Here is a 230,686-nt window from a genome sequence, read left to right as displayed (position 1 = left end):
GCCGGCGGCACGGGGAACTCGAGGGTCGCGCCGTAACCGCCGTAGGAGGTGTCGAGCTTGTCGAACTCCTCTGCCACCCGCGTCAGCCGCGCCTTGATGGCCGCCGTCAGCGCCGCCCGGTGCACGGCCGTGGACTGGGCCGCCTCCTCCGCACCCCTGGCCGCCGCCGACAGGTCCCGCTGGCGGGAGACGATCTGCGCCTCGATCTGCCGCCGCTGGTGCCGCTCGTACTCCTCCTGCCCCCGCAGGTACGACGCCAGCGACCCGCACACCGCCGAGAACGTGGCCTGCTCCCGTGCCGTGCTGCCCTCCCGCTCGCTCAGCAGGAACCGCAGCTCCTCCGGCACCTCCGACTCGTCCTCCGACGGGAACGTGTCGCGCAACGCCTGGTCGAGATGGCGTTCGGCGACCCGCCACCACTCCTCGGCCGCCCTGGGCCGCTCCTCCTCGGGCAGCGCCTCCAGCCATTCGCGGGCGGTCTCCACCGTGCCGCCCCAGTCGGCGGCCAAGGCGTCGAGCCTGAGCGCCTCCCGCTCCGTCCCGACCTTCGCCTCCTGCTCGCGGGCCTGCGCCCGCTCGGACTCGTGCCGGTGCCGGCGGCCCTCCAGCCGTTCGATCTCCATGTCCCTGGTACGCGCGCGGAAGTCCAGCGCCCCCGCTTGCCGCTCGGCCTCGGCGACCTTCGGCGTCAGCTCCTCGATGGCGGCGTTCAGCTCGCTCAGCCTGGCCCGCCGCTCGCCGAGCTTCGCCTCCACCTCGGCCAGCCGCACCCCGGCCCTGGCCCCCTCCAGCCGCCGCTGCGCCTGCGCGACCGCCTCTTCTCCGTCGTGTACGGCTTGCGCCGCGCTCTCCTGAACGTCCTTGGCCCGGTTGAGGCGCTGCTCGGCGGCCTTGATCCGGGCCTCCCGGCCGGTCGCCACCCCGTCGAACGCTCCCACGACGCTCACCCCGGCCGCGCTGACCAGCACGGACCCGGGCAGCTCCGCCAGGGCGGCGGCGGCCTCGTCCAGGTGGGCGGCATCCACGATCACGGCATGCTCGTTCGGCCACCCGCGCAGCTCACCCAACGCCAGCCCGCCACCCTGCTGCCACACACCGCCGGACCCCGCGCCGGACCCCGCGCCGGACCCCGCGCCGGACCCCGTGCCGGACCCCGCCTCGGACGCCGCCTCGGACGCCACGCCGGACGCGACCTCGGGCACGGTGCCGGACCCCTTGCCGTAGCGCGCCTTGAGCGCCGCGCCCAGCGCCTCCCCATCAGCAGCGCCCGCGCCTGCGCCCGCACCGGCAGCCGCGCCAGTGGCCGCACCGGCGTCAGCGCCTGCACCGGCAGCCGCGCCAGTGCCCGCATCGGCGTCAGCGCCCGCACCGGCAACAGCGCCCGCGCCCCCAGCGCCCGCCCCGGCGCCAACGCTCGTCCTGGACAGCCCGCCCAGCCGGCCCCCCGGGAACGTGTGGGCGGCGTCGCGGGCCTGCTCGGCCACGTCCAAAGCATCCAGCAGCCCGGTCGCCCCGATCCCCGCCGCCGCCAGCGCGTTGAGCTGGGCCGCCGCCGGCCCGCCCTCGGCGTCGTCCAAGGCGGCCTGCGCAGAGGCCACCTCCTGGTCGGCCACGCCCAGCGCCTTGAGCGCCGAGTTGAGCCGCAGCCGCACCTCACCCAGCTCCCGCTCGGCCGTGGGCACGTCCCGCCCGTCGGCGAATCGCCGGGACTCCTCCAGCGCGGGGATCAGCCCGCGCAGCTCGTCGGCGGAGTTCTCGGCGACGGCGCGGTCGGCGTCGAGCTTGGCGGCGCGCGCCTGCATGGCCGAGAGGTCCTTGCGGGCCTGGGAGACCTGCCGGTCGAGAGTGTCCTCGCGCAGGGTGGCGATCTCGGCCTTGACCATGGCGATCGCCTCGGCCGCCGCCTCGCCCGACGCGCGGTGGCGTTCGAGGTCGGCGGCCAGCGCGTCGTCCTTGCTCGCGGCGTCCGCCAGCTTGCGCGCCTGCCGCCCGCGCCAGCAGCGCAGCGCGTCGGCCAGCCGGACGCGCGCCTGGTCCCGCCTATCGAACGTGGTCAGCAGAGCCTTCGACTCCGCCTCGAACTCGGCCAGCCGGTCCGCCGCCTGCGCCGCCCGCACCCGTTTGGCGTGTTCGTCGCGGCGGGCCTCGCGTTCCTGCTCCAGCTCGGCGTCCAGGCCGGTGAGCGCGGCGATGGCCTCGAAGACGCGCTCGGGGGAGATCTCGTTGAGCGGCTGGGAGAGCAGGTTGGTGGCGACCTTGCTGCGTACGGAGGTGGACAGGAACGACACGCACCTGACCTTGTCGCCGTAGAGGACCTTGGTCAGGTCGCGGGCCACGACGTCGCGGCGCCCGGCCGACCTGGGCAGGGACGCCCAGATCTCGTCGGCTCGCGCCACCCGCTCGGCCTCGGACGGGGACGCCGCCAGGTGCACGCCCTCCCGCCAGCGGATCTCCAGGTGCGGCGCCTCCTGGTTGACCTTCAGCCAGACGGTGAGCGCGCCACCCGAGGTGTCGGGCACGTCGAACAACTCCTCGCCGTCCGTCACCGGGGCTTCATCCGAGGTGACGGGGGCCGGTTCGAAGCCGTTCATGCCGGGCGGCCCGAACACCCCCACGATGTACCCGTGATCGGCGCTGGCCCACTGCCGGGCCCCCGCCCCGCTCGCCAGCTCGGCGTTGAACAGCAGCTCAGAGACCGCCTTGGCCCCCGAGGCGAAGCGCCACTGCTCGTCACCGAGCAGCGCGGTGATGGAGGCGATGAACGACGACTTGCCCGCCCCGTTGGAGTCCTTGGGACCCGCGCCTGCCACGACGATGAGCGTGCCGGGGACGGTGGGCACCGGATGGGTCGAGAGCCGTGAGATGTTGACCGCCTGCATGGCGATCAGCACCCGGTCTCCGACGACGTTCTCCACCTGCGACACCTGAACCCCCCGTAACCCTTCCGTCCAGCACGAACCTGAGCCTCATCGGGCCGATCTCCTGGCGAGCACCGCCGCCGCGAGCGGGGTGTTCGGCCCCGCCGCCAGGATCAGCTCCTCCTGCAACCGCCGCCGCGCCGCCGCCGTGAGCCGGTGGAACTGCGGCCCCGGCACGTAGCCGCCGGCCTCCTCGCCCGCCTTCACCTGGCCGAGCAGCCCCGCGTGCCGCAACGTCCGCAACGCCGACTCCAGCTCGCCGATCGGGAGCTGGGTGTGCCGGCGCAGCTCCTCGGCCGGGGTGGGGTGCGGCGACAGCCACGAGTCCTCCGGCAGCAGCCCCTCGGCGCGCGGGATGGCCACGGAGTGCACGAGGACGAGCGTCAGCACCGCCCGCTCGGCGACGCCGAGCGACCCGCGCGCGAGGCCGGGCGTGCCGGCGGCGTCCAGAGCGGCGACGGCACCGGCTGTGCCGAGGGCGCCGATCGTGCCGGCGACGGCGTCGTCGTAGCCGGAGGTCCAGCGGTCGCGGTGCTGGATGAGCGTACGGCCGCGCCTGGCCAGCATCTCGCCCAGCGTGCGCCGCAGCGCGGGGTCGCGCAGCGCGGCGAAGCGCACCTCCTGCACCGGCTCGGCCGCGTGCTCGACCACCATGAACGCCGCCACGAGCTCCGCCCGCCGCCGCTCGTCGTAGCCGCCCAGCAGGTCGTCGGACTCGGCCGCCCCGCCTTCGACCCGCCCTCCGGCCACCGGATCGGCCGGCACCTCCGCCGGCCGGGAGGCCGCGACGATCTCGGCGTCGCCCACCACGGTCAGCGCCGCCCGTTCGGGCTCAGGCAGCCGCCGCACCAGCTCCTGGAGCTGCGCGTGCGCCTCCACCGGCCACAGCGCGCACCGTGGCCCGAGCAGCACCACCCCGTCGTCCATCACGATCCAGGCGGAGTCGTGCAGCCGCCGCAGCGCGCCCCTGGCCCAGTTGCGCATGAGGTCGTCGGTGCGCCCGATCAGCTCCCGGTAGGTGTCGAGCACCAGCTCGACCGGCGCCGGGTCGCCGGGCCACGGATCGACCGACAGGTCGGTCCAGCAGCACTTGAGCACCGCCGCCAGCACCCGTCGCGTCTCGCCGGACCGCTCCACGGCCACGGGCGCCACCTGGTGCTCCTCCAGCAGGGACGGCGTGACCCCGTCGGGCCACACGGGCAGGGCGTCGCCGGTGGAGTCGGGCCTGGTCAGCCGGATCATGCCGGGGGCGGCGAGCACTCCGGCGCCGAGCCGGGCGGGCCCGTGGGCGCGCACCAGCGCGTGCGAGACGGCCGCTTGTCGCTGGTCCATCAGCTGCGCTCCAGATAGCCGTGCGAGAGCCAGGCGGGCTCGCGGCCGGGATCGACGCTCAGCCCGTCGCACCAGGTGAGCCGGTAGGGCAGCTCGGGCCGCAGGTCGACGGTGGTCAGGTCGGCCAGGACGCGCCGGGCCGCGACCCAGTCGGCGGAGCCGAGCACGTCGCCCAGCGCCACCCGCGAGGCGTCGCCCAGCAGCGACTCGGCCATCTGCGTGAGCCGCTCGATCGCGGCGCCCGGCGTGGAGTCGAGCGAGGACTCGGGGCCAGGGTCGGGCAGCGTGGAGCGCGGGGGAGTGGGCTGGGCGGGCGCGGGCCGCGGCGCCTCGTCCACGGCGCGCGCGATGGCGGCGGGATCGTGCCAGGGCGCGGGCGCGTCGAAGACGAACCCGTCGAGCACGGCCGCGAGGCGCTCCTTGGACGCGGTCTGCGCGAACGTCCGCCACGTCTCGGTGGGCAGCAGTGTCAGGTTGCGCGTGGTGCCCGCCGAGTCGGCCAGGCGGCCGGCGGCGCGGCGCGAGGCGTCGCTGTAGGCGTAGATGGCGGCCCGCAGGTCGGTGCAGACCCGGTCGAGCTCGGGCCAGCGGGTCAGGATCGTGCCGTGCAGGCCCTGCGCGCGCCGCGCGATCTCCTCGGTGCCCCACAGCTTGGGCGCCTGCTCGCGCAGCTCCTCGATGGTGCCCGTGGTGAGCGTGATCAGCTCCAGCGCCCACAGCCGGAACGCACGCGCCATGTTCAGCGCGCTCTGCCTGGCCTCCTCCATCGTGGTGCGCGGGTCGGCGACGTTGAGGTCTTCGAGGGCGAGCAGCCGGTGCATCTCGGACTGGCCGCCGTCGTCCATCATCCGCCTGATGAACATCAGCCCCACCACACTGGTGAACGAGGCGCGGTAGCGGAGCTGGTTGGGCTTGGGGAACACCTCGCGGATCGCGCCGAGCCCCTTGAGCACGCGCAGCCGGTTGTCGAACTGGTCGGTGGGGTAGGCGCGGCAGGCGAAGCGCATCTGCTCGTGCGTCAGCCACTCCTCACCCGCCTCCGCGAACGCCGCGAACAGCGTCTCGGCGATGTCGACCAGGGCCGGATCGTCGACCACCGCCCCGCTGTCGCGGGCCAGCGCGGCGAACATGCGGCGGTAGGTGGACAGGACCGCCTCGTCGGTGAGGACGGAGTCGAGGGTCAGGGGCTGTTCGGACACGGGCTCTAAGGTACGGCTTCACACCGACACTCTTGGAACTCGCGCACCGGCGCTCCCATGGCTACCAGCCAGTACATACACGTAAGGGACGTCCGGGCGCTAGGGTGATCCCCGGTATTCCGGGGCGCAACGCTCCCTAGTCGTACAAACCGGGGTGGGTAGGCAGGTGAGCGTGCTCCGAGGCGACCGTGCCACGGCGGTGATCGCCGGGGTGGCGGCCGTGATCCTGGTCGCCGCGGCGGCGTGGTTCGGCGTGGGCGTCTCCAGCGCCAACCCCAAGCTGGCCGACGTCGGCGCGTGGCTGTGGACCAAGGCCCGCGGCAAGATCGTGCACGTCAACGGCCTGTCCGGCGAGGTCGACGGCTACCTCGACGACAAGGCGGGCAGGCAGCTCCGCGTCGTCCAGGACGGCGGCAACGTCCTGCTCGTGGACGACCGCACCGGCTACGTCAGCCGCGTCGAGCCCAGCCAGCTCACCGTGACCGAGACCCGCGACTTCGGCGCGGCCGGGATGCAGCTCGCCATGGCGGGCGACACCGCGTACGCCGTGGACCCGGCCGCGGGCAAGGTCCAGCAGATCGACCCCGCCACCCTCGACACCCGCGGCGCCGCACTCACCCTGCCCGCGCCGCTCGGCGCGGCCCGCATCGACGGCGGGGGCCGCCTGTGGGTGCCCGTGACGGCGCAGGGCCAGGTCGTCCCGGTCACGAACGGCACGGCGGCGAGCCCGGTCAAGGTCGGCGAGCCCGGCGAGGAGCTGTCGATCACCATCGCCGGCGGCCTGCCCGTCGTCGTCAACACCAGGGCCGCCACCGCCACGATCATCGGCTCCGACGGCGGCGTCGGCGAGATCACCCTGCCCAAGGGCGTCGCCCAGGCCGCCAGGGGAGGCGCGCTCACCCCGGCCACCACCGAGGGCCCCCTGGTGCCGATCCTCGCGCCCGGCGACTCCGGCCTCCTCGTCGTGATCGACACGGGCTCCAACTCCGTGCTCAGCACCAGGTTCACCGCCGCCGACCCGGCCAAGCTGGGCGTGCCGCAGGTGCTCGGCACCAAGGTGTACGTGCCCGACCAGGGCAGCGGCTCGCTGATCGTCTGGGACAGCGCGGCGGGCGGCCGCCCCACGACGCTCCAGGTGGCGCAGCGGCCCGGCCCGGTGGACGTGTTCGTCAAGGACGGGCTGCTCTGGGCGAACGACGAGAACGGCGACAAGGCCGTCGTCATCGACCCCGAGGGCCGCAAGCACGACGTCGACAAGGACGACTCCGACGTACCGGGACCGTCCAGCACCCCCAAGCCCCGGCCCACCCCGCGCACCGAGCCCACCCGCGCCGACACCCCGCCCGATCCAGACCCCGAGCCCGAGCAGGAGCCGGTCAAGACCCCCGAACGGCCCAGCGCCACCCCCACCAGGGAGGCGCCCGCCAAGAGCCCCAGCCCCACGCCGTCCGCCACCGCGCCGTCCGCGCCCGGCGCCGTGACCGCCAGGTCGGGCCCCGGCAGGGTGACCGTGACCTTCAGCCCGTCGAACGGTGGTGAGGTCGAGCGGTACACGCTGCGGACCTCAGGCGACGGCAGGTCCACCCCGCAGTCGGCGGACGCGGACGGGCCGTTCCAGTTCGAGTTCACGGGCGGCGACTGCGCGAACGAGTACACCTTCACCGTCGTCGCGCACTGGCCAGGCGGCGAGGTCGAGTCCGAGCCCAGCGCGGGGGTGCGGCCGTGCGTCGCGCCCGGCTCGCCCACCGGGTTCGCGGCCAAGGCCAGGAACCGGGGCGCCGAACTGACCTGGACCGCCCCCGAGGGCGCCGACGACGCCACCACGTACGAGCTGACCGGCGCCGTCACCAGCAGCGCCATCAAGGGCACGTCGTTCACCGTGGACGGGCTCAAGAACAACCAGAAGCACACCTTCAAGCTCAAGGCCAGGAACGCCGCCGGCGAGAGCCCCGACGTGGCCACGGCCGAGGCGGACCTGGCCTACCCGCGCCAGCAGTACCAGAACGCCAGCAACAACGACACCAACACGCTGATCCGGCCGGGGCCGTCGGCCAGCGGTGAGGCGGGCAGGATCCCGCAGGGGCAGTACATCACCCTGACGGTGATCTGCCAGGTCAAGGGCACGTCCTACACCGACTCCTCGACGGGCAAGAGCAGCGACGTCTGGAACAGGATCGAGAGCCAGTACGGCAACGGCTACCTGAACGACACCCTGGTGGCGACTCCGGACGGCGGTTTCCCCGAGGGGCCGCTCTTCGAGTGCACCGACTGAGAAGGGGACTCAGTTGACCCAGTACAACTATCAGGACCGCTTCGAGCAGCCGCCACCCGTCTACGAGCAGCAACAACCCCAGCAGCAGCTCGCCGGCCAGTTCGCGCAGCGCTTCCAGCTCCTGGCCGGCAACATCGAACGCATCATCCGCGGCAAGCACGAAGCCATCGAGCTGGCCCTGATCTGCCTGTTCGCCGAGGGACACCTGCTGGTCGAGGACGTCCCCGGCACCGGCAAGACCACGCTCGCCCGGTCGCTGGCCGCCAGCGTGGACGCGGTGTGGCGGCGCATCCAGTTCACCCCCGACCTGCTGCCCAGCGACATCACCGGCGTGTCGATCTTCAACCAGGCGCACCAGAAGTTCGAGTTCCACCAGGGGCCGGTCTTCGCCAACATCGTGCTCGCCGACGAGATCAACCGCGCCTCCCCGAAGACGCAGGCCGCGCTGCTGGAGGTGATGGAGGAACGCCGCGTCACGGTGGACGCCGAGCCGCACCCGGTGCCCCGGCCGTTCCTGGTCGTCGCCACGCAGAACCCGGTCGACATGGACGGCACGTACCCGCTGCCCGAGGCCCAGCTCGACCGGTTCCTGATGAAGATCTCCGTGGGGTACCCGGACCACGCGTCCGAGGTCGAGGTGCTCAAGGGCATGCCGACGGGGCCGCAGGTCGAACGGCTGCCCGTGGTGGCGCGCTCGTCCGACGTGGCCGGCATGATCGACTTCGCCTCGCGCATCCACGTGGCCGATCCCGTCTACGACTACATCGTGGCGTTGTGCGGCGCCACCCGCATCAGCCCGCACCTGCGGCTCGGCGCCAGCCCCCGGGGCAGCCTCGCGCTGCTGCGCGCCGCCCGCGTCAAGGCCGCCGCGGCGGGGCGGCACTACGTGGTGCCCGAGGACGTCAAGGCGCTGGCCGTGCCGGTGCTCGCGCACCGCCTGATCCTCACCCCGGAGGCCGAGCTGCGCGAGGTCAGCGCGGCCGCCGCGCTCGGCGAGATCCTCGCCGGGATGCCGGTGCCGCAGGCGGCGTGAGTGCACCCCCCGCCTTCGCCGTCCCCGCGCCCCGGCGCGCGCACCCGGCTCACCGCCGTGCTGACCCCGCTGGGGTGGGGGACGCTGGCCGGAGCCGTCGCCCTGTACGCCGCCGGCTTCGCGCTCGGCTACCCGGAGCCCGTCGTGCTCGCCACGGGCGCGCTGCTCGCGCTGGCCGCCGCCGTGGCGTGGACCGCTCCGAAGCCCCGCCTGGAGGTGCGCAGGGAGGTCACCCCGCTCAAGGTGCCGCGCGGCGACGCCGCCGTGGCCGTCCTGACCGTCACCAACCTGGGCGGACGCGGCCTGTCCGGCCTGCGCGCCCAGGACCGCATCGGCTCCTCCGGGCACACCGTGGACCTGCCCAGGCTGCCCAAGGGCGCGGCGCGCACGGTCTCGTACCCGCTGCCCACCGACACCCGCGGAGAGATCCCCGTCGGACCGCTCGTGCTCGTGCGCGCCGACCCGTTCGGGCTGACGCGCCGGGTCCGCGAGTACGGCCGTCCCGTCACCCTCCTGGTACGCCCGCGCACCGTCGCCCTCCCCGTCCCGCCGTCCGGCAAGGCCCACCACCTGGAGGGCCCGACCAGCGACAACGCCCCGGCGGGCACGGTCACCTTCCACACCCTGCGCGAGTACGTCGTCGGCGACGACCTGCGCCACGTGCACTGGCGGTCCAGCGCCCGCACCGGCACCCTGATGGTCCGCCAGCTCATCGACGCCAGCCTGCCGACCACCACGGTCCTGCTCGACACGCGGGCGCTGACGGAGCCGGCCGTGGACGCCGCCGCCTCGGCCGCCGTCGCCGCCGCCCGCGCGGGCTTTCCCGTACGCGTCCTGACCGGCGACGGGCCGCCGGCCGACACGAAGACGGACGCCGAGACCGTGCTGGACCGGCTCGCCCTGGTGCGCCCCGGCACGGCCGGGGTCACGGAGGCGTTGCGGATGGCTCGGGGCGGGGGGTCGCTGGTGCTGGTGACGGGGGATCCGTCGGAGGTGGGGCGGGTGGCGGGGGTGCGGCGCCGCTTCGATCGCGTCATCTGCGTGTACGCCGGGGCGGGTCCGGCTCCGGCGGGTCCGGCCGGGGTGACGGTCGTGCCGATGGCGTCGCTGGAGGAGTTGCCGGTGGCCTGGAGGTCCCGATGACCCACGGCGCCTCGCACGGGCCTGACACGCCCTCGCGGTCCTCGCGCCACGGCCGGACCGCCTCACGCAGGAGCACGCCCACCCACGGCGGGCCGCTCACGCAACCAGGCACAGTCCCGCCCAGCGCCGCACCGGTCGCCCACCACAACGCCACCCCAGGCACCCAGCCCAGCAGCGCCCAGCCCACGGTCCCGCTGTGGCGGCGCCTGGCGGCGCTGACCGTCCTGGCCGCCCTGGCAGCCACCGCGGGCTGGGCCTTCCACCGCGTCTTCCCCGGCCCGGATCTCCTCCTGGCGGTCATCCCCGCAGCCATCGCCCCCGCCGCAGTAGCCGCCCTGACCCGCACCCGCCCCCTCTGGCTGCCCCTGACCCTGGACCTGATCCTCTGGCCGGTCACCACCATCCCCCTGTACGGCGCCCTTTCCCCCACCCTCCCCGCCGACGTGGCGAACGCCTGGCACGCCCTGCTGACCACCCTCCTCCCCGCCCAGCCCGACCCGGAGCTGCTGGTCCTCGTCCACACCCTGGTCTGGGCGGCGGCCACGATCGGCGCGGAGACCCTGTCCCGCACCACGACGAGGATCACGGCCGCCCTCCCCGCCCTGGCCGTCTTCGGGGTGGCGCTGCTGCTGGGCGTGGACGGCGAGGGCTCGAACCTGCCGGTCACGGCGGCGCTGTTCGTGCTGATCGCCGCCCTGGCCCTGATCCGCGACGACCGCTCCCCGGGCCGGCTGCCGGCCGGGATCCCGGTGGCCGCCGCCCTGGCCGGGCTCGCGCTGGTGGCGGGCCCGCTGCTGCCCATCGCCGCCGAGCCGTACAACCCGCGCGAGAACGTCGACCTCCCCCCGCCGGCCCGCGTGGACAGCGTCAGCCCCCTCGACCGCGTCTCGGCGTGGCTGCAAATCCCCGACCGCGAGCTGTTCACCGTCAAGGCGGACAAGCCGCAGAACTGGCGCCTGGCCGTGCTGGACCGCTACGACGGCGTCCGCTGGACGTCGGGCGCCCGCTTCCAGCCCACGGGCGGCCGGGTCCCCGAGGGGGAGTGGACGGGCGAGGCGGACGTGGTGCGCCAGCGCGTCACGTTCGACGGCCTGCCCGGCACGTGGCTGCCCGCCGCCGAACGCCCCGAGGAGGTCACGGGCGTCAGCGGCCTGGCCGTGGACCCCGCCAGCGGGTCGCTGCTGGCCAGGACCAAGCCCGCCAAGGGCTTCAGCTACGAGGTGACCTCCCGCGTGCCGAAGCCCACCAGGGAAGACCTGCTGGTCGCCGCCCCCGTACACGACCAGGCCCTGACCGCCTTCCCCGACGGCCCCCAGGAGCAGCTCTTCCGCAGGCTCGCCCAGCAGGCCGTCAAGGGCGCCGACGAGCCGATCAAGCAGGCGTACCGGCTGCAGAGCCACCTGCGCACGAGCGCCGCCTACGACGTCACCGCGCCGCCGGGCCACTCGCTCAAGGGCCTGGAGTTCTTCCTGCAGACCACGCACCGGGGGACGTCGGAGCAGTTCGCGGCCACGTTCGCGCTGATGGCCAGGACGCTGGGGCTGCCGTCGCGGGTGGTCGTGGGGTTCAGGCCAGGGCAGGAGTCCGGGGGTATTTATCACGTCAAGTCGGGGCATGTCATGGCGTGGGCGGAGATCAAGTTCGAGGGGCTGGGGTGGCGGCCGTTCTACCCGACGCCGGGCCGCAGCGGGGCCAAGGACGACCACGAGGTGGCCTCGTCGGCGATCGAGGAGAGCGAGCAGCTGGAGGGTGAGTTCGCCAAGGGCGGCAGCGACCGGCCGAAGACCACGCAGCCGCAGGCCGCCGACCAGGGCGAGCAGGCGGGCGGCTTGGACCCGTGGCTGCTCGCGGCGGTGGCGGCGGGCGGCCTGCTGGTGGCGTACGCGAGCGTGGTGGTGATCGTGCCGTGGCGGCGCAGGCACGGCCGCCGCAGCGCCCGCGAGCCGGGGGAGCGGGTGCTGGGGGCGTGGCGGCAGGCGTGCGACGACCTCGGGCTCGGCGGCGAGCACGCCCTGACGGCGGGTGACGTGGTGTCCCGCCAGCCGGGCGACATCTCCGTACATCTCCATCCGTTAGCCGAAATTTCCAATTTCGTGCGGTACGCCCCCGAGGGCGTCACCGGCGCCACCGCGTCCGAGGCCTGGCAGCGCAGCGACGCCATCCGCAGCGCCGTACGCGCCCGCACCCCCCTCCTCACCCGCCTGCGCGCCCGCCTCCTCCTGAAATGATCGGAGACATGCGTAGCGTCACGGCCCAGCTCCTGCACCGCCCGCCCGGCCTGACCGCAGGTGAGATCGTCAGGCGGCTGGCGGCCATGCAGGCCCAGGACGTCCCCTCGGCCCTGCTCGCCTTCCGCGCCCGCTCCGCCACCCTCACCCCGGCGGACGTCGAGGCGGCCTGGCAGTCCCGCGAGCTGGTCAGGACGTGGGGCCCGCGCGGCACCCTGCACTTCACGCACACCGACGACCTGCCCTGGATCCACGCCCTCACCGGCAACGCCACCGGCACCCTGCGCCGCCTGACCGAGGAGGGCGTCACCGGCGACGACCTGCTGCCGCTCATCACCAGGGCCCTCGAAGGCCAGGGCCCTCTCACCAAGGCCGACCTGGAGGAACGCCTCCAAGGCCGGGCCCGCGGCCAGGGCGTCGTGCACCTGGTGGCGCTGGCCGCCCGCCACGGCCTGGCCGTCCTGGGCCCGCAACGCGGCGGCAAGCCCACGTACGTGCACGCCGCCGACTGGCTCGGCGCCCCCGTCGTCCCCGAGCCCGACCGCGAACGCGCGCTCAAGGAGCTGGCCACCCGCTACCGCCGCGCCCACCACCCCGCCACCCCCGAGGACCTGGCCGCCTGGTCGGGCCTGCCCATCGGACAGGCCCGCACCGCCTGGAGCCTGAGCGCCGCACCCGCGCCGCCGCCCGGGGACGCCCCGCTGGTGCGCCTCGTGCCCGCCTTCGACGAGTACGTGCTGGGCTGGCGGAGCAGGGCCCCCGTCCTGGCCCCCGAGCACGCGCGGAAGGTGTTCCCCGGAGGTGGCATCCTGCGCCCGGCCGTCCTGGTGAACGGCCTGATCAAAGGTGTGTGGGGGAGGAAGGGCGCCGAGGTGAGCGTGCAGGCGTTCGACGAGCTGCCCGCTCTGGACGGCGAGATCGCGGACGTGCGGCGCTTCCTCTCGCCGCCGCCGTGAAAGCGATCCGGTGTATCGGGTGATACCAGATGAACACTGGTACATCGGAAGGTTGCCCATGACGGGGGAGACGATCGCGGCCACGGCGCCGCCCGCCTGGACGGCCCGCGCGCCGGGCGCGCCGCCCGACACGCTGGACGGCACCCTGGACGGCACCCTGGACGGCGCTGACGCGTTCGCCGCCGCGTTCGACGCGTACTTCGGCGAGATCCACGGCTACGTCGCCCAGCGGCTCGGCCCCGACATCGCCGAGGACATCGTGGCCGAGACGTTCCTGACCGCGTTCCGCAAGCGCGACCGCTACGACCCGTCCCGCGCGGGGGTGCGGGCCTGGCTGTACGGCATCGCCACTAACCTCATCGGCAAGCACCGCCGCCTGGAGGCACGCACGCTGCGCGCCCTCGGCCGCTGCCGCCCCGACACGGACGCGCCCGGCCACGAGGAGTCGGTGGCCGTGCGCGTCAGCGCCCAGAGCCTGCGCCCCGAACTGGCCGCCGCCCTGGCCGAGCTGGACCGGCGCGACCGCGACGTGCTGCTGCTGGTCGCGCTGGCGGGGCTGAGCCACGACGAGATCGCCACCGCGCTCGGCATCCCGTACGGCACGGTCGGCTCCCGCCTGAGCCGCGCCAGGAAGAAGCTGCGCGGCCGGCTGGGGGAGGAGGCGCGGGGCGATGGATGAGCTGATCCGCGAGCTGTACGGCAGGCCGGAGCCGGCCCCGCACGCCCAGACCCGGGTGTGGCGGCGCATCACGCTGCGCCGCCGGCGCCGCCGCCTGTCCTGGCCGGCGATCGTCCCCGCGACCGCCGCGGCCCTCGCGCTGTTCCTCCTGATGCCCCGCGAGCAGCCCGTGGACACGGGCAGGGAGATCCTCCTGACGGCCGCCGGCTCGGCCGCGTCCGCCACGTCGCGGGGCACGTACTGGCACGTCAAGAAGGTGTACGACGGCGTCAGGGAGACCGACCTGTGGGTCACGCGGCAGGGCGGGGCGTGGACCGCCGAACAGGGCCGCGTCACCCGCGTCACCGGCCGCTCGCCGTTCAGCATGGCCGGGCGGGACCTGAGCTTCGACCAGATCCAGGCGCTGCCCTCGGACCCCGGAGAGCTGCGCGAGCGGGTCGCCGCGATGCTGCCCGCAGGCTCGCGTGGGCTGCTCGCCGACGCGCTCGGCGGCCTGCTGTGGACCAAGCCGTCCCCGCCCGGCGTGCGCGCCGCCGCCTACCGCGCGCTCGCCGATCTGCCCGAGGTCCGCTACCTGGGTACGGCCACCGACGATCGGGGACGCGACGGTGAGGCGTTCTCCTTCGCCCTGCCCACCGGCGTCCGGCGCACGCTGATCATCGACCCGGCCACCTCGCAGGTGCTGTCCAGCGAGGACGGCACCCGCTCCGAGCTCGTCCTCACCGCGGGCTGGACCGACGAAGGCCCCCTCTAGCCCCATCCCGCAGGTGCCGCGCGTGGCTTCCGCGCGCCCTCGAACAGGAGTGACGACGTGTTCTGGCGTGCCCGCTCGACCTCAGGCAAGGCCATCTGCCTGAGCGACCAGTTCCCCGCGATCAAGGTGGAGGAGGTGATGGACGGCCTGGTGACGTTCGTGAAACTGCCGCCCGTGCGGCTCACCACCCCCGTCGACTGGGCCGCGAACCCGCACGGCAACCGCTCCTGGGCGCTGCACCTGCACACGCTGCGCTGGATGGGCCGCCTGGTGTCCGCCTACGAACGCACCGGCGACCAGGCGTGCCTGGACCGCGCCCGCGCCGTCACCGACGACTGGATCCACGCCAACCCCCGCGACGGCGCCGGCGTCAGCCCGTGGGCGTGGGCCGAGCACGCCGTCGCGCTGCGCGCCCCGGCGCTGGTGTGCCTGAGCGAGCACGTCCATACCCCCCGCCTGTGGGACAGCCTGGCCGAGCACGGCGAGATCCTCGCCGACCCGTCCCTCTACCGCGAAGGCCACAACCACGGCCTCGACCAGGACATCGCGCTGCTGGTCGTCGGCTGCCGCCTGGGCCGGGCGCGCTGGCGGGACCTGGCCGTACGCCGGATGACCGCCTCGGCCGAACTGGCCGTGGACGCGCAGGGCGTCCTGCACGAGCAGGCCCCCCGCTACGGCCTGTACGTGCACCGCCGCCTCGGCGTCGCCCTGCGCGCCATCCGCGAGAGCGGCGCCGAGGTGCCCGAGCGGCTGGTGGCCAGGCGGCGGGCGCTGGAGTCGTACGTGGCGCACGCCACCCAGCCGGACGGCACGCTCGTCCCCATCGGCGACAGCCCGGCGGACGCCCGTGCCGACGGGTTCGCGCACGAGGGCCCGGTGGTGCGGGTCTTCGACGGGGGATACGTGTTCGGCAGGAGCGCCTGGGACGACCCCTCCGCCGCGTACTACTCGATCAGGTTCGGCCCAGGACGGCGGCTGCACGGCCACGAGGACCACCTCGGCCTCACCTACTCCGCCCAGGGCCGCCGCATCCTCGTGGAGAGCGGCTTCCACTCCTACGAACGCACCGGCTACACCGACTGGACCCGCTCCCCGCAAGCCCACAACGTCCCCGTCCCGACCTCCGGAACGTTCCGGCCAGGCACGCCCACCCAGCTCCTCCACTCCTCCGTCGGCCCGTCCAGCCAGTCGTACGAACTGGCCGACGACGCCTACGGAACGCTCCGCACCCGCCACGTCACGGTCAACCACGACCCCGACACGGTGGCCGTCCACGACACCGTCGTCTCCGGAACCCTGCGCAGCCTGTGGCACTTCGACCCCGCCTTCGAGGTGGCCTCCCGTCGCGACGGGGCCGTGGTGCTGCGCGACCCCGGCGGCTTCCACGTCACGCTGCTGCAGTTCCCCGGCGAGGGCCTCGCCGTGCGGCCCACCCTCGTCTCCACCGGCTACCTCCGCACCGCCGAGGCCGTCACCGTCCTGTCCCCGGAGGCGCCGAGCGTTCTGACGGTCATCGTGCCGGGGCGGTACTAGCATCCTGCTGTGAAGAACAGGCCCCCGTACGCCCTGGGCTCGGTGGACAACGCGCTGCTCGTCCTGCACATGCTCCGCGACCGCGGCCGCGTCCAGGTCACCGACGTGGCCGGCGAGCTGGGCATCGCCCGCTCCACCGCGCACCGGCTGCTGTCGATGCTGGTCTACCGCGACTTCGCCGTACGGGACGAGGACCACACCTACCTCCCCGGCCCCTTCCTCGCCTCCGCCCCCGCCATCCCCGGCGGCTCCGCCCTGCGCGACCTGCGCGCCCGCGCCCGCCCCGCCATGGAATCCCTCTGCGCCCGCGTCCAGGAGACCGTCAACCTCATGGTCAGAGTGGGCACCGAAGTGCGCTTCCTGGACAGCGTCGAATGCCCGCGCCTGCGCCACGTCACGGACCGCCGCGGCACCATCCTCCCCGCCCACCTCGCCTCCGGCGGCAAAGCCCTCCTCGCCGCCCTGCCCCCGGGCGAACTCCTCGCCCTCTACCCCGACCTCACCGCCCGGGATCGCGCGGCCCTGACCCGCGAGCTCGACGAGATCAGGCTCAGCGGGCTCGCCCTCAACATCGAGGGGACCGAGCGTGGTGTGTCGGCCGTGGGGGCGGCGGTGCGTAACGGGGGTGGGGCGGCGGTGGCGGCCTTGTCGATCTCCATGCCGTCGGATCGGTTCGTGGCGGATGAGCTGGGGACTTTTGTGGAGGAGCTGCGGCATGCCGTCAGCGAGGCTGAGCGGGCGTTGGCCGGGTTTCCTGGGTGAGCTTGGGCAGCAGGTGGGGTTTTAGCTGGCGGAAGAATTCGGTGGCGTCCGCCAGGGAGTCTCGGCCTAGGGCGTTCTCTATGATGCTGATGGTGAGCAGGCGCCGGTAGTCGGGTGTCCATCCGTAGACGAAGGCGATGGTCCGGTCTTGCGCGTTCTTCCTCCGCGCGGAGAAACCCGGCCCCAGTTCGCCGGGCAGGTCGCTCCCCCGGGTGCTCAGCTTGGTGTTCTCCAGATCTTCCGCATCGTTGGGGGATGGGTCGAAGACTTCGACCACGAGCCCCAGATCGCCTCCCGGCGTCAGATCCTGGGCTACGGAGCAGGACGCGAAACGGCCCTGGTCCATCTTCGTGCCGACGGCCGTGTAGCCCTTGAATCCTGTGGCGATCCTGATGGCGTCCGCAGAAATGAGGCCGCATTCCCGGGGGGCCGCGGTGACATCACCCAGCGGCCGGTTGTCCGGCGGCGGAGCGGGGGAGGGCGAGCACGCCGTCGCCAGGACCAAGATCGCGCAGACGGAGACCGTCAGCAGCCGGAATCTCATGTGGCCTGCCCGGAGTAGCTGGTCTCGGCTTCCTTGAAGCCGAGCGCGATGGCGTCACCCGGCCCCTTGAAGACACGGCCGGTCTCGTTCAGTTTCAGCCACTCGTCGTAAGCCTCACGCTCGTCGGCCTTCATGTCGGCCCACGACTTGATCTCTCCGTCCGTCATGAAGTGGCCTCTGGAGCCAGGGGAGAAGTCCGCGTAGCGGTACGGGTGCGTCTTGGCAGGCACGGATTCGTCCCCGAACAGTCCCCGGCGCATCATCGTGGCCGCCGTCAGGTCCTCGAACATGTGCTTGGCTGCTCCCATGGCCGTATCCGCGTGCTTGCGGGCCTGCTGTTCATGACTGGATTTGATGTGCCCGAAGACCGTGCTCTTGGCATGCTCGACCAGGAGGCCGACGAACATTCCCTGCGGGCCGGGAACCAGGCCCACGACCTTTTCCGTCATCTCCTTGAAGGTGGCGGTACGTGCGTCGTTCTCTTTCGCCTCGCCGATCCTGGAGACGTTGGCGGCGTCCGTGATGACCCAGGTCGTCATGCTGAGGCTGCGTGTCGCCCGGGCGAATTCCGCGCCTCCGCTGCGATTCATGCGCTCTTCGAGAATGTCCTGCCGGATGGTGTCCAGTTCGGCCTTCGTAGCCGCCGGATGCGACTCATGCCAGGCCGCGAAGTCGGCGTCGACCTCCCTCCTTATCTTGGCGGCCAGTTCGTCCAGCGTCTTGGCGGCGTACATCCCGTGTGCGGCGGCCACCGTCCGGAACGCCTCGTCGTCCGTGAACGCCCACCTCATCGCCGTCCTGATCTCCGGTGCGGTGAACTTGGCGCCGTACGGTTCCTCGCCGAGCAGGTTCTTGTCCGGGTTCTGGCCTGTCACCACGCCCGGGAGTTTGTCGGTGAAGGACTGAGTGTCCCGATGCACGTCCCCGGTGTACTGGGCCAGAACGTTGCCGAAGTTGGCGCGGGTGTTCGGGAGGTTCGCCTGAACCTTGGCGCCACTCCAGAACCGGACCGCCCAGGAAGCGATCAACGCCGACTTGTACCCCCGCGACCCCCCAGGCGGCAACCCATGATCCCGAAACTCCGTAGCAGCCACCTCAAGGGCCCACCCAAGCTCCCCATCACCCCCTCCCTCCCAAGCATGCCGCCGCATCAGATAATCCAACGGCCTACGCTCCGGATCGGTGAAGAAGTCCTGCGCCACGGCAGGATGATGGGCCAGCGCGACCAGAGCCGTCCCCATGGGGCTGAGGTCGCCGGGAAAGGCGTCCCGGGCGCCGGGCATGGTATAGGCGTCTCGCGGCAGGCTGAGGTCGGGCGGATGGGCAAGGTCGGCGTCGTACAACTTCCGGACTACCGCCAGCAGGAACGAAGGCTCGAACTCCCCATCCGCCAGCAGCCTCTTCACGGCGAACGCCTGCTGCCGATCGCCCACCCCCTCCACCAGCCGAGCCGCGTAGTCGTCCGCCGGCCGCAGCCGCCCGACCCCGCGTGAGGCCGTCCCCAGCAGGGTGCTGAGCATGGTGAGGAGCCGGTCGGGGGTGGCGGCGTCCCGCTGGAGCGGACGCTCGGACGGCGGGAGGTCCGAGCCGTACGCCCGGTTGATCAGGAGCTTCAGCTCCTCGGGCGGGATGTCCGCCACGAAGGCCAGGGCGAAGTAGGGGTCGTTCTTGTGGAGTTCGATCTGGGCCACGGTCTCGGCGTCGAGCGTGTGGTCCGAGATCTTGGCGCGGAGGAGGCGGGCGAGGCGGCCGGCGGTGGCGGCGCCCTCGGCGGGCGACTTCGACAGCCAGTCTGATTCGTCCGCCCAGAGGAGGCCGTCGGCGCCGGACCGGCGATCGGGTTCGGCGAGGATGAGGTCGAGCCGGCCCTGGAGCGCGGGGACGCGCGCGCTCATCTCCCGTGCGATGGCGGGCAGCGCGGACGGGCCCCACACCCGGACGCCCAGGGACGTCAGCGCCCGCTCCACCTGGAGATCGAGCTCCGGGATCAGGCCGCTGACCCGCCGCAGGCCGTTGATCAGCCGCGTCATCAGCGCGGGGTCGATGCCGACCATGGGGCTCATCGGAAGGACGCCCCCTTGCCGGGTTCGAGTGCGTCCAGGAGTGACAGGGCGCGGGTGAAGCGGTCCTTGAGGCCCTGGTCCCAGGCGCGCAGGTCGGCTGCGAGCCGGTCGCCGGCCGCGCCTCGCAGCGCCCCGGCGTCCACCAGTCGCGCCAGCGCGACCACCTCGTTCGCGTGGTGGTCACGCAGCCGTTCGATGAGCCGCCTGGCCTCGTCGATGTGTTCCTGTGTCGCCATCGCCGCCCTGATCTCGCCCGATCGCTGAAGCCGATCTCGTTGAGGGGAGAGACGCCGGACCGAACGGCATCGTAGGCCCGGGCAGGGGCGGCCCGGCGGGGATTGCGGGAAACGCTATGGATCAGAGCCGGATCAGAGCCGGATCACAGCCAGTCGCGTCGTTTGAAGATCGTGTAGAGCGCCACGCACACCGCGCCCATGAGCAGGATGGCGAACGGGTAGCCGAACGCCCAGTGCGTCTCGGGCATGAAGTCGAAGTTCATCCCGTAGACGGTGCCGACCAGGGTGGGGGCGAAGAGGATGGCGGCCCAGGCGGAGATCTTCTTGACCTCCTCGCCCTGCTGGATGCTGGCCTCGGTCATCCGGGCCATCTCGGCGTTCTGGGCCTGGGTGACGAGGGTGGAGTTGACGACGAGGATGTTCTGCAGCATCTGGCGGAAGGACGAGATCCGCTCCGTGACGGTGATGGCGTGGTCGGCGGCGTCGCGCAGGTAGCTCTGCAGCTCCTCGGTCACGTCGTACTTGCGCGCCCCCGCGATGAAGCCGTGGATCATGCCGACGAGCGGCGCCGTGGCCCGCTGGAACTCGATCACCTCGCCGGACAGCTCGTACACGCGCCGCGACACCGACGGGTCGCCGCCGAAGACCTGGACCTCGATCTCCTCGATGTCCTTCTGCAGCCCGGCCACCACCGGCGCGTACCCGTCGACGACGGCGTCGAGGATCGCGTACAGGACGGCCTGCGGGCCCTGCCGCAGCAGCTCAGGGTCGGACTCCATGCGCTTGCGGACGGCCTGGAGGTCGGGGGCCTCGGCGTGCCGTACGGTGATCACGAAGTTGGGCCCGACGAAGACGTGCACCTCGCCGAACGCGACCTCCTCCACCTCGTCCAGGTAGCGGGCGGCGCGCAGCACCACGAACAGCGTGTCGCCGTAGCGGTCGGCCTTGGGGCGCTGGGAGCCGACGATGGCGTCCTCCAGCGCCAGCTCGTGCAGCTCGAACTCCTCGCCGAGCTTGACCAGCTCCCACTCCTTCGGCCGGTACAGCCCGATCCAGGCCATGGCGTCCGGCATCTGCTTGAGGCGTTCGAAGGCGTCGGCGAGCGAGCCGGGGTTGTCGACCCGCTCGCCGTCCTGGTAGATGGCGTTGTCGATGACGGTGGGCCGGTAGGGGCGCTCCTCGGCCGCGCGCGGGTCCATCGAGTGTTCTGGCGCCTCCTCGCGTACGTCACCGCTGCGCCTGAACCCCTTGACCCTGGCCATTCGCCCCTCCTTCATCGCCCTATGACGGGCTCATCTCGTCGAGCTGCTGTGTCGCGCGGTCTCTGATGGTCTTGCGCCACATCGGTGTCCATCCGAACAAAAGACCATGTGGCCTGCCAAGTGCCATTTTCGACCATCGACGGAAATCGAATTCGTCGTGGTGGCGAACAATGAGGTCGTCCTCGAACCTGAACAGCGAGTCGATCTCGTTGACGACCTCGCGGCCCGTGCTGTGGAAGGTGTAGCGGGAGGTCCAGTGGGCGGTCGCGGTGAAGTCGTCGGCCGTCACGTCGCGGTAGTCCGACTTCAACCCGTCACGCACGCCGAGCTGCAGCCGCCACATTCTCATCACCCTGTCGCGGCCCTCTACCTCCTGGTAGATGGGGTCGCCGAAGCTCACCTCGGGGTGGTAACAGCGCTCCATGGCCGCGAAATCCGCCCGGCCCAGAGCGTCGTAGAAGGCGCTGATGAGCGCCACGTGCCGATCGTTCACGTCCCCTATCGAATCATGGCCGCGCCGTTGTGCCAGCACACGGCCCGCAACCAGGCGTCCCCCAGATCGAGGCGGGCCAGGGCGTCGAGCTGGTGCGCGTACGCGTACGGGATGGTGGGGAAGTCCGACCCGAGCACCACCTTCCCCGCCAGGCCCAGGTCGAGCAGCGCGGGCCGCAGCCGGGCCGGGAACGGCATGCCCTTTTCGGAGAAGTCGGTGAAGGCCATCGTGGTGTCCAGGGCCACCCGCTCGTAGCGGGCGGCCAGCTCGAAGAACGGGTCGTACTCCGGCATGCCCAGATGCGCGATCACCAGCCGCAGCGCCGGATGCCGGCGCAGCACCGCCCCGACCGGGTCCGCCCCGACGAAGCCGCCGGGCACGGGCACCGAGCTGGCGTGCACCACGACCGGCACCCCGGCCTCCGCCAGCAGGCCCCACACCTCCGTCAGCTCCGCCGCGCGCGGGTCGAAGCCGCCCACCTGCAAGTGCACCTTGAAGATCCGGGCCCCGTCGTCGAGCGCCCGCCGCACGTACGCGGCGACGCCCGGCTCGGGGTAGAAGGTCGCGGACGGCAGGCAGCCCGGGGTGCGGCGGGCGAAGTCCAGGGTCCAGGCGTTGAGGTCGGCGGCCATGTCCGGCCGGTGCGCGTAGGCCAGTGCGGGGAACGTGCGCACGCCCAGCTCGCGCAGCCGGGCGACCCGCTGCTCCACCGGCCACTCGTAGGTGATCGGCCACCCGCCGCCCATCAGCGGCCCGCCGTGGCGGAAGTGGTGCCAGACCCGCCGCTCCATCCGTTCGGGCAGGAAGTGCACGTGCAGGTCGATCAGCCCGGGCAGCCCGAGCCGCGCCCACCAGGCGGGTACGTCGGCGTCACCTGACACGCCGGACGTCACCACGCGGTGATCTCCGGGACGACGTGCTCGGCGACCAGCCGCAGCGCCTCCTTCAGCCGTTCGAAGCGGTCGGCGGTCGGCGGGCCGGGCCCGCGCGTCTCCCTCCGGTACATCACGCCGCTGACCAGCGTGTGCAGTGCAAGGTCCAAGGTGACACTCGATTCAGGAGAGGTTACCCCCAAGATTATCCCCGGGACGCACGCCGGCCGGGTAAGGCGTCTCACCGGCGCAACCCGTCCCAGACAGGATGCCGACCGGTTAGGGTTTCTCCTCGATGGACACGTTCTGGGCCCACCTGATCAAGGTTCAGCCTGACCCCGACCCCTGGGTCGTGGTGGTCTCGGCTCTCGTCGCGCTGGTGATCGTCGGCTTCCGGATGCCCTGGCAGGTGTCCAGAGGGCTGATCACGATCGCCCACGAAGGCGGCCACGCGCTGATGGCGCTGCTCACGCGCCGCAAGCTCGAAGGCATCCGCCTGCACTCCGACACCTCCGGCGTGACCCTGACCAGGGGCAGGCCCACCGGGCCCGGCATGGTCCTGACCGCGCTCGCCGGCTACCTGGCACCCCCGCTGCTCGGGCTCGGCGCCGCCTGGCTGACCGAGCAGGGCCGCATCACGTTACTGATCTGGGGTGTGCTGCTGCTCCTGGTCTGCATGCTGCTGCTGATCCGCAACCTGTACGGCGCGCTGATCCTCCTGGTCACGGGCGGCGCCGTGTTCGCCCTCATCATGTACGCGCCGGCCGACATCCAGCAGATCGTGGCCCTGGTCGCGGTGTGGTTCCTGCTGTTCGGCGGGATCCGGCCGATCTTCGAGCTGCAGTACAAGCGGCGTCGCAGGCAGGCCAGGGACTCCGACGCCGACCAGCTCGCCCGGCTGACGTTCCTGCCCGGCGGGTTCTACGTGTTCTTCTTCCTGCTCGTGTCGCTGACGTCCGTGGTGTTCGGCGCGTACCTCATGAACCCGCTCTAGTCCCGATATTTCGCACTAAACTCCTCAGCAACAGGGGGAGAGTGGAGTGCTGCCAGTCGAGGACGCGCCCGGCTACCGGGTACTCGATCAGGCGGGCCAGGGTGGGTTCGCCGTCGTGTACCGCGCCTACCAGGAACGCCTCGACCGGGTCGTGGCGCTCAAGGTCCTGTCAGTGGACCGGGTGGACCAGCGCACGATGCGCAGGTTCCAGCGCGAACTCCAGCTCACCGGCCGCCTCACCGGCCACCCCAACGTCGTGACCGTCTTCGACACCGGCGTGACCCGCTCCGGCAAGCCGTACATCGCGATGGACTTCTTCGAGAACGGCTCCCTGCGTGACAAGATCCGCAAGGAGGGGCCGCTCCCGCTGCCCGACCTGCTGCGGGCGGGCGTCAAGCTCGCGGGCGCGCTCGCCGCCGTCCACGACGCCGGCGTCCTGCACGGCGACATCAAACCGCAGAACATCCTCATCTCCCGGTACGGCGAGCCCGCGATCGCCGACTTCGGCGTGGCCCGGGTCGTCGACTCCGCCGAGATCTCGGCCACCTCCCAGGCGTTCACCCCGCTGCACGCCGCCCCCGAGGTGCTCACCGGGCAGCCCCACTCGGCCTCGACCGACATCTACTCGCTCGGCTCGACCCTCTACCACCTGCTGGCCGGGCAGCCCGCCTTCCACAACCCGTCCGACCCGTCGATCGCGCCGCTGATGTACCGGGTGCTCAGCCTGGAGCCGCCGCCGATCAACCGGCCCGACGTGCCGGGGGTGGTGTTCGAGACGATCGTGCGGGCGATGTCCAAGCAGCCGCAGACGCGGTACGGGTCGGCGCGCGAGCTCGCCCGGCACCTCCAGGGCTTGCAGGCGCGGCTCGGCCTGCCGGTCACGGACCTGGTCGGCCAGGACGCCGCCCCACCGCCGGTCCCGTCCGCGCACACCCCGTTCCCGAGCACCGGCCACCACCTACCGCCGGCAGGCGGCCAGCACCTCCCCACACCAGGCCAGCACCTCCCCACACCAGGCCAGCACCTCCCCACACCAGGCCAGCACCTCCCCACACCAGGCCAGCACCTCTCCGCGCCAGCCCAGCAGCCGCCTGCGCCAGGCCGGCACCTTCCCGGCGCCCAGCCCGGCGCCCAGCCCGGCACCCACGTGCCCGCCCCGCCCGCCCCCACCATCCCCCCGGCCCCCGGCCCTTCCCGCACCGGCAAGCTCATCCTGATCGGCGGCGCCACCGCCGCCGTGGTGATCGCGGGCACGGCCGCGGCCGTCCACCTCTCGATGCGTCCCCCCACCTCGCCCCGGACGACGCCCACCACCACGCCCACCGCTCAGCAGCCCATCGGCAAGGAGCAGGTGGCCGCCCTGGCCCCCCGCCAGGTCAAGGTGACCGCCGACCAGGGCGCCCTGGTGGAACTCCGCTGGTCACTCCCGGCGGGCGCCCGCGACTACCCCGTGGTCGTCCAGCACTCCCCGGTCAAGAAGGGCGAACAGGCCATCACCCCCCTGTCCCAGGGCGCCACCTCGACCCGCGTCACCGGCCTGGACCCGGACACCGGCTACTGCTTCCTGGTAGGCGTCCCGCTGCGCATCTCGGAGAGCTCCACGGTCGCCTGGTCGAAGCCGGCCTGCATCAGGGGCGCCGTGGCCAGGTCAACCCAGTAGCTTGCGCGCCGCCTGCTCGATCTCCTCCTCCGACAGCAGCACGTGGTCGGCCGCCCTGCCGAGAGGGATGAAGCTGTCGGACGAGGTGACCCGCCCGATCTTCCCGGTGAACCCGGCGTCGAGCAGCTCGGCCACAACCCCCTCGGAGACGGCGCCGCTGTGCCGGGTCTCGTCGGCGATGAGCACGTTCCCGGTCAGCTCGGCCGAGCGCAGCAGGTCGTCGATCGGCAGGGGCGCCAGCCAGCGCAGGTCGAGGACGCGGCACCCGTACCCCTCCTGGGTGAGCCGCACCGCGGCCCGCAGGCTCATCCGCACCCCGTTGCCGAACGTCACGATCGTCAGGTCGCGCCCGTCGCCGTAGGAGCGCGCCCGTCCGATCGGCACGTGCGTCTCCGCCCAGCGGGCGGGCGGCGCGTACGGCGCCAGCCACCCTCCGTCGCCCGCGTCGAACAGGTCGCGCGTGTGGTAGAGCGCGATCGGCTCCAGGAACACGCAGACGGACCCCGAGGTTCGCGCCGCCGCCAGGCAGGTGCGCAGCATCGAGGAGGCGTCGTCGGGACGCGCGGGCGAGGCGATGACCAGCCCGGGGATGTCACGCAGCGCGGCCACCGCGTTGTCGTTGTGGAAGTGCCCGCCGAACCCCTTCTGGTAGGCGTAGCCGGCCACCCGCACCACCATTGGGTTGGTGTAGGCGCCGCGCGAGAAGAACGACAGCGTGGCCGCCTCCCCGCGGATCTGGTCGAGCGCGTTGTGCAGGTACGCCAGGTACTGGATCTCGGGCACCGGCAGCAGCTTCGACACGCCCGCCCCGAGCGCCAGCCCGAGGACGGCCTGCTCGTCGAGCAGCGTGTCGAACACCCGCCCCGCCCCGAACCGCTTCTGCAGCCCGCGTGTCACGCCGTACACGCCGCCCTTCTTGGCGACGTCCTCGCCGAACACCGTCATCTCCGGATAGACGGCCAGCGCGTCGGCGAGCGTGCGGTTGATGGCCTGCGACAGCGTCATCGGCTTGTCGTCCTCGGGCAGCGCCCCGGCGAACGCCTTCTCCCTGACCGCCGCCGTGGCCGCCATCGGGCTGATCTTGGCGATCAGGTCCGGCTTGCGGGGCGCGATCGGCTCCATGATCTCCTTGGCGGAGCTCAGCCGCGGGCTGCGCGCCGCCTCCTCGGCGATCTTCAGGACGTGCTCGCGCGCCGACTCGTACCTCTTGAGCAGCTCGCCGGGCGTGATCAGCCCGGCCTCCACCAGCAGGGCGGCGGTCCGCACCAGCGGGTCGCGCTCCAGGTCGGCCCTGATCTCGCGCTGCGTGCGGTACGCCGACTCGACGTCGGACCCGGCGTGCCCCATCAGCCGCACCGTCGACAGGTGCAGGAAGACCGGCGAACGCCGCTCCCGTACGTGCCGGACCGCCTCGGCCGCGGCGTCGTACGCGGCGGCCAGGTCGCAGCCGTCGGCGGCGATGTACTCGATGCCGGGCCGCCGCGCGGCCGCCTCCACCCAGCCCCTGGGGGTGCGCACGCTGATGCCGATGCCGTTGTCCTCGCACACGAACAGCAGCGGCAGCGGCTGCCCCTGGAAGGTGGCGTAGGCGGCGGTGTTGAGCCCGGACAGGGCGCTGGCGTGGTTGATCGAGGCGTCGCCGAAGCTGCACACCGCCACCGCGTCGGCCGGCCACGCGCCGGACACGCCCAGCGCACGGGCCCGCTCGATGGCGAACGCCACGCCGACGGCCCTCGGCAGGTGGCTGGCGATCGTGGAGGTCTGCGGGATGACGGCCAGGTCGGGGTGGCCGAACACCTTGTGCCTGCCGCCCGCGATGGGCTCGTCGGCGGCGGCGCTCAGGCCCTTCAGCACATCGCGGATGCCCTGCTCCGGCACCCGGCCCGCCTGCTCGGACCTGGTCAGGTAGAACGCACCCGAACGGTAGTGCAGCAGCGCCGGGTCGGTGGGCCGCAGGGCGGCGGCGACGGCCGCGTTTCCCTCGTGACCGGCGGAGCCGATCGTGTAGTAGCCCTCGTCGCGCTCGCGCAGCCAGCGGGCCGCGATGTCCAGCAGCCTGCTGTCGAGCTGGCGCCAGAAGAGCGAACGGCACTGCTCCCCGGTCAGGGACGTGCCCTCGCGGACCGGGGACCCCGGATCTCGCGCGGGGCCCGCCTCGATCGTCGAAACCGTCTCGGTGAAATGAGTCTCAACTGTGTCGCGCGCCACAGCATCGATTATGTCTTTGATCGGCCCCGACGTCTGCCGGACGCCGGCGACATGTTGTGGACCGGTCCTCTTGACCCTGATCGATAACTGTTTGTCAGAAATCACAACTTCACCGGCGGCATGCACGTCTACTTGTAGTGCACACGTGGCACCCTCAATGCCGCGTTGAACCACTGGGGTCTCCAGAAAGGAACCCGCATGTTACAACGCATCCGTGTCGCCGCCCTCGCCTTCGTGCTCGGCATCTCCGGGGCGATCGCCCTGGGCACGCCCGCAGCGTCGGCGGCCCCCACCCCCACCATCACCAAGGTCGAGCTCAGCCCGGCCGCGCCCGTCGTCGTCTTCGACAGCGATGTCAGCGTCACGTTCACCTTCACCACCACGAACGCGACCAAGGCCGGCCTCAAGCTCAACGGTGACACCGTCAACGTCACGTCCACGCAGGTCACCGGCGGCCTGAAGTGGACGGGCAGCAAGTCCTTCGGCCCGGGCGCCGTCGGCAAGTGGAACTACGCCGCCACCGCCTCGGGCGACGGCGGGGAGGTCACCCAGTCCGGCTCGTTCGAGGTCGTCAGGGCACTCACCACCAAGTTCGGTGACTTCGACGCCAGCCCGGACCTCGTCGACAAGGGCGACACCATCCGGGTCAACGGCCGCCTCCTCGCCGACGGCAAGGGCTACGACGGCCAGAGCGTCTCCATCACCTTCCGCGAGCGCGGCTCGGACGACTACGGCCAGGTCGCCAAGGTGACCACCGGTCGCGGCGGCTGGTTCGGCGCCCGCGTCCAGGCCAACGCCACCGGCTGGTGGCGCGCCGAGTTCGCGGCCACCGCCACCGCCAGGGCCTCCGTCAGCGACGCCGACAGGGTGGACGTCAAGCGCGCCAACCTCGCCAGCCGCATCGCCGGCTTCGACGCCGCCCCTGAGCCGGTCGACAAGGGCGACACGCTCTCCTTCTCCGGCGCCCTGCGCGTCGAGGACCGCGGCGGCCTCGCCGGCCAGCGCGTGTCGATCTTCTTCAAGGCGGACGGCTCGGACCGCTGGGAGTACGTCACCAGCGACATCACCGGCCGCCACGGCCGCTTCAGCGCCTCCGCCGCGGCCGTCACCTCCGGCTGGTGGCGCGCCGAGTACCGCGGCACGCGCGGCGTCAACGGCACCGTCAGCCGGGCCGACTGGGTGAAGGTCGACCAGCCCGCCCCGCCTCCGGCGGAGAAGGCGGACACGCGGCTGATCAAGTTCAACGCCTACCCTGAGCCGGTCAAGCGCGGCAGGTACCTGAAGTTCAAGGGGCTGCTGCAGATCGACGACGAAGGCTCGTGGGAGGGGTACTCGGGCAAGGTGGCGCTGTTCTTCAAGCCGCTGGGGTCCAAGAAGTGGCAGTTCGTGAAGACGACCTCGTCCGGGGACAGCGGGCGGCTCTACACCAAGGCCAGGGCCTGGAAGTCGGGGCACTGGAAGTTCGTGTTCCGCGGGGATGCGGACACCTATGGTGATCACAGTCGTACGGACTACGTGCGGGTGAAGCGCTGATCGTCCGAGTGACGGAACCGAGGCCCGGGGGGCACCCTCCCCGGGCCTCGGTTCTGTGTGGATCAGTGCTGCCGGGCGTCGCTCAGCTTGGCGTCGATGCCGACGAGGAGGGTCTCGAGCCGGTCGAAGCGCTGGTCGTGTGCGTTGAGGCGTTCGTCGATGCCCATGAGGCGTTCGTCGATGCCCATGAGGCGTTCGTCGACGGTGCTGAGGCGTTCGTCGACGGTGCTGAGGCGTTCGTCGACGGTGTTGAAGCGTTCGTCGACGGTGTTGAAGCGTTCGTCGACGGTGTTGAAGCGTTCGTCGACGGTGCTGAAGCGTTCGTCGACCATGCTGAAGCGTTCGGTGACGGCGGCGAAGCCTTCCCTCATCTCGGCCCTGATGGCACTGCACTCGTGCTCGATCTTGGCGTTGATGTTCTTCCCGACCTCGCTGATGCGCGTGTACTGCGCATCGAAGCGGGCGGCGATGCTCAGCTTGGGCACGCCACTCACAGTAGCTCCTTCCAACGCCTCAACCCTGGCTTCCAGGTCAAGGTACTTCTCTTTGAGATCCAACATCGGATGCTCCTATGCTCGGAGGGAGAAGGGGACGAGCCGCGCGGCACATCCGGAAAGCTACCCTCCGTACAAGATCGACCGCAGGCGGATACGTAAACAGAACCTAGACCTACTCGGCCTTCCTGAACTGCAGCACGGCCACCCCCAGCAAAACCGCCCCCAGCCCCGCCACGATCCCCAGCTCAAGCGCCACCGGCACCTGGAAGTCCCCGAACCACCGCACCCCCGGATTGAGCACCGCCTCGGCCACCGCCGGCACATCGAGGTAGGCGAAGACGGCCTGCCGCATCGGATCCACCGCGTACGTCATCGGATTGACCACCGTGAGCACGTGCAGCCACGAAGGCAGGTTGGCGAGCGGGAACATCGCCCCCGACAGGAACATCATCGGCATGATCGCCATCTGCATGAGCCCGAAGAACGTCTGCATGTTCTTCATCCGGGCGGCCAGCGTCACCCCGAAGGCGGTGATGGTGAACGCCGCCAGGAACATCTCCAGCAGCAGCGTGACGATCAGCCCGGGCGCGTACGGCACCCCCACCAGCCCCGCCATGGCCACGATGACGACGCCCTGCCCGACGGCCACGACGGCGCCGCCGAGGCACTTGCCGACCACGATGGCGCTGCGGGAGACGGGGGCGACGAGCATCTCGCGCAGGAAGCCGAACTCGCGGTCCCACACGATGGACCCGGCCGAGAACATGGCCGTCATGATCACGGTCATGGAGATCATGCCCGGGTACATGAAGGTCCGGTAGTCGACGCCGGGGATCGAGCCCCGTACCAGCGACCCCAGCCCCGTCCCCATGACGAACAGCCACAGCACGGGCTGGACGAGCATGGACAGCATGCGGGTGCGGTCGTTGACGAACCGCAGCATCTCGCGGTGCAGCACGATCTTGACGGCCCGGAGGTCGTGCCCGGCGCTGCGGGCCGGGACCCGGACGCTGATGGCCTCTGTCGCCACGGCTATCGCCTCGCCATCGCTCTCATCCACGTCGTCATGTTGTCGGCGCCCGCCTCGGCGTCGCGGATCGTGGAGCCGGTGTAGGACATGAACACGTCGTCGAGGGACGGCCGCGAGACGCTGACGGAGGTGATCGGCATGCCGAGCTCGGCGAACAGGCGGGGCACGAACTCCTCGCCGGAGGCCACGGCGAACGTGACCGCGCCCTCGTGCACGGCCGCCTCCAGCCCGAACCGCTCCCGCAGGGCCTTGATGGCGGCGGTGTCGTCGGCGGTCTGGATCTGTACGCGGTCCTTGCCGACGCTGGCCTTGAGCGCCTCCGGCGAGTCGATGACGACGAGCTCGCCGTGGTCGACGATGGCGATCCGGTCGCAGTACTCGGCCTCGTCCATGTAGTGCGTGGTCATGAAGATGGTGATGTCCTCGACCAGGCGGAGCTGGTTGATGTAGCCCCAGATGGCCGAGCGGGTCTGCGGGTCGAGGCCGACGGTGGGCTCGTCCAGGAAGAGCACGCGCGGCGAGTGCAGCAGGCCGCGCGCGATCTCCAGCCGCCGTTTCATGCCGCCGGAGAACGTGTTCACCTTGGCGTCCTTGCGGTCCCAGAGCGCGACCATCTCCATGACCTTGCGGATCCGGTCGCCGACGGCGGCCTTGGGCACGCCGTACAGCTCGGCGTGGAAGCGCAGGTTCTGCTCGGCGCTGAGGTAGCCGTCGAGGGTGGGGTCCTGGAAGACGAGGCCGATGTTCCTGCGCACCTCGTCGCGCGCCTTGACCACGTCGTGCCCGGCCACCGTGGCGCTGCCGCCCGTGGGGTTGACCAGGGTGCAGAGCATGCTGATGGTGGTGGTCTTGCCGGCGCCGTTCGGGCCGAGGAACCCGAAGACCTCGCCGGGACGCACCTCGAAGTCGACGCCCTTGACGGCCTCGACCTTCCCGTACGCCTTCCGCAACCCGCGTACGGACACCGCCGCGTCCGCGGGCATCTAGTCCTCCGCGAGGATCTGGAAGACGGACTTGCGGGTCTGCTTGATCAGTTTCTTGGCCTCGGCGAGCTGCCGTTCGCCGCCGGTGCGGACCAGGTGGCCGAAGGCCTCGTTGAGCTGGGCCCACAGCAGGCGCAGCTCGTGGTGGTCGTCGGGGACGGTGCGGGCCACCTCGTCCCAGGGCGCCTCCCGCGCGTGCCTGGCGGCCTGGGCGCGGCCCTGCTCGGTCAGCCGGTACGTACGGCTCCCGCCCGCCTCGTCCCCGGTGACGAGTCCTTCGTCCTCCAGTTGCTGCAGCGCCGGATAGACCGAGCCGGGGCTGGGCCGCCACACGCCGCGGCTGCGTTCCTCGATGTCCTGGATCATCTGGTAGCCGTTCTGCGGCCCTTCGTGGAGGAGGGCCAGCAGGGCCGCTCTGACGTCGCCGCGGCGGATGCGGGGCGCGGCCTGCTCCCAGTGGACGACGTGGTGGGGCGGGGGTGGCGGGCCGGGAGGGAAGGGGCCGGGGAAGGGAGGTGGTGGCGGGGACAGGGGGGCGTCCCAGTAGTCGGGATGGTCGTGCATGATCGCCTCCAACTATCGAGATATTGTGACGATATATCTAGATAGTTGAGCCAACAAGGCGGTCACACGAAGTTAATGAGCCTTAACGAGCGCAGGCGGCGATGGCCGCGCGGGCCATCGTGTGCAGCAGCGGGCGCATGTCCTGCGCGGGCAGCTCGCCCGCGCTGTGCGGGGTCGAGTTCAGCAGGCCGAACACCGCGTGCGTGGCCGCGCGCAGCCGCGCCGCGGGGCAGGCGGGGTGCAGCTCCGCCAGCACCGTCACCCACTCCTCGACGTAGAGCCGCTGCAGCCGCCTGATCTGCCGGCGGGCGGGCTCCGGCACGTTGCCCAGCTCCCTGTCGTGCACGGTGATCAGCGCCGGATGGTCCGTCGCGAACGTGATCTGCACGTCGAGCAGGGCGTCGAGGGTCTCCTCCGGGCCTGCCGAGCGGGTCACGACGGCGACGGCCGACTCGCGCAGCCGGGAGCTGATGTCGAGCAGCATCTCCGACAGCAGCGCGTCCTTGCCGTCGAAGTGGCGGTACAGGGCCGGCCCTGAGACGCCGACCGCGGCGCCGATGTCCTCGATCGAGACGCCGTGGAAACCGCGCGCCGCGAACAGCCGGGCGGCCGCCTCCAGAATCTCCGCGCGCCTGTTGCGCCGGCTGCGGGTAGGGGTGTCAGAGGCGGTGGTCACGTCTCACATGCTAGACGATGACGTTAATGGTGACTAACATCTGGTGTCATGAGGAGCGACTGGCCGGTGCTGAAGACGGCTGTGGAGCCCGGGAGCGAGGCGTACAAGAGCAACGCCGAGCTCAACGAGCGGCTGTCCGCCGAGCTGCTGGAACGCCTCGCGACCGCCGCGCTCGGCGGCCCCGAGCGGTCGCGGCAGCGGCACGTCGAGCGGGGCAAGCTGCTGCCGCGTGACCGCGTCGACGGCCTGCTCGACCCCGGCTCCCGCTTCCTGGAGCTGTCGCCGCTGGCCGCGAACGGGCTCTACGACGACCAGGCCCCCGCCGCCGGCATCATCACCGGCGTCGGCCGCGTCTCGGGGCGCGAATGCGTGATCGTGGCCAACGACGCCACCGTCAAGGGCGGCACCTACTATCCGATCACCGTCAAGAAGCACCTGCGCGCGCAGGAGGTGGCGCTGCACAATCGCCTGCCCTGCGTCTACCTCGTCGACTCGGGTGGAGCGTTCCTGCCCCGCCAGGACGAGGTGTTCCCCGACCGCGAGCACTTCGGCCGCATCTTCTACAACCAGGCCACGATGTCCGCGCGCGGCATCCCGCAGATCGCCGCCGTGCTCGGCTCGTGCACGGCGGGCGGCGCGTACGTGCCCGCGATGAGCGACGAGGCGGTCATCGTGCGCGGCCAGGGCACGATCTTCCTGGGCGGCCCGCCCCTGGTGAAGGCGGCCACCGGCGAGGAGGTCAGCGCCGAGGAGCTGGGCGGCGGCGACCTGCACGCCCGCGTCAGCGGCGTCACCGACCACCTGGCCGAGGACGACGCGCACGCCCTGGCCATCGTCCGCGACATCGTCTCCACGCTGGCCCCGCGCGCCGGACGCCCCTGGGAGACGATCGCGCCCGAGCCGCCCCGCCACGACCCGCGCGACCTGTACGGCCTCGTGCCCGCCGACACCAGGCAGCCGTACGACGTGCGCGAGGTGATCGCCAGGATCGCCGACGGCTCCCGCTTCCTGGAGTTCAAGGCCGAGTACGGCTCGACGCTCGTCACCGGCTTCGCCCACGTCCACGGCCACCCGGTGGGCGTCCTGGCCAACAACGGCATCCTGTTCAGCGAGTCGGCGATGAAGGGCGCGCACTTCATCGAGCTGTGCGACCAGCGCCGCATCCCGCTGCTGTTCCTGCAGAACATCAGCGGCTTCATGGTCGGCAAGGCGTACGAGGCGGGCGGCATCGCCAAGCACGGCGCCAAGATGGTGACGGCGGTGTCGTGCGCCCGCGTGCCGAAGTTCACGGTGGTGATCGGCGGCTCGTTCGGCGCGGGCAACTACGCGATGGCCGGGCGGGCGTACTCGCCCCGGTTCCTGTGGATGTGGCCGAACGCGCGCATCTCCGTCATGGGCGGCGAGCAGGCCGCGAACGTCCTCACCACGGTCGGCGACGCCGACCCCGACGCGATCCGCGCCCAGTACGAGCACCAGGGCAACCCCTACTACTCCACGGCCAGGCTCTGGGACGACGGTGTGATCGACCCGCTCGACACCCGCACGGTCCTCGGCCTGGCGCTGTCCGCGGCGGCCAACGCGCCGCTCGAACCCGCCGGTTACGGCGTCTTCCGGATGTGACGCATGCTGTTCGACCGTGTTCTGATCGCCAACAGGGGCGAGATCGCCGTACGGATCGCGCGCACCCTGCGCAGGCTCGGCATCACGTCCGTGGCCGTGCACACGCCGTCCGACGCGGACGCCAGGCACGTCCGCGAGGCCGACCTCGCCCTTGAGGTGCCGCGTTACCTGGACGCCGAGGCCATGGTCGGCGCGGCGCTGGCCGCGGGGGCGCGGGCCGTGCACCCCGGCTACGGCTTCCTCGCCGAGAACGCCGCGTTCGCCCGGCTCTGCGCCGAGGCGGGCGTGGTGTTCGTCGGGCCGCCCGCCGGCGCCATCGACGCGATGGGCGACAAGATCCGCGCCAAGGCCACCGTGTCCGCCGCCGGGGTGCCCGTCGTGCCAGGCGCGGCCGAGCCGGGCCTGGAGGGCTGGCGCGACTTCCCCGCCCTGATCAAGCCGTCCGCGGGCGGCGGGGGCAAGGGCATGGTGCTGGTACGGTCGGCGGCCGGGCTGCCCGAAGCCCTGGAGTCGGCGCGGCGCACGGCGCGGGCCGCGTTCGGCGACGGCACCCTGCTGATCGAGCGGTACGTCGAGAACCCCCGCCACATCGAGATCCAGGTCCTGGCCGACACCCACGGCAACGTCGTGCACCTGGGCGAGCGCGAGTGCAGCCTCCAGCGCAGGCACCAGAAGATCATCGAGGAGGCGCCGTCGCCGTTCGTCTCGGTGGACACGCGGGCCCGCATGGGCGCGGCGGCGGTGGAGGCCGCCCGCTCGGTCGGGTACGTGGGGGCGGGCACGGTCGAGTTCATCGTGGACGGCGCCAGCGGGGCCTACCACTTCATGGAGATGAACACCCGGCTGCAGGTCGAGCATCCGGTCACCGAGCTGGTGACGGGGCTGGACCTGGTGGAGCTGCAACTGCGGGTGGCGGCGGGCGAGGCGCTGCCGTTCGGGCAGGAGGACGTGCGGCTCGACGGGCACGCCGTGGAGGCCAGGGTGTACGCGGAGGACCCGGCGCGCGGCTTCCTGCCGACGGGCGGCCGGGTGCTGGCGCTGCGGGAACCCGCCCGTGACGCCGTGCGGGTGGACTCCGGGCTGGTGGCGGGCGGCGTCGTCGGCAGCGAGTTCGACCCCATGCTGTCGAAGGTCATCGCCTGGGCGCCCGACCGGCGGACGGCGTTCGCGACGCTGGACAGGGCGCTGGCGGAGACGGCCGTCCTCGGCGTCGTGACCAACATCCCGTTCCTGCGCGCCCTGGCCGCCCACCCGTCCGTCGTGGCGGGCGAGCTGGACACCGGCCTGGTCGAGCGCGCCTCGCCCGACCTGGTGATGGACGCGGCGCCCCCCGCGGAGGTCCTGGCCGCGGCGGCGCTGGTCTTCCACGCCATGCCGCAGGGCGACGACCCGTGGCAGGTCACCGACGGGTGGCGGATCGGGGAGCGGGCCTGGACGACGTGGCGGCTGGAGTCCAGGGACGGCGTGCACCCGATCCAGGTCCGCGGCCTGCCGGAGGAGTCCGCTGACGTCCTGATCGACGGCGCGGCGGTGCCCGCGCGCATCAGGCCGGGCGCCGACCTGACCGTCACGCTCGGCGGGCGCACCGCCCGCTACCTCTGCGCACGCGACGGCGACACCCTCTGGCTCGGACGGGACGGCGCGTCCTGGACGTTCACCCGCCACCTCATCGGCGACCCAGGAGACCGCGCCGGAGCGGCGGCGGCGGCCGACGGCGTGGTCAGGAGCCCCATGCCCGGCACCGTCCTGGTGGTCAAGACGCAGCAGGGCGAACGGGTGAGCCAGGGCCAGCCGCTGCTCATCGTGGAGGCCATGAAGATGGAGCACACGGTCACGGCCCCGCACGACGGCGTCGTCTCCGAGCTGTCCGCGCGGGCCGGCCAGCCGGTCGACATGGACGCCGTCCTGGCCGTCGTAACGAGCGAGGAGGCGTGATGCCGTACCCCATGGAAGGTCTTCCGCACCAGGTCACGATCTACGAGGTCGGCCCGCGCGACGGCCTGCAGAACGAGTCCGCGGTCATCCCCGTCGAGGTGAAGGCCGCGTTCATCGAACGGCTCGCCGACGCGGGGCACAAGGTGATCGAGGCGACCAGCTTCGTGCACCCGAAGTGGGTGCCGCAGCTCGCGGACGCCGACCAGCTCCTCGCCAGGCTGCACAGGAAGCCCGGCGTGCGCTACCCCGTGCTCGTGCCGAACCTGCGCGGCCTCGATCGCGCCCTCGACCTGGGCGTGGACGAGATCGCCATCTTCGCCAGCGCCACCGAGACGTTCGCCGCCAAGAACCTGAACCGCAGCCTGGAGAGCCAGTTCGAGATGTTCGAGCCGGTCGTGGCCAGGGCGCTGGACAACGGGATCAAGGTGCGCGCGTACGTGTCGATGTGCTTCGGCGACCCTTGGGAGGGGCCAACGCCGATCGGGCAGGTCGTCCAGGTCGGCGAGCGGCTGCTCGGGCTGGGCTGCTACGAGCTGTCGCTCGGCGACACGATCGGCGTCGGCACGCCCGGCCACGTCACCGCGCTGATCGAGGCCTTCCGTACGCCGGAGCGGCTGGCCGTGCACTTCCACGACACCTACGGACAGGCGCTGTCCAACACCCTGGCAGCGCTGAGATCGGGCGTCACCACCATCGACGCCTCCACGGGCGGCATCGGCGGCTGCCCGTACGCCGACTCCGCCACCGGCAACCTGGCCACCGAGGACCTGGTCTGGATGCTGCGCGGGCTCGGCATCGAGACCGGCCTCGACCTGGGCAAGCTCGTGTCCACCAGCGCCTGGCTGGCGGAGCTGCTCGGCAGGCCCAGCCCGTCCCGCGTCGTACAGGCGCTTTCGAAAGGCTGAGACATGCTCAACGACGAGTACGAAGAGCTGCGCAAGACGGTCGAGGCGTTCGCCCGCGACGTGGTCGCGCCGGTGATCGGCGACTTCTACGAGCGGGAGGAGTTCCCGTACGACGTCGTGCGGCAGATGGGCGGCATGGGGCTGTTCGGCCTGCCGTTCCCCGAGGAGTACGGCGGGATGGGCGGCGACTACTTCGCCCTCTGCCTGGCCCTGGAGGAGCTGGCCAGGGTCGACTCCAGCGTGGCGGTCACCCTGGAGGCGGCGGTGTCGCTGGGCGCGATGCCGATCTTCCGGTTCGGCACCGAGGAGCAGCGCAGGCACTGGCTGCCCGGCCTGGCGGCGGGGGAGCGGCTGGGCGCGTTCGGGCTCACGGAGCCGGGCGGCGGCTCCGACGTGCCGGGCGGGATGCGCACCACGGCCGTGCTCGACGGCCACGAATGGGTGCTCAACGGGACCAAGGCGTTCATCACGAACTCCGGCACGGACATCACCGGCGTCGTCGGCGTGGCCGCCCTCACGGGCGAGCGGGAGATCTCCACGATCCTGGTGCCGAGCGGCACGCCCGGGTTCGCCGTGTCGAAGAAGTACTCCAAGGTCGGCTGGAACGCCTCCGACACCCGGGAGCTGTCGTTCACCGACTGCCGCGTCCCGGCCGGGAACCTGCTGGGCGAGCGCGGCCGCGGCTACGCCCAGTTCCTGCAGACCCTCGACGAGGGGCGGATCGCGATCGGCGCGATCGGCGTGGGGCTCGCGCAGGGCTGCGTGGACGAGTGCCTGCGCTACGTCAGGGACCGCAAGGCGTTCGGCCACCCCATCGGCCACTACCAGGCCATCCAGTTCAAGATCGCCGACATGGAGGCCCGCGCCCACACCGCCCGCCTGGCCTACTACCACGCGGCCGAGAAGATGCTGGCCGGGGTGCCGTTCAAGAAGGAAGCGGCGATCGCCAAGCTGGTCTCGTCGAACGCGGCCATGGACAACTCCAGGGACGCGACGCAGATCTTCGGCGGCTACGGGTTCATGAACGAGTTCCCCGTCGGCCGTTTCTACCGCGACGCCAAGATCCTGGAGATCGGCGAGGGCACCAGCGAGGTGCAGCGGATGCTCATCGCCCGGCAACTCGGGCTGGGTGACCTGTGAACAGGTGTTTGCGTGATGCGCACACGACGATCTAGGGTCGTTGGTCATGACGGCTGACGATCTTCTCATCAGGAGGGCGGAGAAGTCGGACGCGGACGAGGTGTTCGCGCTGGCCCGCGAGTTCGGCCTGACCTTCAGGCCCGAGCGCGACGCCTTCGACGCCGCGCTGCCCGCGCTGCTGGCCAACGACGACGCCCTGCTGCTCACCGCCGTCGTGAACGGGCGGGTCCACGGGTACCTGCTCGGGTTCGTGCATCTGACGCTCTTCGCGAACGGGCCCGTCGCCTGGGTCGAGGAGGCCATGGTCGGGTCCGGGTCGCGGCGGCAGGGGATCGGGCGGGCGCTGCTGGAGGAGTTCGAGCGGTGGGCCCGGTCGCGTGAGGCGGGGTACGTGGCGATGGCGACGCGGCGGGCGCCGGAGTTCTATCACGCGCTGGGGTACGAGGCTTCCGCCACGTTCTTCCGTAAGGTGCTGCGCTGAGCACGTGGCGGCTTTGTTCGTGATTCTGCGCTGAGCGCGAAGGGGGCCTGCTCGCGGTTCTGCGCTGAGCGCGAAGGGGCGGCCTCGGGAGCGTTTCTGTCGTGCGCGGATGGCATCCTTAGGGCGTGAGTATCCACGCCGTGAGCCCCCTGTTCGTCGGGCGTGCCCGCGAGCTGGCCGCCCTCGGTGACGCCCTGGTCAGATCGCGCGCCGGAGCGTCGTCCACCGTGCTGGTGGGCGGCGAGGCAGGGGTCGGCAAGACCCGGCTGATCAGGGAGTTCGTCGAGCACCGGGCCGGCGACGCGCTGGTCCTCGTCGGCGGCTGCCTGGAGCTGGGCACCGAGGGTCTGCCGTTCGCGCCGTTCACCGCCGTGCTGCGCGGGCTGGTGCGCGAGCTGGGCCGCGACGCGGTGGCCGCGCTCGTGCCCGGTGGCAACGCGCGCGCGCTGGCGCGGCTGCTGCCCGAGTTCGGCGAGCCGGGCAAGGACGGGCCTGAGGCCAGGGCGCGGCTGTTCGAGCAGGTGCTCGGGCTGCTGGAGCGGCTGGCCGAGGAGCGGCCCGTGGTGCTGATCGTGGAGGACGCGCACTGGGCCGACCGCTCCACCCGCGACCTGCTGACGTTCCTCGTGCGCTATCAGCGTACGGCGGCCCGTGTGCTCCTCGTGGTCACCTACCGCACCGACGAGCTGCACCGCAACCATCCGCTGCGGCCGCTGCTCGCCGAGCTGGGCCGGGTCGAGTGGGTGACCAGGTCCGAGCTGCGCCGGCTCACCCGCAAGGAGGCCGTCGCCCTGGCGGCGGGGATCCTGGAGCGCGAGCCGTCCACCGTCGACATGGACCTGATCTACGCGCGCAGCGAGGGCAACCCGCTGTTCGTGGAGGCGCTGCTCAACGAGTGCGGCGGCGGCGAGGCGCTGCCCGAGTCGCTGCGCGACCTGCTGCTGGCCAGCGTCGAGCGGCTGCCGGAGGAGACGCAGGAGCTGCTGCGGGTGGCCAGCGCCGGCGGCCAGCGCATCGAGCACGCCCTGCTCAGCGCCGTCGCCGGGCTCGACGAGAACGCGCTGTCGCGCGCGCTGCGGCCCGCCGTCGCGGGCAACGTGCTCGTGGTCGACGGCGAGGGCTACAGCTTCCGCCACGCGCTCATCCGCGAGGCGCTCCACGACGACCTGCTGCCCGGCGAGCACGTCCGCCTGCACACCCGCTACGCCGAGGCGCTGGAGCGCGACCTGTCGATCCTGCCCGCCCCGCGCGGCGCGATCGAGCTGGCCCATCACTGGCACTCCGCCCACGACTCCACCTGGGCGCTCATCAGCGCCTGGCGCGCGGCCGCCGCCGCCCGCAAGTCCACCGCCTACGACGAGCAGCTCCGCATGCTCTCCCGGGTGCTGGAGCTGTGGGACCAGGTGCCCGACGCGGCCGAACGCATCGGCGGCGACCGCATCGACGTGCTCAGGCAGACCGCCACCGTCGCCCACCTGTCCGGCGAGTACGAGCGGCGCATCGCCATGGCGACCGCCGCGCTCGAAGAGCTCGACCACTGCGTCGAGCCGATCAGGGCGGCCATGCTGCTGCGCCAGCGCGGCCTCACCCGCTACGACCTGGGCCGCCCCGGCCACGTCGAAGACCTGCGCCAGGCCGCCGCCCTCGTCCCCGCCGACCAGCTCAAGCTGCGCGGCCAGGTGCTGGAGAGCCTGTCGCGCATGCTGCACCTGCTGAAGGACCGGCCGGAGCGGCAGGCCACCGCCCGGCTCGCGATGGAGATCGGCCACGAGGTGGGCGACACCAACGTCGAGGCGCACGCCATGATCAGCCTCACCTGGGGCCATGCCTGCTACGCCGACATGGACACCCAGCTCACCGCGTTCGAGGAGGCCCGCCGCATCGCCCGGCGCGGCGAGGCGTACAACGCGCTGATGCGGTGCGCCATCTCCGAGTCCGACGCGCTGGAAGGCGCCGGGATGCACGAGCGGGCCGCGCAGGTCGCCCGCGAGGGCGTCGAGGAGGCCCGCCAGTATGGCCTGGCCCGCACGTCGGGCACGTTCCTGTCGATCAACCTGGCCGAGCCGCTGGTCTCGCTCGGGCGCTGGGACGAGGCGCTGGAAGTCGTCGAGCACGCGCTGGAGCTCGTCCCGCCCGCCCCCTACCGGGCCAGCCTCCAGGGCTTCGCCGCCGACATCGCGCTGGCCCGCGGGCAGTACGACCGGGCCGAGAAGCTGCTGGACGCCTCACGCAGCGTGTTGTCGCGGGGCAGCTACCGGGATCAGACGACCCTGCCGCACCTGTGCAGGGAGATCCGGCTGCTGCAGGCCCGGGGGCAGCTCGACCAGGCGGTGGAGGCGGCGGTGCGGGCGCTGGAGGAGCGCGATCTGGTGAGCAGCCCGCGATACTCGTGGCCGGTGCTGGTGGCTGTCGCGCAGCTCGTGTGGGCGGTGGTGCCGTCGGCGCGGCTCACGGACGCCGCCGTGGGCTCCGGCGGGATGGGCTCCGGCGGGATGGGCTCCGGAGGGGCGGGCTCCGGAGAGGCGGGGGCTGCTTCGCGCTCCGGCGGGGAAGGCATGCCGGCGGAGGTCGCGTCGCTCGGGCCTGTCGCGCGGCTCGCGCTGTCGCTGGTGCCGCGGTTGCGGGCGCTCGGCGGGAAGCTGGTGGTCGAGGGCGATCTGCAGCAGGCGCACCGGCTCACGTTCGACGCCCTGACCGGGCCGGAGACGCCGCTGGCGAACGCCGCCGAGGTGACCGCCTGGCGGCTCAAGGCATGGGACCTCGCGGTGGGCGCGTGGGAGGCGCTGCGGGAGCCGTACGCCGAGGCGCTGTGCCTCGTGGCCGCGGCGCAGGCGGCGCTCGCGGCCGGTGACCGGCAGGGGGCGGCGGCCCGGCTGACCCGCTCCCGTGACCTGGCGCGCGAGCTGGGGGCGACGCCGCTGCTGGAGCAGCTCGACGTGTTCGGGCGGCGGGCCAGGATCGGCGGCGTCGGCGGCGGCCCCGGCGGCGGGGAGGAGGCCGGCGGCGGGCAGCCGCTCGGGCTCACGGCCCGCGAGCTGGAGGTGCTGCGGGAGGTGACGAACGGGCGCAGCAACCGGGAGATCGCCGAGGAGCTGGTCATCTCGATCAAGACGGTGAGTGTGCACGTGTCCAACATCCTGGCCAAGCTGGGGGTGGCCACGCGCGGCGAGGCCGCGGCCACGGCCCACCGCCTGCGCCTGTTCGACTGAGGCGGGTCGCCCCTCCAGTTCTGCGCGCCACGCTCCGCGCGATTGCGGAGAGTACAAATAAAGTCACGGAAAGTTATTGTGTTGGTGCGTCCAGGCGGGTCAAGCTGGACTTATGTCTCGATCCACGATGGCGGCCGAGGTTCCGGGGCGATCCGCACGCTGGCCCGGCTGGGATGAGAGGTTCCCCGCCAGGGTGCGCCGGGTGCTGGCCGAGAGTGGCGCCGGCCCGCCCACGGACGGAGTCCCCGCCGCGTCCCCGCTGTGCGTCAGACCAGGCCGGCGAGAGCCCTTGGAGCGGCTGGTGGCCGCTTACCACCGGCTCATCGAGACGGTCGTGGCCGCCTACCCCCAGGACGAGCGGCTGCGCGAGGTGCTGGCCTGGCCGGCGGCGCTGCGGCCGGAGGAGTTCGCCGGGGAGGTGATCGCGGCCGGGCGCGTGCACGTGATGCGGCTGGACACCATGCCACAGCCGGACGGCGGGCTGAAGGTGCTGGAGACCAACGCCAACTGCCCGGGCGGCATGGGGGTGGGCGGCCTGGCCGCGCGGTGGCGCCCGCTGCTCACCGCGGGCGGTCTGCGGCTGCCGCCGCCGTTGCCCGGAGAGGCCCCGCACTGGGTCGGCCGCTGGCTCGTGGAGGCGGCCGAGCAGGAGACCGGGCGGCGTCCGGACGTCGTGGCGTTGCTGCGTCCCGAAGGCGGGCACCGCACCGAGTTCAGCCGCTACCTCGCCGCGCTGGCCGAGCTGGGGGTGCGCGTGATCGAGGCGGACCCTCGCGAGGTGCGGCTGGCCGGCGACCGGGTGCTCGTCCGGGGCGAAGCGGTGCGGTGCGCGTACGCCAAGATCGGGATGCGCGACTTCGCGCGCCTGCGGCCGGAGCTGGAGCCCTACGTGCGGGCGGTCCGATCCGGCGCGCTGTTCGTGCAGAACGGCCTGCACGGGCGCCTCATCGGCGACAACAAGCTGTGCCTGGCCGTGCTGTCCGACCCGCGCTACGCCGACCTGTTCGACCCGGCCGATCTCGCGCTGGTGCGCGGCAGCATCCCCTGGTCGCGCAACCTCGCCGCCTGCGACGCCGCCACGGTGCGCCTGATCCGTGCCCGGCCCGGTGACTACGTGCTCAAACGCCCGCTGGACACGCGCGGCCGCGGCGTGGTCGTGGGCCTGGAGTCACGCGACTGGACGGCCGCGGTGGACGCGGGGCTGGCCGGACGCTGGCTGGTGCAGAGCTACTGCCCCGCGCCCGTCATGCGGTCCCCGGACGGCGCCCTGCTGCGTCACGACCTCGTGCTCGCGGCCGTCAACGGCCGCCTGGCGGTGGCGGCGTCGCGCGCGGCCGGCGGCGAACGGCTCAACATCGCCCGTGGCGGCCTGGCCCATCCGGTGTACCTGTGAACGGGCTGGGCGAGGTGTTCGCCGCGGTGCGCCCGCGCCCGGAGGTCGCCGCGCGGTACCGGGCGCAGGGCTGGTGGCGCGACCGTACCCCGCTGGACGATCTGCGGGACGCGGCGGCCACCGTTCCCGGCCGGGTCGCGCTGATCAACTGGCGGCACGCCGAGCGGCGGGTCTGCCGCCTCACCTTCGCCGAGCTGGCCGGACACGTCGAGCGGCACGCCGCCGGGCTGAGCCGCCTGGGCATCGCCCGGGGGGACGTGGTCGCCGTCCAGCTCCCCAGCTGGTGGGAGCTGGCGGTGCTCGCCCTGGCCTGCGCCCACCGGGGCGCCGTCTTCATGCCCATGCACGTGGACACGGGCGCGCGGGAGGCAGAACGCATGCTGGCCGCCACGGCGGCGGGCGTCCTGGTCACCGTGGACCGGTGGGGGAACAGCGAGCCGGCGCGGGAGCTGGCCGATCGGGCCGGGCGGCTGCCCGCGCTGCGCCACCTCGTGGTGATCGGCGACGACCTGCCCGCCGGAGCGCTCGGCTACGGCGCCTGCCTGCGCGACGCGCCGGGAACCTGCGAGCCCACGCCCCTGGGGCCCGACGACGTGGCGCTGCTGCACGCCAGCTCCGGCACCACCGGCCACCCCACGTGGGCGCTGCACAGCTTCAACACCACGCACGCCGCCCTGGCTCGCGGGCAGCGCGCCGGTGAGGCGCACACCGCGCGTGCGCCGGCCGCCCGCGCGGTGCTCGCCTCACCGGCCTACGCCCGCGGCTACCGGCAGGTGGTCGCCGCGACGGTGCTGTCGCGCGGGCCCGCCGTGTTCGCCGACTGCCACGACCCGCGCGCTGTGCTCGACCTCATCGCCACCTACGAGGTCGCCCGGCTGCCCAGCACCCCCATCGGCCTGGAACGGCTGGCCCAGGCTCAGATCGCCGAGCCGCGTCCGCTGACCGGCCTGCGGCTCGCGATCAGCTTCGGCTCGTCCCTGTACGCGCACCAGGCCCGGCTGATCCGCCAGGCGTTCGGCGTCCCGCTGCTCAACGCGTGGGGCAGCACCGAGGCCAGCGCCTGCACGAGCACCACGCAGGGCGACCCGCCCGACTGGGCCGAGCACAGCATCGGCCGCGCCCGCCCCGGCGTGGAGCTCCGCCTGGAGCCTCCGGACCAGGGCTGGATGGGCGAGGACGGTGGGAGAGAGGACGGTGGGGGCGATGACAGCGGGGGCGATGACAGCGGGGGCGATGACAGCGGGGGAGAGGACGGCGCGGGCGAGGACGGGGTCGGTGAGATCGCGGTGCGCAGCGCCTCGGTGTGCCTGGGCACCGTCGATCGCGACGGCTCCGGCCTGACCTGGCGGCCGGACGACACCGGCGGCTGGTACCACAGCGGCGACCTGGCCCGCGACGACGGCCGCGGCGGGTTGCGCTACGTGGGCCGGGCGGCCGAGCGCATCTCGTGCCAGAACCGCCTCGTGCCGGTGTTCAGCGTGGAGGAGGCCCTGCACGCCCATCCGGGCATCAGGGAGGTGGCCGTCGTCGGATACCACGACCCGCGGGCCGGCCAGCGGGCGGCGGCCGTCATCGTGCCGGCGCCAGGGGCCGGGCCGCCCGAAGTGGCGGAGCTGCGGCGCTTCCTGACCGACTGCGGGATGACGTCCTGGTACCACCCCACCCGGGTGCGCGCCGTGCCGGCCCTCCCGCGCACCGCCATGGGCAAGGTCCGCAAGGACCTGCTCAGGCGGCAGCTCGAAGACGCCGGTGACATGGGAACGGAGACGACATGATCGAGGTCATCGGAGCCGGGTTCGGGCGGACGGGCAGCTATTCGCTGCGGGTCGCGCTGCGGCGCCTCGGCTACGACCCCTGCCACCACATGGCGTCCCTGGCCGAGGACCCGGAGATGCTGACCGGCTGGGAGACGGCCGTCCACGGTGGGCAGGTGCACTGGGAGCGGTTCCTGGCCTCCTACCGCGCGGCGGTCGACTGGCCCGCCTGCGCCTTCTGGCGCGAGCTGATCGCCGCCTTCCCGCGTGCCAAGGTCGTGCTCACGGTACGCGACCCCGCCCGCTGGTACGCCAGCGCCCACCAGACCATCTACCGCTACATGGCCCCCCGGCGCGGCCCGGCCGGGCTGGTGATGCGGCTGGAGAATGCGCTCCATCCGACACTGGGGCGGCGCAGGGCGGTCTGCCGCCGGTTGATCTGGGAGGACACCTTCGGCGGCAGGTTCCTCGACCGTGCCCATGCCATGGAGGTGTTCGAGCGGCACAACGCCGAGGTCGTGGCGGGCGTGCCGGCCGAGCGGCTGCTCGTCTTCGACGTGCGTCAGGGGTGGGAGCCGTTGTGCGGCTTCCTCGGTGTGGCGGTGCCGTCCGAGCCCTTCCCGCACCTGAACGACGCCGCGGCGTTCCGGCGGATGGCGGCCGAGCGGCGGTGGCGGACGCTGCTGCGGCGCAGAACGAGAGTCACCCAGGACACGGCGATCAGGTGAGCGACCCGCGGCAGGGGTTGCCGGGTCACGTCACTGCGGCTTGTAGTGGGAGAAGACCTCCCGCACCTCCTCAGGGGAGCAGGCCACCGCCGCCTCGTCCGGATCGGCCCCGGTGACCCGAGGCAGGTGTACGACGACGTCGAAGGCGTCCATCGGGCTGATGGGCGCGTAGTTCTCACCGAGACCCGCCCGATACACGGTGGCGGCGCGCACGGCGCCGGCGTCGGCGGGTGACAGTCGCCGCAGGTCGGCGGCGAAGGGCCCGTCGTGGCTCGCGTGCATGAGGGCGTCCAGGCTGCCGGGCCGAGGGGCTTGCATGGGCGCGAAGAGGGTGCCGGTCTGGAAGGCGGCGGCGTCGGAGTTGAGGATCTGGCCGGTTCCCACGGTGGTGCCGATGACCAGGTAGTCGTTCCCCAGCCGATCGGCCAGGTGCATGCCGAGCGGCGTCATCGGGTCCATGCCGGGCAGCTCGCCCGGCCACCGCTGCAGGTGCCCGTTGTGCGCGGCCAGGACGACGCGGTCCTGCCGGCGGAGGATCCATTCGACGGTGTCGGCCATCTCGGCGTCGCGGTTGTACATGGCGCTCTGGACGTCACCGCTGGTCATGGCGCGGATGGCCGACTCCAGGGTGATGAGCTGGCAGGCGATGCGCAGGGCGTCCTCGTACTGCTGGGCCGTGGTGTGGCGGACGTGGTCCAGGCGGCGGCCCTTCAGTCGGGCGGCGAGGCCGGTCAGGCCCGCCGTGAGGGCGTTCTTCTGCTCGGGCGGGAGCTGGGCGTAGGCGGCCAGGGCGGCGGGGGCGGTGAAGGCGGAGGTGGCGGCGAAGGACGCGGCGGTCTCCCTGACGGCCGGGTCGGGCTGGAAGCCGGGGTCGGCCTGCGCGAGGTAGGCGAGGACGGCGTCCAGGGCGGGGAGCAGGGAGGCGTTCTGGCCGCCCAGGTCCACGCCGTGGAAGCGGACGGGGCGCGCCGCGGTGGCGTTGTGCCCGCGCATCCACTCCAGGTGGGCGCCGAGCTGCCGCCACAGCCCCATCAGCGAGGTGAGGCCGTGCGCCATGACCTCGCCGAGCTGGTCCTCGCCGCCCAGGACCCAGGCGTCGGCCCGCCGGCCTTCGGTGAAGCCGGTCTCCATCACGTACGCGCTGAAGCCGTGCCGTTCTGCCAGGTAGCGCAGGAGGCGGTGACGCAGCTCGTAGAACTCGCGGTTGTAGTGGGCGCTCTCGCCGATCGCCACCACCCGCGCGTCGCCGATGGTCGCGTCCAGCCAGGTGAGATCGTCCAGCGGGGCGGCGGGATCCAGCGTGTCCAGGCGGATCATCGCGGCTTCGCTGAGCTGCCTGTCAATTATTCCCATGTTTGGGAACAGTACCAGATGTGGGAATATTGAGGCATGGACAGCCTTGAGTTGATCTTGCATCCCGTCCGGTTGCGCATCATGTGGGCCCTGTCGGGTGAGCGCGTCCGCACGACGTCGGAGCTGTGCGAGCTGCTGCCCGACGTGCCCAAGACCACCCTGTACCGGCACGTCGGCCTGCTGGCCGACGGCGGGCTGCTGGAGGTGGCGGGCGAGCAGCGGGTGCGGGGGATGGTGGAGCGGCACTACCGGCTGCGCCGCGACGCCATGAACGTCGACCTCGACACGGCCAAGTCGATGTCGCTGGAGGACCACCGGCACGGGTTCGCGGCGGCCATGGCGGCGCTGCTCGCCGAGTTCAACGCCTATCTGGAGCGGCCGGGAGCCGACCCGGCCGCCGACCGCGTGGGCTACCGGCAGGGGACGGTGTGGCTCAGGCCGGAGGAGATGGAGGAGGTCGCGCTGGAGCTGCGGGACGTGCTCAGGGCACGGGCGCGGAACGGCCCGGGGGAGGAGCGCAGGCCGTACGTGATGAGTGCGATCTTCTTCCCGACGGAGGACCAGGGCGGCGCCGGCGTCACGCCGTGAGCTGGGCCTCCAGGCGGTAGCCGTCCACCGTGACGTACACCTGGTCGCCGGGGCGGGCGTTCAGGCGCATGAGGACGGGCTGCAGCGAGTCGAAGACCGGCTGGTGACCCTGCCAGACCAGGACGATCGCGTTGTCGCCAGGCCCCGTCACCGACAGCAGGGTGCCGGGACGCATGCCGAGCTGCGCCGCGTACCCCTCGGGCACCGCCACAGGCCCGCCCCGCAGGTGCTCGGGCGTGACCTCGATGCGCTGCCAGCGGCGCGGGTCCGACGACGGGCTCGGGAGCGGCGGGGGCGGCGTGGACGGGGCGCCCGCCAGGCCGCCCGTGGGCAGCATCGGCGAGCGGCCGCCCGACAGCGCCGACAGCGTCGCCAGCGCGGCGGACGGGTCGATGGACCCCGCCGTCGCGGACGGCACGGGCTGGCCGCCGCGATGATGGTGGCCGTTGGCGCCGGGCGTGCGCCGGGGGAGAGGCTGCGCGGGGGACGAGGCCGCCGCCGCAGGGGCGGAGGCCGACTCGGCGGGCAGGGCGTCGAGCCAGGCCTTCGCCGAGTGGGCGCGGATGCCCAGCTCGCCCATCAGCTCCACGACGTCGGCGTCCTGGGGGCTGGTGGCCAGGAGCTGCCTCGTACGGGCCTGGAGGCCGTACATGTCGCCCACGACGAGCCAGCCGTCCTGGAGGCGGCGGTCGGGCATGAGCGTCACCAGCACCCGCCACAGCGGCGTGCGCAGCGACGGCACCATCACCGGGTGCGCCGGGTCGGCGCCGATGAGCTGCTCCTCGGTGGCCGCCGCGCCCAGCCACTCCGTCAGGCGGAACATGTGGCCGGTGACCGGCGCGGACTCGGAGGAGCGCAGCCACTGCAGCACGCGTTCCTCGGCGGTTCGCTGGGCCTGGGAGAGCGACTCCCGCTCGACCAGCATCTTGTGGGCGAGGGTGCGCAGGCTGACCGGGTCCTCGGCGAACAGGCGGTGCACGGCGACGGCCAGCTCCAGCTTGTCCAGGCTGCGGAAGAGGCTGTCCACGACGCGGACCATCGCGTGGTCGGTGTCCGAGGGGGCGGGGGTGGCGTAGGAAGGGGTGCTCTTGGCGGGGTCGGCGGCGCCGGGCGGGATCGGGCCGCCCGGGATGGGCGGGATCGAGCCGGTGTGCGGGCCGCCGGAGGCCGGGGAGCCGGGGATAGGGGAGCCGGTGGGGCGGGAGCCGGGTGCGCCGGTGTTCGAACCGGGGGTGGCCGGCGTGCCGGGGCGGGTGGGCAGGGGGCCGGACTGCGGGCCTGTGGGGCGTTGCGGGAGGCGTTCTTGCTGGCCGGGGGCCGCCGGGCGTTGGGGCAGGCCGCCGCCCTGGGGTTGTGCGGGGAACGAGCCCGTCTGACGTTCAGGGGGCACGGCCGGGAAGGAGCCGGTCTGCCGGTCGCCGGGTACGGCGGGGAAAGAGCCCGTCTGCCGGTCACTTGGCACCGCGGGGAAAGAGCCGGTCTGGCGGTCACCGGGGAAGGGCCCCGTTTGGCGGTCGCCGGGTACGGCGGGGAACGAGCCCGTCTGGCGGTCGCCCGGCTGCGGCGCGGCGCCGGGGAACGGCCCGGTCTGGCGCGCTCCGGGCGTCGCGTCGGCCGCGGGCGTGACAGGGAAGGGGCCGCTCTGGCGCTCGGCGGGCGTGACAGGGAAGGGGCCGCTCTGGCGCTCGGCGGGCGTGACAGGGAAGGGGCCGCTCTGACGTTCGGCGGGCGCGACGGGCCGATCCGCGGCTGCGATGGGCCGATCGGCGGGCGAGACGGGCCGATCGGCGGGCGCGACGGGCCGGTCGGCGGGCGAGGCGGGGCGATCGGCGGGGGAAGCGGGACGTTCGGGCGAGGCGGCGGGGAAGGACCCGGTCTGGCGGGCCACAGGAGCGGGAAACGCCCCCGTACCGGCGGGCGACTGGCCGACCTGGAGCGGCCGGGTCACCTCGGGATGCCCGCCCTGGACAGCGGCGGGCGCCTCACGCTGCGCCGGGATGCGGCCGAGTATCTCGCGGAAGACCGACCCCATCACGACCTCGGGCGTGGCCGACGGCGTCGTCAGGTCGCTGGGCGACAGGCGGCGCAGCCGCTGCCAGCCGCCGAGCCCGGCGATGGCCGTGCGCGTGGCCTCGGGCCAGCCGGGCAGCGAGGGGTCGATGTGGTGAACCGTCAGCGCGGGCAGCAGATCGGCGAGCGGCAGATGGTCCCAGCGGGAGGAGGCGAGCCGGGCCAGGCGTTCGCAGATCCAGTCGAGCCCCGCCGTCCCGAGCGCCCTGGACAGCGCGACGGAGGACCACCACCCCGCGGGCAGGCGCGGATCACCCAGCGCCTCGGCCACCTGCTGCGGGCGGCTCCAACGCAGCGCAGGGACTAGGTCGCTCAGGCAGATCGATGACTCGACTTCCATCGGCGGACCTTATCCTCCCCAGTGAGCCGCGTGGTGCTGGCCGTGACGCATGTGGCTAATGGTGCAAAGCCTACGCGGCAAGCTATCAATCAGTGTGAATAGGGTAAAGACGGTTCAGATCCAAACCGTACCGTGGACGGCCGCCCACCTGGGCCACACATTCGGCACCAGCACGGCAACCCGCCTGCAAAGCGGCCTGTTCGCCGGCGCCGAGGAGTTTCGCGGCGAGGAACCCGGCGGCGAACGCGTCGCCCGCCCCCGTGGAGTCGACGACCTCGGCGGAGACCCCCTCAGCGGTGGCCACCACCTCGCCCTCCACGGCGGCCAGCGCGCCCCGCGCGCCCAGCTTCACCACCGCTGTGCCATATCTCTCACTCAAGTGTACGGCCGCCTGCTCCGCCGTCCCCGCACCGCTGAGGAGGAGGGCCTCGTCGAGATTGGGGATGATCAGGCCGGCCTGCGCCGTCTCGCGGGTGAAACGTTCAACGCCGAAGTCGCGCAGCGGGCCCGTGGAGGCCGGGTCGATGCTGATCGCGATGCCCGCCGCGGCCGCGTCCGCCATGGCGCGTCTGGCCAGCCCCAGCCCGGCCTCGGCGAACAGGATGTAGCCCGACAGGTGCAGCCTGGCCACGCCGTCGAGCAGGGCGGGGTCCCAGTCGGCCTCGGAGATCAGGCCGCCCGCGCCGCGGTTGGTGAGCATGGAACGCTCGCCGCTCCTGTCCACCATCGCGATGACGACCGCCGTGGGGCGGTCGGGATCCACGATCACGTGCGGGCGCACGCCCGTCTTGACCAGCTCGGTGGTGTGCCATTCGCTGCTGTCGTAGCCGAGCCTGGCCAGCAGGTGGACCTCGGCGCCCAGCTTGGCCGCCCAGGCCGCGGTGTTGGCGCCCGAGCCGCCGGGACGCAGCACGATGTCGGCGGCCGTGTCGGTGCCGGACCGCACCGGGGAGCCGTGCAACGCCACCACGTCGGTGACGACGTCCCCGACGATCAGCAGGGCGCCGTCGGTCACGATCGTGCCCAGGAGACGGCGATGCGGGCCGCCAGGGCGGTGTTGCCGCGCACGGCGGCCAGGTTCGCCTCCAGGGAGGCGCCGGCGGTGCCGTTCACCAGGTAGCCGAGCAGGAACGGCGTGATCGCCTGCCCCTTGACGCCCTCCCGCTCGGCGGCGGCCAGCGCCTCACCCAGCACGCGGTCGTGCAGCTCGGGGTCGAGCTGCTGGTCCACGGGGACGGGGTTGGCGACGATCAGCGCGGTCTCGGGGCCGCCCAGGGCGTCCTGGCCGCGCATGATGGCCGCGGCCTCGTCGGGCGACTCGATCCGCCAGTCGATCGGCTGGCCGGAGGAGTGCAGGTAGAAGCCGGGGAACGTGTCCGTCCCGAACCCCGCCACGCTCACGCCCCGCGTCTCCAGCCGCTGCAGCGTCGCCGGCACGTCCAGGATCGACTTGACGCCCGCGCAGACCACGGTGATCCGGGTGCGGGCGAGCGTGTCGAGGTCGGCGGACTCGTCCTGGTCCTCGGCCCAGCCGCGGTGCACGCCGCCCAGCCCGCCGGTGGCGAAGACCCGGATCCCGGCCCGCGCGGCCAGGAACGACGTGGCCGACACCGTGGTCGCGCCGCTCGCCTTCAGCGCAGCCGCCACGGGCAGGTCCCGCTGGCCCAGCTTGCGCAGCCCCGGCTCGGTCGCGATGCGCTCCAGCTCCGCCTCGTCGAGACCGATGCGGGGCACGCCGTCCAGGACGGCGATCGTGGCCGGCACGGCGCCCGCCGCCCGTACGACTCCCTCGAGCTCCCGCGCCACCTCCAGGTTGCGCGGCTGCGGCAGCCCGTGGGAGATGATCGTGGACTCCAGCGCCACGACCGGCGCGCCGGCGGCCAGGGCCGCGGCGACCTCGTCGGACGGCTGCAGGACGGAGTCGGTGGTGCTGTGCATGGCGGTTTTCTTGCTCCTCAAGTGGTCCTGGACCTGCTTATCGGGAACGGCCGCTTTCGCGGTATTTGTTCCAAACGGAGCAGGGTACGGGCCCCCTGGCCCGGCCGTCCACTCCGAGGATCACACGAGGAGCGCGACCCCGGCCAGGGACGTGGCCGCGATGATCGCCGTCGCGATGCCGCCCAGCAGCGCCGCCCGGCCGCCCCGCACGAGTCTGCGCACGTCGATGCCGGTGCCGAGGCCGAACAGGGCGGCGGCCATCAGCACGTTCGTCGTGCCGGGCAGCGCGGCCGTCACCGCCTCGGGCACCAGGCCGGTGCTGCGCACGGCCACCATCGCCAGGAACGCCGCCACGAACAGCGGCACCACCGGCAGCCGCTTCCCGCCCTGGGGTTGCGCGGCGGCTGGTACCGGACGCTCCCCATGCTCGGCCCGCGCGGTCACCCGGCGCCTCCGGTACGTCGTCAGCGCCACGAGCGGGGCCAGCAGGATCACCCGGCCGAGCTTGACCGTCACGGCCGCCGCCAGCACACCCGAGGCGGCGCCGATCGCGGCCACCTGCGCCACCTCGTGCACGGCCGCACCCGTCCACACGGCGAGCTGTCCAGGTGACAGGCCGATGGCGGAGGCCAGCAGGGGGATGAACGCGATGGCCGCGGTCCCGTACAGCACCACGACGCCGAGCGCGCTCGCGGCGGCCTCGTCGTCGTCCGGCAGGTCCGTGCTCTCGCGCATCGCCGCGATGGCCGCCGCGCCGCAGACGGCCACGCCTGTGGCGATGAGCAGGGACGTGCCGGGGCTCACGCCCAGCCTGCGGCCGATCGGCGGCGTCACCGCGAACGTCAGGCCCGTCGCGACCGCCACGACGGCCAGGCTCTGCCAGCCGAGCGCCAGCACCTGGGGCACCGCGATCTGCAGGCCCAGCAGGGCGATCGCCACGCGCAGGACCCGCCTGGACACGAACGCCAGGCCCGGTCTGAGCCGGTCGCCGACACCCGCCACGCTCGCCACGGCCGCGCCGGCGGCCACGGCCAGGACGGCGGGGGTCACGGCTGGGACGAGCCGGTTGACGAGCGTCGCGCACACCACCGCCGCGGCCGTCACGGCCAGGCCAGGCCCGAGCAGAGCGGCCTGCGCCCTGACCCGCGCCACCCACCGGCCGCCCGCCTCGCCAGAGACCGCCGACCGGGCGCTGAGGCTGGGAAGGCGTGCCCATCGGGTCGCGCCGGGCGCGGGAGGGTGGGTCGTGCGGGAGCCGGGGCTGGGCGAGCTCGTGAGCATGATCTCAGTCTTCAGATCCCCGGAACCCCCCGGTAGCCACGCCTTGCCTGTGAGCCCATAGCCTGAGGCTATGACCGCGCTGCCCGACCTCGACTCCCTCAAGCTCCTGGTGGACGTGGGCGAATTGGGCAGCCTGGGCCGGGCAGCCAGGGCGGCGGGGATCGCGCAGCCGTCCGCCAGCAAGCGCATCGCCCTGCTGGAGCGCCGCCTCGGCCTCCCCTTGCTGGAGCGCACTCCCCGCGGCTCGACCCTCACCGCCGAGGGCAAGATGGTGGCCGGCTGGGCCACGCAGGTGCTGGCGGCGGCGCAGGAGCTGATGCGCGCCGCCCAGGCGGTGCGCCTGAGTGAGGCCGCGCACCTGCGGGTGGCGTCGAGCATGACGGTGGCCGAGTATCTGGTGCCGCGCTGGCTGGGGGAGTTGCAGCATCGCGAGCCCGAGGTGCAGGTGGGGCTGGACGTGGTCAACTCGGCGGACGTCGCGGCCAGGGTGCTGGCCGGGGAGGTGGAGCTGGGGTTCGTCGAGGGGCCGACCGTGCCGGACGGGCTGGATGTGCGGGTCGTCGGGACGGACCGGCTGGTGGTCGTGGTGGCGCCGGCGCATCCGTGGGCGCGCCGCCGTACCGCGTTGAGGGGACCTGAGCTGGCCGCTACGCCGCTCGTCGTGCGGGAGCCCGGCTCTGGCACGCGCGAGACGCTCGACGTGGCGTTCGCGGCGATGCAGCGGGCCGTGCCGCGGCTGGAGCTGGGGTCGAACTCGGCGGTGAAGGGGGCGGCGCAGGCCGGGGTGGCGCCCGCGGTGCTGAGCGGGTACGCGGTCGAGTCGGACGTGGCCACGGGGCGGCTGGCGGAGGTGCCGCTGACCGGGGTGAACCTGGTGCGCAGCCTGCGCGCGGTGTGGCGCCGAGGCCGGCCGCTGACCGGCCCGGCGGCCACGCTGCTGGCCATCGCGAGCCGTCCCTAGATCCCTGGTTGAGGAGGGGCCGAGCGGGTCGTAGGGTGCCAGGGTGGCTTCGTATGACGTGGTCGTGGCGGGCGGCGGGCACAACGGGCTGGTCGCGGCGGCCTACCTGGCCGGCGCCGGCCGCCGGGTGCTGGTGCTGGAGCGGTACGCGCACGCCGGCGGCCTGGCGATCTCCGCGCGGCCGTTCCCCGGCGTGGACGTGCGCCTGTCGCGCTACTCCTACCTGGTGAGCCTGCTCCCCACCAGGATCGTCCGCGACCTGGGCCTGGACCTGGAGCTGCGCCGCCGCCGCTACGCCTCCTACACCCCCAGGGCAGCCACGGGCCTGCTGGTCGACCACGAGGACGACCTGCGCACGGCGGCCTCGTTCAGGAACGTCACGGGCGGCGAGGCCGACCACGAGGCGTGGCGCCGCTTCTACGGCATGACGGCCGGGGTGGCCGAGGCGCTGGCCCCGACGCTGCTCGAACCGCTGCGCCCTCAGGCCGAGATCGAGCGGCTGGTCGGGGCGGAGGCGTGGCGTGACCTGTTCGCGCGCCCGATCGGCGAGGTGGTGGACGAGCGGTTCGCGGACGACACGGTGCGCGGCGTCGTGCTGACCGACGCGCTGATCGGCACGTTCGCGGATCCCGCCACGGACCTGCTGGCCAACCGGTGTTTCCTGTACCACGTGATCGGCGACGGCACCGGCGACTGGAACGTCCCGGTGGGCGGCATGGGCGCGGTGTCGGGTGCGCTGGAGGCGGCGGCCAGGAGGGCGGGCGCCGAGATCAGGACGGGGGCCGAGATCGTCGGCGTCTCGCCGTCTGGCGAGGTGACGTTCGTGGCGGAGGACGGCGAGCACACGGTGACCGGCGGCCACGTGCTGGTGAACCTGCCGCCGGCGGTGCTCGACCGGCTGATGGGGCGGCCGGCGACGGTGCCGGAGGGAGCGCAGCTCAAGGTCAACATGGTGCTGACGCGGCTGCCCCGGCTGAAGGACTCGGAAGTGGACCCGGTGGCGGCCTTCAGCGGGACGTTCCACATCAACGAGGGGCGCGACCAGCTCGCGGCGGCGTACGAGCAGGCGGCCGGCGGCATGATCCCCGAGCTGCCGCCCGCCGAGGTCTACTGCCACTCGCTGACCGACGCGTCCATCCTGGGCCCTGAGCTGAGGGGCAGGGCCGAGACGATGACGCTGTTCGGCTTGCACATGCCCGCCCGCCTCTTCCGCGACGACCCGGAGCAGGCGCGCAAGCAGGCGCTGGAGGCCACGTTCGCGTCGATGGACGCGGTGCTCGCGGAGCCGATCGAGGGCTGCCTGCTGGCCGCGCCCGACGGCACTCCCTGCGTCGAGGTGAAGACCCCGGTGGACCTGGAACGGGACGCGGGCCTGCCCGGCGGCCACATCTTCCACACCGACCTGAGCTGGCCGTACGCGGAGGCGGGCGGCTGGGGTGTGGAGACGGAGCACGAGCGGATCCTGATGTGCGGCGCGGGCGCCCGCCGGGGCGGCGGCGTCAGCGGCATCGGCGGCCACAACGCCGCCATGGCCCTGCTGCGGCCGGAGCCGGCTACTCGTCGGTGACGAGCTTGGCCGCGACCTCCAGGGCGACGTTCGCCCGCTCGGTCTCGTCCAGCTCCAGGTCGAACAGGAACGGCACGCTGCCGAGGATCACCGCGAACACCGCCAGCCTGGCCTCGAACTGCTTGACGGCGCCCGCTCCCGGCACGGACAGCACCGACAGCATGCCGATCATGCCCTGCTGCATGCGCTGCCCGGCGGCGTTGCCCTGCATGACGCCCTGGTTCACCTGGGCGAACTTGAACAGCGGCCGCCACTGGTCCTCCAGCAGCCCCGAGATGCGCCGCAGGATCTCCTGACGCGAACCGGCGGTCGGCGGCTGCTCCTTGGCCCAGGCCACCAGCTCGTCGATCGAGTCGCACAGCCGCTCGACCACGCTGGCGAGGATGTCCTCCTTCGTGCGGAAGTGGTAGTAGAGCGCCGGTCGGGTGATCTCCAGCCGCTCGGCCACCTCCTGCAGCGAGGTCTTGTCGTATCCGCGTTCGGCGAACAGCTCCAGCGCCACCTGCTGGATTCGCTCTCGTGTGTCCGTCCGCCGGCCCGCCATCGCGCTCCCATCACTTGACGGCCCATCGCATCATTGCTTACTTTCGCGTAAGTAAGCAATGCGATCGGCTTCCTGGAGGCAACACTATGGCGCATTCCTTCCCCGTTCCGCGTACCTGCCCGTTCGCCCCGCCCCCCGAGTACGAGGCCCTGCGCGAGGAGGCCTCGCTCGTCCGCGCCACCCTGCCCAGAGGCGAGGTGTGGCTGGTCACCAGGCACGCCGAGGCCCGGCAGGTGCTCAGCGGCGGCGGCATCAGCACCAGCCCGGCCACGCCGGGACACCCCGGCGAGGCCCTCCACGACGCGCCGTCGCCCGAGGAGGCGGCGGCCCTGGAACGGTTCATGACCGGCCACTTCATCGACCTGGACCCGCCCGAACACACCAGGTTCCGGCGGCTGCTCATCCCCGAGTTCACCGTCAGGCGGATGAAGGAGCTGCGGCCGGGGATCCAGGCGCTGGTGGACGGGCTCATCGACGACATGGTCGCGGCGGGCTCCGAGGCGGAGCTGGTGCAGGCGTTCGGGCTCGCCCTGCCCTCGCTGGTGATCTGCCAGCTCCTCGGCGTCCCGTACGACGAACGCGAGTTCTTCCAGTCGCGCACCAGGCGGATGCTCACCCCCGGCGAGGACTTCCACGCGGCCGCGTACGAGATCAGGGACTACCTCGACGGGCTCGTCACCAGCGCCGGGAAGGCCCCGCGGGACGACCTCCTGGGCCGGCTGATCACCGACGGGCGGCTCACGCACGACGAGCTGGTCGGCGTGATGTTCCTGCTGCTCGTCGCCGGCCACGAGACCACCGCGAACATGATCCCCCTGGCCGCCCTCACCCTCATGAAGCACCCCGGCCAGCTCGCCGCCCTGCGCGAGGACCCCGGCCGCTGGCCCATGGCGGTCGAGGAGCTGCTGCGCTACCACTCGATCGTGGACTGGGCGGCCTTCGACCGGGTCTCCGTGGCGGACCAGGAGATCGGCGGTCAGCTCGTCAGGAAGGGCGAGGGCATCTTCGTGCTCGGCGCCTCCGCCAACAGGGACGAGCGGGTGTTCGAGCGGCCCGACGAGTTCGACGTCGAGCGAGGCGCCCGCCACCACGTGGCCTTCGGCTACGGCGTCCACCAGTGCCTGGGGCAGAACCTGGCCCGCGCCGAGCTGGAGATCGCGCTCCGCACGCTGTTCGAACGCCTGCCCGGCCTGCGGCTCGCCGTGGCGGAGGAAGAGCTGCCCGCCAAGTACGATGGACCCATCTTCGGGCTCACCTCGATGCCCGTGGCGTGGTGAACCCTATGAATCTTCTGTGAGGTCGTTCATCACGTTCTCATGATGAACATCTAGCGTCTGTAAGTATGAGTGAGCCCGCACGGTTGCTGGTAGTGGACGACGAGCCCGCGTTGCGCGAGGCTCTGCAGTCGAGCCTCGAGTTCGAGGGCTACAAGGTCGTCACGGCGAACGACGGGCAACAGGCGCTCGACGCCCTCGCAGCGGAGACGTACGACGCGGTGCTGCTCGACGTCATGATGCCCAGGCTCGACGGGCTGACCGCGTGCCGCAGGCTGCGCGGGTCGGGCAACCACGTGCCGGTGCTCATGCTCACGGCCCGCGACGCGGTCGGCGACCGGGTGTCCGGGCTCGACGCGGGGGCCGACGACTACCTCGTCAAGCCGTTCGAGCTGGACGAGCTGCTGGCCAGGGTCAGGGCGCTGCTGCGGCGGGGCGCGCTGAGCACGGGCAACCCGGAGGGCGACACGCTCTCGTACGGCGACCTGCACATGGACCCGGCGACCAGGGAGGTCACGCGCGGCGACCGCAGGCTCGACCTGACCAGGACCGAGTACCTGCTGATGGAGCTGTTCCTGGCGCATCCGCGTCAGGTGCTGACCAGGGACCAGATCCTCAGCGAGGTGTGGGGGTTCGACTTCGAGCCGACGTCCAACTCGCTCGACGTGTATGTCATGTACCTGCGGCGCAAGACGGAGGCCGGGGGCGAGCCGCGCGTGATCCACACCGTGCGCGGGGTGGGCTATGTCCTGCGGGCAACACAGTGAAAGGCGCCGGACTCGGCGCGAGCCTGCGCGGCCTGGCCACGCGGGGCACCCTGCGCACGCGGCTCACGCTCCTGGTCACGGTGGCGGTGGCGCTGGCCATCGCGACGTGCGCGGGAGCGTCCTACGTCATCCTGGAGAACCGGCTCATCGGCAACTTCGACCAGAGCATCCTGGAGTCGCTGCGCGGCGGCGACAAGGGCTTCATGGAGCGCAACTGCACGCCGAACGGCGCGCGGGGGCCGTTCCTCGACGGCTTGGCGACTTTACTGTACGCCGACGGCACCACCTGCTCGATCGGCCCGTCACCGATCGTGCCCGACTACGACAAGGACGCGCAGGCCTTCGAGCCGTGTGAGCCCGTCTACCGCTACGGCCACACGGCCGACGGCAAGGACGTGCGTGTGGTGACGATCAACTTCAAGCCCGGTGTGGCGGTCATGGAGGCCAGACCGGTCGGCTACATCCAGCGCACGCTGCGCAACGCGGGGCTCATGCTCGGGGGCGTCTCCGTGCTCGGCGTGCTCGGCGCTGCCCTGGCGGGGCTCGCGATCTCCCGCTCCGCCCTGCGCCCGGTCGGCGACCTGACCAGGGCGGTCGAACACATCGCGCAGACCGAGGACCTCGACACGCGCATCCCCGTCCAGGGCAACGACGAGATCGCCCGCCTGTCCTCCTCCTTCAACGCCATGACAGCCGCCCTCGCCGGATCGAGGGAACGCCAGAAACAGCTCGTCGCCGACGCCGGCCACGAGCTGCGAACACCCTTGACCACCCTGCGCACCAACATCGACCTGCTGCTGCGCAGCGAGCAGACGGGCCGCAGCCTCGACCCGGGCGCCAAGGAGCGCCTGCTGGTCAACGTGAAGGCGCAGTTCGCCGAGCTGTCCACGCTGGTGGCCGACCTGCTGCAACTGGCCAGGGGCGACACCGACCACGAGCCGCACGTCGAGCTGGGCTTCCACGAGGTGGTCACGGCCGCCGTCGAGCGTGCCCGGCTGCGCGGCGCAGAGGTGGTCACGGACCTCAGCCCCTGGTACGTCGTGGGCAGCGCCACGTCCCTGGAACGTGCCGTGCTGAACCTCATCGACAACGCCGCCAAGTTCAGCCCGCCTGGCGCCCAGGTCGAGGTGAAGCTGCGCGACGGCCGCCTGACCGTCCGCGACCACGGCCCAGGCCTGCCCGAGGAGGAGCTGCCGCACGTCTTCGAGCGGTTCTGGCGCTCGCCGTCGGCGCGCGGCCTGCCCGGCTCGGGGCTGGGGCTGGCGATCGTGGCCCAGGCGGTCACGGAGGCCGGGGGCAGCGTGCGGCTGGCGAACGCCCCGGACGGCGGCGCCATCGCCACGCTGGAGGTGCCGGGAACTCTCATCCGTAACTCAGAATCGGATAAGTCGCCTTAAAGACCCGAAAAGTGTCCTTAGCTGCATGGAGACAACAGCAGTGCGGACACGCCTGGTCGAGGTGGTCGTCCCGGTCTACAACGAGCAGCGGGCGTTGCGCGCCAGCATCACCCGGCTGCAGACCTACCTCACCAGGAACTTCCCCTACGGCTTCCGCATCACGATCGCCGACAACGCCAGCACGGACAACACCTGGCAGCTCGCCTCCGAGCTGGCCAGGGAACTGCCGCACGTGCGGGCCGTGCACCTGGAAGAGAAGGGCCGCGGCCGGGCGCTGCGCAGGGTGTGGTCGCAGAGCGAGGCCGACGTCGTCAGCTACATGGACGTGGACCTGTCCACCGACCTCGACGCGTTCCTGCCGCTGGTGGCTCCGCTGCTGTCCGGCCACAGCGACCTGGCCATCGGCACCCGCCTGGCCCGCGCGGCGCGGGTCGAGCGGGGGCCCAAGCGGGAGTTCATCTCCCGCTCCTACAACCTGCTGCTCCGTTTCGGCATGGGGGCCGGGTTCTCGGACGCGCAGTGCGGCTTCAAGGCCGTGCGTACGGAGATCGCCCAGGCTCTGTTGCCCGGTGTCGAGGACGAACAGTGGTTCTTCGACACCGAGCTGCTGCTCCTGGCCGAGCGCCACGGGCTGCGCATCCACGAGGTCCCCGTGGACTGGGTGGACGACCCGGACAGCCGGGTGGACATCGTCCAGACCGCCCTCGACGACCTGCGCGGAATGCTGCGCGTCGGCCGCAGGACGGTGTCCGGAGCCGCCCGCATCCCCGTGCCCGCCAGGGTCGAACGGGCCGAGCTGCCGAAGGGCATGGCCAGGCAACTGCCGAGGTTCGCGGTCGTCGGCGTGATCAGCACGCTGGCCTACCTGGTGCTGTACTCGCTGCTGCGCCAGGTCGTGCCGCCCCTCGCGGCCAACGCGGTCGCGCTGCTCGTCACCGCCGTGGCCAACACCGCCGCCAACCGCCGCTTCACCTTCGGCGTGAAGGGCTCGGGCGGGGCCATGCGGCACCAGTTCGAAGGGCTGATCGCCTTCCTCGTCGGGCTGGCGCTCACCTCGGGCAGCCTCGCGCTGCTGCCCGCCGGGGTCTCCCACGGGGTGGAGCTGGCCGCCGTCATCGTCGCCAACGCCGCCGCCACGCTCGTCCGCTTCCTGCTGCTGCGCGCGTGGGTCTTCAACCCGAAGCGGGGGGCCACCCGATGACCGTCACCGCGATCAGGCCCGGTCACCGGGCCGCCGGCGGGCGCGGCGCGCTCGCCCGCGCCTTCCTCGGCGCCCACGGCGACCCGCGCTGGTCGCGCCCCGCCATGTGGGCGGTGCTCGTCGTGGCGTTCGTCCTGTACGCGTGGGCGCTCAGCGGCAACGCCAACGAGTACTACGCCGCCGCCATCCTGTCGGGCACCAAGAGCTGGAAGGCGTTCTTCTTCGGCGCCATCGACGCAGGCTCCTTCATCACCGTGGACAAGCCGCCGCTGGCGCTGTGGGTGATGGGCCTGTCGGCGCGGATCTTCGGCTACGGCACCTGGAGCATGCTGCTGCCGCAGGCGCTCGCCGGGGTGGCCGCCATCGGGCTGGTGCACTCGGCCGTGCGGCGCGCGTTCGCGTCCTGCTCCGGGGCGGCCGGGCACGTCGCCGCGCTGGTCGCCGCCGTCGTCATGACGCTCACCCCCATCACCGTGGCCATCAACCGGGACAACAACCCCGACACCGTGCTCGTGCTGCTGCTCGTGCTGTCGGCGTGGTTCTGCCTGGAGGCGCTGCGCACCGGGCGGATGCGGTCGCTGCTGCTGGCGGCGTTCTTCGTGGGGCTCGGGTTCAACGCCAAGATGTTGCAGGCGTACCTGGTGGTGCCGGCGCTCGCGCTGGCGTACCTGGTGTGCGCGGGCGTGCCGTGGCTCAGGCGGGTGGGGCACCTGCTGGCGGCCGGGGTCGTGCTGGTGGTGTCCAGCGCGTGGTGGATGGTGATCACCGACCTGTGGCCGGAGGACTCCCGCCCCTACGTCGGCGGCTCCACCGACAACACCGTCTGGGACCTGGTGATCGGCTACAACGGCCTGGGCCGCGTCTTCGGCCAGGGCCGGGGCAACGGCGGCGGGGGCGGCGGGGGCGGCGGCTTCGGCGGGGAGCCGGGGGCCGGGCGGCTGTTCAACGACATCCTGGCCGGGCAGATCTCGTGGCTGCTGCCGTTCTGCGTGGTGGCGCTGGCCTTCGCGATCCTGCTGCGGGTGCGGCGGCTGAACGCCGACGGGCCCTCGGGGGCGGCCTGGCTGGTGTGGGGTGGATGGCTGGCCGTGCACTACGTGGTGTTCAGCTTCTCCAGCGGCACCTTCCACCCGTACTACACGACCGCCATGGCTCCGGCGGTGGCCGCGCTGGCCGGGATGGGGTTCGTGGTGATGTGGGAGGCGTACCGGCGGTCGCGGGCGTGGGCCTGGGTGCTGCCGGTGGCGGTGGCGCTGACCGGCGGCTGGTCGTTCGTGGTGCTGCGGCGCACGCCTGACTGGCTGCCGTGGCTGGCCTGGGTCGTGCTCGGGGCGACCCTGGTGGCCGTGGTGGTGCTCGTGCTGGCGCGGCTGCGGGCGCGGGTGGCGGTGCGGATCGCGGCGGTCGCGCTGGTGGCCGCCGTCGTCGCGGGGCTGGCCGGGCCCGCCGCGTACGCGGTGACGCCGCTGCAGTCGCAGGTCAACGGGTCGAACCCGACCGCCGGGCCGTCGTCCGGGCGGATGGGCTTCGGCGGTGGGCCTGGAGGGACGCGGGGGCGGATGCCCGCCGGCTTCCCCGGTGGTGACGACCAGCAGAACGCGCAGCCTGGCTCCGGAGGTGGCGGACGGTCCGGATTCGGAGGGCGTGGTGGCCCCGGCGGCGGCGTGAGCGACGCGATGGGCACGTACCTGGAGGCCAACCAGGGCAGCGCCACGTGGCTGGTCGCGGTGAGCAGCGCCCAGCAGGCCTCCGGCCTGATCCTGTCCACCGGCAAGCCCGTGATCGCCATGGGCGGCTTCACCGGCAGCGACCCCGCCATGACCGTGGACCGCCTCCAGTCGCTCATCTCCTCGGGACAGCTCCGGTACGTCCTGTCCGGCAGCGGCGGCGGCCCCGGCGGTCGCGGCGACTCGGAGGTGACGAGCTGGGTGCAGCAGAACTGCGCGGCCGTGGACGGTCAGGAGGGGCTCTACGACTGCGCCGGATAGGGCTACGGCCGGGTCGAGGCGCTGCGCGGCGAGGACTTCAGCCTGGGGATGGGCGAGGTGGTCGCGCTGATCGGCGACAACGGAGCGGGCAAGTCCACGCCGGCGAAGATCCTCTTGGGGGTCGAGCGGCCAGCGGGACGTCCAGAAGGTGCTTCGCAAGGCGGGTTGCTGACGAGCGGATCGGCGGTAACGTAACGCGGCATGGGGGTGCGGAACGAGCTGGGCGCGGGCCCGGGGGCGGCGGCGCACGTCCCGCACTGGCGTGCGCCCACGGAGGTCGAGCACGGCCTGTACGAGGCCAAGGCCCGCGGCGACTGGCCCGCGTACTTCGACGTCCTCGCCAGGGCGAGGCTCTATCACGCGATGACGCGGGCCCAGGCCGACGCCCGGCAGGACTGGGTCACCTTCAACCCCGTCCGCTGGGACCAGCGGCACGGCGTGCTGAGCCTGGTCTTCCTCACCGACGGGATGTTGCCCGCACCCGTGCCCGACCCGGTCTACTTCCTGACCGACCTGGCCGCCCTCGTCCACGACTGGCCCAGCGACGACGAGTGGTTCGCCGTCGACCCGGGCAGCCCGTGCGAGGCGTACTTCCCCGCGACGGCCGCGCACCGGCAGGTGTGGCGGTGGCACGCCGAGCGCGCGACCGCCCCGAGCCGCCCGCGGCTGCGCACCCTGTGGGCGGGCGGCCCGCTGCACGGCGCGGTCGCGCACGGGCTCGCGTGCGGGGCGCTGCTGTGCGTCAGCAACGGCTCCCTGTGGAACGCGATGGGCTGGCACGGCACCGGCTACGTCCGCGAGCGCAGGCGCCTGCGGGAGTGGTGGGACATCACCACCAGGGAGGGCTGGGCGAGCGCGCTGGAGTCGCTGCTCGCCGGCGAGATGAGCAGCCCGGTCTGGGGCTTCGTGCTGGGCGTGCGGCGCAGCCTGGCCCTCGACTTCGGCGGCGCCGTCGAGATGGACCACTGGCGGCACACGACCTCGCGCGTGCTGCGCGGCCGCGCGGCGCAGAGCGCCGACCCGCCGGACAACGCCGAGATCGAGGCGCAGGTCGCCGGGGCGCAGCGGCTCATCGGGCGCATCGCCAGGTACGAGGCGCGCTTCCGCGCCGACGGCCTGCTCGCCGAGGGCAGGTTCGTCCAGTCCGTGGAGGCGTGGGACTACGGGCGGGCCTCGAAGATGGCCCGCTGGGGTCTCGGCGCCCGCTTCTGCACCGTGGAGGAGGCCGAGCGGGCGGTGCTGCGCGCGGGGCGGGTCAGCCGGATCGGCTACCGCTCGTGGGAGGACTTCTCGGCCGGCTACGTCCTGGGCCGGTGCCTGCACTTCGACGAGGAGGAGTTCGGCGACTGGTACGGCGAGATGCTCACCGCGCACCGCATCCTGACGACGGACCCGGACAGCCCCTGGCGCAACATCCCGTTCAAGAACCCTTAGGCGGGCAGCGCCGCCAGGAGGAAGGCGAGGCGGGCGGCGGCGGACTCGACGTCCTCCGAGGTGCCCAGGCGGTAGCCCCACGAGGTGATGAAGGCGCCCTCGTCGGAGCAGGTCACGGTCTCCGCGAGGGTGGTGGAGAAGCGGTTGCGGACCGATACGTACGCCGGATCGCTGGACAGCGCGAGGCTCTGCACGGCCAGGTCGGCGTGACGACCGGCATGCCAGGCGAACCGCTCGAGGCAGAGCGCGGTATCAAGCATCATGCGTCACCTCCGCAACGTCTCGCGGTCAGAATTGCACGATCTTGCGGTAGGTGGCAAGCAATTGCTGCGATTAATGTGGAGTTTGTTTCCGGAAATCGCGAAGAATGCGGATGATGACCTCCCGGCCGTCCTCCTCGAAATCGGCTACTTTGGCATAATTGTCAAAAGCCTGGACATAGAACGCGATGTCATCCGGTTCCCGCAGGACCAGGTCCTTCGTCATCGTGGCCACGCCCACCATGGCCTCGTTGTAGATCCAGAAACCGTTGATCGGCGCGGAGGGCAGCTCCCTGCCGAAGGGGATCACGCCGAACTCCACGTTCGGCAGCGTGCTGACCGCCAGCAGCCGGTCGAGCTGGCCGCGCATCACCTCCGGCGGGGCCAGCGCGGTGTGCAGCGCGGCCTCCGGCACCACGAACCTGAACGTGCGGTTGCGGTCGTAGAGGATCTCCTGGCGCTGCATCCGCACCCGCACCGCCGCGTCGATCTGGTCGGCGGCGCTGTAGAGGCGCTTGACCTTGCGGAAGACGTGCCGGGCGTACTCGGAGGTCTGCAGCAGGCCCATGATGATGCCCGGCTCGAAGGCGCGGAACAGCTTCGTGCGCGCCTCCAGGTCGCGCATGTCCTCCTGAATGGCGGCCAGGCCGCTGCGGTAGCGCTGCTTCCAGCTGTCGTGCCGCTCCTGGAGGGCGAGGGTCTGCCGGATCAGCTCGTCGGTCGTGCCGGGCGGGGCGTTGACGGCCTGCGCCCAGCCCACCACGTCGTCCTCGGTCGCCGTCTGCCGGGCGTTCTCCAGCCTGGAGACCTTGGACGGCTGCCAGCGCAGCCGTTCGGCCAGCTCCTTGCCCGACAGGTGGGCGGCCTCGCGCAGCCCGCGCAACTGGCTGCCGAGATCGATGCGCGCCTGCTGAAACGACGTCACGCCGCAAGAGGCTAGCCTCGCGGGCGCCGATCAAGCCAGGGCCTGTCGCAATTGTGATCAACCGGTTGCCGTCGGTGTTCCCCCGCTGCTCGGGAAAGCGGTTGCTGGGGCGGTGCCGGCGTCCATCAGCACCCGGCGGGCGATCTCGGTGATGAGCTCGCGGGGGACCTCGACGGCGGCCTCCCCGTCGAGGACGTCGCGCAGGTCCGCGAGCGCCTCCGCGTCGGTGACCTTGAGACCCTGCACGACGATGGTGCCGCGGTCGGTCTCGTAGAGGGTGGGACAGGCGCCTGCCTCCGAGGTGGAGCCGAGGAACCGCATGCGCATGACGATCCTTCCCCGAAACATTGCGTGCAATTGCGCGCAATTGTACGTCGCGAGGCGTCGCCTGTGATCGCCCTTCCGTAAAACGTGATATGAGCCTTCCCTTTTAGTCGAGTGCCCCCTTCATGAACTCCTGCGCCCGCTCGAACAGCCCCAGCGTCGCCGCGTGCAGCAGGTCGCCGATGTCCTTGGGCGCCTTGCCGGCGAACGCCCTGGCGTGGGTGCCCTCCAGCACGATGCCGAGCTTGAAGCAGGCCATGACCGCGTACCAGTCGATGGCCGACAGGTCCCGCTCCGACAGCGCCGCGTAGTACGCGACCAGCTCGCGCGGCGGCGGCAGGCCCGGCACGTGGTCGTTGCCGGACGGCCACATGGCCAGCAGCCAGCCCAGATCCACCAGCGGATCGCCGATCGTGCACATCTCCCAGTCGACGATCGCGGCCACCCGGGGGCCGTCGGGGGCGAACATGAGGTTCGCGAAGTGGTAGTCGCCGTGCATGACGCCCGGCGTGAACGTGCGCGGCAGGTGGCGGGTCAGCCAGTCGGCCGTCTCCCGCAGTCCGGGGATGTCGGGCCCGGGATAGCCGTCCAGCTCGCCGTAGGAGTCGAGCTCCTTGAGCCAGCGCGGCACCTGCCGCTCCAGGAAGCCCTCCGGCCGCCCGAACCCGGGCAGCACGGCCGGATCGATCCGTCCCAGCTCGGCCAGCGCCGCGGCGGCCTCCAGCCCCATCCGGTGCCTGATCGCCGGGTCGGACGCGTGCGGCTCCGGCAGCCCCGTCGAGGGGTTGAACCCGTCGACCGGCTCCATCAGGTAGAACACCGGCTCCCGCTCGGTCTGCGCGGCCACCAGCCTGGGCGCGGGCACGGGCGTGTCGCGCAGCGCCGCCAGCACCCGCGCCTCACGCCGCAGCACCTCGTTGCTCTTGCGGCGGGTGTGCAGGGGAGGGCGGCGCAAGATGTACGGCCGGCCGCCGCGCTCGAAGCGGACCATGACGTTCTGCGTGCCGCCCAGGACCGGCGCAGTGTCCGTGATCGGACCGCCCGGCAGCCCCTCGGCGTCCATCCACGCGGCGAGCTCCTCGAAGTCGACGGCCCCGACGTCGATGTGGGTGGAGGTCATGTACCGCCCCTCTACAGAACGATGTTCTAGAGCCCGACCCTACGAGAGCGCCGCACGCACGGTCAACCCAGCGCCTGCATGAACGGCAGATACTGGCACGACCGCTCGCCCGGCAGCTCCCCGCCGCGCACCATCATCGACACCTGCCACGGGCTGCCGACGCCGTGCTCGCCCGCCCACGCCACCATCGACTCCCTGGACAGGTCGAAGTCCATCCGCACCTCGCCGCCCGCGTGCAGCGCCAGATCGCCGATCAGCGCCCTGGCCGTCGCCTCGTCCCGCGCCACGACCGGGCCGATCACCGTGTTGTCGTCGTTGCGCCAGCAGTGACCGAAACCGCCCTCCGCGACGCGCACCTGCTCGCCGAACCCGAACATCCGCCGCAACGCCGCCGACCGGTCCGTGCCGAACAACTCCGCGTCCAGCTGCAGGATGCCGTCGAGATCCGCCTCCGTGGCCGGACGGGTGCGGCCCGACGGCTCGCCGCGGAAGACGCCCGTGTGCTTGGCGGCCCGGCCGACCACCCGGAAGCCGAGCCGCTCGTACAGGGGGCGGCCCAGCTCCGTGGCGTACAACGAGACCGTGCGCCCGCCCGCCTGCTCCAGCACGTGCTCCATCAGGCGGCGGCCCAGCCCCTGCCGCTCGTACCTCGCCGCCGTCAGCACCATGCTGATCACGGCGTGGTCGTCGCCGTAACGGGTCAGGACGTTCGTCGCGGCCAGGCCGTCGCCGTCGGGGGCGTCGATGCCGTACGGCTCGCCGATCTCGAACAGCAGGCCCCACTTGTGCCGCTCGGGCAGCCAGCCGCGGTCCTTGGCCAGGCGGGTGCAGGCGTCGAGATCATCCCAGGTGAGGAGTCGCACGTTCATGACAGGCATTCTTGTGCATGAACGACAGTGCTCATGAACGACAGTGCTGACGAAGGAGGCACATGAGGTACGTCGCGGCGATCGACGTCGGTGGCACCACGATGAAGGGCGGGTTCGTCACCCGGGACGGGACGATCCACGCGTTCGAGCGCCGCCCCACCCCGCGCGCCGACGGCCCGTCCGCCGTCGTCGCCGCCGTCTCCGCCTTCGTCGCCGACCTCGCCCGCCCCCGCGACGGCATGCGCCCCCTCGCGGTGGGGCTCGCCGTGCCCGGCCTGGTCACTCCCACCCACGCCGTCTTCTCCGCCGCGTTCGGCTGGCGGGACGTGCCCGCCTCCGCGTTCGCGGCCGGCGTGTCCGTGCCGGTCGCGCTCGGGCATGACGTACGGTCCGCCGGGGAGGCGGAGCTCGCCTGCGGGGACGGCGGGCGGGACGCGCTGTACCTGCCCATCGGGACGGGCATCGCGGGCGCCGTGGTGCTGTCAGGGGAGCTGTACGGGGGCGCGGGCGGATGGGCCGGGCAGATCGGGCACATCCCGGTGAGCCCCGGCGGGGTGGCCTGCGGGTGCGGGCAGCGGGGCTGCCTGGCCGCGTACGCGTCCGGAGGAGCGCTCGCGGCGCGGTGCGGGGTGGACGACGCCGAACAGGTGCTGCGGCGCTTCCTGGACGGGGACGCGCGGGCTGCCGAGGTGTGGGGTGAGGCCGTGGAGGCGCTCGCCCTGGCGCTGGCCACCTACACGCTGCTGCTCGACCCGGCGGCCGTGGTGATCGGGGGCGGGGTGTCGCAGGCCGGTGAGGCGCTGCTCGCGCCGCTGCGGGCCGCGTTGGCGGGGCGGCTGGCCTTCCGGCGGGCGCCGGAGGTGCGGGCGTCGTCGCTCGGTGCTCTGGCGGGGCTCATGGGGGCGGGGCTGCTGGGGTGGCGGGCGGTGCCAGGTGCGTCGGGACGTCCGTGAGGCAGGCGCGCAGCTCTTCGCCCAGCGCCTTCGCCTGGGGGTCCATGCGGGGACTGGCGGCCACGCCTCTGCCGAGCAGGCCGTGGATGACGAAGTTCAGTGCCTTGAGGTTGGGGAGGTCGTGGCGGTCTATGCGGTAGGGGGTCAGGGCTGGGAGGAGGTGTTTCAGGGTTTCGGGGGTGAGGTGGGTGGACAGCCAGTCGTAGCGGGCTGTCGTGTCGGTCCAGACGCCAAGGTTGGCGTTGCCGCCCTTGTCTCCTGAGCGGGCGCCTGCGATGCGGCCCAGGGGGATCGTGGTGGTGGCGGGCTGGTCGAGTGGCTGGGCGTCGTTCGCAGGCGCCGGACTCCGCCGTACGTCGTCCCACCGACGCGGCGCTGGAAGGGGCGCCGCGCCCGCGCCGGCCGGCACCGCGCCCGCTGCGCTTGCTGCGCCCGCTTCGCCTGCCGTGTTCTCGGCGGTCGCCGCGTTCGGCCGTGGGGCCGGGAGCTCGTTGCCGTCGACGAACACCCGGGGACGCACCTCCGACGCCGGGACCAGCACCGGCCAGTACACCCCGTACGGCGAGCCGTTGCCGGGCGGGGAGAGGCCGTAGAAGCCCGGGTAGCTGGCCAGCCCCGTCTCCACCACGGCGGCCGAGAAGGCCCGCCCCACCCGGCGCTCGTCCGCCGACATCACCGTGATCCGCAACAGCCCGGAGTCCGTGAGCGTGACGTCCACGTCGTCGAACGACTCGCGCGGGATCCGCGCCCACAGCGCCTCCTGCGCCACCCGCGCCTTGGCGGCCACGTCCAGCCCCGTCAGGACGAGCGTCATCGTGTTGCGGTAACCACCGAGGTAGTTCACGGCCACCTTCATCGTGCCGGGCGGCGGCTCACCGCGCACCCCCGAGATCAGCACCCGATCGGGCCCGTCCTCCGTCAGGGTGATGGTGTCGAAGCGGGCCACCACGTCCGGGCCCAGGTAGCGCGGCCCGCCCAGCTCGTACACGAGCTGCGCCGTGACCGTCCCGACCGAGACCAGCCCGCCGGTGCCCGGGTGCTTGGTGATGACGGACGAGCCGTCCGCGCGCAGCTCGGCGAGGGGGAAGCCGCAGTGGGCCAGGTCCGGCACGTCCTGGAAGAACGCGTAGTTGCCGCCCGTCGCCTGGCAGCCGCACTCGATGACGTGCCCCGCCACCACCGAGCCCGCCAGCGGGTCGAGGTCGTCGGCGCTCCACCCGTACCGCCAGATGCCGGGCCCCGTCACCAGGGCGGCGTCCGTGACGCGGCCGGTCACCACGACGTCCGCGCCCGCCGCCAGCGCGGCGGCGATGGGCCGGCCGCCGAGGTAGGCGTTGGCGGTCAGCGGGGTGGCGGTGAGATGCTCGCCGGTGTCGGCGTTGACGAGCGGGAACGGGTGGCCGGTGAGGTCGTCGCCGGTGACGTGCGCGATGGAGGGGGACAGGCCGAGGCGGCCGGCCAGCTCGTGCACGGCCGCCGCGCAGCCGGCCGGGTCGAGGCCGCCCGCGTTCGTCACGATCTTGATGCCTCTGTCGAGGCAGGGGCCCAGGACGTCCTCGAGTTGACGCAGGAACGTCGGCGCGTAGCCGGGGCGGCCCTTGAGCCGGTTGCCGGCCAGGATGAGCATCGTCAGCTCGGCCAGCCAGTCGCCGGTGAGCACGTCGATCGGGCCGCCCTCGACCATCTCCCTGGCGGCGGAGAGCCGGTCGCCGTAGAAGCCGCTGCAGTTCGCGACGCGCAGCACCATGCTCAGCCCTCCTCGGGGACCCAGGCGGGCGGGCGCTTGGCCATGAACGCCGCGATGCCCTCCTGCCCCTCCGCCGAGGTGAAGCGCTCGGCCGACAGCTCGCTCATCTGCCGCAGCCCGTCCTGGAACGACGTCGCCGGCACCTCCCTGACGAGCCGCTTGGTGATCGCCAGCGCCTCCGGGCCGCCCATCGTGAGCATCCCGGTGTAACGGGCCACGGCCGTGTCGAGCTCTTCGGGCGGGACGGCCGCCGACAGCAGGCCGATCTCCACCGCGCGGGCCGCGTCGAAGACCTCGCCGGTCAGGAAGTACTCGGCCGCCGCACGGGGGCTCAGCCTGCGCAGCACCGGCACGGCGATCATGGCGGGCGCCACGCCGAGGCGTACCTCCGTGAACGCGAACGACGCCGTCAGCGGCGCGATCGCGAAGTCGCACGCGGCCACCAGCCCCAGGCCGCCCGCCCGCGCGGTGCCGTTGAGCCGGCAGACCACCGGCTTCGGGCTCTCCCAGATCGACTCCAGGATCTCCGGGAACGACGCCGTGACCGGCGCTCCCGAGGCGCGCTGCTCCTTGAGGTCGGCTCCCGAGCAGAACACGTGCCCCGTCGCGGTCAGCACGATCACCCTGGCCGCCGGCTCGGCCAGCGCCCAGGCCAGCCGGTCGGCCAGCTCGGCGAGCAGGCGGGTGGACAGCGCGTTGCGGTTGTGCGGCGAGTCCAGCGTGATCGTCGCGACGCCGCCCGCCAGCTCCTGGTGCACCAGGTCCGTCATGAGTCCCCCTCCTGGATGATCACCAGCACGGCTCCGGCGTCCACCTGGCTGCCCTTCTCCACGTGCACGGCGGACACCACGCCGCCCGCCGGGGCGGTGACCCGGTGCTCCATCTTCATCGCCTCCAGCACCAGGACCGCCTGGCCCTTCACCACCCGATCACCCGGCTCCACCTCGACCCGCAGCACGTTACCCGGCATGGGGGCCAGGAGGGAGCCGGGCGCGACGTGCTCGGCGGGTTCGGGCAGGCGGGGGACGGGGGTCAGCTCGGCGTGGCCGTCCGCGTGGTCGACGCACACGCTGCCGGGGTAGTGGCTGATCTCGTACGTGCGGCGCAGGCCGTCGCATTCCAGGACCACCCGGTACGGGTCCGCGTCCGCGACGGTGACGCCCTCGGGGAGCGGGTCGTAGGTCACCTCGCCGAGCTCCTCGAAGCGGAGGGCGCGGGGCTGGGAGCGCACGTTGCGCCAGCCGCCGGGGAGGCCGGGCAAGACGCGGGCGCGGCTGCGGTTGAGCGCCGCGAGCGCGAGGGCGGCGGCGAGCCCCGCACCCTCGTCGATGGCTGGAGGAGTGGTCTGGAGGGGGCCCTCAGGAGACAGGAAATCGGTGTGCGTGTCACCCGCCACAAAATCCCGATTCGTCAGGATATTTACCAGCAATTCGCGATTTGTGGTCAGACCGTGCAACCGCGCCCCGCGCAACGCCGACACCAGCCTGCGCACCGCCTCCCCCCGAGTCGCCCCATGCGCCACCACCTTGGCCAGCAACGCGTCGTAGTGCGGCGACACCACCGATCCCGACTCCACCCCGGCGTCCACCCGAACCCCACCCGGGATCTCGAACCGCCGCAACACCCCGGCCTGCGGCACGTACCCGGCGTCCTCCGCGTACAGCCGCGCCTCGACCGCCCACCCGGACGGCGACGGCGGCGCGGCGGGCAGCGCGGCGCCCTCCGCCACCTCGATCTGCAGCCGGACCAGGTCCACGCCGTACACCAGCTCGGTCACCGGATGCTCGACCTGGAGCCGGGTGTTCATCTCCAGGAACGCCACCCGGTCCGCCGCGACCAGGAACTCCACCGTCCCGGCTCCGACGTACCCGATGGTGCGGGCCGCGCGGACCGCGGCCTCGTACAGCAGCGTACGCGTCGCCTCCGAGACGCCGGGCGAGGGGCACTCCTCGACCACCTTCTGGTGCCGCCGCTGCACGCTGCACTCGCGCTCGCCCAGCGCCCACACCGTCCCGTGCCGGTCGGCCAGCACCTGGACCTCCACGTGCCTGGCCCGCTCCAGCAGCGGCTCGGCGAACACCGTGCCGTCGCCGAAGGCGGCGGCGGCCTCGCGCCGCGCCGACTCCACCGCCCCGGCCAGCTCCCCCGGCTCGCGCACCACCCGCATGCCGCGCCCGCCGCCGCCCGCCGACGCCTTCACCAGCAGCGGGAACTCCTCCGGGACGGCGAGGTCGAGCGAGGGCAGCACCGGCACCCCGGCGTCCGCCATCAGCCGCTTCGCCCCGATCTTGACGCCCATGGCCGCGATCGCCTCGGGCGGCGGCCCCACCCACACCAGCCCGGCCGCCAGCACCTCCCGGGCGAAGTCCGCGCTCTCCGACAGGAAACCGTAGCCGGGATGCACGGCGTCCGCACCCGAGGCGCGGCAGGCCGCCAGGAGCCGCGCCACGTCCAGGTACGTGTCCGCCGGGCGGGTGCCGGGCAGGCGTACCGCCAGGTCGGCCTCGGCCACGTGCGGCGCGTCCGCGTCGGCGTCGGAGAACACCGCCACCGTGGAGATGCCGAGCTCACGGCAGGTGCGGAAGACGCGGCGGGCGATCTCGCCCCGGTTCGCGACGAGCAGGCGAGTGATCACGGCCGGAACACCCCGAACCCCGCCGCCTCGGGCACCGGCGCGCTGTTGATCGCCGACAGGCACAGGCCCAGCACCGTACGGGTGTCGCGCGGATCGATCACCCCGTCGTCGTACAGGCGCCCCGACAGGAAGAAGGCCAGCGACTCGGCCTCGATCTGCGCCTCCACCATCGCCCGCATCTCCGCGTCGGCCTCCTCGTCGAACGTCTGCCCCCTGGCCAGCGCCGAGGCCCGCCCCACGATGGACAACACCCCGGCGAGCTGCGCGGGGCCCATCACCGCCGACTTCGCGCTCGGCCAGCTGAACAGGAAACGAGGGTCGTAGGCGCGCCCGCACATGCCGTAGTTGCCCGCCCCGTACGAGGCGCCCATGACGACCGTCAGATGCGGCACCGTCGAGTTGGACACCGCGTTGATCATCATGGCGCCGTGCTTGATGATGCCGCCCTGCTCGTAGTCCTTGCCGACCATGTAGCCGGTCGTGTTCTGCAGGAACAGCAGCGGCGTGCGCGACTGGTTCGCGAGCTGGATGAACTGCGTGGCCTTCTGCGACTCCTCGCTGAACAGCACCCCGCGCGCGTTCGCCAGCACCCCCACCCGATAGCCGTGGATCCGCGCCCACCCCGTCACCAGCGAGGCCCCGTACAGCGGCTTGAACTCCTCGAAGACGCTCCCGTCCACCACCCGCGCGATCACCTCGCGCGGGTCGAACGGCACCTTCAGATCCTCCGGCACGATCCCCAGCAACTCGTCCGCCGCGAACACCGGCTCCGCCACGTCCGGGTCGGGCGCGCGGCCCAGCTTCCGCCAGCCCAGCGAGGCGATGACGCGCCGCCCGATCCGCAGCGCGTCGTACTCGTCCTGCGCCAGGTAGTCGGCCAGCCCGCTCACCCTGGCGTGCATCTCGGCGCCGCCCAGCGACTCGTCGTCCGACTCCTCGCCCGTCGCCATCTTGACCAGCGGCGGACCGCCCAGGAACACCTTGGCCCGCTCCCGCACCATCACCACGTGGTCGCTCATCCCGGGCACGTACGCGCCGCCCGCCGTCGAGTTGCCGAACACCAGCGCCACCGTCGGCACCCCCGCCGCCGACAGCCTGGTCAGATCGCGGAAGATCTGCCCGCCAGGGATGAAGATCTCCTTCTGCGTCGGCAGGTCCGCGCCGCCGCTCTCCACCAGATTCACGTACGGCAGCCGGTTGCGCAGCGCGATCTCCGCCGAGCGCAGGGTCTTCTTCAGCGTCCACGGGTTCGACGCGCCGCCGCGCACCGTGGGATCGTTCGCCGTGATCACACACTCGACGCCCTCGATCACCCCGATGCCCGTCACCACGCTGGCACCCACGGGGAACTCGCTGCCCCACGCCGCCAGCGGCGACAGCTCCAGGAACGGGGAGTCGGGGTCGATCAGCAGCTCCACGCGCTCCCTGGCCAGCAGCTTGCCGCGGGCGCGGTGCCGCTGGACGTACTTCTCGCCGCCGCCCGCAACGGCCTTGGCGTGCTCGGTGTCGAGGTCGGCCAGCTTGGCGAGCATCGCGTCGCGTCTGGCTCGGTAGTCGTCGCCTTCGGTGTCGAGGCTGGTCCCGACGATCATTCAAGCACGCTAGCTCAGGGATGGAACGAGCCGCCACCCTGTGGTGGGTGGCGGCTCGATCGCGTTCTGGGTCAGGTGCAGTGGCTCCAGCCGGACTTCCAGGTGTACGGGCCCCACGTGCCGCCCCAGATCACGCACTTCTTGGCGGCGGCCAGCCGGATCGGGCCGGCGTACGCCGTGAAGTTGCCCGGGTTGCTTGCGGAGGAACCCCCCTTGACCTGCAGAATCGCGTTCATCTTCGCCTTGTTGGGATAGACGTAGCGCGACATGGTGACCACGCAGTTCTTGCCCGCGCTGCTGTTGTAAAGCAGGTAGATCGTGGCGTTGTTACTCCCCAGCGTCCGCGAGTTGATGACCTTGTAGCCGGAGCCGCAGACCGAGGTCGCCTTGTAGGGGTTGAGCTTCAGGCTCTGGGGCGGCTTGCCGGTCGCGGTCACGGTCACCGTCGGTCCCTGAGACGGCTTCTCCGTAGGCTCGAGGTCCGGCTCGATCAAGGTCGTCTTCTTGGTCTTGGACGGCTTGGGCGTGGGGGTGGGCTCGGGCTGCTTCGTGGTGGTCTGCGGGCGTGGAGCCTGCGTCACCGGGTCGGGAACCTGAGCGATGGGCTCCTTCGTCGGCTTCTTGGTCTTCTTCGTCTCTTCCGGCTCGATGTCCAGCGTCGGCACCGGGGCGGCGCTGTCCGTCGGGAACGTCACCGGAGGGGACTGCTCGACCGGGGCCTCGCCGGGCTGGCCCGCGCCTGAGCCGCCGTCGGTCTCGCTGGCGGAGTTGCCCACCGCGACTATCGGCGTCTGCTTGCTGTTGGCCTGCACGACCACGGCGCCGACCACGACCAGCAGCGCGGCTGCTGCGGCGCCCGACAGGGCGAGGGTCAGGGTGCGGCGCTGCTTGGCGGGTGCGCCGCCGGCGGGGCGCGTACCGGCCGCGCCACCGGGGCCTGCCGCGCCACCCGGGCCGGTCGGGCCGTTGGGCCTGCCGGGGCCGCCCGCTCCGCCGCGACCGCCTGGGCCGCCTTGGACACCCGGGGCGCCCAGTCCGCCGGGAGCGCCTTGACTGCCCGGAATGCCTGGCCCGCCCGGGCCTGCGGGGCCGCCGTGGGGGCCTGCCTGGAAGGGCTGGCCGCCGTTGGGACCGCCGGGCATCCCAGAGCCGTGCGGCATCCCGCCGTGTGGCGCGCCGCCCTGAGCGGGGCCGCCGTGCGGGCTGTTGCCTGCGGGGCCGCCGCCATAAGGCAGACCGGCCGCGGGTCCGTTGCCTGGAGCACCGCCCTGCGCCGGGTTGCCCGGCATGCCACCCTGAGCCGGGGTGCCTGGCGCACCAGCCTGAGCAGGGTTGCCCGAAGGACCGGCATGCTGGGTGCCGCCCTGAGCCGGGCCGCCGTGCTGAGCGCCGCCGTGGGCAAGGCCGCCCTGAGCCGGGCCGCCGCCGTGAACGGGCCCGCCCTGGCCTGGAGCGCCCTGGCCTGGACCGCCGTGCGGTGCACCGGCGGCAGCCGGTCCGCCCTGGGCTGAGGCCGCCTGGTGGCTGTAGTCGCCCGTCTGCGGCGGAGGAAGCTGCTGAGGCCCGGTCGGCTGGTGCCACGGCCCGGGGTAGTGATCCTGCCCCGAAGCCTCCGCACCCTCGACCCGGGTCACACCCGCGGCAGCCGCGGCGGCGGCTCCCGCGGCCTTCTGGTTGCCCGTGACAGGCTCGACGGCGGCCTTGGGCGCCGGCTGCCCCGTGAGGTGCACGATCAGCTCATCGGCGCTGGGCCGCTGCGCCGGGTCCTTGGACAGGCAGGCGGCCACCAGCTCACCCAGCAGCCCCTCCATCTTCCCGAGCTCCGGCTCCTCGTTGAGGATCCGGTTCATCACGACGGGAATGGAGTCGGCCCCGAACGCGGGCTTCCCGGTGGCGGCGAACACCATGGTGACGCCCCAGGCGAACACGTCGGCCGCCTCGGACACCTGCGCCCCGCTGAGCTGCTCGGGCGCCAGGTAGGAGGGCGTTCCCATGGCCATGCCGGTGGCGGTCGCCCCAGGCGAGTCGAGTGCCCTGGCGATGCCGAAGTCGATCACGACGGGCCCTTCGGGGCCCATCAGCACGTTGGCGGGCTTGAAGTCGCGGTGCAGGATCCCGGCGCGGTGGATGGCCGCGAGGGCGGTGGCGGTACTGATGGCCAGGCGTTCCAGGGCGGCGCCCCGTCGCGGTCCCTCGTTGATGACCATCTCGCGCAGGGAGGGCCCCGGCACGTACTCGCTGACGATGTACGGCTTGCTGCCGTCGAGGTCGGCGTGGAGCACTGGAGCGGTGCAGAACCGGGCGACGCGCTGCGCGACCGCCACTTCGCGCAGGAAGCGCGTCCTGGCGTCGGCGTCCGCCACCAGGGCCTGGTGCAGCAGCTTGACGGCGACTTGTTCCCCCGAGTCGCTCTTGCCGAGATAGACGATGCCCTGGCCGCCCTCGCCGAGCCGGGCGACGATGTCATACGCCCCCAGCCGCCGCGGATCGTCCGCCGCCAACGGCTGGAACTGATTCACGTCGGACCCCCATCACAACCCAATAGATGTGGCAAGACGCTACCAGCGTGAACCTTGGGGCGTCTGCCGGACCTGTCAGAAGTTTCACCTTTTGACGAGATAAGTCAGGCTTTCGTCGCAGGTCGTGTACGCCTCGACGCCCAAGGTCACGGCTTGGTGAAGGGAGCGGTTCGGGCAACTGAGCGGTTCGGTGAAGGGAACGGTCTAGATCGCCTTGCCGGGGTTGAGGATGCCGAGGGGGTCGAACACGCCCTTGATCCCCCGCTGCAGCTCATGCGCCACCGGCCCCGCCTCCAGCGCCAGCCAGTGCTGCTTCAGCAGCCCCACGCCGTGCTCCCCGGTGAGCGTGCCGCCGAGCTCCAGCGCGTCCTTGAACACCTGGTCCGCCGCGGCCCACACCTCGGGGGGCGGTTCTAGGGTGCCGTGCTCGAAGATGAAGACCGGGTGCAGGTTGCCGTCGCCGGCGTGCGCGACCGTGGCGATCCGCACCCCGTGCCGCGCAGCGGCGGCCTCGATCCTGCCGATCATCTCGGCCAGCGCGGAGCGGGGCACGCACACGTCCTCGACCAGGCAGGCGCCCTGCCGCTCCTTGGCCCCGTACGCCAGCCGCCGCAGCCCGATCAGCTCGTCCGCCTCCTGCGGGCTGGAGGAGACGGCGACGAACGAGGCGCCGTTCTCGGTGCAGATGCGCTCCATGCGCTCGACGGCGGCCTGGCTGTCGGCGGCGTCGGACTGGCCGATGAGCATGGCCTGCGTGCTGGGTTCGAGCCCGATGTTGCGCCACTCGTCGATGGCGGCCAGCGTGGCCCGGTCGAGCAGCTCCATGAGCGACGGCTGGCAGCCCGCCGCCATGATCGCCGAAACGGCCGCTCCGGCGTCCCGGAGTGAGGAGAAGTCGGCCGCGAACGTCGCGGGCGGCGTCGCGGGCGCGCGCCGCAGCCGCACGGTGGCGGCGGTGATCACGCCGAGCGTGCCCTCCGAGCCGACGAACAGCCCGGTCAGGTCGTAGCCGGTGACGCCCTTCATCGTGCGCCGCCCGGTGTTCAGCACCCGGCCGTCGGCCAGCACGACTTCAAGGCCGAGCGCCGAGTCCCTGGTCACGCCGTACTTCACGCAGCGCAGCCCGCCGGCGTTGGTGGCCAGGTTCCCGCCGATGGTGGAGATCTCGTACGAGGACGGGTCCGGCGCGTACATCAACCCGTGTTCCTTGGCGGCCTTGTCCAGGTCGGCGGTGATGACGCCGGGCTCGACGACGGCGATCTCGTCGGCGGGGGACAGCTCCCTGATGGCCGTCATTCTGGCCAGCGACAGGATGAGCGAGCCGTCGCCGGCCACGGACGCGCCGGCCAGGCCGGTGCCGCCGCCGCGCGGCACCACGGGCACCCGGTGCTCGGTGGCCCACTTCATGGTGGTGACCACGTCGTCGCGGGAGGTGGCGAGCACCACACCGAGCGGTTTGCCGGGTTCGAGGAACGTGCGGTCGCGGGCGTAGGAGTCGATCACGTCGGGGTCGGTCAGGACGCGGGCATCGGACAGAGCGTCCACCAGGGCATCAATCGGTCTCACACTATGCACCTTATGGTTTGCGCAGCGCGTTCCTTAAGGCCAGACTGCCCGGGTGAAAGTCGGGTGCCCGGTGTGTACGGAGGCTGACCAGGTTGTCGCGGTTCCTGGAGCGGTGGCGGCCGGGACGACGTACAAGATAGGGCGGGTCAGGTTACCGGGCACGCGCGAGGTCGCGGACCTGCCCACGCAGGCGGCGCTGGGCGCGTCCAAGCACGTCATGAGCCGCACGCAGCTCGCGGTGTGGCTGTCGTTCCCCAGCCGCCACTACACGCCGTGGGCCAGGAACCAGGGGTACGTGCTGCTGCTGGTCGCGGCCCTGGTGCACCTCGTCGTGTCGCTGGTGATCGCGATGGGCCAGGACCCGAACTGGGGCGAGGTGCTGCTGGCCCCGTTCTGCCTGACGGGCCTGTTCTGGGGGTTCGGCCTGCTGAACGTGCTCGGCGCGCACGGCGCACGCAAGCGCGACACGCTGGAGGCGCCCGCCAGGGAGAAGGCGCTGGGCGTCTGGGAGGGCCTGTTCTACTGCGCGCGCGACAACGTCGTCTTCGAGCCGGGCGTGGATGTGACGTTCCACCCGAGCGAGACGCGCGAGTACATCTTCGGCTTCAGGAACGGCGGCGGCCCCCGCCGCTGAACAGGGCGAGGGCCGCGTGGCCTGAACGGGTCAGGCGTGCTCTTCCGCCACCAGGCGGACGCAGACGGCCAGGCCGTCGATGGCCTGCTCCAGCTCCTGGAGGTCCGGGTAGGTGGGCGCGATCCTGATCGTGCGGTCGTCGGGGTCCTTGCCGTACGGGTGCGTGGCCCCGGCGGGCGTCAGCGCGATGCCGGCCGCCTTGGCCTTGGCCACCACCTCGGCGGCGTGCGGCACCTCCAGGCTGATGAAGTAGCCGCCCCGCGGGCTGGTCCAGGAGGCCAGGTCACCGAGCCGCTCGGTCAGCACCTTGTCGACCAGCTCGAACTTCGGCCCGATCAGCTCGGCGTGCCGCCGCATGTGCGCGGCCACGCCTGCGCCGTCACGCAGGAACTCCACGTGCCGGAGCTGGTTGATCTTGTCGGGCCCGATCGACTGCTTCGAGGTGTTGTGCAGGAACCACTTCACGTTCGCCGGCGAGCCGCCGAAGAACGAGACGCCGGAGCCGGCCAGCGTCACCTTCGAGGTCGAGGCGTAGACGAACACCCGGTCGGCGTTGCCGGCCTCAGCGGCCCGCGCCAGCAGGTCGGCCAGCTCGTCGGGGGTGTCGGTGAGGTGGTGCACCGCGTACGCGTTGTCCCAGAAGATCCGGAAGTCGGGCGCGGCCGTGGACATGGCGGCCAGCCTGCGCACGGTCGCGTCGCTGTAGGTGATGCCGGACGGGTTGCTGTACTTCGGCACGCACCACATGCCCTTGACGCCGGCGTCCTCGGCGACCAGGCGCTCGACGACGTCCATGTCGGGGCCGTCCGCGTTCATCGGGACGGGGACCATCTTGATCCCGAACCGCTCGCAGATGGTGAAATGCCGGTCGTATCCGGGCACCGGGCACAGGAACGTGATCTCCGGCTCCTCGACCCAGCGGCGCGCGGCGCCCGGCACCGGGCTGAGCAGCGCGTGCACCACGGTGTCGTGCATCATCGCCAGGCTGGAGTTGCCGCCGACGACGAGCTGCTCCGCCGGCACCTGCACCAGCGGCGCGAACAGCTCGCGCAGCTCGGCCAGGCCCTGGAGGTTGCCGTAGTTGCGGCCGTCGGTGCCGTCGGCCGCCCGGTACGTGCTGGGCAGTTTCAGCAGATCATCGGAGAGGTCGAGCTGGCGCGGCGACGGCTTGCCCCGGGTGAGGTCGAGCGAGAGCCCTCGCTGGACGAGGTCGGCGTAGTCACGCTGGGCGGTCACGAGCATCTCCTCCGATTCTGAGTGGCCTACGAAGGATAGAAGATGTCACCAGGTAGGCCGGTAGATATCCGCAATGTGGACGCCGCGCGCCCAAACCTTCGCAAGGCAATCACAAAGAACGCCTAGCCGAGCGGCGATCGTTGGCGTGGAATGGGTAGATCGGGGCAGGCCCAACTCCGCGTCGGAGGGAGCAGCCGTGACGACCGTTCGAGAGTCCTCGATCGAGCAGGTCAGGCGCCGTCGTACCGGGACCATCATCGCCTCCTGGTTGTCGACGACAGACCACAAGGTCATCGGGTACCTCTACCTGATCACCTCGTTCGGGTTCTTCCTCATCGCGGGCGTCATGGCCATGTTCATGCGGGCCGAGCTGGCCGCGCCCGGCATGCAGATCGTCTCCCAGCAGCAGTACAACCAGCTCTTCACCATCCACGGCACGCTGATGCTGCTGATGTTCGCCACCCCGCTGTTCGCCGGGTTCGCGAACGTGGTGATGCCGCTGCAGATCGGCGCGCCCGACGTGGCCTTCCCGCGGCTGAACGCGGTGGCGTACTGGCTGTTCCTGTTCGGCGGGCTGATGGTGGTGGCCGGGTTCTTCACGCCGGGCGGTGCCGCCGACTTCGGCTGGTTCGCGTACACGCCGCTGTCGTCGGCGACGTACTCGCCGCAGATCGGCGGCGACCTGTGGATCATGGGCCTGGCGCTCTCAGGGCTCGGCACGATCCTCGGCGCGGTCAACTTCATCACCACGATCATCGGCATGCGCGCGCCCGGCATGACCATGTTCCGGATGCCGCTGTTCACCTGGAACGTGCTGCTGACCAGCATGCTCGTGCTGATGGCGTTCCCCGTGCTGGCCGCGGCGCTGCTGGTGCTGGAGGCGGACCGCAAGCTCGGCACGCAGGTCTTCGTGGCCGACAACGGCGGGCCGCTGCTCTGGCAGCACCTGTTCTGGTTCTTCGGCCATCCCGAGGTCTACATCATCGCGCTGCCGTTCTTCGGGATCATCACCGAGGTCATCCCGGTCTTCAGCCGCAAACCGATCTTCGGCTACATGAGCCTGGTCGGGGCCACGATCGCGATCGCCGGACTGTCGATGACGGTGTGGGCGCACCACATGTTCCCGACCGGGCAGGTGCTGCTGCCGTTCTTCTCGTTCATGACGTTCCTCATCGCGGTGCCCACCGGGGTGAAGTTCTTCAACTGGATCGGCACGATGTGGCGGGGCCATCTGTCGTTCGAGACGCCGATGCTGTTCGCGGTCGGCTTCCTCATCACGTTCCTGCTAGGCGGCCTGACCGGGATCATCCTGGCCTCCCCGCCGCTCGACTTCCACATCAGCGACACCTACTTCGTCGTCGCCCACTTCCACTACGTGGTCTTCGGCACCGTCGTGTTCGCCATGTTCTCGGGCTTCTACTTCTGGTGGCCCAAGATGACCGGCCGGATGCTCGACGACCGGCTCGGCAAGCTGCACTTCTGGACGCTGTTCGTCGGCTTCCACACCACGTTCTGGGTGCAGCACGCGCTCGGGCAGCTCGGCATGCCCAGGCGCTACGCCGACTACGGCCCCGCTGACGGCTTCACCGCGCTCAACGAGCTCTCCTCCATCGGCGCGTTCCTGCTGGGCGCCTCGACGCTGCCGTTCCTCTACAACGTGTGGAAGACCGCCAGGTACGCGCCCAAGGTCACGCTCGACGACCCGTGGGGCTACGGCAACTCCCTGGAATGGGCGACGAGCTGCCCGCCGCCGCGCCACAACTTCACCCGCATGCCGCCCATCCGCTCGGAACGCCCGGCCTTCGACCTGCACTACCCGCACGAGGAGCCCGAGCAGGCCGACGAGAAGCCGGAAGCGGAGCAGGGCGGCGCTCCCGAGGTGCCGCCGCGCCAGGACGAGCCCGGCTGACCTCTCCTCCATGATGTTTCGCCTATCTAGGGAGATCGGCGATGACAGGCACGAAGATTCCCTTCGACCCCGAGACGGCCCCCTGCGGGAAGAAGTCCGGAGGTGATCGCCTCGTCGACGACGACGGCTACGGCCTGGTCATCCGCGACCAGCTCTTCGACTGCGGCTGCCGGCGCATCCGGCACGAGTACCACGACGGCAGCATCCACCTGTCGGCCATCCGCCACGACGGCAAGCGGGTGAAGGACCCGATACAGCCGGACCAGGGGAAGTGACGTCAATGATCGATGTGCTCATCGTCGGGGGAGGCGGAGCCGGATTGCGGGCGGCCGTCGCGGTCGCCGAGACGGATCCTTCGCTGAAGGTGGCGGTCGTGTCGAAGGTCTATCCGATGCGCAGCCACACCGTCTCCGCCGAGGGCGGCGCCGCCGCGGTGATCGGCGCCGGTGACACGCTCGACGAGCACTGCTACGACACGATCTCCGGCGGCGACTGGCTGTGCGACCAGGACGCGGTGGAGGCGTTCGTGGCCGAGGCGCCCAGGGAGCTGATCCAGCTCGAACACTGGGGCTGCCCCTGGAGCCGCGAGAGCGACGGCCGCGTGGCGGTGCGGCCGTTCGGCGGGATGAAGAAGATGCGCACCTGGTACGCGGCCGACAAGACCGGCTTCCACCTGCTGCACACGCTCTTCCAGACGACACTGAAATATCAGGACATCATCAGGTACGACGAGTGGTACGTCACCAAGCTCGTCGTGGACGACGGCCGCGTCCACGGCGTCGTGGCCGTGGAGCTGCGCACCGGCCGCATCGAGACCATCCCCGCCAGGACCGTCATCCTGGCCACCGGCGGCTGCGGCAAGGTCTTCCCCTTCACCACCAACGCCGCCATCAAGACCGGCGACGGCATGGCGCTGGCCTACCGGGAGGGCGCGCCGCTGAAGGACATGGAGTTCGTCCAGTACCACCCCACCGGCCTGCCGTTCACCGGCATCCTCATCACCGAGGCGGCCAGGGCGGAGGGCGGCTGGCTGATCAACAAGGACGGCTACCGCTACTTACAGGACTACGACCTGGGCAAGCCTACGCCCGCCCCGAAGCTGCGCAGCATGGAGCTGGGCCCGCGCGACCGGCTGTCGCAGGCGTTCGTGCACGAGCAGCACAAGGGCCGCACCGTGGACACCCCGTACGGGCCCGTCGTCTACCTGGACCTGCGCCACCTGGGCGAGGGCAAGATCGACGCGCGCATCCCGTTCGTGCGCGAGCTGTGCCGCAGCTACCAGAACCTCGACCCGGCCACCGACCTCATCCCGGTACGCCCGGTCGTGCACTACATGATGGGCGGCGTCCACACCGACCTCGACGGCGCCACCCCGATCGCGGGACTGTTCGCGGCGGGGGAGACGGCCTGCGTGAGCATCAACGGGGCCAACCGGCTGGGCTCCAACTCGCTGCCCGAGATCCTGGTGTTCGGCCGCCGGGCGGGTCTCGCGGCGGCCTCGTTCGCGAAGGAGCACCGCGAGGGCGAGCCGCCGGCCGTACGGAGTCAGGGGGGTGACGAGCGGCGGCGTCTGGAGCGCGGGCGGGACAGCGGCGGGAACGGCGAGCGGATCGCCGACCTGCGCGAGCAGATGCAGCACACCCTCGAAGGGGCGGCCGGCATCTACCGCACGGGCGACGAGCTGGCCAAGGCCGTGGACACGCTGGCGGACCTGCGCGAGCGGGCCGCGGAGGCGCGCGTCGAGGACGGCAGCACCGCCTTCAACACCGAGCTGATCAGCCTTCACGAGCTGCACAGCATGCTGGAGCTCGCGCAGACGATCGTCGCCTGCGCGCTGAACAGGCAGGAGTCGCGCGGCGCGCACCAGCGCACCGACTTCTCCGCCAGGGACGACGAGGCGTTCCTGGCGCACTCGCTGGTGCACCGCGCGCCGGACGGCACGCCGTCGGTCGGCCTGCTGCCCGTGACGATCACCCGCTGGCCTCCGGGAGAAAGGGTCTACGGCCGTGACTGACACCACGCCATCGGTACGGCAGGAGGCGGCCACGCGGACGATCCGGATGGAAGTGGCGAGGTACCGGCCGGGGCAGGACGCCGAGCCGGTGTTCCAGGGCTACGACGTGCCGCTGATGAGCGACTGGGCCGTGCTCGACGGCCTCAACCACATCAAGGACCAGCTCGACGGCAGCCTGTCCTACCGCTGGTCGTGCCGGATGGGCGTGTGCGGCTCGTGCGGCATGACGGTGAACGGCGAGGCACGGCTGACCTGCGGCACCTTCCTCACCGAGTACGGCGAGGGGCCGGTCAGGATCGAGCCGCTGAAGGGGTTCCCGGTGATCAGGGACCTGGTGGTGGACATCGAGGACTTCCTGGCCAAGCTGTCGTCCGTGCGGCCGTGGCTGATCAGGGAGGGCGAGGACCTGCCGCTGACCACCGAGTACGCCCAGACGCCCGAGCAACTGGAGGCGTACAAGCAGTACAGCATGTGCATCAACTGCCTGCTGTGCTACTCGGCCTGCCCGGTGTACGTGCTCGACCCCGACTTCCTCGGCCCGGCCGCCATCGCGCTGGCGCAGCGCTACAACCTGGACTCGCGTGACATGGGCGACCGGTTCGACGTGCTGAACCAGGACGACGCGGTGTGGGGGTGCACGTTCGTCGGCGAGTGCACGAAGGTGTGCCCGAAGCACGTGGATCCGGCCGAGGCCATCCAGCGCTACAAGCTGACCGCCGCTGTGCGTTCGGTGCTGCCGTGGAGCAGGCGATGAAGAACGAGGTCACTCCGGTCTACCGGCCGCGGCGCGACAACCTGTGGTTCGCCCGCACCCGCAACTACACGATCTTCGTGCTGCGCGAGCTGACCAGCGTCTTCGTGGCCTGGTCGATCGCCTTCCTGCTGATGCTGATCGCCGCGGTGCTCGACGGCTCGCCGGCCGCCTTCGCGGCGCTGGCGGCGCGGCCCTGGATGATCGCGCTCAACGTGCTGGCCCTGGCCGCGACCGCCTTCCACGCGGTCACGTTCCTGAACCTCGCGCCGAAGGCCACCGTGGTGCGGCTCGACGGTTACCGGCTGCCCGCGTGGATGATCCAGGGCGGCAACCACTCGTTGTGGCTGGCCGTGTCCCTGGTCATCACGTTCTTCGTGCTGAGGGGGTTCCGATGAGGCGGACGCTGGAGCCGTACCTGTGGCTGCTGTTCAGCGGCGGGGGAGTGGTGGCGGCGCTCGTGCTGCCGGTGCTGGTGCTGCTGTTCGGGGTGCTCATGCCGCTCGGGGTGGTGGACTGGCCGACCGCGGAGCACCTGCGCGGGCTGCTGGGCAACGTGCTGGTCAGGCTGGCGCTGGTCGTGGTGGTGGTGCTCTGTCTCTTCCACGCCGCGCACCGCATCCGTCACACCAGTGAGGAACTGCTCGGCATCGCCAGGTTCGACCTGCTCATCGCGCTGTTGTGTTACGGCGGGGCGATAACGGGCGGGGTTCTCGCGGTGATGTTGATGTTCTGAAATGTCGTAGTTTGATCACGTTTCAACAACGTACTTTACGTTGGGTTGACGCACCCCTTAGCGTCCGGCATTGCACACCCTATGGCCATGCGCCCGGCGATCCCGGGCAGAGAGGGTTCCTGGTGCCACGTACTAAGCGCCTGTTAGCAACGTTCCCGGCGGTCGCCCTCCTCGGCGCCGCCCTGTCCGCGCCGCCGGCCGCCGCGACGTCCGTCGCGAGCTACCAGCCCGGGGCCTCGGACTACTACATCAACTACGCTCCGCCGGCGGTCCCCCAGGACACCGAGGAGCCCGCGGTCGACAACGCGAGGGCCCGCTCGCTGACGCCCGCGCAGAAGTTCGACAGGAAGTTCAACAGCGGCAACCCGGTCACCGGCCGCATCCTCGCCGCCCGCGAGGAGCAGGCCATCAAGACCGGCCGCAACCCCGCTGAATGGATCTTCAAGAACACCAAGCAGGCCAAGACCGCCAAACTGCTGACGGTCCTCGTCGAGTTCAACGAGCAGGCCAACGACGACTTCTCCGGCTACAACCGGCTGCGCAGCACCCAGAGCGCCCCCGACGACTGCGTCGTCGAGCCGCCGGGCACGCTGCAGAACGGCCCGCTGCACAACCAGATCCCCGACCCGGCCACGCTGCCGCACAAGGACAACAACTCCTTCTGGGTCAAGGACTTCAGCACCGAGCACTTCAACAAGATGCTCTACACCGACAAGGGCATCACCGAGCGCGTGCGCCCGGACCTGAAGGACCCGCGCGACGGCAAGCCCGGCATCGACATCTCCGGCTTCACGATGAAGAAGATGTACGAGGAGATGTCCAAGGGCGCCTACTCCGTCACCGGCTCGGCCGTCGGCTGGATCAAGGTGCCGCACTCCGAGGCCTGGTACGGCGCCGCCGCCTGCGGCAACGCGCCCCAGGACATGTCCGGCCACCCGGACAACCCGCTCGGCGCCCAGCAGCTCCCCATCGACACGGTGAACGCGCTGGCCCAGGCCCAGCCCGGCTTCCCGTGGGCCGACTACGACGTCGAGGACATCTCCGACGCCGACGGTGACGGCAACTTCGCCGAGCCCGACGGCGTGATCGACCACCTCGTGCTCGTGCACGCCGGCAAGGACAAGTCCTCCGACGGCGGCGCCCAGGGCACGTACGCGATCTGGGCCCACTCCAGCGCGGTGGCCGGCGGCTACAAGGTGCCCGGCACCGACGTCAAGATCTCCAACTACATCGTGCAGCCCGAGGACTCCGGCGTCGGCGTCTTCGCCCACGAGTACGGCCACGACCTCGGCCTGCCCGACCTGTACGACACCTCGGGCGCGGCCAGCTCCGCCGTGGACTTCTGGGACCTCATGTCCAGCGGCTCCCACTCCGGCCCGATCTTCCAGTCGATGCCGAGCCACATGGGCCTGTGGGACAAGTGGGTGCTCGGCTGGGCGAACCCGAAGACGTTCAACCCCGGTGACGCCGCCAAGCTCGTCACCGTCGGCCAGTCCTCGCGCACGCCCAGGCTCACCCAGGACGGCATCCGCGTCAACCTGGCCTCCACGCCGCTCAAGATGATCGACGTGCACAGCGGCTCCAACGCCTGGTGGAGCGGCCTCGACCAGGACTGGGCCAACCTCAGCCTCCAGCGCGACCTGCCCGTCCCCGCCGGCACCGATCTCAAGCTGTGGATGTGGAACAACTACGAGATCGAGCAGGACTGGGACTTCGGCTTCGTCGAGGTCTCCACCGACGGCGGCGAGACGTGGACCCAGCAGAAGGTCTACGACGAGGCCGGCAACGAGGTCACGACGCCGGACGACTATCCGGACCCGTACAAGAACCTCAAGACCTTCGGCAACAAGAAGTACGGCCTCACCGGTGACACCGGCGGCGCCTGGCGGCACGACTACGTCAACCTGACGCCGTTCGCCGGTCAGACGATCAAGCTGCGGCTCACGTACAACACCGACGCCGCCTACCAGATGCGCGGCTGGCACGTGGACGACTTCGAGCTCACCAACGGCGGCGCCGCCGTGTGGAGCGACGACGTCGAGACCGACACGGGCTGGAAGCCCCTGCACGGCACGTTCACCAACACCAGCGGCACCGGCTGGACCCGCAACAACGGCGAGCGCGAGATCGAGCGCTTCTACCTCGCCGAGTGGCGCAACTTCGACGGCTTCGACAAGGGCCTGCAGTACACCTACGACACCGACTACCTCCGTGAAGGGGCGTGGAAGGTGCAGAAGGTGAAGTACAACGCGCCGGGCCTGCTCGTCTGGTACCGCGACTCGACGTACATCAACAACAACGTCGCCGACACCCTCAGGCAGCCGCCGAGCCTCGGCCCGAAGGGCAGCCTGCTCGTCGTGGACTCCCACTTCGAGCCGCTCCGCCGGACCGGCGTCGCGGCCGAGAAGGACCCGACGCTGCAGAAGAACCTGCAAGGACGGGTGCAGACCTCCAATGCCGCGTTCGGGTTCGGCAAGACGTACCCGTTCAAGGAGTGCCTGGAGGCGGCGGACGAGCCGTACAGCGAGTACTGCACGGACTTCCCCGCGCAGAAGGGCGTGTCCACCTTCACCGACGCCAAGACCTGGTACCCGGGTCTTGAGGTGATCAACGGCGGGCTGTACTTCCGCGACTCCGACGCCTCCGTGGTCGTTCCGTCCAAGGGCGACCAGGCGTACACCACCCGCGTGGTGCACCAGGACGGCACCCCGGCCACCGAGCTGTACGGCCAGGTGGCCGCCGGCTCCGTCCTCGGCACCGGCAACCCCGGTGACGAGGGCAAGGCGCTGGGTGTGCAGTTCAAGCTGGTGAGCCCGCTGCCCGGGAACCTGGGCGCGATCGTTCACGTGGTTCCCCCGAAGAAGTAATGAATCAGGGGGCCACCGGTAACTCCGTGGCCCCCTAACATTGATGACCATGAGCGAACTGCGCACCAAGGATGAGCACACCGAGGCGATCCGGCGGGATCGCCGGGTGGCGGTGGTGGTGAACACTCGCTCGCGCCGTGGCCGCCGTCACTACTTCGAGGTGATCGAGCAGATCCACAACCTCGGCTTCGAGCCGCTGGCGGAGCTGTCGGTCTACAACACCAAGAAGCTGCGCGACCTGCTCGACACCGCCCTCGCCACCGACCCCGACCTGCTCATCGTCGGTGGTGGCGACGGCACCCTGTCCACGGCCGTGCGCCACGTCGCCCACCGCGACGTGGCGCTCGGCGTGCTGCCGCTCGGCACCACCAACAACTTCGCGCGCAGCCTCGGCCTGCCGCTCGACCTGGCGGGGGCGATCAGGGTGTTCGCCACCGGCAAGGTGGCCGACATCGACCTCGGCATGGCCGACGACCGGCCGTTCGCCAACCTGGCCAGCTTCGGCGTCTCCGTCGAGGTGGCGGGCAAGGTCAAGCCGTGGCTCAAGCGCATCGTGGGCCGCCCCGCCTACCCGCTCACCGCGCTGACCATCCTGCCCGGCCACCGGGCGTTCCGCGCGTACATCACCGTCGAGGGGCAGCGCCACGAGCTGCTCACCCACCAGCTCAACATCGCCAACGGCCGCTTCCACGGCGGCTGGCAGGTGGCCAGGGACATCAGCATCGACAACGGCATGCTGGTCGCCTACCAGCTCGGCTCGGGCAAGAAGCTGCGGCTGCTCGGCGAGACCCTGCTGCGGGCGACGACGGGCCGCTGGCGCAGCCTGGCGGGCGGGCCGTTCGTGGTCGGCAGGGAGATGCTGCTGGAGACCGACCCGCCGATGGCCGCCGACGTGGACGGCGAGGTGCGGCTGCGCACTCCGATCAGGCTTCGCGTGGTCCCGAACGGAGTGCGCGTCATGGTGCCCGCCGCCTTCGAGGACCGCTGAGTCAGCGGCTCAGGTCCAGGAGAATCCCATGTTCTCGCCCTTTCCCTAGTCGCGGCTTCTTCTACTCAAAGTAACCGAGCGATCGCCGTACGTCACGGGCAGGCAGAGTGCGAAGGGGGCTTGCGTCAGGCGTCCCCAAGCTTCTCGTACGCCGGGGCGAGCGCACGCTCCAGATCGCCGGGCGGCGGGAACACCCGCAGCAGCAGATCGGGCGCGGCGGCGGCCGGACGCCGCTCCGGCCGGTGCGCCGTGGCCCCCGGCGCGTAGAAGTCGGCCAGCCGGTCCGCGAACGGCACATCCGCCACCCGCAACGGGTCCGGCGCGGGCTCCTCGGCCAGCGAGCCCAGCAACTGCTCCCTCGTACGCCCGCGCCAGGCCAGCACCAGGAACGGATCGTCGTCGAACGACTCGGCCAGCAGATAGAGCACCGCCGACAGGTGCTTGCACGGGAAGCCCCAGTCGGGGCACGAGCAGTCCATGTCGAGATCGCGCGGGAACAGGTCCAGGCCCATCGCGGCGAACAACTCCTCGATCTCGACCGGCATCTCGCCCGCCAGCAGCCTGGCCCGGTAGACGGCCTGCGCCGCGATCGACTCCTCGATGGCCTCCCACCGCTCGCCGCTGAACGCCTCGATCCTGATCACGACCTCGTACGGTGCGGGCCGCGAACCCTGCACGGCCGCCACCACCTCGCCCGCGGACAGGTCGATGGACAGCACCTGACCCTTGCGGGCGTAGGCGCGGCCGCGCGAGAGACGGCCCTTGTCGCAGACGCGCTCCAGGATGTCGATGAAACGGCGCGACCACCAGGCCGAGCCGATGCTGCCGCGCTGCGACCTGGCCTTGATGCCGCCTTCGACCTTGATCGGCTTGCCCGCCTCGAACCAGGCCATCACCCCACCCCCTCGGTGGTCAGCCTGAACACCTCGCGCAGCTCCTCCGTGGACAGGTCGGTCAGCCACTCCTCGCCCGTGCCCACCACCCGCTCCGCCAGCGCCTTCTTGCGCTCGATCATCTGATCCACGCGCTCCTCCAGCGTGCCGGCGCAGATCAGCTTGCGCACCTGCACGTTCTTCCGCTGCCCGATCCGGAACGCCCGATCGGTCGCCTGATCCTCGACCGCCGGGTTCCACCAGCGGTCCACGTGGATCACATGGTTGGCGGCGGTCAGATTCAGCCCCACGCCGGCGGCCTTCAGCGAGAGCACGAACAACGTCGGCTCCTCATCGTGCTGGAACCGATCCACCAGCCGGTCGCGGGTCTTCTTCGGCAGCCCGCCGTGCAACCACAGGACCGGGCGGTCCAGGCGCTGGGCGAGATACGGCTGGAGCATCGCGCCGAACTCCGCGTACTGCGTGAACAGCAGCGCCTTCTCGCCCTCCGCCAGGATCTCCTCCGCGAGCTGCTCCAGCCGGGTCAGCTTGCCCGACCTGCCGGCCAGCCGGGAGCCGTCCTTCAGCAGGTGTGCCGGGTGGTTGCAGACCTGCTTGAGCTTGGCCATGGCCGCCAGCACCAGGCCGCGCCGCTCGATGCCCTCACTGCTGTCGATCTTGGCCAGCATGTCGTCCACGACCGCCTGGTAGAGCGAGGCCTGCTCGGTCGTGAGCGGGCACCACTCCTTGACCTCCAGCTTCTCCGGCAGGTCCGAGATGATCGACTTGTCGGTCTTGAGGCGGCGCAGGATGAACGGGCCCGTCGCCCGCTTGAGCGCACTGGCCGCCTGCTCGTCCTGCCTGGCCTCGATCGGCTCCTGGAAGCGCGTCCTGAAGCGGGAACGCGGCCCGAGCATCCCCGGGTTGGCGAACTCCATGATCGACCAGAGCTCGGCCAGGTGGTTCTCCACCGGGGTGCCCGTCAGCGCCAGCCTGGTGCCCGTGGGGATGGACCTCACGGCCTGGGCCTGCAACGTGCCGCTGTTCTTGATCGCCTGGGCCTCGTCGCAGACGACCCTGCGCCAAGGGTGCTCCTTGAGCGTCTCCAAGTCGCGGGCGGCGGTGCCGTACGTGGTGATCACCAGGTCGGCGCTTGCGATCTCGGCGGCGTCGCGTCCGGAGCCGTGGTGCACGTACACGCGCAGGCCCGGCGCGAACCTGGCGGCCTCGCGCTGCCAGTTCCCGATCAGCGACATCGGGCACACCAGCAACGTGGGGGCGTCGGCGCGTTCGTGTACCAGCAGGGCCAGCGTGGTGATCGTCTTGCCCAGCCCCATGTCGTCGGCCAGCACCCCGCCCAGCCCCAGCTCCGACAGGAAGCTCAGCCAAGCCAGCCCCCGCTCCTGGTACGGCCGGAGCGTCGCGTCCAGGCCGGGCGGGGTGGCCAGCGGGGCGAGCCGCCGCTCGGCCTGCCCCGACAGCAGGTCGCCCAGCACCCCGTCGGCGTCGACCTCCAGCAGCGGCAGCACCTCGTCGTCGCTCCCCACCACCCGCCGCAGGATCTCGGCGGCGTCCGCCTGGCCCGCGCGGCTGCCCTCCACCGCCCGCAGCGCCGCCTTGAGCTGCCTGTCGTCCAGCTCCACCCACTGGCCGCGCACCCTGACCAGCGGCACCTTCAGCCGGGCCAGCTCGGCCAGCTCCGCCTCACTGATCGTCTCGTCGCCCACCGCCAGGTCCACCCGGAAGTCCACCAGCTCCCGCATGCCGAAACCCTGGCTCGCCGCCGCCGACTGCCGCTTCGTGGTGCGGGTCGTCAGCTTCAGCCCCAGCCGGGTACGGCCCGCCCAGCGCGGCAACTGCACCCCGAACCCGGCCGCCTGCAACAGCGGCGCGGCCCGCCGCAGGAACCCGAACGCGCCCGCCGTGTCCAGCGCCAGCTCGCTCGGCTCCGGCACGCGCAGCGCCCTGTCCAGCTCCGGATACAGCCGCACCGCCCGGCCCAGGCCGGTCAGCAGCTCCCGCTCCGGCTTGCCCGGCAGGCCCGTCACCCCGCCCCACACCTGCTCGGCCGGGACGTACAGGCTCGGGTCGTCGGCCGCCTGCAGCGCCAGCTCCACCCGCCAGTCGTCATCGTCGGACGGCTCCAGCAGGCGGAAGCACAGCCGTGTCGCGCCCTCGGACGTGGCCACCGCCTCGTGCCATCGCTCCAGCTCGCGGCGGAGGTCCGGGACGTCGGGGCAGGACGTCGTCGTCGCGTCGCCGCTCAGCGCGGCCAGCCAGTGGTCCTGGGGAGTTCTCGGCGGTCTGGTGAGGAGGGGGGTGGTGAGGGCGCGGCGGACGAGGGCGTCGGTGAACTCTTCGAGCGCCTCGCGCTGGACGTCGGCGGAGGGGCGTTCGGCGGAGGAGGTGCGGCAGGCGGGGGGCATCGCCAGGGCCAGGTCGCGGAAGTAGGCGGCGTCCGCGCCGGTCAGGACCGGGCGCCAGACGGCCCTGGCGTTGTTCGCGGGAGGCGCCCACATGGCCGTGGGGTCGGGGTGGGCGTTGGCTGAGGTGGTGGGGGCCGGTGCGGGGTTCAGGACGAGCTGGGGGATCACGCGGCCCCGGCGTACCAGGTCGTGGGCGAAGGCGGCCACGGCGGCCCAGTGACGTGTCGTCGCGGTGGCGGCGTGGTCGGTGAGGACGCGCAGGGTGGCGGGGGTGGGGGGGATGACGGCCGGCACCTGCCACAGGCGCAGGCGCGGGCGCGCGACGTCCGCCATGCGGCCGGTCTCGGGGGACGGCAGCGGCTCGCGGGCCGAGCCGGGCAGGAGCAGCTCCAGCAGGCGCGTCTCAGGGGCTCGCCCGGTGAGGCTTGGCTCGGCGGCGCGCTCGGTGTGGCTTGGCTCGGCGTGCGCTGCGAGGGTGTGGGCTGCGTCGGGGGCGGCGAGGGCGTGGGCTGCGTCGGGGGCGGCGAGGGCGTGCGCTGCGTCGGGCGGCTCAGGAGCGCGGGTTGCGAAGCGCGGCTCGGCGGCGCGTCCGGCATGCCCTGGCGTGACGCCCGGCGCAGGCGGTGGCGGGCCGTCCAGCGGGCCGTCCAGCGGGTCGTTCGGCGCGAGCGGTGGCGGGGCGAGCGGTGGCGGGGCGGGCGGCGTGTCGAGGGCGAGCGCGGCGGCGACGGCGGTGGCGGGGGCGGCGAAGGGGTGCGGGTGTGCCGCAGCGCCGGAACCAGCACGCCCGGTGCCGCCCGGCCGAACGCGGCCCGAGGCGGGTGAGGGGGCGGGAGGGGTGGTCTCGGCCCAGAAGGCGAGCCCCTCCGCAGTCCAAACCCCATGTACCAGCACCCCGGCAGGTTACCCGCACTCGCGAAAGACCGGAGCAGGCCACGAGGAGCCTGTGGACAACCGGCGGCTATCGTCGTGAGCATGACTTTCTCGGGGGCCGAGGGCAGGTGGCGCGCCGGTCTCGGCTCGCTGCGCGACGTCGTACGCCAGGAGCTGGTCACCCGCCAGCTCACCGAGCACCTCCCCGCCACCCCCTGCCGCATCCTCGATGTGGGCTCCGGCCAGGGCACGCAGGCCCTCAGGATGGCGGCCAGGGGCCACCACGTGACCGCCCTGGACGCCTCCCGCGAGCTGCTCGACGTCCTGGAGGCCGGGGTCCAGCCCGGCATGCGGGTCAGGACCGTGCAGGCGGGGGCGGAGCGGCTGGGGGAGTTGTTCGAGCCGGGCGGGTTCCACGCGGTGCTCTGTCATGGCGTGCTGATGTACTTCGACGATCCGGGGCCGCTGCTGGCCGGGATGGCGGGGATGCTGGCTCCCGGTGGTGTGCTGTCGTTGCTGGTGCGCAATGGGGACGCGCTGGCGATGCGGGCCGGGCTGCAGGGTGATTGGGGTGGGGCGTTGCGCGCCTTCGACGTGGTGTCCTATGCCAACAGGATCGGGGTGCGGGCCAGGGCCGACCGGCGGGAGGAGCTGACGCGGCGGCTGGCGGGGGAGGGGCTGGCGGTGCGGCAGTGGTACGGGGTGCGGGTGTTCACGGATGTGGCTGCCGATGGGGCGCCGGTGCCGGAGGATCTGGACGAGTTGCTGGCGGCTGAGGAGCGGGCCGGCCGGACCGACCCGTATCGCGCGGTGGCCGCTCTCACGCATCTCATCTGTCAGGCCGGTGCTTGAGGACGTAGGATCGAAGGTATGGAGCGTCCAGGATCGTGGTGTGAGCGGCCGAAGCCGCAGGCTCCCTCGTGCGAGCTCCCCTCCCCGTGGAGCAAGCCGAAGCAGCCCGACAACTGGTGCGAGGTCCAGAAGGACCCGGTGGTTTCCGTCCTCGGGTTCCTCCTGAAGACCGCCGCGCGCAAGCGCCGCTAGGCGGATTTTGCGAGTGATAGAAGGCAGTTTGTCTGGGTAGTCGCCTTCCTCAGCGGAGGAGGCGAACGTCGTGACTGACACCCACAAACTGGTCAACGATCTCTCCGAGCAGGTCACCCGGCTGGTGAAGGACGAGCTTCGGCTGGCCAGGATGGAGCTCACGGAGAAGGGCAAGCGCGCCGGGTTCGGCGCGGGCCTGTTCGGTGCGGCCGGGATGGCCGCGTTCTTCGGCGGCGCCGCTCTGGTGGCCGCCGTCGTCATGCTCCTCGCTTTGGTCCTGCCCGGGTGGGCGGCCGCCGCCATCGTGGCGGGAGTGCTGTTCATCGCGTCCGCCGTGCTCGGGCTGTTCGGCAAGAACGAGGTCAAGCGGGCCACGCCGCCGGTTCCCGAGGAGACCATCGCGAGCGTGAAGGCGGACATCGACATGGTCAAGGAGAGGGCACGGCGATGAGCGAGACCGACCCCGGACACAGTGAGCAGCACGCCGGTGACGTCGGCGCCCGCAGAGCGACCGTGGGCACGCCGACGGAGCGCGAATCCATCAACGTCCCTCCCACCAGGCCCGGTGCGGCGGACAACGCGCGGCGGGCCGAGGTGGCCCGGCAGGAACACGAGACCTTCGTCCCCGAGGCCCCCATCGAGGACGAGCGGTCGGAAGCGGCCGAACATTCGCGTACCGAGGAGGAGTCGGTGCGCGGGGCACACGGGGACGACGAAGAGGAGGAAGAGGACGCAGTGCGCAGGGATATCCAGGAGACCAGGAGAGAGATGGGCGAGACCGTCAGCCAGCTCGCGGCCAAGGCCGATGTGAAGGCCCGCGCGGGCCACGCGGCGGAGGTCGCCAAGGAACGGGCCGTCGGCGCGGCCGACACCGTCAAGGGCAAGGCCTTCGAGGTGGCGGACAAGGTCCGCGAGAACACGCCCGACCAGGTCAAGGACGCCGCCGCCGAGGCGAGGAAGCGGCCGGTGGTGCTGTTCGTGGCGATCGGCGCGGTGACCGCGTTCGTGGTGCGCCGCATGATGAAACGCCGCAGGACCACCAGGAAGTGAAGCGCCACGCCCGAGCCCGGTAACCTTCCAGAGTGATCCGCCGAACCTGTGCCGCAGCCCTGCTCGCCCTCCTGGTGGCGGGGTGCGGCGGCGGGTCGGCCGTGAGCGACTACGGCAAGGTGATCAAGGGCTCGAAGGGCGCGACCGTGCAGGTCGAGGTGCGTTCCGGCCAGCGGTTCTCGCTCGCCGTCGTCGACAATCCCTCGGTGGGCGACGACTGGAGCCTGGTGGAGGTGCCCGACGCCAAGGTGGCCTCGTTCATCAGCGAGGAGCACGAGGGCGGCAGCGAGCAACCGGGGGCCGGGCGCACCGCGTACTTCGTGTTCAACGGCAAGCAGCCGGGCACGACGGAGATCAGGCTGTTCGACTGCTGGCGGTGCGGGCAGGCCAAGACGCCAGGCACCGAGGAGAGCAGGCGGCAGTCCGGCGAGGCGATCTTCGCGGTGACCGTGGTCAGCGCCCGGTGAGTGGCTGCCGGTCCTGACCGTGGCCGTGGTCAGCGCCCGGTGAGTGGCCGTCGGTCGTGAACCGTGGCCGTGGTCAGCGCCCGGTGAGCAGGGCGTGGCAGAGCACCGCGAGCGTGGTGCGCCCGGTGGGCCCGGGGTCCGCGCCCGCCGCGAGCCGCCGCTGAGCCTCGCCGAGGATGGCCCACCCCAGGTGCGCGACGAGGTCGGGCTGCTCGTGCCCGGCCTCGGCGACGACCTCGCGCAGCGGCGCGATCAGCACCTCGTGCAACTGGTCCAGCCGGTCCTGGCACTCCTGGGGCAGCTCCACGGAGGTGAGCGCGCGCAGCAGCGCGTAGTCGGGGTGGGTCACGAACGACAGCGTGACCTCCCCGAACGCGCGGATTTTGGCCTCCAGGTCAGGCCCGGCGGCGGTCGCGCTGGAGAGCCGGTCGGCCCAGCGGGGGATGGCGTCCTCCACGAGCTGGGCCAGGATGTCGGCGGTGGAGGAGAAGTAGCGGTAGACGCTGGAGCGGGCCAGGCCCACGCGCGCCCCCACCGCGGCCGGGGTGAGGCCCGCCGGGCCCTCGGCCACCAGGATCTCCATGGCGGCCGACAGCAGGGCGGCGTGCTGGGTGGCACGATGGTCGGCCACCGTGGCCGCGGTGATCCTCGGCACCGGACTCACTCCTCCTCGCGTCGGCTCGGGCTCCTCCCAGTATCGGGCAGCAGGAACGTCGCCCCGACCCCCGCGAGCAGCGCGAGCCCGGTCAGGATCGTGACCCGGCGGGTGGCGTCGGCGGAGGCGGCGACGGCCGCGGCGTGCCACGCGGGGTCGCGGATGGCGGGGATGGCGGTGCCGCCGCTCTCGCGTACGGCCGCGGCCAGCTCGGGGTGGCCGGGCAGGTGGCGGTGCATGGCCGAGTCGAGCCCCGTGACCAGCACCGCGCCGAGCACCGCGATGCCGATCGCGGCGCCGAGCTGGCGGATGGCGCTCTGCAGCCCTGAGGCGGCGCCGGACTTGCCGGCGGGGACGCCGGCCAGCATGACGTTCGGCAACTGGGCGGAGGCGAAGCCGATGCCGACCCCGTACAGGGCCAGCCAGGGCACCAGCGACCACGGGCCGATCGAGGGGGAGACGGTCAGGCCGATCGCGAGCGCGGCGGTGGCCTCCAGGGCCAGCCCGATCCGGACGATGACGCGCGGCGCGAGCGAGAGCCGGGGCACGACGCCACCGGCCAGGAAGGTGCCGGCGGCGAGCGAGGCCACGATCAGCCCCGTCTGGAACGCGCTGAAGCCGATGGCCGACTGCAGGAACAGCGGCAGCACCAGGATGAGGCCGAACTCGCCGAGCATGACGATCATCGCGGCGGCGCCGCCGTACCGGAAGGAGGGCAGGGCGAACAGGGACAGGTCGAGCACCACCGGCCGGCCCGCCCGCGCCCTGGCCCGTTCGGCCAGCACGAGCGCGGGCAGCGCGAGGGCGGCCAGGGCGAACGCGAGCGGGACGGGCGACAGAGAGCCGTCCGCGGCGGTGAACCAGCCGTACGTCTGGCCCTCGATCAGCCCGAACACCAGCGCCGACGGCCCGATGACCGACAGCAGCAAGCCGGGCAGATCGGCGCCGCCGGCTCGCGGGTCGCGCGTCTCGGGCACCTTGAGCGTGCCGAGCAGGACGAGCAGGCCGATGGGCAGGTTCACCCAGAACGCCCAGCGCCAGCCGAAGTCGCTGACCACCCAGCCGCCGAGCAGCGGCCCGAGCGCCGCCATGCCGCCGATGATGGAGCCCCAGACGGCGAAGGCGACCGTCCTGCGGGTGCCGGTGTAGAGGGCGTTGACCACGGCGAGCGTCATCGGCACCACCATGGACGCGCCGACGCCCTGCAGCACCCGCGCGCCGATCAGCAGCGCGCCGCTGGTGGCGGTGGCCGCCAGCAGGCTGGCGGCGAGGAAGACGACCAGCCCGATCCTGAACGTCCTGCGCCTGCCGCGCACGTCGCCCGTGCGGCCGAGCGGGATGAGCAGGGCGGCGAAGGCGAGGGCGTAGATCGAGTTGACCCATTCGACGTCGGTGGCCGAGAGCCGGAGGTCGGCCATGATCGTGGGCACGGCCACGTTCACGATCGTCGCGTCGATGACGATCATCGACATGCCGACGCCCAGGACGAAGAGGGGAAGCCAGCTCTGCCGCTGCGTCCCCTGAGTTAGCGACACCATGTTTCTAACATAGCAACACACTGTCGCGAAGGCACGGGATAGGCTGCGGATCATGGACTTCCTCCGGGTGCGCGCCTCGTCCGACGGCGCGGAGACGATCTCGTACTGGACCGGCGACGTCTACGGCTGGCAGGACGGCGACGGCCCGCACCACCTGTTCGGGTTCGAGGGGCTCAACGTGGCCAGGGCGGTCGAGACCGAGGGCGGCCGGCAGCTCCTGACCAGGGAGGCCGCCCTCTACCTCGACCCCCGCGGCAGGCAGGTGCTCGACTCCTGGCACAACCCGATCACCGGGCGCGAGGTCGAGGTGCAGCACGTCTTCAACGACCCGGTCAACCAGCGGCTGGGCGCCTACCCGGTGCCGGAGACGCGGCTCGGCGACCAGATCGTCTACAACGTGGACGTCCGGCTGGCCTACCCGTCGCCGCTGAAGGTGGCCGACTACCCGGACAACTCGGCCGACGACACCTACCGGGCGCTGGAGCTGTTCCAGTTCTTCGCGCCGGCCGCCGCCGTGGAGTCGGGCATGCCGGACGTGCCGTGCGTCTTCTCCTGGTGCCGGGTGTCGCCGTGGCTGCCGTGGATGGCCATGGGGCAGCGCGGCGGCGGGCTCGTCTACCACTGCCGGGGCGCCAAGGTGGGCGAGGTGCCCGAGCGGCTGCGCGAGCGGGTCGGCGAGCACTTCCTGCACGCCCCGTCGGAGTGGTCGGCGCCCAACATGACGAGCTGGACCGCCTTCGCCGATAGGGTCGGCCGGTGAGCACCGACCTGTTCTGCGAGATCATCGCCGGGGAGCGGCCCGCCTACGTGGTCGGCTCCGACGAGGTGGCGGTCTCCTTCCTCGACACCAGGCCCGTCTTCAAGGGCCACGTGCTGGTGGTGCCGCGCGTGCACGTGGAGACGCTCACCGACCTCGGCGACGTCGGGCCGTTCTTCGAGCGGGTGCGGGCCATGGCCCAGGCCGTGGAGCGGGGGCTGGAGGCGGGCGGCACGTTCGTGGCGATGAACAACCGGATCAGCCAGAGCGTCGCCCACCTGCACGTGCACGTCGTGCCGCGCAACAAGAAGGACGGGCTGCGCGGGTTCTTCTGGCCGCGCACCAAGTACGACTCGGACGAAGAGGCCCGGTCGTACGCCGCCCTCGTCTCCGAGGCCCTGTGAACGGCTAGGCCCTGTGAACGGCTAGGCTCTGGCCGCGTGGAGTACCTGGTCGGCGTGGCCGTCGTCGCCGTGCTCGTCGGCGTGCCCGCGATCGTGTTGTGGCGGGTCATGCGGGGCCGCCGCGAGCTGGGCACCAGCCCGGCGGAGCGGGCCACGTTCGAGACCCTGCACCCCGCCTCGCTCGCCGGCCCGCCGCTGCGGGCCGGCCTGACCGCCGACGGCGCCGAGCGCGCCTCGCGGCACCTGCGCACGCTGCTCGGCTCCGCCGCGCTGGCCATCACCGACGGCGAGCGGCTGCTCGTCTACGACGGCGACGGCGACGACCACCACGCCGAGCAGGCCTTCGAGCACGCGGCGGCCACCCTCAAGGACGGCCGCACACAGGTCCTGACCATCGACTGCGACCTGCTCGAATGCCCCGTCAGGCACGCCGTCGTGGTGCCGCTCACCACCGACGACCGCGTCGTGGGCGCGCTGGCCGCCTACGGGCAGAACGCCTCGGCCGGGCTGGTCAGGGCCGCGCAGGAGGTGGCCGGCTGGGTGGACTCGCAGCTCGAACTCGCCGAGCTGGACCGCTCGCGCACGCTGCTCATGGAGGCCGAGGTGCGGGCGCTGCGCGCGCAGATCTCGCCGCACTTCATCTACAACTCGCTGACCACCATCGCCTCGTTCGTCCGCACCGACCCCGAGCGGGCCAGGGAGCTGCTGCTGGAGTTCGCCGACTTCACCCGCTACTCCTTCCGGCGGCACGGCGAGTTCACCACGCTGGCCGAGGAGCTGCGCTCCATCGACCGCTACCTGATCCTGGAGCGGGCCAGGTTCGGCGACCAGCTCCAGGTGACGCTGCGCATCGCACCCGAGGTGCTGCCGGTCGCGGTGCCGTTCCTGTGCCTGCAGCCGCTCGTCGAGAACGCGGTGCGGCACGGCCTGGAGAGCAAGAACGGCGTCGGCCGCATCACGATCATCGCCGAGGACGCGGGCGCAGAGTGCCGCATCAGCGTCGAGGACGACGGCCTCGGCATGGACCCCGACAGGCTGCGCCGCATCCTCGCAGGTGAGATCACCCCCGCGGGCGGCGTCGGGCTGGCGAACGTGGACGAGCGGCTGCGCCAGGTGTACGGCGACGAGTACGGTCTGGTCGTCGAAACGGCCAGCGGCGCGGGCACCAAGGTCAACATCAGGTTGCCGAAATATCACCCAGGCGTCTCCGCCCGTTGACCTCGATCTTTGTTGTCGGTTTCATCACTGTCTATGGCACAACTCCGGGTACTCGCCGTCGATGACGAGCTGCCCGCCCTCGAAGACCTGTCGTACCTGCTGCGCGCCGACCCCCGCATCGGGGAGGTGGCCACCGCCAGGGACGGAGCCGCCGCGCTGCGGCTGCTCGACCGCGCCATCGCCGACGGGCGGCCGATCGACGCCGTGTTCCTCGACATCAGGATGCGCGGCCTGGACGGCGTGGTGCTCGGGCGGCTGCTGTCGCAGTTCGCGAACCCGCCGAGGGTGGTGTTCGTGACCGCGTACGAGGAGCACGCGGTGGACGCGTTCGAGATCAAGGCCGAGGACTACCTGCTCAAGCCCGTCCGCCCCGAGCGGCTGGCGGAGGCGATCAGGCGGGTGGCGATCTCCGCCGACGTGCCGGTGGAGGGCGGCGAGAGCGACACCATCCCGGTCGAGCTGGGCGGGGTGACCCGGTTCGTCTCCAGCGCCGACGTCGTCTACGTCGAGGCGCACGGCGACTACGCCCGCCTGCACACCGCCACGGGCAGCCACCTGGTGCGCATCCCGCTGGCCACGCTGGAGGAGCGGTGGGCGTCGGCGGGGTTCGTCCGGGTGCACCGCAGCCACCTGGTGGCGGTCAAGCACATCGAGGAGCTGCACATCGACTCCGGCAAGTGCACCGTGCGGGTCGGGGACACCGAGATCCCGGTCAGCCGGCGGCACACGCGCGAGCTGCGCGACCTGCTGGTGCGGCGGGCCAGGAAAGGCAGGCAGGAATGAGCTCCGAGCAGCGCCGGCGTGCCGAGGCCGCGCGCGGCCGCCCAGAGGTCCCCCGCCGGGTGGCCGTCACCAGCCCGCGCACCGCCGCCGCGCGCCGCCCCCGCTACCCCGCCACCCGGGAGATCGACGAGCAGACCCGGCTCGGCGAGGTCTACATGCACTCGCTGCTGCGCACCCAGTTCCGGCTGGCGTTGTTCGTCTGCACGGTGCTGGCGTGCGTGGTGGGCGGGCTGCCGCTGCTGTTCCTGCTCATCCCCGAGCTGCGCGAGGTGCACGTGCTCGGCGTGCCGCTGCCGTGGGCGGTGCTGGCCGGCCTCATCTACCCCGCCTTCGTCATCGGCGCCTGGCTGTACGTGCGCCAGGCCGAGCGCAACGAGCGGCACTTCGCCGAGCTGGTCGAGCGCCGGTGAGCGGGACGCGGCGGGGCCTGGAGCGGGTCGCATGAGTCTGACGGCGGTGCTGGTCGTCGTGGTGGCGGCCGTGCTCATCGGGGCGTTCGGCATCAGGGTCTCGCGGACGACCTCCGACTTCTACGTCGCCTCACGCACGGTCAGCCCCCTCTGGAACGCCTCGGCCATCGGCGGCGAGTACCTGTCGGCGGCCTCCTTCCTGGGCATCGCGGGCCTGATCCTGACCTTCGGCGTGGACATGCTGTGGCTGCCCGTCGGCTGGACCGGCGGGTACCTGGTGCTGCTGGTGCTGGTCTCCGCGCCGCTGCGCCGGTCGGGGGCGTACACGCTGCCGGACTTCGCCGAGGCCAGGCTGGAGTCGATGACCGTGCGCCGCACCGCGAGCGTGCTGGTCGTGCTGATCGGCTGGCTCTACCTGATGCCGCAGTTCCAGAGCGCCGGCCTGGTGCTGCGGACGATCACCGGCGCGCCCGTGTGGGTGGGCGGCCTGCTGGTCGCGGTGGTCGTGGCGGTGAACGTGCTGTCCGGCGGGATGCGGTCGATCACGTTCGTGCAGGCGTTCCAGTACTGGCTGAAGCTGACGGCGCTGGCCGTGCCGCTGGTGTTCCTGCTGATGGCCTGGCAGGCCGACGGGGCGCCGAACGTGAGCGCGGCCGACGCGGCCACCTGGCAGATGCCGCTCGCCGGAAGCAAGGAGTACGGGCTGTACTCGACGTACTCGCTGATCCTGGCCACGTTCCTGGGCACGATGGGGCTGCCGCACGTGCTCGTCCGCTTCTACACCAACCCCGACGGGCGGGCCGCCCGGCGCACCACGCTCGTGGTGCTGTCGCTGCTCGGCGCCTTCTACCTGATGCCCGCCGTGTACGGGTGGCTGGGCCGCATGTACACGCCCGAGCTCATCCGCACGGACACCGTCGTGCTGGCCCTGCCCTCCCGCATGATCGGCGGCACCCTCGGCGACCTGCTGACCGCGCTGGTCACCGCGGGCGCCTTCGCCGCGTTCCTGTCCACCTCCTCCGGTCTGACCGTGTCCGTGGCGGGGGTGATCGCCCAGGACCTGCTCAAGGGCGGGGTGCGCTCGTTCAGGATCGCCACGCTGATGGCGGTCGCGGTGCCGCTGGCCCTGGCGCTGTGGGCGCGGGCGCTGCCGGTCGCGGACGTGGTGGGGCTGGCGTTCGCCGTGGCGGCCTCGTCGTTCTGCCCGCTGCTGGTGCTGGGCATCTGGTGGCGGCGGCTGTCCACGACCGGGGCGCTGGCGGGCCTGTTCGTGGGCGGCGGGCTGGCGTGCGGGGCCGTGCTGGTGACGATCGTGGCAGGGCCGCAGCGCGGGCTGGCGGGGGCGCTGCTGGCCCAACCGGCGGCGTGGACGGTGCCGATCGCGTTCACCGTGATGGCGGCCGTGTCCTTCCTGACGCCGCACCGGGTGCCGGCCGGGGTGGCCAGGACCATGGTCAGGCTGCACACGCCGGAGGACCTCGACCTGGACCGCGGCGACTGGCGGCCCCGCTCCTCCTGACCCGTCACCCGCCGCCCACGTGACCGGACCCTGTCCGCGCGGTGGAGACGCACCGGCAGGAGAGTTACGGGCCGGTGGGTTCGCGCGGAGTTAACCCCCCGGTTCGTGCAGGGTCAGGCGCGACTGGCCTGCTCATCACTGTCCGCCACGACCGTGGCCAGCCTGATCGCCACCTGCGACAAGGCTCGGAGAACCGACTGTGATACGTACCCTGACCGCCCTGGCCATGATCGGCGCGCTCGCGGCGGCGGGCTGCTCCTCCGCCGGCGGCAGCAGCGCGGACAGCGGCGACGTGCTGCGCTTCGCCGCCATCCCCACGGAGCAGAACATCGACCCCACCGCCGAGTACAAGGACATCATCGCCCTCCTGGAGAAGAACACCGGCAGGAAGGTGGAGTTCGTCCGCTCCACCGACTACAACGCGGTCATCGAGGGCATGGTGTCCGGCAAGATCGATCTGGCCGAGTTCGGGCCGCTGTCGTACGTGCTCGCCAGGAGCAACGGCGCAAAGATCACGCCGATCGCGTCGATGGTCGAGAAGGGCGGCAAGCCCACGTACGAGAGCTACGGCATCGTCCCCGCCGACAGTCAGATCACCGACATCAACGGGTTCAAGGGCGCCAAGGTGTGCTTCGTGGACCCCGGCTCCACGTCCGGCTACCTCTTCCCCAGCCAGGGGCTGCTCGACGCGGGCATCGACCCCAAGACCGGCGTCCAGCCCGTCATGGCGGGCGGGCACGACAACTCCGTGCTGTCGGTCGCCTCAGGCAAGTGCCAGGCCGGCTTCTCCGAGAGCGGGATGGTCGACCACATCCTCATCGACAAGGGCAAGCTCAAGCAGGGCGACGTGAAGGTGGTGTGGAAGTCCCAGCCGATCCCCATGTCGCCCGTCGCCATGCGGGACGAGCTGCCCGCCGACCTCAAGGCCAAGCTGCGGCAGACCTTCACCGAGGACGCCGGCAAGGACCGCATGGTGCAGCTCGGCATCTGTAAGGACACCGAGAGCTGCGCCGTGACCAACGACAAGTCCATCTGGAGCTGGCAGGCCGTCACCGACGCCACCTTCGACGCCGTACGCGAGGTGTGCGCCGCCACCAAGAACGAGAAGTGCTCGAAGGCATGACGGCGGCCGTCGTGGAGACCAGGGGGCTGGTCAAGGCGTTCGGCGAGGTGACCGCGTGCGCCGGGATCGACCTGACCGTGGCGCGCGGGGAGATCGTCGCCCTGCTCGGGCCGTCCGGGTCGGGCAAGTCCACGCTGCTGCGCCACCTCAACGGGCTGGCCAGGCCCGACGCCGGCCAGGTCCGCGTGCTCGGCGTCGACGTGGCCGGCGCCAAGGGCGCCGGGCTGCGGACGCTGCGGCGGCGGGTCGGCGTGGTCTTCCAGCAGTTCAACCTGATCGGACGGCTCACCGTGATGGAGAACGTGCTGCACGGCGCGCTCGGCCGGGTCCGCGGGCCACGGTACGGGATCGTCACCTGGCCCAGATCCGTACGGGCGGAGGCGTTCGAGCACCTGGACCGGGTCGGCCTGGCCGACCGGGCCTACCAGCGGGCCGGCAGCCTGTCCGGAGGGCAGCAGCAGCGCGTCGCCATCGCGCGGGCCCTGCTGCAGCGGCCCGAGCTGATGCTCGCCGACGAACCCGTGGCCTCGCTCGATCCCGAGACCGCCGCTTCCGTGATGGATCTGCTGGTGCGGGTCTGCCGGGAGGACGGGCTGACCATGGTGTGCACGTTGCACCAGGTCGAGCTGGCGTTGGAGTGGACGCGGCGGGTGGTGGGGCTGCGGCTGGGGAAGGTCCGGCTGGACTCGCCGACCGAGCTGCTCGACCCGGTGCGGTTGCGGGGGCTGTATCTGTCCGACCCTGTGACGGTGCCGTGATCCGGGTCGGGCCGCCGCGCACCGCCCGCCGGGCCGTCGCGTGGGCGTTCCCGATCGGGTCCGTGGCGCTCGGCCTCGTCGCGCTCGGCTACCTGGGCGTCGGCGTCAGCGGGCTGGTCAGCGGGTTCGGCGAGGTCGTGGCGCTGCTGGGCAGGGCCGTGCCGCCGACGCTGAGCGACCCCGCCACGACGTTCGCGCACGTGCTCGACACGCTGTGGATGGCCATCGCGGGCACCGCGCTGGCCACGATGCTGGCGGCCGTCCTGGCCGTGCCGGCCGCAGCCGGTGGGGAGACAGGCGGAACGGCGGTGCGCGGCCGGGCCGGTCGCGAGGCCGGGCGAGGCGGGGCAGGCCGCAAGGCTGTGCGGTCGGCGGCGCTGACCGTGATCGTCGCCTGCCGTGCCATCCCCGACGTCGTGTTCGCCGTCTTCTTCGTGGCCGCCATCGGCATCGGCCCCCTGCCCGGCGTGCTGGCGCTGGGCCTGCACTCCGTCGGCATGCTCGGCAAGCTGTTCACAGAAGCGATCGAGCAGGCGGACACCGGCGTCCGCGAGGCCGTGGCCGGCACTGGCGCCGGGCGGGCGCAGCGGCTGCTGGCCGGGGTGCTGCCGCAGGTGGCGCCCGCCTGGGTGGCCGCCATCCTCTACCGCCTCGACATCAACTTCCGCGGCTCCGTGCTGCTCGGCGCCGTCGGCGCGGGCGGCATCGGGCTGGACCTCAAGACGGCGTTCGGCTTCACCGACTACCGCGAGGCCGTCGGCATCGCGCTGGTGACGGTGGCCGTCGTGCTGCTCGTCGAGATGGTCTCGGTGACGCTGCGCGGCCAGCTCCTCGGCGCGGGGCGTACCAGGGCGATTCCCTCCGCAAGGGGGACACGTGTGCCGTGGACGCGCGGCCGGGCCGCCGCGCACCTGGCCGGATGGGGCGCGATCGCCCTGACGGCGGTGGCGTTCTGGCAGGTCGGCGCGAGCCCGGCGGCGCTGGCCGACGCCGCCGCCGGATCGGCGCGCGCGCTCGGCGAGTTCTTCCCGCCGGACTTCGAGCCGATCGCCGGCTCGCTCGGCGAGGGGCTGCTGGAGACGGTCGCGATCGCGGCCGGCGCCACCTTCCTCGGCACGCTGGCCGGCATCCCGCTCGGCCTGACCGCCGCCCGCGCCGTCGCGCCCAACGACGGCGTGCGGCTGACCGCCCGCGTTCTGCTCGTCGGCCTGCGCTCCATCCCCGACCTGCTGCTCGTGCTGGTGTTCGTGGCGGCGTTCGGGCTGATGGACGGGCCCGTCGCGGGGACGCTGGCGCTGGCCGTGTTCACCGCCGCCCTGGTCGCCAAGCTCGTCGCCGACGACGCCGAGGAGCTGCGCGCCGGGCCCCGCGAGGCCGTCCGCTCGGCCGGGGCGGGAGCCGGGCAGGAGCTGACCGTGGCCGTGCTCGGCCAGCTCACCCCCCGCCTCACCGCGACCACCCTGTACGCGCTCGACGTCAACCTGCGGGCCTTCTTCGTCCTCGGCATCGTCGGCGCGGGCGAGCTCGGCTTCGCGCTGAGCCAGCAGATCAGAGCGCTCGGGTACGACGTCGTGACGGCGATCGTGCTGCCGGTGTTCCTGCTGGTCCTGGCGGTGGAGGCGGTCTCGGCCCGGCTGCGATCCGTCCTCCGCTGATGGCCTGTGCGCTCGTGCGGCGTCGCCCGCCGTTCACCTCCCGGTCAGAGAGGTCGCCGAGGCTGCTTGTCATGACAAGCACGCAGCGCTACCTGGAGATGGCCGACATCCTGGAGGCGGAGCTGGCCCACGTGCCCGTGGGCGCGCAGGTGCCGAGCGAGCACGTGCTGGCCGAACGCTTCCACGTCAGCAGGCCCGCCGCCCGCGCGGCCCTGCAAGAGCTGGAGCGGCGGCTGCTGGTGCGCCGCGTCCAGGGTGTCGGCACCTTCAGGCGCGGACGCGTGGAGTACGTGATCTCCGCGCACGTCCCGCCCTCGTTCAGCGAGACCGTGCGTCTGGCCGGCGCCGAGCCGGCGTCGCGGCTGGTGAGCTGCGGCGTCAGGCGCGCGGTCGAGCAGGAGCGCGCCAGGCTCCGCCTGCAGCCCGGCGCGGCCGTGTGGGCGGTCGAGCGGGTGTTCAGCGTGAACGGCGAGGTCGCCGCGTACGCCACCAGCGTCCTGCCCCGGCGCCCCCTGCTGAACCTGGACAGGGAGCTGGGCGACGAGGTCTCCCTGCACAGGGTGCTGCGCCGCCGCTACGGGCTCACCGTCATCCGCGCCCGCTACCGGATCAGCCTCGACGTGCCCCCGCAGGGCATCGCCGAGCACCTGGCCGGCGGCAGCCGCGGCCCCGTCTGGCTGGCCGAGAGCGTGAACCGCGCCGCGGGCGGCCCGTACGTCGAGTACGCCCGCACCTACCTGCGGCCCGACGTGCTCGACGTCACCTTCGAGATCGAAGAGGAAACCCCTTGACCAACGTCATCACCGGAAACGTCATCACCAGGGAGGAACGCGCCGGGCTGCTGGCCGCCGCGACCTCAGAGGAACTGCTGCCGCTCGCCGAGCGCCTGCTCCACACCGGCGAGCTGGGCGAGCCGACCGTGCTGCACCGGCCCGAGGTCGGGATGGTGATGCTCACCGTGCGCGAGCCGGTCGCCGAGGAACGCTTCCATCTGGGGGAGGTGCTCGTCACCTCGTGCACCGTCGAGGTGGCGGGCGCCGCCGGGTGGTGCATGCGCGGCGGCGACGACCGCGTGGCCGCCCTCGCCGCCGCCCTCCTGGACGCCGCCGCCGAGGCCGGGCTGCCGGCCGCCGACGACGTGCACGCCCTGTGCGCGGCCGTGGCGGAGCGGCGGGCCAGGGAGGACGCCGCCGAATGGGCCGAGGTGTCGATGACCCGCGTGGCCTTCGAGGAGCTGACATGACCGTCACCGCCGTACAGGGGATCGGCGTCCACGTCCGCGCGGTGACGCCGACGGCGGCGCGGGCTCAGGCCGACTTCCGGGTGTTGCTCAACGTGCTGTCCAGGCCGGGCGCCCTCGACGTCGTCGGGGCCGGCGGGGGGTCCGGCGGGGGGCGCGGTGAGGGGCGCGGCGAGGGGCCCGTGGCGCTGGCCGTCGCGGCCGGGCTGGCCGACGTCGAGGTGCCGACCGCCGTGCTGACCGAGCCGGGCGCGGAGCACTGGGCGCGCGCCCTGCACCTGGGGACGTCCGCGCCGCCCGCCCCGCCGGAGCGGGCCCGCATGGTGGTGGCGCTGCGCCCGCCCACCGCCGCCGAGATCGCCGGTCTGACCAGGGGCGACGCCATGCACCCCGAGCTGGGGACGCGGCTGGTGGTCGCGGTCGCCGCGCTGGCCGGAGACGACTGCGGGAACGTTCCAGGAGGAGTCGTCCTCACGCTCAGCGGTCCGGGGGTGCCGGGCACGCGGCGGCTGCGGGTCGGGGGCCTGCCCCGCGACGTCTTCGAGGCGCTCACCACCGCCAACGCCGCCTTCCCCGCGGGCGTGGACACGTTCCTCGTCGCCCAGGACGGAACCGTCGCCGGGCTGCCGCGCAGCACCCGCATCCAGATCGAGAACGGAGAAGCCTGACATGGGTTACTCAGGTGCCAGCGGCGGCCACGAGGCCATCCTGGCCGCCGAGCAGCTCGTCGAACGCCACCGCTACGGAGGCCCCAGCGACTGGCTGGGCATCGACCAGATCACCGACCGGCTGCGGCTCGCCGTGGACCGGATCATGGGCGAGGGCGGCCTGTGGGCCCCCGAGCTGGCGGCCAGGGCGCTGCGCCAGGCCGAGGGCGACGTGCAGGAGGCGGCGCAGCTCATCAGGGCGCACCGCTCGACGCTGCCCAGGGTGGCCTACTCCGAGCCGGTGCACGCCGACGAGCTGCGGATCTCGCGCCGCATCTCGCCCGCCTTCCGCAACCCGCCCGGCAGCCAGCTCCTCGGCCGGACGCTCGACTACGTGGGCCGCCTGCTCGACCTCATGCCGGAGGAGCAGGCCAGGGCCCGCGCCACGGAGCCCGCAGCGAACGGCCACGGCCACGGGCACGGGCATCGGTACGGCGGCGCGCACGGCGACGCGCATGAAGACGCGCACGGCGGCGCGCATGAAGACGCGCACGGCGGCGCGCATGACGGCGCGCACGGCGGCGGGCGCGGGGAGACGCGCGCGGAGGGCGACGCCGATGGTGCGGACCCGCGACGGCCGCCGCGCCTGCTCCGCCTCCTCCGTTCCATGGACCTGCTGGTGGAAAGGCGCACGGACGGCGACCCCGACCCGTACGACATCACCCGCGACCCCATCCGCCCAGGAGTCCCCCGCTCGGCCCGCCTGACCGCGATGGCCAGGGCGGAGACCGGCGCCCTCGTGCACCTGTGGTACTCCCACACCTTCCAGCCGGGCAGGCACAACCACGAGTTCCCCGGCGAGGTGCGCCACGGCGCCCTCCCCGTCCGCGTCGCCCACCCCCTGACGGGCAATCCGGTGACGGTGGCGGAGGTGCGCGTCACCGAGGTGGAGACGATCGACGACCTCGACCGCGCCGAGGAGGACCGCACCCGCCTCGACCTCGGCTACGGCATGTGCTTCGGCCACAACGAGCGCAAGGCCATCGCCATGGCGGGCCTGGACCTGCTGGTGCACCGCGACGGCGGCCGTACCGGGCTGGAGCAGGAGGTGCTGCTGACGCTCGACGGCATCGAGGCGTCCGGCTTCCTGGAGCACCTCAAGCTGCCCCACTACGTGGACTTCAGGTCGGTGCTCGACCGCAAGCGCGCGGTACGGAAGGCGGGTGCCCGATGAGCACGATCAGGGAACTGGCGGGCGACGGCGGCCCCAGAGGCATCTTCGACGAGCTGTCCAAGCGCGAGGTGCGCAGGGCCGCGCTCACCGCCGTGGCCGTGCCGGGCTACCAGGTGCCGTTCGGCTCCCGCGAGATGCCCGTCGCGCGCGGCTGGGGCTCAGGCGGCCTCCAGGTGACGCTGGCCCTGGTCGGCCCCGAGGACCGGCTCAAGGTCATCGACCAGGGCGAGGACGGCGGCGTGAACGCCGCCAACCTGCGCCGCCTGGTCGTCGGCCACGTCGGCTGCGAGCAGGAGACGGACACGCGGCAGGCGAGCCTGATCCAGTCCAGGCACCGCATCCCCGAGACGCCGCTGCGCGCCGACCAGACGCTCGTGCTGCAGGTGCCGGTGCCCGAGCCGCTGCGCGCCGTCGAGCGGGACGTGCGCGAGCAGCGCAGGATGCACGCCGAGGCCGACTACTCGCGCATGTGGGTCGGCCTGTACGAGGACGTCGTGCGCAACGGCGTCGTCACCAAGACCGCCGGCTACCCCTGCGTGGTGAACGGCCGGTACCTCATCTCGCCCACGCCGATCCCCAGGTTCGACGTGCCGAAGCTGAACATGGCGGAGCACCTGACGCTGTTCGGGGCGGGCAGGGAGAAGCGGATCTACGCGGTGCCGCCGCACACCGTGGTGGAGCCGCTGGTGTTCGAGGACATCCCGTTCGAGGTCGAGCACACACCGGGTGCGGCCTGCCGGCACTGCGGGAGCGCGGAGTCGTACCTGGTGGAGGTGCCGGCGACGGACGGGTCCGTGACGTGGGTGTGCAGCGACACGGACTTCTGCACGCGGAACAGGGAGAAGGATCAATGAGCTGGGCGTTGAAGGTGGACGGGCTCGGCAGGGTCTACGGAGACCCCGGCCCGCGCTCGCTGCCCGGCACCGGGCCGGAGCACGGCACCTCGGTGTCGCCCGCGACCGGCGCCGTGGTGGCCGCCTGGGACGTCGCCTTCGAGGTGGCGCCGGGCGAGGCGCTGGGCATCGTCGGCGAGTCGGGCTCGGGCAAGTCCACGGTCATGCGCTGCGTGGCCGGGGACGAGCGGCCCAGCAGGGGCAGCGCGTACCTGCGCGGCTACGACGACGGCCGCACCGACGTGCTGGCGCTGGACGACAGCGCCCGCAGGCGGCTGCGCATCGACCGCGTCTCGGTCGTCTACCAGGACCCCGCCTACGGGCTCGACCTGGACACCAGCGCGGGCGGCAACATCGCAGAACGCCTCACCGCCGCCGGCGGCCGGCACTTCGGCCGCATCAGGGAGCGCGCCGCCGAGCTGCTGGAGCTGACCGAGGTGCCGCTCTCACGCATGGACGATCCGGTCCGCACGTTCTCCGGCGGCATGCGGCAGCGCGTCCAGATCGCCAAGGCGCTGGCCAACCGGCCGCCCGTGCTCCTGCTCGACGAGCCGACCACCGGCCTGGACGCCTCCGTCGCCGCCGGCGTGCTCGACCTGCTCAGGAACCTGCTCGAACGGCTCGGCGTCGCCGCCGTGGTCGTCTCCCACGATTTCGGCGTCATCGAGATGCTGACCAGGAGGGTGATGGTGATGCAACACGGCCGCGTCGTCGAGACGGGCCTGACCGACCAGTTGCTGGAGGACCCGCAGCACCCGTACAGCCAGCGGCTCGTCGCGGCGGCGCGCGGATGAACGTCCTCCGGATCCGCGGCCTGGTCAAGTCCTTCACCCTGCACACCATCGACGGCCGCACCGTGGGCGCGCTGCGCGGCGTGGACCTCGACGTGGCCGCCGGCGAGCACGTCGCGCTGGCCGGCTCGTCGGGGGCGGGCAAGTCGTCGCTGCTGCGCTGCGTCCACCGCACGTACGTGCCCACCGCCGGGCGGATCCTGCTGCGCACCTCGTCCGGCGAGGTCGTGGACCTGGCGGCGCTGCCCGACGCCCAGGTCGCCGACCTGCGGGGCAGGGAGCTCGGGTACGTCTCCCAGTTCCTGCGCGCCGAGCCGAGGCGGGCCGTGCTCGACGTGGTCGCCCGCGCCGGCGCCGCCCGCGGCCTGGACGCGGACGCCGCCCGCGACGCCGCCGCCGACGCCCTGCGCAGGCTCGGCATCGACGAGCGCCTGTGGGCCATGCACACCACCGTCCTGTCGGGCGGCCAGAAGCAGCGCGTGAACCTGGCCGCCGGCACCATCTCCCCGCCGCGGCTGCTGCTGCTCGACGAGCCGGTCTCCGCGCTCGACCCGGTCAACAGGGAGGCGGTGCTGTCCATGATCGCCGGGCTGACGGGCGCGGGCGTGGCCGTGCTGTCCGTCTTCCACGACCTCGACGCCATCGAACGGCTCGCCACCCGGGTGGCGGTGCTGGCGGACGGCCTGGTGTCCGCTGACGGGACGCCCGCCGACGTACTGCGTACTTCTCACCTGGAGGTTGCCCGATGAAGGTGCTGGCGCACGCCACGGCCGTCCTGCCCGGCCGCGTCATCGACGACGCGCTCGTCGTCACCGAGCACGGCCTGATCACCCACGTCGGCCCCGCGCGGCCCGGCGCCGTGCCCGCCGAGGCCGTGGACCTGCGTGGCGCGCTGCTGCTGCCCGGCCTCGTCGACACCCACTCCGACGGGCTGGAGACCGAGCTGCGGCCCCGTCCGAACGCCGAGTTCGAGGTCGGGTTCGGGGTGTCCAGCTTCGAGGGACGGGTGCGGGCCGCGGGGATCACCACGGTGTTCCACGGGGTGGCGTTCGAGTCGCACAACCGCAAGGGCCGCACCGTCGAGCGGGCGCGCCGGCTCGACGCCGCCATCCGCGAGCGCGCCGCCTCCGGCCACGCGCTGCTCGATCACCGCATCCTCTACCGCCTCGACGCCCGCGACCCCGACGGCCTGACGGCACTCGACTCCTGCCTGTCCGGTACGCCGGAGCCGCCGCCGCTCGTCTCCTTCGAGGACCACACGCCGGGGCAGGGCCAGTACCGGGACTCGGCCGTCTACCGGCGCTGGCTGGAGGGCACAGAAGGCATCTCGGCCGAGGAGGCCCAGCGGCGGGTCGAGACGCTGGTGGCCGAACGCGACGCGCGCATCGGGCACCGCGAGATCGCCCTCGGCCGGCTCGCCGAACTGGCGGCGCAGGGGCGGGCGCGGCTGCTCGCCCACGACCCGGTGACGCCCGGGGAGGTGGACGTGGCGGTGGCCAACGGGGTCGCGGTCGCCGAGTTCCCCACCACCTTCGAGGCGGCGCGGGCCGCCCGCGAGCGGGGGCTGCGGGTCGTGGCGGGGGCGCCGAACATCCTGCGCGGCGGCTCGCACTCCGGGAACGTGTCGGCGGCCGAGCTCGTGGCGGAGGGGCTGGTGGACGGGCTGTCCAGCGACTACCTGCCCTCCGCGCCCCTGGCGGCGGCGCTCCTCCTCGCCACCCGCGAGATCGTCTCCCTGCCCCGGGCCGTCGCCCTGGTCACCTCCGGGCCCGCCGCCGTCGCGGGGCTCACCGATCGCGGCGCGCTGGCCGAGGGACAGCGCGGCGACCTCACCGTGGTGACCGTGGACCGGGGGTGGCCGACCGTGCGGATGACCGTCACGGCGGGTGACTCCGCGTTGCTCGCGGGGGTAGGACAGTGACGCGGACGCCGCACGGAGAGGGGACGGCGATGACCGGCGGGGAGAGACACCAGCCCGAGTCGCCCGCGCCGGAGGGGCGCTCGCCGTCGGCGGGTGCGACGCGCGGACGTGGGGCGGGTGCCGAGGTGTCGAGCGTGCGCGGGTGGGGTGTGGGGGTGCCTGTGGAGGCGCATCCTGCCCTGGCCGCCGCCGCTGCGGCCGCGCTGGACGCCTACACCGCCGCCACCGCCGAGCACGACCGCGCCACCCTGGCCGCCGTCGTGGCGGACGGCGCGGACGGCACCCCCACCATGCGCATCGACGTCCTCGTCGAGGACGCCATCCTCACCGGCCTGTCCCGGCACCCCGTCAACATCCTCACCGAGGAGACCGGCTGGGTGGACAACGGCTCGGCGCTCACCCTCGTCATGGACCCGGTGGACGGCTCGGCCAACGCCGCCGCCGGCGTCCCCCTGTCGGCCTTCTCCGCGGCCGTCGCCGAGGACGGCGTCTTCACCGAGGCGCTGACCGTGTGGCTGGACACCGGGCGGAGCTGGTGGGCGTGGGCGGGCGTGCCGTCGCCGCTGCGCACGAGCGGCCGCCGCGAGCTGGCGGGCGCCGCCGTCTCCCTCCTGCGCCCGCACCCGGCCAACGCCGCCGCCAGCGCCGCCTGGTGGGAGGTGGTGCGGCGGGTGGCGCGCGTGCGCATCCTGAGCACGAGCTGCCTGGAGGGCGCGCTCGTGGCGCAGGGCGCGACGGACGCCTTCGCCGACGCCGCCACGGACACGCACCGGCTGGTGGACATCGCCGCCTCCGTGGTGCTGGCCGAGGCGGCGGGCGGGGCGGTCAGGGACGTGTTCGGGCGGGCGGTGGAGCTGGACACCGACCTGACCCGGCGGTGGAGCGGGGTGGTGGGGGCCAGCCCGGAGCTGGCGGACGAGCTGGCCTCGGTCCTGCGCGCCGCCTACGAGGCCGCACGAGATCACTAGGGGTGCTTGGGGTCGGCGAGTGCGGCCGCCACGCGGAAGTCGATGCGGATGTCGCGGTAGGTGACGTCCGGCTCCACCTGGTCGGGCAGGTTCGTCCGGTCGCTGCCCCAGGCGCACTCGCCGCCGGGCCCCGCCTCCGCGTGCACCGACACCTCGGGCCGCGCGTGGAAGCGGAGCTCCCTGGCGGTGACTGAGGCGCTGATCTCGACGTCCGGGTCGGTGGGGTGCTCTGGTCTCGGCATGGTGCTGCTCACTTGTGGTCGTGACGGCGCTTGAAGCGGAAGTGGTGCTGCCGCCGGGGCGGGTGCCCGCCAGTGCCCGCGTTCACGACCGGGCCGACGTCCCGCACGAGACCTGTGGTGTCCTGCACCGCGTCGCCGGTGGCGGCCCCCACGTCGCGGACGGCCGCACCGGCCCCCGTCCCCACGTCACGGACAGCTCCACCGGCCCCTGCACCGACGTCACGGACAGCGCCAGCGGCCCCCGCCCCGACGTCTCGCACCGCATACCCGGCCCCGGCCCCCACATCCCGGACGGCGTACCCGGCGCCGCTCCCGATGTCCCGCACGGCCGTGCCGAGCCCGCGCGTCAGGTTCTCCAGGATCTGCGGGTTGTCGTCGATGGTCTGCAGCACCCGGTCGATGATCCGCGCCACGTTGTCCAGCCGCACCTTCAGCAGCGCCTGCGCCTCGACGCCCTTGATGGTGAGGTTGACGGACCCGAGGAACACGTCCGCGCCCACGCTCAGCTTGAGCAGGTCGAGCACCTCGGCCTGGAGCGACACCTTGGCCCGCAGGTCCTGCACGTCCAGGGTGATCTCCTCCACCTGGACCACGGGCACGTCGAGGTAGACGTCCGGGTCGATGGCCTCGGTCGATTCCTCCGCGTCCTCGGGCATGGCCGATCCGTACCCGGCCCGGCGGACGGTCAGGCGCGGACATGAAGAGACGTGACCACGTTTTGGGGGTCAGGCGGGCGGGAGCTCGCCGGAGCCGCGCGGCACCAGCTCCACCGGCACCTTGATGCGCCGCGCGGCGGGTGACGGGTTGAGCAGGAGGTCCACGGCGGCGCGGGCCAGGCGGGCGGTGTCGTAGCGGACGACCGTCACGCCCGGGTTGAACACGTCGGCCAGCGCGAAATCGTCGAACCCCACGTACGCGGGCCGCTCTGGCCGCTCGCGCAGCGCCTGGAGGATGCCGATGGCGGCCCGGTTGTTGGTGGCGAAGAACGCGGTGGGCGGCGAGGGCAGGTCGAGCAGCCGGGCGACCTCGCCGGACACCCGGCCCGGGTCGTACATCTCACGGACGACCAGCTCCTCGCCGGCGGGCACGCCCGCGTCGGCGAGGGCGGCGCGGTAGCCGGTGGCGCGGTCGCGCACGGAGCTGATGCCGTCGTCGTCGGAGATCAGCGCGATGCGGCGGTGACCGTGGGAGAGCAGGTGCCGGGTGGCGGTGCGGCCGCCCCACACGTCGTCGAGCAGGACGACGTCGGCCCCGTCGAGGCCGAGCGGCACCCGGTCGACGAACACGGTGGTGAGGCTGGCGTGCTCGGCCAGCCAGGAGTGGTCGGCCGCGGAGGGGACGACGATGAGGGAGTCGACGCCCCTGGCGTACATGGACTCGATGAGCATGCGTTCCTTGTCGGCGCTCTCCTCGTACGAGCCGAACACCACCAGCGCCTCGTGGTCGGCGGCGGCGGCCTCGACGGCGGCGGCCAGGCGCGAGTAGAACTCGTTGGAGATGTTCTCCATCACCAGCCCGAGCGTCAGCATGGTCGCGCCCCTGGCCAGCCGGGCGGCGGCCTCGTTGCGGCGGTAGCCGAGCGCGCTGATCGCGGCCTGCACGCGCTGCTGCAGCGACGCCCGGACGTGGGGCTCCTGGTTGACCACGCGGGAGACGGTCTTGAGGCTCACACCCGCCTGCCGGGCGACGTCCGCCATGGTCGGCTTGCGTGCTGTCATAGTGTGCCCCCATGGATGATGAATGGATCTGTGGCCGGTTGGGTGAGGACGAGCCTTGGATGCTGGGCGCGGTCAACCCGCCGGTGTTCGAGAACTCGGTGTTCACGTTCGCGACGGCGGAGGAGCTCGGCGAGGCCGTCAGGAACGAGGACGAGCGCTACGTCTACTGGCGGGGGACCAACCCGACGGTGGATCTCGCCCAGCGTAAGCTCGCCGCGCTGGAGCGGGGAGATCGGGCGAAGTGTTTCGCCTCGGGGATGGGCGCGATCTCGGCGACGATCTCGTCGCTCGTGTCGGCCGGCGATCACGTGCTGGTGCTCGGCGCGGTCTACGGGCCGACGACCCAGTTCCTGCGTTACCTGGAGAAGTTCGGGGTGACGCATACGCATGTCAAGGACCTCGGGGAAGGTGACAGCGCTATCAGGGCGAGCACCCGCCTACTGTACTTCGAGTCCCCGTCCTACATGGCCTACGCGGTGGTGGACATCGCGGAGGTGACGGGGTGGGCGCGGGAGCGCGGGCTGGTGACGGTGATGGACAACACGTGGTCCACGCCGCTGTTCCAGAAGCCGCTGACGATGGGGGTGGACCTGGTCGTGCACTCGCTGTCGAAGTACGTCGGCGGGCACAGCGACCTGGTGGGCGGGGTGGTGATCGGGCCGGAGCGGCTGATCAGGCCGCTGGCGCTGACCGAGTACCAGCTCTACGGGGCCGCCATGTCGCCGCACGACGCGGCCAAGGTGATCAAGGGGCTGCGGACGCTGCCGGTGCGGATGGCGGCGCACCAGGAGCGCGGGCTGGCGGTGGCGGCGTTCCTCCAGGATCATCCGGCCGTGCGGTCGGTGAACCATCCGGGGTTGCCGTCGCATCCGGGCCATGCGATCGCGGTGCGGCAGATGTCCGGCTTCTCCAGCCTGTTCAGTTTGGAGCTCGACACGGAGTCGCGGCCGGAGGTCGGTGCTTTCCTCTCCAGGTTGCGACATTTCCGGATCGGGGTGTCATGGGGCGGGTTCGAGAGCCTGGTGAACGCGCCCGCGCTGTCCACCGAGGAGAGCGTACGGGCCACCATGGGGATCCCGGTGGGCCTGGTCCGGCTCTCGGTCGGCCTGGAGCCCGCGGAGATCTTGATCAAGGATCTCGGTCTGGCCCTGGAGGGAATGTCCGCCTAACGTGATTGACAGCGCTGTCTGACCTCGCGGGAGGCTCGTCATGAGAAACCCCGTCCTGGTGGCCACGGCCGCCGTCGTCACGCTGACACTCACGGGCTGCGGCTCGGGCTCCTCCGGCGCACCGGGGGAGATCCGGCTGAGAATGATCGAAAGCCTGACCGGCCCGGAACGCACGAAGCTCATCAAGACCCTCATCGCCGACTTCGAGCAGGCCAACCCGGGCGTCACCGTCGAGCTCATCTCCCCGCCACTCGACAGCGCCGACCAGAAGATCACCCAGATCCTGCAGACCGAGAAGGGCCTGGACGTGCTGGAGGTGCGCGACCACACGGCCAAGTCCTTCTCCAACAACGGCTGGCTGGCCGTGTTGCCCACCACCGACTGGCCCGGCTGGGCGGACCTGACCGAGCTGGCCCGGAAGAAGGCGGTGGAGGTCGGGGGCAAGGCGTATCTGATCCCGTACGGGTTCTACCAGCGCACGCTGTTCTACCGTACGGACTTCGGCATGACGCAGCCGCCGGCCACCTGGCAGGAGCTGTACGAGGCCGGCAGGCGGATGACCTCCGGCGACCGGTACGGCTACTCCTTCAGGGGCGGCAAGGGCGGCGCCGACTACGCGGTGATGATGATCAGCGCTTACAACGGCGACGCACTGAATCCGGAAAAATCCTTCTACCTGAAGGACAAGCGGACGATCTTCTCGACCCCGGAGGCCGCGCAGGCCCTCGACCTCTTCGTCAAGATCTTCAAGGAGGCGTCGCCGCCCGACTCCGTCTCCTGGGGTTACCCCGAGATGGTCCAGGGCTTCACCTCGGGCGTCACCGGCATGCTCATCCAGGACCCCGAGGTGATCAAGACGGTCGAGGAGAGCGGCGTCACGGCCTGGTCCACCGCCCCGATCCCCAAGGGCCCCACCGGGTACGCCTACCAGCCCGTCGGCTACGCCGGCTGGGGTGTGACCTCCTTCAGTCAGCACGCGAAGGAGGCGGTGAAGCTGGTGCAGTTCCTGTCGGAGTCCGAGCAGAGCATCGCCTTCGCCAAGGGCAACTCGCTCATCCCGATCTCCCGGCAGGCGCAGAACGACCCGCAGTTCTCGCAGGGCGCCTGGAAGGCCTACCTCCAGGCCCAGCAGGACCCCAAACAGGTGATCACGATCAGGCCGGTCGACTATCCGGGCTGGAGCCAGTTCCTGGTGGACTCCGACCGCGACATCCAGTCCCTGATCACCGGCAAGACGAGCACCGCCGAGGTGCTCAAGGCGTGGGACGCCTTCTGGGTGGACCAGGCCAAGAAGGTCTCATGAGGACGTTCACCGTCCGCAGGGCCCGCTTCATCGCGCTGTGCCTGCTGCCCGGCGTGGTGTTCGTGGCGCTGTTCACGTACTACCCGATGATCCGCGGCGCGGTGATCGCCTTCCAGCGTTACAACCTGTTCGACCTCACCTCCACCCCGTTCACGGGGCTGGAGAACTTCCGCGCCGTGCTGGCCGAGGACCGCTTCTGGACGGCGCTGCGCAACACCGGCACGTGGGTGGCGGTCTCGCTGTTCTTCCAGTTCTTCCTCGGCTTCGGGCTGGCGCTGCTGCTGCGCAGGCAGTTCCGGGGCCGGGGGCTCTACCAGGCCTGGGTGTTCTTCCCGTGGGCGATGTCGGGGTTCCTGATCGGGCTGCTGTGGCGGTGGATGTTCAACGGGCAGTTCGGCGTGGTCAACGACCTGCTGCTGAAGGCGGGCCTGATCGAGGAGCGGATCGGCTTCCTGGCCACGCCGGGCTGGGCGATGACCTCGGTGATCGTGGCGAACATCTGGTACGGCGTCACGTTCTTCGCCATCATGATCATGGCCGCGCTGCAGTCGGTGCCCGGCGAGCTGTACGAGGCGGCGGCCGTGGACGGCGCGTCCCGGGCACGCCGGTTCTGGCACGTGACGCTGCCGCACATCCGGCCGACCCTGGCTCTGATCGTGCTGCTGCGGATCATCTGGATCCTGAACTTCCCCGACCTCATCTACGCGATGACCGGCGGCGGCCCGGCCGGCAGCACCGACATCGTCACCACGTTCCTCATCCAGCAGGTCATCGGTGGCGACTACGGCCGGGCGGGCGCGGTCGGCCTGCTCGTCCTGGCGCTCCTGCTCGCGTTCAGCATCTTCTACCTGAACGCCACGCGATTCGAGCAGGCCCGATGAGGCGCCTCGGCACGGTGGCCAAGGCCGTCGTGCTGACCGCCTGGCTGCTGATCACCCTGTTCCCGCTGTACTGGATCGTCGTCACCTCGCTCAAGCCCAAGCCCGAGATCTTCTCGGTGCCGCTGCGCTACTGGCCGGCGAACGTCACCTTCGAGCACTACGCGGAGCTGTTCGAGTTCGCCGACTTCGGCACGTACCTGCTGAACTCGCTGCTCGTCTCGCTGGTGGCCGCCGCGGCGGTCACGGCGATCGGCGTGCTGGGCGGCTACACGCTGGCCCGCTTCGCCTTCCCCGGCAGGGCCGCGCTGATGCTGGCCTTCCTGGTCACCCAGATGATCCCGCTGTTCATCGCGCTCGGCCCGCTCTACCTGCTGATGTCCGACCTGGACCTGCTCAACCGGCTGGCGGGGCTGATGCTGGTGTACGTGGCGATGCTGGTGCCGTTCTCGACGATCATCATGCGCGGCTTCTACGAGCGGGTGCCGGTGGCGCTGGAGGAGGCGGCGCAGGTGGACGGGGCCTCGCGGCTGGTGGCCATGGTCCGGGTGGTGATCCCGGTGATGCTGCCGGGCATCGCGGCCACGTTCATCTTCGCGTTCGTGCAGTGCTGGAACGAGCTGTTCCTGGCGATCACGTTCATCGACAGCGAGGACGCCAAGACCGTCCCGGTGGCGATGAACTCCTTCATCACCCAGTACGACATCGACTGGGGCTCGATGGCGGCGGCCACGGTCGTCTCGGTGGTGCCCACGCTCATCCTGTTCGCCGCCATCCGCCGCTACATCGTGGAGGGTCTGACGGCGGGAGCCGTAAAGGGGTGAAAGGGATGGCCGACCGCTCATCGCGCTAGAAGGACCTTTCACCGCAGGCCATCCCCAACTAAGCGCCGGACGGCACCGCCTCACCGAACAGCCCTCCTGCGGATCTCCACGGCGGGTAGGTTGCCCTCTTACGTTGGGCGTGATCCGCATCACAGTGGAGGTCTCGTGACGACTCAAGAACATGACGCGTCGGTCTATGAACAAGTGCAGGAGAGCAGTGAGTTCCAGGAGCTGAAAAGGGCGTTCCGCCGCTGGACGTTCCCCATGACCGTGGCGTTCCTCGCGTGGTACCTGCTCTACGTGGTGCTGTCCGGATGGGCGCGTGACTTCATGGCGGCCAAGATCGTCGGTGAGATCAACGTCGGCCTGGTCCTCGGCTTGCTGCAGTTCGTGTCCACCTTCCTCATCGCGTGGGCGTACGCCAGGCACGCGGAGCGCAAGCTCGACCCGATCGCCGACAAGCTGCGCCACGAGGTGGAGGAGAAGACTCAGTGAGCTCGACGACCCTGGGGATGATCCTCTTCCTCACCTTCGTGGCCGCCACCCTGGGCATCACCTTCTGGGCGAGCCGTCAGACCAAGACGGCCGCCGACTACTACGCGGGCGGCCGGTCGTTCAGCGGCGTGCAGAACGGCCTGGCGATCGGCGGCGACTACATGTCGGCCGCCTCCTTCCTCGGCATCGCCGGCATCATCGCGCTGTCCGGCTACGACGGGTTCCTCTACTCGATCGGCTTCCTGGTCGCCTGGCTGGTGGCGCTGCTGCTGGTGGCCGAGCTGATGCGGAACTCCGGCAAGTTCACCATGGCCGACGTGCTGGCGTTCAGGATGAGCCCGCGCCCGGTCCGCACGGCGGCGGGCGTGTCCACGATCGTCGTCAGCATCTTCTACCTGCTGGCGCAGATGGTGGGCGCGGGCGCGCTGGTCGGCCTGCTGCTCGGCATCACCAGCGACGCGGGCAAGGCGTGGACGATCGTCGGCGTGGGCGCGCTGATGATCATCTACGTGGTGTTCGGCGGCATGAAGGGCACCACCTGGGTGCAGATCGTCAAGGCCGTGCTGCTGATGAGCGGCGCCGCGCTGGTGACGGTGCTGGTGCTGGCCAAGTACGGCTTCAACCTGTCGAGCCTGCTCGGCCAGGCCGCCGTCAAGAGCGGCCCCCCGGCCAACCCCGAGAGCTTCCTCAGCCCCGGCCTGAAGTACGGCACCGAGGCGCAGGGCCTGGCCGGCAAGATCGACCTGATCAGCCTGGGCCTGGCGCTGGTGCTGGGCACGGCGGGCCTGCCGCACATCCTCATCCGCTTCTACACCGTGCCCACCGCCAAGGACGCCCGCAAGTCGGTCCTGTGGGGCATCGGCATCATCGGCGCCTTCTACCTGCTGACCCTGGTCCTCGGCTTCGGCGCGGCGGCCCTGGTCGGCAAGACCGCGATCGTCGCGGGTGACAAGGCGGGCAACACGGCCGCGCCACTGCTGGCACAACAGATCGGCGCGGACATCTTCGGCCCGGTCGGCGGCACGATCCTGCTGGCGCTGATCGGAGCGGTGGCCTTCGCCACGATCCTGGCCGTGGTCGCGGGCCTGACCCTCGCCTCCTCCTCCAGTTTCTCGCACGACCTGTACGCGCACGTCTTCAAGCGCGGCCAGGCCAGCGAGCGCCAGGAGGTCTTGGTGGCCCGCATCTCCGCCCTGGTCATCGGCGCGGTCGCGATCGGCCTGGGCATCCAGGCCCAGGGGCAGAACGTGGCGTTCCTGGTGGCCCTGGCGTTCGCCGTGGCGGCCTCGGGCAACCTGCCCGCGATCCTCTACAGCCTGTTCTGGAAGAGGTTCAACACGACCGGCGCGGTCGCGGCCATCTACGGTGGCCTGGTCTCCGCCCTGGTGCTGGTGATCTTCTCGCCGGTGGTGTCCGGCGGCGAGACGGCGCTGTTCAAGACGGCCGACTTCGTGCTGTTCCCGCTGAGCAACCCTGGCATCGTCTCGATCCCGATCGGCTTCCTGTGCGGCTGGCTCGGCACGGTCCTCAGCAAGGAGTACAACTCGGGCAAGTGGGCCGAGATGGAGGTCCGCTCGCTCACCGGCGTGGGGGCCGAGAAGGCCTCGGAGCACTGACACTCGCTCCGCACACACAAGGCGCCCGACCCCCTGCCCCGGGGCGCCTTGTTCCCCGAGGGCCCGGTCGTTGACAACGGCCGGGCCCTCTCGCGTGTACGGCATCTCCGGCGGGGCAGAAGGGGCGGGCGTCCCAGTGGGGCGTCCCACACCGCTGGAGTTGTTAACAGGACAGAAACGCAGTGAAGCGAGTGGTTGACGGGATTTCAGCGGTATGGGTACGTTCTCAGATGTGTGAACGTTGCCACACTGGCCTGGCGCCACGTGGCCGTCATCAGCGTGCCTGATGCCCCGCTTGTTCAGTGTGGAGGCGAAACCCCCAATGAGATCCCCGCTCGTCCGCTGGTCCGTCCTGTCCGTGTCGCTCGCGCTGGCGCTCACCTCGTGTGCCAAGGGCACCGGTGGCGCAGCGGCCCCGGCACCGTCGGCGAGCCAGTTCAACCCCGGCGCCTCCTACCAGGGCACCATCTCGGTCATGGGCTTCGGGGCCACCGACGAGATCGGCGAGACCCGCGTCGAGCTGGCCAAGAAGTCACTCAAGGGCGCGGACGTGAAGCTGATCGAAGGCGACCTGGACATCCAGCAGTTCCTCTCCGCGGTGGCCGCCGGCGACCCGCCGGACGTCATCTACGCCAACCGCGACCAGATCGGCACCTTCGCCTCGCGCGGCGCGATCATCCCCCTGACGGCGTGCGTCCAGGGCGAGCAGATCGACACCTCCATGTACAACAAGAACGCTCTCGGCCAGGTGACGTTCGGCAACGAGGTCTACGCGATCCCCGAGTTCAACCAGGTCCAGATCACCATGGCCAACGCCGGCCTGCTCAAGCAGGCCGGCCTGACGATCGAGGACGTCAACGGCTCCGACTGGGACAAGGTCACCGCCGCGACCGAGAAGCTGGTGAAGGCGCCGGGCGGCAAGCTCCAGGTGATCGGCTTCGACAGCAAGCTGCCGGAGTTCCTGCCGCTGTGGGCCAAGTCCCTCGGCGCCGACCTGCTGTCGGCCGACGGGAAGACCGCACAGCTCAACACCCCCGAGGTGGTCAAGGCGCTGCAGTTCGCCGTCGGCGTCTACGACGCGCAGGGCGGCTTCGCCAAGGTCAAGGCCGTGCGCGACTCGGCCGACTTCTTCGGCAAGGGCAACCAGTTCGCCGAGAACACGCTGGGCGCGATGCCGATGGAGCAGTGGTACGTCAACGTGCTCAACGACGTCTCCCCGAAGGCCGCCATGGCCTTCGACACCTTCCGCACCCCCGAGGGCAAGCCGCTGGCCTACTCCTCCGGCTCGTCGTGGGCCATCCCCAAGGGCGCCGGGAACCCCGGCGCCGCCTGCCGCTTCGCCAAGACGATGACGCTGGTGGAGTCGTGGAAGGCCGCCGCCCAGGCCCGCCTGGACAAGCGCGAGGCCGACGGCAAGCCGTTCACCGGCATCCTCACCGGCAACGTCAAGGCCGACGAGGAGATCCAGAAGATGCTCACCTCCGGCGGCGAGCCCTGGGACTCCGGCGTCAAGGCCGTCTACGAGGCCAACCAGAACACCTTCAGCCTGCCGGCCAACCCGGCCGACAAGGAGTTCAAGGACGCCTGGCAGGGCGCGGTGAACCGGGTGCTCAACGGCCAGGAGGAGCCGCAGGCCGCCCTCGACAAGGCACAGAAGGACGCTCAGGCGGCGCTCGACAAGGCATGGGCCGACTGGACGAAGCGTACGAACTGAGATGTCCCGCACACCGCGCATGAGGTCCATGCGTTTCATCGAGACCAGGGCCGCGCTGCTGTTCATCTGTCCCTGGATCATCGGTTTCCTGATCTTCACCGCCTGGCCCGTGATCAACAGCGCCTACCTGTCGCTGACCGACTACGACGTCATCAACGACCCGTCGTTCATCGGCTTCGACAACTACGTGACCCTCTTCGAGGACCCGAAGGTCGGCCTGGCGCTGCGCAACACGTTCCTGTTCACCGTGATGTCGGTGCCGGCCCAGCTCGTCGTCTCCCTCGGGCTGGCGCTGCTGCTCAACACCGCCACCAGGGCCACCGGCTTCTTCCGCACGGCCTTCTTCCTGCCCAAGATGACGCCGCCGGTCGCCATCGGCATCCTGCTGCTGATGTTGTTCAACGGCCAGAACGGCCTGATCAACAGCTTTCTCGGCGTCTTCGGCATCGACGGCCCCGCCTGGACCACCGACCCCGTCTGGGTCAAGCCCGGCCTGGTGCTGATGAGCCTGTGGACCGTCGGCGCGTCGGTGGTCATCATCCTGGCGGCGCTGCGCGGCGTCCCCCAGGAGCTGTACGACTCCGCCCTCGTGGACGGGGCCGGCTGGTGGAAGCGCACGCTGCGGATCACCGTGCCGATGATCAGCCCCACCCTGTTCTTCCTGTTCATCGTGGACAGCATCAACGCCCTGCAGTCCTTCACCGAGGCGTACACCGCCTTCTTCGGCGCGGGCAACACCACCTACAGCAACGACGCCGCGCTGTTCTACGCGATCTACCTGTTCCAGCAGGCCTTCGAGTTCCTGCACATGGGGTACGCCTCCGCGCTGGCCTGGCTGCTGTTCATCGTGATCATGGCGATCACCGGCGTGCAGTTCCTGGTGACCAGGCGGTTCGTGCACTACGAAGGAGGAAACCCGTGAGGCGGCTGCGGCGGATCCTGACGTGGACCGCGCTGGGCGTGATCGCGGTCGCGTTCGTCTACCCGTTCATCTGGCTGCTCAGCGCCTCGTTCAAGCCGCGCAGCGAGGTGTTCGACCACCGGATCCTGCCCGAGACGTTCACCTTCGACAACTACATCCAGGTGTGGCAGGAGGCGCCGCTGGCGCTGTGGATGGCCAACACGCTGCTGGTGACGGTGCTGGCCGCGGCGACCGTGACCATCACCAGCGCGATGGTGGCGTGGGGCTTCGCCTACTTCCGCTTCCCCGGCAGGAACGCGCTGTTCGGCGTGCTGCTGGCCACCATGATGCTGCCGGGCGCGGTCACCATGGTCCCGGTGTTCCTCATCTGGAACTCCCTCGGCATGGTCGGCACCCTGACCCCGCTGTGGGCGCAGAACCTGTTCGGCAGCGCGTTCTACATCTTCCTGCTGCGGCAGTTCTTCATGGGCCTGCCGCGTGAGCCGTTCGAGGCGGCGAAGATCGACGGGGCGAACAACTGGACGATCTTCACCAGGATGGCGCTGCCGCTGTGCAAGCCGGCGGTCGTGGTGACGCTGCTGTTCGAGTTCCAGGCGGCGTGGACGGACCTCATGCGGCCGCTCATCTACCTGCGTGACTCCAGCACGTTCACCGTGCCGCGCGGGCTGAAGGCGCTGCTCGACCAGTTCGGGTTCGGCGGCGAGTGGCACTGGGAGATCGTGATGACCGCCAGCGTGATCACCACGATCCCGATGATCATCCTGTTCTTCCTCGGCCAGAAGCACTTCATCAAGGGCATCGCCACGACAGGAAGCAAAGGATGAGCCCTAGGAAGCAAGGGATGAGCTCTGTGCGGATCACCACCACGGACACGGCCTACCACCTGGACAGCGGCCACTACCACCTGACCGTCTCGCGCACCGACCCCAGCGCCGAGCTGGTGGGCTGGATGACGCTCAACCTGCTCGCCTCGGTCGACACCAGGGGCGGGCGCGACGAGACGTACGAGACGCTGCCGCCCGTGCTGGTCGAGCGCGGGAACGTGGCCGTCTTCGACTTCCCGCAGCGCACCACCGAGTGGGACGCCAAGACGGTCCGGCTGACCTGCACCCCCGAGACGATCGCGCTGGAGGTGCGCGTCGAGGGGCACGGCGTGCTCGGCGACGTGACGCTCATGGGCGGCAGGGCCGTGCTCAACACCCGCGCCGCCGGCACGTTCCGCTCAGGGGTGCACGCGCGCGGCGTCTTCAGCCCCACGCCCGCACACCCCGTGCGCGCCGTCCGGCCGGTGTCCGCGCCCGTCGCGCTGACCGTCATCGGCGACGCCTCACCCGGCCGGCTGCACGCCGTCTTCTCCCCGCCGCCGCTGGTGCTGGCCTTCTGCAAGGACGAGCCGGACGGCGCCACCGACATCCCGGACGGCGCCTGGCTGGCCGCCTCCGTACGCGCCGGGATCGACGGCCTGACCTTCACCGAGCTGACGTACGAGCCGCTGGACGGCGGCGCGCTGCTGCGCTTCGACTACGAGTGCCACACCGAGGTGCGCGGCTCGTGGACCTCGCCCGCCGTGGTGTTCCGGGCCGCGTCCTCGCCCTGGGAGGCCATCACCCAGCACCGCGCCGACCTGGTCGAGCACGGCCTGGCCCCGTCCGCGGTCCCCGAGCGGGCCGAGTGGTGGAGCCGGCCGATCTTCTGCGGCTGGGGCGCCCAGTGCGCCAGGGCCGCCGGGTCGGTCTCCCCGGTGGAGCTGTCGCGGCGCGACCTGTACGACGAGTGGCTGGACAGGCTCGCCGGACACGGCATCGTGCCCGGCACCATCGTCATCGACGACCGGTGGCAGCTCACGTACGGTGACTGCGAGCCCGACGAGGCCAAGTGGCCCGCGTTGCGCGAGTGGATCGCCGACCGGCACGCGCGCGGCCAGCGCGTGCTGCTGTGGTGGCGCGCCTGGTCGGCCGACGGGCTGCCGCCCGAGGAGTGCGTGACGGACGCCGGCGGACGCCCCGTGGCCGCCGACCCGTCGAACCCCGCCTACCGGCTGCGCGTGCGGGCCATCATGGAGCGCCTCCTGGGCGACCTCGGCGCCGACGGCTTCAAGATCGACTTCACGCAGTGGTTCCCCAGCGGCTCGCACCTGAAGGCGCACGGCACCACCTGGGGCATCGCCCTCCTGCATGAGCTGCTCGCCACCCTGTACGACGCCGCCAAGCAGGTCAAACCCGACGCCCTCATGATCACCCACACCCCGCACCCGGCCTTCGCCGACGTCAGCGACATGATCAGGCTCAACGACGTGCTGGAGTACGACGCCCGCGGCGACCTCGTGCCCGCCGTGGACCAGCTCCGCTACCGGCACTCCGTGGCCACGCACGCCATGCCGCACCACCTCATCGACACCGACCAGTGGCCGATGCCGAGCCGGGCCGACTGGCTCGCCTACGCGCGGGCCCAGCCCGCTCTCGGCGTCCCCGCCCTGTACTACGTCGAGCGCATCGACAACACCGGCGAGCCGATCACCGGCGCGGACCTGGACCAGGTGGCCGCCTGGTGGGGCCTGCGGTGAGACAGGCCGCCCGGCGGGAGGTGCGCGAGCATCCCGGCCCGCTGGAAGTCCCTCAGGCGGTGACGCGTTCGATGACCTGGCGGGCGAACGGCGGGATCACCTTGCGCAGCACGTTCGCCTCGTGCGAGTCGGCGCGGGCCAGCGCCTCCTCGGCCGCCGCCAGGGTGCCCGCCCCCGTCAGCAGGTCGATCGCGGCCAGCCCCGCCGCGCCCGCATCCCTGGCCGCGGCCACCCACGGAGCCAGCTCCCTGGCGATCGGCCCGGCCACCCCGGTGGGCAGCCCGGCCAGCCGGGTCAGCTCGGCCCGCAGCACCTCGTACGGCCCGCCCTCCAGCGCCGCCGCGCACAGGGCGGTCAGCGCCGGGCTCGGGTCGTCGCCGGGCGGCCACGCCGAGCACGCCTCCACCAGCGGCAGCAGCTCCGCGGCCCCGGGCAGCAGCCGGATCGCCCGCTCGTGCGAGCGCGCCGGCTCGTAGGCCGCCAGGTGCCAGGCGTAGTCGGCCACCGTCGTCAGCGCGATCCGGGACGCCGCCGCCTCCACCATCGGGTTGGCGGTGATGCCCTCCAGCGGCACGTCGTCCAGGTCGGTGGCCCGCCCGACCAGCGGGCCGAGGAAGACCCGGGAGAAGTCGAAGTCGTTGACGGGGAAGTTGTCCCACAACGCCACGCGGTGCCCGTAGGAGGCCGCGGCGGCCGTCACGTCGTAGGCGGAGATCGCGCCCACCACCACGTCGGAGCCCGTCCACCAGACCAGCACCCCGGCGGGCAGCTCCGCCGCCAGCCGGTCGCGGTAGGCCGTGCGGGCGGTGCCCGCGTAGTCGGTGGGCACCATGGTCAGCGGCCGGTCCGCGCCGTGCGGGGCCAGGAAGTGCTCGGCGAAGTCGCGGCACACCGCCGCGTGCGCGCTCGCGCTCGCCCCCTCCGCCGTGCCGTACGCCTCCCGGTCGGGCAGGTGGCTCAGCTCGGGCGGGATGTCGTCGAAGAGCAGCGCGAACTCCCTGACGCCCGCCTGCCACACCTGCTCCGCCTTGGCCCGCAGCGCCGCCCGCTCGGCCGGGTCGCTGTAGACCATGGACAGGCCGGGGCTGAGCGCGAACACGAACCGCACGTGCCGCGCCGCCGCCTCGTCCACCAGCTCGCCCAGCCGCGCCAGCTCCTCCGCCGGGTACGGCTCCCGCCACCGCTCCCGGTGGTACGGGTCGTCCTTCGGGGCGTAGACGTAGGCGTTGAGCTTGTGCCTGGCGGAGAAGCGCAGGTGGTCCATGCGGTCGGCGTGCGTCCACGGGGTGCCGTAGAAGCCCTCGATGGTGCCGCGCAGCGGCAGGTCGGGCCAGTCGCGGATGTCGGACTCCGGCACGCACGCCCGGTGTTCGGCGCAGGGAGCCGCGGCCATCGCGAGGAGGGTCTGCGCGCCGTAGAACGCCCCGGCGGGATCGGCTCCCACGATCGCCACCCGGCCGTCGCCGGCCGTCAGCGTGTACCCCTCCGGCGGCAGCCCGGCGCCGTCGTCCACCCGCACCTCGACGACCGCCGGGGTGTCGGCGGGTGAGGCGAGTGCGTGGCGCAGCTCGGCCACGGCACTTCCGGCAGCGGCGTCGCCCTGGACTCCAGCGTCACACAGCTCGACGTGCGAGATACCGAAAGTAGCCTTTTTCGGACAGGGAACAATCCACTCCTGGACCTCCATTGTGGGAACGATACCGGATAGGATCGGGCCTCGTGGGAATGCCAGTCACCGAAGTCGCCCCCGGGGTTCTCCGCGTGGAGGACACCTGCCACGTCTACGTCATCAAGGCTCCCGCCGCGCCGGGCGAGGAGCGCACCGGGATCACCGTCGACTTCGGCTCGGGCCGGGTGCTCGATCTGCTCGACGAGCTGGGCCTCGACCGCGTCACGGACGTCCTGGTCACCCACCATCACCGCGACCAGGTGCAGGGCCTGCACCGGGCGGCCGGGGCGGGCGTGGCGATCCACGTGCCGCCCGTCGAGCGTGACCTGTTCGAGAAGGTCGACGAGATGTGGATCGGGCGGCAGCTGCTCAACGACTACGACCTGCGCGACGACCGCTTCTCGCTGCTGGAGCCGGTCGAGGTCACGGGCGTGGTGCCGGAGTATAGGACCGCCCGTTACGGCGGGGTTGAGGTGCGCGTCCTGCCCACACCGGGTCACACGCCCGGCTCCGTCACGTACGTCGTGGGCGGGGCCGCCTTCACCGGCGACCTGATCTACGCCCCCGGCAAGGTGTGGTCCCTGGCCGCCACCCAGTGGTCGTACACCGAGAACGAGGGCCCCGCCATGGTCGTCCTCAGCGCCGAGCTGCTCCAGCGGGAGGAGCTCGACGTGCTGCTGCCCTCGCACGGCGAGCCGATGAACGACCCGAAGGACGCGCTGGCCCGCCTGTCGTCCGCCATGCAGCGGTACGTGGACTTCCGCCGCCCCCACCCGTGGGACGTGCGCGGCCTGCTGAACAACCCGTTCGTGCAGGTCACGCCGCACCTGCTGATGAACAGGAGCAGCCAGTCCTACAGCTACGCGCTGCTGTCGGAGTCGGGCGCGGCCATGGTGTTCGACTTCGGCTACGACATGTGCACCGGCCTGGTGAAGAGCACCGCGCGCGAGGCGCGCCGCCCCTGGCTGGCCTCCCTGCCGGCGCTGCGCGAGCACTACGGCGTCACCACCGTCGAGGTCGCGCTGCCCACCCACTACCACGACGACCACGTGGCGGGCATGCCGCTGCTGCGCGACGTCGAGGGCACCGCGATCTGGGCGCCTTCCCACATCGCGCCCATCCTGGCCGCGCCGCTCCACCACGACCTGCCGTGCCAGTGGTTCGATCCGATCCCGGCCGACCGCGTGCTCGGGCTGGGGGAGACGGTGCGCTGGCGGGAGTACGACATCACGGTGCACGACCTGCCGGGGCACACGCTGTTCGCGGCGGCGTACGAGTTCGAGGTGGACGGGCACCGGGTGCTGGTGACCGGCGACCAGCAGGACGGGATGGGCATTCCTGATGAACGCCAGGAAATCCTGAACTTTCAGTACAAGAATAGGTTCCGGATCGAGGACTACCGCAAGAGCGCCGCGCTCTACCGGCGCCTGCGTCCCGATCTCATGGTCAGCGGCCACTGGCGACCCCGCTGGGTGGACGACGACTACCTGCACCTGCTGACCGAACGAGGCGAGGAGCTGGTCGCGTTGCACCACGACCTGCTCCCGCTGGACCGGCTCGACCTCGGGGCGGACGGCGTGCTGTGCCGCCTGACGCCGTACTATACGAGCGTCCCCGCGGGCGGCGAGGTCGTGCTGACCGCCACCGTGCGCAACCCGTGGCCGGACAAGGTCGTGGCCACCGTCGAGCCGGTGGTGCCGCCCGGCTGGCGGCGCGAGCAGGGATCCCTGACGCTAAGGCTGCCCGGAGGGGGTATGGAGCAGGTGCATCTCCGTCTCGGCGCCGACGCCGTGCCGCGACGCCGCGTTCGTCTCGCAGTCGACTTGACCATCGGCGATCTGCGTCTCGGGCAGCACGCCGAGGCTCTGGTCGACGTGGTCGCGGAAGGGATTCGATGACCATAGAGCGGCGCAGCACCCCCCTCAGCCGTTCCAGGCGTCCCACCATCAAGGACGTGGCAGAGGCAGCCGGCGTCTCACGCTCCACCGTCTCCCGCGCGCTCACCGGGCGCGGCTACGCCGCCAGCGACGTGCGCGAGCGGGTGCTGCGCGCCGCGGCCGAGCTGGGCTACGTGCCCGACGTCATGGCCCGCACGCTCAAGCAGCAGGTCAGCCGGTCGGTCGGGGTCCTGGTGAGCGACCTGCGCAACCCGTTCTACGCGGAGCTGGCCGCCGGCGCGAGCCGGGAGGCGCGCGAGCGCGGCTACACCATGGTGCTGGCCGACACGAGCCTGTCGGCGCAGGCCGAGGGCGAGGCCGCCGAGGCGCTGGTCGCGCTGCGGGTGGCCGGGGTGGTCGTGACGCCCAACTCCTCGCGGGTGTCCACCTACCTGGCCTCCCACGGCATCCCCGTGGTCGAGGTCGACCGGCAGTTCGCGGCGGGCTCGACCGACGGCGTCGTCGTCGGCAACCGCGTCGGCGCCCGCACCGCCACCGCCCACCTCGTCGGGCTCGGTCACCGCAGGATCGCGCTGTTCATCGACGAGACCGACTGGACCACCGGCTACGAGCGCTACCAGGGGTACCTGGAGGCGCTGAACGCCGGTGACATCAAGGTCGATCCCGGCCTGGTCGTCTCCTCGGGCTGGGACGTCGCCGACTCCCGCCGCCGGGCGCTCGACATGCTGCGCGGCCCCGACCGTCCCACGGCCGTGTTCGCCGCCAACAACGTGCTCGCCGAAGGCGTCTGGCGGGCGATCGGCGAGCTGGGGCTGAGCGTGCCCGGCGACATCAGTCTCGTCGCCTTCGACGACGCGCCCTGGATGAGCATGGTCTCGCCCACGGTCAGCGCGGTCTCGCAGGACACCTTCAACCTGGGCGCGACCGCCGTACGCAGGCTCGACGAGCGCATCGAGCGGCCCGAGTCCGACTCCGTGACGACCGTGCTCAACGTGCGGCTCGTCGAGCGCGAATCGACCGCGCGGCCGCCCGCCGTCTGACAATTCCTGCATCCGGTGCGTTGACCCACGGGGAAAGGTCGCCCTAGGATCCCGTGTGGGAACGATGTCACAACCTCAACGCGGCAGTCGTTCCCGTCGGAGGCCCCATGGAGCACGATCTTCCCGCTGTCTTGTCGCTCGACATAGGCGGCACGAAACTCGCCGCGGGCGTGGTCACAGGCGATGGCCTGATCCACGGCTGGCAGGTCACCCCCACCCTTCGGCAGGAGGGCCCGCAACCCGTCCTGACCAGGCTGTTCGACCTGGGCAGGAAGGCGATCGCGGAGGCCGGCGTGCCCGAGGTGGCCGCGGTCGGCATCTCCTGCGGCGGCCCGCTGGACGCCGCGACCGGCGTCCTGCAGTGCCCGCCGCACCTGCCCGGCTGGATCGACGTGCCGATCGGCGCGCTGGCCACGGAGGCGTTCGGCGTCCCGGCCGCCCTTGAGAACGATGCCACGGCCGCCGCGCTGGGCGAATTCCGGTACGGCGCGGGCCGCGGCACCAGCACGATGCTCTACCTCACGATCTCCACCGGCGTCGGCGGCGGCGCCGTCATCGGCGGCCGGTTGCACCGCGGCGCGGCGGGCAACGGTGGCGAGCTCGGGCACGTCATGGTGCGTCCCGGCGGGCGGAAGTGCTCGTGCGGGCGCCGGGGCTGCCTGGAGGCGTACGCGTCCGGCACCTCCATCGCCGAGCGCGCCCGCGAGGCCCTCGCCGCCGGCCGCCCCTCGTCGCTGTCCGCTCTCGCCCGGCCCAGGGCGGAGGACGTCTCCCGCGCCGCCGAGGCGGGCGACCCGCTCGCCGTCGAAGTGTGGGACGAGACCACATGGGCTCTGGGAACGGCGCTCACCGACCTGGTGAACGCGTTCGAGCCCGAGCTCGTCGTCCTCGGCGGCGGCGTCACCCGATCGGGCGCCCGGCTCCTCGACCCCGTCGCCGCGGCGGTCGCCAGGGACGCCATGCCGCCTGCCGCCCGCGCCGCGCGCTTCGAGCTGGCCAAGCTCGGCGACGGCGTCTGCGTGGTCGGCGCCGGAGCCGTCGCCCACGACCTCGTCACCGGCCGCACGTCCTGACGCCACCGGCCCCGCGCATCCCCCTGATCTCGCCGCAGGAAAGACCCCATGCCTGATCTTCCCCCGATGCCCCCGATCCCCGACGTCCTCGCCGAACACGTGGCCGGCCACCTGGCCGCCGCCCGCGGCATGGCGGCGCTCCTGCCCGCCGTGGAGGCCGCCGCCGACCTGCTCATCGAGACCTTCACCCGCGGCGGCACCCTCTACACGATGGGCAACGGCGGCAGCGCGGCCGACGCCCAGCACCTCACCGGCGAGCTGATCGGCCACTACAAGCGCGACCGCCGCCCGCTCCCCACGGTCACGCTCACCACGGATGCGACCGTTATGACGTGCATAGCCAACGACTACGCCTATGATGACGTCTTCGCCCGTCAGGTCCGGGCGCTTGCCCGTCCGGGCGACGTCGTGGCGGCGTTCACCACCAGCGGCAACTCGCCCAACGTGGTCAGCGCGCTCGAGGCCGCACAGTCCAACGGCGCGGTGACGTTGCTGTTCGGCGGTGGCGACGGCGGCGCCGCGGTCAAGTACGCCGATCACCTCCTCCTCGCCCCCAGTTCAGAGACACCGCGCATCCAGGAGATCCACACACTGATGCTGCACATGATCAGCGAGAAGGTCGACGCGTGGGCGGCCGCATGACGAGGCGCGCGGCCCCCATGTCGAACGCGCCCTCCGGCAGCCAGCCGCGCGACCTCGCCAGGGCCCCCAGGCCCGCGGCGTCCCCGGCCCGCACCCTGCACATGATCGGGAACGCGCACCTCGACCCGGTGTGGCTGTGGCCGTGGCAGGAGGGCTACCAGGAGGCGCGGGCCACGTTCTGGTCGGCGATCCACCGCATGGACGAGTACCCCGACTTCGTCTTCACCTGCGACCAGGTCGTGCTGCTGTCGTGGGTGGAGGAGTCGGACCCGGAGCTGTTCGCCAGGATCCAGGAGAAGGTGGCCGAGGGCCGCTGGGTGATGGCGGGCGGCTGGTGGGTGGAGCCCGACTGCAACATGCCGTCGGGCGAGTCGTTCGTCCGCCAGGGCCTGTACGGGCAGCGCTACCTGAAGGAGAAGTTCGGCGTCACGGCGTCGGTCGGGATGAACGTGGACCCGTTCGGCCACAACGCGATGCTCCCCGCCATCCTGCGCGGGCAGGGCATGGACTCCTACTGCTTCCTGCGCCCGGGCCCGCACGAGAGCGAGCTGCCGGGCACCATGTTCTGGTGGGAGTCGCCGGACGGCAGCCGGGTGCTGGCCTACCGCATCCCGTTCGAGTACTGCAGCCCGCCCGGCGAGGTCGCGGGCCAGACGGAGAAGGCGCTCGGCCAGCTCGACCGCTCGCTCGGCGACCTGATGATCTTCTACGGGGTGGGCAACCACGGCGGCGGCCCCACCAGGGCCAACATCGAGTCCATCCACCGCTACGACCGGATGGGCACGTTCGGGGAGCTGACGATGTCGTCCCCGCGCCGCTACTTCGACGAGATGGCCAAGCGGCTGGGCGAGCAGGGCCTCGCGGAGCTGCCCGTGTGGCGCGACGACCTGCAGCACCACGCGGCCGGCTGCTACTCCGCGCACTCCGGCATCAAGGCCTGGCAGCGCAGGGCGCAGGCGGCGGTGCTGTCGGCCGAGCGGTGGGCCGCCGTCGCCGGTCACGACGCCCGCGCCGACCTGGAGCGGGCCTGGAAGCAGGTGCTGTTCAACCAGTTCCACGACGTGCTGCCCGGCTCGGCCATCGAGCCCGCCTACGACGACGCCCGCGACCAGCTCGGCGAGGCCGTCGCGATCTCCAAGCGGATCATCACCAGGGCGCACAACGTGATCGCCCGCGACATCGCGGTGCCGGAGGAGAGCGGCACGCAGCCGGTCGTCGTGTTCAACCCGCACCCGTGGCCGGTCACCACCCGGGTCGAGATGCAGTACGGCCTGGCTCCCAACGGCGTGCACGTCGTGGACGCGGACGGCGCCGACGTGCCCTGCCAGCGCACCCAGTCGGTCGCCACCACCGACGACAAGGGACGCGGCGCCACCGTGTTCCAGGCGGAGCTGCCCGCGCTCGGCTACCGTCTCTACCGGCTGCGGCAGGGGCCGGGCGCGCACCCGGGCGGCACCCTCCTCGCGTCCGCGCACCAGCTGGAGAACGACGTCCTGCGGCTGGAGCTCGACCCCGTCACCGGCTGGCTGTCCCGCCTGCTCGACAAGCGCACCGGCGTCGACCTGCTGGCCGGCGCGTCCGGCCCGCACACCCAGGTCTGCGAGGACCCCACCGACACCTGGGGCCACCGGGTCGTCTCCTACGACTGGCCGGGCGAGGAGATGGTCACCACCGGCATCGTGCTGCGCGAGCACGGCCCGCTGCGGGCCCGCCTGCGCGTCGAGCGCGAGTGGGGCAGCTCCACGATGGCGGAGGAGTTCATCCTGGGCGCGGGCGGCGACGACGCCGTCGAGGTGCGGGTCACCCTCGACTGGCGGGAGCAGGCGCACCTGATGAAGCTGCGTTTCCCCGTCGGTCTGGAGAGCCCCGTGGCCACCTACGAGATCCCGTTCGGCCACCTGAACAGGCCCATCGACGGAGCCGAGGAGCCCGCCCAGTCGTGGGTGGACCTGTCGGGCTCCGTGGGCGGCGCCCGCGCCGGCCTGGCCGTGGTGAACAACGCCAAGCACGGCTACGACGTCTCCCCGCCGAGCCCCGGGCGCAGCCACAGCATCGGCATCACCGCCGTGCGCAGCCCGGTCTACTCCTGGCACGACCCCCGGCTGCTCGACCCCGACGGCTACTACTCCTTCCAGGACCAGGGGACGCAGCGGTTCTCGTACCTGCTGGTGCCGCACGGCGGCGACTGGCGGACCGCCGGGCTCACCCGGCGGGCCGCGCTGCTCGGCTCGCCGGTGCGGGCGATGCTGGAGAGCTTCCACGACGGCCCGCTGCCCAGCGCGCGCGGCTACCTGGACGACGGCGGCGCGCAGGTCATGGTCACGGCGGTCAAGCTGCACGAGGACGCGCCGCGCGACCTCGTCGTGCGGGCGGTCGAGACGACCGGGCAGGCCGGGGTGGCGGTGCTGAACATTCCGATGGCCGGGGTCAGGGTGATCGCCGACTTCGGGCCGTGCCAGATCCGCACGTTCCGGATCCCGCTGGACGACCCGCTCTCCGCGGTGGAGACGGACCTGGTCGAGCTGGGGGTGCGCAAGGGCGCCTGCACCGTGGAGGCCTGGTGACCACGGGCGCCTTCGTCGTCCCGGATCCTGACGGCGGCGAGGTACTGGTGGAGCCCCTGGACGCTTTCAGCGTCGGGTGGGCGTGGGGCGAGCGGCGCCCCACGGGCCGCCGCGAGCTGACCCTCACCATCCGGTACGACGGCGCGGAACCGGCCGCCGCGACCGTCCGCGTGAGCAGGTCGGTGACGGCCGTCGGCGACCCGTGGTGGCTCATCCCCGGCCTCTTCTACGGCGAGAACCGCCCGGAGGCCTGCCAGCGCGTCTTCCCCCGCTTCGAGCCGGGCGCCGACCGCCCCGAGGAGATGGTCTCGGCCCGCTGGGGCTTCCGCGCCGACCGCGCCGCCACCCCCGCCGTCCTCGTCTGGGGCGACACAGGCGGCACGGCGCTGATCGCGGACGAGCACTCGCCGCTCGGGCCCACCGGCCTGGCCATCGAGCACGAGACGGGACGGGCCACGATCGCGCTGCTGTTCCCGTACCGCGAGTTCCCCGTCACCTACTACGGCTCCGCGCTGGCACTGCCCGCCCGCGCCGCCACGCACGTGTGGCAGCCGGGCGAGACACATGTCCTCACGCTCGCGACCAGCGCGCTGCCCGCGGACCGGCACGCGTACGCGCCGCTCCTGCGTGAGGACCGCGACCTGCGCCTGCCCGCCGCCCCCGTCGAGCCGTGGGAGGACGTGGCGCAGGCCGCCGACATCGCGGCCGAGGGCCTGTACCGCTGGCACTACGACCCCGACCCCGGTGTGCTGCTGGAGACGGTCGGGTTCGACAGGGAGGTGAGTGGGACCGACGGCGAGCGGGTGGACCGGCAGGCCATGCACGTCGGCTGGGTGAGCGGGATCCCGTGGGCGGCGGCGCTCCTGGAGCACGGGCTGCGGAGGGGACGGCCCGAGCACGTCGCCGCCGCTGAACGGGTCATCGGCTTCATCTGCGCGAACCTGTCGCCGTCGGGGACGTTCTGGGGCACCTGGTACCGGAAGTCGGGCTGGTCGCAGAGCTGGAGCCACGTCAAGGACGCCCTGCACGCGCGCACGCTCGGGGAGGCCACCCTCTTCCTGCTGCGCGCGCTGCGCCTGCGCCACGACCCGGCCTGGGAGGCGGCCGCCCGCTCCAACCTGCGGGTCATGGCCGCCCGCCAGCGCGCCGACGGCAACCTCGGCACGCTGCACCACGCGGCCACCGGCGAGGTCCTGTCCTGGTCCGGCGCGTCCGGCCTGACCTGGGTGGCCGCGCTCGCCGAGTCCGGCGACCCTGACCACCTGCGGGCGGCCGAGCGGGCGGGGGAGTACTACGCCTCGTTCGTGGATGACGAGTTCGTCTACGGCGCGCCCGAGGACGTGGACCTGGCCCCCACCTCGGAGGACGGGTACGCGGCGGTGATGGCGTACATGGCGCTGCACCGCCGCACGGGCGCGGCCCGCTGGCTCGACCTGGCCCGCCGCGCCGCCGACTGGACGCTCACCTTCCGCTACACCTACAACGTGCGCTTCGGCCCCCGCACCCCGCTCGGCCGCTACGGCTTCGCCACCCGGGGCGCCGACCAGGCCTCGCCGTCGAATCAGCACCTGCACGCGTACGGGCTGGTGTGCACGGCCGAGCTGGTGGAGCTGTCGGAGGCGCTGGGCGACCCGTACTACGCGGAACGGGCGTACGAGACGCTGGACTGCTTCCGCCAGCTCCTCCCCGCGGCCGACGGCGACCTCAACGCCTACCGGGGCATGATCACCGAGCGTTACTACCAGACGGACTGCTTCCAGCCGAAGGGCATGTACCTGACGCTGTCGCACGCCTGGAGCGCGGGGGTGCTGCTGCTGGCGTGCGAGCAGGTGCTCAGGGGTCAGGGTCCTCCTGCCACGTCTTTGACGAAGATGATCCCGTCGGTCGCGCCGAGCTGATCCGGATCAAGCGGGAAATATCCGTAGTTGTCCGCTGTGTCTGTCCGCTGGGTGAGCTTGGCCCCCTCCAGGGCCGACGCCAGCATCCGGGAGTCGACCAGGTACCGCTGCCCGGGGAGGGCGGCCAGCACCCCTTCCACCGTCCCGGGGTCCGGGTCCCCGAGCCCCTGGTGGCGGACGGCGCCGAGCCCTGAGGCCAGGAAGGCGTACCCGGTGCCCAGGCGGGCGGCGATGATGGCTCCCGCGCTCCACCACTCCAGGTCCAGGTCCGCGAGCCGCCACCGGCTGATCTCCCGCTGCAGGTGCCGGTTGTGGGCGAAGACCAGCGCGGGCCCGTGCCGGGCGACGGCCTCCAGGTTGTCGGCCATCATCGCGTCGCGCAGGCCCAGCAGCCGCGCGACGCGCTGCGGCGACGGGTCTGCCATGCCCGCGTGGTAGCGCAGCAGCCCCGTGGCGGTGCGCGCGTACAGGTGCGCCCGCTCCCACTCCGCCCGCTCCCGGTCCGTGCCTGAGGTCGCGGGGATCAGGTGCGGCGCGTGCGTGGTGAGCAGCGGCACGAGGTCGTCGGCGAGCAGCCGCAGCTCGGCGACGTCGGGGGAGTTCCCCACCGACCGGGACGGGTCCATGGCGGCGGCCTGGTCCGTCCACCGCTCGTCGGGCCCGAGCAGGCGCTCCAGGGTGTCGCGGGAGCAGGGGAGAGGGACGCCGGCCGCCGACAGGTAGTCGTACAGCCCGACGAGCGTGTGACGAGGGCTGGCCGCGCTCATCATCTCCAAGGGCGCGTCGAAGCCGAAGAAACGCAGCCGCTCCCCGCCGGGACGGCCCTCGTTGTACGCGCGCATCCACCGGAGGAGGTCGCGGGTCGCCTCCCGGTCCCAGAAGCCGTGGCTGAACCCGGCCCGCATGACCTCGTCCAGCGAGCCCTCGCCCGTCCGGACGTACTCGTCCACGAGCAGGCCCGCCACGCAGTCGCTCTCGATGGCGAACGCGCGGAAACCCTCCCGCTCGACCAGCTCCCTGAAGATCTCGTTGCGCAGCTCGTGGACCGGCCGCTCGTCGTGCATCGCCTCGCCCAGCCCCAGCAGCCGGGGACGGGCGGGCAGCGAACGGACGAACCGGGTGACGGCGGCGACGCCCTCGACGTCGAGATCCCGGGCGGCGTCGGCGACCGACGGGGCAGCATGCATGACACGGTCCTGTTCTGCCGGAGACGTACCTTCCACGGTATCGTTGAAGCTCCTGTTGAGACTTTGACCGTGGATCCGTCGCACCACCCCCGCCGGACCCTCAACCTGGTGAGGTACGTCATGCCCCGAGGGCGGCTGCGGCCGGTGGACCTGGCGCGCGAGCACGGCCTGTCCACCCAGGCGGTCCGCAACTACGAGGACGCAGGCATCCTGCCGTCCGCCGCGCGCACCGAGCACGGCTACCGCACCTACACGGGCCGCCACGCCCAGGCGCTGCGCGCGTTCCTCGCCCTGGTGCCGGGGCACGGGCACGCGACGGCGACGTCCATCATGCGGGCCGCGAACGAGGGCGCCACCGAGGAGGCGCTGCGGCTCATCGACGAGAGCCACGCCCAGCTCCTCGACGACCGCGGCACCCTCCGGGCGGTCGAGCAGGCACTGCGCACCCTGGTGCCGCCGCGCTCGCCGGAGCCCGGCGTCACCTTCATCGGCCCGCTGGCCAGGAAGCTGGGGATCCGCCCTGCGACGTTGCGCAAGTGGGAGCAGGCCGGGCTGGTCGAGCCGCGCCGCGACCCGGCCACCGGCTACCGCGTCTACAGCGCCGCCGACGTCCGGGACGCGCAGCTCGCCCACCAGCTCCGGCGGGGCGGCTACCTGCTGGAGCAGATCGCGCCGCTGATCCGGCAGGTCCGCACGGCGGGCGGGCTGGCGCCGCTGGAGAGCGCGCTGCGCGACTGGCAGGCCCGGCTGTCGGCCAGGGGGCGGGCGATGCTGCGGGGCGCGGCGGCGCTGGACGCCTACCTCGACTGGACGGAGTGAGCCCCGGCGTGCTCTGCCGGACGCCGTCGCCACGATGTCGCCGATCCCTGTCCTGCCGGGCGTCCGGCGGTCAGTATGGAGATCAGCCGGGCGGGCCGCCGCCCCCCGCCGTGCAGGACCGAGCCACAGGGAGGCCCGCCATGGCCGTGGAGCTCATCTACGAGACGCACGCCACCACCACCGACAACGAGGACGGAATCTCCACCGGCTGGCTCCCCGGCGAGCTGTCGGCCGCCGGCCACCGCCAGGCGCTCGAACTCGGCGAGCGCCGCCGGGCGGACGGGCTGGCCGCGGTGTTCGTGTCCGACCTGCACCGCGCCGTGCGTACGGCCAGGATCGCCTTCCCCGACGGCTACCCGCCGATCCTCCAGGACCGGCGGCTGCGGGAGTGCGACTACGGCGACCTCAACGGCAGCCCGGCCGCGCTGATCGCCGAGCGGCGCGCCAGGCACATCGACGAGCCGTTCCCCGGCGGGCAGAGCTACAGCCAGGTGATGGCGGCCACGCGGGCGTTCCTGCACGACCTCGTGAAGGGCTGGGACGGCGCCCGGGTGCTGGTGATCGCCCACTCCGCGAACCGGTGGGCGCTGGACTGCCTGCTCGACGGGGCTTCGCTGGAGGCGCTGCTGGGGGAGGGGCGGTTCGCCTGGCAGCCGGGGTGGCACTACACGGTGCCGGACGGGTTCTGATCAGCGCGAGAGGGCCGGGCGGCCCTCTCGCCCGGGGGGCGTCAGCTGCCGACCGGTTCGGCGCGCAGCCGGGCCGAGTGCTTGACGAGCGTGATCAGCACCTCCCGGCTGGAGTCGCGCTTGCGCGCGTCGCACATGATGATCGGGATGGACGGGTTGAGCTGCAGCGCCAGCCGCACCTCGTCCAGCTCGAACGTGGGCGCCCCTTCGAAGCAGTTGACCGCCACCACGAACGGCGTGCCGCGCCGCTCGAAGTAGTCGACCGAGGGGAAGCAGTCGGCCAGGCGCCGCGTGTCGGCGAGGATGACGGCGCCCAGGGAGCCCTCCGCCAGCTCGTCCCACACGAACCAGAAGCGCTCCTGCCCCGGCGTGCCGAACAGGTACAGGACGTAGTCGTTGCCGAGGGTGATGCGGCCGAAGTCCATCGCCACGGTGGTGGTGCGCTTGGCCTCGACGGAGGTGAGGTCGTCGACGCCGATGCCGCGGTCGGTGAGCACCTCCTCGGTGCGCAGCGGCCGGGTCTCGGAGACGGCGCCGACCATCGTCGTCTTGCCCGCGCCGAACCCGCCGGCGACCAGGATCTTGATCGCGGTCGGCAGGCGCGGACGCTCAGAGCGAGCGAAGACCATCGAGCACCGCCCTGTAGAGCTTCATGTCGTGCATGTCCACCTCGGATGTTGGTTCCTGGGCAGAGACGAGTTCGCGGTCGAACAGGTCGCCGAGCAGCACGCGGATGGTGCCGGCCGGAAGGTCCAGGTATGCGGCTATCTCGGCTACGGACTTGGGTTCGCGGCAGAGCTGGAGTATGCGCAGGTGCTCCGGGTCCAGCCCGGCGTCGGGCCCTGGCGGCGGGCCGATCGCCAGCGCCATGGAGATCAGGTCGAACCTGCCGTGGGCAGGCTGGGTACGGCCACGGGTCACGACATAGGGCCGGATGATCTCCGGATCCACCCAGTGTTCGTCCGTGGGCTCGTCCGCGCCTCTCACCGGTCGCTCCCGGCGACGGCCTGGGCGCCGCGCGCGCCGGACGTGAGGTACTGGCCGACCCGCGCCACCATCATCGCCATCTCGTACGCGACCAGCCCGATGTCGGCGTTCTGCGCGCACAGCACGGCCAGGCAGGCTCGCTCGCCGGCCGCGGTGACGATGAGGAACTGGTTCTTCCACTCCACGACCGTCTGCCGCACCGCACCACCGGCGATGTGGTCGGAGACGCCCTTGGCCAGGCTCTGCAGCCCGGAGGCCACGGCGGACAGGTGCTCGCCGTCGGTGCGCTGCAGCGCGGCGGACGAGGCCATGAGCAGCCCGTCGGAAGACAGCACGATCGCGTGCTCGGCCTCCTTGACCCGGTTGACCAGGTCGTCCATCAGCCAGTTGAGGTCGGTGCCCGAGGTGGGGGTCATGCGTCACCTCCTTGCTGGTCGTCCAGCATCTTGGCCGCCTGGGAGCGGCCGCGACGGGTGCCTGACTGCAGAGATCCCATCATCGCGCGGATCTCCTCCGGCGAGCGCTCGTCATCGTCCTCCTCAAAGTCGGGCTGCGTGGGCGTGTCGTCCCGCAGCGCTGGCGCCAGGTTGGCCTGGGGCACCCGAAGGGGGAGCCCCCCTGGTGTGAACTCGGTCACAGACTCCTGCTCCGGTTCGGCTGGCGTTTCGGCTTGTGGTTCCGGGGCGGGCACGGGTTCCGGCCGGATGGGCCGGGGCGCGGCTTCCGGCCGCGCCGGTCGGCCGGGCCCGGGGGCGGTCTCCGGCCGGGGCGATCGGGTGGGCAGGGGGTCGGGGGCGGGCGTGGGGGCCGGGACGGTGGGGCGCGACGGCAGCGTGCGCACGTTCTCCGCCGTGGCGGGCCGGGTGGCCGTGGCGACGGCGGGCTGCCTGCGCGGCAGCCGCTCCCGCTCGCCGGTGCCGCGCGGCTCCGGCGTGGGGTCGAGCTGGACGAGCTCCTGCGGCAGCAGCACCACGACCGTCGTGCCGCCGTACGGGGACGCCTTGAGCACCACCTGGATCTCGTGGCGCTTGGCGAGCTGGCTGACCACGTAGAGGCCCAGCCGGGCGGTGCCGGTGATGCGGAACTCGGGCGGGTCCGCGATGCGCTCGTTGGCCGAGTCCAGGTCCTCGGGCTTCATGCCCAGGCCCCTGTCCTCGATCTCGATCACGTACCCGTTGGCCACGAGCTGGCCGCTGACCTGCACGTTGGTGTACGGCGGCGAGAACGACACGGCGTTCTCGATCAGCTCGGCGAGCAGGTGGATGACGTCACCGACGGCCCGGCCGACGAGCACCACGTCGCCCATCGGCATGAGTGAGACGCGGGTGTAGTCCTCGACCTCGGCCAGCGCGCCGCGCACCACGTCCACCATCGGCACAGAACGCCGCCACGTACGGGCGGGCGACGAGCCGGACAGGACGATCAGGTTCTCCGCGTTGCGGCGCATGCGGATGGCGAGGTGGTCGAGGCGGAAGAGCTCCTTCAGCTCCTCGGGGTCGGTCTCGCGGCGCTCCATCACGTCGAGCACGGTGAGCTGGCGGTGCACCAGGCCCTGCGTCCTGCGCGCGAGGCTGAGCAGGATGTCGCGGATGCTGCGGCGCAGCTCGGCCTGCTCGGCGGCGACGGCGATGGCGGTGCGCTGCACGGTGTTGAACGCCTGGCCGACCTGGCCGATCTCGTCGTCGCCGAAGTCGAGCGCGGGGGCCTCCTTGGCGACGTCCACCTCCTCGCCGTGGCCGATGCGGTCGACGATGCCGGGCAGGCGCTCGTCGGACAGCTCGTGGGCGGCGTCGCGCAGCTTCCTGAGCTGGGCGAGGAGTTGCCTGGTCGTGGTGATCGACAGCACGATGGATGCGATGACAGCGAGCAGGCCCAGACCGCCCGCGAGGACGAGCCGGACGACGACGCCGACGGCGATCGGCGTGATCCGCTCCAGCAGCCGGTCACCGGCGGCGAGCGTCACCGTCTGCATGCCGTCGAGCATGGAGCCCGCCGACCTGCGCCACTCCTCGCTGTTCACGGGCAGCGGTTCGAGCGTGGCTTCGTGCTGGACGAGCTGGTTCTCCATGGCCTGCACCCGGGTGACGGGCGCGGTCTTGAGCCAGGCGTCGAAGGCGGCCCTGTCCTCGTCGCGGAGTTTCTGCAGCGCCTCGTTGAACGAGTAGCGGAAGACGCCGACGGTCTCGACGAACTCGGTGTGCTCCGCCTGGGTGAAGCCGCCCTTGGCGAAGACGCCGGCCAAGAGGGCGTCCTCGCGGGCGAAGATCTCGCGCACGTGGTGCATCTCCGACAGGGTGCGGCCGTCCTTGGCGGCCTCCTTGTCGTCGAACTCGGCCACCGAGTCGTACATGCGGTAGAAGGAGTCGATGACCGTGTTGTACTCGGCCGCGGCCTGCGCGAAGTCGGCCTTGCCCGAGTCGATCGACTTCCTGAGGGCCGTCAGCCGGTCGAGCTGACCCATGACCTCCCGCTGGCGCCGGCTGAGCGAGTCGTCCATGGCGAACTGCACCACGGTGCCCGACGCGGAGGTCTCGAACTCGGCGCGGATGGCGTCGGTCCTGGCGCGCTGGTCGCGCAGGGACTTGTCCGCCTGGCGGCGTCCCGCGCCGAGGTGGGCGGCGGTCAACCGGCGCTCCTGCTGCAGCTCTACCAGCAGCGGCTCGCTCGGGTCGATCACGCCGCTGTTGACCGTCGCGGCCCACAGGAGGTTGACGCCTTCTCGCAGCGTCACCCAGGCGGCGAAGGCCCACAGCAGTGTGAGCGACACGATCAGCGCCGTGACCTTGGCCCGGACACTGGCATTACGGAAGCGCATCGAGCCCACCAATGGAGAAAACGACCTGGTCGGCGTGCCTTGTCAAGAGAAAGTAATGGACACCCGACGAATCTGACACTTGGCTCACCCTAGCAACGCGACATTCCTCCCTCAACACGAAAGAGTGCAGTTAGGTCGCTATGTCCTGTTTTTTCCTCCTAAATTCCCCTTTGGAGGTAGGGTTGCGTCACATGGAGGGCTGCCAGGATGGCCGCTCGCACAATTGCGTTCGGCGTGTAAAGGTCCTTGTCATGCCACATGGGTGGGTAATCCGATAAAGCGAACACGCGCATGAGGAACCCGCATCCCCGCTCGGCGGCTCGCACGCACCTCTCGTCCGGCTCCAAGCCGCCGAGCAGTAGGGCCTGCACCGCGTACGCGGTCTCCTCCGGACCGCCCGCCCACCGGCCCCACGACCCGTCCTCCCGCTGGGCCCCCAGCACCCACTCCCTGGCAGCGCGGATCGCGCCGGCGTACTGCGGCCCGCCGAACTCGCCCAGGGCGAGCACGCAGGCCAGCGTGGCGTAGAACGGTGAGGCATGCCACCGGTCGCTCCAGCTCCCGTCCCTGCCCTGCTGCCCGCCCAGCCACCGGGCCACCCGCGCCATCATCGGCCGGTACGTGTCCGCTGCCGTCGGCCTGGCCCGTACGTACTGACCGAACGAGTCAAGAACGTGGGCGTTGACGCTCACCGAATAGCCGTCCTCGCCCTGCCAGGTGCAGAAGTGCTCCCCGGTGTCGAACGTCTTCAGCGACTCTGGCTTGCATGGCATGCCGAGCAGCGCCAGCGCGTAGAGCGCCACGCTGGTGGTGTCGGCGTCAGGGGGCAGCCCGGCCCCGGCCGCGGTTCCGTCGGGACCGATCGCGGCCCGCAGGTCCGCCAGCATCTCCGGCGGCACCTCCACCGGAACGTCGGCTCTGGCCAGCCAGCTCAGCACCCAGCCGCGCTCGAAGACGGTGATCGGCAGGCCGACGGGCACCGGCCCGCCGTACCTTCCGGCCACCGCCTCCAGATGGCGCCGTGCCGAGTCGGCCGGGTCGGGCGGCAGCGCGTCCAGCCAGGCGGCGGTGGCCGCGGGGGAGGCGCCGATCGTGCCGATCGACGTGGGCCGCACAGCACCTGCCCGTACGGTTTCCGCTTGCACGGTCCCGGCGGCTCGTACCGCGTCGGCGCCCGCCACCTCCAGCACGTGCAGCACCTTCTGCGGCGGCTCGACGCCCGCCGCCAGCAGCCGCCTGACCTTGCCCAGCCGCTCGCCGTCCATGCCGGGCGGCAGGGGCAGCGGCGCGGCGGAGCGATGCGCGTCGATGAGCGCGACGAGATGCGGCACGATCAGCTCGATCGCCGGCGTGTCGGGCAGGTCGCCCGGTCCGGCGAGCATCCGGCGCAGCGCGTCGAGCCCGGCCCGCGCGGTCGGCATGACGGAGGCGGGATCGGCGTCCCCGCGAGCCGCCGCGGACAGCAGCCCCTCGGTGGCGCTCAGGGTGGGCACCAGACCATACCCATCGGGCGCGCCCCAGGAGCCGTCGCCGTGCTGCCCGGCCAGCAGGTAGGCCACCCGCTCCCGCTGACCGGCCAGCCAGGGCGCGATCGTGACCATGCGGCCGGTTTCGTAGACGGACGGGGACACGTTGCCCCAGGGCTTGGCCATGAGCTCGGAGACCAGGGCCCTGGCCTGGACGGGGACGTCGATCACGACGCGGCCTCGGCCCAGAAGTCGGACAGGCCGTAGAAGCCGGCGCTGAAGTGGAGCTGCCAGTCCAGGTACGCGGCCGCCCGCGGATGTTCCTCGCGCAGCGGCCCGATGAGCTCCGTGGCCCGTGCGGTCAGCGCGGTCATGCGCTCGTTCACCTCGCCGAGGCTCAGTCCCAGAGTGAAGGCGTTGAGGTCGCCTGAGCGGGCCTCCCTGCGCCGCGTCGCCACGTCGTTGAGCAGGCGGAGGTAACGCTGGACCGCCTCGCCCGCCGGCCGTAGCCGCTCCAGGTCGCGCGGACCGCGGGCCTGGCCGGTGTGGATCCAGTGCGTCAGGGCGATGAAGTAGGCGCCGGTGCTGTCGGCGTTGGCCACGTACTCCTCCGGGCCGGGTGGAGGGCCGGAACGGGCCCAGTCCCATTCGCGAGTCATCGCCGCCAGCATGTGCCCGAGCTGGTCACGCCAGCTCGTGAGCAGCTCGGGACCGGCGGCCAGCTCGCCTCGCAGATCGGCCAGGAAGGCTGCGGCGGGGGACGCGGGCGCCTGCCCGCCCGCGGCGGCCAGGCAGTCGGCGACGAGGGCGGCAACCTGTTCCCGGGAGATCGCCTCCTCGTCGATCAGCCGGTCCACCGCGAACACCAGCAGGGAGGCCCGGTTGATCGCGCGCAGCTCCACGGCGGTCGCCCACGGCGAGCCGAACGCGCCCGCCAGCGCGAGCGAGCTGTAGAGCCCGGCGTCGAACGACTTCTGCGGAAAGAGCTCGCCGTACCGGGCGGCGACCCTGGCGAGGTCGCGGCCACCGACGACGGCCACCGCGCACGTGCGGCCGGTCTCGAATGTACGGTTCACCGCGGGACCAGCGTCATGCGCAGCCCCGCCGCGGGCCGCAACGAGGAGGCCAGCCGCGGCAGGACGGGGCCGTCATGGTGCACGACCGGCCGGTACCTTCGCAGGATGCCCGCGATCAGCAGCGGCGCCTCCATCATGAACAGGTGCTGCCCTAGACACACGTGCGGGCCCGCGCCGAACGGCCAGTACGCGTAGCGGTGCCGCCTGCTCTCGCCCACAGGGGCGAACCGCTCCGGGTCGAATGTCAGCGGCCGGTCCCAGAAGCGCGGCAGCCGGTGCGTCAGGTAGGGGCTGAGCAGCACGGTGGAGCCGGCCTCGATCGTGACGCCGTCCACGACGTCGGTCTCGACCGCCATCCGCGGCAGGATCCAGCCCGGTGGATAGAGCCGCAGCAGCTCATTGACGAACTGCCGCAGGTAGAGCAGGCCGGGCAGGTGCGCGGTGCTGACGCGGTCGTCGCCCACCACGCGGTCGATCTCCTCCTGCACCTTGGCCGCGACCTCCGGGTACGCCTGCAGCACCGGCCAGGCCCATGTCAGCGCGGTCGCCGAGGTCTCGGTGGAGGCTCCGTGCATGGCGACCAGGTCGTCCCTGATCCGGCGGTCGCCCTCGGCGGTGAAGTCGTCCTCGCGGGCCCGGCACAGCCGCGAGACGACGTCGTCGCCCACCTGCCGTTGCGCCCTGGCCTGCTTGATCCGCGGGTAGACCACGTCGTCGATGGTTTCGATCGCGTGCTTGAACGGCTGGTCTCCCGGCAGGGGGAAGCGGTCGGGCACGAACGGCATCACCAGCCGGATGGCCTTGGCGGTGACGGCCACGTCATAGGCGGGCACCAGCCGGTTGATGTCGGCGACCGAGATCTTGGCGCCGAAGAACAGGCGCACGATCGTCGGGTGCACGATCGCGGAGACGCCCCTCGCCACGTCGAACGGCTGTCCGGGGACGACGGTCTCCTCGATCAGCTCATCGATGATCTCGGCCATGCGCTCGGCGAGAGCGTTGACGTACTTGGCCGTGAACAGCGGCTGCAGGATCCGCCGGCTCTCCGACCAGCTCTCGCCGTCGGACAGGATGCCCTCGCCGAGCAGCGGCGCCAGAGGGTCCCAGAACATCCCCTCGCGCACGTAGTTGCGCTGGTTGGCCACGAGCACGTGCTGGACGTGGTCCGGATGCGTCACCAGGTATGGGCGGAACGGCCCCATCGCGAGCCGGACGAGCCGGCCGTCGGCCTGCGTGCCCGCCTCCTCGAAGGCGTTGATGGGGACACGGGCGTGTCTCGTGAGCTTACGGAGGAAAGGCATGGTTCGGTCGGGGGCGGTGGCGGTCGCCACGGGTGATTCCTCCATCGCGTACGGTGCCCGTCTCAAATCACGGACATTTCCTGACATATGTCAACCGTTGAGTGGAGTATCACATGCTTGTGCATGTAGATTCAAGATCGTACCCCGGGTAGGAGCACCAGTTGAATCTCAGTCATCCGACGGGCGGGACCACTGTGGCCCGCTGTCGCGGCCTCCTCGAGCCGGCCCTGCGCGAGGCCGTTTCGGTGCTGCATCCCTCGGGCAGGCAGATGGCCGCGTACGTGCTGGGCTGGTCCGACACCGACGGCGGCCCGCGCGGCGGCGCCGACGGCGGCAAGAGCGTGCGTCCGGCGATCGCCATGCTCAGCGCCGAGGCCGCGGGCGGCACGGCCGAGGACGCGCTGCCCGGCGCCGTGGCCGTGGAGCTGGTGCACGCCTTCTCTCTGACGCACGACGACATCATCGACCGCGACGAGCTGCGCAGGCACCGCGCCGCCCTCTGGAAGGCGTACGGCGTCGGCCCCGCGCTACTCACCGGCGACGCGCTCCTGGCCCTGGCCGTCGGCCAGCTCGCCGGGCGGCCCGAGGCGATGCCGTACCTGTCGGCGGCCCTGATCGAGCTCGTCCAGGGCCAGACCGCCGACATGGCCTTCGAGAACCGCCCCTGGAGCGGCCCCGACGTCGTCACCATCGACGAGTACGCCGAGATGGCCGCGGGCAAGACCGGCGGCCTACTGGGGGCCGCCGCGGCGGCGGGCGTGGCCCTGGGCGGCGCGCCCGAGCTGGCCGACCGCATGTGGGGGATGGGGCGCGACCTCGGGGTGGCCTTCCAGATCGTGGACGACATGCTCGGCATCTGGGGCGATCCGCGGCTGACCGGCAAACCCGTCTACAACGACCTGCGGCGCGACAAGAAGACTCTGCCCGTCCTCGCCGCCCTCGCCACCGGCGGGCCGGCCGCGCGCGAGCTGGCCGCCGTCCTCGCCACCGGGGCGACGGACGAGGAGTCCGTACGGCAGGCCGCCCACCTCGTGGAGGAGGCCGGTGGGCGGGAGCGGGCGCGGGTGCTGGCGGACCGGTACATGAGGTCGGCGCTGGGCGTGCTGGACGAGTGCCTGCCGGACGCGGTGGAACTGCGCGCCCTGTGCCACTCCCTGGTGGACCGCGTCAACTGACGGCCCTCTGCTCACGCGGGTTGTGCGCCGATGGCGGACATCAGCATCGGGTAGGCGCGGTGCAGCTCCCGCTGCCAGGACGTGTGATTGTGCCCGCCCTGATGGAAGTGCGTACGCACCGGGATGCCCAGCTCCTCCAGCCGCCCCGTGAACGCCCTGGCCGCCCGGTTCGCCAGATCCTCCACCAGATCACCCTGCCCGGCGCCCACGTACAGCCGCACGCCCTTCAGCTCGCCGGCCAGATCGTAGGGGTTGTGCGCCCGCCACACCTCCCGCTGCTCCTCAGGATCCCCCCACACCCGCTTCCAGTCGGTGCCGAAACACCCGATCGACGTGCCCGCCATCACGGCCTGGGGCACGCCGGGCCCGAGGATGTGCAGGGCTCCGCTGAACGAGGCCGCCGCCTCGAAGTGTCCCTTGGCCGCGTACAGCATGGCGCCCTGCCCGCCCATCGAGTACCCGGCGACGGCCTGCCGCGCGCCCGCCCGGTAACGCGCTTCGAGCAGCGGCAGCAACTCCTTCAGGTGATAGGTCTCCCAGCGCGGCGGGCCGCCCTCGCCGCCGTTCCACCAGTCGGAGTAGCTGCCGCACTTACCGCCGTCCGGCATCACGACGAGCACGCCGGTGTCGCGGGTGAGCGCCTCGACGTCGGTCTTCGAGGTCCACGAGGTGTAGTCGTCCAGGCCGCCGTGCAGCAGCCACAACACCGGCCAGCCCGTACGGGACTCCCAGCCGCGCGGGAGCAGCAGGCGCACCTTCGTGGTGGCGTCGAGCGCCCGCGACCTGATCGTCAGCTCCATCCTGCGCTCGTCCAGGCGGCGTTCGGAGACGATCTCGGTACGTGTCGGATCAGGCCGCGGCCCGGGCTCCTCGTCCCCGCCGGGCCACATGACCACCACGGCCGCCGCGCACAAACTGGCCGCCACCACCGCGCCGACCAGGCATCCTCGTAACCGGGGCCGCATCGCAGTCTCCTTTTTGGATGTGCGGATAATAGCGGGATGAGATCAATAGGCACCACGGACCTGTCCGTGTTCCCGATATCGCTCGGCACCAACGTGTTCGGCTGGACGGCCGACAAGGAGACGTCGTTCGCGATCCTCGACGCGTACGTCGAAGGCGGTGGCAACTTCCTCGACACGGCCGACGTGTACCCGTACTGGGCGACGGGGGAGTCCACGTCCGAGACGATCATCGGCGAGTGGCTGGCCGCGCGCCGCAACCGCGACTCGATCGTGCTGGCGACCAAGGTCGGCATGCTGGAGGGGCTGTCGGGGCTCGCGCCTGCGACGATCAGGACCGCGGTCGAGGACTCCCTGCGGCGGCTGCGTACGGACTACATCGACCTCTACTGGGCGCACGTGGACGACCACGACACGCCGCTGGTGGAGTCGCTCGCCGCCTTCGACGCGCTGGTGCAGGAGGGCAAGGTGCGCCACCTCGGCGCGTCCAACTACTCGGCGCCGCGGCTGGCGGAGGCGCTCAAGCTCTCCGACGCGGAGGGGCTGGCCCGGTATGTCGCGTTGCAGCAGCCGTACAACCTGGTCGAGCGTGGGTACGAGGGGGAGCTGCGGGACGTCGTGGCCCGCGAGGGGTTGTCCAGCGTGCCGTACTTCGGGCTGGCACGCGGGTTCCTGACCGGCAAGTACGCGCCCGGCGTGGACGTGGACAGCCCGCGGGCCGGCAAGGCCGCCGAGTACCTGGAGACCGCCCACGGGCCCAGGACCGTGGGCGCCCTGAACAGCCTGGCGCAGGAACGGGGGGTCGCGCCGGCCTCGGTGGCGCTGGCCTGGGTGGCCGCCCAGGCCACCGTCACCGCGCCGATCGCCAGCGCGCGCAACCTGGAGCAGCTCCGGCCGTTGATGGAGGCGGCGGCGCTGACGCTGAGCGAGGAGGAGCTCGCCGTCCTCGACGAGGCCTCCCAGGTCTGAGACCTGGCACGCCCTTCGTCGCCGTCACGGACGGACGGTGGCGAAGGGCTCTCGGACGCGGGGCTACGGCTTGTTCAGCTCGTTTCGCGCGCACCACTCCGCGACGCCACCCGCCTCGCTCTCGACGGCCTGCGTCCAGTGCGGGTCGGCCGCGATCGCCTCCTGAGCGGACGCGTAGGACTTGAACACGGCGGTCAGCCCGGTGATCTTGAAGATGCGCGAGATGCGGTCCGTGGTCATGACGAGCGCGAGCGACCCGTCCTGCGTCCGCAGCCGCTTGAGCCCGCCGACGAGCACGCCCAGCCCGGTCGAGTCGAGGAACTGCACCGAGCCCAGATCGGCGATCACGTGCACGGTGCCCTTGGCGGCCAGGTCGATGATCTGTTCGCGTAGCTTGGGGGCGGTGAACACGTCGACCTCGCCGGCGACCTTGAGCACGGCGCAGTCGCCGACCGGTCCGACCACCTCAATGACGATGTCCTGCATTTCGCGCCTCACCATCGCTCGTGTCATCGACTACATTGACGGGGAACTCTGTGCATTTACACGGTACTGCGGCGGCTGACATTCTGTCAATGGTCATCTGTCGGTGTCATGGTGCAGAATGACAACCGGTGTGAAGGGGTGAGGGCATGCGGGTAGAAGAGGCCATCGGGCGGCAGATCGCCCGGCTGCGCGCAGAGCGCCGGATGTCGCTGACGGAGCTGGGCGAAGGGCTGGGGCGCTACCTGGACCGGCCGTGGAGCCGCCAGGCCGTTCACCAGGCGGAGCGGGGGCAGCGCGCCTTCACGGCGGCGGAGCTGACCGCGCTCGCGCTGGTGCTCGACACCTCTGTGCCGGTGTTGTTCCGGGTGGAGAACGATCGCATCGAGTTGCCTGGTGGGGCGGTGTCTCCCGAGGACTATCGCGGGGTGCTGCTGAGCAGGGAGCCTGACATGCCGCTCGACGGGGTGGAGGAGTTGATCGTCGCCCTGCATGACATCGGGGAGGTGCTGGCGCGGCCGGCGCTGGCGCGGCTGGCGCGGATCGGGCGCGTGGCCGAGCAGGTCGCGGGCCCCGACCGGTAACCAACCCGCCCGCCCCTCGCGCCCCACCCATCGCCGCGCCTGCCCCACGCAGCCGCCCCCCACGCCCGCTTCGCGCCCCGCGCCTCCCGCAGCCCCGCGCCTCGCACTGCCCCGCGCCTCGCACTGCCCCGCGCCTCGCACTGCCCCGCGCCTCGCACTGCCCCGCGCCTCGCACTGCCCCGCGCCTCGCACTGCCCCGCGCCTCGCACTGCCCCGCGCCTCGCCTCGCGCCGCCGCGCCCCGCGCAGCGCCTCGCGCAGTGCCGCGCCCCGCGCCCCGCGCCCCACGGCGCCACGTCCTGTACGGCGCCCCGCCGCGTTATGCCGTGCCGCGTTCAACCCCCGCGCCCGTAGAACCCCGTCTCAGTGGTGGTCGGCCGACGACACGTCGAGGTCGCGCGGCGTGAGCCACCACACCGCCACCGTCCCCACCGCCAGCACCAGAGCTGCCACCCCGCTGGTCAGCACAAGGGAGTCGGTGAACGCCACAGTGGCCTGCTCGGCGAGCCGACCTCCCGCCGCCCCCAGCTCCCGGGCCACGTCGAGCGCCCCACCAAGCGACTCCCGCACGGCATCCGCCCCTGGCCCCGCATACGCCACCTCGCCCCGATAGGCGGCGGCCGCGACACTGCCCAGGACGGCCACGCCGAGCGCCCCGCCCAGCTCGTAGCTGGTCTCCTCGATGGCGGCGGCGCTGCCCGACTTGGCCGCCGGCGAGCCGGACATGATGGCGGCCGAGGCGATGGCGAGCGAGCCGTTCCCCAGGCCGATGAGCGTCAGCGCGACGGCGACCGGCCAGTACCCCAGCGGGCTCGGCGCCACGCACAGCAGCAGGAACGCCAGCCCTGTCAGCGCCAGCCCGCCGGCCAGCACCGTACGGGCTCCGACGCGCGCCGCCAGCGACGGGGCGAGCGGCGAGGCGACGACGGCGGCCAGTGCGGCGGGTAGCAGCCGGACGCCCGTCTCCAGCGGCCCGTACCCCTGCACGAGCTGCATCCACTGCGCGAGCAGCAGCAGCACGGCGGCCATCGCGATGGACGTGATGAGCGCCGTCACCACCCCGGCCGAGAAGGGCGGGCTGCGGAACAGCCTGAGCTCCAGCAGCGGATCGGCCCTGCGCAGGCACCGCACCGCGAACCAGCCCAGCGCCACCACCGCCACCACGGCCGCCACCAGGGCGCCGGGGGAGGCGAGGCCGTACTTGCCGAAGTTCTTGATCGCGTAGACCAGGGCGACCATGCCCGCCATCGACAGCAGCGTGGCCAGGGCGTCCCAGCGGCCGGGCGACGGGTTCCTGGTCTCGGGCAGCAGGAACAGGCCGAAGGCGATCGCCAGGACCATGACGGGCACGTTCACCAGGAACGCGGCGTGCCAGCTGAAGTGCTCCAGCAGCACGCCCGCCACGACGGGCCCGAGCGCGGCGCCGACCGCGGCCATCGCCGACCACAAGCCGAGGGCCTTGGCGCGCTCGCGGGGGTCGGTGAACAGGTTCCGGATCATCGACAGGGTGGACGGCATGATCATCGCACCGCCGACGCCGAGCAGCGCCCGCACCGCGATCACCTCCAGCGGGCTGCCGGCGGCCAGCACGGCCAGCGACGCCGCCCCGAACACCGCGAACCCCGTCATCAGCATCCGCTTGCGGCCCCACCGATCGCCCAGCGCGCTCACCGTGACCAGCAACCCGGACAGGACCAGCGCGTACGCGTCCACCATCCACAGCAGCTCGATCGACTCGGGACGCAGGTCCGCCGAGATGGCGGGCAGGGCGACGTTCAGCACGGTCATGTCCATGACGACCAGCAGCACGCTGGCCGACAGGACCGCGAGACCCGCCCACCGTCTCCTCGACGAGATGGGCGGCGGCGTGGTGAGCGTCATCCTTCCTCCCCTCGCACCTGCTCCTGGGACGGCACCTGCTGAGACAGCGCCTGCTGCTGAGTCCGCGCCTGCTGCTGAGGCAGGGTTTGCGCTTGAGACATGTCCTGCGTCTGAGACATGTCCTGCGCCTGAGACAAGGCCTGCGCCTGGGGTAGGGCCTGCTCCTGAGGCCGCGCCTGGTGGTGGGGCCGCGCCTGGTGGTGAGGCGCGGCGCCGTCCAAGAACGTGCCGATCAGCAGCCGCGGCACGTCGCGGCGGGCGACGTCACCGTGGCGCAGGCTCTCCCGGACGGCCACGAGCAGGCCGTAGACGACGTTGCTGATCCAGCGGGCCGGCAGGTCGGCCCGCAGCAGGCCGGCGCGCTGGGCGGCGGCGTAGAACGCGACCTCGCGCTCCTCCAGCTCGTCGCCCCGCCGTCTCAGCTCGGGATGGGTCACCAGCCGGTCGTCGGTCAACCCGAACCCGTAGGCGTCCGCCACCTCGATCAGCCCCGTCAGCAGCGCGTCCATCGCCTGCTCCAGCTCCGCGCGGCTGGCGGACGCGGTCGCCGCCACCATGCCGCTGCTGACCTGGACGTCCCCCCACTGATCGTAGGCGCGGTGGGCGAGGGCCAGCATCAGGTCGTCGCGGCTGCTGAAGTGGCGGTGCAGGGTGGCCCTGCTGACCCCCGCGGCCTCGGCGAGCTGCGCCATGGATGCGGCAGGGCTCTTATTGAGATGCTGGATCGCCAACTTCATGATGTGGTCACGCGTCGCGGCCATGTACACACCTGCGTATCGTTTGAGACATTTATGTCTCACATGCTACATGTGTGCCTCGGCTGTTGGGGCCCGCGGTGTGGAGAGTTCACCCGATTCGTCCGGCATCGGCGGTAATGAGGAGAGAGACTGAGCATGACCGAGCAGGGCTCGGCGAACGCCTCCCGCTTCGCCGTGATGGCGATGGACTCGCAGGTGGGACTATGGTTCGAGCTGTGGTGATCGGTGACGCGCGCACGCGCATCCTGGACGCGGCCGAGGAGCTCTTCGCGGGTGGCGGATACGAGGCCACTCCCACTGCGGTCATCGCGAAGTTCGCGAAGGTGCCCAAGGAGCTGATTCTCGACTACTTCCCCCGCAAGATCGACGTGCTGGTCGCTCTGGTGAACGAGCGCATTCACGTCGAGGAGGACGAACAGGAGGTCGACGCGGTGCCGGGCGACCCGGCGGGCACGCTGTCCCGGCTGGGGCGCGTCCTGCCGCTGCGCGCCTCACCGGCCATGCGGCGCATCCTGTTCCGCGAGGCCGACACGCACGGCTCCGTCAAGGAACGGCTCGGACGCCTCAACGGCGAGCTGGTCAGACGCGCCAGATTCGCCCTCGGCCTGGCCCTGCCCGGCGCGCGCGGCGACGCGGCCCGGCTGGAGGTCGCGGCGGCCACGTTCGCCGCCATTCTGATCTACCAGGAGAACCTCTGCCAGCTAACGGGCCACCAGATCGACCCCGACGCCGTCGCGGAACTCATCGCCCACTCGCTCGTCTAGCAACTCGTCGAGCGCCGTCCGCAGGTGCTCCAGCAGACCCCACACGTCGTCCACGCGGTCGGGGCAGGCCACGATGCCGAAGTCGAGCATTCCGTCGTAGGAGAAGCAGGTGATGTTCAGCCCGCCGCTCATGTCGGTCAGGACGGACATCGGGTAGTACGACAGGACGCGGCCCCCGCACATGTACAGCGGGAACTGCGGGCCGGGCACGTTGCTGACGATGAGGTTGATCGGCGGGCACGCCATGCCCGCCAACCGGAAGATCGCCGGGGTGGCGAGACTCGTCACGGGCGCGGGCAGGAGCGAGCACAACTCCTGCAGCCACGTCGCCGGCGCCAGCGCGAAACGCCGCTTCGCCCTCCCCATCGCGGTCCCCACGGCCTGGAGCCGTTCTCTCGGGTCGGGGACGTTCGTGGGCATGGGGGCGACCATGGCCGAGATCTGGTTCCCGACGAGGTCCTTCGCCTTCGCCCTGCGCACCGCCACCGGCACGGCCACTATCAGCGGGGCCTCGGGCAGCGCGTCCCGCTCACGCAGCCACGAGCGCATCGCCGAGGTGCACAGGGACATGACGACGTCGTTCACGCTCATGCCGTTGGCCTTGGCGACGTTCTTCACGTCCTTGAGCGAGAGCGAGCCGAAGGAGAGGTGGCGGCGGGCGCTGATGGGGCCGTTGAACGGAGTGCGGGGGACGACGAGGGCGGGGAGGTCGGGGCGGTGGTGCTGGTCGCGGGCCACCATGCGGGCTGCCTTGGCCACCAGCTTCGCGCCGGGAAGGGCTCCTACGACGGGGATGGCGTCCAGGTCGCCTGCGGCTCTTACGGCTGATTGGACGGCGCGGACGGGGTGAGTGGCGGTCCGCAGCGCGGCCCCGGTCAGCATTTCGAGGAGGGGGGGGGTGTCGTCGCGGGGGTGGGCGAGGTCGGGGAGAGGGGCGCTGACTGCGGCTGGCACTGCGGCTGGCACTGCGGCTGGCACTGCGGTTGGCACTGCGGTCGGCGCTGCGGCTGGGACTGCGGTCGGCGCTGCGGCTGGCGCTGCGGTCGGCACTGCGGTCGGCGCTGCGGTCGGCGCTGGCGCTGCGGTCGCGTTCGGTGCAGGGGTCGGGGTCGGGGCTGCGGCTGGGTCCGGAACCTGGACTGTGGCCAGGGCCGGGGCCACCGTTGGCCGGACCCATGCCCGTGATGTCAGATGCCCGTCCGGCGTCAGATCGAGCAACGTGGCGAGGGTCTCCGCGCCCGAGACCCCGTCGATCGCCGCGTGATGCACCTTCGTGTAGACGGCCACCTTCCCATCACCCAGTCCGTTGATCAGATGCATCTCCCACAACGGATGCGCCCGATCGAGCCGCCGCGCGTGGATCTGGGCGACGGCGTCGGCGAGCTGCCAGTGGTCGCCCGGCAGGGGAAGGGTCATCTCGAAGAGGTGGTTGTCGATGTCGAAGCCGGGGTCGGCGGCCCAGTAGGGGTGGTCGAGGCCGAGTGGCACCTCGGCCAGGCGCAGGCTGAGCGCGGGGGAGAGGTGGACACGGTCGAGGAGGAGCCGTGCCAGCGCGCTCCTGGTGACCGCGCCGTCCGCCGAGTCGAGAATCGCCAGCCCCGCCACGTGCGCGGCGGTGGTCGGCGTTTCGACATTGAGGAACTGGGCGTCGAGTGCGGTCAGCTGGCGCAGCATCAGCTCTCCTTCTCCCTGGTGCGGACAGCGTCACACGAGGGGATTTCCGGAAGGTTTCTGCGCGAGTCTTTCAGATGAATTCCAGTGCGTTGTACGGATGATAAAGGGAATCGCCAGCTCAGCCCGGATCGGTGACAATTTCCTATCCATTGACGACGTGAATGGGGTGTTGCACGACCGCGTCGAAGTGGTATCCGAAGGGGTGGCGCGGGGTGGTGAGCGGTTGCGTGGCGCCGGTCTCGTCGGTGGCGCGCGCCATGAGCAGGCGGGTGCCCGTACGCTGCGGAGCCCAGGCGACGTGCCACGGCAGCCAGGCTCTGGCCAGGTGTTTCCCGTGGTGCTCCGCTGGGCGCCAGCTCAGCCCGCCGTCGAGACTGACCTCCACACGGACGATCCTGCCCTGCCCCGACCATGACCGCCCGCGCAGGATGTGCGGGCCGCCGACGGGCAGGCGGGCATTCCAGGGGAGCTCGAAAGCGCTCTTGACCGGCTGCGTGGTGACGTCGGCGTAAAAGACCGTGTTCCACGGCGTGAAGAGCTGCTTCGTTGAGACTTCTATGTCGCCGAGCCATTTGATCGACGCTATTCCCACCCAGCCCGGCACCACCAGCCGTGCCGGAAATCCATGGTCGGGTGGCAGTGGAACGCCGTTCATTTCATAGGCGACGAGCACGTCGTCCAGGGCCTTGCCGGCGGGCAGCGGACGGCGTACGTGGCCATGGTCCTCGAAAGGGGCGTCGAGGCCGGTGGGGAGCACGTCCACCGCCTCGGGGCGCACCCCGGCCTGGGCGAGGAGGTACTTGAGCGGCACCCCGCGCCACCGCGCCACCCCGATCGCGCCCAGCGCCCACTGGGTGCCGGGCGCGCCGTCGTGCTGCTGCGTCCGGTAGAAGCGCCGTCCGTTGCCCGCGCACTCGATTGCCACGTCGTACGTGCGCGACGGCATGGCGCGCAACTCCTCGTAGCTGAACTCGCGCGGACATCGCACCCCGTCCCCGTGGACGGTCAGTCGCCAGGTGGTGACGTCGATGAGCGGGGTGAAGGTGTGGTTGCGGACGAAGAAGCGGTCGTTCGGGGTGTGGTAGCCGAGACCGGCCATGGCTTCCCAGCGCATCTCGGCGCTGTTGCCGTGCACCCGGAACAGGTGGTCGGGCAGCGGCTTCACGATCGCTGCGGTGGCTTGCTTCATGGAGCGTCACCTCCTAGTACCAATTTCCTACCTGGAAACCATTTAATCGTCTCGCGCCTACTGTGCGCCTCCCCATTGCCCCAAAATCTGGCGTGGCGTTACGGGAACGTTCCACACATCTCGCCCATAGCCCTACCCGGCCCCGGCCCCGCCCCAACGCCCGGCCGGGGCGCTGGCGAGGGAGGAGAGCAGGCGGAGGCCGGGGCGCTGGAGGGCAGGAAGGGCGGGTGAAGGCGCTGGCGGTGAGAAGGGCTGGCGGGGGGGGCGGTAAGAAGTCGAGGGCGCTGGCGGGGGTGGGGGCGTCGGCGGAGGAGGGCAGGCGTGGGGGGTCGGTGGGGGCGCGGCGTCGGCGGTGGTGCTGGCGGGTGGGCAGGGGTTGGCGGCAGGACATCGCGCTGAGAGCGCTGAGGTCGCAGGAGAGCTCGGGGGTGCTGCCGTCGCAGGAGAGTAGGGCAGGTCGCAGGAGAAAAGGGCAGGTCGCGACGCGGTGCCCTTGGCGGTGCTTCGGTTCAGGGCGACGGTACGAGCGTGGCGAAGGGGGTGCCGGCGTTGAGGTGCTCGACTAAAGACAGCAGGGCGGCGCGTCCGCCGTTGTCGCGTAGCCAGCGGCTCACCTGGCAGGCGGATTTGGCGTATGTGGTGGCGTCCTTGCTGGCGGAGCTCAGCCACTCATTCAGCGTCACGGGGAGCGGGCCACTGGGGGCGGTCAGGCAGCGGTCGCCGGACGATGCGGGGGCGAGGTAGCGGGCGTCGTCGGAGACCACGACGGCGAGGCCCTCGTCGAACCACTGCGGGACGTCGTGGCCGGACGTCAGTCTGTTGTGCAGCTCGACGTGGGACATCTCGTGTGAGGCGATCACCGGGTCGATGCCCTTCGGGGACAGCATGACCGCGCGGTTGAGCACGGCGATGCCGCGTTCCTGGCCGCCTCCGATGCGTTCGTAGCAGCTCTGCGTCGCGCAGATGAGCAGGGTGGGGGAGCTGGTCTGGGTGCCGTAGAAGGTGGAGACCCGGCGGCGGGCCTCGGTGACGGTCTGTTTGATCTGGCTCTTCTGGGTGTCGGAGAGGTTGTTCTCGGTGTAGAGGGAGGGTTGCAGCTCGGTGAGGCCGTAGCAGCCGGGGCAGGTGGTCGCGGCCAGGGACGGGTAGGCGAGGGTCACTCCGGCGAGGGCGGCCATGAGCAGTGCCGTCAGCACCGCGAGGGCGCGTGCCCAGAGTTTGCGGGGGTTCTTGCGCGCGGAGTGCATCCTGTGGGGTCTCCTCGGTGGCTGAGGGAAGGGAGGGGGCGGGTGCCTAGGACAGTTTTCCGCCTTCGAGGGGCGAGCGCATCGGCCCAGGGTTTGTCATGCCGGGGGTGGATGCGCAGGGGGTGACGTGCAGGGGGTGGATGCGCAGGAGGTGGATGCGCAGGGGTGGACGTGGAGGGGGCGGATGCGCAGGGGGTCGAGGTACAGGGAGTGGATGCGCAGGAGGTGGACGTGCAGGAGAGTGGAGGTGCGGGGGAGTGGAAGTGCGGGGGAGTGGAGGTGCGGGGGAGTGGAGGCGCGGGGCTTGACTCAAGGGGAGGTCAAGGGTGCCCCAAGATGTGCATGCATATGGCGTTAAGTTCGTACGGGAGAGCAGGGGGACGCTCATGAGAGCCGCAACCCATCTCCTCGCGGGCGCCGCACTCGCCATCACCCCCATGACCCCGGCCACCGCGACCGCCCAGCCCCAGCCCCGGTCCCACTCTCAGTCGCCGACGTGCCACTACGTCAACCAGACCGCCGACCCGGCGCCCATCAGGATCGGCCCCGGCAAGAAGCACCGGAGAACGGCCGTACTGCCTCCCACGGAGACCCCGGTCAAGAGCACGTGCGCCGCCAGAGGGCGTGGCGCCGACCACTGGGTGCGCATCAAGACCGGCGACCACAAGGGCGACTGGATCTGGCGCAACCGCCTCCAGCCCTGGTCGGGACAGTGATCAGCGGCCCAGGAAGGCCAGCAGCCGCTCCAGCGGCCAGGTGTTGATCACGTCGTCGGTGGTCAGCCAGGCCCGCTGTGCGATGCCCACCCCGAACCGCTGGTTGGCCAGGTGCGGGATGGCGTGCGAGTCGCTGTCGATCGAGAACTTGACGCCGTGGTGCTTGGCCAGCCGCACCAGGTCGGAAGGCAGGTCGGAGCGGTCGGGGAAGGAGTCGATCTCCATGGCGGTGCCGGTGCGGGCGGCGGCGCGGAAGACGGCGTCCCAGTCGGCGTCCACGGGCTCGCGCTTGCCGATCTTGCGGGTCGTGGGGTGGCCGATGATGTCGACGTACGGGTTCTCGCAGGCGGTGATGAAGCGGCGGGTCATCTCGTCGCGGGACATGCCGAAGTGCGAGTGCACCGAGGCGACGCACACGTCGAACTCCCGCAGCACCTCGCCGGGCCAGTCGACGGAGCCGTCAGGGGCGATGTTGAGCTCGGAGCCGTGCAGCAGCCGCATGTCGGGATATTTCGCTTGCAGCTCGGCGACCCGGCTGCGCTGTTCGAGGGCCTTGTCGAGGGTCATGCGCTGCATCGCCAGGTCGGGCGCGTGGTCGGTGACCGCGTAGTAGGCGTAGCCGCGGGCGTGACCGGCCGCCACCATGTCCTCCAGTGAGGCGATGCCGTCGGTCAGGTCGGTGTGGGTGTGCAGGTCGCCCTTGAGGTCGGTCAGCTCGACGAGGACAGGCAGCTCACCGGCGAGCGCGGCCTTGACCTCGCCGCCGTCCTCGCGCATCGGCGGCGGCACGAACTGCATGCCCAGGGCGTCGTAGATGTCCTCCTCGGACTCGGCGGCGATCACCCGCTCGCCCTCGAACAGCCCGTACTCCGACAGCTTCCAGCCCTTTTTGACCGCCATCTCCCTGATGGCGACGTTGTGCTCCTTGGAGCCGGTGAAGTACTGCATGGCCGCGCCCCACGAGCCGGCCGGGACCACGCGCAGGTCGACCTGGAGGCCGGACGTGGTGCGGATCGAGGTCTTCTTGTCGCCCGCGGCGATGACGTCGGCGACGTACGGCTGCGCGCGGAAGTCCTCCATGATGGACTCGGGCGCCACCGCGAGGATGTCGATGTCGCCGATCAGGTCCTTCATCCTCCGCAGCGACCCCGCGTACGCGATGCGTTCGGCCTTCAGCGAGCCCATCACCTGCTCGGCCAGGGACATGGCGACGCCGATGTGCACCCGGCGGCCCGACTGCTCCAGCTGCTCGATGCCCTTGAGCAGGTTGGCCAGGGTCTTCGGGCCGAGGCCCTTGACGCCGTCGAGCCGGCCCGAGGTGATCGCCTCGCTCAGCGCGGTGGTGGAGTCGATGCCGTAGTCCTCGAACAGCATGATGGCTGTCTTGGGGCCGAGCGAGGGCACCCTGGTCAGCCGCCGCACGCCGTCGGGGACGCGGCCCCGCAGGTCGTCGAGCTGCCGGAAGCTGCCGCGCTGCAGGAACTCCTCCATCTTCTTGGCGATGGCCTCGCCCACCCCGGGCACGGAGCGCACGTCGACGACCGAGATGTCCTCGGGGAAACCGGCGATCGCCTTGGCCGCCTTCTGGTAGCTCCGCACCCGGAACGCGTCTCCGCCGCAGAGCGCGAACAGCTCCGCGTACTCCTGCAGCGCCGCCGCCGCTTCCTCGTTTGCCCGCATGCCCCATACCTTAGAGGGCCGCTCCGACAAAGCCGTCCCGGCAAGGCGGCCCCGGCAAGGCGGCCCCGGCAGAGCGGCCCCGGCAAAGCGGCCCCGGCAAAGCCGCCCCGGCAAAGCGGCTACGACGATCCGGCGATCCAGGGGTCAGAAGCGGACCTCGCGCGGCCGGTACGGCTCCTGGAGGAACGCCACCTCCTCCTCCGACAGCCGCACGGAAACAGCGGCCACCGCGTCATCCACGTGCCGCTCCTTGGTGGCCCCCACGATCGGCGCCGTGATCTCGCCCCGGTGCAGCACCCAGGCCAGCGCGACCTGCGCCGCGGGCAGCCCGCGCTCGGCCGCCACCTGCGCCACCCTGTCGATGATCAGCTTGTCGTTCTCGGGGTCGTACAGGAAGTCGATGCGCTCGTCGGAGCCCGTCCTGGTGGTCGTGGTGGCGGACCCGGCTCTGGCCAGCACGCCCCGCGCCAGCGGGCTCCAGGGGATCACGCCCACGCCCTGGTCGGCGCAGAGCGGCAGCATCTCGCGTTCCTCCTCGCGGTAGAGGAGGTTGTAGTGGTTCTGCATCGAGACGAACTTCGTCCACCCGTTGGCCTCGGCGGCGTGCTGCGCCTTGGCGAACTGCCAGGCCCACATGCTGGACGCGCCGAGGTAGCGGACCTTGCCCGCCCTGACCACGTCGTGCAGTGCCTCCATGGTCTCCTCGATGGGCGTGTGGTCGTCCCATCGGTGGATCTGGTAGAGGTCCACGTAGTCGGTGCCGAGCCGGGTGAGCGAGGCGTCGATGGCGTCGAGGATGTGCTTGCGCGACAGGCCGCGGTCGTTGCGCCCGCTGCCCATCGGGAAGTACACCTTCGTGGCCAGCACGTAGTCCTCCCGCCGGGGGAAGATCGCGCGCAGCGCACCGCCGGTCACGACCTCGCTCGCGCCGTCGCTGTAGACGTCGGCTGTGTCGAAGAACGTGACGCCCGCGTCGGCGGCCCTGCGGACGAGGGGCTCCGCCTCGTCCAGCCCCAGCGCCCACTGCTGCTTGGCGGGGTCGCCGTAGCTCATCATGCCCAGGCACAGCCGGGAGACCTTCAAGCCTGAGTTACCCAGTCGCGTGTACTCCATGAAGCTCACCATATGACCAGATATGTGGCCATTAACCAGCGGGTGTACGAGAAGTCAGACTTGTCCAAAAGTGGAAACGACCTTTACACGGGCGACGATGATCAGGTCGATTAGAGGAACGTTGCAAAACGGTGGGGCCCTGGCGACGTGCCTGATCCAGAAGACCTGACCGCACACCGGGGGTGACTTGAAAGACACACACCGCGGACTCGTCACCCGGGGGCTCGCCAAGCTGCGCGATATGCGTGCAAGGCGTCGAAAACGCCTGCGTGCCGAGCGGAAGCGCACCGGGCGCACGGGTCTGCGCGCCGTGTTCAGCGGATTCTCCTCCCCCTACTGGGTGGGCGGGCCCGGCCTGGCGGCGGTGATCGCCGGGCTGTCGGTGCCGGTCCTGGCCGGGCTGGCCGGATCGGGTTCACTGGCGCAGGGCGTGGTGACGCTGCTCGTGCTGGTGGCGCTGCACGTCAAGTTCGTCACCGAGACTCCGGTACGCCGTGCGGGCGCGTGGTGGATCGTGGCCGTGCAGGCGTGGCTGACCTACCTGCCGCTGACCGTGTTCGGCGCGGCGTGGACCCCGGTGTGCGGGCTGCTGACGGGCGCGCTGCTGGTGATGGCGGGCCGGATCCGCTCGACCGTGCTGGTGCTGCTGGCCCTGGCGTGCGGGCCGGTGGTGCTGGCGTCCCCCGACCGGTCGATGATCGACCCGCTCTGGGCGCTGGTCGCCCCGCTGGTCGGCGTGGCCGAGTACGCGGTGATCACCCTGGCCAGGCGGGCCAAACGGCTCGGCGAGGCGCGTACGGACGTCATGCGCAGAGCCGTCGCCCTGGAGCGCCGCCGCTTCACCCGCGACCTGCACGACCTGGTCGGCCACCGGCTGACGGTGCTGGTGCTGAAGGTGCAGCTCCTGGAGCGGCTGGTCGCCGAGGGGGACGAGAAGGCGCAGGCCGAGGTGAGCGAGACGCTGGAACTGCTGCGCAACCTGTCGACCGACGTCAGGGCCGTGGCGCACGGCCTGCGCAGCTCGTCCCTGGCGGCCGAGCTGGGCTCGGCGCGCTCGCTGCTGGAGTCGGCGCGGGTGCGCTGCCAGATCAGGGTCTCCTGCCGCGACCTGCCCGGCGACGTGGAGGAGGCGCTCACGCACGCCCTGCGCGAGGGCGTCACGAACGTGCTGCGCCACGCGGAGGCCCGCCAGTGCTCGGTGCATCTTCTGGAACGTGACCACATGGTGCGGCTGACGATCAGGAACGACGGGGTACGCCCGCCGCGCCGCCCGGGCGACGCCGGCCAGGGCCTGCTGAACCTGGCCGACCGCGTCTCCAGTCTCGGCGGCTGGCTGGAGGCCACCTCCTCCAGGACCGGCCAATTCACCTTCAGCGTGTACGTCCCACGGAAGAAATAACGGTCAATGATGTGGACTTCACAAATGCCATTCATATAGCCATGTATTCGTGCTGTGAAATGTGACTAGCCGGACCACCCCCGGCGGCGGGAAGCTACTTGACACACCGCCCTGGAGGTTCCGGCCAAATGGACAAGTACGAGCTCTATTGCCTGGTTGACCAGTGTTTCTATGACACCCTTGAGCACAGCACGGCAGCGGACGCCGACTTTTCCATTCTGCGCAGGTCACTGCCCGCCGGCTGGTCCTCGGCGCGCACCGACACCTGGTGCTATTTCGCCCCGGACAACGAGCCGCCGCTGCCTTCGCAGGGCTGGAAGATTCATGTCTCCGCCCGCGTCGAGGACGCCGAGAAAGCCATTGAAGCCGTTTGGGACTACTGTTTGCCGCGCGGTGTCGCGTTCAAGTTCCTGCGCGGCATGCCCGTGCACGTCATGGTGAACTCCAAGGCGGCCTCCCGCGCCTCCAGCGGCAAGCTCATCACCGTCTACCCGCGTGACGAGGCGCAACTGGAGCTGGTGCTCAAGGAGCTCGACGAGTTACTGCGCGACGTGCGCGGCCCGTACATCCTCAGCGACCTGCGCTACAACGACGGCCCGCTGTTCGTCAGGTACGGCGGCTTCGCCGAGCGCCACTGCCTGTCCCCGTCGGGCGAGCGGGTGCTCGCCGTCGAGGACGAGGACGGCGCGCTCGTGCCCGACGTGCGGGGCGCCACCTTCTCGGTGCCGCCGTGGACGACGCTGCCATCGTTCCTGGAGCCGCAGCTCGCCGCGCGCAACTCCGTGACGACGACCGAGCTGCCGTACACCATCGAGAGCGTCCTGCACTTCTCCAACGGCGGCGGCGTCTACCTGGGCCGCGACAAGCGGACCGGTGAGCGCGTGGTGCTCAAGGAGGCCAGGCCGCACGCCGGGCTCGACACGGCCGGCCGCGACGCGGTCGCCAGGATCGAGCACGAGCGCGACATCCTCGAACGCCTCGCCGGCCTGCCCGCCGCCCCCGCGCTGCTCGGCTACTTCACGCTCGGCGAGCACCACTTCCTCGTCCAGGAGTTCGTGGACGGCACGCCGCTCCAGCGCAGGCTCGTGCACCGCTACCCGCTCACCCGCGGCACCTGCACCGAGCAGGACCTGGCCGAGTACACCGAGTGGGCGGTCGAGACGCTGGAGGAGGTGGCCCGCGCGGTCGGCTCGCTGCACGAGCGTGGGGTCGTCTTCGGCGACCTGCACCCCGACAACATCCTGCTCACCGACGACGGCCGCGTGGCGCTGATCGACTACGAGGTCGCCACGCTCGCCGAGGACAGGGCGCGCGCCGCGCTTGCCCATCCCGCCTTCGCCGCGCCGCCCGACCGGCAGGGCGTGGACGTGGACCGGTACGCGCTGGCCTGCCTGCGCCTGGGGCTGTTCGCGCCGCAGTGCACGATCATGCTGCCGCTGCACCGGCCGAAGGTGGCCCACCTCGGGCAACTCGTCAAGGAGACGTTCCCCGCACCCCACGGGATGATCGACGCGGCCGTCGCCACGATCATCGGCGACGCGCACGGCGACCACGACCCTGCCGCGTACCTGCCGGACCTCACAGACTGGCCCGACCTGCGCGAACGGCTGGCCAAGGCCATCACGGCCAGCGCCACGCCCGGCCGCGACGACCGGCTCTTCCCCGGCGACGTGGCCCAGTTCCAGCCAGGCGGCGGGCTCAACCTCGCGCACGGCGCCGCCGGCGTGCTGTTCGCCCTGCACAGCACGGGCCTCGGGCCCTTCCCCGAGTACGAGCGCTGGCTGCGCGACCGGGCCCGCCGCCCCGTCCAGGGCTCTGGGCTCGGCCTGTACGACGGGTTGCACGGCATCGCGTACGTGCTCGACCTGCTCGGACACCGGGAAGACGCGCACGACCTCGTCGAGGTCTGCCTGCGCGAGAAATGGGACCGCCTGGAATCGGCGCTCATCTCCGGCCTGTCCGGCATCGGGCTGAACCTCCTCCACTTCGGGCACACCGACCTGGCCCTGCGCGCGGCGGACATCTGCGCCGAGCGGCTCGGCACCCCCGTGCCCGAGATCAGCGGCGGCACCAACCCGCGCGCCGGGCTCATGCACGGCTCGTCCGGGCCCGCGCTGCTGTTCGTGCACGCCTACGAGCGCACCGGAGACCCGGCGCTGCTCGACCTGGCGGCCACCGCCCTCCGGCAGGACCTGCGGCGCTGCCGCCACGCGGAGGACGGCTCGCTCCAGGTCAACCAGGGGTGGCGGCTGCTGCCGTACCTCGACGAAGGGTCCGCGGGGATCGCGCTCGTGCTGGAGCGCTACCTGCGGCATCGGTACGACGAGGCGTTCGCGACAGCGCTGGCCGAGCTGCGGCTCGCCGGACGCGCGCGCTTCTTCGTGCAGGCCGGGCTGTTCACCGGCCGCGCCGGGCTCATCGTGGCCGGCGCGGGGAACGTGCCCGAACTGGTGAAGGGGCTGCGGTGGCACGCGCTGCCGCACGCCGGAGGCCTGGCCTTCCCCGGCGACCAGCTCCTGCGCCTGTCCATGGATTTCGCGACCGGAACGGCCGGCGTGCTCTTCGCCCTCGGTGTGGTGATGGGCAGAAGACCCTGCCATCTGCCGTTCCTCGAGGCCGCGCCCGAGCGGCCTCACCCCCACTACACCACGGAAGGAGGTGTACGACATGGTACTTCTCGACCTGCAGGGTCTTGAGGCTCCCGCGGCCAGCGACGTGGCCAGCGGCGGCAGCACGCTGACCGTTCTCTCCTGCCACTCTGGCGCGCCCAGCAACCTCAGTGTCGCTCTCTGCCACTGATATCGCGCGAAACGTCCCCGCGCCGGTCGCCACGGCGCGGGGACATTCACTGACTAGGAGGCGTCGCGTGCGGGCAGGAGACCGGCTGGTGATCGGCGCGGTACGGCGCAGCGGCCCATGGCCCGCCGTGCTGGCCGGCACGGCAGTCGTGGGAGCGGCCGGCGAACTGGCCATCCCGTACCTGATCGGCCGCACCGTCGACGCCTTCGCAGAAGCCTTCTCGACGCGCCAGCCGGCAGGCACCCACTGGCTGGCGCTCTGCGCCGGCGCCGTCGCCGCCGTCATGCTCTGCGAGAGCATCGGCGTGTGGGCGCGCGGCGCCAGCGGCGCCCACGCCGCCGCGACCCTGCGGACCGGCGTGCTGCGGCACGTACTCGGCACCGGCTCGGCGGCCACCCGCCGCTTCCCGGAAGGCGAGCTCGTCACCCGGGCCGGCCTGAACGCCGAGGAGGTCGGCAGGGCGCCGGAAACGGTGACCAGCGCGCTCGCCCTGCTCGTGCCCACGGCGGGCGCGCTGGTCGCGCTCACCCTCATCGCTCCCGTCCTGACGCTGACGCTAGGGGCGGGCATCGTGCTGATCCTCCTCGTCCTGCGTGCCTTCCTCCGCAGGACGACCACGCTCGCGGGCGGCTACCAGGAGGTGCAGGGCGAGATCGCCGCCCGCCTCGTGGAGGCGCTCGGCGGCGCCCGCACCATCGCCGCCGCCGGGACGGCCGAACGCGAGGCGCGCCGCGTCCTCGCGCCGCTGCCCGGCCTGCGCGCGCACGGGATGGCGCTGTGGCGGGCCAACGCCTCGGCGACCGTCCGGTCCGGGCTGGTCATGCCGCTGCTGGAGGTCGCCGTCCTCGCCGTCGGCGGCTTCATGCTCGCCGCGGGCGACCTCACCGTCGGAGAGCTCTACGCCGCCGCGCGTTACGCCGTGCTCGGCGCCTCGCTCAGCACGGCGCTGGGCCACGTCAGCGGCCTGGCCAGGGCGCGCGCAGCCGCCGGACGGGTGGTCGAGATCCTCGAACTCCCACCCGTCCGGTACGGCTCCCGCACCCTGCCGCCCGGCCCCGGCGCGGTCGAGTTCCGCGACGTGGCCGCGAACGGGCTGACCGTCGGCGACCTCACGCTCCCCGGCGGCTCCGTGACCGCCGTGGTCGGGCGGTCGGGGGCGGGCAAGTCGCTGCTGGCGGCGCTGGCCGGTCGGCTGGTCGAGCCCGAGCGCGGGACGGTGCTGCTCGACGGCGTGCCGCTGCCGGAGCTGGCGGAGGAGGAGCTGCGGCAGGCCATCGGCTACGCCTTCGAACGGCCGGTGCTGGTCGGCGAGACGATCGGCGACGCCATCAAGCCCGAACCGCCGCTCGATCCCGCCCACGCGCCCCTCCGGCCTGAACAGGCGCTCGATCCTGCCCGCGCGCCCCGCCGGCCTGAACCGGCGCTCGTTCCGGAGGGGCCGCTCGCGGACGCCGCCCGGGCTGCGTGCGCGGACGTGTTCATCCGCAGGCTCCCGCTCGGCTACGCCACCCCGCTCGCCGACGCCCCCATGTCCGGCGGCGAACGGCAACGCATCGGCCTGGCCAGGGCGTTCGCCCAGGGCGAGCGGCTGCTGGTGCTCGACGACGCCACCTCCAGCCTCGACACCGTGACGGAACGCCAGGTCGGCCAGGCCCTCACCACCGACGACCGCGGCCGCACCCGCCTCATCGCGGCCCACCGCATCGCCACCGCCGCCCGCGCCGACCAGGTGGTCTGGCTCGACGGCGGCACGGTCCGCGCCCGCGGCCCGCACCACGTCCTGTGGCAGGACCAGGCCTACCGCGAGGTCTTCCAGGGAGCCGAGTCATGAATCCGTTCGTCCGCGCCCTGCGGCGGGAGCCGAAGCAGCTCGTCAGGCTGGGGCTCTGGTCGGTGGTGGAGGCGGCGCCCGCGTTCCTGATCGGGCACGCCGTCGCCCGCGCCATCGAGGACGGCTTCGCCCAGGCCGAGCCGCTGATCGGCCTCGCCTGGCTGGCGGCCCTCGGGCTGGCGTGGCTGGCAGGGGCCGTGGCCGCGCGGCAGGTCGTGCTGGCGGTGGCCGCGGTGGCGGAGCCGTTCAGGGACGACCTGCTGACCAGGGTCGTCGAGGGCGCGATCAGGACGGGCACCGGCCGCGACAGCGCCGCGGTGGCCAGAGCGGGGCTCCAGGTCGAGCTGGCCAGGGACGCCTTCGCCGCCGTGGTCACCACCGTGCGCGGCTTCGTGTTCACCGTGGTCAGCGTCGTGCTGGGGCTGCTGACGCTGGCCCCCGAGACGCTCGTGCTGGTCATGCCGCCCTTCCTGGCCGGGCTCGCGCTCTTCCTGGCCTCGCTGCCCGCGCTCGCCAGGCGGCAGCGTGCCTACCTCGTGGCCGACGAGCGGCTGGCCGAGGCGATGACCGGCATGGCGGGCGGGCTGCGCGACATCGAGGCGTGCGGGCTGCGCGAGAACGTCACGGGACGGCTCGGCCGCCGGGTCGGCGCGCAGGCCGCCGCCGCGCGGACGCTGGCCCGGGTGAGCGCCGTCCGCACCGCCGCCCTGGCCGCAGGCGGCTGGCTGCCGGTCGTGCTCGTCCTGGCGGGAACGCCGTGGCTGCTGGAGCGCGGGGTGGGAGCCGGAGTGGTCGTCGGCACGCTCGCCTATGTGACGCAGTCGCTCGCCCCCGCGCTCGGCGGGCTCGTGCAGGGGCTCGGTGTGGCCGGGGTCCGGCTCGCCGTCTCGCTGCGCCGCATCCTCACCATGGCCCCGGCGCCCGCTCCCGCGCTGCCCGCGATCCGCCCGTCCGGCGGGGAAGTCAGGCTCGGCGCCGTCACCTTCGCCTACGGCCCGCATTCCGCGCCCGTGCTGGAGAGCCTGGACCTCACGATTGCCGAGGGCGACCATCTGGCGGTCGTGGGGCCGAGCGGCGCGGGCAAGTCCACGCTCGCGTCGCTGATCAGCGGTGTGCTGCGGCCCGGCGAAGGCGAGGTGCTGGTGGGGGGCGTGCCCGCCGACCGGCTCGATCCCGCCGTCCGCGTGCTGATCCCGCAGGAGGCGTACGTCTTCAGGGGCACGCTGCGGGAGAACCTGCTCTACTACACACCACCCAGCACAGGGCTGACGGAGGCGGTCGAGGCCGTCGGGGCGGCGAGCCTGGTGGACGAGCTGGGCGGCTACGACGCGCAGGTCGATCCTGGCGCGCTCTCGGCGGGCCAGCGCCAGCTCATCGCCCTGGCCCGCGCCTACCTGGCCCCCGCCTCCCTGATCATCCTGGACGAGGCCACCTGCCACCTCGACCCCGTCACCGAGGCCAGAGCCGAGGCCGCGTTCGCCCGCAGGGGCGGCACGCTCATCGTGGTCGCCCACCGCCTCACCTCAGCCCTGCGCGCGCGCCGCATCCTGCTCATGGACGGCGCCCGGATCACGATCGGCACCCACGAGGAGCTGATCAGGACCTCCCCCTTGTACGCCGACCTGGCCGGCCACTGGCACCCGGAGCCCGTGTCATGAAATTTCCAGACGAATTTCCGCCCGCCGAACGCCTCCCCCTCACCGACCGCCGCCACGGCCACGAGATCGCGGACCCGTACCGGTGGCTGGAGGACCCCCTGGACCCGCGTACCCGGGACTGGCTCGCCGCCCAGGACCGGCTGTGGCGCGACAGCGCCGCGAGCCTGCCGTGGCGGGAGCGGTTCCTGGCGCGGCTGACCGAGCTCATGGAGACGGGCCTGGTCACCCCGCCCGTGTGGCGCGGCGCCAGGCGCTTCCACCTGCGCCAGTCGCCGTCGCAGGAGCACCCGGTGCTCTGCTGCGACGACCGCGTGGTGCTGGACCCCATGGAGCTGGACCCCAGCGGGCTGACGACGCTGGACGACTGGCAGCCCGACCTGGAAGGCCGCCGCCTGGCGTACCAGATCTCGCGCAGCGGCGACGAGAAGGCCTGCCTGTACGTGCGCGACCTGGCCACCGGCGAGGTCATCGACGGCCCCATCGGCGGCTGCCGCTACTCGGCGGTCGCCTGGCTGCCCGGCGGCGAGTCCTTCTACTACGTACGCTTCCAGCAGGGCGTGTTCCTGCACACGATCGGCTCGGCCGACGCCGACGAGCCCGTGTTCACCAGGGGCGCGATCTCGTACGGCGTGCAGATCAGCCCCGACGGCCGCTGGCTGACGATCTCGGCGGGCACCGGGTCGGGCAACTCGCTCTGGCTGGCCGACCTGGCGGGCCAGGATCCGGCACCGCGGCCCGTACAGGAGAGCCCGAACGCCCGCACGGCAGGCGCGGTGGCCTGCGACGGCCGCCTGTACCTGGTCACCGACCGCGACGCGCCCCGCCGCAGGCTGTGCGTGGCCGATCCCGGCTCGCCGGCGGTCTGGCGGGAGCTGATCCCGGAGGACGAGGAGGCCGTGCTGGGGGCGTTCACGCTGCTGGACGGGGACCGGCTGCTCGTGTCGAGGACGCGGCACGCGATCGGCGAGATCGGCGTGCACGACGCCCGCACGGGGGAGCGGCTGGGGACGGTGCCGCTGCCCGGCAACGGCTCGATCGCCTCGCTCACCTCGCGCCCCGGCGGCGGCCCTGAGGCGTGGTTCGCCTACACCGACGCCGTCACGCCCGCCGAGATCTGGCGCTACGACGCCCGCACGGACACCACCACCCGCTGGTCGTCCCCGCCCGGCCGGGTCGCGCTGCCGGACGTGCGCAGTCACCACATCGAGTACGCCTCCGCCGACGGCACCCCCGTCCGCATGGTCGTCGTCGCGCGCCCCTCGCAGGGCGGCCCGCGCCCGGCGATACTCAGCGGGTACGGCGGCTTCGGCATCCCCCTCATGCCCGGCTACGCCGCCGACTCCCTGGCCTGGGTCGAGGCGGGCGGCGTGCTGGCCATCGCGAACCTGCGCGGCGGCGGCGAGGAGGGCGAGGCCTGGCACCGCGACGGCATGCTGGAGCGCAAGCAGAACGTGTTCGACGACTTCGTGGCCGCCGCCGAGAAGCTGATCGCCGACGGCTGGACGACCCCGGGGCAGCTCGGCATCTGGGGCGAGTCGAACGGCGGCCTGCTCGTCGGCGCCGCCCTCACCCAGCGGCCCGGCCTGTTCGCCGCCGTGGTCTGCTCGGCGGGGCTGCTCGACATGGCCCGCTACCATCTCAGCGGCCTCGGCCCGTCCTGGACCGGCGAGTACGGCGACCCCGCCGACCCCGAGCACCTCGGCTGGCTGCTCGACTACTCGCCCTACCACCACGTGCGCGAGGGCACCGACTACCCGGCGACGCTGTTCACGGTGGCGGCGGCCGACACGCGGGTGGACCCGATGCACGCCCGCAAGATGTGCGCGGCGCTGCAGTGGGCGAGCGGCGGGGACCGGCCGGTCCTGCTGCGCTACGAGCCGGACGTGGGCCACGGGGCGCGCGCGGTCAGCCGCTCCGTCGGGCTGGCCGCCGACGTCCTGGCCTTCCTGGCGGCCAACCTGGGCTTCCCGGATCCGGCCTGACCCCGCCGGTCAGATCCAGCCGGTCAGATCCAGCCCGATTCCCTGGCGATGCGGATGGCGTCGATCCTGCTGCGCGCCCCGAGCTTGGCCGTGGTCCTGGACAGGTAGTTGCGGACCGTTCCCTCGGACAGGTACAGCGAGGCCGCGATCTCCCCGACCGACGCCCCGTCCGCCGCGGCGCCGATCACGTCCAGCTCGCGCTGCGTCAGCGGCGCCTCCGCCGGCCGCATGGCCGCGATCGCCAGCTCGGAGTCGATGACCCGCTCGCCGTCGGCGACCCTGCGGATGCCGTCCGCCAGCCGCCCGGGGGGCGCGTCCTTGGCCATGAAGCCGCGTACGTGTGCGTCGAGCGCTCTTTTGAGCAGGCCGGGCGTGCCGACGCCGGTCAGGATGAGCACCCCGCACTCGGGTAACTTCTCGTGCAGCACGCTCGCGGCGGCGAGCCCGTCCATGCCGGGTAAGGCGTAGTCGAGCACCGCGACGTCGGGGCGGGAGGCGCGGGCCGCGGCCAGGATGCGGTCGCCGCGATCGACCTCGGCGACGACTTCGATGTCCTCTTCATAGGCCAGCAGCGCCACAAGCGCGCCTCGTACCAGGTTCATGTCCTCAGCGAGCAACGTTCGAATCACCATGCGTCCTTGCGGTCGACCAGGCTTGCAACGTCTGCGGGCCCCTTAATCCTGCCGTATTGACCCAATCATGAAAAGTACTTCTATTTGGCCGTCAAACCCTTCTTTCGCGGACGGCTCGTACCCTGAGGAGGCTCTACCAAGCGTCCGGCCGATGGGGAGATGCTGACGAACATGAAACCCCGTGTACGTCCACTACCGCCCGATGAATGGGACGACTTCACCAAGGGGCACCCGTACAACGTGTTCGCCACCCTGGCCCGCCACCCCGGGCTGTATCAGGGCTGGCGGGGCTTCCATGGCACGCTCCAGGACGGCACGCTGCCCGCCAGGGACCGCGAGCTGGCCGTCCTGCGCACCGCCCACCACTGCGACAGCGCCTACGAGTGGGCCAGGCACGCCCGGCTCGCCCGCGAGGCGGGCCTCACCGAGCAGGAGGTCGAGCTGGTGCGCAGGCCGGACGCCCTGTGGTCGGTGGAGGACCAGCTCGTGCTCCAGGTGGCCGACGACCTCTACTACGCGGGTGACCTGACGGACGCGACGTGGGCGGCGCTGTGCGACCGCTACGACGAGGCCGGCCGGATCGAGCTGGTCATGCTGGTGGCCCACCACGGCATGCTCGCCCTGGTGCTCAGGACGCTGCGAATACGGCCGGACGACTGATCAGCGGGGGGTGATCAGCGTGGGGTGATCATCGTGACGCCCGGCACCGAGCCGATCGAGGCCAGCGCCTTGCCGGCGTCCGCGAGCCCGATCGTGCGGGTGACGAGCTGGTCGGGGTGCAGGATCCCGGCCCTGATCATCTCCAGCATGGGCGGGTACGCGTGCGCGGCCATCCCGTGGCTGCCCAGCAGCCGCAGCTCGTAGCCGATGACCCGGTCCATCGGCACCGGCGTCGCCCCGCCGGGCAGCAGCCCGACCTGCACGTGCCGGCCCCTGCGGCGCAGGCTCTCGACGGAGGCGGCGCACGTCGCGGGGCTGCCCAGCGCGTCGATCGACACGTGCGCGCCGCCCCTGGTCAGCTCCCTGACCTGGGCCGCCGCGTCACCGGCAGAGCCGTTGACGAAGTGCGTGGCCCCCGCCAGCTCCGCCAGGTGCAGGGCGTCGCTGCTGATGTCCACCGCGACGACCCGGGCGCCCGCCGCCGTCGCGATCATCACGGCCGACAGGCCCACGCCGCCGCAGCCGTGCACGGCCACCCACTCACCGGGGCGCACCTCGCCGACCTGGACCACGGCGCGGAAGGCGGTGGCGAAGCGGCAGCCGAGGCCGGCGGCCGTGACGTAGGCCATGTCCTCGGGGACGGGGATGAGGTTGACGTCGGCGTGGTCGACGGCGACGTACTCGGCGAACGAGCCCCAGTGCGTGAAGCCCGGCTGCGTCTGCCGCTCACAGACCTGCTGCTCACCGGTGGCGCACGCGGCGCAGGTGCCGCACGCGCAGATGAACGGCACGGTCACCCGCGCTCCCGGCAGCCAGCCGCGCACGTCGGAGCCGACCGCCTCCACCACGCCCGCCAGCTCGTGCCCCGGCACGTGCGGCAGGACCTTGATGTCGGCGTCGTGGCCCTGCCAGCCGTGCCAGTCGGACCGGCACAGCCCCGTCGCCTCGACTCTGATCACCGCTCCGTGCGGGGATGGGGCAGGATCGGGCAGCTCGCGCACGTCGAGCTCCCCACCGAAGATGTCAAAGGCAACCGCTCGCATCTCATGAGCTTAGAGTCAATTCCCGCAGCTCGCGCAAGGCCCGGTGCGACGGTGAGCCGGGTTCGGTGGTGTAGAGCACCAGGCGGAGATCGTCGCGCTCGGGCACCGGCATGACCTGGCAGATGGTGTCGATCGTGCCGACGACCGGATGGTGGATGCGCTTGCGCTGCTCCCTGCGTACCCGCACCTCGTGCCTGGACCACAGCTCGGCGAACTCGGGGCTGAGCGCGAGCAGCTCGGCCACCAGCGCCTTGATGCGCCGGTCGTCGGGGTAGCGGCCCGCGGCCGCGCGCAGGTCGGCGACCGAGGCGCGGGCGAAGGCGCCCTTCTCCTCGTCGTCGAAGTGCTCGCCGATGTCGGGCGACATGAACACCCAGCGCAGCACGTTGCGCTCGTCGGGGGCCAGGCAGTCCAGGTTGCCCATGATGGTGCTCGCCATGGGGTTCCAGGCTCGCAGGTCGTAGCGGGCGTCGAGCACGTACGCGGGCACCTCGTCCAGGAACGCGATCAGGTGCAGCATGCCCTGCGGGACGTCCTCCCTGATCCGCGGCGGGTCCAGCGGCTGGCCCGCCAGGTGGAACAGGTGGGTGCGCTCGTCCTGGCCCAGCATGAGGGCCCTGGCCAGCGCGTTCAGCACCTGCCTTGACGGGTGCGGGCCGCGGCCCTGCTCCAGCCGGATGTAGTAGTCGATCGACATGCCCGCGAGCTGCGCGACCTCCTGGCGGCGCAGGCCGGGCGTGCGGCGGTTGCCGCCGCCCGGCAGGCCCACGTCCGCGGGGGTGACGCGGGCGCGCCTGACGCGGAGGAATTCGGCGAGTTCTTCGCGGTTCATGCCTCCATCCTGCGCGAGGAAGGGGCGTGCGTGGGTGGTACCGCTGATCCCAGCCTCCGCGGGTCTCTCCCGTGACCGGCCTGAGCAGGGCGAACGTGGAGGGCATGGAAAAGATCGCACTCATCACGGGTGCCAACAAGGGCATCGGCTTCGAGATCGCTCGCCTGCTGGCCGAACAGGGCGTCACCACGATCGTGGGGGCGCGCGACGAGGAGCGTGGCAGGGCCGCCGCCGAGCGGCTCGGGCAGCCGTACGTCCGGATCGACGTCACCGACGAGCAGAGCGTGGCCGCCGCCGCGAAGTGGATCGACGGCGAGTACGGCCGGCTCGACATCCTGGTCAACAACGCCGGCATCACCGGCGACCCGGCGGGCTTCCTGCCCAGCGCGGCCACGGCGGCGCACCTGCGGGAGGTCTACGAGACGAACGTCTTCGGCGTCGTCACGGTCACGAACGCGATGCTGCCGCTGCTGCGCAGGTCGCCGGCCGGGCGGATCGTGAACATGTCGAGCGAGCTCGGCTCACTGGCCATGGCGGCGGACCCCGGCAGCCCGTTCGCCGAGGTCAACATCGTCGGGTACAACTCCTCCAAGAGCGCGCTCAACATGGTCACCGTCGGCTACGCCAAGGAGCTGAAGGACACCCCGATCAAGGTGAACGCCGCCAACCCCGGCTACTGCGCCACCGACCTCAACCAGCATCAGGGGTTCCGCACGGCCGAGCAGGGCGCGGCGATCGCCGTGAGGCTGGCGACCCTGGACGAGAACGGTCCCACCGCCGCCTTCCTGGAGGATGCGGGAGATGTCCCCTGGTGAAGGTGTCAAGGCTGACATTTGGGACAGTTTGGGGTGATGGGAAGAGATCTGGATAAGGAGCGATTTACCGAGGCGGAGTACGCCCGCTTCGGGGAGCGCATCCGGGAGCAGCTCGGTGTGCTGCGCGAGTTGCTCGACACCCCCGGCTTCGGTCAGGGCCCGGTCACGATCGGGGCCGAGCTGGAGTTGTTCCTGATCGACGACGAGGGGCGCCCCCTGCCCCGCAACGACCAGGTGAGGGAGGCCCTGGGCGACCGGCGCGTGGTGCTGGAGCTGGGCCGCTACAACATCGAGGTGAACCTGACCCCGCTGCCCCTGGCGGGCAGGCCCTTCGAGCGGCTGAGCGCCGAGGTGCAGGAGACGATCACCAAGGTGGACGGCGCCGTGGAGGGCGGGGGAGCGCTGCCCATCGGCATCCTGCCCACGCTCGACACCGAGGACTTCACCCTCGGCGCGATGAGCGACCAGAACCGGTACCGGGCGATGAGCAGGGGCCTCAGAAGGCTGAGGCTGGAACCGTTCCTGGTCAAGATCGACGATCTGGAGCTCTCCGTCGAGGACGTCATCCTGGAGAGCGCCAACACCTCGTGGCAGGTGCACATCCGCACGCCGCCGGAGCAGTTCGCCCGGCTGTTCAACGCCGCCCAGCTCGCCATCGGGCCGGTGCTGGCGGTGTGCGGCAACTCGCCGTTCTTCCTGGGGCGCGAGCTGTGGGAGGAGACCCGCATCGCGCTGATGGAGGAGGCCGCCGACGACCGGGACGTGCAGCGGCGCGAGCGCAGGGACGGGCGGGTGACGTTCGGCTCCGACTGGGTGCGCGAGGGCGCGCACGAGCTGTTCGAGCGGTACGTGCAGGACTACGACCCGATCGTGCCCGACCTCACCGAGGACGCCGAGCGGCACGAGGTGCCGGAGCTGCGGCTGCACCAGGGCACGATCTGGCACTGGAACCGCCCCGTCTACGACCCCGCCGACGGCGGTCACCTGCGCATCGAGATGCGGGCGCTGCCCGCCGGGCCCTCCTGCGCGGACATGGCGGCCAACACGGCCTTCCTGCTCGGGCTGACGCTCTCGCAGGCCGAACGGGACCTGACCGGGTACCGGTTCGCGACGGCGTACCAGAACTTCTACCGGGCGGCCATGCACGGGCTGGACGCCAAGCTCTCCTGGCCGGGCATGGAGGGCGAGCACGACGCCGCGGAGCTGGTCCTCTACCTGCTGCCCGAGGCCAGGAAGGGGCTGCTGGGAGCCGGGGTGGCGCCGAACGACGCGGACCGGGCACTGGACGTGATCGCGCAGCGCGCCAGGCTGCGCCGCACCGGCGCGGTGTGGCAGCGGGAGACACTGGCCCGCCTCGGCGGCGACCGGCGCGAGCTCGTCCGCCGCTACCGTGAGCTGGCACTTTCCGGGACGCCCGTGCATTTGTGGAAGTGATCCCCAACCTGAACCATCCCCGTTCCGTCAAACTGGTCAAGAGACGGAAAAGGTGAGGCGGATATGGCGGGTACGGGGATGGTTCCCACCGATAAGGCGGCTTTTGCCCTGAATAGGGAGACGGGTGACCTGGCGGAGGGGGCGGCCAAGCTGGCGAGCGAGATCGGCGCCACCTCCGTCGAGGCGGTGCTGGCGCAGGCCAACAGGACCGGGCAACGCAAGGGCGCCGCGGCGGCCATGGGCTCGATGCGGCCCAGGCCCGCCGAGTGGTACGCCTTCGACGACAGGGACCAGGACACCGCCGACTGGTACCCGCAGGGCCTGACCGGCAGCGAGGACTCCGGCGACATCGGGATCCCCGCGTTCATGGTGAGCTGGTACTTCAAGCCGGAGGCGGGGGAGCGGGGCATCAGAGTCTCGTTCCTCAGCCCCAAGTCGCTGAAGTACCAGCACGCGCTGCTGGTGCAGGCCAAGCCGGACGGCTCGTACGGGCCGATCAACATCCACGCCGGCGGCATCGCCTGCTACGGCGACCTGCTCTACGTCGCCGACACCAGGCGCGGGCTGCGCGTCTTCGACCTGAACAACCTGCTCGACCTGCGCACCGCCCAGAAGGACCTGGGCGACGGCAAGCGCGTCGGCCGGCACGGCGGCAGGCTGCACGCCTTCGGCTACCGCTACATCATCCCGCAGACCGACGCCTGGACGGTGGCGCAGGAAGGGCCGCGGTTCTCGTTCGTGTCGATCGACCGCAGCGGCGACACGCCGCGCCTCATCACCGGGCAGTACGAGGAGACCAGCCCTGACGGGTGGGTGGGGCGCTGGAACCTCGACCTGGAGGGCGGGGAGCCCGTGGACGCGTTCGTCATGGGGCACCCCAAGATCCAGGGCGCGACGTCGTACCGCGGCGCCTGGTACCTGAGCCAGTCGGCCGGCGCGAGCGCCAACGGGAAGCTGCTGGTCCACCAGGGCGAGGAGCCGGAGGCCAGGCCGTTCCCGATCGGCCCCGAGGACCTGACCGTGCAGGACGGCAAACTGTGGAGCGTCACCGAGTTCAGGAACAAGCGGACGATCTTCAGTGTCAGCCTTTGAGATGTTCCTGCAGCACCTCACGGTAGCGGTGGTCGAAGGCGTCGTGGCGGGCCCGTAGCCCGGCGCCCGGCCAGTCGTCCGGCAGCAGCTCGTCAGGCAGCAGCGGGTCGGCCAGCAGGTGGCGCAGCACGGCGGCCAGCACCAGGAACCCCTCGGCCAGGCCCTCCGTCCGGTCGAGGGCCCGTTCCAGGCGGCGCGCCTCGGCCGCCCAGCCGTCCAGGTCCCACAGCAGCGGCGTGGGGTCGCCGTGCGGGCGGCCGTCGATCAGCGTGCACTGCGCCGTGACGATCTCCGGCCAGGCCCGCACCAGGTTCGCCGGGCGCAGCCAGGTGCCCTCGCGCAGCTCGGCCAGGCGCAGCGCGCTCATCGTGTGCCGGAACGCGGCCCGGTCGGCGGGCGCGCGCCGCTCGGCCGTCACCACGGCCACCTCCCACGTGCCGTCCCACGGCTTCGTGTGCGGGTGGAGGCTCTCGTCCTGCCTGGCCTGGCGCTCCACGAGCCGCTGCGACAGCGTGTACTGCCCGTCGGCCTGCAGCAGGTCGCCGGCCGCGACCATGCGCGACAGCGCCACCCTGACCGTGCCCTCCGCGATGCCGAACAACGCGCCGATGCGCACCAGGTGGCGGGCGGGCAGCCGGGGCGGGTGGCTGCCCAGCAGCGCGCTCAGCACCGCCGACCGCGCGCTCAGAGTCTTACCATTACGCTCTTCCATCGCGTGTCGATTATATGTAACACTCGCCGGTATGGGCCGGTATCTCATCGAACCGTTCGACCGCAGCGACCGCTACGCCACCGAGGCCTACCAGGGCGCGGCAGGGCGCAACTGGTGGCGCTGCGACCCCACGCTCCGCCTGCTCATGCGGCGGCACCTGGGTGACGGCTTCGCCTGGGCGCAGCCGCACCTCGACCGGCTGGGCGGGCTCATGGGCGGCCTCGTCGCCGAGTGCGCCGAGGAGACCGATCGCCACCCGCCACGGCTGGAGAAGTACGACAAGTGGGGCAGGGACGTCAGCCGGGTCGTCATGCCGCCGTCGTTCCACACCGCCCGCCAGGCGCTCATGGCCGACAACTTCACCTCCCCATCCTTCACCGGACAGGCCCGCGCGAACGGGGCAGACCCCGCCGCGCTGGGCGCCGCCTGGACGTACCTGCTCGACCAGGCCGACATCGGGATGGGCTGCGCGCTCGGCACAGGCGGCGACATGGTGGTCTCCCTCGCCGAGAAGCACGCGCCCGCGGACGTACGCGACCGGGTACGGGAGATCTTCGCCGACGGCTACTACTCGGGCGAGGCCGCGCAGCTCTTCACCGAGCGCACCGGCGGCTCCGACCTGGCGGCCCTGGAGACCGAGGCGGTGCCCGCCGGCGACGCGTGGCTGCTCACCGGGTACAAGTGGTTCGCCTCCAACGCCAACGGCTCCGCCTTCGTCGTGCTGGCCAGACTGCCGGAAGGGGCCGTGGCGCCGTTCCTGGTGCTGTGGGAGCGGCGCGACGGCAGCCGCAACGGGGTGCGCATCCGAAGGCTCAAGGACAAGCTCGGCACCAGGTCCGTCGCCTCCGCCGAGGTCGAGCTGACCGGCGCGGAGGCGTTCCTGCTGGCCGGGCAGGGCTCCGGCTCGGGCCTCGGCACCATGATGAAGCTCACCAACGCCTCCCGGCTCGGCGTCGCCATGATGGGCGTCGGCGTGGCCAGGCGCGCGCTCGTCGAAGCCCTCTGCTACGCCCGCGCCCGCGAGGCGTTCGGCCGGCCGCTCGCCGAACAGCCGCTCATGCGGCGCAAGCTCAGCGAGCTGATCGTCGAGGTCGAGGCCGCGCAGGCGATGGTGTTCGACGGGCACGTCGGGCCCCGGCTGCGCCTGGCGCCCGCCCTGATCAAGCTGCGCGCCGCCCGGCTCGGCGTCACCGCCGCCGGCGACGCCGTCGAGGTGCACGGCGGCAACGGCTACATCGAGCAGTGGCCGGTGGCCCGGCTGCTGCGCGACGCCCAGGTCAACCCGATCTGGGAGGGCGGCGACAACATCCTCTGCCTCGACGTGCGGCGCGCCATGCTCAAGGAACGCGCCCACCTGCCCTTCCTCGACCACCTGCGCGCCCTGGCCACCTCCGACCTGGTGCGGGCCCGCGTCGACGACCTCACCAAGGCGATCGAGGCGTGGTCCGCGCTGGAGCACACGGCGGCCGAGGCGCGGCTCTACCCGCTGGCCCAGTTCATGGCCGACGTCTACGCCGCCGCGCTGCTGGAGGACCAGGCCACGTGGGGGCTCGACGACGGCCGCAAGGCGCTCGTGGCCCGCCTGTACGCCGAGGCGCACCTGGTGGACCAGGGCCCGCTGCGCGGCATCGACCGCCCCGCCGACGACCCCTTCGACGAGCTGGCCGCGGGCGCCTTCAGCGGATCTGACGGGTGATCGACGGGTCCGTGATCCCGGTGTCGGCGGCCAGCAGGAACGCCTTCGACAGGATGAGCGACAACATGCCGCCGTCCTCCTCGAACGGCAGGAACACCTGGTCGCCGCCACCGCCCGGGACGATGCACAGGTAGGCGTCGTTGGGCTCCATCAGGATGTTGCCCGAGCCCAGATGGATCTTGTACGTCCGCAGTTCGCCCTTGACGTGCAGGAACCGGCCGTCCAGCGTGCACCGGCCGGCGATGGACAGGCGGGGCAGCAGCCGGGCCAGCGCGTCGCGGCGCACCTCGGCCGACTCGCTGAGGTCGCCGAAGCCGTAGGACTCCCAGTACTCGCCGTGCCCCTCCGGGTCCAGCCCGGTGGAGGTGACGCCGACGGCCAGGTCGGCGTCCCGCAGCACCTCCGACAACGTCAGCGCCGGCACCTCGGCCAGCGGGACACCGCGCCCCTCCGCCGTGAAACGCAGGTCACCGCTGACGCAGATGGAGGCGGTGCCGCCGCCGTCGCGGTCGAAGGAGTGCTCGTCGAGGTGGAAATCCCAGTGCGCGGTCAGGCCGCCGGGCAGCTCCTTGGCCGCCTCGGACTCGCCTGAGCCGTACAACCAGCCCCAGTGGCCCAGCGACATGCCGGTCCAGCCGCGCCCGGTCAGCAGCGCCTTGGCCTGGCCGTAGCGCAGCAGGTGGCGGGCGAAGCGGCGGGAGTGGTCGCGGGTCTGCTCCTCGGCCGGGGTGAGCAGGTAGACCTCGCGGAAGGCCTGCTTGAACGGCTGGCGCAGGTCGTTCGCGATGAGGTGGTCACGCCAGCCGCGCACCTCCTCGACGGTGTGCGCGATGGGGTGCCAGAGCAGGACGGGCGTGTCGGGGAACGGCTGGATGCGGCGGCCCGCCGGATCGGTCAGCGCCCACCCTTGGTCTCCCTTGACCGGCAGCCCGGCGGGGCCTTGGAGGATCTCCCAGATCAGGTCGCGGGCCAGCGAGCCGGTCACCGGGTGGTCGAGGAAGTGCTCGCACACGTCCCGCCACCGCCAGATCCGCTCGGTGGCCAGCGCCCGCTCGACCCGGAACCGCTCCGCCGGCACCGCCTTCCTCAGCTCCTTGGCGGTGGCCCTGAAGTCGGCCAGCAACTCCCGGTCCACCGTCTTGGGGATGGTCTTGCGGCCCTCGTAGCTGATCCGCCCGTCCAGCGACAGGCACAGCCCCTGCTCGGTACGGGTGCCGTCGGGGCCGAGCCCGAACGTGGGCACCGTGCGGTCCAGCAGTTGCTCGGGGGAGAGCCCGGCCTGCCCGGCCACCTCGTTCAGCGTGCGGTCCACCGCGGCCAGGATCGTCTTCTTGCGGACCTTCGCCTGCACGCGGGCGAGCTGCGCCACCACGTCGAGGCCGCCCCGCCTGGACAGGACCCCGATCGCGGCGTTGGCCAGCAGCTCGCTGCGGGCGTTGGCGCCCGAGCCGCCCATGCCCGTGCCCGTGGTGACGGCCACGTCGCCGAGCAACGGGATCACCCACGGCTCTTTGATCAGCTCGCAGGTCCAGATGAGGCCGCGTAACGTCGTGGCGGCGCGCTCCCGCACGAAGACGGACTCCGCCTGGTGCCGGTTCCTGATCGACGTCTCGCGATGGGCGGCGAGCTCTTCCAGCACCTCGTGGATCACCTCGACGGCCTGCCCGGTCAGCAGCTCCCTGGCCTCCCACAACCACCGCAGGCCGGGCCTGGAGTCGCGGGCGGTGGCCCAGTGCCGCAGCATCGGCAGCACCTCGGGGCTGCCCAGCCGGGGCCCGAGCCCGGGCAGCAGCCGGGCCGTGAACGGGCACTCCTCCCACAGCACGTTGGCGGCCGCCTCGGCCGGGTCGGCCGTCTCGGGCTCGGTCAGCAGCGCCGTCACCTGATCGCCGATGAGCTCCCACGTCGACACCCGGTACCGGCGTAACCAGGACAGATCGCGATGCAGCACCTGCCGTCGCTCCGGATAGGGCAGTGAGGCGACGGCGGCCAGTGGCAGGCGAAAGGCATCGGCGTCGGCAGCGCCCCACTGGGGTGCGGAATGGATCGCCAGCCGCCACAGGCCCATGACCGTGATCTTGTCCCACTCCTGCTCGTCCGAGACCGCCTGCTCCACCAGCGCCCGGCGCCGCTCATCAGCCGGATCCGCGCAGAACCTGACGTGCGCCCACGTCCCGAACTCCGCCCCGCCCTCGTCGATCAGCTCCTCACCGGCCTCGAAGGCCGCGTCGAGCCGCGCGAACTCCCGCTCGTCGTCCTCGCTGAGTTCAGCCCAAGCGTCCATCGGCCATCCCGTCCCGTTGTCGTGTCTGACGATGGCGCCTATCAATAGCAAGCGGGGACGACAGAACCCGGGCGCTGGCCCGTGCCGCGCCATCGACGTACGCTCTGCACGTTCCGCGGAGAACCCGAGGAGGGCCGCATGACCGTACGCGTGGAGCGTCAGGGCCAGGTCACCACCGTGGTGATCAGCAGGCCGGAGGCACGCAACGCCGTCGACCGCAAGACCGCCGACGCGCTGACGGAGGCGTTCCGTGACTTCGAGTGCTCCGACGCCGCCGTGGCGGTGCTGTGGGGCGAGGGCGGCACGTTCTGTGCCGGGGCCGACCTCAAGACGCTCGACAACCACGTCGGCGAGGAGGGCGACGGGCCGATGGGGCCGACCCGGCTGCGCCTGACCAAGCCCGTCATCGCCGCCGTCTCCGGGCACGCCGTCGCGGGCGGGCTGGAGCTGGCGCTCTGGTGCGACCTGCGGGTGGCCGAGGAGGACGCGGTGTTCGGGGTGTTCTGCCGGCGGTGGGGCGTGCCGCTCATCGACGGCGGCACCGTACGGCTGCCGCGCCTCATCGGCACGTCCAGGGCCATGGACATGATCCTCACGGGCCGGCCCGTCGAGGCGCCGGAGGCGTACGCGTGGGGGCTGGTCAACCGGCTCGTGCCCGGCGGCACAGCGAGGCGGCACGCGGAGGCGCTGGCGGGGGAGCTGGCGCGGTTCCCGCAGGAGTGCCTGCGCGGGGATCGCATGTCGGTGCTGGAGCAGGACGGCCTGGAGGAGGGTGAGGCGATGCGGAACGAGCTGCGCCACGGGCTCGTGTCGCTGCCGGACGCGTCGGAGGGGGCGGCCCGCTTCGCGGCGGGCGCCGGCCGCCACGGCTCGTTCGGCGACGGCTGATCAACGCTGCCCGGGGTTGTCGGTCGGCCCGCGTATCGTGACCTTCATGCCTGACATCGAGGTCGCCGGGCGCGAGGTCCGCATCACCAGCCCCGACAAGGTCGTCTTCCCGCAGACCGGTCACACCAAGCTCGACCTGATCCGGTTCTACCAGGCCGTCGGCGAGGCCGCGCTGCGCGGCGTGCACGGCCGGCCGATGGTGCTCAAGCGGTTCGTGCACGGCATCGAGCAGGAGGCGTTCTTCCAGAAGCGGGCCCCGGCCAAGCGGCCCGACTGGATCGAGGTGGCCGAGCTGAAGTACCGGTCGGGGCTGAGCGCCGAGGAGGTGGTCTGCACCGACCTGGCGCAGCTCCTGTGGGTGGTCAACCTCGGCTGCGTCGACCTCAACCCGCACCCGGTGCGCTCCGACGACCTGTCCAGGCCCGACGAGCTGCGCATCGACCTCGATCCCGTGCCCGGCGTCGAGTGGGCCGACGTGCTGCGTACGGCGGAGGTGGCCAGGCAGGTGCTGGCCGATCACGGGCTGGTGGCCTGGCCGAAGACGTCCGGCTCGCGCGGCTTCCACGTCTACGCCCGCATCGAGCGGCGCTGGCCGTTCGCGAAGGTGCGCAAGGCGGCCGAGACGGTGGCGCGCGAGGTGGAGCGGCGCGCCCCCGACCTGGCCACCAGCCGGTGGTGGAAGGAGGAGCGGCACGGCGTGTTCGTGGACTTCAACCAGAACGCCTACGACCGCACGGTGGCCTCCGCCTACTCCGTCCGCGCGGTGCCCGACGCCCGCGTGTCCACCCCGCTGACCTGGGACGAGGTGCCGGGCTGCCGCCCCGAGACGTTCACCATCGGCACCGTGGCGGAGCGGCTGGCCGAGCGCGGCGACCCGTGGGAGGACATGGACCTGCATCCCGGCTCGCTCGACGGGCTGCTGGAGCTGGCCGAGGAGCTGGGGCCGGCGCCGAAGCCGCCGAAGGGGAGCGGGCGCAGGCAGCAGACGATGCCGGTGATCGAGATCGCCAAGGCCGAGCACAAGGACGAGGCGATGGCGGGGTTCGAGCGGTGGAAGGCCCGCCATCCGGAGGTCGCCGCCCGGCTGGAGGCGGCCGATGTGCTGGTGGACGGCATGCGGGGGCGCAGCAGCGTGTGGTACCGCATCCGGGTGAACCTGCAGCACGTCCCGGAGGAGGAGCGGCCGGCCCAGGAGCCGCTGGAGGTCGACTACGACCCCTGGGGGCGCGGCGAACGTCCGTGACGTGACACCCATGCTGTGTAAAGCCTGTCGACAGGGGTCTCATCGGGGGCAAGGCCGGTCCATGGACTCAAGCTGTCGATAGGCGGGGCAACGTGGTAAGACCGCGGCATCCGATCAAAGAGCTGGAAGAAGGGCTGGAGCGTCAGCAAGGGTAAGAAGTACTACAGCATGAAATGCCCTTGCGGCTCGCATATGAAGACCGTGAAATGTACTCCGTCGGGCAACAACTACCGGCGGAACCTGCTCGCGCAACTGGGCAGAGCCACCTGCTGGAACGACGAGGAGACGCCATGAAGTACCTGACGATCCAGCAGATCCAGTACGGCGGCGATCTCGAGCGTTTCGACGAGCGCCTGGACGAGCTGATGACCGCCCTGCTCGACCTGGAGGACACGGATCCCGCGATTGAGGATCCCGATCTCGCCGCCACGCTGGCCACAGGAATCGTGGACGTCCAGATGGTCGCGGAGGCCGACGACCCGGCTGACGCGATGGTCAGAGCTCTGTGCTTCCTCCGTTCCGCCCTTCACACGATCGGCGATGCGACCCCAGGCTGGGAGACCCAGCGCGCGGTGATGCACGTCGCCCCCGCCGACGCCGCCGATCGCCTGACGACGAGCGTGTGAGGTAGCGAGCTGCGCGCCCCAACGTCCTGAGAGGGAGCGGCGCGCAGCCCAGCGTCACAGAGCGCGAGCGGCGAGCGGTTCAGCGTCCTGAGATCAGGTTCGCCAGCCGGGCGTAAGCCGACGTCGTGGCGATCCGCTCGTTCTCGTGCCGGTCGGCGGCCCGGAACAGCGCGTAGATGAGCTGCACCCCCGCCCACCGCAGCGGCTCGGGCTCCCACTGCCGCACCTGCCGCCCCACCCACGGCAGCCCGGTCAGCTCGGTCTCGCGCCGCAGCACCAGGTCGCGCAGGGTGCGGCCGGCCAGGTTGGTGGTGGTGACGCCGCTGCCGACGTAGCCGCCGGCCCAGCCGAGGCCACTGGCGTGGTCGAGGTGCACGGTGGAGCACCAGTCGCGCGGCACCGCCAGCACCCCGCACCACGCGTGCTGGACGCGGACGTCGGCGGCGGCGGGGAAGAGCTTGACGAGCATGCGCCACAGCAGGGCGACGGTCTGCGCCTGGGTGGCGCCGCGCCGGTCGGTGCGGGAGCCGAAGCGGTAGGGGACGCCGCGTCCGCCGATGGCGATGCGGTCGTCGGCGGTGCGCTGGATGTAGACGTAGGCGTGGGCCTCGTCCTCCAGCAGCTCGTTGCCCTGCCAGCCGATGTGCTTCCACACGTCGGCGGGCAGCGGCTCGGTCACGATCATGGAGCTGTTCATGGGCAGCCACTGCCGGTGCTGGCCGGCGAGGCTGGCGGTGAAGCCCTCGGTGGCGCGGATGACGTAGTCGGCGGTGACGACGCCGCGCGTGGTGACCGCCGACGCCTTGCCCTGCTGCCTGGGCCGGATCTCGGTCACGGTGGTGTTCTCGAAGATGTCCACGCCGAGCCGTTCCACGGCGGCGGCCAGCCCGACGGCCAGTTTGGCGGGCTGGATGCGGGCGCAGTGCGGCGAGTAGGACGCCTCCAGGGCCCCGGCGACCTGTACGCGTTCGCGCTGCTCGTCGCGGCCGAGCAGCCGCACGTCGTCCTCGCCGTAGCCCCAGGCGCGCAGGTCGGCGACGCCGTCGCGCAGGCGGCGGCGCTGGGCCGGGTTGGTGGCGACGTGGATGAGCCCGCCCTTGTGCACGTCGGCGTCGATGCCTTCGGCCCGGGTGACCTCGATGACCTCGTCCACGGATCGGAACATCGCCCGCTGCAGGTCGATCATGGCCTGCCGGCCGCGCGCCTTGGCGTGCCGCTTGCGTGACCCGGCGAACTCGGCCGAGAGCCACCCGCCGTTGCGTCCCGACGCGCCGAACCCGGCGAACTCCTTCTCCAGGATCGCGATCCGCAGGCCGGGGTCGGCCTGCTTGAGGTAGTACGCGGTCCACAGGCCGGTGTAGCCGCCGCCGACGATGGCGACGTCGTACTCGCGCGGCCCTGGCAGCGCGGGCCGCCGCAAGGGCAGGCCGATCTGCCGGTACCAGAAGGAGACCCCGCCGTTGGCGAAGTCCTCGGTCAGCGGGATGCCTTTCATCACCGGACACATCTTCTAATAACAGACAGAAAGCGACAAGGCGGCGAAGTGTAATAAAACTGGGCGTACGGCTAGCTTCGTGTCGGGCGCTCGTACCCTTCGTCGCCCCCGTATACGCGCAGGTCAGGGTCCTGCTCCGGCTGCGTGGCCGGGCTCGTCGGGGAGGCGGTGTGCTCGGAGGCGAAGTCGTCCGACAGGACGGGCGCCGGTGGCACGAGGTAGTCGTGCCAGGTGATCTCGCCCCTCGGGGCCGCGTCCGTGGTGAGGAGGCCCGCGCGCTGCGCCGCGTACAGGCGGCCCGGATAGCGCAAGGACAGGCAGGGCCGGCGCAGGCCGCGGGCCCGCAGCCAGGTTCTGACCAGGTCGTCGGTGTCGAGGACCTGCGGCCCGCCGTACTCGATCTCCCGGTTCGCGGGGCCCGCGCTGAGCAGGGCCGCCGCGCGGGTGGCCACCTCGCCCGTGTGCACCGGCTGCCACGGCAGCGACCGGTCCACGGCCAGCGCGGGCAGCGACGCGTAGTCGCTCAGCCGCCCGTGCAGCCACTGGTGGAACGGGGTGGCGCGCAGGATCGTCCAGCCGAGCCCGCTCTCCGCGACCATCCGCTCGGCCTGCAGCTTGTGACGCAGATGCCCGTAGGCGGCGCGGTCGGCGCCCACCATCGAGGTGAACAGCACGTGCGGCACGCCCGCCGCGCGCGCCAGGATCAGCAGCGTCCTGGTCCCCGGGACGTCCACCGCGCCGCGCCCCTTGCGGCCGCTGGTGGCCAGGTGCGCGATCGCGTCCACCCCGTCGAGCGCCTCCCTGACACCGTTGCCGGAGATGAGGTCGCCCCACACCCACTCCACGTTGCCGCGGTCGTCCCGCTTGGCGCGGCTCAGCGCCCGCACCTCGTGACCCGCCTTGAGCAGCGCGGGCACCAGTGCCCCGCCCAACGTGCCGGTGGCTCCCGTGACCAGAATGCGCATGCGGGGTCCCCTACCCGCCACATTCGAGAAATGTCAATGAATTCCGCTCCCGCGTCTGCGTACGGCAGAGCGGGGTAGGGCCGCACACATGGCTCGAATCGCATCCGAATCCCTGATCGAACGGCTCGCGGCATGGGGCGTGGACACCGTCTTCGGCCTGCCGGGCGACGGCATCAACGGCATCATGGAAGGGCTGCGGCGCCATCGCGACCGGGTGCGCTTCGTCCTCGTCCACCACGAGGAGGCCGCCGCGTTCATGGCCACCGGGTACGCCAAGGCCACCGGGCGCATCGGCGTGTGCCTGGCCACCTCGGGGCCCGGCGGCATCCACCTGCTGAACGGCCTGTACGACGCCAAGCTCGACCACGTGCCCGTGCTGGCCATCACCGGCATGCAGGAGACCTCCGTGCTGGGCACCGGCTACCAGCAGGAGGTCCACCTGGACAAGCTGTTCGCCGACGTGGCCGAGTACAACATGATGGTCACGAACCCGGCGCAGCTTCCCTCGCTGGTGGACCTGGCGATCCGCACGTCCTACGCGCGGCGTGGCGTCTCCCATCTCACGCTGCCCAACGACATCCAGGTGGCGGAGGCGGGCGCGGACCCGTACAAGAGCGTGGCCCCCGTGCGCGCCCCGCAGACGGCGCCCGTCTACCTGCAGCCGTCCGGCACGCCCCGGCAGGAGGACGTCGAGTGGGCGGCCGAGGTGCTCAACCGGGCCGAGCGGCCCGCCATGCTGGTCGGGCAGGGCGCGCTGCACGCCAGGGAAGAGGTGCTGGCCGTGGCGCGGGCGCTCGGGGCGCCCGTGGTCAAGACGCTGCCCGGCAAGGCGGTCGTCCCCGACGACTCGCCGTACACGACGGGCGGGCTCGGGCTGCTCGGCACGCGGCCGAGCGAGGAGCTGATGGACGAGGCGGACGTGCTGTTCATGGTGGGCACGAACTTCCCCTACTCCAAGTTCCTGCCGGAGGTGCGGGACACGCGGGTCGTGCAGTTCGAGGCGGACCCGACGCGGGCGGGCGCGCGGATCGCGACGGACGTGCCGGTCGTGTGCGACGCCAAGGAGGGGCTGCGGACGCTGCTGCCGCTGCTGCACCCCCGGGAGGACAACAGTCATCTGACGAAATATCAGAAGATGATGGCCAAGTGGCGCTCCGACATGGAGTCCCTGGAGAACCCGGAGCGGGACCCCATCGCCCCGCAGTACGTCATGTCCATCCTGGACGAGCTGGCCACCGACGACGCCATCATGACCTGCGACAGCGGCACCATCGCCACCTGGGCCGCCCGGCACTGGACGATCCGCGGCGGGCGCGAGTTCTACCTCTCCGGCACGCTGGCCACGATGGCGCCCGGCCTGCCGTACGCCATCGCCATGCAGCACGCCTTCCCCGGGCGGCAGGTCATCGCCTACGTCGGCGACGGCGGCTTCTCCATGCTGATGGCCGAGTTCCTCACCGCGGTGCAGCACCGGCTGCCGGTCAAGGTGGTCATCAACAACAACAACTCGCTCGGGCAGATCCTGTGGGAGCAGATGGTGCTCGGCTACCCGGAGCACGGCGTCCGGTACGCCCAGCCCGAAGCGGACTTCTCGGCCTGGGCGCGGTCGTGCGGCGGGTTCGGGGCCAAGGTGACCAAGTCGGAGGACGTGGCGCACGCGATCGGGCAGGCTCTCGCCCACGACGGGCCCGCCCTGGTGGACGTGGACGTCAACCCGAACGAGCCGCCCATGCCGGGGAAGGTCTCCTACGACCAGGCCAAGAGCTTCGCCCAGGCGTTCCTCAAGGGTCAGCCGCACAAGGCGGCCATCGCGACGACGCTCTTCAAGGACCGCATCCAGAAACTGGGGGACTAGCCACTGTAGGAGGTGGCGATGCCTCTGGCGGCGGCGCGCAGCGGCTCCACCAGGCGGGGCAGCTCGCGGGCGCGCCGCGAGGACAGCACGATGCCCAGGGCCGCCACCGGCCGCCCGTCCACCAGGACCGGCGTGGCGGCCGAGCACGAGCCGGGCGTCATCTCCTCGTACGTCAGCGCGTACCCCTGCGCCCGCACCGCCGCCAGCTCCCTGGCCAGCCGGCCCGGCTCGACGATGGTGTGCGTGGTGGGCCGTTCGAGCTTGCGCGCCAGGTAGGACTTGACGAACCAGTCCGGCTCGTACGCCAGCAGCGCCTTGCCCACGCCCGTCGGATGCATCGGCAGCCGCCCGCCGATCCTGGACACGATGGGCACGGCCCGCCTGCCGTACACCTTGTCCACGTACAGCACCTCAAGGCCGTCCCTGACCGCGAGATGCACGTTCTCACCCGTGGACCCGAAAAGCTCCTGCAGCCACGGATGCGCCAGCTCCTGCAGCCGGTTCGGCGCGAGCTGGCCCAGCTCCCACAGCCGCGGCCCCACCCGCAGCCGCCCGTCGGGGGAGCGGCTGAGCGCCTGCCACTCCTCCAGCTCGCCGACCAGCCGGTGCGCCGTGCTCAGCGGCACGCCGCTGCGCGCCGCCAGCTCGGTGAGCGTGAGCTGCGGGCGCGCCGCGTCGAACGCGCCGAGGATGGCCAGCACCTTGGACGTCACCGAGCGCCCCGGCTCGCGAGCTCCACCGGACATGTCGCCATCCTGTAGTGATTTTCCACTCAGCGGAAGGGGCCTCTCGGCTAAAACCTGGTCAAGGCTGGATGCTTCCTTCATGCGAACTCAGGTCGGGATCATCGGGGCGGGCCCCGCTGGTCTGCTTCTGTCACACCTGCTCCACCTGCGCGGCATCTCCTCGGTGGTACTGGAGAAGCGCAGCCGGGACTACGTCGAGCGCCGCGTCCGCGCCGGAGTGCTGGAGCAGGGCACGGTGGACACGCTGGTCGAGGCGGGCGTGGGCGAGCGCATGCTGCGCGAGGGGCTGCCGCACCACGGCATCGAGCTCAGGTACGGCGGCGCGGGGCACCGCATCCCGTTCGAGAAGCTGGTGCCGGGCCGGGCGATCACCGTGTACGGGCAGCAGGAAGTGGTCAAGGACCTGATCGCGGCCAGGCTGGCGGCGGGTGCCGACATCCGCTTCGAGGTCGAGGACGTTGAGCTGCACGACCTGGAGTCGCAGCCGTACGTCACGTTCGGCGGCGAGCGGCTCGACTGCGACGTCATCGCGGGCTGCGACGGCTTCCACGGGGTGTCCAGACCGGCCATCCCCGAGGGCGTTCTGAGCGTCTTCGAGCGGGATTATCCGTTCGCCTGGCTCGGCATCCTCGCGCGCGTGGCCCCGTCCTCGGAAGAGCTGATCTACGCCAGGACCGAGCGCGGCTTCGCCCTGCACAGCATGCGCTCACCCACCGTCAGCCGCTTCTACCTGCAAGTTCCCGCCGACGCCCGGCTGGAGGACTGGCCGGACGAGCGCATCTGGGCGGAGCTGCGCACCCGGCTGGAGACCGTGCCCGGCTTCACGCTCTCCACCGGAGAGATCACGGAGCGGGGCATCACGCCGATGCGCGGCTTCGTGGCCGAGCCCATGCAGTACGGGCGGCTCTACCTGGCGGGGGACGCCGCCCACATCGTCCCGCCCACCGGGGCCAAGGGGCTCAACCTGGCCGTCGCCGACGTGCGCGTGCTGACCGAGGCGCTGGCCGCGTACTTCGAGAACGGCTCGACCGAGCTGCTCGACGGGTACTCGGACGCGTGCCTGAAGCGGGTGTGGCGGGCGCAGCACTTCTCGTGGTGGATGACGACGCTGCTGCACACGTTCGAGGAGGACGACCCGTACGCGCGGCGGCTGCAACTGTCGTACCTCGACTACGTGACCTCGTCGGAGGCGGCGGCCACGACGCTGGCGGAGAACTACGTCGGGCTGCCGTTCGACGTGGGCCGTTGACCTTGGGACATGCTTTAACCTTGGCGCGTGGTCTTCGAGGAGGGATGGGCGGCTTCGCCCCTGCGCTGGCTCATGCACGCCCTGGGCGACGCCCAGCTCGCCAGGATGGACGGTGACCCGGGGCTGGTGGCCGCGGTCGATCAGCACGCGGCGGTGCTGCGTGACGCCATCCCGCTCGACCGGGAGACGCTGGGCGACTACCTGCTCGGGTTCCTCGACGAGCTGCGGTACCGGGGGTGGGCGTTCACCGATGAGGTTGACTCGGCGTCGCTGCGGCTGACGGCGGTGTGCTGGCTCACCCGCGAGCTCGACCTCCTCGCCGACGGCCACCCGGCCTGACCCCACCACCGTCCCGCCTCGCCTGGCCTTACGCGCGACGGGCGGCGCCCGCACTCAGCCCGGACGAACGCCCAGGCGCGGGTGTCGCGCCTGGGCCGCCCGAGGTCCCAAGGCCTCAGCCCGGAGGCATGTCGGAGCGGTGCGCCCCGCCGGCCGTCGGCGACGTCCGGATGGGCGCCGTCTCGTCCGTCATGGCGCGGGCGTCCTCACGCCCCCGCTGGTACGCCTCCGCGTGCGCCCTGGCCTGCGGAGCCTCCTGCTCGATCCGCCCCAGCCAGCGCTCCCACCGCTGCTGCATGGGCCGCACGAGCCCGCCTCCGATGCCGATCGCCGCGATGGCCCCGATGGTGGCGAGCACCGTGATCAGCACCGGCGTCGTCACGGTCGTGGCCACGCCGATCTGGTTGAGCGCCGCGATGATGCCCAGCGCCCAGATGAACACCGCCGCGGCGGTCGCCACCCAGTGGCCGTACGACAGTCCGCCGAGCATCCCGGCCACGATGTCCTTGACGGCCTTGGCCACCGCCCCGGCCACCACGATGATCACGATGGCCACGAGGGCCTTGGGCAGCCAGCCGACCACGCCTGCCAGGAGCGCCGAGACCGGGTTGGGCCCGAAGACGTTGAACGCTATCTGCAGGGTGACCAGCAGGATCGCATAGAAAACGATCTTTGCGAGCAGGCTGCTCGCGTCGTACTTGCTCCGCTCCAGCCAGCGGCGCACGCCGCTGCGCTCCACCGCGCGGTCGAAGCCGACCCGTTCGAGCACCTTGTCGACGATCTTCTCCAGTGCCTTGGCCACGATCCACCCGATGAGCAGGATCACCAGGAACGCGATCAGCTTCGGGACGAACGTCGCTATTTGCCGCCAGGCGTCTGAGAGGCCCTGGCCGATGTTGATATCCACGGTTTCCTCCTCCGAGGAGCCAATGCCTCGGCGCTACCCGCTCCGAAACGGTCTATACACGCTCCGAAACCAAAACTTCGCACAAGGCGACATATCGCCCACTGCAACGGATGTGCAACGCCGGCTGGCAACATCCGGAAACGACCGGCCCGCTGGAGAAGGGCCGGAGCGCAGAAGGGAAGAAGACATGGCCCCAATGACCGCTGAACTGGCCGAGCGGATCGTGGCAGGCTGGCGCGGAGACACCCGTCCCGTCGAGGGCTGGGACAGCCCCGCGGGGCCGCTCTTCGCCGGCGGCGACTACGCCGAGTCCGACATCACGATGGAGGCGATCCTCGGCTCCACCGAGGCCGGGGCGCAGCCCGCCGCGGTCACCGTCTGCGGCACCGTGTGCACGGACTCCCGCCCGCGGGTCTGCTGCTGATCCGACATGCACAAGGACGCGATAAGCGCCGCCGTGCTGGGCTGCCTGCTCGAGCCGGCTCTGGCCGGGCTCGCGGCCCAGCTCGGCCGGATCGGCGGCCTGTCGGAGGCGGAACGCGAGATCGTCCGGGCCGCCGCCGAGACGTCCGCGCTGGAGACGGTGCGGCTCAAGACCAACCGGGTCCTGCTCCTGGAGCTCAACGCCGCCAGGATCACCGGCAGGCTCACCGGGCAGGACCCGCGGGCCCGCTGGCGCGAGTGGGAGGAGCGGGCGTCGAAGCGGGCGTACTGGGAGTCGCTCGCCGAGCACTACCCGACGCTGCTGCCGCGCCTGGAACGGTTGATCGCGGGCAGGTGCGCGGCGGCCCTGACCCTGGCCACCCGCTTCGCCGCCGACCGCCCCGCCCTCGCCCCGCTCACCCACGGCGCCCCCGGCTCCGCCCCGATCACCCACGGCGGTCCGACGGAGGAGCTGATCGCGCTCTCGTTCGGCGCCGGTGACAGCCACCGCGGCGGTCAGACCGTCGCCATGCTGGCCTGCACCTCAGGCGTCCTCGTCTACAAGCCGCGCTCCGTGGCCGTGGACATCGCCCTCGCCCGCCTGCTCGCGTCCGTCCTGAAGGACGAGCCCGCCAGGATCACCGTCCCCGACGTCGTGTCCCGCGACGGCTACGGCTGGGCCAGGCACGTCCAGCACCGCCACTGCGACGGCGAGCGGGAACTGCGCGTCTTCTACCGCAACCTCGGCCACTGGCTGGCCGTCATGCGCCTGCTCGGCGGCAGCGACCTGCACGCCGAGAACCTCGTCGCCGCCGGCCCCGTGCCCACCGTGGTCGACTGCGAGACCCTGTTCACCCCGCGCCCCCCGTTCGAGCCCACCGGATACGGCCTCGCGCTCGACCGGGCCGCGCTGCTGGTCGGCGGGTCCGTGCTGGGCACGGGCCTGCTGCCGGGACGCGGTCTCGCGCTCGGCTGGCGCGGCGTCGACACGTCGGCCATCGGCTCGCTGCCCGGCCAGCAACCCGCTCCCAAGGTGCCCGTCATCGTGGACGCCGGCACCGACGCGGCCAGGATCGAGCACGCCGAGGTGCCGATCCCGGCCGCGGTCAACCATCCCAGCCCCGAACCGGTGCTCGGCGCGTACTGGGACGAGGTCGTCGCCGGGTTCGGCGGGCTGTCGGAGCGGCTGCGGCGGATGGACCGGGCGGGGGAGCTGGAGCCGCTGCTGGCGGAGTTCGCTGACCTGCCGATCCGCGTCGTGCCGCGCTCCACCGAGACGTACGCGGAGCTGGGCCGCATGCTCTGGCATCCGCGCGCGCTGCACGACGAACCCGCCGCCCGCCGCCGCGCCGCCTCCCTGCTCGCCCGGCAGGCGGCCAACCTGCCCGGCCGCCCGGACGACCCGGCCGTCATCGCGGCCGAGGTCGAGGAGCTGCTGGACGGGGACGTGCCGTTCTTCGCCACCACGCCGCGCAAGGGCCGCCTCACCGGGCCACGCGGCACCACCTGGGGTCCCCAGCAGGACCTCGTCGAGGCGGCCCTGCACCGGTGGCGCACCGCCGACCTGGCGCTGGACCGGCAGGTGATCCAGTGCGCGCTGGTCAGCGCGTACCTCAACGAGGGCTGGCTGCCCGACGAGCGCCGCCTGCTGCCGTCCGAACCGCTCGGACACGACCTGGACGGCCGCCGACGGCGGCTCGCGTCCGGCATCATGCGCAGACTGGCCGCCTCAGCGGTACGGGCGGAGGACGGCACCGCCACCTGGATCGCCCCCGTACTCAACCGGACCGGCTGGGCGGTGCTGCCGCTCGGCCTCGACCTGTACGGCGGGATCAGCGGCGTGGCGGTCCTCCTGGCCGCCTACCAGCACGAGACCGAACGCGGCAGGGCCGAACCTGTGCCGGGGCTCCGGTCCCTGCTGGCGGACGTGTTGCGGACGATGCGCAGGGTGGAGGACCGGGCGGCCGAGCAGGCGGCGAAGCGCACGGGCGCGCGGCGGCCCGATCCAGTGGGTGGCTACTTGGGGCTGGGGTCGCGGATCTGGGGGTGGTTGCTGCTGCACAGGCTCGGGGCCGTCGGCCGGCACGAGGCGTGCGCTCGCGCGGCGAGCCTCGTCCCGGAGATCGCCGCCGCCCTGACGACCTCCTCCCCGACCTCCTCCCCGACCTCCTCCCTGACCGACTCCCCGGCCGACTCCCCGGCGGACGACGACCTGCGGCTCGACCTGGTCGCCGGGACGGCCGGAGCGGTGGTCCCGCTGCTCCGGCTGGCCGAGCACCACGACGGGCCCGAGGCGGCCGAACTGGCCGTCGCCATCGGCCGCCACCTGGTCGCCCGCGCACGAACCGGCGACGGCACCGCCTGGTGGGCGAACCCCGGCTTCCCGGACGGCCTCGGCGGCCTGGCACACGGCGTCACCGGCATCGGCTGGGCGCTGTCCCGCCTCGCCCAGGCCACCGGCGACCCCACGTTCGCCGCCACGGCCGAGGCCGCCTTCACCCACGAGGAGACTTTGTACGCGCCTGACAAGGAGGGCTGGCTCGACATCCGCCAGGACGACGACACCGCGGCGGCCTGGTGCCACGGCGCCGCCGGCATCGGCATCGCCGCGACCGACCTCCTCGACACGGACCCGCGCTGGGCCGACGTCGTGCGGCGCGCGGCCCGCTCCTGCTGGTCGGACGGCCTGGGCTGGAACCACACGCTCTGCCACGGCGACCTCGGCGCCTGGGAGCTCCTCGGCCACGCGATCACCCGCGGCCTGTCCGAACCCGGCCTCGATCGGGGCCGCCTCGACGCGCACGTCCTGTCCAGCCTGGAGGAGTACGGGCCGATCAGCGGCTTCGCCAGGGACGCCTTCCCGCCCACCCTCCTACCAGGGCTCGGCGGCGTGGCCTACCAGCTTCTGCGCATGCACCCGGACAGCACCCTCCCGTCCGTCCTGCTCCCGGACCCTGGCCCGCACACCCGCCGCTAGTGTGATCATCATGCACCGCAGCCGCGTCTTCGCCCTCCTCATCGACACCCCCGCCACCGAAGCCGACGCCGCGACGGCCTTCTGGTCCGCCGCCCTGGGCGCCACGGCCCGCCCGCTGCCCGCGGAGGAGCAGTTCATCTCCCTCCACGGCGCAGTGCCGGGCCTGGCCGTGGCCGTGCAGGCCATCCAGGACGGCGAACCCCGCTTCCACCTCGACATCGAGAGCGACGACGTCGAGGCGGAGACACAGCGGCTGATCGGCCTCGGGGCCGTGGAGGTGTCGCGGTGGCTGGAGTGCCGCGTCCTGCGTGCGCCGGGCGGTCACCTGATGTGCGTGCTGCCCTTGGAGAGCGACCCCGCCGTGTTCGAGGCGGAGGCCAAGACCTGGCCCTGAGCCCCGCCGGCCCTGGCGCAGCGCTCGTAGACGGCTCGGGTGGGAGCGGGGGTCGTGGCGTGGAGGACGTCGCGGGTCAGGGTGTCCGCGAACTCGTACATGCTGCCCCGCACCACCAGCGTCCCCCTCGCCAGAGCCCGCTCGCACAGCCCGGCCACCTCCTGCGGCGCCAGCGCGAGCACCTCGCCGAGGACCACGGGATCGAACGGCCCGCCGATCACGCTCGCCGCCCGCAACGCCCGCATCACCGGCTCGCCCAGCCCCCGCAACCGCCCGAGCACGACCGCCCGCACCGCCTCAGAGACCAGCCGGCCCACTACCTCCGACCCACTCACCGCCACCGGCTCGCCCAGCGTCTCCAACCCACCCACCGCCACCGGCTCGCCCGCCGGCACCGGCTTGCCCACCGCCACCGGCTTGCCCGCCGGCACCCGCTTGCCCACCGCCACCGGCTCGCCCGTCGCCACCGGTCCGCCCGTCATCGCTGGTGCGCCTGTCGCCTCCGGCCCGCCCGTGTTCACCTGCCGTTCCCGTTCGCCCCTCTGCGCGTCAGCCAGCAGGGCGGCCACGAGCTGCGGCTGCCCTCCCGTACGGCGGTACACCTCCTCCGCCAGCTCTGCGTCCCCCGCCAGCTCCACCACCGCCGCCACCGGCAGCAGCCCCGGGCGCACCACCTCCACCACCCCGCGCAACGCCTCACCCACACCACACTCCCCGGCGAGCGCCGTCGCCACGACCAGCAGCCGCACCCCCGACACTCGCCTGGCCAGGTAGTGCAGAAGCTCCACGGTGGCAGGCCCGGCGGCGTGCAGATCCTCCAGAACCAGCAGCACCGGCTCGCGATCGGCCAGCGCCCGCAGGAACGCGGCCACCGCCTCGAACGCGTACCGGCGCTCCATCGCCCGGCCCCGCACCAGCGACTCCAGCGCCGACGCCCAGTCACCCGCCAGCCTCCGCAGCACGTCCCCGGCCAGGTGGGCGACGCGCGGCCGCAGCGCGTCCACGAACGGCTGCAGGAACAGCGCCCGCTCGATCTCATGACAGCGGGCCCGCAGCACGACCCCGCCCGTCGCGCCCGCCATCCGCTCAGCCTCGGCGGCCAGCCGCGACTTGCCGATCCCCGCCTCGCCGACGATCAGCACCACCCCGGTGCCGCCCGACGCTGCCCGCGCCCAGGCCCCGGAGATCGCCGCCAGCTCCTCCTCCCGCCCCGCGAGCCCGGCCCGTCCAGCAGCTCCACTTCGCCCCGCGACCCCAGCCCGCCCCGCGACCCCAGCCCGCCCCGCGACCCCAGCCCGACCCCCGACCTCAGCCCGACCCCCGACCTCAGCCCGACCCCCGACCCCAGCCGGTCCCGCGACCCCAGCCCTCCTCATGACCCTGCGCTGCTCCGCGTCCCCGCCCTGCTCCGGCACGGCCCGCCTGCCGCCGACACCGGTGTCCCTCTGCGGCGTGCGGTTCCCGAGCTCCTGTGGCCCACCCCATGCCCACACTCCGGCGGCTCCGCCCCACCCCCCTTCCCCAGGCTCCTCCCGCAGAATGGCGAGGTGCACGGCGCGCGTCTCGACCGCCGGATCCGTCCCGAGCTCAGCCGCCAGCCGCCCCCGCAGCCGCTCGTAAGCCAGCAACCCCTTGGCCGGTTCCCCCGCCGCCGCATGCGCCCGCATCAGCAGCCGATACGCCACTTCATCGAACGGATCCGCCCGCACAGCCTCCTCAGCAGCCAGCCGCGCCCGGCCCGGGTCGGCAGCCCGCAACCCCGCGCGGGCGGCGGCGTGGCGGGCGCGCCGGACCAGTCCGCCCGCTTCGTCCCTGGCCGCCGCCACCCACCGCGCGTCCGGCTCGCCGGCCAGCACCAGGCCGTCGTGCAGCAGTTCCACCGCCCGTCCGGCGGCGGCTCCGGCCAGTGCGGGCTCCCCGGCCGCCAGGCAGCCTTCCGCCTCGGCGACCAGGTCGGCGGCCAGGTCGAGGTCGACCCGCACGCCGGGCGCGCCGCCCAGCCGGTAGCCGGTCCTGCCACCGGCCACGATTGCGGTCCCCAGCGCCCCGCGCAGCCGGCTGACCAGCGTGGCCACGTTCTGCACCGGCTGTTTCGGCCCGCCGCCCGGCCACAGCTCCTCGGCGAGACGGTCGGCCGCCAGCACCGCGCCCCGCTCGACGGCGAGCAGCTTCAGCAGCGCCCGCGCCTTGCCGCCGACGGCCCCGCGAGGGTACGGCACCCCGTTCCGCTCGACCGTGAAGGAGCCGGCCAGCCTGATCAACACCCCATGCGCCTCGGTCATCTCACTCCCGGCGTGAAGGCCCCCTGCCCCTGGGGCGTGACACGCCTGTGCCACCGCCGTTCCACGGCCCCGGTGCGGGCAGCTCACGGGCCGGGCCGGTCGGCGTAGCCGACGCCGAGGGTTGACGCGGGGAGACCTGCCTCGCGTCGGCGTAACTCCGTTGACGCTCACACCGGGCCCCGGCGAAGATGCTCATCCTTGGGGGTGCATCGATGACATTCACGTTGAAGGGTCCCGTGCTCGAAGGCAAGCGCGTCCGCCTCGAACCGCTGGGCCACCACCACGCAGGCGACCTCGCCGTGGCCGCCGAGGAGGATCGTGGCGCGTACCGGTTCACCTGGGTGCCGAGGGCGCACGAGGTCGGCGGCTACATCGACGACCTGCTCGCGCGGCAGGCGGAGGGCAGGCTCTCCCCGTACGCGCAGGTGGACAGGGCGTCGGGCCGCGCGGCCGGCGTCACCGCCTACTGGGAGCCGCGCCTGTGGCCGAAGTCGGAAGAGCGGCTGCGCGCGATCGAGATCGGGTTCACCTGGCTGGGCGGGCCGGCGCAGGGCAGCGGGATGAACACGGAGTCGAAGTTCCTGATGTTCGGCCATGCCTTCGAGAGCTGGGGCGTCGCCAGGGTGGACCTGAAGACGGACGCCCGCAACGGGCGTTCGCGGGCCGCGCTGGAGAAGGTGGGCGCGCGCTTCGAGGGGGTGCTGCGCCAGTGGTCGCAGTCGTGGGCGCCGGGGGAGGACGGCTTGCTGCGCGACTCCGCGATGTTCTCGATCATCGCCGAGGAGTGGCCGCAGTGCCGGGAGCGGCTGCTCCGGCTCCTGGAAGGGCGCTCCCGGCAGGCGTAGGCGGGCTCCGGCTCATCGGCAGGAGTCGATGAGCCGGGCGAGGCGCCGCCGCCCATCCCGCCGGCTCTTGGGCGAGGTGCTGAGGCGGTGCTGACGGCCGGTTGGAATGACAATGAGCCCCAACTCCCGAGAGTTGGGGCTCATTGTCATTTGGGTGGACGATACTGGGATTGAACCAGTGACCTCTTCCGTGTCAGGGAAGCGCTCTCCCGCTGAGCTAATCGTCCAATGTTGAGTTGTGAAACTCAGAGCGGAAGACGGGATTCGAACCCGCGACCCTCACCTTGGCAAGGTGATGCTCTACCACTGAGCCACTTCCGCATGGTGCTGCACTTACTTTAGCGGATCCCGAAGGGCCCGCAGATCACCGAGGTGGAGACGGGATTTGAACCCGTGTAGACGGCTTTGCAGGCCGCTGCCTCGCCTCTCGGCCACTCCACCAGGAGTCTTGCTCCGAGCGGAAGACGGGATTCGAACCCGCGACCCTCACCTTGGCAAGGTGATGCTCTACCACTGAGCCACTTCCGCGTGAATCCCCGGCGACCGGCGCCGGGCCACGGGAAAACCATATCGTCTCCGGAGAGTGCCCGTGCGCACCGCGTGGCCCGTCAACCGAAATTCACCCGATCAAGCGCACGTCCTTGGCCATCACGAACATCACCCGGTGCCCGAGCTGAATCTGGTGATAGCGGGCCTTGCCCGTGGTGGTGACGTGCCGGGCGGGCGAGTAGGCGTTGGCGGCGTAGTAGGAGCCGGTGATCGTGTCACCCACCGTGTACGTCTGCCCCGGCCCGATCTTGTACTTGAGCGGCGTCAGCGGCTGGTACGCGGCGCTCTTGTAGGCGGACTTCTCCGGGTACGCCCGCCCGTACACCTTCACCTCGCCCGACAGTGGCGTCACCAGCGGGCCCTTGGCCGCGATGGCGGTCGGGTTCGAGGCCGGGTTGTGGAACCACGCCTTCTGGCCCAGGTACCAGATGGCCGTCCAGTCGCCCTGCCGGGCCGCGACGGCGTAGCGCTGGCCGGTGGAGGCGCGGGCGCTGTGGTCGTACACGCTGTACGTGCTCGGCTTGCCCGGATGCTTGCCCAGGTCCGTGACCAGGGGAGCGGTGTGGCTGGGCGACTTGTGCAGCCAGACGGTGGACGCGCCGTGCGCGGGGCAGGCCTGCGCGGCCTTGGCGGTCACGCAGCCGGTGAAGCGCGGGCGGTTGGACGCGTACGAGGGGCGGATAATGATGGAATCGCCGTCCTTGACCGCCTTGAAGGGCTTGTTCATCAGCTCGAAGTAGTGCTCCCAGTCCCAGTACGGGCCCGGGTCCTCGTGCATGCCGGCGACCGTCTGCGGGGTCGTGCCAGGGACGTTGTCGTGGCCGAGTATGTGGGCGCGGTTGAGCGGGATGTCGTGCTTGGCGGCCAGGTACTTGACCAGTCTGGCCGACGCCCGGTACATCGCCTCCGTGTACCAGGCGCCGCCCTTCGCCAGGTAGCCCTCGTGCTCGATGCCGATCGAGCGGGTGTTGACGTCCCAGTTGCCCGCATGCCAGGCGATGTCATTCGTCGGTACGTGCTGGGCGACATGTCCGTCCCTGGACCGGATCGTGTAGTGCCAGCTCACGTACTTCGGGTTGCGGACCAGGCTGGGGATGCCCTGGTAGGTGCCCTCCGTGTCGTGGATGACGATGTAGTCGACGGAGCGGGCGCGTGCCAGGTGGTCGTGGTTGCCGTAGTCGCGGTTCTTCTTCTTGCCGAAGCGTTTGTAGGCGGCGGGCATCCATTCGCAGGTCAGGGAGGGTGGGCATTCGGCCTGGGTGGAGGGCTGGCCTTTGGGGTCGCTGGACCACAGGGCGTCGGTGTCGGCGCCGGCCAGGAGGTCCGACTCCCCGTCCGGCCAGCCGTCGTCGGTGCTGGGGGAGGGGATGGTCCTGGTGCTGGGTGATGTGCCGGTCCCGGTGTTGGGTGAGGGGCTGGCCGGGGCCTCGGCCGGGGTGGCGGGTGAGGCGTCGTTCGGGGCGTCGGGCTGCGCGCCGCGTGGCGAGGCGGCCGGTGAGGCAGGGGGCGAGGCAGGCGAGGAGGCGGGCGGCGAGGAGGCGGGCGGTGTGGAGGCGGGCGGCGTGGAGGCGGGTAGCGGGACGGCGGGCGGCGTGGAGGCGGGCAGTGGGACGGCCGGTGACATGGCCTGCGTCACGGGTTCGAGCCGCACCAGCTGCCCGTCATCCGTGAGGCGCTCCGCCCCCTCCCGCATCACCGAGAACACCTCGTCCGCGAACGCCCGCGACGCCGCCGGATCGTCGGTCCCCGCATACCGGGCGACGGCACCGTGCCAGTCAGCGGGCTCGGCGCTGGGACGTTCCTGGTAGGAGGCGAGCAGGGCGGCGCCGGCGCGGATGTTCGCGGCCGGGTCCGTCCGAAGCCGGGCGGGGTCCACGCCGATCAGCCGCCCGGCCTCGGGCAGGGTCGTACGGGGCGGCTCCGCCGACGTGCGCAGCGCCGAGCGGGACAGGGCTTCGGTGAGCTCGGCCGGCATCGGCCGGGAGTCGTCTCCCCGTGGATCCCCGAGGGCGTCCCCCATGACGGGCTCTGCGTGCGCGGAGGCGTGGCCGTGGGCGCGTACGTCGGAGGGGAACGCGTCCACCAGGTGCATCGGCCCGTAACCGCCCGCCGTGCTGGGCCGCCCGCCGTTCGCGTCCCACCGGGACTCCAGGTACGCCACCGCGAGCAGCACGCTCTCCGGCACCCCGTACTCACGCGCAGCCGCCGCGAAATCGGCCTGCCGGCCAGTGGCGGCTGTGGCGAGGTCGGCCCGCCTGCCCGAGGAGGCGGCGGCGAGATCCGCCCGCATGCCCGTGTCGGCCGTCGCCAGATCGGCCCGCCACCCCACGGCGGCGAGATCGGCCGGCCCGCCCGAGGCGGAGGCGGCGAGCGGTGGGACGTCGGCGGGTGCGGTGAGAACGCCGGCGGCCACGGCGACGGCGAGCCAGAGTTGCATGAACATCTCCCCAGGAACGTCACGATATGACTACTCACCGTAACCATGCCCAGGAAAGGGATGTGTCAGACGGGTCGGATGATACGCATGAGATCAGCCAGATCCGCAGCGAACTCGGCATCCCAGTCATCAACCCGCAGATGCTCCGCCAGCCGCCGATGCGCCGCCGCGTCCTGCCCCCCGCGCCGCGCCCGCGACTCGTTCGACGCCCCGGAGAAGCGCCCGTTCACCTCGGAGACCGCGAACCCGAGCACGAACGTGCTCACCAGCCGCTCGATCCGTGGCACCTCCGCCTCGGGCACCCCCGCCTCCAGCAGCGCCTGGTAGATCGCGTCCACCACGCGCACCCCGTCCGGTGTGACGGAGGCGCGGAAGAGCAGCAGCGGGAAGACGGCGGGGTGTTCCTTGGCCACCCGGCGCGTCGCCCACGCGACCGAGGCCAGCCGATCCTGCCACGAGCCGCCGGGCCCGGCCGGCGCGAGCTCGGTGAGCAGGCGTCCGACCAGGCCGTCGAGCAGCTCGTCCTTGTTGCGGAAGTAGCCGTAGAGGGCCATGGGCGTCACCCCGATCCGCTCGGCGACGGCCCGCATGGACAGGGCGTCGAGCCCGCGCTCGTCGGCGATCGCGAGGGCGGCGTCGAGGATTTCCGGCTGCCGGGAGGTCTTGAGCTTCCGCACGGGCCGAGTCTACAGTGTAGAGCAGTCTACGTCGTAGACTGAGGAGGATGCGATGGTCATGCTGAGGGCCGAGGGGCTGGTCAAGCGGTACGGGGAGGTGGCCGCGCTCGACGGGTTCGAGCTGCGGGTGGCGTCCGGGGAGATCGTGGGGCTGGTCGGGCACAACGGGGCGGGCAAGACGACGTTCTTCGAGATCGCCGCCGGGCTGATCGCGCCGGACGCCGGGCGCGTGCGGGCCGAGGGGGAGGTCGGGATGGCGCCGCAGCAGCTCGCGCTCTACCCCACGATCACCGTACGGGAGACGCTGCGGCTCTTCGGCGGCCTGGCGGGCATGCGCGGACGGGCCCTGACCCGGGCCGTCGAGGGCACGGCCGGGGAGCTGGCGCTCACCGGCGTGCTCGACCGGCGGGTGGGCGTGCTCTCCGGCGGCCAGCAACGCAGGACGCAGGCTGCCACCGCCCTGCTGGCCGACCCCGGGGTGCTGCTCCTGGACGAGCCCACGGCGGGCGCCGACCCGCAGACGCGGGAGGCGCTGCTGGCGGCCGTGCGGCGGCGGGCGGAGCGGGGTGCCGCCGTCGTCTACTGCACCCACTACCTGCCGGAGCTGACCGAGCTGGCCGCCACCGTCGCCGTCGCCGCGAACGGCCGGGTGATCGCCCGGGGCGCGGGCGCCGACCTGCTCAAGGATCTGCCGGGGGAGGTGCGGGTGAGCGTGGAGGGCGGCCAGGACATCACCGTCGCCACCACCGACCCGACCGCCACCCTGGCCGCCCTGCTACGCGACCTCGACCGTCCGGTACGCGCGATCGACATCCGGCGGCCTTCGCTCGACGACCTGTATCGGGAGCTGTCCCATGACCGTGTCGCGTGACTTCGGCGCGGGCAGGCGCTCGTCCGGCGACCGCGTCTCAGCGGGCCGGCTTCTCTCGGTGCGCAGGGTCGCCGTGCTGGCCGGCCACAACGTGCTGCTCCGCCGCCGGGATCCGGCCCATTTCGTCAGCTACCTCATCATGCCCATGGTGCTCATGCTGATCTTCAAGAGCATGCTCGGCGAGCCCGCCCAGGCGGTGACGGGCCTGCTGGTGATGTTCTCGGTGCTGTCGATGGCCGACGTCGCCACCGCCACCCTCACCGAACGCGCCTGGCGCACCTGGGACCGCCTGCGCGCCACCCGCGCCACGATCCCGGAGATCATGATCGGCAAGGCCGTGCCCGTCTTCGCCGTCCTCGTCGTGCAGCAGGCGGTGCTGCTGGTCTACGGGGTGCTGGCGGTCGGCATGCGCCTGTCGGGTCCGGTCTGGCCGCTCGCGCTGGCCGTGACGGTGTGGAGCTTCACCCTGCTCTGCGTGGGTACGGCCATCGCCGGCGTGGTGCGCAGCCAGGGCGAGCTCAGCACGTTGTGCAACATCGCCGCCCTGTCGGTCAGCGCGCTGGGCGGGGCGCTGGTGCCGTACGCGCTGATGCCCGCCTGGGCGCAGGCCGTCGCGCCCGTTTCGCCCGGTTACTGGGCGACGACGATGCTGCAGGCGGCGGTCCGCGGTGACCTGGCAGGAACGGCGGGTCCGGCAGGGGTGCTCACGTGCCTGGGCCTCACCGCCGGAGCCTTCGCCTGCTGGCGACTGAGCAAATCAGGCGGCAGGACAAGAGCCGCCGTTTGAGCGCAAGCCAGGTTCAAAGCAAGCCGCGCAGCCGTCCACTAGAAGCATTTCCTGCCCGATATCGGGCAGGATGTTGGCGTGTCTCGTTCCAGCGCCGTAGTGTCCTCGTCTGTGTCCACGGCACGGCATCCGTACGAAGATCTCATCGCGCACCTCACGAGGACGAGCCCGCTCGGCCCCGGCGAGGCCGCCCGAGTCGTGGCCGACGTGCTGTCGTACTTCTCGGAGTCCACCGAGGAGTACGTCCGCCGCCGCCACGGCGAGTTGAAGTCCAAGGGCTTCACCAATGACGAGACCTTTCCCCGGATCGCGGCCGAATTACGGAGCCGGCGGGTAGCGGCTCCAGAGCTGTCCCTGCGGCAGCTACGCAGGATCGTTTACGGATAGAGGAGACCTCGATGTGCGGAATCGTGGCCTATGTCGGCCCCAAGGACGCGGCGCCCATCCTGCTGGAGGGCCTGCAGCGGCTGGAGTATCGGGGCTATGACTCGGCCGGGGTCGTGGTGTCCAACAAGGGGCTGAAGGTACGCAAGGTCAAGGGCCGGGTGGCCGATCTGGCCAAGGTGGTGCCGGTCAGGTTCAAGGGCAGCCTCGGCATCGGGCACACCAGGTGGGCGACGCACGGGGTGCCGAGCGACGTCAACGCGCACCCGCACCTGTCCGCCGACGAGCGCATCGCGGTCGTGCACAACGGCATCATCGAGAACGCCGCCGAGCTGCGCGCCAAGCTGGAGGCCGACGGCGTGGTGTTCGCGTCCGAGACCGACACCGAGGTGCTCGCGCACCTGATCGCCGCCGCGGTCGACGAGAACGACTCGCTGGAGGAGGCCGTCAGGAAGACGCTCAAGAGCATCGTGGGCACGTACGGCATCGCGGTGATCGACTCCGAGCGTCCCGGCGAGGTGGTCGTGGCGCGCAACGGCAGCCCGATCGTGCTGGGCATCGGCGAGAAGGAGATGTTCGCCGCCTCCGACGTGGCCGCGCTGGTCCGCTACACCCGCCAGGTGGTGCACCTGGAGGACGGCGAGCTGGCCGTGCTCAAGGCCGACGGCTTCCACACCTTCGCCAGCGACGCCCGCGAGACGGCCAAGGAGCCGCTGACCGTCGACTGGGACGCCGGCCACTACGACACCGGCGGCTACGAGCACTACCTGCTCAAGGAGATCTCCGAGCAGCCCGAGACGATCACCCGCACGATGAGCGGCCGCCTCGACGAGCGCTTCCACGTGGCCCACCTCGGCGGCCTGAACATGGACGCCCGCGAGACCCGGGGCTTCCGCCGGGTGAAGATCATCGGCTGCGGCTCGGCGTACTACTCGGGCCAGATCGGCGCCCAGCTCATCGAGGAGCTGGCGCGCATCCCGGCCGACGCCGAGCCGGCCAGCGAGTTCCGCTATCGCAACCCCGTCGTGGACCCCGACACCCTCTACGTCGCGATCAGCCAGTCCGGCGAGACCTACGACACCCTCGCCGCCGTGCAGGAGCTCAAGCGCAAGGGCGGCCGGGTCATCGGCATCGTCAACGCCGTGGGCAGTGCCATCGCCCGCGAGGTGGACGGCGGCATCTACCTGCACGCGGGGCCCGAGGTCTCGGTCGCCTCGACCAAGGCCTTCACCTCGACGTCGCTGGCGTTCGCGCTGCTCGCGCTGCACCTGGGGCGCGTGCGCGACCTGTCGCCCGCCGACGGGCGGCGCGTCGTGGAGGGCCTGCGCAGGCTGCCCGGCCAGATCGAGCAGATCCTGCAGCAGGGCGACAAGATCGCTGAGCTGGCCAAGAAGTACGCGCACCACCCGAGCATGATGTTCGTCGGACGGGTGCGCGGCTATCCGGTGGCCCGCGAGGGCGCGCAGAAGCTCAAGGAGATCTCGTACGTGCACGCCGAGGCGTACCCGGCCAGCGAGCTCAAGCACGGCCCGCTCGCGCTGATCGGCCCCGACATGCCGACGGTCGCGATCGTGCCCGACGACGAGCTGCTCGACAAGAACCTCACCACCCTCGGCGAGATCCGCGCCCGCGGTGGCCAGGTGCTCATGGTGGGTCACCGCGAGCCGGACGCCAAACTGGCCGACGACGTGATCGTGATCCCCAGGAACGAGATCGAGCTGGACCCGATCCTGCTGACGATCCCGCTGCAGCTGCTGGCGTACCACGCCGCCGTGGCGCTGGGCCGCGATGTGGACAAGCCGCGCAATCTAGCCAAGAGCGTTACGGTCGAATAGCCGACATTAATTCAGCCACAATCTTCCCAAGGTAGTGTTATCTGGCTGGATACGACATAAATTCGATACTGTGCGGCAGTTCGACCACCAGAGGCCTCATCCCGCACGCATGTACGACTACATGCTCGGCGGGAAGGACAACTTCGCGGTCGACCGCCAGGCCATCGACCAGCTCGCCGAGCTGATCCCGGAGGCGGTCCCGCTGGCCCGCGCGAACCGGGCCTTCCTTCAGCGTGCCGTACGGTACGTCGCCCGCGCCGGGGTCGACCAGTTCCTCGACCTCGGCAGCGGGCTGCCCACCCAGGGCAGCGCGCACGAGGTGGCGCCCGAGGCCAAGGTCGTCTACGTCGACCACGACCCCGTCGTCGCCGCGCACGCCACGGCCCTGCTCCGGCACTCGCCGGGCAGGGCCGCCTTCGTCCAGGCGGACCTGCTCGATCCGGGGGACGTGCTGGCCGGGGCGGCGGAGTTCCTCGACCTCGACCGGCCGATCGCGGTGCTGCTGGTCTCGATCCTGCACTTCCTGCCCGACTCGGCCGACCCCCAGCGGGCGGTGGCCGTGCTGCGCGAGCGGGCCGCGCCCGGCAGCCACCTGGTGATCACGCACGCCACGACCATGGCGAACCTGGAGGACGAGGAGCGGGCCAGGTCCCGCGGTTCGTCCGGCAGGGGCGGGACCGACCGGTCGCCGGGACAGATCCGCGCGTTCTTCGGGGACTGGCCGCTGGAGCCGCCCGGGCTCGTGCAGGCCACGGACTGGCGCCCCGACCGGCCCAAGCTGGTAGGGGACTGGTCGCTGCCGTCGTCGCTGATGGCCGGCGTGGGGAAGAAAGTCCGATAGGCGACGAAAAATCGTAAAGAATAGCGATTTTGGTTGTTGACCATGACCCCGGTGTAACGCGTCTTGTAATGGGTTAATAACCTAGAGTAATGGGGGATTCGGGGGAGAAGTACATGCGCCGGCGGCGGTTCCTCGCCTGCGGGTTCGGCGCCCTCGCCTGCGCTGCCGGTTGCGGCACGGAACGGGCGGGTAACGTGCTGCGTACCGGATTCTCGATCAACGCGGCCGGGCAGCGCTGGTCACGCGTCGGACGGGCGTTCGCCGACGCGGCCCGCGCGGCTGGCTTCGCGGCGGCCCTCGGCCCCGCGATCACCGTGAGCGGCCTGCCCGCCCTCGCCGCCGCCGAGCTGAACAACGGCCAGAGCCTGCTCGACACCGGCACCCCGCTCGCCAGGCTGAGCGGCCAGGTCGAGGTGGTGGTCGTGCCCGACCGTTCCCCGCTGCGCGACTTCGACGACTTCGCCGCCCGCCTCCTCGCCAGCCCCGGCCAGGCACTCCTGGCCGGCGGGCCGCAGGGCGAGCCCGACCACCTGCTGTTCGGCCTGATCGCCAGGGCGATCGGCGCGGACGGCAGACGGGTCGACTACACCGGCTACCCCAGGCTGGGCGAGGCCGCCTCCGCGCTGCTGTCCGGCAAGGCGGTGGCCGCCGCGGGCCCGCTGGCCGACTGGCGTACCGCCATCGGACGCGGCCGGGTCAGGGCGCTCGCCGTCTCCTCGGCCCGGCGGGTGCCCGACCTGGAGGTGCCGACGCTGCTGGAGTGCGGCGTCCGGGTGGACTTCGCCGACTGGACGGCCGCGTTCGGCCCCGAGGACATGCCGGACGAGAGCCGCGAGTCGGCCGTGCGCATGTGCGAGGCGGTGATCGCGTCCAGCGAGTGGGAGGCGGCCTGCCTGGCCGCCGGCTGGCTGCCGATCCCGCTGTCCGGCGACGACTTCGCCCGCTGGCTGGACACCGAGCTCGCCCGCACCCGCGCCGTGCTGCGGGATCTCGGCCTGCTCGACACGACCAAAGCCACAACATGCTGGGGCAGTTGCGGGAACGGCCACTAGATGTAGGATCCTGCTCGTCGCTGGTTCGCCTCTCAGGAGGCGGAGCAAAAGGGAACCCGGTGCGATTCCGGGGCTGCCCCGCAGCGGTGAGCGGGAACGACCGCCGTCATTCGCACTGGAGAGATCCGGGAAGCGACGGCCAGTAGGTGCCATCGAGCGTGCCCGCGAGCCCGAAGACCTGCCAGCGGCATGCCGGGCGCTGCCCGGCGTGCAGTGTTCATGGTCTCGAGGGCAGGCCGGAGCGCGCCGCGGCTTCGTGCTGCCGTGCTCTCGCATGCCCTCACGGGGATGAGGAGAGCGAACGTGACGCAGATCGTCGAGATCGACCGCCGCCTGGCCATCGAGGAGGCCGCCGCGCGGGTGATCGCCGACCCGGCCAACTCGCGGGTCGCCGCGCGGCTGCTGGCCGAGGAGATCGCCGACGAGGCGGCCGGGCACGGCGTGCGGTCGTTCTCCGAGTCGATCGCGGCCACCCACGCGGCCGGGCTGATCCAGGACGAGCTCGCCGCGTTCGTCGCCGCGCACGCGGCCGAGCTGGACGCGCTCGTCTCGGAGCAGGCCGACGACCGGTTCGAGTACTTCGGGCTGCGCACGGTCCACGACCGCTACCTGCTGCGCCACCCCGAGACCCGCAAGGTGCTGGAGCGTCCGCAGCACTTCTTCCTGCGCGTCGCCTGCGGCCTGTCGCGGAGCGTCGCCGAGGCCGCCGAGCTGTACGCGCTCATGTCCACGCTGTCGTACCTGCCCAGCTCGCCCACGCTGTTCAACTCCGGCTCGCGCCGCCCGCAGCTCTCGTCCTGCTTCCTGCTCGACTCGCCGCGCGACGAGCTCGAAGGGATCTACGACCGGTACGGGCAGGTGGCCCGGCTGTCCAAGTACGCCGGCGGCATCGGCATCTCCTGGACCCGGGTGCGCTCGCGCGGCTCCCTGATCAGAGGCACGAACGGCCACTCCAACGGCATCGTGCCCTGGCTGCGCACCCTCGACTCGTCCGTGGCCGCCGTCAACCAGGGCGGCCGGCGCAAGGGCGCGGCCTGCGTCTACCTGGAGACCTGGCACGCCGACATCGAGGAGTTCCTGGAGCTGCGGGACAACACCGGCGAGGACGCCCGCCGCACCCACAACCTGAACCTGGCCAACTGGGTGCCCGACGAGTTCATGCGCCGGGTCGAGGCCGACGAGATGTGGTCGCTGTTCGACCCGAAGGAGACGCCTGACCTCACGGACCTGTACGGCGAAACCTTCACCGCGAAATATCGCCAATACGAGGACACCGGGCGACAGGTCAGGCAGATCCCGGCCCGCACCCTGTACGGCCGCATGATGCGTACCCTCGCCCAGACCGGCAACGGCTGGATGACCTTCAAGGACGCCGCCAACCGCACCTCCAACCAGACCGCCCGCCCCGAGAACGTCATCCACCTGTCGAACCTCTGCACCGAGATCCTGGAGGTCACCAGCGACGCCGAGACCGCCGTCTGCAACCTCGGCTCGATCAACCTGGCCGCCCACCTGGCGGAGGGGGACGTCGACTGGGAGCGGCTGCGGCGGACCGTGCGCACCGCCGTACGCTTCCTCGACCGCACCATCGACCTCGGCTTCTACCCGACCCCCGAGGCCGAGGCGGCCAACAAGCGCTGGCGGCCCATCGGGCTCGGCCTGATGGGGCTGGCCGACGTGTTCTTCGCGCTGCGGCTGCCGTTCGACTCGCCGCGGGCGCTGGAGCTGTCCACCAGGATCTCCGAGGAGATCGCGCTGGCCGCGTACGACACCTCGGCCGACCTGGCGGCCGAGCGCGGCCGGCACCCCTCCTACGCCGACACCCGCGCGGCGGGCGGCGTCCTGCACCCGGACCACTACACGGCCCCGACCCCCCGCTGGGACGCGCTGCGCGAGAAGATCGCCCGCACCGGCCTGCGCAACTCCCTCATGATCGCCATCGCGCCCACCGCCACGATCGCCTCCATCGCGGGCTGCTACGAGTGCATCGAGCCGCAGGTGTCCAACGTGTTCAAGCGCGAAACCCTGTCGGGCGAGTTCTTGCAGGTCAACCGCTACCTGGTGGCCGACCTGCAAGCCCGTGGCCTGTGGACGCAGCAGCTTCGCGACGACCTCAAGCGGGCCGACGGCTCGGTGCAGGCGGTGCCCGGCATCCCTGACGACCTCAAACTGCTCTACCGGACGGCCTGGGAGCTGCCGCAGAAGGCGCTCATCGACCTGGCCGCCGCGCGCCAGCCGTACATCGACCAGGCGCAGTCACTCAACCTCTTCATGGCCAGCCCCACCATCGGCAAGCTCTCCTCGATGTACGCCTACGCCTGGAAGCAGGGCCTGAAGACCACGTACTACCTGCGTTCCCGCCCCGCCACCCGCATCGCCCAGACCACGGTCGCCGCCGTCGAAGCGGTCGCCTGCTCACTCGAGAACCCCGAATCCTGCGAAGCCTGCCAGTAAGGAGCCACTCCCTCATGCTGCTCGACCCCGGAATGGACCTCACCCTCCGGCCCATGCGCTACCCCGACTTCTACGAGCGCTACCGCGCCGCGATCCGCAACACGTGGACCGTCGAGGAGGTGGACCTGCACAACGACCTCGCCGACCTGGCCAAGATGACGCCGCAGGAGCGGCACCTGATCAACCGGCTGGTCGCCTTCTTCGCCACCGGCGACTCCATCGTCGCCAACAACCTCGTGCTCAACCTCTACCAGCACGTCAACGCCCCCGAGGCGCGCCTGTACCTGAGCAGGCAGCTCTTCGAGGAGGCCGTGCACGTGCAGTTCTACCTGACGCTGCTCGACACGTACCTGCCCGACCCGGACGAGCGGGTCAAGGCGTTCGCCGCGATCGAGCACATCCCGTCGATCCGCGACAAGGCCGAGTTCTGCTTCAAGTGGATCGACTCCATCGAGAGCCTGCGGCGGCTGGAGACCGCCGCCGAACGCCGCCGGTTCCTGCTCAACCTCATCTGCTTCGCCGCCTGCATCGAGGGCCTGTTCTTCTACGGCGCCTTCGCCTACGTGTACTGGTTCCGCTCCCGCGGCCTGCTCAGCGGCCTGGCCACCGGCACGAACTGGGTGTTCCGCGACGAGTCCATGCACATGGAGTTCGCGTTCAGCGTGGTCGACACCGTGCGGGCCGAGGAGCCGTCCCTCTTCGACGACGAGCTGGGCAAGCAGGTGACGCTGATGCTGGAGGAGGCGGTGGCCGCCGAGCTGGCCTTCGCCGAAGATCTTTGCGGCGACGGCATGCCGGGCATGAGCGTCGCCCAGATGCGCCAGTACCTTGAGTACGTCGCCGACCAACGCCTGGTCAGGCTGGGGATGCCGCGGCGTTACGGCTCAGCGAACCCGTTCGCGTTCATGGAGTTGCAGGACGTGCAGGAGCTGGCCAATTTCTTCGAACGGCGTGTCTCTGCGTATCAAGTGGCAGTTGAGGGAAATGTGACCTTTGACGAGACGTTCTAAGACACTTGGGGGGCAAGCGCGTGCAGTCTCCGGCTGACTGGCCGATCCTCGTCATCTCGGTGGTGGGAGCCATCCTCCTGGTGGAGGTGACCAGACGCATCCTCACCAAGGTGGGCCGGAAATGGGCTCTGGCCCGGCATCTGGTGGAGCACTGCACGTGGCCGGCCTTCTCGGTGGCCGCCGTGCTGGCGTTCAACCTCGTGTTCGGGCCGGGCATGTTCGGCGACTCCGCGAGCGAGAAAGCCTTGGCCGGCACCGTCGAACGAGTGCTCGGCCTGGCCAGCATCGCCGCGGTCACCTGGCTGATCGTGCAGGCGGCGTACGCGCTGACGGACGTCATCCTCGACCGGCTCGTGCTGGTCGAGGGCGAACGCAACCGGCGGGCGCGGCGGATCATGACGCAGATCGCGCTCGTCCGCCGCGTCGCCGCCGCGATCATCATCGTGATCGCGGTCGGCGCCATGCTCTTCTCCTTCCCGCAGGTCCGCGCGCTCGGCGCCGGCCTGCTCGCCTCGGCCGGCATCGCCGGCGCCATCGTCGGCATCGCCGCCCAGCCCACGATCGGCAACATGCTCGCCGGCCTGCAACTCGCCTTCAGCGACGCGCTGCGCCTGGACGACGTGGTCGTCGTGGAGAACGAATGGGGCCGCATCGAGGAGCTCACCCTCACGTACGTGGTGGTGCGCCTCTGGGACGAACGCCGCCTCGTACTCCCCGTCTCCTACTTCACCCAGAACCCGTTCGAGAACTGGACCCGCCACGGCAGCCGCGTCCTGGCCGTCTGCCTCCTGCGCGTCGACTGGTCCGTCCCCGTCCCGAAACTTCGCGACGCCCTGTACGAGTTCCTCCAGAACAACCCGCTGTGGGACCAGAAGGACTGGACCCTCCAGGTCACCGACGTGCTGCCGAACGGCCTCGTCGAACTGCGCGCCCTGATGAGCGCCGCCGACTCGCCGTCGTCCTGGGACCTCAAGTGCGACGTACGCGAATTCCTGGTCAATTTCGTCCGCGACAACTACCCCGACTCGCTGCCGCGCTTCCGCGTCGAGACCCCGGAAAGCCGCGTCGGCGCCGGAGATTAATTGGGTGGCACGCCACCCGATCACCGGTTTACCGTGGACATCGTCCAGCAACGACCTTCGAAAGGCGGCGAGGTGCTTACTCCGGTTCTGCCGCGACCCTCCGTCGCCACCCTGCCTGAGCTGCGGCGAAGGCTTTCCGGATAACCCTCTCACGGGTTACCGGAAAGCCGTCTCGAATGCGCATCGAGGCGGCTTTCTTCTTTGTTCGTGAAAACCGAGTGTGGGGCAGCTTGGTCAGCCCGCCTGCCTTGGGAGCAGGAGCACCGCAGGTTCGAATCCTGCCACTCGGACGACGGCCCTGAAAGGAAAGGGCCGCGGGCTACGGCCTGGCCGGCGGGAATGGCGCCCCCCGGCCGGACCCCGCCCCCGCCCCGGGCCGGCCCACGCCAGCCAAGCCCGGGGCCCAAGCCGCTCTGGCCCAACTGGCAGAGGCGCCGTCTTCAGGAGGCGGAGGTTCAGGGTTCGAATCCCTGGAGCGGCACCCCGGCATGTGGGGGCCCAGGAGCCGGCAGGCCGTCCGGAGGCGTTCAGCCGGTCGGAGGCACGATGCCGTACCCGTGGATCTTGCGATAGATCGTGGCCCGCGACATGCCGAGCGACCTGGCCGCCTTGACCTTGTTGCCGTCGTGGTCGATCAGGCTCTGCACGATGGCGTCGCGCTCCATGGCCTCCAGCGGGCTGAGCAACCGGCGGCTGACCGTGCGGCATTCAGGCGGCAGGTCGTTCGGCCTGATCGAGCCGGTGCGCCGGTGCTGGACGATCCGCCGCAACACCTGCCAGAGCTGCTCGGCGTTGCCCGGCCAGCTCGACCGCACGAGAAGCTGCATCGCCTCCGGTGAGCACACCAGGCGGCCGCCCGGCACGAGCTTGCCGAGGAAGAACGGCACCAGCGCGTGGACGTCATCGACGTGGTGGCGCAGCGGCGGGAGCTCGACCGTGCTCGGGAAGAAGCGCAGCAGCTCGGCCAGCTCGCCGTGGTCCTCCCGCCGGCTCAGCGTGACCGCGACCCACAGCGGGTCCGGCCGGTCCGCGGCGGTGGCCGCTCGCACAGCCGCCGACAGCGCGTGCAGCCGCCCGGCGCTGAGCCGGTCGATGTGCCGGATCACCAGGCTGCCCGTACCGCCCAGCAGTTCCCTGCGCGCCGCGGCGGCCCAGCTCCGGTCGGTGGCCTCGGCGGCGTCCAGCACGCAGAAGCGGGCGGCCGGGGTGTGGCGCCGGTGGACGGCCCGCAGGACCGCCAGCTTGCCGACGCCGGGCTCGCCCTCCAGCGCGAGCCACTCACCGGCCGCGTGGACCGCCTCGACCTGGTGGCAGCCGCGTGACCACAGCGCGCCGGAGCCGACCAGGCCCGGCAGGAACATCCGCGGCGGCGTCACGACCTCGCCGTGCGGCCGCTCGCCGAGCTCGACGAGCTTCACGTGCACGACACCGCCGGCCGGGCGGCCCTGGCCACGCACGGGACGGCAGCGCATCTTCGCCTTGAGGCCGCTGGGCAGCTCGACCATGACCACCGCGGCCGGGTGGCGGGTGGCGAGAGCGTCGGCCGCCTGCCCGAGCAGGATCGACTGCTCGCCCGGATCCAGCACCCGCCGGGCGTGGTCGTTCATCATCACGACGTCGTTGCTGATCGCGAAGACGATGCCGGCGGTGCGCCGGCACGCCCGCTGGTACTCCTGCAGCAGCTCCAGATCGCGGAGGTTGCTGTCGGTGAACAGGGCCTGCTGGATCTGGTCGGCGGTGGTCTTGGCCAGCGCCAGCAGCAGTGGGTCGGCGTCCTTGCGCCAGCAGGTCAGATCGACGGCGCCGACGGTCTTCCTGGAGATCGGATGGTGGATCGGCACGCCCGCGCAGGCCAGGTCCTCCAGGTGCTCGGCGTAGTGCTCGTGGCCGAACACGTGCATCGGCCGCCCGCCCTCCAGGGCCGTGCCGATGCCGTTGGTGCCGACGAACTCCTCCGCGTAGCTGAAGCCGGGCGCGAGCTGGACGTGGTCGAGATGCTCGTCGAGAGCGTGGTCGGCCGCCAGCCGGGCCAGCACCAGCCCCGCCGGGTCGGTGAGGATGATGCTGATCGGCTGGCCGTCCAGGTGCTCGCGCAGATGCATGAGCACCGGCAGGGCGCTGCGGCTCAGCGGGGTGTCGAGGTCGGGGTCGCGCATGTAGGTCAGGGCGATGCGATCGGCCGCCACGTTGAGGCGCTGGGATCGCCGCCACGACGCGAGGATGGCGTCGCGTACGTGGCGTGGATCGATGGCTTCCGCGGTCAGGAATCGTTCGCGAACCTTGGCCAGGTCGTCACCGTCACCTGGACGCGTCAGTGCGGGCGGCATGGGGCCCCCTGTTCGCGGGAACGCTCTCGCGGGCGAGGTCGGGCCCCGCGGGAGGGCTTGCGGGTTTACGTCGAGACTTCACCATACGCGCCGCCTGTCCGATACCTGTCTCATATTGAGACCGCCGTGACGCCGCTCACGCCGTTCGATCGAAGCGCTGATCCATCCGTGAGGAGGCCTCCCATGGAGGAGACCTACAACCCCTGGAGCGTCGTCAACCTGGTCTTCCACCATCTGGCCGCCCAGGGCCTGCACCCCGTGCTCGGCGGCGCCGACCCGGGCGGCCCGGCGGCCGAGCTGCTGCGGGCGCTCGGCATCGGGCCGGCGCCGGAGGGGAACCGGCACGTCGCCGAGGGCGTACGCCAGGAGCTGGCCGACCTGAGGACTGCCATGCTGGGCGAGCGCTGAGCGGGACCGCCTCAACTTGAGACCGCCTCAACTTGAGACCGCCTCAACTTGAGACCGCCGGGGCGCCGCTTCCGTGGTCTGATCCGGGCACGGACGTGAGGAGTGAGGCGATGAGTCGCCAGAGCGTGGCCAAGGCCCATCAGAAGATCCAGGAGCTGTCCTGGGAACCGATGTACCACGAGCCGGTGTCGCAGTACGGAACCGACTACACCTTCCGTAAGGCGCAGAAGAAGGACCCGCTCAAGCAGGTGCTCCGGTCGTACTTCCCCATGCAGGAGGAGAAGGACCACCGGGTCTACGGCGCCTCCGACGGCGCGATCCGGGGCAACATGTTCCGCCAGGTGCAGGAGCGCTGGCTGGAGTGGCAGAAGCTGTTCCTCAGCATCATCCCGCTGCCGGAGATCTCGGCCGCGCGGGCGATGCCGCTGCTCTTCCGTACGGTGCCCAACCCTGAGCTGCACAACGGCCAGGCGATCCAGATGATCGACGAGGTCAGGCACTCGACGATCCAGCAGAACCTCAAGCGCCTGTACATGAACAACTACATCGACCCGGCCGGCTTCAACAGCAGCCTGCGCAACTTCCAGAACGACTATTGCGGGACGATCGGCCGCCAGTTCGCCGAGGGCTTCATCACCGGCGACGCCATCACCGCGGCCAGCATCTACCTGACGATCGTGGCGGAGACCGCGTTCACCAACACGCTGTTCGTCGCGATGCCGGCCGAGGCCGCCGCCAACGGCGACTACCTGCTGCCGACGGTGTTCCACTCGGTGCAGTCCGACGAGTCCCGGCACATCAGCAACGGCTACGCGACGTTGCTGATGGCCCTGGCCGACGAGGGCAACCACCAGCTGCTCCAGCGCGACCTGCGCTACGCCTGGTGGAACAACCACCGGGTGGTCGACGCCGCCATCGGCACGTTCATCGAGTACGGCACCAAGGACCGCCGCAAGGACCGCGAGAGCTACGCCGAGATGTGGCGCCGGTGGATCTACGACGACTACTACCGCAGCTATCTCGTGCCGCTGGAGAAGTACGGCCTGGTCATCCCGCACGACCTGATCGAGGAGGCCTGGAACCAGATCTGGAACAAGGGTTACGTGCACGAGGTCGCCCAGTTCTTCGCCACCGGCTGGCTGGCCAACTACTGGCGGATCGACCCGATGACCGACGAGGACTTCGAGTGGTTCGAGCACAAGTACCCCGGCTGGTACGACAGGTACGGCAAGTGGTGGGAGAACTACAACCGCCTCTCGACGCCCAACGGCCACCACCCGATCGTCTTCGAGGACGTCGACTACCAGTACCCGCACCGCTGCTGGACCTGCATGGTGCCCTGCCTGGTCCGCGAGGACATGGTCATGGCCGAGGTCGACGGCCAGTGGCGCACCTACTGTCACGAGGCGTGCCGCTGGACCGACGTCACCGCGTTCCGCCCCACCTACCAGGGCCGGGAGACGCCCAACATGGGCCAGCTCATCGGCTCGCGCGAATGGGAGACGCTCTACCACGGCTGGAACTGGGCCGACGTCGTCACCGACATGGGTTTCGTCCGCGACGACGGCAAGACGATGGTCGCGCAGCCGCATCTGAACCTGGACCCGTCCAAGATGTGGACGCTCGACCACCTGCGCCGCTGCCCGCCGCTGCAGAGCCCGAACGTGCTGCTCAACGAGATGACCCCGGAGGAGCGTGAGGCGTTCCGCGCCGACTACGTGCGCGGCGGCCCCGCGGGACGCCCGGCCCCCAAGACCACGTAGATGGCGGACAAGCACGTCGTCCGGTTCGAGCCGGTCGGCATCGAGATCGAGGTCGGCGAGGACCAGACGGTCCTGCGTGCCGCGGCGGAGCAGGGGCTCATGCTCATGCACGGCTGCAAGGAAGGACAGTGCGCGGCGTGCAAGTCGTTCGTCCTCGACGGCGACGACATCGAGCTCGACCGGTACTCCACCTTCGCCCTGCCCGACTACGAGAAGGAGGAGGGCTTCACGCTCCTGTGCCGGGCGCACGTGTACGAGGACGTCACGATCGAGCTGCTGAACTACGACGAGGAGATGATCCGCTCGGGGCTGCCGATCGTGAACGCGGTGGCCGAGGTCGTCGTCAACGACCCGGTCACCCACGATCTGCGCCACCTCGTGCTGCGGCTCGTCGAGCCCGGGGAGCTCACGTTCTTTCCCGGTCAGTACGTGGACATCGCCGTCCCCGGCACCGGCGCCACCAGGTCGTTCTCGATGGCGAACACCTCCAGCCGCGACGGCGGCCGGCTGGAGTTCGTCATCAAGGTGTACCCGGACGGGCTGTTCTCGCATTTCCTCGACACGCGGGTGGCGGTCGGCGACCGGCTCGACCTGACCGGGCCGTTCGGCGTCTTCACCCTGCGTGAAGGACATGACGAGGATCTGATCTTCGTCGGCGGCGGCGCCGGCCTGGCCCCGATCCTCGCGCTGCTGCGCTCGATGGCCGAGCGCGGCATCCGGCGCAGGGCCACCTTCTACTACGGCGCGCGCCGCCGCCGCGACCTCTGCTTCGAGCGGGAGTTGCGCGCCCTGGAGCACACGCTGCCGGGCTTCCGCTACGTGCCCGCACTGTCCGAGCCCTCGTCCGAGGAGGAGTGGGACGGCGAGGTCGGCCTCATCACCGACGTGCTGGAACGGCACGAGCGTGACCTCAAGGGCGCGCACGCCTACCTGTGCGGGCCGCCGCCCATGGTCGAGGCGGCGATGCCGCTGCTCGCCGCGCTCGGGGTGCCGCAGAAACACATCTACTACGACAAATTCACTACGACCGGGTGAGGGGGACAAACCTTATGACAACCCCGCGAAGCGTGCCGAAGCCGGTCTTCACCGACGCCGAAGCCGGCGCCAAGGAGTTCCCGGACTCCACCTCGCGCCAGTTCACCTACTACACCCCGCAGAAACGCAAGCGCACCCACTACGAGGACGTGACCGTCGAGGTCCAGCCGGACCCCCGGCACTACCTGAGCCAGGGCTGGCTGTACGGGTTCGCCGACGGCCGCGGCGGCTACCCCCTGGACTGGACCGTGCTGAAGGCGTGGGGCCAGGACCGGCCCGAACCCGAGCGGGGACCCGGCTCCGGTGGCAAGGGCTACGACTGGCCGGCACACGGCTGGCACGAGTTCCGCGACCCCAACCAGGAGTGGGAGCTGTCCCTCTACCGCTACAACTCCAACGTGGTGCGCCAGGTCGGCCAGAACATCGAGGCGGCCAGGCAGGCCCAGGCGTTCGAGCAGTGGAACCCCAACTGGGTGCGCTTCGTGGAGAGCCACGTGGGCGCCTGGATGCACGTCGACCACGGGCTCGGCCTCTACCTCTTCGCCAACGCCAACCGCCGCGCGCCCACCAACATGCACAACAACGCCATCTCGGTCAACAGCATGCACCGCATCAGAGCGGCTCAGGATCTCGCCCTGTACAACCTGACGCTGAGCGAGGAGATCGACGGGTTCGACGGCGCCGCGCACCTGGAGGCGTGGAACAACGAGCCGGCCTGGCAGGGCGTACGCGAGACCGCCGAGCGGCTCACCGCCGTGGACGACTGGTGCGAGGCCGTGTTCGCCGCCAACATCGTCTTCGAGCCCCTGGTCGGCGAGCTGTTCCGGAGCCACCTGGTGCAGCAGGCGGCCCCGCGCAACGGCGACTTCGTCACGCCCACGATCGTCGGCGCCGAGGAGTACGACTACGCCGAACGCGACCTGCGTTACACGAAGGTCATGTTCGCCCTGCTGACCGGCGACCGCGAGTTCGCCCGGCACAACATCACGATCATGCAGGAGTGGCTGTCGATCTGGGTGTCGCGCGCCCTCTCGGCCGCCCGCACGCTGCAGCCGCTCTGGTCACAACCCGACGCGAAGGCGCCCCGCTTCGAGGACGGTCTCGACCGGGCCAAGAGCCGCTTCACCGGCATCCTGTCCGAGCTGCACCTGGAGACTCCGAAGGAGCTGACGCAGTGACCACCTTCAAGACGGCGCAAAGCCCCTTCAAGTCCGACAGCACCTCATCCGGCAGATGCGGGTTCACGCTGATGAACAACCAGGTCGGCGTGGTGGTGGCCGAGGTCATGAGCACCAAGCCCGACGTGGTGGTGACGCCGCTGCCCTCGATGATCCGGGTGGACGCGCTGCGGCGGATGGACGTCGTCTACGACGAGATCTCCGAGGCGCTCGGCGAGGAGCCCGGCTACTTCGACAGCGCCGAGTTCGAGGAGAACATGTCCACCCACTACGGCCGGATGATCCACGAGGACGACCGGACCATCATGTTCGCCAATCCCGAGGACGCGGCCGAGTACCTCGGCTTCGACCTGACCGTCACGCCGAGGAGGTGAGCCGTGTACGAGAAGGACGGCGAGAAGTACTTCGTGGTCGACGGCCACATGCACTACTGGAACGCCGCGCCGGACAACTGGGTGCCGGGCGCGGAGCGGTACGCCAAGGGCTGGATCGAGTGCTTCCACGCCTACCAGGGGCTGGCGCCGGCCGAGACCCACTGGCCGATCGAGAAGTTCCAGAAGTACTCGGAAGAGGATCTGATGACGGACCTCTTCCAGGACGGGCACGTGGACGTGGCCGTCTTCCAGCCGACGTACCTGACGGAGTGGTACAAGGAGGGCTTCAACACCACCGAGCGCAACGCGGCGCTCGCCGAGAAGCACCCCGGCAGGTTCGTCGTGAACACCCGCTGGGATCCGCGCGACGGCGAGGACGGCCTCAAGACGCTCGCCCACAACGTCGAGCGCTACGGCTGCAAGGGCGTCAAGCTCTACACCGCCGAGTGGCGCGACGGCTCGCGCGGCTGGACACTGAAGGACCCGGCGGCCTACCGCTACCTGGAACGTTGCGGTGAGCTCGGGATCGTCAACATCCACGTGCACAAGGGCCCGACCATCTGGCCGCTGGACAAGGACGCGTTCGACGTCTCCGACATCGACCGCGCGGCGACCGACTTCCCGGACCTGAACTTCATCGTCGAGCACGTCGGGCTGCCGCGCATCGAGGACTTCTGCTTCATGGCCACCCAGGAGCCCAACGTGTACGCGGGGCTGTCGGTCGTCATCGGCGGCCTCATGCACGCCCGCCCGAAGTTCTTCGCCAAGGTGATGGGCGAGCTGCTGTTCTGGGTCGGCGAGGACAAGATGACCTTCGGCAGCGACTACGGGATCTGGGAGCCCAGGTGGCAGGTCGAGGGGTTCGTCGACTGGGACTACCCGGGTGAGGAGTTCTCCGACTACCCGCGGGTCACCACTGCGACGAAGAAGAAGATCCTCGGGCTGAACGCGGCGAGGCTCTACGGCATCGAGGTGCCGGCCGAGCTCCGGCTCGACGCCCCGCGGGACGTCCCGCCGCTCACGCCGGCATGAGCGCCGGCACGAGCGCTGACGTGAGCGCCGGCATGAGCGCTGACGTGAGCGCCGGCATGAGCGCTGACGTGAGCGCCGGCATGAGCGCTGACGTGAGCGCCGGCACGAGCGCTGACGTGAGCGCTGTGATCGACGGGTCGCGGATCCTGGCCGCGCTGGCGAAGGTCCGCGACCCGGAGCTGGACGAGCCGATCACCGCGCTCGGGTTCGTCGCGTCGTGCGCCGTGTCCGCCGACGGGCACGCCACGGTGCGGCTGCGGCTGCCGACGTACTTCTGCGCGCCCAACTTCGCCTTCCTCATGGTCGCCGACGCCCACGACGTGGTGTCCGCGATGGAGGGCGTGCGCCGGGCCGAGGTGGTCCTCGTGGACCACTTCGCGGCGGAGGCCATCAACGGCGGGGTGGCCGCGCGGGCCGGGTTCGAGCGGTCCTTCCCCGGCGAGGCGACCGGGGAGCTCGACCGGCTGCGCGCCGACTTCCTGCGCAGGGCGGTGCTGGCGGGCACGGACCAGGTGTGCCGCGCCGTGCTCGCCACCGGCACTGAGGCGGCCGGGCCGGCCGCGCTGGCCGGGCTGAGGCTCGGCGACGTGCCGCACTCGCGCGAGCTCGACCGGCTGCGCGACCGGCGCGCCGAGCTGGGCCTGCCCGCAGGGGACGACGCCCCGCTGCTCATCGACCCCGCGACAGGCGAGCCCGTCGGCCCGGACGAGGCCGCCCCGCACCTGCGCCGGGCGCGCACCATGCGGGTCGGCATCGAGGCGAACACCGGCATCTGCCGCGGCATGCTGCGGCACCGCTACCAGGACCAGGGAGAAGGCGAGGAGGAGCGATGAAGGCCGTCCGGCTGCACGACTACCACACGATGCCCGCGGTCGAGGAGGTGCCGGAGCCGGCCGTCGAAGGCCCGCTCGACGTCGTCGTCCGCATCGGCGGCGCCGGGGTGTGCCGTACCGACCTGCACATCGTCGAGGGCCAGTGGGCCGAGGCGATGGGCGTCCCGCTGCCCTACACGCTCGGCCACGAGAACGCCGGCTGGGTGCACGAGGTCGGCTCCGCCGTCACGAGCGTGCGCCCCGGCGACACGGTCATCCTGCACCCGACGCCCACCTGCGGGCTGTGCCGCGCCTGCCGGATCGGGCAGGACATGCACTGCGCCGCCAGTGCCTTTCCCGGGCTGTCCCGCGACGGCGGCATGGCCGGATTCCTGCTCACCTCGGAGCGGGCCTGCGTCAAGCTCGACCCCCGGACGAGGCCCGAGGACGTCGCCGCGCTGGCCGACGCCGGCATCACCGCCTACCACGCGGTCCGCAAGGCGATCCCGCTGCTGTACCCCGGCACGACGTGCGTCCTCATCGGCGCGGGCGGCCTCGGCCACATCGGCATCCAGTGCCTGGCCGCGCTCACCGCGACCAGGATCGTGGTCGTCGACCGCAACCCCGACGCGCTCAAGCTCGCCGAGCAACTCGGCGCGCACACCGGCGTGGTCGCCGACGGCCGGCAGGTCGGCGCGGTCAAGGACCTCACGGACGGCCGGGGCGCCGAGGTCGTGCTCGACTTCGTCGCAGAGCAGGGCGCCGAGCAGGACGGGTTCGCGATGACGGCGCGCGCCGGCTCGTACTTCGTCATCGGGTACGGCGGCACCGTGCACATCCCGACGCTCGACATCATCTCGACCGAGCGCAACGTCGTGGGCAACATCGTCGGCACCTACAACGACCTCGCCGAGCTGATGGTGCTGGCGCAGGCCGGAAAGGTCACCCTGCACACCAGGACGTACCCGCTGGAGGCCGCCGTGGAGGCCCTGCGGGATCTCGACGCGGGCCGGGTCCGCGGCCGCGCCATCCTCGTCCCGTAAGGAGTATCGATGGCCAAGGAACTGCGGTTCGGCCCGGAGGCGCGCACCCTGCTGCAGAGCGGGGTCGACCAGCTCGCCGAGGCGGTGAAGTCGACGCTCGGGCCCAAGGGCCGCAACGTCATCCTGGAGAAGCTCACCGGCTCGCCGGTGGTCACCAACGACGGCGTGACGATCGCGCGGGAGATCCATCTCAAGGACCAGTTCGAGAACATGGGGGCCCAGCTCGTCAAGGAAGCGGCCATCAAGACCAACGACATCGTCGGCGACGGCACGACGACGGCCACCGTGCTCGCCCAGGCCATCGTCAGGGAGGGCATGGCGGCGATCGGCTCCGGCGCCAACCCCGTCCTCGTCAAGCGGGGCATCGACCTGGCCGTCGGCCGGCTCGTCGAGCGGCTCGGCGCCGTCGCCCATCCGGTGAGCACCGAGCGGGACCTCGCGCGGGTGGCCGCGATCTCGGCGAACGACGACGACACGGTCGGCGCGGTGATCGCGAAGGCGCTGGGCACCGTCGGCGACGGCGGCATCGTCACCGTCGAGGAGTCGGCGCGGCACGGGATGAGCGTGGAGTTCGTCGAGGGCTTCGAGTTCGACAACGGCTACCTGTCGCCGTACATGGTGACCGATCCGGCGAGCCTGGAGGCGGTCGTCGCCGACCCGTACATCCTGCTGTGCAGCGAGAAGATCACGAAGGTCCAGGAGCTGATGCCGCTCCTCGACAAGATCATGCGGGCGCCGCGGCCGCTGGTCATCGTCGCCGAGTCGGTCGAGGGCACGGCGCTGGGCATGCTGGTGCACAACCACGTCAACGGGATCTTCCGGTGCGTCGCCGTACGGGCGCCCGGCTTCGGCGACAGGCGGCTGCACAAGCTGGAGGACATCGCCGCGATCACCGGTGGCGCCGTCTACAGCCGGCACTCCGGCTTCACCCTGGAGACCATGACCGTCGGCCAGCTCGGCACCGCGTCCCAGGTGCGGGTCACCGCGGACCGGACCGCCCTCATCGGGGGCGGCGGCGCGCCCGAGGCCGTCGAGTTCCGGCTCACGCAGTTGCGCGCCGAGCTCGGGCGGGCCACGTTCGGCGTGGACGAGGACGTGCTCACCGAGCGGATCGGGGCGCTGTCGGGCAAGGTCGCCGTCATCCGGGTCGGCGCGCCCACCAACGCCGAGCTCAAGGAGCTGCAGCACCGGGTCGAGGACGCCCTGTCGGCGACCCGCGCGGCGATGGCCGAGGGCGTCGTGGCCGGCGGCGGCGCGGCGCTGCTGCACGCCGCGTCCGCGCTGGAGGATCTGGACGTCAAGGACGACTACGCCACCGGCGTGGAGATCGTGCGCCGGGCGCTGCCCGAGCCCGCGTACCTCATCGCCGCCAACGCCGGGTTCTCCGGGCCCGAGGTGATCGCGCGGACGGAGCGGCTCGGCCCCGACGAAGGGTTCGACGCGCTGCGCGAACGGTTCGGCGACATGATCGAGATGGGCATCGTGGATCCGCTGCGGGTCGCCCGCTCCGCGCTGCAGAACGGCGCCTCCGTGGCCGGCCTGCTGCTGACGACGAACACACTCGTCGCCGAGGAGCAGACGCCGTGGGGCGGCAGCCGCGCGCTCATGACCGAGTTCGGGCCACTCGACGAGGGACTCAACCAGCCGTCGCCTGACTCGAGCACCCCGCAGTCGCTCGGGCTCGGGCCATCGGTCGGGTGAGTCATGGGCCCGGTCACCACCGGCCCGCCCGGCTCCCTGCGTCTCCTGCGCTCGCGCGGCCGGGTACGCGGTCCCGTGGCGCTGATGGGGCCCGCGTTCGTCGCGGCGGTCGCCTACATCGACCCGGGCAACTTCGCCACGAACGTCACCGCCGGCGCGAGGTACGGCTACACCCTGGTGTGGGTGATCGTGGTCGCCAACCTGATGGCCATGCTGGTGCAGTACCTGTCGGCGAAGGCCGGCGTGGCCACCGGGCGCGACCTGCCGGAGCTGTGCCGCGAGCACCTGCCGCGGCCGGTGTCGCGCGGGTTGTGGGTGCAGGCGGAGATCATCGCGATGGCCACGGACCTGGCCGAGTTCGTGGGCGCGGCCGTCGGCCTGAACCTGCTGTTCGGGGTGCCGCTGTTCGCCGCCGGGCTGATCACCGCCGTCGTCGCGTTCGCGATCCTCGCCCTGGAACAGCGCGGCTACCGGCGCTTCGAACTGGCCATCGCCGGGCTGCTGCTCATCGTGTTCCTCGGCTTCCTGTACGACCTGGCCGTCGTGGGGGCGGATCCGGCGGGCGTCGCGGGCGGCCTGCTGCCCAGGCTCGCCGGTGACGACAGCCTCCTGCTGGTGGCGGGCATCATCGGCGCCACCGTCATGCCGCACGTCGTCTACCTGCACTCCGCGCTGACGAAGGCCCGCGTGCTCTGCCGCGACGACGCCGAACGCCGCGAGCTGCTCCGTTTCCAGCGGCTCGACGTGGTGATCGGCCTCGGCACCGCCGGCGTGATCAACCTGTCGATGCTGGTGATGGCCGCGTCGCTGTTCAACGGGCGGGGCCGCGCCGACATCGACTCGATCGAGACCGCGCACGCCGGTCTCGGCCAGCTGGTCGGCGGGGCGGCGGCGCTGGCGTTCGCGGTGGCGCTGCTCGCCTCGGGGCTGTCGTCGTCGAGCGTGGGCACCTACGCCGGGCAGGTGGTCATGCAGGGCTTCATCCGCCGCAGCATCCCGCTGTTCCTGCGGCGAGGGCTCACGATGCTCCCGGCGCTGCTGGTGCTCGGGCTGGGCCTGCCGGCCACGGACAGCCTGGTGGTCTCGCAGGTCGTGCTGTCGTTCGGCATCCCGTTCGCGCTGGTGCCGCTGCTGATGCTGACCCGGCGTGCCGACATCATGGGGTCGTTCGTCAACCACCGGGTCACGAACGTGGCGGCCGGCGGCATCGCCGCCATGATCATCGTCTTGAACGTGTACCTGCTCTACGTCACCTTCTTGGCCTAGTGAGTCTCACCACCGGGGCCTCCGAGGAGCCGTGCGCGGTGCAGCCGCTGGTGTACCTGCGCTACGACCTCGGCCTCGACCTTGACAACAGCGCCGGCAGGGGGCCGCACCGGATCAAGCTGCACGCCTGCCACGAGGAGGTGGCGGCCAAGGCGCCCAGGATCACCTCGATCAAGGTGCAGGTGAGTTTCGACGGCGAGAAGACCTGGCAGGCCGGCCGGCAACACCGTCAACCAGACGGTGCACGAGGCGTACGGCGTGCGCTGAGCATCGGGAAGGTGAGCCCCCGAGAGGTTGGCACGCACGACAGGATCACGCTCCGGGACGCATCACCTAGATTTCACCGTAGCCACGGTCCCACTCGGCCCGCTGCTCAGCATCTAGCGGAATAACGGGAAATGATTCCAGAAAGCGATGCGCGAGTTCGATCACGGCGGGTTCCGGCAGGTCCGGAAGTGAATCGAACTCATCCTGCGCAACGTCAAGCGCGAAAGATCCTCCGCCTCCTCCTTCGAGCAGTACTGTGACGGAGCAACGGAAACAGCCTGCAGACTCCTCGTACAGGAATGTAAGGCATAGGCCTGAGATCGATGCGTGATGCTCATTCAGCCAGGCTGGTCGCCCCTGGCCACTCCAATGGCGACCCTTCGCCTGTCGAGCCATGCGCTTGACCTCGTCAACAGTGATGCTCTTGATTTCTCCTCTGCCGAGGACGCCGGC

General features: G+C 71.8%; 197 protein-coding genes, 6 tRNA genes, 4 pseudogenes and 1 riboswitch (1 of these 208 cut by a window edge). Of the genes and pseudogenes, 130 read left to right on the top strand and 77 right to left on the bottom strand.

Annotation, left to right across the window (positions count from 1 at the left end; all coding sequences use genetic code 11):
* The 3 genes in view from FXF51_RS10175 to FXF51_RS10160 are tightly spaced (at most 42 nt apart) and all read right to left on the bottom strand, a layout consistent with a single transcriptional unit that may run on beyond the window.
* A protein-coding gene (locus FXF51_RS10175; protein ID WP_411268352.1) for a chromosome partitioning protein ParA crosses the window boundary here: on the bottom strand, positions 1–2,924 show its 5' portion. Its footprint begins 463 nt before the window's first position; the window shows 2,924 of its 3,387 coding nt (coding positions 1–2,924); the start codon lies at positions 2,922–2,924; the stop codon falls past the left edge of the window.
* Positions 2,925–2,966: 42 nt separating this feature from the next.
* On the bottom strand, positions 2,967–4,250 hold the full coding sequence (locus tag FXF51_RS62485) for a hypothetical protein (RefSeq protein ID WP_262379394.1): 1,284 nt from the start codon (positions 4,248–4,250) through the stop codon (positions 2,967–2,969).
* Positions 4,250–5,449 carry a hypothetical protein gene (locus FXF51_RS10160; protein ID WP_148434018.1) on the bottom strand — a complete coding sequence of 400 codons (1,200 nt, stop codon included), beginning with the start codon at positions 5,447–5,449 and terminating at the stop codon, positions 4,250–4,252. Before FXF51_RS10160 ends, FXF51_RS62485 begins: the two co-directional genes overlap by 1 nt.
* Positions 5,450–5,615: 166 nt before the next feature.
* Between FXF51_RS10160 and FXF51_RS10155 the strand changes: the two genes are divergently transcribed.
* From FXF51_RS10155 to FXF51_RS10115, 9 genes are read left to right on the top strand one after another with little or no spacing between them, the layout of a single operon-like run.
* Positions 5,616–7,721 (top strand): fibronectin type III domain-containing protein, encoded by a 2,106-nt coding sequence (locus FXF51_RS10155; protein WP_148434017.1) that lies wholly within the window; start codon positions 5,616–5,618, stop codon positions 7,719–7,721.
* Positions 7,722–7,734: 13 nt separating this feature from the next.
* Positions 7,735–8,754, top strand: a complete 1,020-nt coding sequence (locus FXF51_RS10150; protein ID WP_262379393.1) for an AAA family ATPase — start codon at positions 7,735–7,737, stop codon at positions 8,752–8,754.
* Complete coding sequence (locus tag FXF51_RS10145) at positions 8,755–9,897, top strand: DUF58 domain-containing protein (protein WP_222871223.1); 1,143 nt, start codon at positions 8,755–8,757, stop codon at positions 9,895–9,897. It abuts the gene before it with no gap.
* Positions 9,894–12,125, top strand: a complete 2,232-nt coding sequence (locus FXF51_RS10140) for a DUF3488 and transglutaminase-like domain-containing protein (RefSeq protein ID WP_148434016.1) — start codon at positions 9,894–9,896, stop codon at positions 12,123–12,125. The genes FXF51_RS10145 and FXF51_RS10140 overlap by 4 nt, the downstream gene beginning before the upstream one ends.
* A gap of 8 nt (positions 12,126–12,133) precedes the next feature.
* Positions 12,134–13,081 carry a winged helix DNA-binding domain-containing protein gene (locus tag FXF51_RS10135; protein WP_187414288.1) on the top strand — a complete coding sequence of 316 codons (948 nt, stop codon included), beginning with the start codon at positions 12,134–12,136 and terminating at the stop codon, positions 13,079–13,081.
* 58 nt (positions 13,082–13,139) lie between these two features.
* Positions 13,140–13,760 (top strand): RNA polymerase sigma factor, encoded by a 621-nt coding sequence (locus FXF51_RS10130; protein WP_148434014.1) that lies wholly within the window; start codon positions 13,140–13,142, stop codon positions 13,758–13,760.
* Entirely contained in the window at positions 13,753–14,514 is a 762-nt protein-coding gene (locus tag FXF51_RS10125) for a hypothetical protein (RefSeq protein ID WP_148434013.1), read from the top strand. Before FXF51_RS10130 ends, FXF51_RS10125 begins: the two co-directional genes overlap by 8 nt.
* A gap of 57 nt (positions 14,515–14,571) precedes the next feature.
* Positions 14,572–16,047 carry a heparinase II/III family protein gene (locus tag FXF51_RS10120; protein ID WP_262379392.1) on the top strand — a complete coding sequence of 492 codons (1,476 nt, stop codon included), beginning with the start codon at positions 14,572–14,574 and terminating at the stop codon, positions 16,045–16,047.
* A 9-nt stretch (positions 16,048–16,056) separates the two neighbouring features.
* Positions 16,057–16,809, top strand: a complete 753-nt coding sequence (locus FXF51_RS10115; RefSeq protein WP_148434012.1) for an IclR family transcriptional regulator — start codon at positions 16,057–16,059, stop codon at positions 16,807–16,809.
* On the opposite strand, the gene FXF51_RS10110 is transcribed toward FXF51_RS10115, so the two are convergent.
* The 7 genes from FXF51_RS10110 to FXF51_RS60690 form a co-directional block, all read right to left on the bottom strand.
* Positions 16,769–17,353 carry a hypothetical protein gene (locus FXF51_RS10110; protein ID WP_148434011.1) on the bottom strand — a complete coding sequence of 195 codons (585 nt, stop codon included), beginning with the start codon at positions 17,351–17,353 and terminating at the stop codon, positions 16,769–16,771. The two genes, FXF51_RS10115 and FXF51_RS10110, sit on opposite strands and share 41 nt — an antisense overlap.
* Positions 17,350–19,416, bottom strand: a complete 2,067-nt coding sequence (locus FXF51_RS10105; RefSeq protein ID WP_148434010.1) for a hypothetical protein — start codon at positions 19,414–19,416, stop codon at positions 17,350–17,352. The genes FXF51_RS10110 and FXF51_RS10105 overlap by 4 nt, the downstream gene beginning before the upstream one ends.
* Complete coding sequence (locus tag FXF51_RS10100) at positions 19,413–19,652, bottom strand: hypothetical protein (protein WP_148434009.1); 240 nt, start codon at positions 19,650–19,652, stop codon at positions 19,413–19,415. The genes FXF51_RS10105 and FXF51_RS10100 overlap by 4 nt, the downstream gene beginning before the upstream one ends.
* 143 nt (positions 19,653–19,795) lie before the next feature.
* Positions 19,796–20,914 (bottom strand): magnesium and cobalt transport protein CorA, encoded by a 1,119-nt coding sequence (locus tag FXF51_RS10095; RefSeq protein WP_148434008.1) that lies wholly within the window; start codon positions 20,912–20,914, stop codon positions 19,796–19,798.
* Between the two features lie 19 nt (positions 20,915–20,933).
* The gene (locus FXF51_RS10090; RefSeq protein WP_262379391.1) at positions 20,934–21,392 is read right to left on the bottom strand and encodes a nuclear transport factor 2 family protein; all 459 of its coding nucleotides are present in this window, start codon (positions 21,390–21,392) and stop codon (positions 20,934–20,936) included.
* Positions 21,393–21,412: 20 nt separating this feature from the next.
* On the bottom strand, positions 21,413–22,288 hold the full coding sequence (locus FXF51_RS10085) for an amidohydrolase family protein (RefSeq protein WP_262379390.1): 876 nt from the start codon (positions 22,286–22,288) through the stop codon (positions 21,413–21,415).
* A gap of 8 nt (positions 22,289–22,296) precedes the next feature.
* Positions 22,297–22,449 (bottom strand): hypothetical protein, encoded by a 153-nt coding sequence (locus FXF51_RS60690; RefSeq protein ID WP_187414287.1) that lies wholly within the window; start codon positions 22,447–22,449, stop codon positions 22,297–22,299.
* Between the two features lie 125 nt (positions 22,450–22,574).
* On the opposite strand from FXF51_RS60690, the gene FXF51_RS10080 reads away from it, so the two are divergent.
* Positions 22,575–23,273, top strand: coding sequence for a M50 family metallopeptidase (locus tag FXF51_RS10080; RefSeq protein WP_148434006.1), 699 nt, complete (start codon positions 22,575–22,577; stop codon positions 23,271–23,273).
* Positions 23,274–23,319: 46 nt separating this feature from the next.
* Positions 23,320–24,933: a serine/threonine-protein kinase gene (locus tag FXF51_RS10075; RefSeq protein WP_148434005.1), complete on the top strand. Its 1,614-nt coding sequence runs from the start codon at positions 23,320–23,322 to the stop codon at positions 24,931–24,933.
* Here the strand turns inward: FXF51_RS10075 and FXF51_RS10070 are convergent.
* Entirely contained in the window at positions 24,922–27,141 is a 2,220-nt protein-coding gene (locus FXF51_RS10070; protein WP_148434004.1) for a thiamine pyrophosphate-dependent enzyme, read from the bottom strand. The two genes, FXF51_RS10075 and FXF51_RS10070, sit on opposite strands and share 12 nt — an antisense overlap.
* Before the next feature lie 198 nt (positions 27,142–27,339).
* On the opposite strand from FXF51_RS10070, the gene FXF51_RS10065 reads away from it, so the two are divergent.
* Positions 27,340–28,674: a hypothetical protein gene (locus tag FXF51_RS10065; protein WP_148434003.1), complete on the top strand. Its 1,335-nt coding sequence runs from the start codon at positions 27,340–27,342 to the stop codon at positions 28,672–28,674.
* Between the two features lie 62 nt (positions 28,675–28,736).
* On the opposite strand, the gene FXF51_RS10060 is transcribed toward FXF51_RS10065, so the two are convergent.
* The 5 genes from FXF51_RS10060 to FXF51_RS10040 form a co-directional block, all read right to left on the bottom strand.
* Positions 28,737–29,234 carry a hypothetical protein gene (locus FXF51_RS10060; protein WP_148434002.1) on the bottom strand — a complete coding sequence of 166 codons (498 nt, stop codon included), beginning with the start codon at positions 29,232–29,234 and terminating at the stop codon, positions 28,737–28,739.
* 109 nt (positions 29,235–29,343) lie between these two features.
* Positions 29,344–30,231, bottom strand: a complete 888-nt coding sequence (locus FXF51_RS10055) for an ABC transporter permease (RefSeq protein ID WP_262379389.1) — start codon at positions 30,229–30,231, stop codon at positions 29,344–29,346.
* A complete protein-coding gene (locus FXF51_RS10050) occupies positions 30,204–31,184 on the bottom strand; it encodes an ATP-binding cassette domain-containing protein (protein WP_148434001.1) in 981 nt (326 codons plus the stop codon). Before FXF51_RS10050 ends, FXF51_RS10055 begins: the two co-directional genes overlap by 28 nt.
* The gene (locus FXF51_RS10045; RefSeq protein ID WP_148434000.1) at positions 31,185–31,748 is read right to left on the bottom strand and encodes a PadR family transcriptional regulator; all 564 of its coding nucleotides are present in this window, start codon (positions 31,746–31,748) and stop codon (positions 31,185–31,187) included.
* 82 nt (positions 31,749–31,830) lie between these two features.
* Positions 31,831–32,424, bottom strand: coding sequence for a TetR/AcrR family transcriptional regulator (locus tag FXF51_RS10040; protein ID WP_148433999.1), 594 nt, complete (start codon positions 32,422–32,424; stop codon positions 31,831–31,833).
* Between the two features lie 48 nt (positions 32,425–32,472).
* Here FXF51_RS10040 and FXF51_RS10035 point away from each other — a divergent pair, with 48 nt between their 5' ends.
* The 9 genes from FXF51_RS10035 (at position 32,473) to FXF51_RS09995 (ending at position 45,589) form a co-directional block, all read left to right on the top strand.
* Complete coding sequence (locus FXF51_RS10035) at positions 32,473–34,044, top strand: carboxyl transferase domain-containing protein (protein WP_148433998.1); 1,572 nt, start codon at positions 32,473–32,475, stop codon at positions 34,042–34,044.
* 3 nt (positions 34,045–34,047) lie between these two features.
* Positions 34,048–35,979: an acetyl/propionyl/methylcrotonyl-CoA carboxylase subunit alpha gene (locus tag FXF51_RS10030; RefSeq protein ID WP_187414286.1), complete on the top strand. Its 1,932-nt coding sequence runs from the start codon at positions 34,048–34,050 to the stop codon at positions 35,977–35,979.
* A complete protein-coding gene (locus FXF51_RS10025) occupies positions 35,979–36,884 on the top strand; it encodes a hydroxymethylglutaryl-CoA lyase (protein WP_148433997.1) in 906 nt (301 codons plus the stop codon). The genes FXF51_RS10030 and FXF51_RS10025 overlap by 1 nt, the downstream gene beginning before the upstream one ends.
* Positions 36,885–36,887: 3 nt before the next feature.
* Positions 36,888–38,024, top strand: a complete 1,137-nt coding sequence (locus FXF51_RS10020; protein ID WP_148433996.1) for an acyl-CoA dehydrogenase family protein — start codon at positions 36,888–36,890, stop codon at positions 38,022–38,024.
* A 46-nt stretch (positions 38,025–38,070) separates the two neighbouring features.
* Complete coding sequence (locus FXF51_RS10015) at positions 38,071–38,505, top strand: GNAT family N-acetyltransferase (RefSeq protein ID WP_148433995.1); 435 nt, start codon at positions 38,071–38,073, stop codon at positions 38,503–38,505.
* Between the two features lie 125 nt (positions 38,506–38,630).
* A complete protein-coding gene (locus tag FXF51_RS10010) occupies positions 38,631–41,714 on the top strand; it encodes a helix-turn-helix transcriptional regulator (protein WP_148433994.1) in 3,084 nt (1,027 codons plus the stop codon).
* Positions 41,715–42,015: 301 nt separating this feature from the next.
* Positions 42,016–43,107, top strand: a complete 1,092-nt coding sequence (locus tag FXF51_RS10005; protein ID WP_148433993.1) for a hypothetical protein — start codon at positions 42,016–42,018, stop codon at positions 43,105–43,107.
* Positions 43,104–44,882, top strand: a complete 1,779-nt coding sequence (locus tag FXF51_RS10000) for an AMP-binding protein (protein WP_148433992.1) — start codon at positions 43,104–43,106, stop codon at positions 44,880–44,882. The genes FXF51_RS10005 and FXF51_RS10000 overlap by 4 nt, the downstream gene beginning before the upstream one ends.
* Positions 44,879–45,589, top strand: a complete 711-nt coding sequence (locus FXF51_RS09995) for a sulfotransferase family protein (RefSeq protein ID WP_148433991.1) — start codon at positions 44,879–44,881, stop codon at positions 45,587–45,589. Before FXF51_RS10000 ends, FXF51_RS09995 begins: the two co-directional genes overlap by 4 nt.
* A 30-nt stretch (positions 45,590–45,619) precedes the next feature.
* Here FXF51_RS09995 and FXF51_RS09990 read toward each other — a convergent pair whose 3' ends face one another.
* Complete coding sequence (locus FXF51_RS09990) at positions 45,620–46,942, bottom strand: erythromycin esterase family protein (protein ID WP_148433990.1); 1,323 nt, start codon at positions 46,940–46,942, stop codon at positions 45,620–45,622.
* Between the two features lie 36 nt (positions 46,943–46,978).
* Here FXF51_RS09990 and FXF51_RS09985 point away from each other — a divergent pair, with 36 nt between their 5' ends.
* Entirely contained in the window at positions 46,979–47,530 is a 552-nt protein-coding gene (locus tag FXF51_RS09985) for a helix-turn-helix domain-containing protein (protein WP_148433989.1), read from the top strand.
* Here FXF51_RS09985 and FXF51_RS09980 read toward each other — a convergent pair.
* From FXF51_RS09980 to FXF51_RS09965, 4 genes are all read right to left on the bottom strand, one after another.
* The gene (locus tag FXF51_RS09980) at positions 47,520–49,940 is read right to left on the bottom strand and encodes a hypothetical protein (protein ID WP_148433988.1); all 2,421 of its coding nucleotides are present in this window, start codon (positions 49,938–49,940) and stop codon (positions 47,520–47,522) included. The two genes, FXF51_RS09985 and FXF51_RS09980, sit on opposite strands and share 11 nt — an antisense overlap.
* A gap of 85 nt (positions 49,941–50,025) precedes the next feature.
* On the bottom strand, positions 50,026–50,955 hold the full coding sequence (locus FXF51_RS09975) for a carbohydrate kinase family protein (protein ID WP_148433987.1): 930 nt from the start codon (positions 50,953–50,955) through the stop codon (positions 50,026–50,028).
* Positions 50,952–51,878, bottom strand: a complete 927-nt coding sequence (locus tag FXF51_RS09970; protein WP_148433986.1) for a pseudouridine-5'-phosphate glycosidase — start codon at positions 51,876–51,878, stop codon at positions 50,952–50,954. Before FXF51_RS09970 ends, FXF51_RS09975 begins: the two co-directional genes overlap by 4 nt.
* 120 nt (positions 51,879–51,998) lie before the next feature.
* Positions 51,999–53,159, bottom strand: coding sequence for a YeiH family protein (locus FXF51_RS09965; protein WP_222871222.1), 1,161 nt, complete (start codon positions 53,157–53,159; stop codon positions 51,999–52,001).
* Between the two features lie 70 nt (positions 53,160–53,229).
* Between FXF51_RS09965 and FXF51_RS09960 the strand changes: the two genes are divergently transcribed.
* Together FXF51_RS09960 and FXF51_RS09955 are read left to right on the top strand one after the other, a co-directional pair.
* Positions 53,230–54,120 (top strand): LysR family transcriptional regulator, encoded by an 891-nt coding sequence (locus FXF51_RS09960; RefSeq protein ID WP_148433985.1) that lies wholly within the window; start codon positions 53,230–53,232, stop codon positions 54,118–54,120.
* Between the two features lie 43 nt (positions 54,121–54,163).
* Positions 54,164–55,687, top strand: coding sequence for a phytoene desaturase family protein (locus tag FXF51_RS09955; protein ID WP_148433984.1), 1,524 nt, complete (start codon positions 54,164–54,166; stop codon positions 55,685–55,687).
* Here FXF51_RS09955 and FXF51_RS09950 read toward each other — a convergent pair.
* Positions 55,674–56,231 (bottom strand): TetR/AcrR family transcriptional regulator, encoded by a 558-nt coding sequence (locus FXF51_RS09950; protein WP_148433983.1) that lies wholly within the window; start codon positions 56,229–56,231, stop codon positions 55,674–55,676. The two genes, FXF51_RS09955 and FXF51_RS09950, sit on opposite strands and share 14 nt — an antisense overlap.
* Before the next feature lie 86 nt (positions 56,232–56,317).
* Between FXF51_RS09950 and FXF51_RS09945 the strand changes: the two genes are divergently transcribed.
* The 7 genes from FXF51_RS09945 (at position 56,318) to FXF51_RS09915 (ending at position 64,292) form a co-directional block, all read left to right on the top strand.
* On the top strand, positions 56,318–57,508 hold the full coding sequence (locus FXF51_RS09945) for a cytochrome P450 (protein WP_148433982.1): 1,191 nt from the start codon (positions 56,318–56,320) through the stop codon (positions 57,506–57,508).
* A gap of 65 nt (positions 57,509–57,573) precedes the next feature.
* Positions 57,574–58,272, top strand: a complete 699-nt coding sequence (locus tag FXF51_RS09940) for a response regulator transcription factor (protein WP_148433981.1) — start codon at positions 57,574–57,576, stop codon at positions 58,270–58,272.
* Positions 58,269–59,669 (top strand): sensor histidine kinase, encoded by a 1,401-nt coding sequence (locus tag FXF51_RS09935; protein WP_262379388.1) that lies wholly within the window; start codon positions 58,269–58,271, stop codon positions 59,667–59,669. The genes FXF51_RS09940 and FXF51_RS09935 overlap by 4 nt, the downstream gene beginning before the upstream one ends.
* Before the next feature lie 25 nt (positions 59,670–59,694).
* Entirely contained in the window at positions 59,695–60,870 is a 1,176-nt protein-coding gene (locus FXF51_RS09930) for a bifunctional glycosyltransferase family 2/GtrA family protein (RefSeq protein ID WP_148433980.1), read from the top strand.
* Positions 60,867–62,858, top strand: coding sequence for an ArnT family glycosyltransferase (locus tag FXF51_RS09925; RefSeq protein WP_148433979.1), 1,992 nt, complete (start codon positions 60,867–60,869; stop codon positions 62,856–62,858). Before FXF51_RS09930 ends, FXF51_RS09925 begins: the two co-directional genes overlap by 4 nt.
* A gap of 21 nt (positions 62,859–62,879) precedes the next feature.
* Positions 62,880–63,053 carry an ATP-binding cassette domain-containing protein gene (locus tag FXF51_RS63425; RefSeq protein WP_148434146.1) on the top strand — a complete coding sequence of 58 codons (174 nt, stop codon included), beginning with the start codon at positions 62,880–62,882 and terminating at the stop codon, positions 63,051–63,053.
* A gap of 6 nt (positions 63,054–63,059) precedes the next feature.
* On the top strand, positions 63,060–64,292 hold the full coding sequence (locus FXF51_RS09915; protein ID WP_148433978.1) for a DUF1266 domain-containing protein: 1,233 nt from the start codon (positions 63,060–63,062) through the stop codon (positions 64,290–64,292).
* Here FXF51_RS09915 and FXF51_RS09910 read toward each other — a convergent pair.
* The 5 genes from FXF51_RS09910 to FXF51_RS09890 form a co-directional block, all read right to left on the bottom strand.
* On the bottom strand, positions 64,289–64,555 hold the full coding sequence (locus FXF51_RS09910; protein WP_148433977.1) for a hypothetical protein: 267 nt from the start codon (positions 64,553–64,555) through the stop codon (positions 64,289–64,291). The two genes, FXF51_RS09915 and FXF51_RS09910, sit on opposite strands and share 4 nt — an antisense overlap.
* A 70-nt stretch (positions 64,556–64,625) precedes the next feature.
* Entirely contained in the window at positions 64,626–65,477 is an 852-nt protein-coding gene (locus tag FXF51_RS09905; protein ID WP_148433976.1) for a helix-turn-helix domain-containing protein, read from the bottom strand.
* 57 nt (positions 65,478–65,534) lie between these two features.
* Positions 65,535–65,804, bottom strand: coding sequence for a hypothetical protein (locus FXF51_RS09900; RefSeq protein WP_148433975.1), 270 nt, complete (start codon positions 65,802–65,804; stop codon positions 65,535–65,537).
* A gap of 103 nt (positions 65,805–65,907) precedes the next feature.
* Complete coding sequence (locus tag FXF51_RS09895; RefSeq protein WP_148433974.1) at positions 65,908–66,921, bottom strand: phosphotransferase family protein; 1,014 nt, start codon at positions 66,919–66,921, stop codon at positions 65,908–65,910.
* A 62-nt stretch (positions 66,922–66,983) separates the two neighbouring features.
* Complete coding sequence (locus FXF51_RS09890) at positions 66,984–67,790, bottom strand: GNAT family N-acetyltransferase (protein ID WP_222871221.1); 807 nt, start codon at positions 67,788–67,790, stop codon at positions 66,984–66,986.
* Between the two features lie 62 nt (positions 67,791–67,852).
* Here FXF51_RS09890 and FXF51_RS09885 point away from each other — a divergent pair, with 62 nt between their 5' ends.
* A complete protein-coding gene (locus tag FXF51_RS09885) occupies positions 67,853–68,743 on the top strand; it encodes an ROK family protein (RefSeq protein WP_148433972.1) in 891 nt (296 codons plus the stop codon).
* Here FXF51_RS09885 and FXF51_RS09880 read toward each other — a convergent pair.
* The 6 genes from FXF51_RS09880 to FXF51_RS09855 all read right to left on the bottom strand — a co-directional run bounded on the left by FXF51_RS09880 (position 68,685) and on the right by FXF51_RS09855 (position 78,802).
* Entirely contained in the window at positions 68,685–70,490 is a 1,806-nt protein-coding gene (locus FXF51_RS09880; protein WP_148433971.1) for an acyclic terpene utilization AtuA family protein, read from the bottom strand. The genes FXF51_RS09885 and FXF51_RS09880 overlap by 59 nt on opposite strands.
* 2 nt (positions 70,491–70,492) lie before the next feature.
* Entirely contained in the window at positions 70,493–71,260 is a 768-nt protein-coding gene (locus tag FXF51_RS09875; RefSeq protein WP_148433970.1) for an enoyl-CoA hydratase-related protein, read from the bottom strand.
* Positions 71,257–73,125, bottom strand: coding sequence for a biotin carboxylase N-terminal domain-containing protein (locus tag FXF51_RS09870; RefSeq protein ID WP_148433969.1), 1,869 nt, complete (start codon positions 73,123–73,125; stop codon positions 71,257–71,259). The genes FXF51_RS09875 and FXF51_RS09870 overlap by 4 nt, the downstream gene beginning before the upstream one ends.
* Positions 73,122–74,717, bottom strand: coding sequence for an acyl-CoA carboxylase subunit beta (locus tag FXF51_RS09865; protein ID WP_148433968.1), 1,596 nt, complete (start codon positions 74,715–74,717; stop codon positions 73,122–73,124). Before FXF51_RS09865 ends, FXF51_RS09870 begins: the two co-directional genes overlap by 4 nt.
* Before the next feature lie 71 nt (positions 74,718–74,788).
* Positions 74,789–77,236, bottom strand: a complete 2,448-nt coding sequence (locus FXF51_RS62470) for a serine/threonine-protein kinase (RefSeq protein WP_262379387.1) — start codon at positions 77,234–77,236, stop codon at positions 74,789–74,791.
* 204 nt (positions 77,237–77,440) lie between these two features.
* On the bottom strand, positions 77,441–78,802 hold the full coding sequence (locus tag FXF51_RS09855; protein ID WP_262379386.1) for an FAD-binding oxidoreductase: 1,362 nt from the start codon (positions 78,800–78,802) through the stop codon (positions 77,441–77,443).
* A 112-nt stretch (positions 78,803–78,914) separates the two neighbouring features.
* On the opposite strand from FXF51_RS09855, the gene FXF51_RS09850 reads away from it, so the two are divergent.
* On the top strand, positions 78,915–79,436 hold the full coding sequence (locus FXF51_RS09850) for a hypothetical protein (protein WP_148433967.1): 522 nt from the start codon (positions 78,915–78,917) through the stop codon (positions 79,434–79,436).
* 30 nt (positions 79,437–79,466) lie between these two features.
* Here FXF51_RS09850 and FXF51_RS09845 read toward each other — a convergent pair.
* Positions 79,467–80,684, bottom strand: a pseudogene (locus tag FXF51_RS09845) (aminotransferase class I/II-fold pyridoxal phosphate-dependent enzyme); the annotation flags it as partial.
* A gap of 184 nt (positions 80,685–80,868) precedes the next feature.
* Here FXF51_RS09845 and ctaD point away from each other — a divergent pair.
* The 8 genes from ctaD to FXF51_RS09805 all read left to right on the top strand — a co-directional run bounded on the left by ctaD (position 80,869) and on the right by FXF51_RS09805 (position 89,937).
* Positions 80,869–82,581 carry a cytochrome c oxidase subunit I gene (gene ctaD, locus FXF51_RS09840; protein ID WP_148433965.1) on the top strand — a complete coding sequence of 571 codons (1,713 nt, stop codon included), beginning with the start codon at positions 80,869–80,871 and terminating at the stop codon, positions 82,579–82,581.
* A 41-nt stretch (positions 82,582–82,622) separates the two neighbouring features.
* The gene (locus tag FXF51_RS09835; protein ID WP_148433964.1) at positions 82,623–82,856 is read left to right on the top strand and encodes a hypothetical protein; all 234 of its coding nucleotides are present in this window, start codon (positions 82,623–82,625) and stop codon (positions 82,854–82,856) included.
* A 5-nt stretch (positions 82,857–82,861) separates the two neighbouring features.
* Complete coding sequence (gene frdA / locus FXF51_RS09830; protein WP_222871220.1) at positions 82,862–84,595, top strand: fumarate reductase (quinol) flavoprotein subunit; 1,734 nt, start codon at positions 82,862–82,864, stop codon at positions 84,593–84,595.
* Positions 84,588–85,349 carry a succinate dehydrogenase iron-sulfur subunit gene (gene sdhB / locus FXF51_RS09825; RefSeq protein ID WP_262379385.1) on the top strand — a complete coding sequence of 254 codons (762 nt, stop codon included), beginning with the start codon at positions 84,588–84,590 and terminating at the stop codon, positions 85,347–85,349. Before frdA ends, sdhB begins: the two co-directional genes overlap by 8 nt.
* Positions 85,346–85,744: a fumarate reductase subunit C gene (locus FXF51_RS09820; protein WP_148433962.1), complete on the top strand. Its 399-nt coding sequence runs from the start codon at positions 85,346–85,348 to the stop codon at positions 85,742–85,744. Before sdhB ends, FXF51_RS09820 begins: the two co-directional genes overlap by 4 nt.
* A complete protein-coding gene (frdD, locus tag FXF51_RS09815; RefSeq protein ID WP_148433961.1) occupies positions 85,741–86,082 on the top strand; it encodes a fumarate reductase subunit FrdD in 342 nt (113 codons plus the stop codon). The genes FXF51_RS09820 and frdD overlap by 4 nt, the downstream gene beginning before the upstream one ends.
* Before the next feature lie 122 nt (positions 86,083–86,204).
* Positions 86,205–88,949 carry an immune inhibitor A gene (locus tag FXF51_RS09810; RefSeq protein ID WP_262379384.1) on the top strand — a complete coding sequence of 915 codons (2,745 nt, stop codon included), beginning with the start codon at positions 86,205–86,207 and terminating at the stop codon, positions 88,947–88,949.
* Positions 88,950–88,998: 49 nt separating this feature from the next.
* Positions 88,999–89,937 carry a diacylglycerol/lipid kinase family protein gene (locus tag FXF51_RS09805; RefSeq protein WP_148433960.1) on the top strand — a complete coding sequence of 313 codons (939 nt, stop codon included), beginning with the start codon at positions 88,999–89,001 and terminating at the stop codon, positions 89,935–89,937.
* A 125-nt stretch (positions 89,938–90,062) separates the two neighbouring features.
* On the opposite strand, the gene FXF51_RS09800 is transcribed toward FXF51_RS09805, so the two are convergent.
* Both FXF51_RS09800 and FXF51_RS09795 read right to left on the bottom strand, forming a co-directional pair.
* A complete protein-coding gene (locus FXF51_RS09800) occupies positions 90,063–90,830 on the bottom strand; it encodes an SWIM zinc finger family protein (RefSeq protein ID WP_148433959.1) in 768 nt (255 codons plus the stop codon).
* Positions 90,830–94,129 carry a DEAD/DEAH box helicase gene (locus FXF51_RS09795; protein ID WP_148433958.1) on the bottom strand — a complete coding sequence of 1,100 codons (3,300 nt, stop codon included), beginning with the start codon at positions 94,127–94,129 and terminating at the stop codon, positions 90,830–90,832. Before FXF51_RS09795 ends, FXF51_RS09800 begins: the two co-directional genes overlap by 1 nt.
* A gap of 81 nt (positions 94,130–94,210) precedes the next feature.
* Between FXF51_RS09795 and FXF51_RS09790 the strand changes: the two genes are divergently transcribed.
* The 5 genes from FXF51_RS09790 to FXF51_RS09775 all read left to right on the top strand — a co-directional run bounded on the left by FXF51_RS09790 (position 94,211) and on the right by FXF51_RS09775 (position 96,669).
* A complete protein-coding gene (locus FXF51_RS09790; RefSeq protein WP_148433957.1) occupies positions 94,211–94,960 on the top strand; it encodes a methyltransferase domain-containing protein in 750 nt (249 codons plus the stop codon).
* Positions 94,961–94,978: 18 nt separating this feature from the next.
* Positions 94,979–95,152, top strand: coding sequence for a hypothetical protein (locus FXF51_RS60685; protein WP_187414284.1), 174 nt, complete (start codon positions 94,979–94,981; stop codon positions 95,150–95,152).
* Positions 95,153–95,222: 70 nt separating this feature from the next.
* The gene (locus FXF51_RS09785) at positions 95,223–95,603 is read left to right on the top strand and encodes a phage holin family protein (RefSeq protein ID WP_148433956.1); all 381 of its coding nucleotides are present in this window, start codon (positions 95,223–95,225) and stop codon (positions 95,601–95,603) included.
* Complete coding sequence (locus FXF51_RS09780; RefSeq protein WP_148433955.1) at positions 95,600–96,202, top strand: DUF3618 domain-containing protein; 603 nt, start codon at positions 95,600–95,602, stop codon at positions 96,200–96,202. Before FXF51_RS09785 ends, FXF51_RS09780 begins: the two co-directional genes overlap by 4 nt.
* A 32-nt stretch (positions 96,203–96,234) precedes the next feature.
* Positions 96,235–96,669: a protease inhibitor I42 family protein gene (locus FXF51_RS09775; RefSeq protein ID WP_148433954.1), complete on the top strand. Its 435-nt coding sequence runs from the start codon at positions 96,235–96,237 to the stop codon at positions 96,667–96,669.
* 73 nt (positions 96,670–96,742) lie between these two features.
* Here the strand turns inward: FXF51_RS09775 and FXF51_RS09770 are convergent, their stop codons facing one another.
* Positions 96,743–97,324, bottom strand: coding sequence for a TetR/AcrR family transcriptional regulator (locus FXF51_RS09770; RefSeq protein ID WP_148433953.1), 582 nt, complete (start codon positions 97,322–97,324; stop codon positions 96,743–96,745).
* Positions 97,325–97,329: 5 nt separating this feature from the next.
* On the bottom strand, positions 97,330–98,862 hold the full coding sequence (locus FXF51_RS09765; RefSeq protein ID WP_187414283.1) for an MFS transporter: 1,533 nt from the start codon (positions 98,860–98,862) through the stop codon (positions 97,330–97,332).
* A gap of 52 nt (positions 98,863–98,914) precedes the next feature.
* On the opposite strand from FXF51_RS09765, the gene FXF51_RS09760 reads away from it, so the two are divergent.
* The 18 genes from FXF51_RS09760 (at position 98,915) to FXF51_RS09675 (ending at position 115,183) form a co-directional block, all read left to right on the top strand.
* Entirely contained in the window at positions 98,915–99,622 is a 708-nt protein-coding gene (locus FXF51_RS09760; protein WP_148433951.1) for a DUF1838 family protein, read from the top strand.
* The gene (locus tag FXF51_RS09755) at positions 99,619–100,023 is read left to right on the top strand and encodes an HIT family protein (protein WP_148433950.1); all 405 of its coding nucleotides are present in this window, start codon (positions 99,619–99,621) and stop codon (positions 100,021–100,023) included. Before FXF51_RS09760 ends, FXF51_RS09755 begins: the two co-directional genes overlap by 4 nt.
* 36 nt (positions 100,024–100,059) lie before the next feature.
* Positions 100,060–101,241 (top strand): sensor histidine kinase, encoded by a 1,182-nt coding sequence (locus FXF51_RS09750; protein ID WP_148433949.1) that lies wholly within the window; start codon positions 100,060–100,062, stop codon positions 101,239–101,241.
* A 33-nt stretch (positions 101,242–101,274) separates the two neighbouring features.
* Positions 101,275–102,024, top strand: coding sequence for a LytR/AlgR family response regulator transcription factor (locus FXF51_RS09745; RefSeq protein ID WP_148433948.1), 750 nt, complete (start codon positions 101,275–101,277; stop codon positions 102,022–102,024).
* Positions 102,021–102,434, top strand: coding sequence for a hypothetical protein (locus tag FXF51_RS09740; RefSeq protein ID WP_148433947.1), 414 nt, complete (start codon positions 102,021–102,023; stop codon positions 102,432–102,434). The genes FXF51_RS09745 and FXF51_RS09740 overlap by 4 nt, the downstream gene beginning before the upstream one ends.
* A 31-nt stretch (positions 102,435–102,465) precedes the next feature.
* Entirely contained in the window at positions 102,466–103,953 is a 1,488-nt protein-coding gene (locus tag FXF51_RS09735; RefSeq protein ID WP_148433946.1) for a cation acetate symporter, read from the top strand.
* Positions 103,954–104,152: 199 nt separating this feature from the next.
* Positions 104,153–105,076, top strand: coding sequence for a phosphate/phosphite/phosphonate ABC transporter substrate-binding protein (locus FXF51_RS09730; RefSeq protein WP_222871219.1), 924 nt, complete (start codon positions 104,153–104,155; stop codon positions 105,074–105,076).
* A complete protein-coding gene (phnC, locus tag FXF51_RS09725) occupies positions 105,061–105,834 on the top strand; it encodes a phosphonate ABC transporter ATP-binding protein (RefSeq protein WP_262379383.1) in 774 nt (257 codons plus the stop codon). Before FXF51_RS09730 ends, phnC begins: the two co-directional genes overlap by 16 nt.
* Positions 105,831–107,489, top strand: a complete 1,659-nt coding sequence (locus FXF51_RS09720) for a PhnE/PtxC family ABC transporter permease (RefSeq protein WP_148433945.1) — start codon at positions 105,831–105,833, stop codon at positions 107,487–107,489. The genes phnC and FXF51_RS09720 overlap by 4 nt, the downstream gene beginning before the upstream one ends.
* Before the next feature lie 71 nt (positions 107,490–107,560).
* The gene (locus tag FXF51_RS09715; protein ID WP_187414282.1) at positions 107,561–108,280 is read left to right on the top strand and encodes a GntR family transcriptional regulator; all 720 of its coding nucleotides are present in this window, start codon (positions 107,561–107,563) and stop codon (positions 108,278–108,280) included.
* Positions 108,277–108,732 (top strand): phosphonate C-P lyase system protein PhnG, encoded by a 456-nt coding sequence (gene phnG, locus FXF51_RS09710; RefSeq protein ID WP_222871218.1) that lies wholly within the window; start codon positions 108,277–108,279, stop codon positions 108,730–108,732. The genes FXF51_RS09715 and phnG overlap by 4 nt, the downstream gene beginning before the upstream one ends.
* On the top strand, positions 108,729–109,397 hold the full coding sequence (gene phnH / locus FXF51_RS09705) for a phosphonate C-P lyase system protein PhnH (RefSeq protein WP_187414281.1): 669 nt from the start codon (positions 108,729–108,731) through the stop codon (positions 109,395–109,397). The genes phnG and phnH overlap by 4 nt, the downstream gene beginning before the upstream one ends.
* A gap of 1 nt (position 109,398) precedes the next feature.
* The gene (locus FXF51_RS09700; protein ID WP_148433942.1) at positions 109,399–110,610 is read left to right on the top strand and encodes a carbon-phosphorus lyase complex subunit PhnI; all 1,212 of its coding nucleotides are present in this window, start codon (positions 109,399–109,401) and stop codon (positions 110,608–110,610) included.
* Positions 110,607–111,464, top strand: coding sequence for an alpha-D-ribose 1-methylphosphonate 5-phosphate C-P-lyase PhnJ (locus FXF51_RS09695; RefSeq protein ID WP_148433941.1), 858 nt, complete (start codon positions 110,607–110,609; stop codon positions 111,462–111,464). The genes FXF51_RS09700 and FXF51_RS09695 overlap by 4 nt, the downstream gene beginning before the upstream one ends.
* A complete protein-coding gene (locus FXF51_RS09690; RefSeq protein WP_148433940.1) occupies positions 111,461–112,297 on the top strand; it encodes an ATP-binding cassette domain-containing protein in 837 nt (278 codons plus the stop codon). Before FXF51_RS09695 ends, FXF51_RS09690 begins: the two co-directional genes overlap by 4 nt.
* Positions 112,294–113,043 (top strand): ATP-binding cassette domain-containing protein, encoded by a 750-nt coding sequence (locus FXF51_RS09685; protein WP_148433939.1) that lies wholly within the window; start codon positions 112,294–112,296, stop codon positions 113,041–113,043. The genes FXF51_RS09690 and FXF51_RS09685 overlap by 4 nt, the downstream gene beginning before the upstream one ends.
* The gene (locus FXF51_RS09680) at positions 113,040–114,215 is read left to right on the top strand and encodes an alpha-D-ribose 1-methylphosphonate 5-triphosphate diphosphatase (protein ID WP_148433938.1); all 1,176 of its coding nucleotides are present in this window, start codon (positions 113,040–113,042) and stop codon (positions 114,213–114,215) included. The genes FXF51_RS09685 and FXF51_RS09680 overlap by 4 nt, the downstream gene beginning before the upstream one ends.
* 134 nt (positions 114,216–114,349) lie before the next feature.
* Complete coding sequence (locus FXF51_RS09675) at positions 114,350–115,183, top strand: inositol monophosphatase family protein (protein WP_222871217.1); 834 nt, start codon at positions 114,350–114,352, stop codon at positions 115,181–115,183.
* Here FXF51_RS09675 and FXF51_RS09670 read toward each other — a convergent pair.
* From FXF51_RS09670 to FXF51_RS09660, 3 genes are all read right to left on the bottom strand, one after another.
* Positions 115,180–115,425 (bottom strand): hypothetical protein, encoded by a 246-nt coding sequence (locus FXF51_RS09670; protein WP_148433936.1) that lies wholly within the window; start codon positions 115,423–115,425, stop codon positions 115,180–115,182. The genes FXF51_RS09675 and FXF51_RS09670 overlap by 4 nt on opposite strands.
* 8 nt (positions 115,426–115,433) lie before the next feature.
* On the bottom strand, positions 115,434–116,081 hold the full coding sequence (locus tag FXF51_RS09665; protein WP_187414280.1) for a hypothetical protein: 648 nt from the start codon (positions 116,079–116,081) through the stop codon (positions 115,434–115,436).
* Between the two features lie 69 nt (positions 116,082–116,150).
* Positions 116,151–117,143, bottom strand: a complete 993-nt coding sequence (locus FXF51_RS09660) for a LacI family DNA-binding transcriptional regulator (protein ID WP_148433935.1) — start codon at positions 117,141–117,143, stop codon at positions 116,151–116,153.
* A gap of 11 nt (positions 117,144–117,154) precedes the next feature.
* Between FXF51_RS09660 and FXF51_RS09655 the strand changes: the two genes are divergently transcribed.
* The 10 genes from FXF51_RS09655 (at position 117,155) to FXF51_RS09610 (ending at position 128,627) form a co-directional block, all read left to right on the top strand.
* Positions 117,155–118,312: a trans-sulfuration enzyme family protein gene (locus tag FXF51_RS09655; RefSeq protein ID WP_148433934.1), complete on the top strand. Its 1,158-nt coding sequence runs from the start codon at positions 117,155–117,157 to the stop codon at positions 118,310–118,312.
* A 40-nt stretch (positions 118,313–118,352) separates the two neighbouring features.
* Positions 118,353–119,615, top strand: coding sequence for an ABC transporter substrate-binding protein (locus FXF51_RS09650; RefSeq protein WP_148433933.1), 1,263 nt, complete (start codon positions 118,353–118,355; stop codon positions 119,613–119,615).
* Positions 119,612–120,496: a carbohydrate ABC transporter permease gene (locus tag FXF51_RS09645; RefSeq protein ID WP_148433932.1), complete on the top strand. Its 885-nt coding sequence runs from the start codon at positions 119,612–119,614 to the stop codon at positions 120,494–120,496. The genes FXF51_RS09650 and FXF51_RS09645 overlap by 4 nt, the downstream gene beginning before the upstream one ends.
* Positions 120,493–121,317, top strand: coding sequence for a carbohydrate ABC transporter permease (locus FXF51_RS09640; RefSeq protein ID WP_148433931.1), 825 nt, complete (start codon positions 120,493–120,495; stop codon positions 121,315–121,317). The genes FXF51_RS09645 and FXF51_RS09640 overlap by 4 nt, the downstream gene beginning before the upstream one ends.
* Positions 121,318–121,482: 165 nt before the next feature.
* On the top strand, positions 121,483–121,812 hold the full coding sequence (locus FXF51_RS09635) for a DUF485 domain-containing protein (protein WP_148433930.1): 330 nt from the start codon (positions 121,483–121,485) through the stop codon (positions 121,810–121,812).
* A 17-nt stretch (positions 121,813–121,829) separates the two neighbouring features.
* Positions 121,830–123,428 (top strand): cation acetate symporter, encoded by a 1,599-nt coding sequence (locus FXF51_RS09630; protein WP_148434139.1) that lies wholly within the window; start codon positions 121,830–121,832, stop codon positions 123,426–123,428.
* 322 nt (positions 123,429–123,750) lie between these two features.
* Positions 123,751–125,142 carry an ABC transporter substrate-binding protein gene (locus tag FXF51_RS09625; RefSeq protein ID WP_148433929.1) on the top strand — a complete coding sequence of 464 codons (1,392 nt, stop codon included), beginning with the start codon at positions 123,751–123,753 and terminating at the stop codon, positions 125,140–125,142.
* A gap of 28 nt (positions 125,143–125,170) precedes the next feature.
* Positions 125,171–126,064: a carbohydrate ABC transporter permease gene (locus FXF51_RS09620; RefSeq protein ID WP_222871215.1), complete on the top strand. Its 894-nt coding sequence runs from the start codon at positions 125,171–125,173 to the stop codon at positions 126,062–126,064.
* The gene (locus FXF51_RS09615) at positions 126,061–126,888 is read left to right on the top strand and encodes a carbohydrate ABC transporter permease (RefSeq protein WP_222871214.1); all 828 of its coding nucleotides are present in this window, start codon (positions 126,061–126,063) and stop codon (positions 126,886–126,888) included. The genes FXF51_RS09620 and FXF51_RS09615 overlap by 4 nt, the downstream gene beginning before the upstream one ends.
* A 17-nt stretch (positions 126,889–126,905) precedes the next feature.
* Entirely contained in the window at positions 126,906–128,627 is a 1,722-nt protein-coding gene (locus FXF51_RS09610) for a hypothetical protein (RefSeq protein WP_148433927.1), read from the top strand.
* A gap of 52 nt (positions 128,628–128,679) precedes the next feature.
* Here FXF51_RS09610 and FXF51_RS09605 read toward each other — a convergent pair whose 3' ends face one another.
* Positions 128,680–130,203, bottom strand: coding sequence for a protein O-GlcNAcase (locus FXF51_RS09605; RefSeq protein WP_187414279.1), 1,524 nt, complete (start codon positions 130,201–130,203; stop codon positions 128,680–128,682).
* A gap of 149 nt (positions 130,204–130,352) precedes the next feature.
* Between FXF51_RS09605 and FXF51_RS09600 the strand changes: the two genes are divergently transcribed.
* The 6 genes from FXF51_RS09600 (at position 130,353) to FXF51_RS09575 (ending at position 139,411) form a co-directional block, all read left to right on the top strand.
* Positions 130,353–132,194 (top strand): MBL fold metallo-hydrolase, encoded by a 1,842-nt coding sequence (locus FXF51_RS09600; protein WP_148434137.1) that lies wholly within the window; start codon positions 130,353–130,355, stop codon positions 132,192–132,194.
* A 56-nt stretch (positions 132,195–132,250) separates the two neighbouring features.
* The gene (locus tag FXF51_RS09595; protein ID WP_222871212.1) at positions 132,251–133,234 is read left to right on the top strand and encodes a LacI family DNA-binding transcriptional regulator; all 984 of its coding nucleotides are present in this window, start codon (positions 132,251–132,253) and stop codon (positions 133,232–133,234) included.
* 107 nt (positions 133,235–133,341) lie between these two features.
* Positions 133,342–134,307, top strand: coding sequence for an ROK family protein (locus FXF51_RS09590; protein WP_148433924.1), 966 nt, complete (start codon positions 133,342–133,344; stop codon positions 134,305–134,307).
* A 48-nt stretch (positions 134,308–134,355) separates the two neighbouring features.
* Positions 134,356–134,949 carry an SIS domain-containing protein gene (locus tag FXF51_RS09585; protein ID WP_222871211.1) on the top strand — a complete coding sequence of 198 codons (594 nt, stop codon included), beginning with the start codon at positions 134,356–134,358 and terminating at the stop codon, positions 134,947–134,949.
* Positions 134,946–137,513, top strand: a complete 2,568-nt coding sequence (locus tag FXF51_RS09580) for an alpha-mannosidase (RefSeq protein WP_148433923.1) — start codon at positions 134,946–134,948, stop codon at positions 137,511–137,513. Before FXF51_RS09585 ends, FXF51_RS09580 begins: the two co-directional genes overlap by 4 nt.
* Positions 137,510–139,411: a hypothetical protein gene (locus FXF51_RS09575; RefSeq protein WP_148433922.1), complete on the top strand. Its 1,902-nt coding sequence runs from the start codon at positions 137,510–137,512 to the stop codon at positions 139,409–139,411. The genes FXF51_RS09580 and FXF51_RS09575 overlap by 4 nt, the downstream gene beginning before the upstream one ends.
* Here the strand turns inward: FXF51_RS09575 and FXF51_RS09570 are convergent.
* Complete coding sequence (locus FXF51_RS09570; RefSeq protein ID WP_148433921.1) at positions 139,354–140,598, bottom strand: erythromycin esterase family protein; 1,245 nt, start codon at positions 140,596–140,598, stop codon at positions 139,354–139,356. The two genes, FXF51_RS09575 and FXF51_RS09570, sit on opposite strands and share 58 nt — an antisense overlap.
* Positions 140,599–140,718: 120 nt before the next feature.
* Here FXF51_RS09570 and FXF51_RS09565 point away from each other — a divergent pair, with 120 nt between their 5' ends.
* The gene (locus FXF51_RS09565) at positions 140,719–141,417 is read left to right on the top strand and encodes a TioE family transcriptional regulator (protein WP_148434135.1); all 699 of its coding nucleotides are present in this window, start codon (positions 140,719–140,721) and stop codon (positions 141,415–141,417) included.
* 140 nt (positions 141,418–141,557) lie between these two features.
* Positions 141,558–142,106, top strand: coding sequence for a histidine phosphatase family protein (locus tag FXF51_RS09560; RefSeq protein WP_148433920.1), 549 nt, complete (start codon positions 141,558–141,560; stop codon positions 142,104–142,106).
* A gap of 41 nt (positions 142,107–142,147) precedes the next feature.
* Here FXF51_RS09560 and FXF51_RS09555 read toward each other — a convergent pair whose 3' ends face one another.
* From FXF51_RS09555 to FXF51_RS09525, 7 genes are all read right to left on the bottom strand, one after another.
* Positions 142,148–142,735 (bottom strand): GTP-binding protein, encoded by a 588-nt coding sequence (locus FXF51_RS09555; protein WP_080036634.1) that lies wholly within the window; start codon positions 142,733–142,735, stop codon positions 142,148–142,150.
* On the bottom strand, positions 142,716–143,093 hold the full coding sequence (locus tag FXF51_RS09550; protein ID WP_148433919.1) for a DUF742 domain-containing protein: 378 nt from the start codon (positions 143,091–143,093) through the stop codon (positions 142,716–142,718). Before FXF51_RS09550 ends, FXF51_RS09555 begins: the two co-directional genes overlap by 20 nt.
* Positions 143,090–143,509: a roadblock/LC7 domain-containing protein gene (locus FXF51_RS09545; RefSeq protein ID WP_148433918.1), complete on the bottom strand. Its 420-nt coding sequence runs from the start codon at positions 143,507–143,509 to the stop codon at positions 143,090–143,092. Before FXF51_RS09545 ends, FXF51_RS09550 begins: the two co-directional genes overlap by 4 nt.
* The gene (locus tag FXF51_RS09540; RefSeq protein ID WP_148433917.1) at positions 143,506–145,908 is read right to left on the bottom strand and encodes a nitrate- and nitrite sensing domain-containing protein; all 2,403 of its coding nucleotides are present in this window, start codon (positions 145,906–145,908) and stop codon (positions 143,506–143,508) included. The genes FXF51_RS09545 and FXF51_RS09540 overlap by 4 nt, the downstream gene beginning before the upstream one ends.
* Positions 145,909–146,066: 158 nt before the next feature.
* Complete coding sequence (locus FXF51_RS09535) at positions 146,067–147,605, bottom strand: prenyltransferase/squalene oxidase repeat-containing protein (RefSeq protein WP_262379381.1); 1,539 nt, start codon at positions 147,603–147,605, stop codon at positions 146,067–146,069.
* Positions 147,602–148,450, bottom strand: a complete 849-nt coding sequence (locus tag FXF51_RS09530; protein ID WP_148433916.1) for a terpene synthase family protein — start codon at positions 148,448–148,450, stop codon at positions 147,602–147,604. Before FXF51_RS09530 ends, FXF51_RS09535 begins: the two co-directional genes overlap by 4 nt.
* Complete coding sequence (locus FXF51_RS09525; RefSeq protein WP_187414278.1) at positions 148,447–149,751, bottom strand: cytochrome P450; 1,305 nt, start codon at positions 149,749–149,751, stop codon at positions 148,447–148,449. Before FXF51_RS09525 ends, FXF51_RS09530 begins: the two co-directional genes overlap by 4 nt.
* Before the next feature lie 245 nt (positions 149,752–149,996).
* On the opposite strand from FXF51_RS09525, the gene FXF51_RS09520 reads away from it, so the two are divergent.
* Positions 149,997–150,926: a polyprenyl synthetase family protein gene (locus FXF51_RS09520; protein WP_262379380.1), complete on the top strand. Its 930-nt coding sequence runs from the start codon at positions 149,997–149,999 to the stop codon at positions 150,924–150,926.
* Positions 150,927–150,937: 11 nt separating this feature from the next.
* Here the strand turns inward: FXF51_RS09520 and FXF51_RS09515 are convergent, their stop codons facing one another.
* Positions 150,938–151,891: an alpha/beta hydrolase gene (locus FXF51_RS09515; protein WP_148433914.1), complete on the bottom strand. Its 954-nt coding sequence runs from the start codon at positions 151,889–151,891 to the stop codon at positions 150,938–150,940.
* A 36-nt stretch (positions 151,892–151,927) separates the two neighbouring features.
* Here FXF51_RS09515 and FXF51_RS09510 point away from each other — a divergent pair, with 36 nt between their 5' ends.
* Positions 151,928–152,857, top strand: a complete 930-nt coding sequence (locus tag FXF51_RS09510) for an aldo/keto reductase (protein WP_148433913.1) — start codon at positions 151,928–151,930, stop codon at positions 152,855–152,857.
* Positions 152,858–153,004: 147 nt separating this feature from the next.
* On the opposite strand, the pseudogene FXF51_RS09505 reads toward FXF51_RS09510, so the two are convergent.
* A pseudogene (locus FXF51_RS09505) lies at positions 153,005–153,343 on the bottom strand (STAS domain-containing protein); the annotation flags it as partial.
* Positions 153,344–153,489: 146 nt separating this feature from the next.
* Between FXF51_RS09505 and FXF51_RS09500 the strand changes: the two are divergent.
* On the top strand, positions 153,490–153,924 hold the full coding sequence (locus FXF51_RS09500) for a helix-turn-helix domain-containing protein (protein ID WP_148433911.1): 435 nt from the start codon (positions 153,490–153,492) through the stop codon (positions 153,922–153,924).
* A gap of 362 nt (positions 153,925–154,286) precedes the next feature.
* Here FXF51_RS09500 and FXF51_RS09495 read toward each other — a convergent pair whose 3' ends face one another.
* Both FXF51_RS09495 and FXF51_RS09490 read right to left on the bottom strand, forming a co-directional pair.
* Positions 154,287–155,804 (bottom strand): MFS transporter, encoded by a 1,518-nt coding sequence (locus FXF51_RS09495; protein WP_148433910.1) that lies wholly within the window; start codon positions 155,802–155,804, stop codon positions 154,287–154,289.
* A complete protein-coding gene (locus FXF51_RS09490) occupies positions 155,801–156,565 on the bottom strand; it encodes a TetR/AcrR family transcriptional regulator (RefSeq protein ID WP_148433909.1) in 765 nt (254 codons plus the stop codon). Before FXF51_RS09490 ends, FXF51_RS09495 begins: the two co-directional genes overlap by 4 nt.
* A gap of 222 nt (positions 156,566–156,787) precedes the next feature.
* Between FXF51_RS09490 and FXF51_RS63695 the strand changes: the two are divergent.
* Positions 156,788–156,838: pseudogene (locus FXF51_RS63695) on the top strand (hypothetical protein); the annotation flags it as partial.
* A pseudogene (locus FXF51_RS09485) lies at positions 156,817–157,326 on the top strand (TetR/AcrR family transcriptional regulator); the annotation flags it as partial. The pseudogenes FXF51_RS63695 and FXF51_RS09485, both read left to right, overlap by 22 nt.
* Here FXF51_RS09485 and FXF51_RS09480 read toward each other — a convergent pair.
* The 3 genes from FXF51_RS09480 to FXF51_RS09465 all read right to left on the bottom strand — a co-directional run bounded on the left by FXF51_RS09480 (position 157,264) and on the right by FXF51_RS09465 (position 161,436).
* Positions 157,264–159,000, bottom strand: coding sequence for a wax ester/triacylglycerol synthase domain-containing protein (locus FXF51_RS09480; RefSeq protein WP_262379378.1), 1,737 nt, complete (start codon positions 158,998–159,000; stop codon positions 157,264–157,266). The pseudogene FXF51_RS09485 and the gene FXF51_RS09480 sit on opposite strands and share 63 nt — an antisense overlap.
* Before the next feature lie 142 nt (positions 159,001–159,142).
* A complete protein-coding gene (locus FXF51_RS09475) occupies positions 159,143–160,189 on the bottom strand; it encodes a sulfite oxidase (RefSeq protein WP_148433907.1) in 1,047 nt (348 codons plus the stop codon).
* A 509-nt stretch (positions 160,190–160,698) separates the two neighbouring features.
* Positions 160,699–161,436, bottom strand: coding sequence for a hypothetical protein (locus FXF51_RS09465; RefSeq protein WP_148433906.1), 738 nt, complete (start codon positions 161,434–161,436; stop codon positions 160,699–160,701).
* Positions 161,437–161,822: 386 nt separating this feature from the next.
* On the opposite strand from FXF51_RS09465, the gene FXF51_RS09455 reads away from it, so the two are divergent.
* Positions 161,823–162,152 carry a hypothetical protein gene (locus tag FXF51_RS09455; protein ID WP_148433905.1) on the top strand — a complete coding sequence of 110 codons (330 nt, stop codon included), beginning with the start codon at positions 161,823–161,825 and terminating at the stop codon, positions 162,150–162,152.
* Here the strand turns inward: FXF51_RS09455 and polX are convergent, their stop codons facing one another.
* On the bottom strand, positions 162,153–163,832 hold the full coding sequence (gene polX / locus FXF51_RS09450) for a DNA polymerase/3'-5' exonuclease PolX (protein ID WP_148433904.1): 1,680 nt from the start codon (positions 163,830–163,832) through the stop codon (positions 162,153–162,155).
* 144 nt (positions 163,833–163,976) lie between these two features.
* The gene (locus FXF51_RS09445; protein ID WP_148433903.1) at positions 163,977–164,945 is read right to left on the bottom strand and encodes an aldo/keto reductase; all 969 of its coding nucleotides are present in this window, start codon (positions 164,943–164,945) and stop codon (positions 163,977–163,979) included.
* A gap of 241 nt (positions 164,946–165,186) precedes the next feature.
* Between FXF51_RS09445 and FXF51_RS09440 the strand changes: the two genes are divergently transcribed.
* The 6 genes from FXF51_RS09440 to FXF51_RS09415 all read left to right on the top strand — a co-directional run bounded on the left by FXF51_RS09440 (position 165,187) and on the right by FXF51_RS09415 (position 174,614).
* Positions 165,187–166,344 (top strand): sensor histidine kinase, encoded by a 1,158-nt coding sequence (locus FXF51_RS09440; protein ID WP_148433902.1) that lies wholly within the window; start codon positions 165,187–165,189, stop codon positions 166,342–166,344.
* A gap of 128 nt (positions 166,345–166,472) precedes the next feature.
* The gene (gene lanKC / locus FXF51_RS09435) at positions 166,473–169,040 is read left to right on the top strand and encodes a class III lanthionine synthetase LanKC (protein ID WP_148433901.1); all 2,568 of its coding nucleotides are present in this window, start codon (positions 166,473–166,475) and stop codon (positions 169,038–169,040) included.
* Positions 169,012–169,143 carry a SapB/AmfS family lanthipeptide gene (locus tag FXF51_RS09430; protein WP_148433900.1) on the top strand — a complete coding sequence of 44 codons (132 nt, stop codon included), beginning with the start codon at positions 169,012–169,014 and terminating at the stop codon, positions 169,141–169,143. Before lanKC ends, FXF51_RS09430 begins: the two co-directional genes overlap by 29 nt.
* A 67-nt stretch (positions 169,144–169,210) precedes the next feature.
* Positions 169,211–170,974 (top strand): ABC transporter ATP-binding protein, encoded by a 1,764-nt coding sequence (locus FXF51_RS09425; RefSeq protein WP_187414277.1) that lies wholly within the window; start codon positions 169,211–169,213, stop codon positions 170,972–170,974.
* On the top strand, positions 170,971–172,632 hold the full coding sequence (locus tag FXF51_RS09420) for an ATP-binding cassette domain-containing protein (protein WP_187414276.1): 1,662 nt from the start codon (positions 170,971–170,973) through the stop codon (positions 172,630–172,632). The genes FXF51_RS09425 and FXF51_RS09420 overlap by 4 nt, the downstream gene beginning before the upstream one ends.
* Positions 172,629–174,614, top strand: a complete 1,986-nt coding sequence (locus FXF51_RS09415) for a prolyl oligopeptidase family serine peptidase (RefSeq protein WP_148433899.1) — start codon at positions 172,629–172,631, stop codon at positions 174,612–174,614. Before FXF51_RS09420 ends, FXF51_RS09415 begins: the two co-directional genes overlap by 4 nt.
* A gap of 23 nt (positions 174,615–174,637) precedes the next feature.
* Here the strand turns inward: FXF51_RS09415 and FXF51_RS09410 are convergent, their stop codons facing one another.
* On the bottom strand, positions 174,638–175,246 hold the full coding sequence (locus tag FXF51_RS09410) for a response regulator transcription factor (protein ID WP_316247613.1): 609 nt from the start codon (positions 175,244–175,246) through the stop codon (positions 174,638–174,640).
* Positions 175,247–175,417: 171 nt separating this feature from the next.
* Here FXF51_RS09410 and FXF51_RS09405 point away from each other — a divergent pair, with 171 nt between their 5' ends.
* The gene (locus FXF51_RS09405; RefSeq protein WP_148433898.1) at positions 175,418–175,906 is read left to right on the top strand and encodes a carboxymuconolactone decarboxylase family protein; all 489 of its coding nucleotides are present in this window, start codon (positions 175,418–175,420) and stop codon (positions 175,904–175,906) included.
* Positions 175,907–175,920: 14 nt separating this feature from the next.
* Here FXF51_RS09405 and FXF51_RS09400 read toward each other — a convergent pair whose 3' ends face one another.
* Positions 175,921–176,949: a zinc-dependent alcohol dehydrogenase family protein gene (locus FXF51_RS09400; RefSeq protein ID WP_148433897.1), complete on the bottom strand. Its 1,029-nt coding sequence runs from the start codon at positions 176,947–176,949 to the stop codon at positions 175,921–175,923.
* 1 nt (position 176,950) lies between these two features.
* Positions 176,951–177,781 carry a helix-turn-helix transcriptional regulator gene (locus FXF51_RS09395; protein ID WP_148433896.1) on the bottom strand — a complete coding sequence of 277 codons (831 nt, stop codon included), beginning with the start codon at positions 177,779–177,781 and terminating at the stop codon, positions 176,951–176,953.
* Positions 177,782–177,885: 104 nt separating this feature from the next.
* Here FXF51_RS09395 and FXF51_RS09390 point away from each other — a divergent pair, with 104 nt between their 5' ends.
* The 3 genes from FXF51_RS09390 (at position 177,886) to FXF51_RS09380 (ending at position 181,122) form a co-directional block, all read left to right on the top strand.
* On the top strand, positions 177,886–178,596 hold the full coding sequence (locus tag FXF51_RS09390; RefSeq protein WP_148433895.1) for an SDR family oxidoreductase: 711 nt from the start codon (positions 177,886–177,888) through the stop codon (positions 178,594–178,596).
* 36 nt (positions 178,597–178,632) lie between these two features.
* Entirely contained in the window at positions 178,633–180,030 is a 1,398-nt protein-coding gene (locus FXF51_RS09385) for a glutamate--cysteine ligase (protein WP_148433894.1), read from the top strand.
* Positions 180,031–180,108: 78 nt separating this feature from the next.
* Positions 180,109–181,122, top strand: a complete 1,014-nt coding sequence (locus FXF51_RS09380; protein ID WP_148433893.1) for a hypothetical protein — start codon at positions 180,109–180,111, stop codon at positions 181,120–181,122.
* Here FXF51_RS09380 and FXF51_RS09375 read toward each other — a convergent pair.
* Entirely contained in the window at positions 181,112–181,834 is a 723-nt protein-coding gene (locus FXF51_RS09375) for a PaaX family transcriptional regulator C-terminal domain-containing protein (protein WP_148433892.1), read from the bottom strand. The genes FXF51_RS09380 and FXF51_RS09375 overlap by 11 nt on opposite strands.
* A 31-nt stretch (positions 181,835–181,865) precedes the next feature.
* Between FXF51_RS09375 and FXF51_RS09370 the strand changes: the two genes are divergently transcribed.
* Positions 181,866–183,530: an acyl-CoA dehydrogenase family protein gene (locus FXF51_RS09370; protein ID WP_148433891.1), complete on the top strand. Its 1,665-nt coding sequence runs from the start codon at positions 181,866–181,868 to the stop codon at positions 183,528–183,530.
* Here FXF51_RS09370 and FXF51_RS09365 read toward each other — a convergent pair.
* The gene (locus FXF51_RS09365; protein WP_187414275.1) at positions 183,511–185,814 is read right to left on the bottom strand and encodes a DUF4132 domain-containing protein; all 2,304 of its coding nucleotides are present in this window, start codon (positions 185,812–185,814) and stop codon (positions 183,511–183,513) included. The two genes, FXF51_RS09370 and FXF51_RS09365, sit on opposite strands and share 20 nt — an antisense overlap.
* A 138-nt stretch (positions 185,815–185,952) precedes the next feature.
* On the opposite strand from FXF51_RS09365, the gene FXF51_RS09360 reads away from it, so the two are divergent.
* The 3 genes from FXF51_RS09360 (at position 185,953) to FXF51_RS09350 (ending at position 188,571) form a co-directional block, all read left to right on the top strand.
* Positions 185,953–186,702, top strand: coding sequence for a crotonase/enoyl-CoA hydratase family protein (locus tag FXF51_RS09360; protein WP_148433889.1), 750 nt, complete (start codon positions 185,953–185,955; stop codon positions 186,700–186,702).
* A 46-nt stretch (positions 186,703–186,748) separates the two neighbouring features.
* Complete coding sequence (gene ligD, locus FXF51_RS09355; RefSeq protein ID WP_148433888.1) at positions 186,749–187,945, top strand: non-homologous end-joining DNA ligase; 1,197 nt, start codon at positions 186,749–186,751, stop codon at positions 187,943–187,945.
* A gap of 290 nt (positions 187,946–188,235) precedes the next feature.
* Positions 188,236–188,571 (top strand): hypothetical protein, encoded by a 336-nt coding sequence (locus FXF51_RS09350; RefSeq protein WP_148433887.1) that lies wholly within the window; start codon positions 188,236–188,238, stop codon positions 188,569–188,571.
* Between the two features lie 79 nt (positions 188,572–188,650).
* On the opposite strand, the gene FXF51_RS09345 is transcribed toward FXF51_RS09350, so the two are convergent.
* Both FXF51_RS09345 and FXF51_RS09340 read right to left on the bottom strand, forming a co-directional pair.
* A complete protein-coding gene (locus FXF51_RS09345) occupies positions 188,651–190,066 on the bottom strand; it encodes an NAD(P)/FAD-dependent oxidoreductase (RefSeq protein WP_148434129.1) in 1,416 nt (471 codons plus the stop codon).
* Positions 190,067–190,137: 71 nt separating this feature from the next.
* The gene (locus tag FXF51_RS09340; protein WP_148433886.1) at positions 190,138–191,031 is read right to left on the bottom strand and encodes an SDR family oxidoreductase; all 894 of its coding nucleotides are present in this window, start codon (positions 191,029–191,031) and stop codon (positions 190,138–190,140) included.
* An 88-nt stretch (positions 191,032–191,119) separates the two neighbouring features.
* Between FXF51_RS09340 and FXF51_RS09335 the strand changes: the two genes are divergently transcribed.
* Entirely contained in the window at positions 191,120–192,886 is a 1,767-nt protein-coding gene (locus FXF51_RS09335; protein WP_148433885.1) for a thiamine pyrophosphate-dependent enzyme, read from the top strand.
* Here the strand turns inward: FXF51_RS09335 and FXF51_RS09330 are convergent.
* Positions 192,883–193,632 (bottom strand): IclR family transcriptional regulator, encoded by a 750-nt coding sequence (locus FXF51_RS09330; RefSeq protein WP_148433884.1) that lies wholly within the window; start codon positions 193,630–193,632, stop codon positions 192,883–192,885. The two genes, FXF51_RS09335 and FXF51_RS09330, sit on opposite strands and share 4 nt — an antisense overlap.
* 79 nt (positions 193,633–193,711) lie before the next feature.
* Here FXF51_RS09330 and pobA point away from each other — a divergent pair, with 79 nt between their 5' ends.
* A complete protein-coding gene (gene pobA, locus FXF51_RS09325) occupies positions 193,712–194,881 on the top strand; it encodes a 4-hydroxybenzoate 3-monooxygenase (protein WP_148433883.1) in 1,170 nt (389 codons plus the stop codon).
* Between the two features lie 27 nt (positions 194,882–194,908).
* Entirely contained in the window at positions 194,909–195,220 is a 312-nt protein-coding gene (locus FXF51_RS09320) for a DUF6401 family natural product biosynthesis protein (RefSeq protein ID WP_262379376.1), read from the top strand.
* A 115-nt stretch (positions 195,221–195,335) separates the two neighbouring features.
* Here FXF51_RS09320 and FXF51_RS09315 read toward each other — a convergent pair whose 3' ends face one another.
* On the bottom strand, positions 195,336–196,121 hold the full coding sequence (locus FXF51_RS09315) for a mechanosensitive ion channel family protein (protein WP_187414299.1): 786 nt from the start codon (positions 196,119–196,121) through the stop codon (positions 195,336–195,338).
* 202 nt (positions 196,122–196,323) lie between these two features.
* Here FXF51_RS09315 and FXF51_RS09310 point away from each other — a divergent pair, with 202 nt between their 5' ends.
* Genes FXF51_RS09310 through FXF51_RS09300 form a run of 3 tightly spaced genes read left to right on the top strand, consistent with a single transcriptional unit; the run spans position 196,324 to position 199,921 of the window.
* Positions 196,324–196,551 carry a DUF6229 family protein gene (locus FXF51_RS09310; protein ID WP_222871210.1) on the top strand — a complete coding sequence of 76 codons (228 nt, stop codon included), beginning with the start codon at positions 196,324–196,326 and terminating at the stop codon, positions 196,549–196,551.
* A 6-nt stretch (positions 196,552–196,557) separates the two neighbouring features.
* Positions 196,558–199,527 (top strand): type 2 lanthipeptide synthetase LanM family protein, encoded by a 2,970-nt coding sequence (locus FXF51_RS09305; protein WP_148433880.1) that lies wholly within the window; start codon positions 196,558–196,560, stop codon positions 199,525–199,527.
* Between the two features lie 10 nt (positions 199,528–199,537).
* On the top strand, positions 199,538–199,921 hold the full coding sequence (locus tag FXF51_RS09300; RefSeq protein ID WP_148433879.1) for a VOC family protein: 384 nt from the start codon (positions 199,538–199,540) through the stop codon (positions 199,919–199,921).
* On the opposite strand, the gene FXF51_RS09295 is transcribed toward FXF51_RS09300, so the two are convergent.
* The gene (locus FXF51_RS09295; protein WP_148433878.1) at positions 199,849–202,203 is read right to left on the bottom strand and encodes an AAA family ATPase; all 2,355 of its coding nucleotides are present in this window, start codon (positions 202,201–202,203) and stop codon (positions 199,849–199,851) included. The two genes, FXF51_RS09300 and FXF51_RS09295, sit on opposite strands and share 73 nt — an antisense overlap.
* Positions 202,204–202,415: 212 nt before the next feature.
* Here FXF51_RS09295 and FXF51_RS09290 point away from each other — a divergent pair, with 212 nt between their 5' ends.
* Positions 202,416–203,048 carry a GNAT family N-acetyltransferase gene (locus FXF51_RS09290; protein WP_148433877.1) on the top strand — a complete coding sequence of 211 codons (633 nt, stop codon included), beginning with the start codon at positions 202,416–202,418 and terminating at the stop codon, positions 203,046–203,048.
* Positions 203,049–203,203: 155 nt separating this feature from the next.
* On the opposite strand, the gene FXF51_RS09285 is transcribed toward FXF51_RS09290, so the two are convergent.
* The 6 genes from FXF51_RS09285 to FXF51_RS09250 all read right to left on the bottom strand — a co-directional run bounded on the left by FXF51_RS09285 (position 203,204) and on the right by FXF51_RS09250 (position 206,711).
* Positions 203,204–203,275: transfer RNA gene (locus FXF51_RS09285), tRNA-Val, on the bottom strand.
* 22 nt (positions 203,276–203,297) lie between these two features.
* Positions 203,298–203,369 (bottom strand) — tRNA-Gly (locus FXF51_RS09280).
* A 49-nt stretch (positions 203,370–203,418) separates the two neighbouring features.
* Positions 203,419–203,489, bottom strand: a tRNA-Cys gene (locus FXF51_RS09275).
* A 15-nt stretch (positions 203,490–203,504) separates the two neighbouring features.
* A tRNA-Gly gene (locus tag FXF51_RS09270) sits at positions 203,505–203,576 on the bottom strand.
* A gap of 91 nt (positions 203,577–203,667) precedes the next feature.
* A complete protein-coding gene (locus FXF51_RS62465) occupies positions 203,668–206,034 on the bottom strand; it encodes an N-acetylmuramoyl-L-alanine amidase (protein WP_262379374.1) in 2,367 nt (788 codons plus the stop codon).
* A 65-nt stretch (positions 206,035–206,099) separates the two neighbouring features.
* Complete coding sequence (locus FXF51_RS09250) at positions 206,100–206,711, bottom strand: TetR/AcrR family transcriptional regulator (protein ID WP_222871209.1); 612 nt, start codon at positions 206,709–206,711, stop codon at positions 206,100–206,102.
* Positions 206,712–206,763: 52 nt separating this feature from the next.
* Between FXF51_RS09250 and FXF51_RS09245 the strand changes: the two genes are divergently transcribed.
* The 11 genes from FXF51_RS09245 (at position 206,764) to FXF51_RS09195 (ending at position 217,508) form a co-directional block, all read left to right on the top strand.
* Entirely contained in the window at positions 206,764–207,582 is an 819-nt protein-coding gene (locus FXF51_RS09245) for an ATP-binding cassette domain-containing protein (RefSeq protein WP_262379373.1), read from the top strand.
* Positions 207,566–208,369 (top strand): ABC transporter permease, encoded by an 804-nt coding sequence (locus FXF51_RS09240; RefSeq protein ID WP_148433876.1) that lies wholly within the window; start codon positions 207,566–207,568, stop codon positions 208,367–208,369. The genes FXF51_RS09245 and FXF51_RS09240 overlap by 17 nt, the downstream gene beginning before the upstream one ends.
* Positions 208,370–208,480: 111 nt before the next feature.
* Positions 208,481–208,756, top strand: coding sequence for a hypothetical protein (locus tag FXF51_RS09235; protein ID WP_148433875.1), 276 nt, complete (start codon positions 208,481–208,483; stop codon positions 208,754–208,756).
* A gap of 11 nt (positions 208,757–208,767) precedes the next feature.
* Positions 208,768–210,588, top strand: a complete 1,821-nt coding sequence (gene glmS, locus FXF51_RS09230; protein WP_148433874.1) for a glutamine--fructose-6-phosphate transaminase (isomerizing) — start codon at positions 208,768–208,770, stop codon at positions 210,586–210,588.
* Positions 210,589–210,622: 34 nt separating this feature from the next.
* Entirely contained in the window at positions 210,623–211,429 is an 807-nt protein-coding gene (locus tag FXF51_RS09225) for an SAM-dependent methyltransferase (protein WP_316247612.1), read from the top strand.
* Between the two features lie 89 nt (positions 211,430–211,518).
* The gene (locus FXF51_RS09220) at positions 211,519–212,481 is read left to right on the top strand and encodes a Bug family tripartite tricarboxylate transporter substrate binding protein (RefSeq protein WP_148433872.1); all 963 of its coding nucleotides are present in this window, start codon (positions 211,519–211,521) and stop codon (positions 212,479–212,481) included.
* Positions 212,482–212,485: 4 nt separating this feature from the next.
* A riboswitch (cobalamin riboswitch) is annotated at positions 212,486–212,682 on the top strand.
* Between the two features lie 102 nt (positions 212,683–212,784).
* Positions 212,785–214,935 (top strand): ribonucleoside-diphosphate reductase subunit alpha, encoded by a 2,151-nt coding sequence (locus FXF51_RS09215; RefSeq protein WP_262379371.1) that lies wholly within the window; start codon positions 212,785–212,787, stop codon positions 214,933–214,935.
* 14 nt (positions 214,936–214,949) lie between these two features.
* Entirely contained in the window at positions 214,950–215,945 is a 996-nt protein-coding gene (locus FXF51_RS09210) for a ribonucleotide-diphosphate reductase subunit beta (RefSeq protein ID WP_148433870.1), read from the top strand.
* 20 nt (positions 215,946–215,965) lie between these two features.
* Positions 215,966–217,027 carry a mechanosensitive ion channel family protein gene (locus FXF51_RS09205; protein WP_148433869.1) on the top strand — a complete coding sequence of 354 codons (1,062 nt, stop codon included), beginning with the start codon at positions 215,966–215,968 and terminating at the stop codon, positions 217,025–217,027.
* A gap of 214 nt (positions 217,028–217,241) precedes the next feature.
* Positions 217,242–217,317 (top strand) — tRNA-Pro (locus FXF51_RS09200).
* Between the two features lie 117 nt (positions 217,318–217,434).
* Positions 217,435–217,508, top strand: a tRNA-Leu gene (locus tag FXF51_RS09195).
* Between the two features lie 46 nt (positions 217,509–217,554).
* Here the strand turns inward: FXF51_RS09195 and FXF51_RS09190 are convergent.
* The gene (locus FXF51_RS09190; RefSeq protein ID WP_148433868.1) at positions 217,555–219,354 is read right to left on the bottom strand and encodes a sigma-54-dependent Fis family transcriptional regulator; all 1,800 of its coding nucleotides are present in this window, start codon (positions 219,352–219,354) and stop codon (positions 217,555–217,557) included.
* 183 nt (positions 219,355–219,537) lie between these two features.
* Here FXF51_RS09190 and FXF51_RS09185 point away from each other — a divergent pair, with 183 nt between their 5' ends.
* From FXF51_RS09185 to FXF51_RS09140, 10 genes are all read left to right on the top strand, one after another.
* Positions 219,538–219,762: a hypothetical protein gene (locus tag FXF51_RS09185; protein WP_148433867.1), complete on the top strand. Its 225-nt coding sequence runs from the start codon at positions 219,538–219,540 to the stop codon at positions 219,760–219,762.
* Positions 219,763–219,872: 110 nt separating this feature from the next.
* Entirely contained in the window at positions 219,873–221,525 is a 1,653-nt protein-coding gene (locus tag FXF51_RS09180) for a methane monooxygenase (RefSeq protein WP_148433866.1), read from the top strand.
* A complete protein-coding gene (locus FXF51_RS09175) occupies positions 221,526–222,560 on the top strand; it encodes an FAD-binding oxidoreductase (RefSeq protein WP_148433865.1) in 1,035 nt (344 codons plus the stop codon).
* A 14-nt stretch (positions 222,561–222,574) separates the two neighbouring features.
* On the top strand, positions 222,575–223,738 hold the full coding sequence (locus FXF51_RS09170) for a toluene hydroxylase (protein ID WP_148433864.1): 1,164 nt from the start codon (positions 222,575–222,577) through the stop codon (positions 223,736–223,738).
* On the top strand, positions 223,735–224,112 hold the full coding sequence (gene mimD / locus FXF51_RS09165) for a propane 2-monooxygenase effector subunit MimD (protein ID WP_148433863.1): 378 nt from the start codon (positions 223,735–223,737) through the stop codon (positions 224,110–224,112). The genes FXF51_RS09170 and mimD overlap by 4 nt, the downstream gene beginning before the upstream one ends.
* A gap of 3 nt (positions 224,113–224,115) precedes the next feature.
* On the top strand, positions 224,116–225,144 hold the full coding sequence (locus FXF51_RS09160; RefSeq protein ID WP_148433862.1) for an amidohydrolase family protein: 1,029 nt from the start codon (positions 224,116–224,118) through the stop codon (positions 225,142–225,144).
* Positions 225,145–225,176: 32 nt separating this feature from the next.
* Complete coding sequence (locus tag FXF51_RS09155; protein ID WP_222871207.1) at positions 225,177–225,977, top strand: iron-sulfur cluster assembly protein; 801 nt, start codon at positions 225,177–225,179, stop codon at positions 225,975–225,977.
* On the top strand, positions 225,974–226,999 hold the full coding sequence (locus FXF51_RS09150) for an NAD(P)-dependent alcohol dehydrogenase (RefSeq protein WP_148433861.1): 1,026 nt from the start codon (positions 225,974–225,976) through the stop codon (positions 226,997–226,999). The genes FXF51_RS09155 and FXF51_RS09150 overlap by 4 nt, the downstream gene beginning before the upstream one ends.
* Positions 227,000–227,008: 9 nt before the next feature.
* Positions 227,009–228,700: a chaperonin GroEL gene (gene groL / locus FXF51_RS09145; protein ID WP_148433860.1), complete on the top strand. Its 1,692-nt coding sequence runs from the start codon at positions 227,009–227,011 to the stop codon at positions 228,698–228,700.
* A 3-nt stretch (positions 228,701–228,703) separates the two neighbouring features.
* On the top strand, positions 228,704–229,966 hold the full coding sequence (locus tag FXF51_RS09140) for an Nramp family divalent metal transporter (RefSeq protein ID WP_148433859.1): 1,263 nt from the start codon (positions 228,704–228,706) through the stop codon (positions 229,964–229,966).
* 333 nt (positions 229,967–230,299) lie between these two features.
* Here the strand turns inward: FXF51_RS09140 and FXF51_RS61820 are convergent.
* The coding region (locus FXF51_RS61820) for a hypothetical protein (RefSeq protein WP_222871206.1) at positions 230,300–230,686 on the bottom strand (387 nt) is incomplete at its 5' end.

It is taken from the genome of Nonomuraea sp. PA05 (assembly GCF_008086045.1).
GTDB lineage: Bacteria > Actinomycetota > Actinomycetes > Streptosporangiales > Streptosporangiaceae > Nonomuraea > Nonomuraea monospora.
The sequence above is the reverse complement of the archived record's forward strand: the minus strand, read 5'-3'. Positions and strand labels throughout refer to the sequence as shown.

Coding starts and splice junctions, on each gene's coding strand:
- FXF51_RS62485 (WP_262379394.1), bottom strand. CDS start 4,250: ATGGACCAGCGACAAGCGGCCGTCTCGCACGCGCTGGTGCGCGCCCAC.
- FXF51_RS10140 (WP_148434016.1), top strand. CDS start 9,894: ATGACCCACGGCGCCTCGCACGGGCCTGACACGCCCTCGCGGTCCTCG.
- FXF51_RS10135 (WP_187414288.1), top strand. CDS start 12,134: ATGCGTAGCGTCACGGCCCAGCTCCTGCACCGCCCGCCCGGCCTGACC.
- FXF51_RS10130 (WP_148434014.1), top strand. CDS start 13,140: ATGACGGGGGAGACGATCGCGGCCACGGCGCCGCCCGCCTGGACGGCC.
- FXF51_RS10125 (WP_148434013.1), top strand. CDS start 13,753: ATGGATGAGCTGATCCGCGAGCTGTACGGCAGGCCGGAGCCGGCCCCG.
- FXF51_RS10110 (WP_148434011.1), bottom strand. CDS start 17,353: ATGAGATTCCGGCTGCTGACGGTCTCCGTCTGCGCGATCTTGGTCCTG.
- FXF51_RS10105 (WP_148434010.1), bottom strand. CDS start 19,416: ATGAGCCCCATGGTCGGCATCGACCCCGCGCTGATGACGCGGCTGATC.
- FXF51_RS10100 (WP_148434009.1), bottom strand. CDS start 19,652: ATGGCGACACAGGAACACATCGACGAGGCCAGGCGGCTCATCGAACGG.
- FXF51_RS10095 (WP_148434008.1), bottom strand. CDS start 20,914: ATGGCCAGGGTCAAGGGGTTCAGGCGCAGCGGTGACGTACGCGAGGAG.
- FXF51_RS10080 (WP_148434006.1), top strand. CDS start 22,575: ATGGACACGTTCTGGGCCCACCTGATCAAGGTTCAGCCTGACCCCGAC.
- FXF51_RS10065 (WP_148434003.1), top strand. CDS start 27,340: ATGTTACAACGCATCCGTGTCGCCGCCCTCGCCTTCGTGCTCGGCATC.
- FXF51_RS10060 (WP_148434002.1), bottom strand. CDS start 29,234: ATGTTGGATCTCAAAGAGAAGTACCTTGACCTGGAAGCCAGGGTTGAG.
- FXF51_RS10050 (WP_148434001.1), bottom strand. CDS start 31,184: ATGCCCGCGGACGCGGCGGTGTCCGTACGCGGGTTGCGGAAGGCGTAC.
- FXF51_RS10045 (WP_148434000.1), bottom strand. CDS start 31,748: ATGCACGACCATCCCGACTACTGGGACGCCCCCCTGTCCCCGCCACCA.
- FXF51_RS10035 (WP_148433998.1), top strand. CDS start 32,473: ATGAGGAGCGACTGGCCGGTGCTGAAGACGGCTGTGGAGCCCGGGAGC.
- FXF51_RS10030 (WP_187414286.1), top strand. CDS start 34,048: ATGCTGTTCGACCGTGTTCTGATCGCCAACAGGGGCGAGATCGCCGTA.
- FXF51_RS10025 (WP_148433997.1), top strand. CDS start 35,979: ATGCCGTACCCCATGGAAGGTCTTCCGCACCAGGTCACGATCTACGAG.
- FXF51_RS10020 (WP_148433996.1), top strand. CDS start 36,888: ATGCTCAACGACGAGTACGAAGAGCTGCGCAAGACGGTCGAGGCGTTC.
- FXF51_RS10015 (WP_148433995.1), top strand. CDS start 38,071: ATGACGGCTGACGATCTTCTCATCAGGAGGGCGGAGAAGTCGGACGCG.
- FXF51_RS09995 (WP_148433991.1), top strand. CDS start 44,879: ATGATCGAGGTCATCGGAGCCGGGTTCGGGCGGACGGGCAGCTATTCG.
- FXF51_RS09990 (WP_148433990.1), bottom strand. CDS start 46,942: ATGGGAATAATTGACAGGCAGCTCAGCGAAGCCGCGATGATCCGCCTG.
- FXF51_RS09985 (WP_148433989.1), top strand. CDS start 46,979: ATGGACAGCCTTGAGTTGATCTTGCATCCCGTCCGGTTGCGCATCATG.
- FXF51_RS09980 (WP_148433988.1), bottom strand. CDS start 49,940: ATGGAAGTCGAGTCATCGATCTGCCTGAGCGACCTAGTCCCTGCGCTG.
- FXF51_RS09970 (WP_148433986.1), bottom strand. CDS start 51,878: ATGCACAGCACCACCGACTCCGTCCTGCAGCCGTCCGACGAGGTCGCC.
- FXF51_RS09965 (WP_222871222.1), bottom strand. CDS start 53,159: ATGCTCACGAGCTCGCCCAGCCCCGGCTCCCGCACGACCCACCCTCCC.
- FXF51_RS09960 (WP_148433985.1), top strand. CDS start 53,230: ATGACCGCGCTGCCCGACCTCGACTCCCTCAAGCTCCTGGTGGACGTG.
- FXF51_RS09950 (WP_148433983.1), bottom strand. CDS start 56,231: ATGGCGGGCCGGCGGACGGACACACGAGAGCGAATCCAGCAGGTGGCG.
- FXF51_RS09945 (WP_148433982.1), top strand. CDS start 56,318: ATGGCGCATTCCTTCCCCGTTCCGCGTACCTGCCCGTTCGCCCCGCCC.
- FXF51_RS09940 (WP_148433981.1), top strand. CDS start 57,574: ATGAGTGAGCCCGCACGGTTGCTGGTAGTGGACGACGAGCCCGCGTTG.
- FXF51_RS09930 (WP_148433980.1), top strand. CDS start 59,695: ATGGAGACAACAGCAGTGCGGACACGCCTGGTCGAGGTGGTCGTCCCG.
- FXF51_RS09925 (WP_148433979.1), top strand. CDS start 60,867: ATGACCGTCACCGCGATCAGGCCCGGTCACCGGGCCGCCGGCGGGCGC.
- FXF51_RS09915 (WP_148433978.1), top strand. CDS start 63,060: ATGGGGGTGCGGAACGAGCTGGGCGCGGGCCCGGGGGCGGCGGCGCAC.
- FXF51_RS09910 (WP_148433977.1), bottom strand. CDS start 64,555: ATGATGCTTGATACCGCGCTCTGCCTCGAGCGGTTCGCCTGGCATGCC.
- FXF51_RS09900 (WP_148433975.1), bottom strand. CDS start 65,804: ATGCGCATGCGGTTCCTCGGCTCCACCTCGGAGGCAGGCGCCTGTCCC.
- FXF51_RS09895 (WP_148433974.1), bottom strand. CDS start 66,921: ATGACCTCCACCCACATCGACGTCGGGGCCGTCGACTTCGAGGAGCTC.
- FXF51_RS09890 (WP_222871221.1), bottom strand. CDS start 67,790: ATGAACGTGCGACTCCTCACCTGGGATGATCTCGACGCCTGCACCCGC.
- FXF51_RS09885 (WP_148433972.1), top strand. CDS start 67,853: ATGAGGTACGTCGCGGCGATCGACGTCGGTGGCACCACGATGAAGGGC.
- FXF51_RS09880 (WP_148433971.1), bottom strand. CDS start 70,490: ATGGTGCTGCGCGTCGCGAACTGCAGCGGCTTCTACGGCGACCGGCTC.
- FXF51_RS09875 (WP_148433970.1), bottom strand. CDS start 71,260: ATGACGGACCTGGTGCACCAGGAGCTGGCGGGCGGCGTCGCGACGATC.
- FXF51_RS09865 (WP_148433968.1), bottom strand. CDS start 74,717: ATGATCGTCGGGACCAGCCTCGACACCGAAGGCGACGACTACCGAGCC.
- FXF51_RS09835 (WP_148433964.1), top strand. CDS start 82,623: ATGACAGGCACGAAGATTCCCTTCGACCCCGAGACGGCCCCCTGCGGG.
- frdA (WP_222871220.1), top strand. CDS start 82,862: ATGATCGATGTGCTCATCGTCGGGGGAGGCGGAGCCGGATTGCGGGCG.
- FXF51_RS09820 (WP_148433962.1), top strand. CDS start 85,346: ATGAAGAACGAGGTCACTCCGGTCTACCGGCCGCGGCGCGACAACCTG.
- frdD (WP_148433961.1), top strand. CDS start 85,741: ATGAGGCGGACGCTGGAGCCGTACCTGTGGCTGCTGTTCAGCGGCGGG.
- FXF51_RS09805 (WP_148433960.1), top strand. CDS start 88,999: ATGAGCGAACTGCGCACCAAGGATGAGCACACCGAGGCGATCCGGCGG.
- FXF51_RS09800 (WP_148433959.1), bottom strand. CDS start 90,830: ATGGCCTGGTTCGAGGCGGGCAAGCCGATCAAGGTCGAAGGCGGCATC.
- FXF51_RS09790 (WP_148433957.1), top strand. CDS start 94,211: ATGACTTTCTCGGGGGCCGAGGGCAGGTGGCGCGCCGGTCTCGGCTCG.
- FXF51_RS60685 (WP_187414284.1), top strand. CDS start 94,979: ATGGAGCGTCCAGGATCGTGGTGTGAGCGGCCGAAGCCGCAGGCTCCC.
- FXF51_RS09780 (WP_148433955.1), top strand. CDS start 95,600: ATGAGCGAGACCGACCCCGGACACAGTGAGCAGCACGCCGGTGACGTC.
- FXF51_RS09765 (WP_187414283.1), bottom strand. CDS start 98,862: ATGGTGTCGCTAACTCAGGGGACGCAGCGGCAGAGCTGGCTTCCCCTC.
- FXF51_RS09760 (WP_148433951.1), top strand. CDS start 98,915: ATGGACTTCCTCCGGGTGCGCGCCTCGTCCGACGGCGCGGAGACGATC.
- FXF51_RS09745 (WP_148433948.1), top strand. CDS start 101,275: ATGGCACAACTCCGGGTACTCGCCGTCGATGACGAGCTGCCCGCCCTC.
- FXF51_RS09740 (WP_148433947.1), top strand. CDS start 102,021: ATGAGCTCCGAGCAGCGCCGGCGTGCCGAGGCCGCGCGCGGCCGCCCA.
- FXF51_RS09735 (WP_148433946.1), top strand. CDS start 102,466: ATGAGTCTGACGGCGGTGCTGGTCGTCGTGGTGGCGGCCGTGCTCATC.
- FXF51_RS09715 (WP_187414282.1), top strand. CDS start 107,561: ATGACAAGCACGCAGCGCTACCTGGAGATGGCCGACATCCTGGAGGCG.
- phnH (WP_187414281.1), top strand. CDS start 108,729: ATGACCGTCACCGCCGTACAGGGGATCGGCGTCCACGTCCGCGCGGTG.
- FXF51_RS09700 (WP_148433942.1), top strand. CDS start 109,399: ATGGGTTACTCAGGTGCCAGCGGCGGCCACGAGGCCATCCTGGCCGCC.
- FXF51_RS09695 (WP_148433941.1), top strand. CDS start 110,607: ATGAGCACGATCAGGGAACTGGCGGGCGACGGCGGCCCCAGAGGCATC.
- FXF51_RS09690 (WP_148433940.1), top strand. CDS start 111,461: ATGAGCTGGGCGTTGAAGGTGGACGGGCTCGGCAGGGTCTACGGAGAC.
- FXF51_RS09685 (WP_148433939.1), top strand. CDS start 112,294: ATGAACGTCCTCCGGATCCGCGGCCTGGTCAAGTCCTTCACCCTGCAC.
- FXF51_RS09680 (WP_148433938.1), top strand. CDS start 113,040: ATGAAGGTGCTGGCGCACGCCACGGCCGTCCTGCCCGGCCGCGTCATC.
- FXF51_RS09670 (WP_148433936.1), bottom strand. CDS start 115,425: ATGCCGAGACCAGAGCACCCCACCGACCCGGACGTCGAGATCAGCGCC.
- FXF51_RS09665 (WP_187414280.1), bottom strand. CDS start 116,081: ATGCCCGAGGACGCGGAGGAATCGACCGAGGCCATCGACCCGGACGTC.
- FXF51_RS09660 (WP_148433935.1), bottom strand. CDS start 117,143: ATGACAGCACGCAAGCCGACCATGGCGGACGTCGCCCGGCAGGCGGGT.
- FXF51_RS09655 (WP_148433934.1), top strand. CDS start 117,155: ATGGATGATGAATGGATCTGTGGCCGGTTGGGTGAGGACGAGCCTTGG.
- FXF51_RS09650 (WP_148433933.1), top strand. CDS start 118,353: ATGAGAAACCCCGTCCTGGTGGCCACGGCCGCCGTCGTCACGCTGACA.
- FXF51_RS09645 (WP_148433932.1), top strand. CDS start 119,612: ATGAGGACGTTCACCGTCCGCAGGGCCCGCTTCATCGCGCTGTGCCTG.
- FXF51_RS09640 (WP_148433931.1), top strand. CDS start 120,493: ATGAGGCGCCTCGGCACGGTGGCCAAGGCCGTCGTGCTGACCGCCTGG.
- FXF51_RS09630 (WP_148434139.1), top strand. CDS start 121,830: ATGATCCTCTTCCTCACCTTCGTGGCCGCCACCCTGGGCATCACCTTC.
- FXF51_RS09625 (WP_148433929.1), top strand. CDS start 123,751: ATGAGATCCCCGCTCGTCCGCTGGTCCGTCCTGTCCGTGTCGCTCGCG.
- FXF51_RS09620 (WP_222871215.1), top strand. CDS start 125,171: ATGCGTTTCATCGAGACCAGGGCCGCGCTGCTGTTCATCTGTCCCTGG.
- FXF51_RS09610 (WP_148433927.1), top strand. CDS start 126,906: ATGAGCTCTGTGCGGATCACCACCACGGACACGGCCTACCACCTGGAC.
- FXF51_RS09600 (WP_148434137.1), top strand. CDS start 130,353: ATGCCAGTCACCGAAGTCGCCCCCGGGGTTCTCCGCGTGGAGGACACC.
- FXF51_RS09590 (WP_148433924.1), top strand. CDS start 133,342: ATGGAGCACGATCTTCCCGCTGTCTTGTCGCTCGACATAGGCGGCACG.
- FXF51_RS09585 (WP_222871211.1), top strand. CDS start 134,356: ATGCCTGATCTTCCCCCGATGCCCCCGATCCCCGACGTCCTCGCCGAA.
- FXF51_RS09580 (WP_148433923.1), top strand. CDS start 134,946: ATGACGAGGCGCGCGGCCCCCATGTCGAACGCGCCCTCCGGCAGCCAG.
- FXF51_RS09570 (WP_148433921.1), bottom strand. CDS start 140,598: ATGCATGCTGCCCCGTCGGTCGCCGACGCCGCCCGGGATCTCGACGTC.
- FXF51_RS09565 (WP_148434135.1), top strand. CDS start 140,719: ATGCCCCGAGGGCGGCTGCGGCCGGTGGACCTGGCGCGCGAGCACGGC.
- FXF51_RS09560 (WP_148433920.1), top strand. CDS start 141,558: ATGGCCGTGGAGCTCATCTACGAGACGCACGCCACCACCACCGACAAC.
- FXF51_RS09555 (WP_080036634.1), bottom strand. CDS start 142,735: ATGGTCTTCGCTCGCTCTGAGCGTCCGCGCCTGCCGACCGCGATCAAG.
- FXF51_RS09545 (WP_148433918.1), bottom strand. CDS start 143,509: ATGACCCCCACCTCGGGCACCGACCTCAACTGGCTGATGGACGACCTG.
- FXF51_RS09540 (WP_148433917.1), bottom strand. CDS start 145,908: ATGCGCTTCCGTAATGCCAGTGTCCGGGCCAAGGTCACGGCGCTGATC.
- FXF51_RS09525 (WP_187414278.1), bottom strand. CDS start 149,751: ATGCCTTTCCTCCGTAAGCTCACGAGACACGCCCGTGTCCCCATCAAC.
- FXF51_RS09515 (WP_148433914.1), bottom strand. CDS start 151,891: ATGCGGCCCCGGTTACGAGGATGCCTGGTCGGCGCGGTGGTGGCGGCC.
- FXF51_RS09510 (WP_148433913.1), top strand. CDS start 151,928: ATGAGATCAATAGGCACCACGGACCTGTCCGTGTTCCCGATATCGCTC.
- FXF51_RS09500 (WP_148433911.1), top strand. CDS start 153,490: ATGCGGGTAGAAGAGGCCATCGGGCGGCAGATCGCCCGGCTGCGCGCA.
- FXF51_RS09495 (WP_148433910.1), bottom strand. CDS start 155,804: ATGACGCTCACCACGCCGCCGCCCATCTCGTCGAGGAGACGGTGGGCG.
- FXF51_RS09490 (WP_148433909.1), bottom strand. CDS start 156,565: ATGGCCGCGACGCGTGACCACATCATGAAGTTGGCGATCCAGCATCTC.
- FXF51_RS09480 (WP_262379378.1), bottom strand. CDS start 159,000: ATGCTGCGCCAGCTGACCGCACTCGACGCCCAGTTCCTCAATGTCGAA.
- FXF51_RS09475 (WP_148433907.1), bottom strand. CDS start 160,189: ATGAAGCAAGCCACCGCAGCGATCGTGAAGCCGCTGCCCGACCACCTG.
- FXF51_RS09465 (WP_148433906.1), bottom strand. CDS start 161,436: ATGCACTCCGCGCGCAAGAACCCCCGCAAACTCTGGGCACGCGCCCTC.
- FXF51_RS09455 (WP_148433905.1), top strand. CDS start 161,823: ATGAGAGCCGCAACCCATCTCCTCGCGGGCGCCGCACTCGCCATCACC.
- polX (WP_148433904.1), bottom strand. CDS start 163,832: ATGCGGGCAAACGAGGAAGCGGCGGCGGCGCTGCAGGAGTACGCGGAG.
- FXF51_RS09445 (WP_148433903.1), bottom strand. CDS start 164,945: ATGGAGTACACGCGACTGGGTAACTCAGGCTTGAAGGTCTCCCGGCTG.
- FXF51_RS09440 (WP_148433902.1), top strand. CDS start 165,187: ATGCGTGCAAGGCGTCGAAAACGCCTGCGTGCCGAGCGGAAGCGCACC.
- lanKC (WP_148433901.1), top strand. CDS start 166,473: ATGGACAAGTACGAGCTCTATTGCCTGGTTGACCAGTGTTTCTATGAC.
- FXF51_RS09430 (WP_148433900.1), top strand. CDS start 169,012: ATGGTACTTCTCGACCTGCAGGGTCTTGAGGCTCCCGCGGCCAGCGAC.
- FXF51_RS09420 (WP_187414276.1), top strand. CDS start 170,971: ATGAATCCGTTCGTCCGCGCCCTGCGGCGGGAGCCGAAGCAGCTCGTC.
- FXF51_RS09415 (WP_148433899.1), top strand. CDS start 172,629: ATGAAATTTCCAGACGAATTTCCGCCCGCCGAACGCCTCCCCCTCACC.
- FXF51_RS09410 (WP_316247613.1), bottom strand. CDS start 175,246: ATGGTGATTCGAACGTTGCTCGCTGAGGACATGAACCTGGTACGAGGC.
- FXF51_RS09405 (WP_148433898.1), top strand. CDS start 175,418: ATGAAACCCCGTGTACGTCCACTACCGCCCGATGAATGGGACGACTTC.
- FXF51_RS09400 (WP_148433897.1), bottom strand. CDS start 176,949: ATGCGAGCGGTTGCCTTTGACATCTTCGGTGGGGAGCTCGACGTGCGC.
- FXF51_RS09395 (WP_148433896.1), bottom strand. CDS start 177,781: ATGAACCGCGAAGAACTCGCCGAATTCCTCCGCGTCAGGCGCGCCCGC.
- FXF51_RS09390 (WP_148433895.1), top strand. CDS start 177,886: ATGGAAAAGATCGCACTCATCACGGGTGCCAACAAGGGCATCGGCTTC.
- FXF51_RS09385 (WP_148433894.1), top strand. CDS start 178,633: ATGGGAAGAGATCTGGATAAGGAGCGATTTACCGAGGCGGAGTACGCC.
- FXF51_RS09380 (WP_148433893.1), top strand. CDS start 180,109: ATGGTTCCCACCGATAAGGCGGCTTTTGCCCTGAATAGGGAGACGGGT.
- FXF51_RS09375 (WP_148433892.1), bottom strand. CDS start 181,834: ATGGAAGAGCGTAATGGTAAGACTCTGAGCGCGCGGTCGGCGGTGCTG.
- FXF51_RS09370 (WP_148433891.1), top strand. CDS start 181,866: ATGGGCCGGTATCTCATCGAACCGTTCGACCGCAGCGACCGCTACGCC.
- FXF51_RS09365 (WP_187414275.1), bottom strand. CDS start 185,814: ATGGACGCTTGGGCTGAACTCAGCGAGGACGACGAGCGGGAGTTCGCG.
- FXF51_RS09360 (WP_148433889.1), top strand. CDS start 185,953: ATGACCGTACGCGTGGAGCGTCAGGGCCAGGTCACCACCGTGGTGATC.
- ligD (WP_148433888.1), top strand. CDS start 186,749: ATGCCTGACATCGAGGTCGCCGGGCGCGAGGTCCGCATCACCAGCCCC.
- FXF51_RS09350 (WP_148433887.1), top strand. CDS start 188,236: ATGAAGTACCTGACGATCCAGCAGATCCAGTACGGCGGCGATCTCGAG.
- FXF51_RS09345 (WP_148434129.1), bottom strand. CDS start 190,066: ATGAAAGGCATCCCGCTGACCGAGGACTTCGCCAACGGCGGGGTCTCC.
- FXF51_RS09340 (WP_148433886.1), bottom strand. CDS start 191,031: ATGCGCATTCTGGTCACGGGAGCCACCGGCACGTTGGGCGGGGCACTG.
- FXF51_RS09335 (WP_148433885.1), top strand. CDS start 191,120: ATGGCTCGAATCGCATCCGAATCCCTGATCGAACGGCTCGCGGCATGG.
- FXF51_RS09330 (WP_148433884.1), bottom strand. CDS start 193,632: ATGTCCGGTGGAGCTCGCGAGCCGGGGCGCTCGGTGACGTCCAAGGTG.
- pobA (WP_148433883.1), top strand. CDS start 193,712: ATGCGAACTCAGGTCGGGATCATCGGGGCGGGCCCCGCTGGTCTGCTT.
- FXF51_RS09310 (WP_222871210.1), top strand. CDS start 196,324: ATGACCGCTGAACTGGCCGAGCGGATCGTGGCAGGCTGGCGCGGAGAC.
- FXF51_RS09305 (WP_148433880.1), top strand. CDS start 196,558: ATGCACAAGGACGCGATAAGCGCCGCCGTGCTGGGCTGCCTGCTCGAG.
- FXF51_RS09300 (WP_148433879.1), top strand. CDS start 199,538: ATGCACCGCAGCCGCGTCTTCGCCCTCCTCATCGACACCCCCGCCACC.
- FXF51_RS09295 (WP_148433878.1), bottom strand. CDS start 202,203: ATGACCGAGGCGCATGGGGTGTTGATCAGGCTGGCCGGCTCCTTCACG.
- FXF51_RS09290 (WP_148433877.1), top strand. CDS start 202,416: ATGACATTCACGTTGAAGGGTCCCGTGCTCGAAGGCAAGCGCGTCCGC.
- FXF51_RS62465 (WP_262379374.1), bottom strand. CDS start 206,034: ATGCAACTCTGGCTCGCCGTCGCCGTGGCCGCCGGCGTTCTCACCGCA.
- FXF51_RS09245 (WP_262379373.1), top strand. CDS start 206,764: ATGGTCATGCTGAGGGCCGAGGGGCTGGTCAAGCGGTACGGGGAGGTG.
- FXF51_RS09240 (WP_148433876.1), top strand. CDS start 207,566: ATGACCGTGTCGCGTGACTTCGGCGCGGGCAGGCGCTCGTCCGGCGAC.
- glmS (WP_148433874.1), top strand. CDS start 208,768: ATGTGCGGAATCGTGGCCTATGTCGGCCCCAAGGACGCGGCGCCCATC.
- FXF51_RS09220 (WP_148433872.1), top strand. CDS start 211,519: ATGGGGGATTCGGGGGAGAAGTACATGCGCCGGCGGCGGTTCCTCGCC.
- FXF51_RS09210 (WP_148433870.1), top strand. CDS start 214,950: ATGCTGCTCGACCCCGGAATGGACCTCACCCTCCGGCCCATGCGCTAC.
- FXF51_RS09190 (WP_148433868.1), bottom strand. CDS start 219,354: ATGCCGCCCGCACTGACGCGTCCAGGTGACGGTGACGACCTGGCCAAG.
- FXF51_RS09185 (WP_148433867.1), top strand. CDS start 219,538: ATGGAGGAGACCTACAACCCCTGGAGCGTCGTCAACCTGGTCTTCCAC.
- FXF51_RS09180 (WP_148433866.1), top strand. CDS start 219,873: ATGAGTCGCCAGAGCGTGGCCAAGGCCCATCAGAAGATCCAGGAGCTG.
- FXF51_RS09175 (WP_148433865.1), top strand. CDS start 221,526: ATGGCGGACAAGCACGTCGTCCGGTTCGAGCCGGTCGGCATCGAGATC.
- FXF51_RS09170 (WP_148433864.1), top strand. CDS start 222,575: ATGACAACCCCGCGAAGCGTGCCGAAGCCGGTCTTCACCGACGCCGAA.
- FXF51_RS09155 (WP_222871207.1), top strand. CDS start 225,177: ATGAGCGCTGACGTGAGCGCCGGCATGAGCGCTGACGTGAGCGCCGGC.
- FXF51_RS09150 (WP_148433861.1), top strand. CDS start 225,974: ATGAAGGCCGTCCGGCTGCACGACTACCACACGATGCCCGCGGTCGAG.
- groL (WP_148433860.1), top strand. CDS start 227,009: ATGGCCAAGGAACTGCGGTTCGGCCCGGAGGCGCGCACCCTGCTGCAG.
- FXF51_RS09140 (WP_148433859.1), top strand. CDS start 228,704: ATGGGCCCGGTCACCACCGGCCCGCCCGGCTCCCTGCGTCTCCTGCGC.